The sequence below is a fragment of the Tenacibaculum sp. 1_MG-2023 genome, from assembly GCF_030547425.1.
In the GTDB taxonomy this organism is placed as follows: Bacteria; Bacteroidota; Bacteroidia; order Flavobacteriales; family Flavobacteriaceae; genus Polaribacter.
Genome location: NZ_JAUORH010000002.1, coordinates 1 through 230,686 on the forward strand (window position 1 = coordinate 1; position 230,686 = coordinate 230,686).

The following is a 230,686-nucleotide window of genomic DNA, read 5'->3' on the forward strand; positions in this document are numbered from 1 at the left end:
GTTTTTACCTTCAAATTGTTCCATTTATCAGTATTTTAAAGCAAAAAAATACAGATTTTAAATTAATAAGTCAATAAATATTAATATGGAAACAAGAAGAAAATTCAAAGGTTCTGATGCTTTTTTAGCTGAAAGCGCACGTACAATTTACAACCTATTTACGCAAGATTTGGAGCGTTTTACCGCTTTCAATACCCGATTTACGAGCGAGTATGCGACGGCTTTTTTACATCAGATTGATGCCGCAGATACGGTAGTTACCGATGTAAGTACCTTGGCGAAACAAGGAGTGGAAACGCAAAAGGTGTTGATAGCAATGCAAAATGCTAGTCGTGTGTATAATCGTATAAAGAGTCATGCTATGTGGGCTTTTCCTGATAATCCTGCGGTATTAAAGGAGTTTACTACTGGTTATAGAGATGCAAGCAAGAATCAGCCTAAAATGTTGGTGTTTTTAGAAACGTTAGAAAAGGTAGTTACCAACTATTTAGATGATTTGACCGATGTAACGAAAGGCGGAATGCCTGCATCTATTGTGGAAGAGTTGGCAACAATTAAAGACGAATTAAAGAGCGCGAACACTCAGCAAGAGGTGTATAAAAAACAGCGTTTGGTAATTACTCAAGATCGTATTTCGGCATTGAACGATTGTTATACAACGCTTGTTCAAATTATAAATACGGCTCAGTTAGTATTTGCCAATGAACCTGCAAAAAGAGCACAGTATAGCTATCGTCCAACTACAGGAAGCAGCTCTATTACTGATTTTGTGGGACAGGTAGCGCCTAATGAAACCAAGGTAATTACTCAGGTATCGTATGACAAAGAGGGATTTATTGGTTTTGAAAACAGAGGAGAAACCACGCTACAGTTCGACATTAGTACCGACGAGGTTACACTAAACGGCAATATGGTTGAGCTGGAAAGTGGCGCTATCAACAACCAGCCAATGGAATGGTTACTAGCGGATGTTATCAACGGTACCAAAGTGAATATTTTGGCTTATAATCCGTCTACTACCTCAACGGGAAGTTATTGGATTAGTACAGATGTGTAAGAATAATTTTCTATAAAAATAACAACGTCATTACGAAGGAGGTACGGCTGAAATAATCTGTTTATTTTGAACTAGAAATGTAAAGATTACTGCGCTATCACTCGTAATGACGTTTTTTTATGTGGTTTTAATTAAAATTATTGGTATCGTTTATCTCCTCCAAGATTATTAGCTATTACTAAAATTGTCCGCCAGCAATCAGGAAGTGATGTAGAAGCTCCTCTTACACATTTTACAAAACCAGAAGGTTGTGGAAGTCCAAATTCGGTTTCTTTATATTGTTGAACCTCAGAAGTAAGTATAATATCTTGTCCCTCAACCCAAGCCCTTACTCTAACATCATCAGAAAGAGCCCGTGTAGTATTAGTTACTAGGTAAGTACCATTGTTTTCAATAATAGTATACCCCATTTTTTTAAGCCCATTAGGTAAAGACCCAAATGTAAATGCAGCATTTAATACTTTAATTTTAGTTGAATTTGAATTCGGTTGATTTGTCCAAATAGATGTTTGGTCAGGATTTGTTTCAATAGTTGATACATCAGTTCTTTGACTTGAAGTATCTTTAGCTACATTTTTATAACATGAGCATGAAAAGCTTATTAATCCGAGAATTATTGTAATAATATAAAGAGTTCTCATAATATTAGGTAGTTTAATCTTGATTGTTTATTCCTTTTCAATAAAGTCTCCAATCTTTTTTATAAAATTTGAGTCTAATTTTAACTCCTTGTAAGTTGTATCTTTTGACATTTTAATCAAAGTAGTCAATTCTTCCAAGGCAATAGCTTTTGATTCATACATCTTATTTTTGCTATCAATAATCGTAATTTTTTCTGCGGACTCAATTAATTTCTCATATAATTTTATGATATCTTCATCAATTTCTCCATCGTGATTATTTTTTAAAGCTTCAATTCTAAAAGCTAAATCTCTAATCATATAGTTTCCCGCATTTTTTTCTCCTAATTCTGCTACAGCTTTTACCGCAGAGAATTTGGCTGCCGCATCAACTTCACTTCCTGCTTTAGCTTTGGCTAACACATCTATTGTACTACTTATAGTAGCATCAGGTGGATTTTCTGATATAACTCTAACATTTCCATCTGCCTTAACTAAATAAATTCCGCCTCTTTGAGTTGCGTCATAATGAGACCAAAATAACGTTGGTAGAATTTTTCCTGTTTTTTCGTCTTTAGCTGTGTACAATTGTTGTCTGGAAATTCCTGCACTTTTCCGAGATTGATTAATTGAACCACATCCAACAATTAAGAATATTCCGAAGATTGAGGTTATAATTGATTTTTTCATATCATTTGGTTTTTGGTTAGTTCTTTAAATATATAGTAACTCCTATTATCTAAACAATCAATTTATTTTACCCTGCAATTATTTAGGATAATAAAACAGCTTAATTGCTTTGACAATTCCATATAAATCTAAAAAAAAACCTTACAAATAATTTAAAAAAACCTCAAAACCAAGTATTTAAACCATAAAAGTTAGTTTTTTCATCATTAATGTAGTGTTAAACTGAGTATAGGGTAGATTTATACTTAATTGTATTGCTCAATAAACTACTGTCTTCATTTTCTTTGCTTGTCCAAAGAAAACGAACCAAAAGAAAGGACACTTTTACGAGGAATTTTTAAACCTTGTTTAAAAACGTCTGAAAAACGATGCGAGGAATCTGTCTAATTTAAACCAAAAACATTCTTGAAAACCCTTAACATCCGACTTTAAGATTTCTCACTTCCGTTCTACTACAGTTCGAAATGACAATTTCTGTCATTTCGAAGAAGGTACGACTAAAGTAATCTGTTTATTTCGAACTATAAACTTAAAGATTACTTTTTTTGTTTGGAATGATGTTTTATTTAAGTGGTTAATTTTCTAAGATGTGTAGTAGCTCAGTTTTTCTCTGGCAAAGTAGTTCTAAAATCTAAACTATATTTTTCTCCTATCTTATAGTTAAGAACTCCATCCTTTTGAAAGGGATCTAATCTCTTTAATTTTTGTTTTTCTAGAGGACAATCTTCTTTTCACATTTCGGACATTTCAACCGACTATTATCAAAATCTTTTCCAAATTTATTTCCCATTACAGCAAACAGACCAGCACCAACCAAAGCAGCAGGAATTGCAATTGGCGCCCCTAAAACAGCTCCAGCAATTCCTAAACCAGAAGCTAATGTATATCCTACTCCTCCTCCAATAGCAGTCCCAATAATCCTTCCTTTTTTATCCTTTTTAAACAAAATCTCTGTTTTACAATGTGGACAATATTTTTGTTTTTTCATCTATCTCTTCTTTATTACTTTATTATTTTCAGTTATTTAAATTTGAGTCGTCATTTAATTCCAAAAATGCTTCTTATCTCTATATAACTCTCTGTTTTGTCTAGTTACTTTAATATTTTTATAAACGTAAAAGAACATCTTCACATATTTATACGGAATCCCATAAACTCAGTTATTTTATTAAAGTTTTATAAAACAAAAAAGACGCTTCTAAAAAGAAACGCCTTTAAAAAAATATTAATACTTCTTTATTTGTTACAACGGAATATTCCCGTGTTTTCTATTCGGTCTTTCTACCTTTTTACCTTCTAACATCGCAAAAGCTTTGATTAGTTTTCTGCGGGTGTCTTGTGGTAAAATAACCTCATCTACAAATCCGCGTGCTGCTGCTCGGTACGGATTCGCAAATTTATCGGCATACTCCGCTTCCTTTTCAGCAAGTTTCGCTTCATGATCGTCTGCTTCGGCAATTTCCTTTTTAAAGATAATTTCACTTGCTCCTTTCGCTCCCATTACCGCAATTTCTGCACTAGGCCATGCAAAGTTCATATCAGCACCAATGTGTTTTGAGTTCATTACGTCATACGCTCCACCATAGGCTTTACGGGTAATTACACTTACTCTTGGCACGGTAGCTTCACTCAACGCATACAATAATTTTGCTCCGTTGGTAATAATAGCGTTCCATTCTTGATCGGTTCCTGGTAAGAATCCTGGTACATCTACCAACACCAATAACGGAATATTAAAGCAATCGCAAAAACGGGTAAAACGTGCTGCTTTTTTAGAACTGTTTACATCCAAACACCCTGCTAAACTCATCGGTTGATTGGCAACAACCCCCACACTTCTTCCTCCTAAACGCGCAAATCCAACGACGATATTATCGGCATACTCTTTATGGATTTCAAAAAACGAATCTGCATCAGCAATACCATCAATTACGGCACGCATATCGTACGGCTTGTTGGCATTATCTGGAACAATGTTGGCTAATTCTTCTCTAATTTCATCGCCTAATTCAAACGGTAATTTCGCTGTAGTTTCTTGATTGTTCTGTGGCATATAACTCAACAATGTTTTAATGTCTTCTAAACATTGTACATCGTTCGCTGCCGTTAAATGCGTTACTCCCGATTTGGTTGCATGCGTACTTGCGCCTCCTAACTCTTCCGAAGTTACTTCTTCATTGGTTACTGTTTTTACTACGTTAGGTCCCGTAACAAACATATAACTTGAATTTTCTACCATAACGGTAAAATCGGTCATGGCTGGAGAATACACTGCTCCCCCTGCACAAGGTCCCATAATTGCTGAGATTTGTGGGATGACTCCTGATGCTTGTACGTTTCTGTAAAAAATATCGGCATAACCACCTAACGAACGTACGCCTTCTTGAATACGTGCTCCACCAGAATCGTTCAATCCGATTAATGGTGCTCCTACTTTTACCGCTAAATCCATAATCTTACAGATTTTTTCGGCATGTGTTTCCGATAACGAACCTCCAAATACCGTAAAGTCTTGTGCAAACACGTACACTAAGCGTCCGTTTACAGTTCCGTATCCTGTTACCACTCCGTCACCATAAAATTGCTGATTTTCCATTCCGAAATCGGTCGTTCGGTGTGTTACCAAAATACCGACTTCTTCAAAAGAACCTTCATCTAAGAAATAATCGATACGCTCACGTGCGGTTAATTTTCCTTTTTGATGATGACGGTCGATGCGTTGTTGTCCGCCTCCTAACTTTGCTTCGGTAAGTTTATGTTGTAATTCTTCTATTTTAGATTTCATCTATATTCTTTTTTTGGGCGTTCCCCAAGGGTCGGGCTTTCCGCTATATCTTTTGTTGGTTCTCGATACTTGCTCCGCAAACTCGAACTGACAACAAAAGGATGCCGCTGCAAATGCTTTGCATTCAACGAAACACGTAAAATACAAATTATTGAGTTAATCCCTAACGCACATTATGTATTAACAAGTTTTTAAAATACGTTGCTCTTTTAAATACTGCTGTAAGGCAACTTGTGCAGCAATCTTCGCTTCTTTTTCGTATCCTGCTTCTAACAACTCAGGTGTGTAATACTTCTTTACAAAATGAGTATCGAAATTCCCTGAGGTGAAAGCTTCGTGTTCGCATACGAACTTTCCGAACGGCAACGTAGTTTCTATTCCTTTTACCTTATAATTGCTAATGGCTTGTTTCATTAACTCAATAGCTTCTTCGCGCGTATTCCCATAGGTAATCAATTTAGAAATCATCGGATCGTAATAAATAGGAATTTCCATTCCTTCTTCAAAACCATCATCTACACGAATATTTTCTCCTTTCGGATGTTGATAGGTTTCCAACACTCCAATACTCGGTGCAAAATTATCTAACGGATCTTCGGCGTATACACGTAATTCTAATGCGTGTCCGTTAATTTCTAAATCATCTTGCGTGAATGATAGCTCCTCTCCTCTTGCTATTTTTATTTGCTGCTCTACCAAGTCTACTCCCGTAATAAGTTCCGTAACTGGGTGCTCTACTTGTAAACGTGTATTCATTTCTAGGAAGTAGAAGTTTTTATTTTCATCTAATAAAAACTCAACCGTTCCTGCTCCTAAATAATCACATGCTTTCGCAACTCTTACAGCTGCAGCACCCATAGCTTCTCTAATTTCTGGAGTCAACACACTCGATGGTGCTTCTTCTACTACTTTTTGGTGGCGACGCTGTACCGAACATTCGCGTTCAAATAAGTGTACTACGTTTCCGTGAGCATCTGCCAACACTTGGATTTCGATATGACGTGGTGACCCTACATATTTTTCTATAAATACAGAACCATCTCCAAAAGCTGATTCTGCTTCTGAAATTGCACGCTGCATTTGTTCTTTTATATCGGCTTCTTTTTCAACAACACGCATTCCTTTTCCTCCACCTCCTGCTGAAGCTTTAATCAAAATCGGATACCCAATTTCATTTGCTACTTTCGATGCATATTCTACATCGGTTACTGCTTCATCAATACCTGGAACCATCGGAATATCATAGGCTTTCACTGCATCTTTTGCAGCCAATTTGCTTCCCATCACTTCAATAGCATGTGTTTTTGGTCCTATAAATACAATTCCTGATTTTGCTACGGCTTCTCCAAAGGCTGCATTTTCACTTAAAAATCCGTATCCCGGGTGAATTCCATCTACACCTAACTCCTTCGCTACTTCAATAATTTTATCTCCTAATAAATACGATTGGTTAGAAGGTGCAGGACCAATACATACCGCTTCGTCTGCAAAAGTTACATGTGGTGAATTTCTGTCTGCTTCTGAAAAAACAGCTACGGTTTTAATCCCCATCTTTTTTGCAGTACGCATTACACGCAACGCAATTTCTCCTCTATTTGCTACTAATATCTTTTTCATCTTATTCCATTTCTATTAAAACCGTATTCTTTTCTACTTTATCCCCTACTTGTATAGCAACCGATTTTACGACTCCGTCTCTTGGTGCTTGTAAGGTGTTCTCCATTTTCATGGCTTCTAACACCAAAATTCCGTCTCCTTCTTTTACTTCTTGACCAATTTCTACCTCTACAGAAACAATTAACCCAGGCATTGGTGCCTTAATATCGTTTTCTTTTTTCTCTGCTGCAACTTCTAACCCTAACTCATCAATCAACATATCTAATTCATTAGAAATACTTACCTCATAAGTATTTCCATTGATTTGAATGGTGTATGTTTTTTGATTGAAATTTGTTTGAAATATGGTTGCTTGATACGATTGATTCCCCTCAAGTACGTGGTAGTTGTTTTTTGACTTTTCTACTATATCTAGCGCCTCAATTTGCGCTTCAGTAAAGTCAAAATCATGCGTTTTATTAACGCTCGTTTTAAAAGATTTACTCATAAATATCTGATATTTTCACCACTAAAATATTAAAATTACAACGGAATGCATTGAGTTAAATCTATAAATTGGCTAGAATGTTTTTTTACTTCCTTGATTACTTCCTATCCATTTACTAACAACCTCAGAAAAACCCGCTATTTATCGCTCTTAATTCATATTTCATATTTACCTTTGCACCGTTCTCATAAAGGGGTGCCTTATTTGAATTAAGAATTGTGGAATTACGAGTTTTGATTATTAAAATAATTCGTAATTAATCATTTATAATTCATAATTAAATTCAGGCTGAGATCATACCCAACGAACCTGGAACAGGTAATGCTGTTTAGGGAGGCGATAATCGCCATTTGGAAAACAATTGTTACGAGAAATTTGTTTATAAACCAAGGAATACTTTGTTGTAAACTCCTCGTAATGACAAATTTTAATTATTCAATGTTTAACTAAAGAATAATTACCTCTTTTTATTCGATTTTGTTTTTATAAAATGAGACCGATGTCTTTTATCAAGAAAGTGAAAATAGTAGCTTTTTTAACCGTATTATTTACAACGTTAACTACCAGTGCACAACAAATGGTTACTTTATCAGGTAACGTGATTAATAGTAATCAAGAACCTTTAGTAGGTGCCACCGTAGCAGTTAGAACTCAAAACAAAGGGACTTCTACCGACTTTGAAGGTAAATTCAAGTTAAACCTACCAAAAGGAACGCATATTATTGAGGTTTCTTATGTTGGTTTTAAAAGCACTTCTCAAGAGGTTGAAATTACCAACAACCAACAGATTACGTTTCAATTAATTTCTAATGAAACTGTGTTAGATGAAGTCTTAGTGTCTGCTGTTCGTGTAAAAGCAGATGCGCCCGTAACACATTCTAACCTTGGTAAAAAAGAAATTGAAAAACGTAACTTAGGGCAGGATATTCCTGTATTATTAAACTATTTACCGTCAGTAACATCTTCGTCAGATGCTGGTGCTGGTGTTGGTTATACCTATATTCGTGTACGTGGTTCGGATGCTTCTCGTGTGAACGTTACGATTAACGGAATTCCGTATAACGATGCCGAGAGTCAGGGTACTTTTTGGGTAAATATGGGAGATTTTGCTTCGTCTACCCAAAGTTTACAGTTACAACGTGGTGTAGGAACGTCTACGAACGGTTCTGGAGCATTTGGAGCTAGTTTAAATATTTTAACCGATGCTATTTCGGAAGAAGCTAGTGGAGAAATTTCAAATGCTTTTGGTTCGTACGGAACAAGAAAACACACCGTAAAGTTTACCACTGGAAAATTAAATAATGGATTTGAGTTTGCGGGTCGTTTGTCTAACATTTATTCTGACGGATATGTTGACAGAGCCTTTACCGATTTAAAATCGTATTTCTTACAAGGTAGTTATACTGATGACAATACGTTAATTAAAGCCTTAGCTTTTGGAGGAAAGCAACAAACCTATCAAGCTTGGTATGGCTTAAGCGCTGGGGAATTACAAGAAAACCGTCGCCAGAATCCGTATACCTACGATAATGAAACCGATAATTATTGGCAAGATCATTACCAATTACATTGGAATGAGAAACTCTCTGATAACTGGTCTACCAATATTGGATTAAATTATACCAAAGGAGAAGGATATTTTGAACAGTTTAAAGAGGACAAAGATGCTGTTGATTATGGTAATGTAATTGTTGACGGAAGCGATGTTATCGTTCGCCGTTGGTTGGATAATGATTTTTACGTAGCTAATGCTAACGTTACTTATAAAACTGAAAAATTCGAGTTAATTTCTGGTGCTTCTTATAGTAATTATAAAGGAGATCATTTTGGTGAAGTTATTTGGGCTACACAATTTGCAGATGGTTCAAGCATTAGAGATCGTTACTATTTTAGTGATGCTAAGAAAAATGATATTAGCGTTTTTTCTAAAGCTACTTTTAATGTTTTTGATAACTTAAAAGCTTTTGTTGATGTACAAGGTAGGTTTATTGATTATACAACTGGAGGATTTACTTCTGATTTACATCCTTTAAATATTGATACTTCATACAGTTTTTTCAACCCTAAGTTAGGTTTTACTTATAGTATTAATAAAGAAAACAGTATTTATGCATCGTATGCTCGTGCGAACAGAGAACCTAATCGTGATGATTTTCAAAATGGCCCGAATGTACAACATGAAACCTTAGATGATTTTGAATTTGGATGGCGTTTACACAATAAAACGATTCAATTAAATACAAACATCTATTATATGTCGTACGACAATCAATTAATTCAAACTGGCGGATTGAATGATGTGGGAGAATATTTACGTAAAAATGTGAAAGATAGTTATCGTTTAGGGGTAGAAATTGATGCTAATATTAACGTTTCAGACAAGTTTAGCATTAACCAAAATCTTACGGTAAGTAGTAATAAAATTAACAATTTTATGTTAGACCGTGATGGTGTTCAACGCAATATTGGGACTACAAATATTGCTTTTTCTCCAAATATTATTGCTGGAAATGCATTGGTTTACAAACCTACAAAAGGGGTACAACTATCTTTACTTTCTAAATTTGTTGGCGAGCAATATTTGAGTAATACCGATACTGAAGCTTCTAAATTAGATAGCTATTACGTGAGTGATTTTAATGTTAGTTATGAGCTTAAAATGAATAAAATTTTTAAATCTATTGTGTTTACAGGATTGGTAAACAATCTTTTTAATAAAGAATATGTTGATAGAGGATATACCTATTTAAATACTTGGGATACTCCTGGAACTTCTTTTGAAGTACAAGGATACTTTCCGCAAGCTACTAGAAACTTTTTAATAGGTGCGACGTTAAAATTTTAAGTGGGAAAAAGCTAGAAAAACAAAAAACCGAGACAGAACTGTCTCGGTTTTTTTCTTAAAATCCATACTTTTCTATCTTGATTTTTTTGTTTTAAACAAACCTACAACCCTAGTAACGTTTCACTTAATGTAAAAAAAGAAATGAAAGTAACCTACGACAAATACTACCAGACAGAAAACTTATTTGGAGAACCTTATACCGAATTAATCGAATTTTTAGCTAACTACCCAAAAAAAGGAAAATTACTTGACTTAGGATGCGGACAAGGAAGAGATGCGCTTGCACTGGCTCAACTTGGTTATAATGTTACGGGAATTGACAACTCAAAAGTTGGAATTGCCCAAATGAACGAAATTGGAAAAACTAAAAACCTAGATTTGGTAGGTATAGTCGCTGACATTTATGATTTTGAACAATTTGACGAGTTTGAAATTATCCTTCTCGACAGTATGTTTCATTTCGCTAAAAAAGACAAGAAAAAAGAAGTCGGATTAATCCAAAAGATCATCTCAAAAGTTAAAAATGGGGGTTTAGTGGTTATTTGCATTCAAGATACGGGAAACAAGGTTCAAATTCTTAACCAAGCGATTGACTTTAAAAAGCAACTAAATAGACTTGCTGACAAGAAACTCAAGTATATTTTTGAGGACAAAGAAAGCGGACATAAATCTGAAACTGATTATAGAATGGTAATAATTGAAAAATAAAAATACTACGCAGAACAAATAAGGTATGTAAAATAAACGATACAATACTAAATATAAGACTTATAGCTTGTATCAAACTTTATAGGCTATTAAAAGTTTTATGCTTCGTAAGTATCCTTTTTTTATACCAACCAATACACAACATTAAAAAATCCCGAGTATATGACTCGGGATTTTTTTACTCTTTATTTTTATCTGTCCACTCTAGATATCCTCCTAAAACATTGTATACTTTAAAGCCTTTTTGAGCAAGTAACTCACTTGCTTTTAAACTTCTTCCTCCTGAACGACAATAAAGGTATACTGGTTTTGTTTTATCTAATTTCTCTATAGCTTTTCCTTCAAAATCGTTACCAGTAACGTCTATTTTAATTGGAGTTTCGATAACTCCTCCAGCCCACTCTTTTGGAGTTCTAACGTCTAATAACTGTACATTGTCTTCATTCTGTAAAACTACTTGTAAGTTATCTATAGTAATGTTATTTACCTCTGTGTTTTGTGGTTTACACGACAATACCACCGTTAAAAACAAACCTACTAAAAAAATACCTTTATTCATTTTACCTATTTTAAGGTTGATGGACATACCGTTGCTGTTCTTGGAATATCAGTTTCTTTAATCGCTTTATACCCTCCAGCAACATCAATGATGTTATGGAATCCTCTTGCTTTTAAAATAGATGCTGCAATTACTGAACGGTATCCTCCAGCACAGTGTACGTAAAAATCTTCTTTTGTAGGAAACTTTTCTACATGTTCGTTTAAGAAATCTAACGGTGTACTTGGTACGTCTACAATATGTTCATTTGCATATTCACCTGGTTTTCGAACATCAAAAACAGGTGCTTTTTTCGTAACCGCTTCTGCTAAAATAGCTGCAGAAACAGAACGCAATGTATCTACTTCTTTTCCTGCTTCTTTCCAAGTATTGAAGCTTCCTTCTAAATATCCTAATACATTATCAAAACCAACGCGTGATAAGCGTGTTATAGTTGTTTCTTCTTCCCCTTCTGGAGTCACTAATAAAATTGGCTGTGTAACGTCTTTAATTAATGCACCTACCCATGGAGCAAATGTTCCTCCTAAACCAATAAAAATTGATTGTGGTATAAATCCTTTAATAAACTCCGATTGATGACGTACATCTAAAATTAACGCATCTGTTTCGTTTGCTATTTTTTCAAAGTCTGCTACTGATAATGCTCTGGCTCCACTTTTGATAACTTCATCGATAGATTGATATCCCTCCTTATTCATTTTTACATTTAAAGGAAAATACTCAGGTGGAGGTAGTAACCCGTCTGTAACTTCCTTCACAAATTCTTCTTTCGTCATATCTGCACGAAGTGCATAATTGGTTTTCTTTTGATCGCCAATAGTACCAATTGTTTCTTTACTCAAGTTTTTACCACAAGCTGAACCTGCTCCGTGTGCTGGATACACAATTACATCATCTTCCAGCGTCATAATCTTTGTACGTAAACTATCGTATAACAGTCCTGCTAACTCTTCTTGTGTTAAGTTTGCAGCTTTCTGTGCTAAGTCTGGGCGTCCAACATCACCTAAAAATAAAGTATCTCCACTAAAAACAGCATGATTCTTACCGTTTGCGTCTTTCAATAAATATGAAGTACTCTCCATAGTATGTCCTGGAGTATGCAATACGGTAATAGTAATATCTCCTAACGTGAACACTTCACCATCTGTTGCTATATGAGCCTCATAGTTCGTTTTCGCTGTTGGTCCGTATACAATTGTTGCTCCTGTTTTTTCTGCAAGGGTAACATGACCACTTACAAAATCTGCATGAAAGTGAGTTTCAAAAATATATTTGATTTTAGCGCCATCTTTCTTAGCCCTATCTATATAAGGATCTACTTCTCGTAACGGATCTATTATTGCCACTTCTCCATTACTTTCTATATAATAGGCTCCTTGTGCTAAACAGCCTGTATAAATTTGCTCTATTCTCATGATATTATATATTATTTATACGCTTGATGTATATATTGTGCGTATTTCTTCTGATTTTGGTTATCTCCTGTTTTATAGAATTTTACGGCACCGTTGGCACGCATAAAAAAGTGATCTAGACTTACTACGTCTAATAAACCTCCCCTAAAAAAAGCATCTCTTACCGGCCCTTTCACTCCTGCGAAATAAAATTGAATATTGTGTTTATTGAAATAAATAATACGTTCTTTTAATATCTCTATTCCTGTACTATCTACTCTATTAATACTTTCTGCATCTAACACAATCAATTTTAATGCCTCCCCTTTTTCTTCTGCCATTTCGTCCAACTTATCTCGAAAATAGTTAGAGTTTGCATAAAATAACTGTGCATCAAAACGAAATACTAAGATTTCTTCGTCTAAAATAACTTCCTTAAACCTATTTTTATTACGATAAAAGTCTGAATTTGGTACTTTACCTAACTCAACTACATAGGGTCTAGAGGTTCTAAAAATTAAAACGATTAATGACAGCACTACTCCAATTAAAATTCCGTATTCAATTCCAAAGAAAATGGTAGCCAAAAAAGTAGCTAGGAGTAGCCAGAAATCTAAATTATTAGCTCTCCACAGCCTTCTAGCTTCCTTTAGATTTATTAAGTTAAAAACTGCGACTATAATTATTGCTGATAAAATAGTTTTTGGTAAATGATAAAAAACGGGAGTTAAAAAAAGTAAGGTAAACACTACTAAAATTGCTGAAACAATTGCTGAAATTCCTGTAGTACCTCCTGATTCCCCATTGATAGCAGAACGAGAAAAACTTGACGCTGACGGATACGATTGAAATAATGACCCTACCATATTACTTAACCCTAAGGCTACTAACTCTTGGTTTGGCCTTACTCTATACTCATCTTGTTTGGCTTCCAGCGTTTTTCCAATTGAAATCGTTTCTAAATACCCTACCATAACTAGTGTTGCGGCTATTGGCATTAATTCACGTATTAGAGCTACATCAATTACTGGCATTGAAAATTTTGGTAACCCTGAAGGAATATCTTTTACGATGGCTACATCGGAAAGTTGTGTTCCAAAAAAACGTATGGTTACTATTCCTAGTATAACAACAATTAAGGCATTTGGTATTTTTTTATTTACTTTCCTAAAAACTATAATAATAGCGCATGCTATTAAGCCAATAATTGTGGTGTTTGTTTTAAAATATTGAAGTCTGAAAAGAATATCTTCCAACAGTACATGAATTTGATCGCTCTGTACAAACTCTACTCCAAATAAGTTTCTAAATTGATTTAACCCAATAATTAAAGCTACTGCAGATGTAAATCCGGTTATTACAGGTCTTGATAAAAAATTAACAATGAATCCTAATCGGAAAATTCCCATTAAAAACTGAATGGTTCCTACAACTAATGCGAGGAGTATTGCTATAGCAATATAACTTTCAGAACCTGTTAACGCTAAGGTAGAAACTCCTGTTGCTACGATTAATGAATCCATAGCTACTGGTCCGATTGCTACCTGACGTGATGTTCCAAATATAGCATACATCAACTGAGGCATTAAAGCTGCATACAATCCATAAATAGGTGGTAATCCTGCAATCAATGCGTAGGCAATACCTTGTGGAATTAATACAATAGCGACGGTTACACCTGCAACTACATCACCTCTTAACTGCGATTTTTTATAGTTGGGTAACCATTCTAGTATCGGTATGAGTTTTTTTAGTAGTTCCATTCTATTTAAAAGAGCTCTCCTTGACTAGTTCCTTTAATTTTTCCCAAATGTTTATATGCCAAATCAGTTACTTCTCTTCCTCTTGGCGTACGCATAATAAACCCTTGTTGGATTAAAAAAGGTTCATATACTTCTTCAATTGTTTCTGCGTTTTCAGCTACTGCTGTCGCTAAGGTTGTTATTCCTACTGGACCTCCCTTAAACTTATCGATAATGGTAGATAAAATTTTATTGTCCATTTCATCTAAACCATGTGCGTCTACATTCAATGCTTTCAAGGCATATCTCGCTATTTCTATGGTAATGGTACCATCACCTTTAATTTGTGCAAAATCACGTACTCTACGTAATAATGCGTTAGCAATACGTGGAGTTCCTCTACTTCTACCAGCAATTTCTATTGCTGCTTCCATAGAAATAGGCATTTTTAAAATAAATGCACTTCGCTGTACGATGGTTGTTAATAATTCTGTTGAATAGTAATGTAAACGACTACTGATTCCAAAACGTGCTCGCATAGGAGCTGTAAGCAATCCTGAACGTGTAGTAGCTCCAATTAATGTAAACGGTTCTAAATTAATCTGAACTGTACGTGCATTGGGCCCTGATTCGATCATAATATCGATTTTATAATCTTCCATTGCTGAATACAAGTATTCTTCTACAATAGGACTTAATCGATGAATTTCATCTATAAACAGAACATCTCGTTCATCTAAATTGGTTAGTAGACCTGCTAAATCTCCAGGCTTGTCTAATACTGGTCCTGAGGTAACTTTAATCCCCACTCCTAATTCACTGGCTAAAATATGTGCTAAGGTGGTTTTTCCTAAACCAGGAGGTCCATGAAACAGGGTATGATCAAGTGCTTCATCTCGTTGATTGGCAGCCTCAACGAAAATTTTTAAATTATCAATTGCCTGCTCTTGACCAGTAAAATCTTCAAATGAAAGCGGACGTAGTTTCTTTTCTACATCTAACTCTTCACTTGAAAAATGAGTATTATCAGGGTTTAGGTTTTCATTCATATTATTGCAAATATACTTGAAATAAAATGTTTGTTTTGTAATATATGTTACTTAGCTCTTTTCTATGCTAAAATACATATTATAAAATCTTGTAATAACCATAGAAACTTAAAAAGCCTTCCAAATTGGAAGGCTTTTTAAGTTTGCATATTTTTATTTTAAGATGGTTCTTCGCCATCTAATAATGGTACATTTTGTGGTACGAAATCTTTTCCGTGTACATACTCACCATTTTCATCTGTTTTACTGTAATCGTAAGCCCATCTGTGAACTTCAGGAATTGCTCCTGGCCAGTTTCCGTGAATGTGTTCAACTGGAGTAGTCCACTCAAGTGTATTTGCATTCCATGGGTTTTGCGTTGCTTTTTGACCTCTGTACATAGAGATAAAGAAGTTTGCTATAAAGATTAACTGTGCAAAACCTCCAATAATAGCCATAATAGTCATAAACACGTTAATGTCAGCTAAATCATCAAACATTGGAAAGTTTGTATTTGTATAATAACGACGTGGTAAACCAGCTAACCCTATAAAGTGCATTGGGAAAAATACTCCGTAAGCACTTATTATTGTTAACCAAAAGTGCCAGTATCCTAATGTTTTATTCATCATTCTACCATACATTTTAGGGAACCAGTGATAAACACCAGCAAACATTCCTAATAATGCTGATACTCCCATTACTAAGTGGAAGTGTGCCACTACGAAATATGTATCGTGAACATTAATATCTAATGCCGAATCTCCTAATACTAATCCTGTTAAACCTCCTGTTACGAATGTAGAAACTAATCCGATAGAGAACATCATTGCAGGATTTAACTGTAGGTTACCTTTCCATAAGGTAGTTACATAGTTAAACGCTTTTACCGCTGATGGAATTGCAATTAATACTGTTGTAAAAGTAAATACTGAACCTAAGAATGGATTCATTCCAGATACGAACATGTGGTGACCCCATACAATTGTAGATAAGAATGCAATTGCCATGATAGAACCAACCATTGCGCGGTAACCAAAAATTGGTTTACGTGCGTTTGTTGAAATTACTTCTGAACTAATACCTAATGCTGGTAATAAAATAATATATACCTCTGGGTGACCTAAGAACCAAAATAAGTGTTCGAATAATACTGGCGACCCTCCTTGATAATGTAATACTTCACCAGAAATAAAGATATCTGATAAGTAGAAAGAAGTACCAAAACTTCTATCAAAGATTAATAATAATGCTGCTGATAATAATACCGGGAATGAAATTACACCAATAATTGCTGTAATAAAGAATGCCCACATTGTTAATGGCAATCTTGTCATTTTCAATCCTTTTGTACGTAAGTTTAAAACTGTTACGATATAGTTTAACGACCCGATTAATGATGATGCAATGAAAATTGCCATAGACACTAACCATAATGTCATACCTGTACCTGAACCTGGAATTGCTTGTGGTAATGCAGATAATGGAGGGTAAATTGTCCATCCTGCTGATGCTGGTCCTGCTTCTACGAATAATGAAATAATCATTATTACTGATGATAAGAAAAACAACCAATAAGATACCATGTTTAAGAATCCAGAAGCCATATCACGAGCTCCAATTTGTAACGGAATTAATAGGTTAGAGAATGTACCACTTAAACCTGCCGTTAATACAAAGAATACCATAATTGTACCGTGAATTGTAACTAACGCTAAGTACATATCTGGGTTCATAATTCCATCTGTTTGATGGTTTCCTAAGAATGCTTCAACAATTGAAAACGATGTATCTGGCCATGCAATTTGTAAACGAAATAACATAGACATGAAACCTCCTATGATACCCATAAATATACCTGTAACAAGGAACTGTTTCGAGATCATTTTATGATCTTGACTAAAAATGTATTTAGTTACAAATGTTTCTTTGTGATGATGATCTGACATAATCTATATCTTTATATACTTTTTAAAAATATCTTATTTAATTGCTTGAGCTAATGTTTTTTGTTCTGACAACCACTTGTTGTATTCTTCTTCTTCAACAACAGTAATTTTCATTTGCATATTGTAGTGAGATGCTCCACAAATTTTGTTACACAATAATAAGTAATCAAACTCGTATGGATCTTCTCCATTAGCTTTTCTAATTTTGTTAATTCCCTCTGTTTTTGCAATTACCTCAGAATTCTGGCGCATTTCAGCTGTAGTATACTTTGGCGTGAATGCGAATTGAGTAACCATACCTGGAACACAGTTCATTTGCGCTCTAAAGTGAGGCATATAAGCGGAGTGTAATACATCTTGCGAACGGAATTTAAATAACACTTTCTTACCTTTAGGTAAGTATAATTCTGTTACTTGTTTATCATCCTGTGCACTTGGATCAGACATATCAACACCCATTGTGTTAATACCTTTGATAAAGTTTACATTACCTAAACCTAATTGGTTGTCTTCACCTGCATAACGTGCATCCCAACGGAACTGTTGAGAGTATACTTCAATTACAATAGGGTTTTCATCGTCTCCAACATACATAATGTTGTTCCAAGCCCATAAACCATATCCAATTAATAATACAATTGTTACTGCTGGAATAGTTGTCCAAATTAATTCTAACTTGTGACTATCTGCATAAAATAATGCCTTGTTGTTTTTATTCCCTCTATACTTATATGTAAAGAAGAAAATTAAGAACTGCATTCCAAACTGAACGATTCCAATCAACCAAAAAGTAATATTGAAAAGGTTGTCATCATGCTCTCCTTCGATAGAAGCAGCTTCTGGTAACATGATTACGTTCATGGCAATTAAGCAGTAAATCATCATTGCATATAGGAAAGCCAGAAATCCTAGAGCATATTTACCTTGTTTTTCGTTGTCTTCATCTGTAGCAATTATACCACGGAAATTCATTATACGAGTAATTTGCCAAAAACTTACTCCAATTGCAACTGCTATGAAAATATAAAATAAAGCGAGCATATTATCTAAACTATTTGTTTATTAATTCTTTTTATTAATGATGATTACTATCTTCTCCTCTGTGTTCGATATTATAGTAATGATATGTTTCACTCTCGTGTAAATATGGGTTACCTTTTGGTACTGGGTTTGCCTTAGCAAATGCACTGAAAGTAGCGAAAATGAATAACCCTACAAAGAATAACAATCCACTAACTTCACCTATCCCGAATCCCCATTGACCTCCAACTGTTCCAGGCATAACCATTACAAATAAATCTATATAGTGACCTGCTAAAATTACAACACCTCCTAGTATAACAAACCAAGGCATGCTCTTAAAATCACTGTTAATTAATAATAGTATTGGAAAAACGAAGTTCATAACTACCATCGCTAAAAATGGTACTTTATATTCATTAAAACGTAATAAGAAGTATGTAGTTTCTTCTGGCATATCAGCATACCATATTAACATAAACTGAGCAAACCATAAGTAGGTCCAGAATACTGAGAAACCAAACATAAACTTAGCTAAATCATGGATATGACTATCATTTACTAATGGTAATACACCTTTTGAACGTAAGTAAATAGTTACCATAGCTATTACTGTTAAAGCAGATACTAAGAAAGTAGCTAATACATACCATCCAAATAATGTTGAGAACCAGTGTGGATCTATTGTCATAATCCAATCCCAAGAAGCCATACTTTCAGTAATCATAAAGAAGAATAAGAAAATTACAGAAATATTATAGTTCTTCTTATGTAATTTTAAATCTCCATTGTCTTGTTTAATAGAATTTCTTCTAATAATAAAAGTATAAGCATTCCATACTACTAGATAGAAAATACTTCTCATTAACCAACCTGGTGTATTTAAATACCATTTCTTACCATCTACAATAGCATCGTAATTTGGACTTGTAGGGTCTACAACTCCTTCTCCCATCCACGTAAATAAATGGTTCATGTGCATTGCCGTTACTATTAAGAATACTAACATTAGTATACTAACATAGTGTAAGTTTGAAGTGATAGCTTCCATAACTCTAAATAACACAACAGACCATCCAGACTGTGCTACTCTTTGAGAAGCATAAAATGCTAATACTAATAATGTGATTCCTAAAGAAAATAATAAAGCAACATACAAAGCAGACCAAGGTCTGTTTTGCATTTGGTGTAAAGCATGTTCTGCATGAGCATCTCCGTGATCTTCACCATGAGCTTCTGCTACTTCAGTATGTGCTTCAGTTGTTGTTTCATTTGCTTCATCAGCTGTAGCTTCTTCATGAGTATCTTCGGCTACGTGTACAGCTGAACTGTCTTGTGCTTGTGTATTTTCTGTAACTTCATCTGAGTGCTCTTGCTCACTATTGTGTGCTACTTCTTCAGTATGTGTCGCAATACTATCTGCAACATGTTCTTCTGTTGTTACCTCTTCTTCATGCTTTTCAACTTTAGCTTCTTCTGCGTGTTCCTCTTCAGCATGATCTGCTTTCGCATCATGACCTCCATGGTGTGCATCTTGTTTTGCTAAAATTTCTTTTGCTTCTTCTAATGTTTTAGGAGCTGATAAGAAACTATAACCTGTTCCTAAAAGTCCTACAGCCATTAAAACAATAGCAAGCATTTTTAATTTTCCTGAAAACTGGTACATATCTTAACTATCTATTATAGACTTATTTTAATTCGCTTCTTAATTTTTCTACGTATTGTACAACTTGCCAACGCTCATCGTATCTTAACTGTGACGCATGAGACCCCATTAAATTTTTACCATACATAATTACATGATAAATGTTACCTGGAGTTAATTCTCTATCTGCGTAATTTGGAATACCATTGAATTTATCTCTTTGAGATAATACTCCGTTTCCATCTCCTTTTGTACCATGACAAGACGCACAGTATATACCGTATAACTCTTTACCTTTTTCTAAGTTTGCTTCAGTTGTAGGTAACGGGTTTTTTAATTCAGCTTTTGCTTTTTCATATCCTTCATTAGTATCTGGAATATCATAAGCTACGACCCCGTTTCTACTTACAGTACCTGCTACTGGTAATTTATTTACCATTTCTTTATTTAACCCCTCAGCTCCATTTACATCATAAGGTACAGATACGTACATATCTGGCATAAATTGTACTTGTGGTTTTCGTTTATCGTTACAAGAACTTAAGCTTGTTGCTGCTACAGCTAAAGCGATAATTATTTTTAAATTCTTCATATCTCTTTATTAGTGCGTTTCTACTACGTTAATTTCTACAGCTCCTGTTGTTTCTAACAATGACACTAACTCTTCCTCACTCCCTTTAACAGGAATTTCCATTAAAAAGTGATCATCTGTAGTTCTTGGATCAGGATTTTCAGCTTCTTTGAATGGCCAAATCTTACTTCTCAAGTAAAAAGTAATTACCATTAAGTGTGCTGCAAAAAACACTGTTAATTCGAATAATATTGGTACGAAAGCTGGCATGTTCGCTGCCCAAGAAAAGTTTGGTTTTCCACCAATATCTTGAGGCCAATCAGCAATCATAGTATACCATGTTAACCAAACTGCTACTGATAAACCTGTAATACCGTATAAAAAAGCAGTAATCGCTAAACGTGTTGGTGCTAAGCCCATTGCTTTGTCTAATCCGTGTACTGGAAATGGACAAAATACTTCTTCAATGTGATGATTCTCTGCTTTAACTTTCTTAACGGCATCCATTAAGATATCATCATCATTATATAATGCGTGAATTACTTTATTAGTGCTCATTGTTCTCTTCTCTTGATTTTTTAAAATTCTCACCTGATGATTTCAAAATAGTCTTAATCTCCGCCGTAGGAATTACTGGGAATGTTCTTGCATATAATAAGAATAATACAAAGAAGAATCCTATAGTTCCTACAAAGATACCTACGTCTACAAACGTTGGCTCAAAACGCCACCATGTAGATGGTAACTGTCCTTTACTTAATACAATTGCGATGATATCAAAACGCTCAAACCACATACCTATATTAATTACAATAGAGATAATAAAAGACCAAATAAAGCTTCTTCTGATTTTTTTGAACCATAATAATTGTGGAGTGAAAATATTACAGATTAATAATGACCAAAATGCCCATCCATAAGCTCCTGCTTCTGCTCCAAATGATAAGTATGTATAATTTTCATAAGGAGACCCTGTATACCATGCAATAAAGAATTCTGTTGCATAAGCTACTGCTACAATACCTCCTGTTAAGATAATTACGATGTTCATATATTCAACGTGTAAACGTGTAATATATGCTTCCATATTCGTAACCTTACGCATAATACCTAATAAGGTTTGTACCATTGCGAATCCTGAGAAAATCGCTCCTGCTACGAAATAAGGAGGGAAGATTGTTGAGTGCCATCCTGGGTTGATAGAAGTAGCAAAGTCCATCGATACAATTGTGTGTACAGAAAGTACTAATGGTGTTGCTAAACCTGCTAATACTAATGATACTTCTTCAAAACGTTGCCAATCTTTTGCTCTACCTGACCATCCAAAAGATAATAAAGCATAAATTTTCTTTTGAAAAGGTTTTACAGCTCTATCACGAATCGTTGCAAAATCAGGCAATAAACCAGTCCACCAGAAAACTAATGATACCGATAAATACGTAGAAATTGCGAATACATCCCATAATAATGGAGAGTTAAAGTTTACCCATAATGATCCGAATTGGTTAGGAATTGGTAATACCCAGTATCCATTCCATGGACGTCCCATGTGGATGATTGGGAACAATCCTGCTTGAAATACCGCAAAAATTGTCATCGCTTCTGCAGAACGGTTAATTGCCATTCTCCATTTTTGACGGAATAATAAAAGTACTGCAGAAATAAGTGTTCCTGCGTGACCAATACCTACCCACCATACGAAGTTGGTAATATCCCATGCCCAACCGATGTTTTTATTTAATCCCCAAACACCGATTCCTGTTCCTACGGTGTAAAAGATACATCCAAATCCCCATAACATTGCTGCTAAAGAGATATAGAATGCTATATACCAATTTTTGTTTGCTTTCCCTTCAATAGGTCTAGCAATATCTTCAGTAATATCATGATAACTCTTGTTACCAAGTATTAAAGGTTCTCTATAAGATGATTCGTAATGAGACGACATAAATCTATATACTTATTAATTTTACTATTAGGCTTCGTTTGTATTTCTTACTTTCACTTGATACACTACGTTTGGTTTTGTACCAATATAATCTAACACGTGGAAAGCTCTTCTATCTTCTTTTAATGCTGCAACTGTATCTTCTGAGTTGTTTATATCTCCAAACACCATTGCTCCAGTAGAACAAGCAGATGAACATGCTGTTTCAAACTCATCTTTCTTAATAGCTCTACCTTCTTTCTTAGCCTTTAAGATAGTAGCTTGCGTCATTTGGATACACATAGAACATTTTTCCATAACTCCACGAGAACGAACTACTACGTCTGGGTTTAACACCATTTTTCCGTACTCGTTATTCATGTTAAAATCAAACTCGTTGTTCTCAGCATAGTTAAACCAATTAAAACGACGAACTCTATATGGACAGTTGTTTGCACAGTAACGAGTACCTACACAACGGTTATACGCCATTTGATTTTGACCTTGACGACCGTGTGATGTTGCTGCTACCGGACATACTGTTTCACATGGTGCGTGATTACAGTGCTGACACATCATAGGTTGGAAAGCAACCTGTGGGTTTTCAGCTGGATTTTCTAAAGCATCAAATAAATCTCCTTTACTTAACTCTAATACTTTTTCAGTATAACGTCTTTCAACTTCTTGATTCGCTATGTTTGGATTTTGAGCTTTGAACTCTTCCAATGTCATTTTAGCTTCGTGTTGCTTATCTACAACGGTAGAAGAATAATAACGATCAATACGTAACCAAGCCATATCTCTACCAACTCTCACTTCATCTTTACCAACAACAGGAACGTTGTTTTCAGCGTGACATGCAATAACACATGCTCCACAACCTGTACAAGATGTTAAATCGATAGATAAGTTAAAATGGTGTCCTAAAGTTCTATCATGTTCATCCCATAAGTCGATTTTACTTCCTTCAACTTCTTGATGATCATAAGAAACCATAAATGGTTTATTCCAAGTATGCTTAGGATCTAATTTTTTATTATTTACTTCTTTTAATGAAGCTTCTCTTAAGATATCGTGACGACCAGCTAAAGTACTTTGTACTTGCATACAAGCAAACTTGTGCCATCCTGAAGCTTTTTCAATAGAAACATTGTATTGAACATTGTTTCCGTTTTGGTAGAAAGGATATGCATTAATACCTACTTGCATTTCTGACTTTAACCCTTGAGTTCTACCGTAACCTAATGCTAAACCAACTGATCCTTTTGCTTGACCTGGTTGTATAATCACTGGAATCTTGTTAACTGTAACTCCATTAACCGTTACATTAGCATAGTTACCATCAATAGCACCGTTATCTTTCACTGGATTTTCAAAACCTAATTCTTTAGCATCAGCCATAGAAACAGTTAAGTAGTTATCCCAAGAAGCACGTGTAATTGGATCTGGTAACTCTTGTAACCATGGGTTGTTGGCTTGTTTACCGTCTCCTAACGCTGTTGATGAATATAGATTTAATTCGAATCCTGAAGCATTATTAGCGTCTCTTACTAATTGTACTGCTGCTGCATTTACATCTACTGTTGATTCAAAAGCTATTTCTTCTTCTGTAGCAATGTTTTCAGCTTTAAAGAATCCATCATGTAATGCTTGATTCCATGAAGCTCCTCCTAATACATTTGTGCTCCAAAATTCTTTTAAAGTATCGTAATAGTTTACTGAACTTCCTGACCATTTTAACAACACATCTTGTACTTGACGTGTATTAAATAATGGTTGAATGGTAGGTTGCATTAAACTATAAACACCTTGTTTTGCCATAACATCTCCCCAACTTTCTAAGTTATGAGGTGCTGGCAATGTATATTGTGTAGCATTAGCTGTAGCGTCATCTTGAGTAGATAATGCAACAGATAATTTTAAGTTCTTAATTCCTTCTGCTAAATCAGCTGCATTTGCTAATGCATATAAAGGGTTTACGTTGTAAGTAATTAAACCTTTTACTTTACCTCCTTTAACATCTGCTACTAATTGAGCTACTTGAGTATCGTTACCTTGACGTCTTAAGTTCAAAGTCTCTGTATCGATTACCTCACTATTTAATGCTTTATTAATTGCTAGTGCTATTAATTGTGCATTTTTATCATTTAAACCAGTAACCACAACTCCTTTTGAACCTGCTTTTTTAAGGTCTTTAGCTAATTGCTTAACCTCAGCATCAAAAGCTGTTGTTTTTGAAGGAAGGCTATTTCCTGTTACTTGGTTGTATAAGTTTATTAAAGCGTAAACTTGTTCAGATGGCTTAGCAACAATTCTTTTATCAGCATTTGCTCCTGCTAAAGACATGTTAGCTTCTATTTGAACATGATAAGACATTTTACCTGTCTTTACTCTACGACCTTCTACATAAGATTTCTCATATCCTCCTTGCCAATCTCCTAAGAAATCTGCTCCAATAGATGCAATAACCTCTGCTTTAGTAAAATCGTAATCTGGTAAAGCTCTTTTACCGTACATAGCTTCAAAAGCATCAGCAGCTGCACTTTCTGAAATTGCATCGTAAACTACATGCTTAACATTTGGATAAGCAGTGATAAAATCAGCAATTACTTTTTCAGTAGAAGGGCTTGCTAAAGTACCGGTTAAAAACACTACTGGTTCGTTAGCATCTTTTAACTCATTTAATTTAGCAATGATTTCTTTATCTGCATCTGCCCAAGAAATTTGAGTTTTCCCTTTTCTAGGTTCTTTTAAACGTAATTTCTCATCGTATAATGATAAAACTGACGCTTGGGTACGTGCGCTAGTTTCTCCCCATGCCTCTTTGTTTGGCATAATTTGAATTGGACGTCCTTCGCGTGTTTTTACTAATACGTTTGCAAAATCAAAACCATCTGCAATAGTAGTTGCGTACCAATCAGCAACACCTGCTACGATATCATTTGGTTGCACTACATAAGGAATTGATTTTCTTACTGGACCTTCACAAGCTGCCAAAGAAGCTGCTGCAGTGGTAAATCCAACATATTTCAAGAAATCTCTACGTGATGTTGATGATGTTTCTAAGGTTTCTTTGTCGCCTAAAAATTCATCTGTAGGAATATCTTGTACAAACTCATTATTACGTAGCGTTTCAACAACAGAACTACCTTTTAGTTCTTCAACACTTTGCCAGTATTTTTTGTTTGAAGCCATTTATATATGTGTTTTTCTACTTTCTAATTTGATTAATAGTGGCACTTACCACACTCTTTTCCTCCTAATTGCGCAATAGTTACTTGCTCAACACCGTACTTTTCTGCCAATTCTTTATGAATTTTAGCATAGTACTCATTACCTTTTAAGTCAACCTTAGTCGCCTTGTGACAATCAATACACCAACCCATTGTTAATGGAGAGTACTGATACACTTCTTCCATCTCCTCCACAGGCCCGTGACATTTTTGACAAGCTACACCTCCAACCGTTACGTGTTGTGAGTGGTTAAAATATGCAAAATCTGGCAAATTATGAACTCTAACCCATTTAACTGGCTTAGTATTACCTGTATACTCTAATTTATCTGCATCCCAACCTGCCGCTTCATAAATCTTAGCGATTTCTTTATCTAAATCCGCTTTTACTAATGTATGATCATCCATTACCACTTTAGTATCATCAGCAACTTCCGAAATATTCTTATGACAGTTCATACAAACACTTACTGAAGGAATTCCAGATGTTTTACTATGTTTAGCAGATGAGTGACAATATTGACAATCTATCTTATTGTCTCCTGCGTGAATTTTATGTGAAAATGCAATTGGCTGAATTGGCTGATAACCTTCATCAACACCTATTTTAAACAACGTACCAAATAAAAAGTAAGCTGCTATTAAAGCTCCGAAAATTACTGTTAATACTTTTAAAAATGTATTTTGCTTAATTCCTTCCCACAGCTCAGCAGTTTGCCCCATTAAACCTGGGGTTTTTGGAGCTCCTTTTAATTCACTAATAGTTTTTAATAAACTACCAATAATTAAAAAAGCTACAACAATTGCTGCTGCTAAAATATACAACAACCACTTTGGTGCCTGATCTCCCTGGGTTTCACCTGTAACCTCAGCTCCAGCAACTGCAGCTTTCTTTACCTCACCAACAGTTGTATAATAAAGAATATCATCAATGTTTTGATCTGTTAACTGCGGAAATGCAGTCATGTTAGAACCATTATACTCCTCAAAGATGGCTATTGCATCTTTATCTCCAGAAGCTCTAAGTTCAGCATTGTTTTTAATCCAAGCTTTCAACCATTCGTTAGTTCTTTTTTCTTCAATCCCAGCTAAAGCAGGACCTACAAGTTTTTTATCTAACTTGTGACACGAAGCACAAAGAGACTTAAATAATTTCTTCCCTTCTTTTTGACGCGCTTCGTCAATATCTTGTGAAAACGCCGAAAAACTTACTAAGAAAACTAAAAAGAAAGCTAAACTCCTTACTAGAGTTTTGGTTAATCTACTGTGATGATTCACACTTTTCATACTATAAAATATAAGTTTTGTATCTATTTTGGTACAATTTTTTCTGTTACATCATTTTAAAAATAAGTACACAGAAAGTTGCACAAAAGTACTACTTCTGTCTAAATTGTGAAATGTTAAGAGAATCCTAATCTGTAATTTATACTAATTCTAAATAAACCACGTTAACAATGTATTAACTGACAAGTCATTACTTTTGTAAAAAGATTCAAAAAAATGAAAAAACACAGCATATTAATTACTTTTTTACTTATTATTTCTGGTAGCATTCTTAATGTTAAAGCCCAAGGTAAACACACTGAAAATAAAGACATTATTTCCTTAATAGAAAAAAAACGAGCTTATAATAAGCAAAATGGAAGTGGGTATAGAATCCAATTATACAACGGATTAGAAAGACGCGCAAGAATCTTACGTAATAGATTTCGAATTGAATATCCTGATGTTTACACAAAGTTAACCTACAAAGCTCCTGAATGGAAAATACAAGTAGGAAATTATAAGACACGCTTGCATGCCGATAGAGCCCTGAATGAGATTCGTGAAAAGTTTTCTGGTGCCATTGTAGTACCTATGTAATTAAACATAATTTTTACAACATAAAAAAGAGTAATCGAACAAACGATTACTCTTTTTTATTTACTGGCTAATTAATTATTAATAAGCTCTTTTATCACTTCCTTCGTAAAAGTTTATGAATGCTTGATTCACCACTCTGTGACCTCCATCTGTAGGATAATCTCCTGTAAAATACCAATCTCCTAAATTATCTGGACATGCTTTATGCAAACCACTTACTGGTTGGAAAATCACTTCTACTTCAGCTTTAATTTCGGCTGTTTTTAGCATCTGAGCAATCTTTGCTGAAACTTGTTCATCTGTAAAAGGTGCATAAATTTCTTTTACATAGTTTACAACATCTTTGTCTTCGCTATTTTCTTGCTTTTTACATTTTTGATACACTTCATCAATAATATGATATTGATCTGTCTCTTTCAATAATTCTAAAGCTGCTTTAAACGCTATAAAGTCGTTTATCTTAGCCATATCAATACCATAACAATCTGGATAGCGTATTTGAGGTGCCGAAGAAACCACTACTATTTTCTTAGGGTTTAATCGGTCTAAAATCTTAATAATACTTTTCTTTAAGGTAGTACCTCTTACAATACTATCATCAATAATAACCAAATTATCTGTTGGCTTTACCACCCCGTAAGTAACATCGTAAACATGCGCTACTAAATCGTCACGACTACTATCATCAGTAATAAACGTACGTAACTTAGCATCTTTTATAGCTATTTTTTCGAAACGTGGTCTTTTTGAAAGAATTTCAATAACTCTTTCTTTTGAAAGCTTTCCTTCACCTGCTAAAATCGCATCTGTCTTTTGTTGATTTAACACATCTTCAGCAGCTTCCATCATTCCAAAAAATGATGTTTCCGCAGTATTAGGTATGTAAGAAAACACAGAATTTTCTATATCACTATCAATAGATTTTAAAACTTCAGGAAAAACATACTTTCCTAAATTTTTACGCTCCTCATAAATTGATGCATCGCTTCCTCTCGAAAAATAAATACGTTCAAAAGAACATGCTTTTTTAGGCTTCTCTTTTAAAACAGGAGCCATTGTTGTTTGACCATTTTTCTTAATAATCAACGCATGACCTCTATCTATTTCCTTAATTGTATCAATCGGAACATTAAATACTGTTTGAATTACAGGACGTTCCGAAGCCACCACCACTACTTCTTCATCTTCGTAAAAAAATGCTGGACGAATCGCCGAAGGATCTCGTAACACAAACGCATCACCATGACCCAATAATCCTGCCATCGCATAACCACCGTCCCAGTTTTTAGCAGATCGCTGTAAAATACGTTGAATATCTAAATGTTCTTCAATAAAAGGAGATGCATCTTTTTTACTAAAACCAGCATCTTTTGCTTTTAAGTATAAATCTGACACTTCAGATTCTAAAAAATGACCTATTTTTTCCATCACAGTTACCGTATCAGTAAACTCTTTTGGGTGTTGTCCTAAATCAATTAAATCATTTAATAATTGTTTAGAATTTGTCATATTAAAATTCCCTGCAACAATTAAACTTTGATGTTTCCAGTTGCTTTGACGTAAAAAAGGGTGAACACTCTCTATAGAGTTTTTACCGAATGTACCATAACGAACATGCCCTAAAAACAGGTTTCCTATATAAGGTACGTTTTCTTCTTGCCATTTTACATCATCAACCTTATCTGGGTTCTCTTCAAAAACTCCATTGATTCTATGGTTGATTTTTCCGAAAATATCTTGTATTGGTTGTGATTGGTTGGAACGTATTCTACTTATGTATCTTGTTCCAGGCTCTACATTAAATTTTATACTTGCTAATCCAGCACCATCTTGTCCTCTATTGTGCTGTTTCTCCATTAACAGGTACATTTTATTTACACCATAAAACGCGGTACCATATTTATCTTTATAGTACTGTAATGGTTTCTTTAAGCGAACCATTGCAATTCCGCATTCGTGTTTAATAGCGTCACTCATTTAATTTCAAGTATTTAGTTGTGTTGTAGTTTTTGTGTGTTGTATAAAAAAATCCGCAGCAAAAAGCGCGGATTTGTATTTTATGATAGTGCTATATCAAATTGTGTTAATTCTTTAAAAGCTTGTAAACGTGCTTGTACTTCTTCGCTCGTTAGTTCTTCCATTCGTTGTGTTCCGAATTTCTCAACACAGAACGATGCTAAGTTGGATCCGTAGATAATTGCACTCTTCATGTTTTCAAATGAAATATCTTCTGTTTTAGCCAAATACCCACAGAAACCTCCTGCAAAAGTATCTCCTGCCCCTGTTGGGTCAAACACCTCTGCTAATGGTAACGCTGGTGCAAAGAACATGTTCCCTTCATTAAATAATAAAGCTCCGTGTTCTCCTTTTTTAATCACTACATATTTCGGTCCCATCTCATGAATCTTCTTAGCAGCATTTACTAATGAATATTCTCCACTTAACTGACGTGCTTCTTCATCATTAATCGTAATAACATCTACACGCTTTAGCACTTCGTGTAAATCGTTTAATGCTATATCCATCCAAAAGTTCATAGTATCTAACACTACTAACTTAGGTCTTTCATTCATTTGATCTAATACCGATGCTTGTGTTAATGGATGCAAATTACCTAACATTACAATAGATGCATCTTTAAATGCTTCTGGAACTACTGGTTGAAAATGCTCTAATACATTTAATTCAGTTACTAAAGTATCACGAGAGTTCATATCGTTATGATATTTTCCACTCCAAAAGAATGTCTTTCCTTCTTTTACGATTTCAACTCCTTCAGTGTTAATTCCTTTTTCGTTCATCATATCTAAGTATGATTCTGGAAAATCTCCTCCGACTACAGAAACCACTCCTGTTTGCACTCCAAATTGTGAAGCTGCTAATCCAACAAACGTTCCTGACCCTCCTAAGATTTTATCAGTTTTTCCAAATGGTGTTTCTATAGCATCAAATGCTACAGTTCCTACTGCTAATAATTTACTCATAACTCTACTTAATATTCCTTTACCTAAGGAAATGTATTTGTTTCATTAAGTCCTCTGTAAATCCCTAAGACTTAAAAATTTACTAATTCTACTCATTAAGGCTTAAACTCTCATGTCAACTGCCTTTTTTATCGTAATTTTGCGTCTTTAATTAAAAACGGTCTTTTTGACTCTGCAAAAATAGTTTTAAAAAATGACTATCAAAGAAATACAAGAAGAAATTATTGACGAGTTTTCAATGTTTGAAGACTGGATGGAGCGTTATGAGTACATTATTGAGCTAGGTAAATCGCTGCCATTAATAGATGAAACTTACAAATTAGATGAAAACCTGATTAAAGGTTGTCAATCGAAAGTATGGTTACATTCTGAATTAAAAGGTGACATCATTGGGTTTACTGCCGACAGTGATGCTATATTAACCAAAGGAATTGTGGCGTTATTATTGAGGGTTTTTTCTGACCAAACACCTAAAGCAATTTTAGAAGCCGATACTAACTTTATTGATGAGATTGGTTTAAAAGAACACTTAAGCCCTACTCGTGCTAACGGATTAGTGTCTATGGTAAAGCAAATAAAAATGTATGCGATTGCGCAACAAAGTAAGTTAGCAAATTAAAGAAGCAAGAATTATGACTGAAGATAAATTAGAAGAATTAGGAGATAAAATCGTTCGTGTGTTAAAAACAATTTTCGACCCTGAAATACCTGTTGACATATATGAACTTGGATTAATTTATGATGTTTTTATATCAGAAGAGAATGATGCCAAAATATTAATGACATTAACTTCTCCAAATTGTCCTGTTGCTGAAACATTACCTGTTGAAGTAGAAGAAAAAGTAAAAACCTTAAAAGAAATTAACAATTGTGAGGTTGAAATTACTTTTGATCCTACTTGGACACAAGACATGATGAGCGAAGAAGCAAAATTAGAGTTAGGGATGCTGTAGAACTCTTAGTAAAACTACAAAAACATAAAACGCACAACTTTAAATCTTTTCAACAAAAACATGGCAGACGAAATTATAAATAGAGTTGCAAATAGTAAGCTTACAACGGTAGATCTTGAGGATTTTTACCCTGAAGGTAGGCGTATAGTGTTTGACATTAAGGATTGGTTATTTGAAGAATTGATTCTTCGTGAAAAGGACTTTAGAGAGTCTGTAAAAAATCACGATTGGTCTCAATATCAAAACAGTTATGTTTCTTTAACATGTTCTACTGATGCTATTATTCCTTCTTGGGCTTACCTTTTATTAACCTCTGAGCTTATCCCCTTCGCCAAAAAGGTTGTTGTCGGTGATTTAACAGTCTTAGAAACTGTAATTTTTCAAGAGGTAATTCAACAGTTAGACACTTCTGAATATAAAAACAAGCCTGTAATTATTAAAGGGTGTGCAAATAAACCTATACCACCTTCTGCATACACTCTTTTGATTGAAAAAATTAAACCCGTAGCTAAAACCATCATGTTTGGCGAAGCTTGTTCAACTGTACCACTTTACAAGAGAAAAAATAATTAGTCTTATAGGATTCCTCAACTTAATTACAAATGAAAAAACTGTTCTTAATCTTGTTTTCTTGTTTCTGTTTTTCTGTAGTTTCTCAAGAAACTAAAAAAGATAGTGTCTCTTCTGCTGGTTTAGAAAACTCACCTTTAGATACTAGTTTTGCTTTCTACATATTTAACAAAAGAGTATTTGCAGAACCTTTAGTAAAAAAAAACCCACCTAAAAAATGGACTGTTACTGGAAAATATACTTTTCTTTTCAATCAGTCATCTTTTTCTAATTGGGCAGCAGGTGGAAATAATACTGTTGCCGGAAATATGACACTTGGTTATGATTTCAACTATAAGAGAAAAAAATGGAACTGGGATAATAAAATTATTTCCGCTTATGGGTTGAGTTATATAGATGGTCAAGGAGTAAGAAAAACAGAAGATCAGTTTGAATACAACTCCTTATTAGGGTTGAAAACTTCAAAATTGTGGTTTTTATCTTTTTTTAGTAACTTTAAAACACAGTACACCAAAGGTTATGATTATAAACAAGAACCTAAAATAGCTGTTTCGGATTTCTTTTCTCCTGCATATTGGAGCTTCGGGCCTGGTATGTTGTGGAAACGAAATGATGACGCTAGAATAAACATAGCTCCAGCAACTGCTCGTTATACTTTTGTTTCTGATCAATTTTCTGGAAAATATGGTGTGGATGAAGGTAAGAATACTAACTTTAGTTTAGGTTTTAACCTTTCTGCTTACTTTAAGAGTGAAATAATGGAAGATGTGACCATGGAAAGTATAGTAGCTATATATTCAGATTATTTAAACAAACCTCAAAATATTGATATTGATTATCAGTTAAACATCATTGTTAAAATTAATAAAAACCTATCTACAAATCTCAGCTTGCACACCATTATTGACGATGATGCTTCAAGTAGAGTTCAATTTAAAGAGGTTTTTGGTCTTGGTTTGAATTATATTTTTCATAAAACGTGACTTTTGTCATAACAACATTGTCTAAATTTTGAGTTAAGCGTACTTTTACGCCCTCAAAAAATTAATTTAAAACTATTAAAATGAAAAAATTATTAGCTATTGCTGTTTTGTTTGGAACATTAACAGCTAACGCTCAAGAAGAGAAAAAAGAAGAGCCTAAAGAAGGATGGAAAAAAAGTGGTAATATCTCTTTTCTATTCAATCAATCCGCTTTCAATAATTGGTTAGCTGGGGGTACGAACAATATTTCTGGTACTCTTGGCTTAAACTATGATTTTAACTACACAAAAGGTGATTGGACATGGGACAATAAATTGATTGCTTCTTACGGTGTAACAAAATTAAAAGGGGAATCTTTACAAAAGACAGATGACCGTTTAGAATTAAACTCATTAGCAGGAAAAAAAGCGGGTGGATACTGGTATTACTCTGCTTTTTTTAACTTTAAGACTCAGATGTCCTCTACCTATGTTTCTGGCGAGCAAACATCTCATTTCTTTTCTCCTGCCTACTTCCAATTTGGACCAGGTATGTTATGGAAAAAGCATGATAATTTAAAAGTAAACATTGCTCCTGCAACTTCTAAATTAATTTATGTACATAAACATTTAACCGATTTTGGACCTGCTTTTGGAGTAGAGCAAAATGAAACCACTCGTTATGAAATAGGTGCTGCAGTTAATGCATATTACAAATTAGAAGTAATGAAAAACGTGTCTGTAGAGAACATCTTAAACCTTTACAGTAATTATTTGGAAGACTTTCAAAACGTTGATATCGATTACACTCTTAACGTAGTAATGAAAGTTAACAAATATTTATCTGCGAACCTTTCAATGCAGACAATTTATGACGACAATGCCTTTAAAGGGTTCCAAACTAGAGAGGTGTTTGGTTTAGGAGTGAATTACGGTTTCTAAAAAAACAAAACACAGTAGTAAAACCTCAAGAACATGTTCTTGAGGTTTTCTTTTTATGTATTTTAGCTTAAAAATTTAACGAATGACATTATTAATTGTTTACGCCACATTATCTATATTTTTCTCTTTTTTATGTTCTATACTAGAAGCTGTTCTGCTAAGTGTTACCCCAACTTTTGTTAACCTTAAAAAGAAAGAGGAGAAGGCTTACGCAAAAGATCTTGAAACATTAAAAAAAGATGTGGACAAGCCTCTTATTGCTATTTTAACTGTAAATACTGTAGCACACACCGTAGGAGCTATTTTAGTTGGTGCCCAAGCGAAGAAAATATTCAGTGATGAAGGAAATGGTGTTTTTATTGTTTCTGCTATAATGACAATTTTAATTTTAGTCGCTTCTGAAATTATTCCTAAAACTATTGGTGCTACTTACTGGAAATCTTTAGCTGGTTTTACAACCAAAGCTTTAAACATACTTATTTTCTTTTGTAAATACACCGGTATTATTTGGTTATTGCAGCTATTTACTAAGATGTTTGGGAAAGGAGCACATGGTGAAAGTGTTTTAAGTAGAGAAGACTTCTCTGCCATGACCGATATTGCCGAACAAGAAGGTGTTTTTCATGAAAGTGAAGGTAAAGTAATTAGAAATATGCTAAACTTTAAAGAAGTTCAGGCCAAACACATTATGACACCTCGTACGGTACTTACTACCGCTGATGAAAACCAAAGTATTGAATCTTTTTTTAATGAAAACAGACCTTTACGTTTCTCCAGAATACCTGTATATGCTGAAAACTCAGACAATATAACTGGTTATGTTTTAAAAGATCAACTATTACTTTCCTTGGTTGATAACAAAGGAAATGAGCCTTTAAAAACAATTAAGAGAGAAATTATTATAGCAAGTAGAGAATTATCTATTCCTAATCTATTTGAAAAACTAATTGAACAGAGAGAACATTTGGCTTTAGTTGTAGATGAATATGGAGCTGTTAGCGGTTTGGTGACTCAAGAAGACGTTATAGAAACTCTTTTAGGCTACGAAATAATGGATGAGAGTGATAATGTAGCTAACCTACAAAGCTTAGCTAGAAAAAGCTGGGAACAACGTGCTAAACGACTAGGAATTATTAATGATACTGAAAACGAATAGCAAATTTTAAAAAGTTTGTAAAACAAAAAAGAGGTATGAATAAATTCATACCTCTTTTTTTATTATATATCTTAACTATCTCTAGTCATTAATTGTCCAAGAAACATAGTACATAGAACCAATTAATCCAGATCCTGGCGCAACCATATACTCGTTGCCTGTTAAGTTAGTTCCTCCTAGTTTAAACCTTGATTTAATAGCAGGTACTCTATAGTTTATTTGCGCATCTAATACCGTTCTTGCATCTACTGTATCATCTAAGAAGCTTGACTGCCAATAGAACTCATCTTGCCATCTTAAATTCACATTAAACCCAAAGTTTTTAAACAAGTTTGGATTTCCAAACATTACTTTTACTTGATGCTCTGGAGTATTAAATCCTGCTTTAAAAGTAGGATCATCTCTTTGATCAAAAACTAATTTTGAATATGTATAGTTAGCTCCTAAGTTAAATGTCTTAAATACTTTTGTATTTACCCCAACACCTACACCATACGAATCTACATTAGCTGATGTATTTGTATTAAGAACAAACGAAGTATAATCTCCATTATCTATTGCTGCATCAGCTTGTGCATCTGGTGTTCCATCAGCCTCTAAACCTCCGTAATTAGCCACAATAACATCTTTAAATGCTACAAAATCATTATACTGGTTGTAATAACCATTAATATCTAATTCTAATATATTTCTACTATTTAAATCGATAATACTTCTATATCCAACTTCATATGAAGTAACCTTTTCTGGTTTAATTGGATTCACATCAAGTTTAACTCTATTATTTCTTCCAACTAATGCATTTCCAAAAGCCTGTCTGCCAGTAATTTCACTAGTAGTACCATCTTGATTAACTACAATAGTAGAAAAACGATCTAGGTTTTCTTCTGAAGTACCTAAAATATACTTACTTGGTCCTGAACGTAATCCAAAGTATTGCTCTAAAGTACTTGGATTTCTAAATCCTGTTTGATAAGAAGCTCTTAAAATATGGTTTTTTGATTCTCCTAAAGAATAATTTAATGCTACCCTTGGCGAGAAGTTTCCTTCAAAGTTTTTAGATTTATCATAACGAACAGATCCTGTAAACTTTAATCTATCATCTAAGAATTTCTTTTGAATTTGAGAATAAACCCCTATCATATCAAACTCTATACTACTATTTTCATCAGTAAATAAAGTTCCGTTTGAATTAATATCAAATTTACGGTAAGAACCTCCTATTTGAATCTCTCCCCAACGGATAATATCTTTAAAGTTATAATTAGCATCAAAATGGTAAAAAGAAGTCTCATCTTTTAATCCTGCTCCCCCCTTGTTTATTGGAGTATTAATTACCTCTTCTAAAGCTGTTTTGAATTCAGATGATCCTGGTACAAATCTATTTCTATTTGCAAATCTTCTTGCATCAGCATCGTTAAGAGGTGTATATCCTGGAACTGTTAATGCTCCACTATATATACCAGCGTATTCTTGATACCAATTTTGGGTTGGATTGTATTTTTCATTTAACGCAATAGCTGCGAATCGTAAATCGTGACTTTTTCCTGAGTCATTTCCTGTATAATATCCTCTTACAAAAAAGTTTCTTCCTTTAAGCTCTAACTTATACTGCTCGATAAAATATCCTTTTTGAGAGAATCTATTTGTTCCTTGATATGTATTATCTCCACGAGAAAAACGAGAGTTTACTATAATTTCTAATGCATCATTTGCCCACGGTCTGATATGAATAGATCCATCAAATTTTAAGTTATAACCATTATAATTAGTTAAATCTTTTTCTTCGTACCCTGTTCTACTAACATTCATAGAAGGTAACGCTGGATCCAAATCATTTAAATTAAAATTAAAATCATCACCATATACATTTACACCATCATAATCAGTGTTTGCATCTCTATCTCCATCAATAGCTGTTCCTCCAATTCCTGTGGTGTTTCTGGTATCAACTGCATGCCATTCTTCAGCAGAAAAATAAGTTAAATTAGCTTTTGCTGCAACATAATCATTGAACTTATATGCCATACGAATTCCTGCATCATAAAACGGATTGTTTCCTGCTGCTTCTTGCGACATATTACCAGTTTTGATATAAGTACTTATACCTGTATTATCAAAAGGATTTTTACTACTCATTAATAAAATACCGTTAAACGCATTTGCTCCATACAAAGCAGAAGAAGCTCCTGGAAGGATTTCAACATTTTTAACATCTAAATCTGAAAGCCCCATAATATTTCCTGCTGAGAAATTCAACGCTGGTATTGATGTTTCTACTCCATCAACTAACTGTACAAATCGAGTATTATCGAAAGTAGAAAAACCACGAGAGTTTACAGATTTAAATCCGTAATTTGCTTCACGTGATTCAATTCCTTTTAAGTTTGCTAATCCGTCATAAAATGAAATTGATGTATTTCTTTTAACATCAATGACTCCCATTCTTTCAATAGTTACTGGAGATTCAATAACTCGTTCAGGAGATCGAGATGCTGAAATTACAACTTCATCTAGTGCTACACTTTCTTTTAAAATTACATTTACTTCTTGATCTAATGAAGTAATCTCAATTATTTCCGTTTTATACCCAAAAGCAGAAACTTGCATAGTTATAGGGTAAGTTGACTTAACTTGTAAGCTGAAATTTCCTTCAAAATCAGAGGTTGCCCTAGCTTCTCCAGAAAGAATTACTGCATTTGGAAAAGGCTCCAAGTATTCGTCGTAAACTTTTCCATTTACTGTAGTTTGTGCATAAATAGACATACTACACACTACCAAAACTAAGGATAGTAGTTTTTTAAACATAATGTTTATTTTTAATTGATTTGTATTAAGTTACTTGTGATTTATTTACTCATCAAGAGCAAACATAATAGGAAATCCGTATTTTACTGAAGTTTGATCTCCTGACTTTTTAGCAGGTATAAACTGTGGTAGTTGAGATACTACTCGAACAGCTTCATTGTTTAGTAATCCACCATTTTTAGGCCCTAAGGTTTTAATATTCTTAACCTGACCATTCTTGTCAATAATAAAGCGTACCCAAACTTCTCCTTGAATAGATTCTTTTACCGCTTGACTAGGGTATTTGAAATGTTTTTGAATATGCTTTACCATTTCAACATTAAAACAATCTAACCTTTCATTTTTCTTTGCTTTTTTGCATGCAGAAAACAAAGGTATTCTATCAACTGTAGTAAATTTTTCAGCTTTTCTTACTTCTTCTGCTGATAGTTTACTTGTTATATCTTCAAGATTGTTCTTTAAAGTTAACGATTGGTTTAATTCTGTTTGGTTAGTTGTACCCTCTACTGCTGCTGTTCCAGCTCCTGACAATTCAGCAGCATTTGAAACCGCTTTCTTTTTTGAGATTTCTCTCTTTTTTAAATACCTTCTATTAGCCGATACTTTTACAGAAATTTGTCGTGTCCCTTTGTTCTTTTTACTTTTTGGGGCTATAGTACATTTTGTAATACTGTTTAAGTCTAAAGACTCTTCTGGAGTTTCACATACTTCACGTTGTGATACAACATTCGTAGCATAAAAACAAAATATTGTTATTACTAAAATAACTTTTCTCATACCTAAGGGGTTTAACATTTTTCCAATAAACTAATTCTAAGTTTTTATTTGTGAAAAATATGGCGTGCAAAGGTATTCTTTTTTTTATAGAAATTAAATTATTTTAACACTCTAATCTTCAGAGCTATTTAAGCTAAAATTCATGGGAAAACTATACGCTACTTTTGTGTTTTTACCTTGCTGTTTTCCTGGAGTAAAATTAGGTAGTAATAACACAATTCTTTTAGCTTCTTCTTTTAAGAGTTCATGTACATCTACTCCTTCCGTTTTAATATCTGTTACCTTACCAGCTTCGTCAATTACAAAGCTTACTAGTACCTCTCCCTCTATCCCCTTATCTAAGGCTTCATTTGGATATACCAATGTATTAATTATATGATTTTGCATTTCATAATTAAAACAATCTACCTTATCTATTAAAGGATTTGTACACGACAAAAACACAGGAATTTCATCAACCACATCAAAAGAAACAGCTTTTTTCTTTATTACTTTTGTAATTGGAGTAATATTGTACAAACGGCACATCGCTAAATCATTAGTTATTTTCATCAACTTAACTTGATTTGCTTTTATATCATTAGCTAAGCTAATAACTTTTTCAAAGTAAACACGTTTTCTTAAGTGTCTTCTACTAGAGATTGTAGTTACAACAGGAGTTCCCTCATCATTCTTATCTACCTTTTTTTCTATTAAACATTTATCAACTATGTTTACATCTACTGAATGAGGATTTTCAGATGTACACTTCTCTTGTGCTGTAGCAAATTGAAAACCACAACACATTAACAAGAGTATAATTATATTTTTCATCATGATCTATTCAGATTAACACATGGTAACTCAAAAAAAAGTGGTCATTTCATATAGCTTTAAATTTCTGCACTTAAAACTTTATGAATACTTGTTAAGTTGGCTGGTTAAATAAAATTGAATTACTAGAGTAAAAGTTATACTTTCTTATTAGCTGATTGATCTAAATAAAATCGTCTAGATTTTGTTTGTGAAGTTTTATTATTTTTCATTTTCAGGGGGATAAAATGGTTAAAAACATTAATTTACAATCCTTTATAAAACATAGAAAAAACTATGTTAGGGGTTATAAATATAACAAAAAAGAACTTAAAATTATAATTCTTTAAGCTATTTTTAAGTTATTGTTGTGTTTTTATACTGTAAAAAACTAATACTCTTGATATAAGAAATCATTATAAGGAAAACGTTGAATATGTATTTTCTTTACTTCTTCATACGCTTTCTCTTTAAAATTTTCTAAATTATCTTTATTCAAGGCTGAAATAAAAATGCTTTCAGTTTCTAAGTCATTCATCCACGTTCTTTTCCAATCTTCTAGTGTATAATGCTCTTTTGTTTTTTCTGTAATTAAATCATCTTCATCAATAGTTTCATGGGTATACGCATCTATTTTATTAAACACCATAACCGTAGGCTTGTCTTTACTATCAATTTCATCCAAAATCTTATTTACAGAAGCTATATGATCTTCAAAATTTGGGTGTGATATATCTACGACATGTAATAATAAATCGGCTTCACGTACTTCATCTAAGGTAGATTTAAATGACTCTACCAGCTGAGTTGGTAATTTTCTAATAAACCCAACAGTATCCGTCATTAAAAAAGGAATATTCTTTATAACTACTTTTCTAACTGTAGTATCAAGCGTTGCAAATAACTTGTTTTCTGCAAAGACCTCACTTTTACTAACTACATTCATCAAGGTAGATTTTCCAACATTGGTATACCCAACTAAAGCAACACGCACCATTTTTCCACGGTTTTTACGTTGTACTGACATTTGTTTGTCAATAGTTGTTAATTTCTTTTTTAACAAAGATATTTTATCACGAATAATACGACGGTCAGTTTCTATTTCTGTTTCCCCTGGACCACGCATACCTATCCCTCCTTTTTGCTTATCAAGGTGTGTCCACATTCGTGTTAATCGAGGTAATAAATATTGATATTGTGCTAACTCAACCTGTGCTTTTGCTGAACTTGTCTGCGCTCTACTAGCAAAAATATCAAGAATTAAGTTGGTTCTATCTAAAATCTTACAGTCTAGATAACGTTCAATATTTCTAAGTTGTGCTGGCGATAGTTCGTCATCAAAAATGGCTGTTCCTATTTCATTGGACTCTATATACGCTTTTACATCTTCTAGCTTCCCTGTTCCTATAAACGTTTTTGGATGTGGTTTATCTAGTTTTTGAACAAATCGTTTCACAGCTACTCCTCCAGCTGTAAGTGTCAAAAACTCTAGTTCATCCAAATATTCTTCTGATTGCTTTTCATCTTGATGTTGGGTTATAATACCTATTAAAACCGTTTTTTCTGATATGGCTTCTCGTGTTTCTATCATACCTTGCAAAAGTACAAATTTATCAACGTATGTTGTTTAACTTTCTTATCGTATTAAAATCGCTATAATAGCTTTTTTACTGTGCTTTTCAATACTGGTAAAACATCTTTTTCAAACCATCGGTTTTTGGTTAACCAAAATCGGTTTCTTGGTGATGGATGCGGTAATACAAAATAGTTAGGCAAGTATTCTTCAAAAGTGTTCACTGTTTCTGTGAGTGTTCTTTTTGTTTTTTCTTTTAAGTAATAGTTTTGTGCATACATTCCTATTAAAATAATCAATTTAACTTCTGATATTTCTTTTAATAGAGGCTGATGCCATTGTGGTGCACACTCTTTTCTTGGCGGTAAGTCTCCTGTTTTCCCTTTTCCTGGGTAACAAAAACCCATTGGAATTATTCCAAAGTTATTTGTATTATAGAACTCCTCATCAGTAACATTTAACCATTTTCTAAGCTGCTTACCGCTGGCATCATCCCAAGGGATTCCTGATTGATGCACTTTGGTTCCTGGTGCTTGACCTACAATAATAATTTTTGACTTTTTACTAGCAAAAGCTACAGGGTTGGGCTCTATGTGTTCCTCACAAATTTTACATTCCTTTATTTTTCGTAAAAGATTCTCCACACCGTAAAGTTACTATTTATGTATAAAAAAACACTCGATTACATTGTAAAACGAGTGTTTTTTTTAACTTTAATTATTGTAAATCTTAATTATTGATTGCATAGCTTGCGGCATTACCTAAATCTGATAAAAACATTAAAAAAGATTTCATTAATTTTTTTCCCTTTTTGATTAGTAGTTCTTTTTTCATTCTTCTAGTTATTTTATTAATTTCCGTGTGGTAAAATTAATACACAACTACTTGATAGTTAAAAGGTTTTTTACCCTTTTCAGTCTATTTAAACCACTCTTTTTCAATCAGTGAAAAGGGTAATTAAAATTTCAGTAATTATAGAAAAAACCACCTCTACTACTATAAAAGGTGTTTTAATTTGGAAGAAAATCAAAGTAGATCTATTCCTTTTTTAGGAATATAGAATAGCTCTTTTTAAAACTTTATAAAATCATCGAAAGCAATGTAGTAAGGTTTGTCTTTAAAAACAGGTAAATCAACACTTTCAGCATTTGCTATTCCTACACCTGCATACCAAACATTAGCGTTTTGTTTTTCGGCATGTTTTTTAAATGTTTCCATCCACAACACATCATATTCTTGTGGCGATTGTATATTATTTGTCGTTTTTACCAATACAAAAATGGTAGGCTCTCCTTTTTTATACAATACGAACTGTGGATGCTTTTTCAACTCACTATTAACAGCAATAAACTCATACCCCATTTCTTGTAGTTTTGTACCTACGATATTCATCCCTAAATTATGAAGTTCTTGTTCTGTAAGTGCTTGCATTATTTTTTCTTATTGCGTTTGTTATAGTTTTTATCACCTCTTGTTTTAGGCTTTTTATACTTCTTCGCAATTTCTCTTCGGTATGAACCTCCTTGATTTGTTTTTTTATTCTTTTCTTTTTTCTCGTGAAAAGCGGGCCCTGGAATATACTCTTGAGACGTTCTATTCTTATTAACTTCTCCACCTTCTTTTGGACGCTCTTCTTCTGTTAGCTCTTTTGAGATTTCAACCTGCTCTGGAATTTCTAACTTCGGAATCTCATAATCCATCAATTCCTCAATTCGTTGTTTAGCTTCCTGTTCTTTTTCTGTCGCAAATAAAATGGCTTTTCCTTCACGCTCAGCACGACCAGTACGACCTATTCTATGCATATAATTTTCAGGAAAATGTGGTGCATTAAAATTAACCACATGCGTAACCCCTTCTAAATCAAGTCCACGCGCTATAACATCAGTAGCAATTAAAATTCGTTTTTCTCCTTGATTAAACTGCTCAATAGAGCGTAAACGATAGTTCTGCGTTTTGTTTGAGTGAATAACACAAGCTTGAGACGGATATTCTTCTGCAACACAATCAAACAACCTATCTGCATTTCGTTTATTTGGCGCAAACACCAATACCTTACTAAACTCAGATTTATCAAATAATAAATAGTTTAACAGGTTAACTTTTGTATAAAAATTTGGAACATCATAACTTGTTTGCTGAATGTTATCTAATGGTGTTCCACTCACTGCTATCGCTATTTTATGCGGCGCAATAAAAAAATCATCAATTAATGCCTCTACATCTTCTGTCATCGTTGCTGAAAACATGATATTTTGACGTCGTTGTGGCAATAAATCGAAAATGTTTAATAATTGAAAACGGAATCCTAAATCGAGCATCACATCTACTTCATCAATTACCAACTTCTGAATAGATTTTAGCTTCAACACTTTACTTAATGCTAAGTCATATAAACGCCCAGGTGTAGCAACAATAATATCTGAACCTTGCATTACTGCTTCTTTATGACGGTTTAAGTTTACACCTCCGTAAACTCCAATAGCTCGTAGTGTTATATATTTTGATAGCTTTTCAATTTCTTCAACAACTTGTACTACCAACTCACGAGTAGGTACTAAAATTAACACTCTTGGATGTTGTTGTTTAGAAAACTTTAAATCGCGTAATATTGGCAATAAGTACCCAAAGGTTTTACCAGTACCAGTTTGCGCAATACCAACCACGTCTTTTCCTGATCGGATTACAGGAAATGCTTGTTCTTGAATAGGTGTTGGATGTACAAAACCTAATTCTTCAATTGAATTTCGTAGTGGATTTGATAAGTCTAAATCTTGAAAAGTTGTCATTAACAATAATTTGATGCAAAGGTACAACCAATATTTTGTATATTTAAAGGAGTTAATTCTTTTTGATTATGGAAATACCAAAACGACTAGAACAGGCGCTTATTAAGCTTTATAATGCTTTTCATAACGATGAATTGAATCCTGAATGTTGTTCGGCATGCGCAGTTGGTAATATTTTAGATAACCGAGATAGCTGGAAACATTTAACAAATGGTCATGGTTCATTGAGGTTAAGCTATGTGGGTAGGGTACACCAAAATTTGGGCAGAAAGTTTAATGGTTACACTCCGCTTGAATTACTACACATTGAGAAAGTATTTTTAGAAACATGTGGTTTTACTGTTCCATTATGTCACTACAATCCAAAACCTAAGAACCCTACCAATAAGGAAAGACTGTTTAATGGCTTATGTGCTGTTGTAGCACATTTATCTAAGCTTGAAGATATACCTGACGTTATGGACTATGCTAAAGTTTTTGAATATGAAAAAAATAGTCCTATTTATACGTTTGATGTAATTTATCAATAGAACTCTTAACTGGCTTAGCACATTATTCTTTTCTTTTCAAAATATAAAAACCGATACAAATTTGTATCGGTTTTTTATATAATGTATTAAACACGAAGTGTCTATCCTCCAAAGTCATCAAAACGAATGTTTTCGTCATCTAGACCAAAATCTTCACCCATTTTTTGTACTGCTTTGTTCATTAATGGTGGTCCACAGAAATATAATTCTAAATCCTCAGGACTTTCATGTTTAGATAAATATTGGTCTATTACAACTTGGTGAATAAATCCAACAAAACCATCTCCGTTTTCATCATTAATATCTTTTTTAACCTTCCAGTTATCTTCTTCTAATGGCTCAGATAATGCCAAGTAGAATTTAAAGTTTGGAAAGTCTTTTTCTAACGCTCTAAAATAGTGAATATAGAATAATTCTGCTTTAGAACGACCTCCATACCAGTATGTTACTTTTCTACCAGTCTTTAAAGTTCTAAATAAATGATAAATATGTGAACGCATTGGTGCCATACCTGCTCCACCACCTACATATAACATCTCTGCATCAGACTCGTTAATAAAGAATTCACCATAAGGTCCAGAAATAGTTACTTTATCTCCTGGCTTTTGATTAAAAATATACGAAGATGCTACCCCTGGATTTACATCCATCCATCCACCTTTAGCACGGTCGAAAGGAGGTGTTGCTACACGAACATTTAACATGATTTCTCTTCCTTCTGCTGGGTAAGAAGCCATAGAGTATGCTCTCTCTACAGTTTCTTCATTCTTCATTACTAATGGCCTTAGGTTAAATTTATCCCAATCAGCCTCAAATTTATCTGGTTCACCAGGATGATCTTGTGGATGTGCAGAAATATCCATATCAGCATATTTTACTTCACATGGTGGTATTTCAATTTGAATATACCCACCTGCTTTATAATCCATTTCTTCTGGAATCTCAACTACAAATTCCTTAATAAAGGTTGCTACGTTATAGTTACGTACTACAGTTGCTTCCCATTTCTTAATTCCAAAAATTTCTTCTGGAATAGAGATATCCATATCTTGCTTTACCTTTACTTGACATGCTAAACGAATCCCATGTTGTAATTCTTTACGTGTAAAGTGAGGCGTTTCTGTTGGTAAAGCTTCACCTCCACCAGAGTTTACGTGACACTCACACTGTACACAAGAACCACCTCCACCACATGCTGATGGTAAGAAGATTTTTTCATTACCTAAGGTAGATAATAAAGTTCCTCCTGATGATACTTCAATTGTTTTTTCACCATTGATTGTAATTTTTACAGGTCCAGATGGTGCTAACTTTTGTTTTACAAATAATAATAAGGCTACTAAAACTAAAAGTACCGCTAAAAACGCTAATACTGTAATAGCAACTGTTCCTCCTGTGCTTACTTCTAAAAATACCATTATTGTGTAATTTCTTTAGTGTTATTAGCTAATTCTTCTGCTTTCTCTTGAGTTGACTCAACAGCCTTTTCTTCTACTTCTTTCTTTTCAACCTTAACTTCAGCAGTTTCTTCTTTTTTACCTGCATCATCACCTCCTGTTAACATTCCACCGAAACTCATAAATCCGATAGCCATTAAACCTGTAATAATGAATGTAATTCCCAATCCTCTTAATGCTGGTGGCACAGATGAATATCTGATTTTTTCACGAATCGCTGCAATTGCTAAAATTGCCAAGAACCATCCGATACCCGAACCAACACCATACGTAAATGATAATCCTAATGTTGGAATTTCACGTGATTGCATAAATAAAGACCCTCCTAAAATTGCACAGTTTACTGCAATTAATGGTAAAAAAATACCTAAAGAGTTATATAATGCTGGTGCGAATTTTTCTACAATAATCTCTACCAATTGTACCATAGTTGCAATCGTTGCAATAAACATGATGAATGATAAGAAACTTAAATCATAGTCTGCATACTCAGTTCCTAACCATTTTAAAGCTCCAGGTTGTAATAAGTATTGATCTAACAACCAGTTTACTGGTACTGTTACTGCTAATACAAAGATTACTGCAGCTCCTAAACCTACGGCTGTTGATACTTTTTTAGATACTGCAAGGTATGAACACATTCCTAAGAAGGTAGCAAATACCATGTTATCTATAAATATCGATTTAAAAAATAATTCTATATGTTCCATATTTTTATAGTATTGAGTATTGAGTAGTTAGTATTGAGTTTATTTATTGATAGCATCTCAATTCTCATATCTAACGTCTCTTTACTATTTTAATCTTCTACTAGTGCTTTATTTCTTGTACGTTGTACCCAAATAATAATACCTACAACGATTAATGCCATTGGTGATAATAACATAAATCCGTTATTTTCATATCCTAAAGCATACAATCCTGTTTTTTCAATAGGATCTCCTAATACTTTAAATCCTAATAAAGTACCTGAACCTAATAATTCTCTAAAAAATCCTACAATAATTAAGATTACTGCGTATCCTAAAGCATTTCCTATTCCGTCTAAGAACGACCTCCATGGCCCGTTACCTAAAGCAAATGCTTCAAAACGTCCCATAATAATACAGTTAGTAATAATTAACCCAATAAATACTGATAAGGTTTTACTTAAATCGTATGCAAATGCTTTTAACACTTGGTCTACAATAATTACTAAGGTAGCTACTACGATTAACTGTACAATAATTCTAATTTTTGATGGAATAATATTTCTCATTAACGAGATTACTACATTTCCTACTCCTAATACAAATAACACCGATATAGACATTACAATAGAAGCTTTTAACTCTGCTGTAATTGCTAATGCAGAACAAATACCTAATACCTGAATTGTAATTGGATTATTATCTGCTAATGGATCAGTAATTAATGCTGCGTCTTTTTTTGATAAAAGTCCCATATTTATTTTAATGTTTTAAAGTAAGGTACGTATAAACCTAGTTCAGATTTAATCATTGCAGCTACTCCGTCACCTGTAATAGTTGCTCCTGCAATTGCATCTACCTCGTTATCATTTTTATCTTCATTCTTTGGATCATTGTTCGATTTAGAAACTGTAATTCCTTTAAAAGAACCGTTACTCATTAAATCTTCTCCAATAAAATCGTCCATAAAATAACGTTGCTTAATGTTAGCTCCTAAACCTGGGGTTTCTCCTTTATGATCAAAGAAAACTCCTTGAACTACCATATTTTTATCCATTGCAACATAACCCCAAATAGCATCCCAAAGACCTTTACCTCTAATTGGTGCGATATAGAAAGTTTTACCTTCTTTTTCTCCAACAAATAATGGTAATTTTCTTGTTTTACCTTCTTTAGCTGCTGTTTGTTGTTTCTTTACATCTATTAAATATGCTTTAGCATCTTCAGAAACATTAGCTCCTTCAATTACTAATTGCTTTTTGATGTACTTACCAAACTCTTCTGCTACTTTATCTTTTGAAACAAATTCAACACTTGTTTCATCATTTTCGTTTACCCCCATAGCATACAAAATGTTTTGTTGCTTCTCGATACGTTTATTAGCATCGATTGTTGGGCGGAGTGATGACGCTGTAAAAGCTAACAACGCACCTACTACTAACACCATTCCTATGGCGAAAAGTACCGTATATAAATTACTATCTGTCTTCTTACTCATAATTAGGCAGTTTTAGCTTTTAAACGTTTTAATCTTCTCTTAACATTCCCTTGAACTACGTAATGATCAATTGTTGGAGCAAATACATTCATTAATAAGATTGCTAACATTACTCCTTCTGGGTATGCTGGGTTAAATACACGAATCATAATTGAAATAAACCCTATTAAGAATCCGTAAATCCATTTTCCTTTGTTGGTTTGTGATGCTGTTACTGGATCAGTAGCCATGTATACTGCACCAAATGCAAAACCTCCAATTAATAAATGCTTCCAGAAATCTAAACTCATTAATCCGTAAAACTTACTTGTTTCACCAATCCATCCCATATCAACTACCTGGTTAAAGATGAATCCCATTACTAAGGCTCCAATAACTGCAGACAGCATAATTCTCCAGCTTCCAATCTTTGTAAAGATTAAGAATAAAGCTCCTAATAAAATTAATAATGTTGATGTTTCTCCTACTGAACCTGGAATAAATCCGAAGAACATATCAGAAACTGAATGATTTAACGGTTGTGATTGTGCTAAACTTCCTAAAATAGTTTCACCTGAAATAGCATCTGCAGTTCCTGCAGCTTCTACAGCTCCTTGAACCCATACTTTATCTCCAGACATCCAAGTTGGATATGCGAAGAATAAGAATGCACGAATTGTTAAGGCTGGGTTTAAGATATTCATCCCAGTTCCTCCAAATACTTCTTTACCAATTATAACTCCAAATGCTACTGCTACTGCTAACATCCATAAAGGTAAATCTACAGGTACAATTAACGGAACTAACATTCCTGTTACTAAGTACCCTTCTTCTATCTCATGTCCTTTGATTATACAAAAAACAAATTCTATTGCTAAACCAACGGCATATGAAACAATTACTAATGGTAATATTTTAACTAAACCTATTAGGAAGTTACTCATATTCCAAAATTCTCCTGAAAAGAAACCTGTTGCGTTTGAAACAGCTTCTATTTGAAGATTATGCTGATATCCTGCATTAAACATACCAAATATTAAACATGGCACTAATGCCATGATTACTGTATTCATTGTACGTTTAAGATCATCTGCCGACTTAATGTGAGTTCCTCCATGAGTAGTCTCATTCGGCATATATAAGAACGTATGAAAACCATTAAATAGCGGAGCCATTTTAGTCCCTTCATACTTCTTTTTTAAATTATGTAAGTTTTGTTTTAAGCCCATATCTTATCCTAATTCTTCTCTCATTAAATCTAATCCTTCACGAATTATTTTTTGGTGAGGTTGTTTCGATACACAAATAAATTCTGTTAACGCAAAATCTTCTGGTGCAATTTCATAAGCTCCTAATCCTTCCATTTCGTCAAGATCTTTATACATACAAGCTTTTAATAATTGCATCGGATAGATATCTAATGGAAAAATCTCTTCATACGAACCAGTTACTACAAATGCTCTATGCTCTCCGTTAGTATTGGTATTTAAATCGTATGATTTTTTTGGATTTAACCAAGAAAATGTTAATGCTCTAGAAGTAGATATTTTATTAAAAACTGGTTTATTCCATCCAAATAATTCATAATCATCTCCTTCAGGAATAGCAGTAATCAAGTTATCATAGTATCCTAAGAAACCATCTTCACCAACTTCTGAACCGCTTAACACATTTCCGCTAATTACACGAGCGTTTTTAACATCTAAATTTCCTTTAACAACATCAGCAATGTGAGCTCCTGCTTTTGCAGTTACATACTGTGGTTTGTTAAATTTAGATCCTGCTAAAGCAACCGTACGAGTAATATTAAACTTTCCTGTTAATAGCAATTCCCCCATAACAACTAAGTCTTGAGGTGTAACCACCCATACAACTTCTCCTTTGTTAATAGGGTCTATTTGTGCTATTTGAGTACTTACATTTCCTACTGGATGTGGCCCTGAAACCTTATGTAGCTCAACTCCTTTCACATCTTTAAATGGTGATAATGTTGAGTTTTTAGCTACAGAAACATGTACTTTACCTGCTGTTAATTTGGTTAATGCTGTTAAAGCAGTTTGTAATTCTGCTTCTTTGCCTTTTAACGCATAATCATAATCTGCTGCTAAAGGTGCACTTGCGTAGGCTGATACAAAGATTGCTTTTGGTGTTTGATTAGGGTTTGCAACCACGTCGTACGGACGTTGTCTTACAAACGGCCAACAACCTGAAGCAAACAAGTGGTTTTTAACCTCTTCTCCAGACATTGCGTCTACATCTTTTTTACCAAAATCTTTGTATGCCTGCTGTGCATCAGCAGTGATTTTAATTGCTAAAACTTTTCTTCGTGCTCCACGAACGATTTCTGTAACTTTACCACTAACAGGACTTGGGAATAAAATACGCTCATCACTTTTTGAATAAAAAAGTGCTTCACCTGCTTTTACTTCTGTACCTTCTCTTGCTAAAATTTTAGGAATAACGCCGTGAAAATCATCTGGCTTTACTGCAAACATACTACCTGATTGAAGTTCGGTAGTTATCTGTTCTGCCTCGCCAACTAGCTTGATATCCAAGCCCTTCTTAATACGGATGTCTTTTGACATAGGAACTGATTAATTTGATTTTCTTAAAAACACGCAAATTTAAAAATTTTGCACCCCTTTGCAGAACAAAACCTTTCTTATCTTTAAAAAACAACATTATTTATATTTATTCTAAATAAAAACCTTGTCTTTGGCTTATATTTTGATACTTTTGTTATATCATGATAAAAACAAAACTCTCTATAATTACCTTTTTACTAGTTGTTTCAACCTTTGCTCAAAATGTAAAAACAGTACAACTACGTCCTAAAAATAATCCCAATTTTTATGCTCCAATTGTTCGTTTAGGTGATGTTTTAAAATTATCTTTTGATGATTTAAATGCTGATAGCAAACAGTACCAATACAAAGTTGAACACATGACTCATGATTGGAAACCTAGTTCAATAACTAGCAACCAATACATTGAAGGTTTTGAACAAAATGAAATCATTAATTTTACCAATTCTTTTAACACACTACAACCCTACACTCATTATTCAGTAGAAATCCCAAATCAAAACACAATTATCACCAAAAGCGGTAATTATTTAATTTCTGTTATTGATGAAAACTACGAAGTTGTTTTTACAAGGCGTTGTGTATTTTACGAAGACATTACCACAGTAGGTGTTGCCGTTTTTAGAAGTAGAAATGCTACAACAACTAACCAACAACAAACAGTCCAATTCTCTGTAAACCACCCTGGTTTACAAATAAACACTCCTTCTCAAGAAATTAATGTTACGTTATTTCAGAATCACAATTGGAACACTGCTCTCACCAATCTTCAGCCTGTTTTTATCAAACCTCAGCAATTGTTATACAACCATACAGTTAAAACTAATTTTTGGGGAGGAAATGAATTTTTAAATTTTGACACTAAATTTATACGAAACTCAAGTTTAAATGTTGCCAGAGTAGAACGTAAAAACCTGTATCACAGCTACCTTTACACAGACGAACCTAGAGTTGATAAAACATATACTTACAACCCTGATATTAACGGACAATTTGTTGTAAGAACCACTGAACGTGATGTTATTGACAATAGAGACAATACTGAAGCTGATTATTCTTTAGTTCATTTTTCTTTAGATGCTTTTGAACCTTACGAGAACAAAGAAATTTTTGTTTATGGTGCTTTTAACGATTACGAATTGTCTGAAGAAAATAAAATGACTTATAACACCTCTAAAAAAATTTACACAGCCACACTTCCTTTTAAACAGGGGTTTTACAACTACAGTTATACTACCTTAGACAACAGCAAAAACATTGACTTACATGAGATTGATGGTTCTTTTTACCAAACTGAAAATGAATACACCGTGATTGTTTACTACAAACCTTTTGGTGAAATTTACGACAGAGTAATTGGTGTAGGTTATGGCTTTTTTAACCAAAATAAGTAAGGTATCTATAGAAACATTGACTAAAAACTGAAAAAGAACTATCTTTATCATATGTTTCAGCAAGTTACAAAAGGCATTAAAATCTCTGTAAAAACATCTTTTAAAGGCTCTGTTTACAGAGGACATCGGCAGTATTATGCTTATAGTTATTATGTTTCTATAGAAAATAGCTCGAAAGAAACTGTAAAATTACTTGAGCGTTTTTGGGTTATTTTTGATGCTCTTAACAGTACTGAATACGTAGAGGGAGAAGGTGTTGTTGGCGAAACCCCCATCTTAAAACCTAACGACATTTATAATTACAGATCTAATTGCTTTTTACTTTCTACTACGGGTGCTATGGGAGGCAATTACAAAATGATTAACACAGAAACACTTGAAGAATTCCTAGTAATTATTCCTACTTTTCAATTAACTACCACTTCTATTTTAAACTAATGATTAAAAAAAACAAAGTTCCAGTTGTTAGAGATACCAACTGTTTAAACTGTGGATGCCCTTTTACTAATAATGAAAATTTTTGCCCTGAATGTGGGCAAAAAAACAGAGGTAAAAAAATCACTTTAAGTATTTTTCTTCGAGAACTTTTTGCTGGTTTTTTCTCTTTAGACACTAAGTTTTGGCGAACTCTTATCCCTTTACTAATAAGCCCAGGAAAAGTCTCAAAAGATTATATTGAAGGAAAAAGAATTAAATACACGAATCCATTTCGATTCTATTTAGCTACTTCTATTATTTTTTTCTTAATTATTAGCTTAACCGATAGTTATAAAAAATTCGAAGAATTAAGAATTGGTAGATCGTCAAAAATCAAACTAAACAACAACGATACTGAGGCTATTCAAGTAGATTTGGACTCTATACAAAATGTTGTTTTTAAACAACTTGAAGAACAGGATCCTATTAAAGCTGAACAAACAAAAGCTAAAACTGACTCCACCAAGGTTTCATATAACACAGAACTAGAAACAGTTAAATCTGATCTCGGTAATTCTTTTGACATCGTAAAATTTATGAAATTTCAAAAAGGACATCCTAAAGTCTCTATTGATGCTGCTTTGGATAGCTTACAAGTAAAGAGAAATTTTAGTAATCGTTTTTGGTATTCCCGCGCAAAAGTTTTTAATTCAATTTTTTTAGATAGAGATGAAGCTAAGAAGTTTTTTCGTCAAGTGTTATCGTACTCTTCTATTGCACTTTTTATACTACTCCCTTTATTTACTTTATTTTTAAAATTTATTTACATGAGAAAGAAGTATACTTATGTAGAACACCTAGTCTTTGTATTTCATGTACAAACCGTACTCTTCCTTCTCTTTTCTATTTTTTATATCATAGACTTTTTTAAGCATTCTAACAGCTTTTTACCTGTTTTCTTACTTCTCTTTATGATTTATTTATTTATAGCCATGAAAAGATTTTACAATCAGGGGTATTTTAAGACGTTTATAAAGTACATACTAGCCAATACAATGTTTTTTATCTTAGCTATGCTTGGATCTGTTGCTATATCGTTTGCTGCATTTGCTTTGTATTAATTTAATACTTGTAAAAAAAAGTTTTTTGAAGTGTTTTTAAACTCTACAGCTGCTTCTAACTGGTTGTTATTAGTTACTGACAACTGTATTGTTTTTACTTTATCTAAGTATTTGTTTTTAAAAGAATAAATACCTCTGTCTTTTTGTTGATAGTCATCAACATTAAATAAGAAGTAAAACTTACTGTTTTTGTTAGCTTTTTTAACTAGTTTTTGGTTCTTTACTGATGTGAACCTTAAACCACTCTCTTCACAAAAGCTATAAGTAGTAAACAAAGGCATTAATGTTAATAGGTCTTCATTGTCTACTTTCTGAATCGCTTTTTTTTCTTCTAAATAGCTACATAAACCCTCTCCTTCAACTTCTAAAATTACTTTGGGTGTTATTGTTTTTTGAACTTCCTTCTTTTCAATCTTATTAAAATCATCATCATATTCATAAGTTACAATCGTATCTAATTTTTCTATAAAAGAGGTAAGATTCCCTTCTACTACTCCATCCCATTTACTAATGACAGAATCTAGCGATAGTGTTGTAAGTTTTTTAAATTTATCTTTAAAATCTTTATCTAATCTGTCTGCTACTATTTTAGTATTTAGCTTACCTGATATACTTAGCATTGAACTAACTATAGATGTTGCTTTAAATGACTTAAACAAGTTGTTCTCTTCACTTAACTCTCCTTGAACCTTTAAACCACCTCCATCTGCAGCAAATTCAAAAAAGTCTCCTTGCAAAGTACCTATAACTATTGGCTGTTTACTATCCTTTATCCGCCTTAAGATTAAGTCGTTTTGAGAAAAGTAGTTTTCATGATTTAGTTTAGATAATAGCTGAGGAAGTATTTGTGCTCCTTTATGTTTTTTCAATAGTACTTGCAAAGAATTACCTTTCACTACACAACTTATTACCCCTTTACTATAAACAGTTGTCTTACTTACATTTTTAACTGCAAATCCTTCTTCTTTTAAAGCTTCTTTAAAATTTTGTTTTACAACTATTGGGCTACTAATAAAAAAGTTTTTAAACTCTTGTTCATTAGTATAAAAAAACAAACTAGGAGGCACTTCTACCTCATCTAACCATATTGTTTTCTTTTTTTCTTTTTTGCTTGTAGATTTCTTGAAGTCTAACTGAGAAAGTGGATGTTTTAAGAAACTACAAAGTATATTATACTCTATTTCTCTAAGATTGAGATAAACTATAGTTTTAGCTGAAGTTGGCACTTTTTTTTCATAAATTACGGTTGGATTATATCTAAAAAACCCAACCGTAACTATAATGCAGCATACGATTACTAATATATATGCTATTCTTTTTGTCATTTAGCTTATTTCGCTACTGTATTGATAAATTCTAACAATAATTTTAACGTGTTTTCTTCTGTTCCTTGTGTAGATATTTTTAATTCAGAAGAAATTGTATTACCTCTCATTCTAGACACTCTAAACACACCTTCATTTAAATTCTCTGTTGAAAAACGCATTGCTTCTTTTTCAGACTTATTCATCCATTTATTAGGAATCTTATTTAAAACAGCGTTTGCGTCAACAAAAAATACTGTTGAATTATTTCTAACCAACTTGCTGTGTTTTTTAGTATTAAAATTATTATTTCCTCTAGCAATACTTAACGCATTAGTTCTTGATGTAGTTAAGTACAATACATCATTTTTAATTACTGAATATAGGTTAAATGGTATATCAGACTTTTTAGTTTTAAATTCTACTACATTATTTTCAATCTTTAACGCTTTGTGTTTTTCTCCTAATCTAAAAAATTTACTTAACAATTCCTCTTCCTCTGAACCTATCATTAACGTAAAATCAGGAACAATTTCTTCTTTTGTTTTTGTTACTTCTTTACGCTTGTAATCTTTGTCATATTCGTAAGTAGTGTATTCTACTTCTTGTTTAGAAAAATCGTTCAATACTAAAAGAGCATCTCCAGTAACTAATTTCCCTACTGCTTCTTCATCTATAACTAAAGAGAACAAATCACCTACAATTTCCATTTCTTCTTGAAATTTAGGTAAAATGCCTCCGTACATCTTATGTAATAGTTCCGGATATTCCTTTAACGTTTCTTCAGTGTCTATCGAAATACTCCAAAAAGCTAATGCTTTATCATGATCAAAGCTGTTTACTAAATTGCGACTCATTCTTTTATTATAAATCTTTTTGAAAGATTTCTTCATATCAGAGCTAACCGACATGTCTAATAAAATTCTTGCATCGTTTTTATCAAAAAACAAATTAGCTGTTACTTCTTCAACCCCGTAAATATTTTGATTTCCACCTTCAGCATACATAGGATACAGATACCCCCCAAAAGACTTGAACAAATCTGTCATTAACATACCATAGTTACGAACCCAAAGTGTTGCTGATGCATTTTTCTTTTTACTTTTTTGAAATTTTGTATTAGAAGCAATAGAGCTGATAACATTCTTATTAAATAGGTTTAACACATACTTTTTTGTCCAACCCTTACCTATTCTTTTTCTGAAATTATAGTTATACTCTCTTTCTTCTTTAAGTTTATCTAAACGTTCTTTATGAGTTGAGAAATACCCTCTTGACGCATCACCGTTTACCAATAAAAGATAATCATCGTTCCAAATTCTAATATCACTACGTCCTTCAATGATATTATAGCCTTCCATTCTTCTTATCTTCTTCTTATTTCGTTTACTTAACATTGACTCGAACAACTCTCTATCTTTCAATTCAACATAAAAGTTATGGTATGAAATACTATCAGTTTTACTGAAGAAATAATAAGCATTCGATTTAATATTAATACCAGCATTAGCAACTGAAGACACTTTATCTTCATCACGTCTTCTATTAATATCCTTTAAAATTTCTTTTCCAATAGCATTCTTGTCAATATCTGATACTTCTATTAACTTAAATAAATTTTCTGCATTTGCAGAAATTAACACGTCTACATTGTTAGGTATCTTAGACTCTAATCGTTGAGCTTGTATAACTGTAAGTGTGTTTAAAAACAGTAGTGTAGCAATAATTTTTTTCATCCTAAATTTAATTCTCTAATTGTATTTTATTTTTGATTGTTTGTTTGTTTGCTATGATGTCTTGTGCTTGTAAATGTAACATAATAGCTTTTTTACTTTGTGATATTCTTGCTTGGTTATTCTCTGTCGTTTTTATAGGCGTTTCAAACCTATACACACTGGTGTAAGTAGCAGTTTCAAACACCTTACGGTCTTGATTTTTTGTTTTTCTGAACTCTTTCCCTAAATCAAAATGATGGCTACGTGTAAATATTTTACTCTTTTCATTAAAAGTAAAATGTCTGTTTTTTTTGATAGCTTCTATATGTTTTTTAGAGCTAAAATTAGCTATTACTTCATTTAAAGCTTCCACATTATCAAAATCACATGAAACTGTTACGATGAACTCATTAAAGTTTAACGTATTTTTTACATTATGAACTCCTTTTGTCCCTTTAATCTTAGAAACTATTTCTTGTACTTTTTTTCTTATGGTTACTTTTGAAGGTACTTTATAACCATTTATACTATCAAGTAATAGTATAGAAGCTAGCTTCGTTTTACTTTTACTTAAGTTTATGGTAAGCACAGCACTTCCCGAACCATCTTTATTAAAACTTACTTCTTCAACAAACTCAAAGCAACTTGTAAATAAGAAAATAGAAATTGTAGAGAATAGCAATAATAATCTTTTATTCATAAAATATTTTTTGCAAAGATATTAAATAGGTTTTATTACAAACGAATGATTTCTCCTCCTATTTTGTTAATATTTGAATGTAGATCGTAATAACTCATAGTAAGCTTCTTTTCGTTTTTTATAACTGACGTTACACTCACTGTTTCTACATTTTGACGCTTCATTTTTAAAGAGACCTCTTTACTACCTTTGGTTTCATCTTGATGAAAATTGATAATATCTGACTGATTAAAGTTTCTATTATTTAATAACCAATCGGTAAACCACTCTTTTCTTAACTGTTTCATTTCATCAGTATACAGTGTAGATGACGACCAAATTTTAGGTTTATTATTTAACTCTTGAAAATACTTTTTAGCTCCATCCCAAACTAACTCATAAGCTTTTAAGTTGCTATTCCAATCAACCAAAACAATAGTAAAAGGCTCAATCCCTTCAAAATCAAAATGATTGATTATTTCAACAGGATTCTCAACTTTTAATAATTGTTTTACAATAACACCTCTGCTCATTCGATACGACTCTGCTCTTTGGTGTTTGGTAAATCCTCCATTTAGTAAACAAATCAATCTATTTTTTTCACTTAAACCAATCCATGTACCACCTGCAAATTCATCTTTAGGATAGGTTAACCTTACCCCGTCTTCTAGATACGTTTTTGGTGCAATAGTTTTTCGTTTTGGGTCTTCATCTCTATTCGAGGTTAATATAAAATCATTATCTCCTAAAGGTAAATAAGTTACCGTACACATGTTGTTTTACTTTTAAATAATTCCAGCCTTTTGTCCTTTTAAATATTCCTAAAATAACCGTAACTTTGTCATTTAAGAAAGTCTGGTATAGGCTTTTTCAATAACAAAGAAAGAAATTTAATTCAACAAACAACATACAAATGGGAAAAGGATTTTTTCACGTACCAACTGCCATTAACGAAACCGTAAAAAGTTACGCTCCAGGATCTCCAGAGCGCGAAGCAGTTTCTAAACAATACAAAGAATATTTTAACGGATCTATGGATGTACCAATGTACATTGGTAGTGAAGAAATTAGAACAGGAAACACCAAAAACATGACTCCTCCTCACGATCATAAACACGTGGTAGGACAATATCATGTTGGAGACAAATCGCATGCTGAAAAGGCAGTTGCCACAGCTTTAGAGGCTCGTACAGAGTGGGCACAAATGCCATGGGAACAAAGAGCGGCTATTTTTTTACGTGCTGCTGAGTTAATTGCAGGACCTTATCGTGCGAAGATTAATGCAGCAACGATGGTTGCACAGTCTAAAACAGTACATCAAGCAGAAATTGACGCTGCTTGTGAGTTAATCGACTTTTTACGTTTTAACGTAGAGTATATGACTGATATTTACAATGAGCAACCAAACTCTGACGACGGAATTTGGAACCGTGTTGAATACAGACCTTTAGAAGGGTTTATTTATGCTGTTACTCCATTTAACTTTACTGCAATTGCCGCAAACTTACCAGCATCTGCTGCAATGATGGGGAATGTTGTAGTTTGGAAACCATCTAATAGCCAAATTTTCTCTGCAAATGTAATTATGCAAATTTTTAAAGAAGCTGGCTTACCTGACGGTGTTATTAACATGGTATTAGGAAATCCTGCAGAGATTACTGAGGTAATGTTGTCGTCTCCTGATTTTGCAGGAATCCACTTTACGGGTTCTACAAATGTATTCCAAGATCTTTGGAAAAAAATTGGAGAAAATATCCACATTTATAAAACATATCCAAAAATTGTTGGTGAAACTGGTGGTAAAGATTTTATCGTTGCGCATCCTTCTGCAAATGCTAAACAAGTAGCAACAGGTATTTCTCGTGGTGCTTTTGAATTCCAAGGTCAAAAATGTTCCGCAGCTTCAAGAGTATACTTACCAAAATCGTTAGCTGAAGAAACCTTAAACTACGTAAAAGAAGATATTGCTTCTTTTAAAATGGGCTCTCCAGAAGACATGAGCAATTTTATTACTGCGGTAATTCACGAAGGTTCTTTTGATAAGTTGGCAAAATATATTGATCAAGCGAAAGCTGATGCTGACGCAGAAGTTTTTGCTGGTGGTAACTACGATAAATCAAAAGGATACTTTATTGAGCCAACCGTTATCTTAACTACCAATCCTAAATATACGACTATGGAAACCGAATTATTTGGTCCTGTAGTAACTATTTACGTATATGAAGATGCTGATTGGGCTGATACGTTAAAATTAGTTGACGAAACTTCTGAATACGCTTTAACAGGTGCTGTATTCTCTACAGACCGTTACGCTGTTGTTGAAGCTACTAAAGCTTTAGAAAACTGTGCTGGTAACTTCTATGTAAACGACAAGCCAACAGGTGCTGTTGTAGGACAACAACCATTTGGTGGAGCAAGAGCTTCAGGAACAAACGATAAAGCAGGATCTGCTCAAAACTTATTACGTTGGGTATCTCCTCGTTTAATCAAAGAAACTTTTGTTTCTCCAACTGATTATCGTTACCCTTTCTTAGGATAAGAAAAAAAATTCCGAACTAGGAATCTTACTATAAGTTAAAAGCAACCTCTATGAGGTTGCTTTTTATTTTTTTGAATCTTTTTCCACTTTTAAATATCTTTCGCCAATAAAATTGCTTTTAAAAATGAAATCACTTTCTTTTTTCATCCTTACTTTACTTTTTTTAAGTTGTAGCAAAAGAGTATACATCAATAAAGAATGGAATACAAAAATCGATTTATCAAACTCTAAAATTATCTTTGATTCAAAGATTAGAAATAACAAAACTCTAAACTCAGATTTTCTATTATTTAAATTACCTAAAACTCATTGTCGAGTTGAAGACATTGATTTTCAACCTGAATTTAAGATTTACAATAAATTTCTTAAAGAAAAAAAGCCTGATCACGAACAACTAGCTAACGTACTTCACACGTATTTAAATCAACACTTCGAAATACTCAATTACATGAGAACAGACAAGGATGATTATGGATATTTATTTGGGTTTGTTGTTGAAAATAAAAACAGATATCTATATCATTATCGATTAATTAATTTAAATGGTTACAACTATTTAATTGAAATGAAATATACTTTTAACACATCTCTTAAAACACAAAAGCACTTTAAGAAATTAGTCAAATCAATTAAAGCTATATAAAATCGGTTTAATCTTAAGCTCATTACTTTCTATGAGGTTTTTATTTGTTTTCAAACAGAATTCAACTAATTTCGTTTAGCGTCAATTTGTTTTATTTTAACAAGCAATGAACTATAAAGAAATACTTGAAAACATATATCAAAAAATCGCTCCTATTGAAAATATAGGAAAGTTAGCCACCTATATTCCTGAATTGGCCACCATTGATACTGATAAATTTGGCGTACATATTTCTACTGTTTCCAATACTAATTTTGGATTAGGAAACTTCCAAGAAAAGTTCTCCATTCAGAGTATTGCTAAAGTATTATCTCTTTGTTTGGCGTATAAGCATCTTGGTGAATCTATTTGGGACAGATTAGGTGTTGAGCCTTCTGGAAATAGTTTTAATTCATTGATACAACTGGAAACGGATAACGGTATTCCTAGAAATCCGTTTATCAACGCAGGTGCTATTGTTATTGCTGATATTTTAATTAGCAGTTTGGTAAATCCGAAAGAAGATTTATTGAATTTTATTAAAAGTCTTTCCAAGAATAAAGACATCAGCTACTCTGCAAAAATTGCGGCTTCTGAAAAATCGGTAGGCTACAGAAATGTTGCCTTATGTAATTTTATCAAGTCTTACGGAAACATATACAACGACCCTGAAGTGGTTCTTGATTTCTATTTCGATTTATGTTCGTTGGAACTCACTTGCGAACAACTTTCTGAATTGTTTTTCTTCTTAGCCAATAACGGACAAACCAAACAGTGCGAACAAATATTGACCAAAAGCCAATCAAAAAGAATTAATGCGTTGATGCAAACCTGTGGTTTTTATGACGAATCAGGAGAGTTTGCTTTTAAAGTTGGACTCGCTGGTAAAAGTGGTGTTGGTGGTGGTATTATTGCCATACACCCCAACCAGTATGCGATTGCAGTATGGAGCCCTAAATTGAACAAAAAAGGAAATTCCTACAGAGGAATGCGCTTTTTAGAAGAGTTTACCACCCTTTCTGAACAGTCTATTTTTTAAGTTTGATTCTTTACCTGATTTAACTTAACTTAATTGACGTTGAATATTCTTTAGAACATATATCCATATTCCAAAAAAATTGACACCAACTATGAGCATCTCATTAAAAACACACAAACTAATTTGGGGAAGATCTGGAAACATGTGTGCATTTCCTGATTGCAAAAAACAATTAGTAATTGACGAAACTTCTACTGATGATCCTTCTGTAATTGGTCAAGAAGCTCATATAGTAGCAAAAAAAGAAAATGGACCAAGAGGTCAACACCCCTTAGAGCTAGAAAAAAGGGATAAATATGATAATTTAATATTATTATGTAGTGTTCACCATAAACTGATTGATGACCAAGAGAATGAATATACAGTAGAAAAACTTCATGATTTTAAAAACAAACATGAAACTTGGGTAAAAGAAAACCTAACTTTAGACAAACAAAAAATTAGAGATGATGAATTATATGCTACTTATATTCAAAAATTTATAGAACTCACCAATTTAGAAAATTGGACTAATTGGATCTCCTATATGCTAGGAATGTGGGAAACTTTTCCAAAAGAAGAGTTTGACACTTTAAAAAAAGTGCCAAATTATATAGTTTCAAGAATTTGGCCCCAAAGATATTTACCGTTAGAATCTTCTCTAATAAATTTTAAAAATATATTAAATGATTTGGTTCGTTTGTACCATGAATTTCCTGATGAAAATCCTAATGGGTATTCCATAGAGAAGTTTTATAAAAACTATCAAAGAGAAAAATTTTATCACAATCAAGAAGCATACTGTCAAGAAGCTGAAATCATGGCTTTGGAACACTACGAGTATCATGTCGCACTTATAATTGACTTAGTTATAGAACTTACTAGAGCATTAAATTATGTTTGTGATCAAATAAGGTACTTTTTATTTGAAGGTTTTAGAATTGAAGAAGGAGTTATCCTTATTAGTAGAACGGACTTTTTTAGCTCTCAAAGTTTTAGAGTAGAATATCGAGGAGGAGAACGCATAGAAATGCCATACAAAGGATTAAAAGATTTTATGACTTCAAGAAGCGGGAGGGACTATTTTGTTGGTAGCGGCATCAATGAATACTATTTTAAAAAGAATGCATGGGAATAAAAAGGTATTTAAAAGTTGACAGGAAAATCACAAAACAGTATCTCAATACTGTTTTGTGATTGTTTAATTCAATTAACTCAACTCAATTTTCATATTTAAGTACAACCATTTTGTTGGGACACCTGACGATCGTCCGTTTACTAGCTTATCATAATCAATACCCCAAACCAATAAGTTTACCTAACCTTGCAATACCAATGAGCTAGCCATAGCATTATTAAATTCTCTAATTCCAATTGCAAAAAACTTTACTTCTCTTTCAACCCCTTTGATAGACATCATTCCGTTAATTTGATACCAATCTACCCCCATCACAAAAACATTTGTAGTTCTAAAGGTTATGTTGTCGTTCTTACCATTAATAAACACTCCTTTGGTTTTAATTCTTGCAGTTAAATCAGCTTCATCACCTCTGCATACTCTAAATGAGTTTGGATCAACCTCAAACGAAATACGCATGTTTTCTAACGGATTTCCAGCATCCATTCGTACAGGAATGTCTACTTTTAAATCATTTACAATACCTCCAAACGGCGTACTACAATGACCGTGCGTTACAAACATATTAATCGTTTTGTTTTCTACAACTTCGGCTACCTCTTTTTTTATTTCTTTTGGTGTAACTGTTGAAGTACTTTTAGCAAATCCGCTTACAAGCACTATGGCTAACAATGCCCCAACTAACAAAATTCTATTTTTAATGGTTTTCATACTATTCGTATTTAAAGTTTTCATCAAAACTATCGCAACCTTCCGTTAAAAGTGTAAATCAATTGTCAAAAAAGTGTAAAAAGTGCTTTTAACTACTGGTTCATGCCTGTTTAACCTCTTGAAATACCACAAAATAAATTTTTCCTTCTTTGTTTTAGACTACCTTTGCAAAAAAATATTTGAATGCAGTTTACAGACTTACACCTTAATAAATCTATCTTAAAAGCGCTTACGGAAGAAAGACACCACACACCTACTTTAGTACAACAAAAAGTAATTCCGTTAGTACTCAACAAAAAAGATGTGATTGTAGCTGCTCAAACGGGTACAGGCAAAACGGCTGCTTTTGCATTGCCTATTATCAATGAGCTTTCTAAAGAGACTGATGTTGAGAAAAGAGCTAAGAAAATAAAAGCATTGATTATAAGTCCTACTCGTGAATTGGCTATTCAAATTCAAGAAAACTGTAAAACATATAGTAAATACACCAATGTAAGAACTACCGTTGTTTACGGAGGTGTACCTACACAACCTCAAAAAGATGTTCTAGAAAAAGGTGTTGATATTTTAATTGCAACCCCTGGGCGTTTTATTGATTTACACAAACAAGGAAGTATTGATGTACGCCAGTTAACAACTTTTGTTTTAGACGAAGCTGATTTAATGCTTGATATGGGCTTTATTGATGATGTAAGAAAGATTGAAGAATTGTGTCCGCGTAAAAAGCAAACCTTATTGTTTTCGGCTACGATGCCTGATAAGGTGAATGATTTAGCAAAATCAATGTTATACAAGCCAGAGAAGGTAGACATTTCACCTACTGAAACTACTTCAAAAAACATTGGTCAATTACTGTATTATACGCCTAAAAAGAACAAAGTAGATTTGTGTTTACACCTATTACGTAACACTATAAAAGGACGTATTATTATATTTCGACGTACCAAATTTGGAGTAGACAAACTCGAAAAAACATTGCAGAAAAACGGTTATAAAGCTACCAGCGTACACGGTGACAAATCACAAAACCTACGTAACCAAGCTATTGAAGACTTTAAAAGCAACAAAGCCAATATTTTAATTGCAACTGATGTTGCCGCTCGTGGTATTGACATTAGTAAAGTAGATGCGGTAATTAATGTTGATTTACCAAACATTCCTGAAACCTACGTACATAGAATTGGTAGAACGGGGAGAGCTGGTAAATCTGGAATCGCCTTTTCGTTATGTAGTGCTGATGAAACTTCGTACGTCAAAGCCATTCAAGAATTCATGGATCGATCTATCAAAATTGTGGAAGATCATCCGTTTCCACTTGCTAAACCTAAGCATAAAAAACAACCAAACACCGTTAGTAAACACAAGAAAGGAAGAAAATCAGAAGCTTCTAAAAAGAAGAAAAAACGCTGGTATTAAACTTTTTATAAAAAATAACACTGAAAATAATTAGTGTTTTATTTATTAATCGTAATATTGCGATACAATAATTAAAGAATGGGGTTAACCAAGTCTGAAATATTTACTGAAGAACAAAATCAATTAGCTACCATTGCTAAAGTATTAGGGCATCCAGCCCGTATTGCTATTTTACAACACCTTTTTAATATCAATTCTTGTATTTGTGGTGATTTGGTAGCTATAATTGGCTTGGCGCAACCCACCATTTCACAACATTTAAAAGAATTAAAGAAGGTTGGTATTATTAAAGGCACTATTGAGGGAACCAGTGTTTGTTATTGTATAAACCCTTCAACATGGCAAGAAATAAAAACCTTACTTTCTTCATTTTTAAACCTAGATATAAATAACCAAAGCTGTTGCTAAAAAAATTTGAATCTATTAATCGTAATATTACAATAAATATACAAATCATGAAACTATCAGAAATTAAACAACATTTAGCTTCGTTAAAAACAATTGCTTTTCAATTACCTGACGGTAGTTTAGTACCAACTCATTTTCACGTAACCGAAGTAGGAAAAATTACTAAAAACTTTATTGACTGCGGAGGAACAGTTAGAAATGAAGAAGTGGTAAACTTTCAATTATGGAATGCCAATGACTATGATCACAAGTTGCATCCTGAGAAATTAGTTCATATCATAGAATTATCAGAAAAAGAATTAAATATTCCTGATTTAAAAATCGAGGTTGAATACCAAGGAAGTACCATAGGAAAATACGGATTAGATTTTGACGAAACCAACTTCTTACTTACTACGAAACAAACCGATTGTTTAGCAAAAGATAATTGTGGTATTCCAACAGAAAAACCTAGCGTAAAATTATCAGATTTGCAAAAACAAACTACTTGTGAACCAAATTCAGGATGTTGCTAATATGAAAACACTAAACTCATCTTTATTTTCTGGTATACAAGAAACCCTCTCTGAATTACCAACTGTTTTGGAAGAGCTCAAAGAAGTTTTACAACCTCTTTATTCAATTCATTCAGAAAAAACTAGACAACAAAGAGGTAATAAACCTAAATTTTATTTGCACGCATAACTCAAGACGAAGTCATTTATCGCAAATATGGGCACAAACCATGGCTTTTTATTACCAAACTCCAAATGTATATAGCTATTCAGGAGGAACTGAAACCACTGCTATGAATGCAACAGTGGTAGATACTTTGGTAAATAACGGATTTAGAGTTCAGCAATTGTCAAACGAAACCAATCCTGTTTATGCAATAAAATACGCTGATAATGTACCTTCTATAACAGGTTTTTCTAAAAAGTATGATAATGAGTTTAATCCTACTTCAGCGTTTTGTGCTATCATGACCTGCTCACAAGCCGACGAAGGCTGTCCTTTTATAGCTGGTGCTGAAAAAAGAGTTCCCGTTACTTATGAAGATCCTAAATTATATGACGGGACACCTTCTGAAAAACAAAAATATTTAGAAAGAAGTTTAGAAATTGCAGCTGAAATGCAGTATGTGTTTTCCTGTGTAAAAATTAGCCTTTAAATTTCACCGGTAAGTGTACCACTTTTTTAGTTTCGAAGAAATCTTCTTCAAAAAAGTCTGGTAAATTATAAATGGTGGCTTTAGGGAAGTTCGCAAGTTCTTCCGTAAGATCACCTCCTTTTAAATATAAAATTCCGTTTTTAAGTGCATGGTTTTGTTTTTTATGCACTTTATTTTTTACCCAACGTTGAAATGTTTCCATTTGTGCCACTGCTCTACTTACAATAAAATCGTACGTATCATTTACTTCTTCAACACGTCCGTGAGTAGTTTTTACATTTTTTAAACCTAATCCTTCAGTAACTTCATTTACCACTTTTATCTTTTTCCCAATAGAATCTACCAAATGAAATTGTGTTTGAGGAAACAAAATTGCTAACGGAATTCCTGGAAATCCACCACCTGTTCCTACATCCATTACTTTAGCGCCAGACTTAAACTCCATCACTTTTGCTATTCCTAACGAATGTAATACATGACGTAAGTACAATTCATCAATATCTTTACGAGAAACAACATTAATTTTTAAGTTCCAATCTTGATACAATTCTTGCAACTTAGAAAATTGTTCTAACTGCGTTTCCGATAAATTGCCAAAGTATTTTTTTATAAGTTCCATGAAGTCATTTTTTCCGTTGCAAAAATAAAAAACTAATTGGTATTGTTAATTTTTATATAAAAGATATTAATCTAGTTAAAAAGTTAGCCTTTAGCAATAACTGTGAACCAAAAACGTTTATTTTTGCGGTACAAATAAACAACAAATGAAGACAGTAAACTTCTCAAGAATAGATAACGCTAAGTTTTTTAGGACTCTAAATAAAAGAGTTAACACTTACTTTAAAGAAAATAACATTAAGCGTACAGGTAACTGGAAACTATATTCAAAAGCTATTATTATGCTAGCTATGTTTATTGTTCCGTTTATACTAATTTTAACTATTGATATGTCTCAATGGATAAAATTAGCTCTTACCGTTTTAATGGGTGTTGGAATGGCAGGAGTTGGAATGAATGTAATGCACGATGCCAACCACGAATCTTTTTCAAGTAAAAAATGGGTAAACAAACTTTTTGGAAGTAGTATATATATTTTAGCGGGGAATGTATACAATTGGAAAGTACAACACAACGTGTTACACCACACTTATACCAATATACAAGATCATGATGAAGATATTGATGCTGGTAGAATAATTCGTTTCTCTAAACATGCACAGTGGTTATGGATTCACAAATTTCAAAAATACTATTCTGTATTCTTATACGGGTTGCTAACTATAAACTGGGCAATTACTACCGATTTTAAACAAATGCGCAATTATTTAAAACGTAAACTATCATACGGTGAATTTCCTAACCCAGCTAAAGAATGGACTAAATTAGTAGTTTCTAAAGTAATCTATTATTCACTTTGGGTAATATTACCTATCGCAGTGATGGATGTAACTTGGTGGAAGGTATTAATTGGATTTTTTGTAATGCACTATACTGCAGGTATTATTTTAAGTGTTGTATTTCAATTAGCACATGTTGTTCCTAAAACAGAAATGCCTTTGCCTGATGAAGATGGTAACATGAAAAACACATGGGCTATACACCAATTATACACTACATCAAATTTTGCTCCTAAAAACTGGTTAGTTAATTTTTATACTGGTGGTTTAAACCATCAAGTTGAACATCATATTTTTCCACACATATCGCACATTCACTACGATAAACTAGCTAAAATAGTGAAAGAAACTGCCAAAGAATTCAATCTTCCATACAACGAATATAAAACTACTCGTAAAGCAATTATTGAGCATTTTAGACATTTAGCTGAGTTAGGAAGAAAACCTCAATTAGCATAAATCAACATACAACATAACAACACAATGTCAAACGCATTATCAAACAGAATTAACAGTTTACCAGTATCGCAAACTTTGGCTATGGCTGCTAAAGCAAGAGAATTAAAAGCTGAGGGTAAAGACATCATTAGTTTAAGTTTAGGAGAACCCGATTTTAACACTCCTGATTTTATTAAAGATGCTGCTATTGAAGCTATTAATCAAGATTACAACTCATACACTCCAGTTGACGGGTATGTGGAGTTAAAAGAAGCTATTTGCGAGAAGTTTAAACGTGATAATAACCTAACATATGTTCCAAACCAAGTAGTCGTTTCTACAGGAGCAAAACAATCTATTGCGAATGTAGCTCAGGTATTATTAAACCCTGGTGATGAAGTGTTATTACCAGCACCATATTGGGTAAGTTATTCTGCGATTGCAATTTTGTGTGAAGCTAAATTTACAGAAATTCCGTCTTCTATTGAGAATGATTTCAAAATCACTCCAGAACAATTAGAAGCTGCTATTTCACCAAAAACAAAAATGATTTTCTTTAACTCGCCAAACAACCCAAGTGGAACAATTTATAGCGAGGAAGAATATAGAGCTTTGGCTAAAGTATTAGAAAAGCATCCTCATATATACATATTATCAGACGAAATATATGAGCATATTAACTACGGAGCTAAGCCATTTAGTTTTGCAGCTATTCAAAGCATGTACGACCGTACCATTACCGTTAACGGGTTAGCGAAAGCTTTTGCTATGACAGGATGGAGAATTGGTTATATCGGAGCTCCTGAATGGATTGCTAAAGCATGTACTAAAATGCAAGGTCAAATTACTTCAGGAACTAACTGTATTGCACAACGTGCTGCTATTACTGCTGTAAAAGCATCTCCTGAAAAAGTACAATACATGGTAGATGAGTTTAAAAACCGTAGAGACTTAGTATTAGAATTATTAGGAGAAATTGAAGGATTTAAATTAAACGTACCTGAAGGCGCTTTTTATGTATTCCCAGACATTTCTGATTTCTTTGGAAAAACTATCCAAGGAAAAGAAATTAAAGATGCGAATGATTTTTCTATGTTATTATTAGAAAAAGCAAATGTAGCTACAGTAACTGGTGAAGCTTTTGGTGCACCAAACTGTGTTCGTTTATCATATGCTGCTTCTGAATTACAATTACGTGAGGCAATCAAGAGAATTAAAGAGGTTTTAAGTTAATTAACTTAAACTATTAAGTATAAAAAAATCCGTAAGACGCGTCTTACGGATTTTTTATTTGAATTTTTAATCAGATTCTTCGTTTTTGTTTTTTTTCAAGAAAGTGACAATATATAAAACAATAATTGATAAAGGTAAGAATGTTGTTTTTAAACTTTTATAAGTAAAAAGTTCACTATATTCTTTATTGTAGATAATATAAGAGAGTTCCCATATATAAATAATTAAGCCAAATATTACCCAAACTAAAACAAAATAGTTAAAAAACAATTTATTTCTTTTCATAGCTATCACAGTGTTTTATTATAAAAAATATCTTTAGAGTTTTCATTCTAGTATTGAATCTATTCGCATTATAAAAATTTATACATAGAGCCACAACATTAGAAAGGAACTTTTAATTTCCTTACTTTTTTCTTTTTAAGCTTCTTTAAATGCAGTGCCTTCTTATTATAATCAATAAAAGCTTTTCCTTGCTCTAAAATATCTGCTCCTATAATTCCATCTACCTCTTCAGCATCATGTTGTTTTAAAGCTGTATTTACATGTGTTAAGTCAAACAGAACCAAATCACACTCATTCGTCTTCCATTTCCCTATTTTAAGTGAATTGTTTTCTGATTTTTGTGTCTCCATATCGGTAGCACCTGCTCCTGCTGCTTTAATTTCACTTTCTTCAGAAATAAGTTTGAAACGTTCTATTAACTCCAATCCAACACACGAATTAGAAGCTCCAGTATCTAAAATAAATCTTCCTTTAACACCGTTTATCTCTGCGTTCAACTCTAAATGATTCGTCACCATTTTTTTAAGTTTTATCTTGATGTACTTCTTTTTTCGTAATACTTTTTTCAAACTTGCCATTTCTCGTACTTTTGTCCCGTAAAGATACAGCAATAAATGATTACAGATACACACACTCACTTATATTCAAGTCAGTTTGACGAAGACAGAAATGAAATGATACAACGTGCTAAAGAAGCTGGCGTTTCTCGTTTCTTTATTCCTGCGATTGATAGTTCGTATACAGAACGTATGTTTGATTTAGAAAAAAATTATCCGAGCGATGTGTTTTTAATGATGGGGTTGCATCCAACTTCAGTAAAAGAAAACTATCAAGAAGAATTAGCACATGTAAAAGAGTGGTTAGACAAACGTGATTTTTATGCGATTGGTGAAATTGGTATCGATTTGTATTGGGACAAAACTTTTTTATCGCAACAACAAGAAGCTTTTCGTACTCAAATTCAATGGGCAAAAGAGAAAAAGTTGCCGATTGTAATTCATTGTCGTGATGCCTTTGATGAAATTTTTGAAGTTTTAGAAACTGAAAAAGGAGACGATTTATACGGAATTTTCCACTGTTTTACAGGAACCTTAGAACAAGCTGAAAAAGCAATTTCTTATAATATGAAATTAGGAATTGGTGGTGTTGCAACCTTTAAAAATGGAAAAATTGATAAGTTTCTAAATCAAATAGATATCAAACATATTGTATTAGAAACTGATTCTCCTTACTTAGCTCCTACTCCATACCGAGGAAAACGTAATGAAAGTAGCTACATAACTAATGTTGTGGATAAGTTAGTTGATATTTATGGATTAACTTTCGAAGAAATTTCAGAAATTACAACGCAGAACTCTAAAAACGTTTTTGGTGTCTAACCTACAAACCACATATTATAAAACTCCTATAGGAATTGCCAAAATAGAAGGTGATGAAAATGGAATTCAATCAATTTCTGTAATAGATGATGACATTGAAACTCCAACAAAAGTTCCAACTTGTTTGCAAGAATGCGTTACCCAAGTAGATGAATATTTTGCTGGAACAAGAACAGCGTTTGATCTAAAATTGAATCCGAAAGGAACAGTTTTTCAACAATCCGTTTGGGATGAACTGTTAAATATTCCCTTCGGAAGAACTAGATCTTATTTAGAGCAAACCAAACGATTAGGAGATGTAAAAGCTATTCGTGCGGTAGCCTCTGCCAATGGTAAAAATCCTATTTGGATCGTTATTCCGTGCCACAGAGTTGTAGGTTCTGATGGCTCGTTAACAGGATATGCAGGTGGTGTTTGGCGTAAAAAATGGTTATTGGAACACGAAAGTGGAGCAAAACAACAAACATTATTTTAATGTTATTTAGTTAAACTTAATTTCAACTTCTCATAATGAGACTCCGAAACAAGTTCGGAATGACTATCGTCAATTTAAATTGCGTTTTTCACTAAAAAACTTCTTCAACAAAAAGCCACATTCTTCTTCTAAAACTCCTGATATTACTTTTGTTTTTGGATGCAATTTGGTTTCTAAAACAGAAAAACCAAGTTTAGGCTCACTAGCTCCGTACACTATTTTTCCTATTTGTGTCCAGTAACTTGCACCAGCGCACATTTGGCAAGGTTCTAACGTAACGTACAACGTACAACCTTTCAAATATTTCCCTCCTAAAAAATCAGCTGCTGCAGTAAATGCCTGCATTTCTGCATGGGCGGTAACATCATTTAGCAATTCCGTTAAGTTATGTGCTCTCGCTATAATCTGGTTATTAAAAACAATGACCGCGCCCACAGGAACTTCGCCTTTATCAAAGGCTAGTTCAGCTTCCTGTAAAGCTTTTTTCATAAAGTAGGTGTCGTCAAATGGATTCATCAATAAGGCTTTTTGCAAGTATATAAACAAATGTAGCCAAAATTTGTTTGTGTAAACTCTAGGTAAAATACTTATTTTTACCAAAATTTACGATTTGATTTCAATCAATATTTCTAATAATAAAAAAGTTTATTTTGCTTCCGATCAACATTTAGGAGCTCCAACTTCTGAAGCTAGTTTTCCTCGTGAACAAAAGTTTGTTGCATGGTTAAATAAAATAAAAAAAGACGCTGTGGCTATTTTTATTTTGGGTGATTTATTCGATTTTTGGTTCGAGTACAAAACAGTAGTTCCTAAAGGCTTCGTACGTGTTTTAGGTAAACTTGCTGAGCTAAAAGATAGCGGTATCCCGATTTACTTTTTTGTTGGGAATCACGACTTATGGATGCGTGATTATTTTGAAAAGGAATTAAACATTCCTGTATATCATTCTCCTCAAGAATTTAAAATTAACGATAAATTGTTTTTAATTGGTCATGGTGATGGATTAGGCCCTGGAGACAAAGGGTATAAACGCATGAAAAAAGTGTTTACCTTTCCGCTATTTCAATGGATGTTTCGCTGGTTACATCCAGATTTGGGAGTTCGATTAGGACAATATATGTCCGTAAAAAACAAATTGATTTCTGGTGATGAGGATGCTAAATTTTTAGGAGAAGACAATGAGTGGCTGGTTCAGTATTGCAAACGAAAATTAGAAACTAAACACTATGATTATTTTGTGTTTGGGCACAGACATCTTCCTTTAGAGATTCAACTTAAAGAGAATAGTGTTTATTTAAATACTGGTGACTGGATTCAGTATTTTACCTATGCTGTTTTTGAAGATAATGTTTTAAGATTAAAAGAATATTAAAACAAAAGGTTGAAAATATTACTATTCCAACCTTTTAGTCTATAATTAATTCAAATATTAACTTTAAATGTTTTCATTTGCTGGTATTGGCACTGCTGAAGGTACATTATCTGTACTTCTATCGTTAGGTAATTCATCTAATTTATTAAACCTCCTCATATCAACCCATCTATGCCCTTCACCAAAAAGAGAATATCTTCTCTGCATTAAAATTTCATTAGTTAATTCCATTTCTGAAGTTCCTCCTGTGTACGCTGCCAATCCTGCTGCATTTCTAATGACATTGATTGCCATTACAGCATCACTTGGCGAGCTAACCATATTTGCTTCTGCATATAACAATATTAATTCTTCATTTCTAATTACTGGTACGCTTTGAGTATTAGATTGATAAATCCATACATCATGAGTCCCTATTAAACCTGAAGCTTCTCTCGGACTATCTCTTAACACAACTTTATCAACTCTACTATCATTTGCCTCAGCATCAGTAACAAAACTTTGATGAGCAACCCTTACATTTGCTTCCTGATTTAATGCTATGAATAGTGGATTAGCTAAATCTGCTCCTGCTAATGAAAAAGTATGATATGCTCCAAGGTTTAAATCTCCATTCATATTAATAAAAGAATCAGCTAATAAGGTTAAGACATTTGCGTAATTTCCCCTATATGCCTCTACTCTGGCATTGAGAGCTTTATTAAACTTTAAAAAAGAAGAAGGTGTGTTAAAACCAGTGTATCCACTTCCTAATTCAAACGGAAAATCAGAACCACCATTTTCAAGATCCGTTGCAGCTTCTGATAATAGATTAAAAATTGCTGTCAAAGCACTTGTATAATCAACAATTGGTCCCAAATTATCAGGATCACTAACATCTAAACGTATTCCATTACCTGCTTGATTATTTGACAACATTAAAAATTCATGAGCCTTTAATGTATTTAATACCCCCCTAGTAGCTGCTATTTCTTCAGCTGAAAAGTCAGATGTAGTATTTTCCAATCCTTGTAAAGCTAGATTAATACCCTTTATAGCTGCATATCTTGCGCCCCAAGGAGCGGTAGTATAAAAAGTGTTATTGTCTAAATTTCCAGTAACAACATCACCTTCAAACCTTGGATCTGAATTTGTGAAATAATAATACTCCCTACCTAATATACTTTGCACATCAACCTGTGTAGCTAGACGAACTCTCATATCCGACAAAACCCCTGAAACAGCTTGAGGTAGTTCCCCTCTAGATAAATCAGAAGATATAGACCCTGTGCTTGCTCCATTTAAACTTTCTCCACCATCAAGTTCACAAGATGTAAGTCCTAGTAAGGTTATTGCTAAAGTTACTATACTTATTTTTTTTGCTATTTTCATTGTTATTCTTTTTAAAATTAAAACTGTGCTGATAGATGGAACATGTATCTTTTAGAAGATGGGAAAGGAGTCACCTCAACCCCAGTAGAGAGCCCGTTTCCTCCAAAATTAGACACTTCTGGATCATAACTATTATAATCAAAAATATTGATTAGATTATTCCCAGAGAAACCGAGTTTTAGACTAGAAACTGCTCCACTAAAAACATTTTCTAACACTTCTTTATCAAAACTATAATACAATCCTAATTCTCTAAGTCTTAAATAAGAAGCATCTTCTACAAAAGGTCTTGCATTACCAGCAAACAAACCATTATTAATCCTATAGGTTCCATTTGGAATAACTCCATTTGGATCTAAAGTAATCTCATCATAATCATTACTAGTTCCCCCAAAATCTGACAATAATTTAGATAAGTTTATATTATCTCCTCCTTTTTTCCAGTGCCATAAAAATGATAGGCTTATATTTTTATATTTTAAAGTATTATTAAATGACATTTGAAAATCTGGCTCAGCATCTCCTAATTTTATCACAGGTGTTCCTGGTCCAGTCGTCCCAACAATTTGAGTTACACTTTTTCCTTCTTCAATTTGAAACTGCCCTAAACTATTACCAAAACCTCCAAGGTTAAATGTTGGAACATTCAGTTTTGTCATTTTCGACCTATTCCTATACCAGCTAATTCCTGAATCCCATGTAAAATCTTCTGAGTCAAAAACCTTCGCATTCAACCCTACTTCAATACCTTTATTTTGGAGTTCTCCAGCATTTACCCACTCTGTAACATACCCCGTAGATGGCTCAATATTAGCAGTCAATAACAAATCTTCTACATCTTTCTTATAATATGTGAATTCTAAAGACAATCTATCATTTAAAAAACCTGCATCAAATCCTACTTCTAATTCTTTTTGTCTTTCTGGTTTTATATCAGCATTTCCTCTAGTTCCTGGTACAATAATACCTACGTTCCCGTCTATTGAAGTATTTCCATATGTAGTATATAAAGAACCAAATGCAGCAAAAGTTCCTGCTTCACCATAAGCCGCTCTCAATTTCAATCTATTAAATCCTTTTTTCTCTCCCCAAAACTTAAAATTATGCAGATTCGTAGCTAAAGATGCTTTTGGATAATAAAACAGCTCATTTGGATCTCCATTATTTGTTGATTTATCTCCTCTTACGCCTAAAGTTGCAATTATCTTGTTTTGATAATTAATAGCCTCTTGAACATAAAATCCAAAATCTTCTTGTTCTAATCTAAATTGATTAACATTTTGATTAGCACTTTGGTCTACATTTGTTTCTGAAGCAATCAAATCTGTTGCTGTTACCCTCACTATATTTTGAGAAAATTGTTCGTTTGTAAGACCTGCTTGTGTTGCGAATCTTAGATCATTTTTTGTACTAAAATTATGCACTAAAAAAGCTGAATAGTTTGAATTTGTATTTACCGTATTACTAATTGCAGTAAGACCATTTACCCCACCATTATCAGGCCTCATAAACTGTAATTCTTTAGGGAAAATTACAGTAGCTGTAAGAGTATAATGATCTGTACCAGCTTTAGCCACAAATTTTAAACTTGAATTATCATTTCTATACAGATCATATTCATAAGACCCTCCAACAATAAATCTTTTAATTTTTTCGTTGTTAGTCATCAAATCTCTTGTTTGAAGAGGATTTGAAGAATTATTAGGGTGATCTGGATAGTTACCATTTGTATCTGGCAATAAGTAATCCCAAGGTCTTGTCGCTGTTAAAGCTACCCCAATAGTCGCACCTGAGTTATCATTATTAAAAAAACCTCTATCAGCTGAAGAATTTATATAATTACTTGATAATGATATTTTCATTTTTTCATTTAACTGATGCCCTAAATTCAATCTTACTGAAGTCTTATCATATCCTGTATTTTTTACAATTCCATCTTCTTGACTTCTTGAAAAACCTGCAAAGTAAGTTGTCTTTTCAGACCCTCCCGATAAACTTAAATTAGTCTTTGTTATTATTCCTTTTTCTCCAAATAATTCTTTTTCATAATCTCTTAATCTACCAGCATTTTTTGCTGCTGTGTAAAGCACACCTTCTCCTGGAAATTGAGACTCAACTAATTCTTCTGTCCATTTTCTTTGTCCTTGTAAATTAATTATTTCATTAAACCCCACAGATTGTGAAAAATTCACTCTGGCTTTTCCTGTTTTACCTGATTTAGTTGTTATAATTACAACTCCAGCCGCACCTCTTGAACCGTAAATAGCTGAAGCTGAGGCCCCTTTTAATATCTCTATGTTTTCTATATCATTCGGATTAATATCTGCTATCCTGTTAGTAGCATTATCTTGAGAAGAAGCATTACCACCTGTTGAAGCTTGAGAAACTGCATTTAGCCCTCCAGAAGAAATACTGCTATTATCTACATAAACACCATCTATAATATACAAAGGTTGAGAATTACCATTAATTGATGTTACTCCCCTTAACTTCACAGACAATCCTCCTCCTGGTGCTCCTGAATTCGATGTTATCACAGCTCCTGTAAACTTCCCTGCTAAAGCCCCGTCTAATGTTTGTGGTGGTGCAACCCCTGCCAGCTTTTCAGCAGAAATAGTAGCTACAGAATTTGCTAAGTTTTTTCTTTTCACAGTAGATGCTAGCCCCGAGATCACTACTTCTTCTAAAACATCAGAATCTTCTCGTAATGTTACTTGTAAAAAAGCATTCGTATCGGCAATATTTCTTTCTACTGTAACAAACCCTAAGGAAGATATTGTTACTACTGCCGGAAGGTTTTTTATATTTAAACTAAATTCACCATTCTCATTAGAAGTGGTACCATTTGTTGTTCCTTTCTCTATAATATTTGCAAAAGGAATACTTTCTCCATTTACATCCACAATTTTTCCTTTTATTGTTTGCCCGTAAACAAAACCAGAAAACAGAAAAATAAGTGCGTTAATTAGCAACGTTTTGCTAAAAGACATTTTCTTCATAAAATTTAAGTTTAAAGTTAGTAGAAGCTAAATTTCTTTTTTTTTATCCATAAAAACAAATTATAAACAACTTATTTTCAGCTACATAAAACACACAACCAAAAACTTAACTTTAAAGAACAATACCTTTTAGCTTGTAAATACAAGGTTTAACCAACTTTTAACAACTAAAAAAACACTATTATTGTAGCTTTGTTTCATAAAAATTCTAATTTATTTCAATTACTATGGATATAGATGTAAGAGCCATCAATGAAAAAATAGAAAGAGAAAGTGCTTTTGTAGACTTATTAACTACAGAGATGAATAAAGTAATTGTAGGTCAAAAACACATGATTGAACGATTACTAATTGGACTTTTAGGAAATGGACATATCTTATTAGAAGGTGTACCTGGGCTAGCAAAAACATTGGCAATTAACACACTTTCTAAAGCTGTTGACGGAAGTTTTAGTCGTGTTCAGTTTACTCCAGATTTATTACCTGCCGATGTAGTAGGTACCATGATATACAATGTAAAAGAAAATGACTTCTCAATTAAAAAGGGACCTATTTTTGCCAATTTTGTATTAGCCGATGAAATTAACCGTGCGCCTGCTAAAGTTCAATCTGCTTTATTAGAAGCCATGCAAGAGCGTCAAATTACGATTGGTGATGAAACTTTTAAGTTAGATGAGCCTTTCTTAGTAATGGCTACTCAAAACCCAGTAGAGCAAGAAGGAACTTATCCGCTCCCTGAAGCACAGGTAGATCGTTTTATGTTAAAAACAGTAATTGATTACCCAAAATTACAAGACGAGCAGCTTATTATGCGTCAAAACTTAAACGGAAGTTTTCAAAAAATAAATCCTGTAATTTCAATAGAACAAATTATTAAAGCTCGTAACGTAGTTAATGAGGTTTATATGGATGAAAAAATTGAAAAATATATCTTAGATATTGTTTTTGCAACTCGTTATCCTGAAAAATATAATTTAGAAAAACTACAACCACTTATCAGTTTTGGTTCTTCTCCTCGTGGTAGTATTGCCTTAGCAAAAGCTGCAAAATGCTATGCTTTTATTAAACGAAGAGGGTATGTAATTCCTGAAGATGTTCGAGCAATCGTAAACGATGTTTTACGTCATAGAATTGGTATTACGTATGAAGCCGAAGCTGAGAATATAACATCTATAGATATTATCAATTCTATTATTAACGAAGTGCAAGTACCTTAATCAATTATCAATAAGCAATTATCAGCTTAAAATATTTTACTGATTAATTGATAACTGTTAACTGACAATTGAAAATATGGATACAAAAGAGTTACTAAAAAAAGTTCGAAAAATAGAAATAAAGACACGTAAGTTGTCTAATCATATTTTTGGAGGAGAGTATCATTCAACCTTTAAAGGTAGAGGTATGACTTTTTCTGAAGTTCGTCAATATCAATTCGGAGACGACATTAGGGCAATTGACTGGAATGTTACTGCTCGTTATAACGAACCTTATGTGAAAGTTTTTGAAGAAGAACGTGAACTTACCTTGATGTTGGTGGTCGATATTTCTGGTTCTGAATTTTTTGGTACTTCTGAACAATTTAAAAAAGATACCGTTACAGAAATTGCAGCTACACTAGCGTTTTCTGCTATTCAAAACAACGATAAAGTTGGTTTAATTTTATTTTCAGATCAAGTTGAACTGTACATTCCTCCTAAAAAAGGAAAAAGTCATGTGTTAAGAATTATTCGTGAACTTATTGAGTTTCAACCAAAAAGTAGACAAACCAATATTAGTGAAGCTCTCAAGTTTTTATCAAACATTATGAAAAAGAAAGCTATTGTTTTTATGCTTTCTGATTTTATGGATGATGATTACGAACGTACATTAAAAATTGTTGGTAATAAACATGACGTAACTGGCATACGTGTATACGATAAACGCGACGAAGAAATTCCAAACCTAGGGATGGTTTCTATGATGGATGCCGAAACTGGAAAAACACAACTAGTTAACACTAGTTCTAAATCAGTTAGAACTCATTATAAAGCAAATGCTTTACGTTTGTCTGATTATTTTGAAACCACTTTTACAAAAAGTGGTGCAGGAACAATTAGCACTAGAGTTGATGAGAGTTATGTACGAAAACTGTTAGGTTATTTTAAACGAAAAGGATAAGAACAAACAATGAAACACAAACTACTTTACATATGCTTGTTTTTAACTTCTTTTGCCTTTGCACAACAACCTCAGGTAAAAGTAGAAATTGATACAACAAACATCAGAATTGGTGAACAATTTCAATATAAAATATCTGTTGACGAAACCGAAAACGTTATCATTCCTAAGTTAGAAAACTTAAAAGGATTGGAGGTTATTGATACATTAAAAATTGACACCATTGAAAACAAGCTAATCCAAAAATATATTTTAACAGGTTTTGATAGCGGTGCTTTTTACATTCCTCAGCAACAAATATTTATTAGAAACCAAGCTTATCTAACCGATAGTTTATTAGTTAACGTAGCTACGGTTCCTATCGACACTACTAAAGTTAAAAAATTTCCAATTAAAGGAATTAAAGGAGAACCGTATCAACTTGATGATTTCAAACAATATATTTGGTGGATTATAATAGCTTTAATTGTTATTTTGACACTACTCTATTTCTTTGTTTTCAAAAAGAAAAAAGAACAAGAAGAAAAGGTTATTATTCCTTTATTACCTCCTTATGAAGAGGCCATCCAAAAGCTAGAGCAGTTAGACAAAAAATTATTATGGCAAAATAATCAGGTTAAAAAGTATTATAGTGAATTAACAGACATCATAAGAGGTTATATTGAACGAGAGTTACATGTTCCTGCCTTAGAAAGTACTACTGATGAATTAATTGATGTATTAAAAGATTTCAACGACACAAAGTCAATAGAAGCTCCTAAGGAAATTATTGATAAACTAAAAGGACTTTTACAAGAGTCTGATTTAGTTAAGTTTGCAAAATCGAAACCTTTGTCTCATGAAATAGAGGAAGATCGAAAAGATGCAAAGCTTATAATAGACAATCTAAAACCTAAAAAACAAGAAGAAGATGATGAAGTGGAATAATTTCGAGTTTCATAGTCCTGAGTTTTCATGGTTGCTAGTATTAATTCCTTTATTAGCTTTTTGGAGTTTTCATACCCGAAAAAAAGATAGTGCTCAGCTTAGAATGCCAAGTACTAAAGGTTTTAAAGCACAGGGTTCAATTTTGCCTAAACTAAAACCCATACTGCCGCTCTTAAGACTACTGGCATTAACCTGCTTAATAGTTGCTTTGGCACGCCCTAGAAATGTAGCTGTTAGTAAAAAAACTAAGACGAATCGAGGAATTGATATTGTAATGGCTGTTGATGTTTCGGCCAGTATGTTGGCAAAAGACCTTAAACCAAACCGTCTGGAAGCTTTAAAAAGAGTTGCAACTGACTTTATAAACCGACGTCCAAATGATCGTATTGGTATTGTAGTTTATGCAGGAGAAAGTTTTACACAAACTCCGATAACCAGTGATAAATCTATCGTAAAAAGAACCATTTCAGAAATTAAATGGGGGCAGCTAGAAGGTGGAACTGCTATTGGTATGGGCTTAGGTTCTGCTGTTAATAGATTAAAAGATAGCAAAGCCAAAAGTAAAGTTATTATCTTATTGACAGATGGTGTTAATAACGCTGGTTTTGTTGATCCTAAGACTGCTACTGATTTAGCAAAAGGAAACGGAATTAAGGTTTATACTATTGGAATTGGAACTAATGGAATGGCTCCTTTCCCTTGGGCTAAAGATCCAAGAACTGGTAAAATTTCTTTTAAAAACCAACCTGTTGAAATTGATGAGAGCTTACTAAAGCATATTGCCAGCGAAACTAGTGGGAAATATTTTAGAGCAACTAACAACACCAAATTAAAAGAAATTTACGACGAAATCGATAAGCTAGAAAAAACTAAAATCGAAGAATTTAAATATTATAATTACTCAGAAAAATATCGTTTTTTAGTATTTCTAGCAGGAATATTTTTGCTCCTAGAATTCACCCTAAAAAACACAGTATTTAAAAGTTTTATATAAAATTGTGTAATTGTTAAACTGTTTAAAAGTTAAAAAATGTATATTTTCTCTTTTGAAAAATTAGAAGTTTGGAAAGAAGCTGTTAAGCTTTCTAAAAAAACATATTCTGTTATAGAAAATTTTCCTGATTCAGAGGAGTTTGGTTTAACAAATCAATAAAGAAGACTATTTAAAATTAAGAAATACTATATACAAAATTTCTAACATGTTGAATTCTTTACGAAAATCACAGTTAAACGATTAAACGCATCAACAATTAAACTATCCGAAGGATGTACAAACTAGAAGAACCAATATATTTTTATCTTTTTGCAATTATTCCTGTAATAATTGTGGTTTTCCTATTCGTTTTATGGTGGAAAAAACGAACTCAAAAAAAGTTTGCTAATCCGTTGCTTTTATCTAAAATAGCACCAAATACATCAACCTTTAAATCGGTACTAAAACTTATTTTCTTTTTGGTAGGATTATCATTTTTAATTCTATCATTAGTTAACCCTAAAATGGGAACAAAACTAAAAACTGTAAAAAGAGAAGGTGTTGATGTGGTGTTTGCTTTAGACGTTTCTAAAAGTATGTTAGCAGAAGATATTGCCCCTAATAGATTAGAAAAAGCAAAACAAATAATATCTAAAACTATTGATAAGTTAGGCAGTGATAGAGTTGGTATTATTATCTATGCAGGTAATGCTTATCCTCTACTTCCTATTACCACAGATCATGCTGCTGCAAAAATGTTTTTGCAAAACGCAAATCCTGATATCGTTTCAAGCCAAGGTACTGCCATTAACGAAGCACTAAACTTAGCAAACACTTATTATGATAACGATGAGCAAACTAATCGTTTTTTAATAATTATTTCTGATGGTGAAGATCATCAAGAAGAAACTAAACAAGTTGCCCAAAATATCGCCAACGAAGGTGTTAAAGTATACACTGTAGGTGTAGGGACTGAAAAAGGAGGTCCAATTCCTATTAAATTAAATGGCGCGCTTATTGGTTACAAAAAAGACAGAATGGGAGAAACAGTAATTACCCAAAGAAAACCTGATGTTTTACAAGGAGTTGCTGATGCCTCTGACGGACAATATTTTGATGGTAATAAAACTGAAAATCCAGTAGAAGCCATTGAAAAAATTATAGGAAACGCACAAAAAAATGAATTTGAAACAAAACAGTTTTCTGATTATAAAGACCAATTTCAATGGTTTGTAGGTATTGGGCTCCTGCTTTTAATTTTAGATATGTTTTTATTTGACAAGAAAACCAAATGGTTGAAGAAAGTAGATTTGTTTAACGAAGAATCTTAATATGTAGTATGAAAAGTTTACAAAATTTAATATTCATTATAGTCCTTACTGTTTCTGCGGTGGCTAATGCACAACAAGATACACTTAAACTACAACGTGAAGCACGTACTTTATTACGAGAAGGAAACAAACTATACAATAAACAAAAGTTTAGCGATGCAGCTATTGCTTACCGAAAAGCTTTGGGTAAAAATAGTAAGTATGAAAAAGCAAGCTATAACTTTGGTAATACTTTATACCAAGAAAAGAAATACAAAGAAGCTGTTGAGCAGTTTAAAGTAACTACTGAGATTTCAAAAGACAAAATAGCTCAGGCTGAAGCTTATCATAACATTGGTAATGCTATGATGGAACAAAAGCAATATGAACAAGCTGTTGAAGCCTTTAAAAATTCCTTACGTAGAAATCCGAATGACGATGAAACACGTTATAATTTAGCCGTTGCCCAAAAAGAAGCTAAAAAACAACAACAAAATCAGAAGGATAAAAATAAAGACAAAAAAAACAAGGATCAGAAAGATCAGCAAAAACAAAACGACAAAGATAAAAAGAACGACAAGAATAAAGATCAAAAAGGCGACGATAAGGACAAAAAAGATGATAAGCAAGATCAGAAAAATGACGATCAAAAAAATCAACAAAAACCTAATCAAGACCCAAAAGACAAACAAAATCAAAAGCCTAAACCTCAACAGGGCAAAATGACTCCTGAACAAATGAAACAGTTGTTAGAGAGTTTAAATAATGAGGAAAACAAAACGCAGAAAAAAATGAATGCGAAAAAATCAAAAGGAAGAAAAGTAAAACAAGAAAAAGACTGGTAATTTTACAGTTTTTAAAATCTTAATTATTTTTATACATTTTTGAAAATTAATATGAAGTTGAAAGTATACATATCGTTATTAGTTAGTTTTATAACATTTGCCATTAATGCACAAGACGCCGCGTTAACGGCTAAAGTTAGTAAAAACAAATTGGGCGTAAATCAACGATTACGTATTGAGTTTTCAATCAATAAACAAGGAGCTGATAATTTTAAAGCTCCTAATTTCACTAATTTTAAAATAGTTGGTGGCCCTAGTCAATCAGTAAGTCAATCTTGGATTAACGGTAAAGTTTCCTTTAATCAATCATACACTTACATTTTACAACCTAAAAGAAAAGGAGAATTTAATATTCCCTCTGCGAGTATTGAAATTGATGGAAAAACAATAAAGTCAAACCCTATAAAAGTTATTGTTTTAAATGCTGTTGATATTCCTAAAAACCCAAACGACCCTAGTTATATTGCAGAACAAAATATTCACTTAGTTGCTGAAATTTCTAAATCTCAACCTTATGTTGGTGAAGGAATTTATGTAGAATATCGCTTATACTTTAGCGACAATGTTGGTATTTACGACAATGCAATTACAGAAGCACCACAATACAATGGATTTTGGAATCAGGAAATTAAGCGTAACGGAATGGGTGTTAAAACTGGCACCTATAACGGAGAGAATTATCGTTATGCAGTATTACACAAGGCGCTATTAATACCAACCACTTCCGGTAAGCTAACAATAGACCCTATGAAGATGGATATAGTCGTGGCAGTACCTACTGGAAGGGCTGATTTTTTTGGAAACGTAATTACGCGTCAAGTTCGTAAAGAGTTTTCTTCCGCTAAGAAAGTTGTTAACGCTCGGGCTTTACCTCTTCAAAATAAACCGAAGGACTTTACAGGTGCAGTGGGTCAATTTTCTTTTGATGTTTCTTTAAGTAAAAACACCTTAAAGGCAAATGAATCTTCACAAATTAAGGTTTCTGTAAATGGTAAAGGAAATTTAAAATTATTTGAACTTCCAAAAATTGAAACTCCTAAAGAACTGGAAGTTTATCAACCAGAAAGAAAAGAAAACGTCCGTATTACAGGAACTGGGTTATCAGGCTCAGTTACCGATAGCTATACAGTTGTTCCCGAATTCAAAGGAAAATATAGAATTCCAAAAACTAGCTTTTCTTACTTTAACCCGAAAGAAAAAGTGTATCAAACTATTACTACTGATGATTTATATGTTGATGTTTTAGAAGGAAAAGAAATTCCGACAAATTCAGATGCTAACACAGTAGCTAAACAAGATGTGAAAGTTACGGGTAACGACTTTAGGTACATCCAAACATCTACTGACTTACACCCCATAAAGACAGACGATTTCTTTAAATCTACCTTATTTTATGTTCTTTTATTACTTCCTATTTTAGCAATTCCTATTGGAATCTTTATTCAAAAAAAGAAAGAAGAGCGTGATAGTGATATATTAGGAAATAAGCTACGAAAGGCAGACAAACTCGCCAAGAAATACTTATCGGAAGCACAAAAGCAATTAGGTAATAAAGAAGCTTTTTATGAAGCTTTAGAAAGAGCCCTACATAATTATTTAAAAGCAAAACTAGGTGTAGAAACTTCTGATATAAGTCGTGAAAAGATTACTGATTTATTAGCTAATAAAAACGTTAATAAAGAAACTATTAATAGTTTTATTCAAGTATTTAACAACTGTGATTTTGCTAGATATACTCCAATTACCAATGTACAAATGAAAGAGGAGTATGAGAAGGCAAAACAAGTAATAACGCAATTAGACAGACAATTATAATGAGAAAGTTAGTTATATATTTATTCTTATTGGTGTCAATTAGTACGTTAGCACAAAATGCCAATGATTTATTTACAAACTCGAATTCTTTATATAAAGAAGGGAAGTACGAAGAAGCAATTAAACTATATGAGCAAATAGAAGATGAAAATTTAGTATCATCAGAAGTGTATTATAACTTGGCTAACTGTTACTATAAGCTTAATAAAATAGCGCCTACTATTTATAATTATGAAAAAGCATTACAATTAAACCCTTTAAATGAAGACGCTAAAAATAACTTAATTATAGCAAAGCGTTTAACTCTTGATAGAATTGAAGCATTACCCAAATCAGTTTTTCAAAGGTTTAATGAAAACTATTTACAAAAGTTTACTTATAACACTTGGGCAATAATTACCATTGTGCTTTCTTTTGTTGCTTCTATTTTATTTTTGCTGTTTTATTTTGCCTATACTCCAAACAAAAAAAGAACTTATTTTACAACTAGTATTATTTCTTTTTTGCTTTTAATAATCTCTTTAACTATTACATACACACAATACAATCAAGCTAACAACACTATTGAAGCTATTATTTTTACTCAAGAAGTTTCAATTAGCAATGAACCTACTGATAATTCAAATGAAGTTTTCACATTGCACGAAGGAACCAAAGTTAATGTCTTAGATTCTGTAGATAATTGGAAAAAAATAAAGCTCGCTGATGGAAAAGTTGGATGGATAAAAGCGAAAAATTTAAAAGAACTATAACATTTTAGATGTAAAAAATTAATTACTTTTGCCTCTAACTAAATAGAAAAGTTATTTTGAAATCTAAAATCGCTATCTTTTTTATCGTTTTGTTCGCAGGCATTATTGTTACGCCTTCGATAATTACGTTGGTAGATAAGAACCAAGATATCACTATTTTTTTAAGTTTAAGTGAAGAAGAAGAAAACACTAAACATGTTAAGGTCGCTGAGTTAAAAGCTCACCCTAATGAAGATTACACTTCTTTTTTATATAAAAAAATTCAAAAAAAGAAAAACGTACGTTTTCAATCTAAAAACTACGTGTCACAATATCCTAAAATTCTCACTCCACCTCCTGAATTTTTTACTGCTTAATTTTTTTTACTAACTGTTTCATGGAAAACAAAAACCCTTGCGATAGATATTTAGTAAACAAAAACAATATTTTTTGATCTGAGCTTTTCACAAAACTGCTCTAAATCAATCAATCTAATAAGTAAAATTATTTACATTTTAAAAACACACTCTAAATTTTTATTTGGAGTATAAAATATACGCATATATTATGTTTAAAACTATTAAAAGCGACTTACCCGCAAGTATTGTCGTATTCTTTGTTGCTTTACCTTTATGTTTAGGTATTGCTTTAGCAAGTGGAGCTCCTCTTTTTTCAGGTGTAATTGCCGGAATTATTGGAGGTACTGTTGTTGGAGCCTTGAGTGGTTCGAAAATAGGAGTTAGTGGTCCTGCAGCTGGTTTAGCTGCTATTGTTTTAACTGCTATAGGATCTTTAGGTGGTTATGAAAATTTTTTAGTAGCCGTTGTATTAGGAGGTATTATTCAAATACTTTTTGGTGTTCTTAAAGCTGGTGTTATCGGTTATTACTTCCCATCATCGGTTATTAAAGGAATGCTTACTGGTATTGGTATTATTATTATCTTAAAGCAAATTCCTCACTTCTTCGGATATGATGCTGAACCAGAAGGGGCTGATAGCTTTATAGAAGCTTCAGGAGAAAACACTTTTTCAGCTATATTAAGCATTACTGATAATATTACCATGGGATCAATGGTTATTGGTTTTATTGGATTGGCTATTTTAATTCTTTGGGATAAAGTTTTAAGTAAAAAAGGGAAAATATTTCATTTAATTCAAGGACCTTTAGTAGCTGTTGTAACAGGAATTATATTTTTTTCCTTAATGCAAGGAAATGAAACGTTAGCAATACAAGCTTCACATTTAGTAAGTGTACCTATTCCTGAGAGCTTTGATTCTTTCTTAACACAATTCACATTCCCTAACTTCAATGCTATTACAAACTACGAAGTTTGGGTAACTGCATTTACGATTGCATTAGTAGCAAGTTTAGAAACGCTACTTTGTGTTGAAGCCACAGATAAATTAGACCCAGAAAAAAATGTAACTCCAACCAACAGAGAATTATTAGCACAAGGAACAGGTAATATTTTATCTGGTTTAATTGGAGGTTTACCTATTACTCAAGTAATTGTAAGAAGTTCTGCCAACATTCAATCAGGAGGTAGATCTAAAATGTCTGCAATTATTCACGGATTATTTTTGTTACTATCTGTTATTTTAATTCCAACCTTATTAAATAAAATACCTTTATCTGTACTAGCGGCAATTTTATTAGTTGTTGGTTATAAACTAGCAAAACCTAGCTTATTTAAACAAATGTTTGCTTTAGGATGGAAACAATTTGTGCCTTTTATTGTAACCGTTTTAGGTATTGTTTTCACCGATTTACTTACAGGAATTTCATTAGGGTTAGCTGTTGGAGTTTTTGTTATTTTGATAAAAAGTTATCAAAACTCTCACTTCTTACATATTGAAGATAAAAGTAACGGAGTGCACAAAATAAAAATGACACTTGCTGAAGAAGTGACTTTCTTTAACAAAGGAGCAATTTTAAAAGAATTAGACAGCTTACCTGAAGGCACTCATTTAGAGTTAGACGTAAGAAAGACAAGATACTTGGATAATGACATTGTTGAAATTTTAGAAGATTTTGCATTTAAAGCCAAAGAAAGAAACATCAACATTAAACTTATTTCTGAGCGTGGTGTTGTAGAAAACCCTGAAAGCTTTATTAAGTTCTTTAAACTTAGGCCAAAAGCAGCCTAAACTTTTTAACTTCGTAAATTAAAAAAACGACATAAATAATTTTATAAAAATATATCAATGAAAGCACATACTAAAGAAACACAAGCTACAATGACTCCTGAAAAGTCGTTACAGTACTTAAAAGAAGGAAATCAAAGATTCCAAAACAACTTAAAAGCAAATCGTAATTTATTAGAACAAGTTAACGATACTAGAGAAGGGCAATTTCCTTTTGCCACTATTTTAAGTTGTATCGATTCTAGAGTTTCAGCTGAATTAGTATTCGACCAAGGTTTAGGAGACATCTTTAGCGCAAGAATTGCTGGTAACTTTGTAAACGAAGATATTTTAGGTAGTATGGAGTTTGCTTGTAAATTAGCTGGCACTAAGTTAATTGTTGTGTTAGGACACACAAGTTGTGGAGCTGTTAAAGGAGCTTGTGATAATGCTAAGTTAGGTAACCTAACCAATATGTTAGGTAAAATTAAACCTGCTGTAGAAGCTGTAACTGAACCTAAAGATGAGAGCTTAAGAAACTCTTCTAATTTAGAGTTTGTAAATAAAGTTGCAGAAAAAAATGTACAATTAACTATTGATAGAATTTTAAACGAAAGTGATGTACTAGCTGAAATGCACAAAAATGGTGAAATTATGATTGTTGGAGCTATGTATAATATTAAAGATGGTTCTGTTACTTTTTATGAATAAAAAACATCTCCTATAATTATTATTATAAAGAGAATCTAAACTTAGTTTCAGGTTCTCTTTTTTTATTAACTTCGATAATTATTTTGCTTAACTCAAAAGCAAGTATAAAAGATTCTTCCAACAAACAATTTTTATACTAATGAATCTATCTAAAATTTTTGAAAACAATAAAGAGTGGGTAAAAAACAAACTATCTACCAATAAAGATTACTTTAAAAAATTAAATGAAGGACAAAGTCCTGAATTATTGTATATAGGTTGTTCTGATAGTAGAGTTTCAGCAGAAGATTTGATGGGTTCTAGTCCTGGTGAAGTTTTTGTACATAGAAACATTGCTAATATGGTACCCGCAATTGACTTAAATTCTGCCTCAGTAATTGAATATGCTGTTGAACATTTAAAAGTAAATCATATTGTGGTTTGTGGTCACTACTCTTGCGGAGGTGTAAAAGCAGCTATGCAATCTGCCGATTTAGGATTGTTAAATCCTTGGTTACGTTATATAAGAGATGTATATCGCTTACACAAAGATGAATTGAATAAAATTAAAGATGAAAATGCTCGTTACGATCGTTTGGTTGATTTAAATGTGCAAGAACAATGTGTTAACCTAATTAAAACTGCTGCTGTACAAAAAGCTTATAGAGATAGAGGGTTAAAAGTACACGGTTGGGTTTTTGATATTAAAACAGGAAATCTTATCGATTTAAACATTGATTTTGAACACATCTTGGAAGACATCATGGAAATTTATCACTTAGATTAAATTAGTAAAAACGAATAACTTTTATCCGTTTTTTTATATTGTTATTTCTACCTCTTCACTACTATCCTCCTCCTGCTCTCCTTCATCTTTTATAATTGAAGGGAAAATTGTTGGAGCAATTTTTTTCACAGGCTTAAATAAGATAGATTCTTCTAAGCTCTCTTCTTTCACAAACGGAATAGTATCATTCATTTTCCCGAAAAAAATAAAAATTACGCTTAAAATTAATCCGATTTTTAAAGCTCCAAAAACACCTCCTAAAATTTTATTTAAAATCCCTAAAGCTGCAAAATCTGCTATTTTGGTTAAAATTTTCCCTAATAACGCTATTGCTACAATTATTACCACGAAAGTTCCAGCAAAAGCCGCTAAAGAAATATACTTTTCTTCCCAAGTAACACTGTTTTTCAACCAATCTCCAATAAAGTAAGAAAAATGTATTGCACCATAAACTCCAGCTACAAGCGCTACTAAAGAAGCTACTTCTACAAACAAACCTTTCATTAATCCACGCACAAAACCAAAAAGTAATAACGCAGCTATTATTATGTCGAATGTATTCATTATTGTTTTCTGAAATTCTAAATTAATGAGATTTAATAGAAAAACACAGCAAAATTAATTATATGTGTAGATACTATACAAATATACATAACTCATTCCTATCTTTGCTTTTTTCAAAAAGCACAAATGACAAAAGAAACTAACTTAAAAGAAAAATGGGATTTTCTAATAACTCAATTATCAGAACAATTCGCAGATGGTGACGATCTTAATATCGACGGAGTTATCTACTTAATTGGTGTTCAAGAATTAGGACAAGGACATCGTAAGTTTAAAAAAGATGAAAAAGTAAACCTTATGCATATTGCTATTTGTAAATTATTGGAACCTTACGGATACTATGAGTTTGATTTTTTTGATGATGAAGGATGGCCACATTATAAAACTCTAACTGAATTACCTAACCTAAAGCCAGGTGAACAGTCAGTTTTAATGAAAGAAGCTATCATTAATTATTTTGAGATAATTAACTTTTTTGACTAAGTAACGCTTAACTTCCGAATCATTTTTGACAACAATTTAGGAAAGAGGCGTTTGGTATATACACCGAATTTTTCCTTTACCCCAGCTATATAAACTTCTTCTTTTTTATTTTTTATCGCTTTTAGCATCAATTCGGCAAACCTATCTGGATCTATACCATTTGCTGTGGCTGAGTCCATTTTATTTTGAGGAGTTCCATTTCCTGTTAATGCATTTCTTGACACATTAGTAGTTACAAACCCTGGACAAACCAAAGTAACAGCAATATTATCATTATAATGTTCTGCTCGCAAACTGTCAAAGAAACCATGCAAAGCATGTTTAGTTGCTGCATAGGTAGAACGCAGTGGAGTTCCTATTTTTCCAACAATACTTGTAGTTACAACAAAATGTCCCGATTTATTTTCAATAAAATGAGGCAATAAAGCTTTTGTTAAAGCTACAGTTCCTAAATAATTAATATCCATCAAACGTTTATCAACTTTTATCGAAGTATCTTTTACCAACGATCGTTGGCTTAATCCCCCATTATTTACTAAAACATCAATACTACCAAAAAACGAAACCGCTTTGGTTACCTTATCCGTAAGGTTTTTATAATCTTCTAAATCCAAAGGTAAAACCATAACTTTTTCTGGATATTTACAACGTTTTTTCACTTCTCTTAAAAAGCTTTCATTTCTTGAAGATATAATTAACTTTGCTCCATAATTAGATAACGTAACTGCTAGAGATTTGCCAATTCCTGAAGAAGCACCGGTTACCCAAAATATTTGTTCTTTAAAGTTCATGTTTTGAAACAATTAAATAAATGTTTCAAAAATACATAAGAAAAAATAAAAACGGTACACTTCTTGGATAGAAGTTCGCAAATGACTAGTTTTAAAACCTTATTAATAACCCTTTAAAACATTATGATGAAAAAATTACTGGCTCTATTAATATTCACCACATCACTTGTAAATGCACAGTACACTGTTAAAGGTACTATGACCCCTCCCGACAAAGGAGATTGGGTCATTTTATATAAAATTGAAGGAGCAAAACAAAAGTTTCTTGCAAATACTACAATTAAGTTTGATACTGTTGCGATAAGTGGTGAACAACAAGTTTTAGGAAAGTTTAGTTTTGAACTACCTAACACAGCTACACCTGGTGCTTACAGAGCTACCTATAGAAATTCTGGTGCTGGCTTTGTTGATTTTTTCTTTAATAAAGAAAATGTTGAATTCGTTTTCAATCCAAGGTATCCTGATCAATCAGTTCTTTTCACTAGCTCTAGAGAAAACAAGCTATACAGTGAATACTTACAAGCATACAATGCCGTGCAAAAAAAGATAGATTCATTACAAGCTTCTTATATTGAAACTAAATCAAAAGACACGAAAAAAGCCTATAAAAAAGAGCTTAAGAAACTAGAAGACGTACAAGAAACTTATGAAAACAAGTCTGAAGGAATGTTGGTAAATAGCTTTATAAAAGCTTCTCGTCGTTACAACTCATCCAATCCTCACGATAATGTACAAGATTATTTATCTGCTACTAGTGAAAACTTTTTTGAACATATCGATTTTAAAAGTGATAAGTTATATAATTCTTCTTTTTTAATCGATAGAATTAACGACTACGTTTTCTATTTAAACTATTCTGAAGATAAAGATGTTCAACAAAAACTAATTAAAGAGTCTATTACTAAAGTTATGAAGAAAATTTCTTCTGACAAATTAGAAAAAGCGGTTATCGATTATTTAATTAGTGCACTTACTGATAAACGTAACGGACCAATTGTAGATTGGATGTTTGCTGAATATTACGATAAGCTTCCTGCCAAAGATCAAGATGCTGATTTTAAAAAGGAAAAATTAGATATATTACTTGCAACTGTAGGTAGAGTAGCTCCAGATTTTTCTTGGAAAGAAAATGATAAAGAATATAAATTATCAACGTTAAATGATGGTAATAAGTATTTATTAGTATTCTGGAGTACTGGTTGCCCACACTGTATAAAAGAAATTCCAGAACTTTATAAGTTTATGCAAACTCATAAAGAAGTATCGGTAGTTTCTTTTGGTATTGAAAATGAAGAAAATGAATGGGACGAGTTTGTTAAGAATTTACCAGGATGGCACAATGCTATAGGAACACATCCTGAATATAAATTTGACAACGAAACAGTAAAAAAGTATAACCTACTTGGCACACCTTCTTATTTTATATTAGACAAAGATAAGAACATTATTGCTATGCCTGATCACGAAGAGGATGTAGAAAAATACTTTAGTAGTGATAAGTAATTACTAGTGTAAATAACATAAGAAAAGCTCAACAAATTTGTTGAGCTTTTCTTTTTTAAAAGTATAAAAACGCATCTTCAATATGTTCAATTACAAATTCGTTTTGTTGTTTAATAACAGCGATAACATCAAACCGTATTTCTACATCTAAATCATTTTTTGTTACATAATTATCTATAGCTGTGACTAATAATTTTATTTTCTTCGGGTTCACAAAATCTTGCGGATTTCCAAAGTAAGCTGTTGACCTCGTTTTAACTTCAACAACAGCTAAAGTTCCCTCTTTTTTAGCAATAATATCAACTTCAGCTTTTTGAAATCGATAGTTTTTTTCAACAATAGTATATCCTTTTTTAACAAGATAATCTATTGCTAGTTGCTCTCCCTTCTTACCAAGTTCATTGTGTTCTGCCATTTAAAAACTTATATTTGAGTAACCTTAAATCTTTGTATCATGAAAAAAACATGGGAAACACTGATAAAGCTATTAGAACTTTAATTGCTCTAATAATAGCTACGTTATCTTACTTTCAATTTATTACAGGAATTTTTGGTAATATCTTACTTGTATTAGCAATTATACTTTTGGTTACCAGTTTAATAAACTTTTGCCCACTATATAAGTTATTAGGAATAAACACATGTAAAACAAAAAACAGTTAATTAAATTCTACCAAACACTGCTTATTTTTACTTATCGATAATTTAACTTCTCTACCCATTATCAATGCTCTATTGTCTGGTTCATGACCTGCAGGAAAATTAAATAATATAGGGATATCTTTAGGAACAACGTCCAAAATTAATTGTTCTATTGAACTTCCCCATGGAGTGGTATTTCTCTTAATCTTAGTCATATCACCAACAATAATCGCTTTAACTTTAGTAAAATACCCTGCCCGCTTTAAGCTTTGTAACATTCTATCTATCGAATACTTATATTCTCCTATTTCTTCAATAAACAAAACTTTTCCATCTGTAGAAATTTGACTATCTGACCCTAACATAGAAGCTAAAATAGCAATATTACCACCTACTAACTCACCTGAAACCCTTCCTACTCTATTCTTGTTTGAAGCAGCAACTTTATAACTTAATTTTTCTCCAAATAATGCTTTTTTAAAAGTTGCTATGGTTTGTACTATTTCTTCTGCTTTTTCTTCCATACTCGTACCCATCATTGCATGTAAAGTTTCAACACCCAAATTATGAATGTGATTATGAAACGCTGTAACATCAGAATACCCAACAATCCATTTTGGATGTTTTTTAAACTTGGTAAAATCCAATTTATCTAAAATTCTTACAGAACCATATCCGCCTCGTGCACTCCAAATAGCCTTAATATTCGGATTATCTAATGCATCTTGAAAATCTTGACATCGTTCTTCATCTGTACCCGAAAAATGATTATTCTGATTAAACATATTTTTACCATACACCACTTTTAACCCCCAACTTTCTGCTAATATTTTAGCTTTATCAATTGTATGCTTACGGTTCTTTAAAATTCCTGCAGGAGCAACAATTGCAATCGTATCTCCCTTTTGCAAATAGGGTGGTGTAGTTAACTTCATCGTTTCATTTTGCGCATAAACTGATGTAATTATCAGTATAAAAAATAAGGTAAAAATTCTTTTTTCCATAAACAAGTCTCTTTTCTTGATCTTAAAAGTCTAAAACCCATCAAATGTACCTAATTTATAACAGTATAAAAAATTGCTTTTTCGTACTTTTGCGCTTTAATTTTAGTAGAAAAACATGAGTACACCAAAAAGATATACAATTACAGCAGCATTACCTTATACAAATGGTCCAATCCATATTGGACATTTGGCAGGGGTGTATGTTCCTGGAGATATTTATGCGCGTTATCTGCGTCAAAAAGGAAAAGACGTAGCCTATATTTGTGGTTCTGATGAACATGGAGTTGCAATACCAATGCGTGCTAAAAAAGAAAGTGTTACTCCACAGGATATTATTGATAAATATAACGGAATCATTAAAAAATCATTTGAAGATTTTGGAATTTCTTTTGATAATTATTCACGTACTTCAGCTGAAATTCATCATAAAACAGCTTCTGATTTTTTCACAAAATTATATAACGATGGTGAATTTATTGAAGAAGTTACGCAACAACTATACGACGAAGAAGCGAATCAGTTTTTAGCTGATCGATTCGTTATTGGTACCTGCCCTAAATGTGGAAATGAAGAAAGTTACGGAGATCAATGTGAAAAGTGTGGAACCAGTCATAACGCTACCGATTTAATCAACCCTAAATCAGCAATTACAGGAAATGTTCCTACCTTAAAAGAAACTAAACATTGGTTTTTACCTTTAGATAAACACGAAGCTTTTTTACGCGAATGGATTTTAGAGGGACATAAAAATGATTGGAAACCTAATGTATTAGGGCAATGTAAATCTTGGATTGATGACGGATTACGCCCTCGTGCTGTAACCCGTGATTTAGATTGGGGAATTCCTGTTCCTGTTGAAGGTGCTGATGGAAAAGTACTGTACGTTTGGTTCGACGCTCCTATTGGTTATATCTCATCTACCAAAGAATGGGCAGAACGCGAAGGAAAAAATTGGGAGGACTATTGGAAAAAAGACGATACTAAATTAGTCCACTTTATTGGTAAAGATAATATTGTATTTCACTGTATTATTTTCCCTGCAATGCTAAAAGCACACGGAGACTTTATTTTACCAGAAAATGTACCAGCTAACGAGTTTTTAAACTTAGAAGGAAATAAATTATCTACTTCTAAGAATTGGGCAGTTTGGTTACACGAATATTTAGAAGAATTTCCAAACCAACAAGATGTGTTACGTTATACTTTAACAGCCAATGCTCCTGAAAATAAAGATAATGATTTTACTTGGAAAGATTTTCAAGCGAAGAACAACAACGAGTTAGTTGCTATTTTCGGAAACTTTATTAACCGTGTGGTAGTATTAACAAACAAATACTACAACGGGCAGGTACCATCTGTGGGAGAATTCTCAGAAATTGACAAAGACACTTTAGAGCAATTACAGCAATTTCCAGATATTATTGCAAAGTCTATAGAACGTTATCGCTTTAGAGAAGCTTCTCAAGAAATGATGAATTTAGCTCGTTTAGGTAACAAGTATTTAGCTGACGAAGAACCATGGAAAGTAATTAAAGTTGACGAAGAACGTACCAAAACTATTATGAACGTTGCCTTGCAAATCGCAGCTGGATTAGCAGTGTTGTCTGAACCATTTTTACCATTCACTTCAACAAAATTAAAGTCAATTTTAAATATTGATAACAATCTTTCTTGGAATGATGTTGCTGAAAAAGACATTCTGTTAGCCGAAAACCATCAAATTAACAAAGCGGAATTATTGTTTTCTAAAATTGAAGATGCTACAATTCAAACGCAGTTAGACAAATTAGAAGCTACTAAAAAAGCAAACGAAGCTGCTAACAAAGTAGTAGAACCTCAAAAGGACACTATTGAGTTTGACGATTTTACAAAAATGGATATTCGAGTAGGAACTATTGTTTCGGCTGAAAAAGTGGCTAAGACAAAAAAACTACTGAAACTTACCGTAGATGTAGGTATTGATACCCGTACCATTGTTTCTGGAATTGCTGAAAGCTTTAAACCAGAGGAAATTGTTGGTCAGCAAGTATCTGTACTGTGTAATTTAGCACCAAGAAAATTACGTGGCGTAGAGAGTCAAGGAATGATTTTAATGACCGATACTCCTGATGGTAAATTAGCCTTTGTGCAACCTTCTGAAAAGGTGAATAACGGAGAGTTTATAGCTTAAAATCCACGAAATACACATACATATATAAAATCTCACTAAGAAGTGAGGTTTTTCTTTTTTTATAAACATACTTCAAATCCTTACCACCTATTACAAAGCACTTTAAAACCACAACCTCATTAAATTTAAAATTCATCTTATAAACACATTTAACTTAAGGCATAATTTTTGAGATATTTCGAACTTATTACTAAAAAAGTTACATGAAAACTGAACTCTTATTCTACAAAAATCTAACCAAAACCCTTAAGCTATCTTTATTTATTAATTTTCTTTTTATTAAAACCTACTCTTTTACACAACAACAAAAAACAAACCCAGTAATTACTAATTTTCAAAACTATACTTCTGACTATAGAGAGCTAGCCTATTCTCAACTCAACAAATCTATCTATATAAAAGGAGAAACTCTGGGGTTTTGTAGTTATATAATTGATAAGGCTAAAAAAACTCCTTCACTCTTAACTAAAAACTTATATTGTGTTATTACAGATGAAAACAATCATATTATTAAGGGTAAACTAATTAAAGTTAATCGAGGAATTGCATTTAACTTTTTTAAGATTGATAGTCTTTTCTCTAGTGGAAAGTATACTTTTAAAGCATACACAAACTGGATGAAAAATTTTGATGAACCCAACACCTTCGTTGAATCTTTTAAAGTCATTGATCCAGAAAAAAATTCTTACTTAAAAAGAAAGGCTCTTTCTAGTCCGATAGATGCTCAATTTTTACCCGAAGGTGGTCACCTCGTAAACAATATAAAAACTAAAGTAGGAGTTACCATAAAAGACAGTAACGGATATGGTATTCCAAATGTAGCAGGTAAAATATACGATTCTAACAACACCCTTATTACTACTTTTAAAACTAACTTCTTAGGTATTGGTAATTTTTCTTTACTTCCAAAAGCGAAACAAAATTACATAGTTAAAATCACACATTTAGATAAAGAATATAAACACACCATAACAGGAATTAAAAGTAAAGGAGTTTCGATTAAACTAAACCGAGTGAACAACAAAGTTCTTATAGAGTTAGGAACAAACCAAAAAACATTAAAAAACATTAAAAATAAGCCTTTTAAATTAACTATTCATAATGGAGTTATTATAAAAGAAGCAGTTATTAAATTTAAAGAAACTAGTTTTATTAAAGTAATTGATTATAAAAAATTACTCCCTGGTATAAATATTTTTACACTTTTTGACGAAGACAATAACCCTATTTTAGAACGTCTCTTTTTCAATTATAAAGGTATTGAAACGTTAACTTTAAAAGAGCCTAAACTTTCAAAAAAAGGAGATTCTTTACAAATTGACATACCCTTTTTTCAACTTTCTAACAGACCTAAAAATAATATTCATCTTAGTGTATCTGTACTACCAAAAGAAACTAAAGCTTATCAAAAAAACCATAATATAATTTCTTACACACACCTACAACCATATGTTAAAGGCTATATAGAAAATGCTAGATATTATTTCATCAATATTAATAGAAAAAAGAAATATCATTTAGACAATTTACTTCTCACTCAAGGTTGGAGTAGTTATGATTGGAACTCTATTTTTGAAAACAATACTTCAAACCACTTTGCTTTTGAAAATGGCATTACCATTAAAGTTAATAAAAACAATATTAATAACTCTGAATTTTTTATTTCTCCATTAAAGCTTAGTAATCCAAGTATTATAAATGTCCAAGAAAATAAAAAGTATTTTGTAAAAGATGGTTTGTATCCATTGAATAAAGAATCTTTAAAATTAAGTGTATTAAATAAAAAAGGAAAACTAATCAAGCCTGATTTATATGTTCAATTTTCTCCTAATAAAATCCCTCTAATTAACAACTATTTAAAAACATCTTTACCTCCCAAAAATAGCTATTATTCATATGAATTTAAAACCAACCCTTTTTCATACTCTGAATTTGATGAATATCAAAACCTAGACGAAGCCATTATTAGTGTAAATTTAAGACAACAAAAAATCGATAAAATTCAATCTAAAAATTGGGGTGATATTTATTTAATAGATGACTCTCATAGAAGATTTAATTTAAGATTGGCAAACTATATAACTTCATATGTAATGGGTTTTACAGTTACTGGATATATGGGGCAATTTATTTTAAGTAATAGTTCAGGAAAATCATCTTTCAGCTCCGCTCCTCCAACCGTTTACTTAGACGATGTGATTCAGTCAAATCTTGACTTCTTACATCATTTCAGTATGGATGACATAGATTATATGGTTGCAAATCGTCATGGATTTGGTGAGGGCATGCGTGGATCTAACGGAGTTTTAAAGATTTATACCCGTAAAACTTCAAGCGTAAAAAGAAAAATTGACAATAATAGGAAGTTTAATTTCCCTTTAACATTCTCCAACAATAAAAAATTCTATGTTCCTAAATATAAAACTTACCATAATTCTTTTTATAAAGAGTATGGAGTTATAGATTGGATCCCTAATGCTAATCTAGATAGTAGTGGAAACTTAAACTTTAAAATACACAACCCAGCTAATACAAACATCACTCTTTTTATAGAAGGAATAACTCAAGATGGAAAATATATTGTAGCTAAAAAAGTATTAAATATTGATTCTAATAAATAAAACAGGGAGATTTATCACTAAATAAACCAGCATATTTTTTTTGCCCTTATCTCTATTTATTTTTTATATGTGCTTTATAGTAAATTAGCCTTTGTTCAACCTTCTCAAAAAGTGAATAACGGATAATTTATAGCTTACATATAAACATTTATTATATTTGAAACCTCGCTATTCATGCGAGGTTTTTTATTTAAAATAATTTTTCAATGCAACTTATCTCCTATATAACCTCTCGTACGCAAATCTCACAAAAATCAATTCAAAATACGATTGAATTATTAAATGAAGATTGTACCATTCCTTTTATTTCCCGTTACCGAAAAGAAAAAACAGGTAATTTAGATGAAGTTGAAATAGGACAAATTGTACAACTTAAAGAACAATTTGAAGCCTTAGAAAAACGAAAGACAGCAATTTTAAAAGCTTTAGAAGAGCAAGAAGTTTTAACCGATGAGTTAAAAGAAAAAATTGAAAAGACAGAAGATTTAACTACCCTAGAAGATATTTACCTTCCCTATAAAAAGAAACGTAAAACCAAAGCAGAAACAGCTCGTAAAAACGGTTTAGAACCATTGGCGAAGATGATTATGAGTCAGCGAGTAAACGATTTGGAATGCACGGCTTCAAAATATATAAACAACGAAGTAGAATCTGAAGAAAAAGCGTTAGAAGGCGCTCGCCATATTATTTCTGAATGGATTAACGAACGAACGGATATCCGTAATAACATTCGTTACCAGTTAGAGCGTTTTGCCACCATTGCTACCAAGGTTATCAAAACTAAAAAAGACGAGGATGCTGCCCAAAAATTTAAAGATTACTTTGATTGGGAGGAAAATCTAAGTAGAATTCCCTCGCATCGATTGCTAGCTATTTTACGTGCCGAAAAAGAAGGTTTTATTCGTATAAAAATTAGTATTGATGATGAACGAGCACTTCAAAAAATGGAAGACAGAATTATTCGTTCGCATAACGAATGTACTGAACAAATTGAATTAGCTATTGCTGATGCTTATAAGCGTTTAATTTTTCCTGCGTTATCAAATGAAGCTTTGTCTATAGCTAAAGAAAAGGCAGATGAAAGCGCCATTAAAGTATTTGCTAAAAACCTGAAACAATTATTATTAGGTTCTCCATTAGGTGGAAAACGAATTTTAGCTATCGACCCTGGATTTAGAACGGGTTGTAAAGTGGTTTGTTTAAGTGAACAAGGAAAGTTATTACATAACGAAACTATTTTTCCGCACGCACCTCAACACCAATCCAAAGAAGCAATGAACAAACTTAGCTCTTTAACAGATGCTTATAAAATAGAAGCTATTGCTATAGGTAACGGAACTGCTTCAAGAGAAACTGAACGCTTGGTGAAACGTATCCACTTTAAAAATGATATAGAAGTATTTGTTGTAAGTGAAGCTGGTGCTTCTATTTATTCTGCTTCTAAAATTGCACGAGATGAGTTTCCGAATTATGATGTAACGGTTCGTGGTGCAGTTTCAATAGGTCGTAGATTAGCTGACCCTTTAGCTGAGCTGGTAAAGATTGAAGCCAAATCGATTGGTGTAGGTCAATACCAACACGATGTAGATCAAACACAATTAAAAAAATCACTAGACACTGTAGTAGAACATTGTGTAAACAAAGTAGGTGTTAATATTAATACTGCTAGTGCTTCTTTATTAAGTTATGTTTCTGGAATTGGACCTAAATTGGCTGAAAACATAGTGAATTACAGAAATGAAAATGGAACTTTTACCGATAGAACTGCTATTAAAAAAGTTCCTCGTTTAGGAGGAAAAGCATTCGAGCAATCGGCTGGTTTTCTACGTGTTAAAAATGGTAATAATCCATTAGATGACTCTGCTGTACATCCTGAACGTTATTCCTTAGTAAAACAAATAGCCAAAGATATTGGTAAAAAAGTAGATGACTTGATTGGTAATTCTTCTGTTTTAAAACAAATTAAGCTTCAGCAATATGTAACCGATTCTTACGGGTTACCTACGCTACAAGATATAGTAAAAGAGTTAGAAAAACCTGGTTTAGACCCTCGTAAAAAAGCCAAAGCCTTTAGTTTTAACGAACATATTAAAACAATAGATGATATACAAACAGGCATGGTACTACCCGGAATTGTAAATAACATTACCAATTTTGGTTGCTTTGTTGATATAGGCATTAAAGAAAGTGGTTTAGTACACGTATCTAATTTATCTAATACGTTTGTTAAAGATGTAAATGAGCATGTAAGCTTGCATCAACACGTTCAAGTTAAGATATTGGAGGTGGACACTGTAAGAAAACGTATTCAGTTAAGTATGAATTTTTAACCAAAAAAACGAGCTAATTAAATTAGCTCGTTTTTTTGTGTGAATAATAACTTCTTTTTTAGTTATTAATAATCCAAGAAAGGTAATATAACCTACCTATGTTCCCTAACCCTGGAGCATGTTGGTATTCTTTACCGAATAAATTTGTACCTCCAATTTTAAACTTAGATTTTAAACTAGGAATACGATAATTTAATTGTGCATCTAAAACAGTTCTTGCATCAACATTACCTTTTACAAAAGTTGAAACCCATCTATATTTATCAGTCCATCTTGCATTGATATTAAATCCAAAATTTTTGAAAAGCTTTTCATTTCCAAACTGAATTTTAGCACTATGTTTTGGGGTATTAAAATTAGGCTCAAAAGATCCAAAATCTAAGTCTTCTTTCATTTCAAAATCTGTGAAATTATAATTTGCACCTATATTGAAATTTCTAAATAACTTTGTATTGAAACCAATACCAATACCGTAAGAATTAATCTTAGATTTAGCATTCGTAATTAAGTTAAACTCAGTTACACTTCCTGTTCTAATTGCTTCAGCAGCTAAAGGATCTAATTGACCTGTTGCTATTACGTTTCCTATATTTGGCACCACCACATCTTGGAAAAACACAAAATCGTTGTGTACACTATAAAATGCATTAAAGTCTATATCTAAATTAGTATTATTTATATTTAAAAGACTTCTATACCCTAACTCAAATGTTCTAACTTCTTCTGCTTGTATTTCTTTATATTCAGATTTAATATTTTGTCCTCTCTCATCAATAAAACCTAAATCATATACAGATCTTGTTAATAAAGCATTATTAATTATATCATCTCCTGTTGTAATAGAATTTTCTGTTACAGTACCACCTGTTGTAGGATCTTCATATCTGCTAACAGTAGGTATTCCTATTCTTCTTAGGTTATCAGCTGTAGAACCTACGGTAATTTTTCTAGCTGATGGAGCGAACATGTACTGCTCTTGAATTGTTGGATTTCTAAATCCTGTTTGATATGATGCTCTAATTATATGCAATTTTTCCTCTCCTAAAGCATAGTTAAGCGCTAACCTCGGTGAATAGTTTGCTGAAAAGTTTTCAGATTTATCGTAACGGATAGAACCTGTAAACTTTAATCTTTCATTTAAAAATTTCTTTTGAAGTTGTGTATAGAAACCGTATTCTTCAATATTTATTTCTTCGTTAGCATCATTAAATATTGTTCCTTTTGATTCTGGATTATAGTTTCTATATGAACCTCCTATTTGGATATCAGCCCAATCATTAACTAAACTTCTAAAGTTATAGTTTCCATCTACATGCGCATAAGCACTTTTGTCGTAAATTTTACTCCCTCCTTCAGTTATTAATGTTGATGTAATTGAGTTAAATCCGTTCGTAAATTCAGCAGTACCTGGATTTAATCTAAATTGATCTGCATATTCTCTAGACATTGCTATAACTCTTGGATCAACATCGTTAACGTTAAAAGCATTTCCAGAAGCTCCTATAAGAGATGGATCATTATTTATAAGAGCCATATATTGTTCTGCGTAGTAATCTCCCCAAGTTGGTATGTAATTTGTACCAGATAAAACAGGAATTTTAGCGTCTGCTAATGAGTTTAATCTTTGAGCTGTGCTTGTTAAATCGTAACTATCTCCTGCATCATTACGTGTATAATATCCTCTTACAAAGAAATTATCTCCTTTTACCTCTAACTTAGACTGCCCTATATAATAGTTGCGTTGTGCAAATCTTGATGCTGCCCCTTGAAACATATTATCACCCATTGCTATTCTTGTAGCTAACTGAATTTCTAACGATTCATCTTTAAAAGGTCTGTAATGCAATGAGGTAGAAAATTTTAAGTTTTTAGACTTGTAATCTCTAACTAATTCTCTTTCTGAATATCCTTTTCTACTAATATGTGTTCCTACTGGAAAATTTAATGTAGAATCTTCATCTAACGATGATGCTGGTAAATACCCTAAATATACAAGTATAGGAGTTGAGCTTGCTAAGTCTGCAAAATCTTCGTCTCCATACATGTTGACACCATCGTAATCTAAACTTTGAGAAGCATCAAAGCTTCCGTCAATAATCTCATTAGTGTCAATTCTTTTGTTTCTATTATCGGTAGCATGCCACTCTTCTGCTTCAAAATAAGAGAAGTTTACTTTTGCTGCAAAAGCATCACTAAACTTATATGCCATTCGAGTACTAACATCATAAAAAGGGTTGTTGCCTGCCGCTTCTTGACTAGTCATTCCTCCCTTTACTAAAACACTTACACCTGTATGGTTAAATGGGTTTTTAGTATCCATTATCATAATACCATTATAAGCATTGGCACCATATAAAGCCGAAGATGCTCCTGGTAATATCTCTACACTTAAAATATCTAGTTCAGAAACACCAGATAAATTACCAGCACTAGTATTTAAAGCTGGTGCTGCTGTATCCATACCATCTACTAGCTGAACAAATCTTGAATTATTAAAATCGGCAAAACCTCTGGTGTTTATAGATTTGTAACCATAACTAACTTCTCTGGCATCAACTCCTTTTAAATTAGCTAATCCATCATAAAAAGAATTTGAGCTATTTTTTTTAATATCAGTTAACCCTAGCCTTTCTATGGTAACAGGAGATTCAATAATTTTTTCTGGAGTTCTAGAAGCTGATATAACCACTTGATCTAACAGAAGGTTTTCTTTCAAAACTACGTTTATCTTTTTCTCAAAAGAAATAATTGAAACCTCTTCTGTTTTAAATCCAAAAGCAGAAATTGTTAATGTTTGAGGTAACGTATTACTTGATAAAACGATTGAAAAGTTTCCTTCTTCATCTGAAACTGTAAAAGTTTCACCGTTTGAAATTTTCGCATTGTAAAACGGCTCTAAATATTCATCATACACCGAACCTGATATTTTTACCTGAGCATAACTTGTTATAGCAGCTAAGGTAAAAACAATCATTACTAATTGTTTTTTTAACATTTTAAATTTAATTGATTTTTATTCTTCTAATGAAAAGTTTATTGGAAAACCATATTTTACAGGCACACGTTTTCCTTTATTTTTTCCTGGTTCGAAGCGAGGTAGCATAGATACCACTCGTTTTGCTTCTTCATTAAGGATTTCTCCTCCGTCAGGGCCTAAAGTTTTAATATTTGTTACATAACCATCTCTATCTATAACGAAACGAATCCAAACTTCTCCTTGAATTTGGTTTCTTACTGCTTCTCCTGGATAGCGGAAGTGTTTATTAATGTGATTAACCATCTCTAGATTAAAACAATCAAGTCTGTCTTTTTTCTTCGCGTTTTTACATTTATCAAAAGATGGTATTTTTTCTGTATAATAAAGTTTTTTTGCCTCAGATAATTCTTCTTTTGATAACATCTCTGTTATCCTTGTTAAATTGTTTTTATAACCTGATGTTTTCTTAGCAATCTCTTCATTTTCTATCTTCACATCTTCAGAAGCAGAAACATCATTAACATTTAAAGTACTAACTGAGCTTATAGCTTGTGCCTTTTTTTTAACAACTCTTTTTTTAAGATATCTTTTACTTGCAGATATTTTAACTTTAATTTGTCTATCTGCTTTTTTCTTTGAGTTTTTTATTGGTTCAATAGTACATTTTGTTATACTATTAACATCAATCAAAGATTCATCAGGAGATTCGCATACTTCTCGTTGAGCATAGAAATTAAAAGACGACAATAAAAAAACTACTAAAAAATACTTTCTCATATAAGTAATTATATAATTAATAATGGGTATAGAGTATTCTTACGAATTAGATATGGTCGGGGGAATGGCCGGCAAAAGTAAGTATTTTTTAAATACTACCTTATCTTTTTTTCAAAAAAAAAGAACCTATTTTCTTAGGCTCTTTTATTAGTCTCTTTTTCAACAACTTACCCACTTATTTATTTCCTAGCATTAACAATTCATTACAAACTACTTCTGTTATATAACGCTTATTATCTTCTTTATCTTCAAAAGAACGTGAAGTAAGCCTCCCTTCTATCATCACTTCTTTTCCTTTTTCTAAATATTTTTCTATAATCTCTGCTGTTTTATTCCATGCAACCACATTATGCCATTGTGTATCGGTTATCTTTTCTCCTTGTGCATTTTTATACGTTTCATTAGTTGCAATAGCAAACTTTGCTAGTTTCTTTCCACTTTCAAGAGTAATGATTTCTGGTGTGTTTCCTAAATTACCTATTAACTGTACTCTGTTTTTTAGTGCGTTCATAATATTTGTTTTAATGTTAAACAGTTAAGAATTTGTCATTCAAATGAATTGACACTGCAAAGATGATACAGCATGCAAATTAAAAACGGTTAGCAACCATTTGTTTTCGTTTGTAATTGAATGTAATCGTTTAATTATATTTTATACCTTTGAAACCAAATATTTAGCATGAAATTTTATTTAGAAACCGAACGTTTAATTTTAAGAGAGTTTAGAGAAAGTGAAACTGAAGGAATTTTTGAGTTAGACTCAAACGCTGAAGTGCATAAATATTTAGGAAAGAACCCTATTACAACTTACAAGCAAGCTGAAGACATTATAACCTTTTTTGAAGAGCAATATAAAGAAAGAGGTATTGGTAGGTTTGCTGCTTTTGAAAAAGCTTCGGGTGATTTTATTGGATGGTCTGGGTTAAAGCTTAATCAAGGAGAAAAAGAAAGCTTGAACGGTTTTACGAATTTTATTGATATTGGTTATCGTTTTATTCCGCGTTTTTGGGGTAAAGGTTTTGCCTCAGAAGCTGCTTTTGCTTGTTTAGACTTTGGCTTTAACGAAATGAATTATGATATTATTTATGGTGCAGCTGATGTAGAAAATATTGGTTCTAACAAAATTCTACAAAAAATAGGATTACAGTTTATAAACCAGTTTGGTTATAAGGGTGTAGATGTTAACTGGTACGAACTTAAAAAAACAGATTATGAGCAATAAGCAATGTTTGGAGTGTGGAGAAAAAGTAATTGGTAGGGTTGACAAGAAGTTTTGTTCTGATTACTGCCGAAACGCTTTTAATAATAAAGTTAATAAAGAAAGTAAGAACCTAATACGAAACACCAACAACCGCTTACGAAAGAACTATAAAATTCTTTCCGAATTAAATACTTCTGGTAAAACTAAAGTAACGCGACGTAAATTATTTGATAGAGGTTTTGACTTTAAATTTATTACATCTCTTTATACAACAAAAACAGGCAACACCTATTTTTATGTGTATGACCAAGGATATTTAGTATTAGAAAATGAACTATATTTATTAGTTAAGCAAGATTAACTACTTCCATGTATTTCCTTTTAATTTCATAGCTGCAATAAGCACGTCTTTTTGACTGATTTGTCCTGCTAGCTTACCATTTTCAACAATGGGAAAGCGTCTTCTACGTGATTGTAAAAATTTATTGGCAGCATCTAAAATATTCATGTTACCATCAATCGTTTCAACTTCTTTCACCATAGCTTTTCCAACGGTATTGTTCTTACCTGTTGGTGAGTTGTAATACCTGCTTTCTGATATTTGTTTTATACAGTCACCTTCTGAAATAATTCCTACCAATTCATTTTTTTTATTAACAACAGGCCCTCCTGATATTTTATGCTTTATAAGTACATCTATTACATCTTCAATAGATTGTTCTTCTTTAAACGTAATTAATTTTGTACTCATATAATCTGAAACCAACATTGGTACCTTCTCTTCTTGGGGTGTACTCGATCTCTTTCCTTGAAAACTTTTAATTGCCATAATCTTAAATTTTACTCTTAAATATACTGATTTTTAATTGATTATGTTTTTTCTTCTTAAAAAATAAATTACTTACTTTTATAAATACTAAAATCCAACTATGAAATCATCAAGAAATTACCTGGCAGTTCTCATCATTATTTTAACTGTTTATTGGAGCTTTAACGATATAATACCCAGTGTAACCTCTTCAAAAAAAGAAATTAGTGCTACTGAATTTTCAATTGATAATGCACTGTATCATTTAAAAAACATTTCTCAAAAGCCGCATCATACTGGATCTGAAGAACACAAAAATGTGCAAAATTATCTGGTACAAGAGTTGAAAAAACTGAATTTAGAGCCTGAAATTCAATATCAAACTGCTATTAATAAAAAATGGAGAGCAGCAACTACTACAGAAAATATCATTGCTAAAATTAAAGGAACTGAGAACGGCAAAGCTTTATTACTTTTAACTCATTATGACTCTAATCCACACTCTTCTTTAGGTGCAAGTGACGCTGGCTCTGGTGTGGTAACTATTTTAGAAGGTATAAGAGCTTACCTAGCCGCAAATAAGACACCTAAAAACGATATTATTATACTTTTTTCGGATGCTGAAGAATTAGGACTTTTAGGCGCACAAGCTTTTGTTGAAAATCATCCTTGGGCAAAAGATGTTGGATTAGTACTGAACTTTGAAGCACGTGGTAGTGGTGGCTCAAGTTATATGCTGATGGAAACAAATGGAAAAAACAAAACGTTATTAACTGAGTTTTTAAACGCAAACCCAAATTACCCTGCAGCTAACTCTTTAATGTATGGTGTATATAAAAAACTTCCTAACGATACCGATTTAACTGTTTTTAGAGAAAAAGGAAATATTAACGGATTTAATTTTGCTTTTATTGATGATCATTTTGATTATCATACTGAACAAGATTCATACGAAAGATTAAATAGAGAAACACTCTTACATCAAGCGGATTATTTTACCACTTCGTTAAACTATTTTGCAAATGCTGATTTAACCAACCTGAATAGCGATACAGATTATATTTATGTAAACTTTCCTTTTATAAAGCTTTTAACCTATCCATTTTCTTGGGTGCTGCCAATGCTAATCATTGCTTTTTTGTTATTTATAGCGCTGATTGCAGTTGGTATATATAAGAAGAAGATGACCGTAATAGGTGTATTAAAAGGTTTTATTCCTTACATACTATCTTTAGTACTATGCGTAGGTATATCATACGGGTTATGGCAATTATTATTAATTATCCATCCACAATATACCGATATACTTCATGGTTTTACTTATAATGGATATCAATACATTATTGCTTTTGTTCTTTTAAATCTTTGGGTTCTTTTTAAAGTATATAATAAGTTAAAAGAAGCCAAAGCCATCGATTTACTAATTGCTCCTATAACTTTTGGATTAATTATAAATGTTTTAATTTATATGAATTTACCAGAAGCGGGTTTCTTTATTATTCCTGTTTTTGCTTCTTTATTCATTTTAGCAATCTTGCTATTTATGAATATAAATAAAGCATCTAGAGCTACGTTGTTTGCAATTATATCTATCCCTACTATATACATGATTGCTCCTATGATTCAATTATTTCCTGTAGCCTTAGGTTTAAAAACATTATTTATTTCTGCCATACTTTTAGTGTTTATTTTCGGGTTGATACTTCCTGTTTTTTATCAGGAAAAAACTAAAAACGGATGGCAAACATTGACTGGTTTTCTTGCGCTACTATTCTTTGTACTTGCTACTTTTAATAGCGGTTTTTCAATAGAAAAGAAAAAGCCTAATAGTTTAGTTTTTATTCAAAATTCTGATACTAACACCTCTTATTGGGCAAGTCATAATAAAACCTTAGATGGGTATACCAAACAATATTTTAATGATGAATCTAAACAAGGTGGTATCGATTTAATGGCGGGAAAAAGTAAATACAATACTTCTTTTAATTATTATCAAAAAGCAGAAAATAAAAACATTCCTATTTCTAATATTAAAATTAATAAGGATACACTTATTAATAACCTCCGAAATGTTTCATTCACAATTGCGCCTACGCGAAACATTGATAAATACGAGTTGTACACAAACACTCAAATAGAGTTAACTAATTTTACTGTTAATGGAACTTTGTACGATAAAGGGGAAGCTTTTACAGCCGGTAAGGGAACGCTATTAATTTATCAAATGGCGAATACTGATAAAGATTTAACTATTTCTTTTACAATTAATAAAAATACCCAACCTGATATTGTAATTAATGAAATATCTAATGATTTATTATCGCACCCAAAGTTTACCATACGACCTAGAAGTGAAATAATGATGCCAATGCCTTTTGTGGTTAACGATGCTATTATTTGTACTCGAAAGCTTGAATTATAACCAGTAAAAGCTTTCTTAAACCATCTAAAAAAGCATTGTTTTTAGGGTAGTTATAAAAGACTTATATCTTTTTTAAAAAACACCTTGATGTTTTGATGAAAACATCAAGGTCTTTTTTGTAAGTTTTCTTAGTGTTTTGTTTTTATAGATTGTTAAGTGTTAGAAAAGTAGCTGTTATTTTGGTATGAATTTTGTTGTTTTAAAAATAATATTAACTTAAAAAATTAAAAATTATGGCTGTGAAATTCACTGTAGTAAAAAGAAGAAATCCAAGAGACCCTCAAGTACCTGAAAAATTTTATGCAAATATTGTTGGGAATGGTAAAACCTCGTTAAATGACTTAGCTAAATATGCTTCTGAAACCTCTACGGTTAGCAAGGGTGATATTCTTGCTGTGCTAGAAACAGTATTTACTAAAATAGCTAATGATGTAGCTGATGGTAAAATTGTATATGCTGGTGATTATTTTACCTTACAAGCTGGCGGTAGTAGTGAAGGTAGTGAAACTGCCGATAAGGTAACTGCTAGTAACATAAAAAGTGTACGCACTATTTTTAGACCTGGTAAACTTATTAAAGATGCTTTAAAGTTGGCTACTTTTGAAAAGAAGGCATAAGCCGTAAAAAATCCCTATCATTTATTTATGATAGGGATTTTTTGTGTTTTTAATACCTTTATTTAGTCAATATGAGAAACACGTAACGTGTTTACCATACCTTTTGCTTTTACAGGCATTGATGATAAGTTTATCATAAAATCTCCTGTCTTTACATAACCTTTTTCTTTAGCTATTTCGTTAATATCTTCAATAGTATCATCGGTACTTAGTTCTCTATCGTAAAAATAGGCTCTAACTCCCCACAGAAGGTTTAACTTTCCTAAGATTCTTTTCTCAGATGAAAACGCTAATACGTGTGATTTTGGTCTCCAAGCAGAAATTTGAAAAGCTGTATATCCACTATTGGTTAAAGTTGATATTGCTGCTGCATCAATATCATCAGCCATTAATGCTGCATGATGACATACTGATTTTGTTATAAATCTTTTAGTACGTATGTGTGGTGGCTCTTGTGGAACTTCAATTAAATCTGAAAATTCTACGCTTCCAATAATTTCAGTCATTTTTTGAATAACTCTTATTGGGTGTTTTCCTACTGAAGTTTCTCCTGAAAGCATTACAGCATCTGCCCCATCCATAATAGAGTTTGCTACATCATTTACCTCTGCTCTTGTTGGTACAGAGTTATCAATCATAGTCTCCATCATTTGAGTCGCTATAATTACCGGAATCCTCGCTTGCTTAGCTCTACGAACTAACATTTTTTGTATCAAAGGTACATCTTGCATTGGTACTTCAACCCCTAAATCACCACGAGCTACCATTAATCCGTCGCAATACGGAATTAAGGCATCTATGTTTTCAACAGCTTCTGGTTTTTCTATTTTTGCTATTACAGGAACTCTATAACGTGATTTCTGTTTAATTATATCACGTAAAATACGTAAGTCTTCTGGTGTTCTTACAAACGAAAGAGCTATCCAATCTACTTCTTGCTCTAATGCAAAAACTACATCTTTCTTATCTTTTTCTGTTAAAGCTGGTAATGAAATTTTAGTATTTGGAAGGTTAACTCCTTTTTTCGATTTTAAAGCTCCTCCAACTATTACTTTAGTAACAACTTCACTTTCTTTATCTGTTGCTGTTACTTCAAACATCAACTTACCATCATCAACTAAAATCTTCTCTCCTACCTTTACATCTTTTGGAAAACGCTGATAGGTCATAAAAGCTTTCTCTTGTGTTCCTTCACATTTTTCTGTAGTAAAACTAAAGGTGTCTCCCGCTTTTAATTCCACTCCATCTTGCATAACACCTACTCTTAGCTTTGGCCCCTGTAAATCTGCTAATATTGCTACGTTATAGCCTCTTTCATCATTTATCTCACGTATTTGACGTACACGTTCTTTTACTACTTCATAATCGGCATGTGAAAAATTAATTCTAAAAACATTTACACCAGCTGCTGCCATATTAGCCAAAATTTCTTTTGTGTTTGTTGCTGGACCTAATGTTGCTACAATTTTTGTTTTCTTGTTGTGTGGCATATAATTAAAAAATTAAAAAATCTTTCGATTTTAATGAGTTTACCTCTATTTGATAAGAGGTTATAATTTGAGGAATTTGTTTAATTACTTCTATAATTTTTAGAATTGAGTCATAATCAAAATCTCCTTCTAGTTTTAAAAAAAAATCAACCTTTTTCTTTTCTGGTATCAAACGTGTAATTGAATCACTTTGATTAAAAAGACTTATTGATTCTGATTCAAGAATTGACTTATATACATTTGCTATTAAAAACCAATCTTGACATAGTTTTGCATTGGTATATTCATATACTGTATAAGATGATTGACTACCTTTTTTAATAAAGTCTAAATCGTAACTCGCTCTATTAAACTTAACCTGCAAATGTTTATTTAATAGATATGCTAATTTATACTCTCCTAAAGTAGTATGAATTCCTATTAATGTATAATCATCATCGGAAAATTCATTTATATTCACCTCATAAATTGGCATAAAAACAATTATTTGTTTTTGCTAAATTAATGAATGTATAGAAAATACTATGTAAAATTTACGAAAACGTTTTTTGTTTACGTGTTAAGAATTTAACATTTGCTTTTGCATAGCAAAATATACTCTTTTTGCTGCAATTTCCTCTGCTTTTTTCTTAGACGTTGCTCTACCCTTAGCTATGATGTTACCATCTATACTAACCCGAACACTGAAGTGTTTCTTACTTTGATTTCCTGAATCTTCGTATGATTCAAACTTATACTTTTTCTTTTGCTTTTGACACCACTCTATAACAAAACCTTTATAACTAGATATTTTTCCTTCCAAGCGTTCAATATCTACGTAGGGCATTATTACTTGTTCATAAATAAACTGATGACAATAATTGTACCCTCTATCTAAATATATTGCACCTACTAGAGCTTCAAAAATATTTCCATGAATGTTATTACTAACATGTTCTTTAGAAATATTACTTTTTATAAACCTAATTAGCTCAAGGTCTTTACCTAAACTATTTAAGTGTTCTCTACTTACAATCTTAGAACGCATTTGCGTTAAATACCCTTCATCTCCTTCAGGTACTTTTTTAAACAGGTAAGAAGCTATAACTGTACCTAAAATAGCATCTCCTAAAAACTCTAAACGTTCGTAGTTAACAGGGTGTCCTTTACTATCTACTAATTTTAAAGATCTGTGCGTAAATGCTTTTTTATAATACGATAACTTAATTGGTTTAAAATTAAGCAGTTCTTTTAATTCGTAGTAGAAGTTTTCATCCTCTTTATTTTGGGGTTTAACAATTCTACGAAGGAAGTTCATAAAAGATTAATCTAGTTTTCTAAAGGCTACACAAGCATTATGACCACCAAAACCAAATGTATTGCTCATTGCAACTTTAATCTCTCTTTTCTGAGCTTTGTTTAACGTTAAGTTTAACTCTGAGTTGATGTTTTCATCAACATTAGTATGATTAATTGTTGGAGGAACAACACCGTGTTCCATTGCTAATAAAGAAGCAATTGCTTCAATAGCACCAGCAGCACCTAACAAATGCCCTGTCATAGACTTTGTCGAGTTGATATTAATATTTTTAGCATGATCTCCAAAAACTTCAGAGATTGCTTTTAATTCTGCAACATCTCCTAAAGGGGTTGAAGTACCGTGAGTGTTGATGTGGTCTACGTCTTCTGGTTTTATCCCAGCATTTTCAAGACAGTTTTTCATTACTGCAATTACACCAATTCCGTCAGGGTGAGGTGCTGTCATATGGTAAGCATCAGAAGACATTCCTCCACCTATAACTTCTGCGTAAATTTTAGCTCCACGAGCTTTAGCATGTTCATATTCTTCTAAGACTATTGCACCTGCTCCTTCTCCTAAAACAAACCCATCACGTTCAGCATCAAAAGGCCTTGAAGCTGTTTCTGGACTTTCATTTCTAGTAGATAAGGCATGCATAGCATTAAAACCACCCATCCCTGCAATTGTAACAGCAGCTTCACTACCACCAGTTACAACTACATCACAATGACCTAGTCGAATGTAATTTAAAGCATCAATCATAGCATTAGCCGATGATGCACAGGCAGATACCGTAGTATAATTTGGCCCCATAAATCCATTTTTAATAGAAATATTCCCAGGAGCAATATCTGCAATCATTTTTGGGATAAAGAATGGATTGAAACGAGGTGAACCATCTCCTTCAGCATAATTCAATACTTCATTTTGAAATGTTTCTAATCCTCCAATACCAGCTCCCCAAATAACGCCAACTCTTAATTTATCAACATCATCAAGGTTTAATTTAGCATCGGCAATTGCTTCATCAGAAGCAACCATCGCATACTGCGTAAATTTATCCATTTTACGCGCCTCTTTTCTGTTTATAAAATCGGTCGCGTTAAAATCTTTAAGCTCACATGCGAAACGAGTTTTGAACTTGGCAGCATCAAAATACGTTATAGGTGCTGCTCCGCTAACTCCGTTAACCAAGCTATTCCAATACTCTTCTTTATTGTTTCCTATTGGCGTTAATGCGCCAAGTCCAGTTACTACAACTCGTTTTAATTGCATATAATCTTATTTTTTTGCGTCTTCAATATAGCTAACCGCTTGACCTACAGTACCAATGTTTTCTGCTTGATCATCTGGAATTTGAATATCAAATTCTTTTTCGAATTCCATGATTAACTCAACCGTATCTAAAGAATCTGCTCCTAAATCGTTTGTGAAGCTTGCTTCGTTAGTTACTTCGTTATCGTCTACTCCTAATTTGTCTACGATAATTGCTTTTACTCTTGATGCAATGTCTGACATAATTTGTTTGTTTTAAAATTTAAAATCGTGGCAAAAATACAAATCTTAGTTATTAATTCTAACTTTTGCTCAAAAATGTGATGTCTAAAATAAAAAAAATACCTGAATATTTTGCTACAAACACCACCATTGTTAATAATTATTCTTTTTTTTGTAGTAACAAAACAACTAAATTTTAACATGAAACGCATCGTAATTTTTGCTTCTGGTTCGGGTTCTAATGCCGAAAACATCATAAAATACTTTAATTCAACTAAAACTGCGACTGTTACTCATGTGCTTTCTAACAACCAACGTGCCAAAGTTTTTGATCGTTGTAAACGATTAAATATTGACGCTTCTTTATTTGACAAAGAGAGCTTTAGCAAAGATGACACTGTTTTAAACTTTTTACTCGCTGAAGCTGATATTATAGTGTTAGCGGGGTTTTTATGGCGTATTCCTTCTAAAATTGTAGAAGCTTTTCCTAATAAAATAATCAATATACACCCAGCATTGCTGCCAAAACATGGAGGAAAAGGAATGTACGGCATGAATGTACACAAAGCTGTAAAAGAAAATAATGAAACTGAAACAGGCATTACCATTCATTATGTGAATGAAAATTATGATGAAGGAGCTATTGTCTACCAAGCCAAAACGGCTGTTTCTTCTGAAGATACTCCTGAAACCATTGCTCAAAAAGTTCATGAATTAGAGTATGAACATTTTCCTAAGATTATTGAAGAGGTAATACTACAGAATGGGTAAGAAAAAAAAGTATTATGTAGTCTGGAAAGGAAAAAAAACTGGTGTTTTTTCATCATGGAGTGCTTGTAAAAAACAAATTGACGGATTTACTGGTGCACAATACAAGGCCTTTACTGATAAAAAAGAAGCTGAATTAGCATTAAAGAAGAGTTATAACGAGTATAGAGGAAAAGACACTAAAAAAACAACGCTTTCTCTGGAGGAAAAAGCCAAATATGGTTCTCCTATTTTAGAAAGTATATCTGTTGATGCTGCTTGTGCAGGAAACCCTGGTTTGATGGAATACAGAGGTGTTTTAACTCATAATAAGAAAGAAATATTTAAAATGGGACCATTTAAGAACGGTACTAATAATATTGGTGAGTTCTTAGCTCTTGTGCATGGAATTGCTTTGTTAAAAAGTAAAAACATGGATTCTCTCCCAATTTATTCGGATTCTAAAATAGCTATGAGCTGGGTTAAAAAGAAGCAATGCAGAACCAATATTACATTTGATAGCTCTAATAAAGATATTTTAGACTTAATTAGACGTGCTGAAACCTGGTTACAACAAAACTCATTTAAAAACCCATTGTTAAAGTGGGAAACTAAAGCTTGGGGCGAAATTCCTGCTGATTTTGGTAGAAAATAAAAAACCGAGTATATAAAATACTCGGTCTAATTCTCTTATTCTGCAAAATATTAACTTATTTCACTGCCATTTTGGTCTCTTCCTTCCAAGTTTGCACGCTTGCTATGGCATTATCTTTAAAATCAATTTCTTTCAATCCATCTTCTTTCCACATAAACCATTTACCTACTTTTTTTCCTACTTCATAATGACCAATAGCTACTTTATTCCCCTTCTTATCAAAAGAAGTCCAAGTACCTGTTAACTTTTTATCTTTGAAAAAACCTTGCTCTTTAATAGTACCGTCCTTATAAAAATAAGTGGCTTTTACTAAATCACCCTCAACTTCATATTTTGGTTCTATGTCCTGAGCTTGTAAAAAAGATACGGACAATACACAAGCTGCTATTATTAATTTTTTCATAATCTAAATCTTTTAAAGTTAATACCTGTTAACACAAATATACAAAAAATTTACATATTTGAAACATTTACATAACATTAAATTAACATTGGATACTTTCAACAATTCTTTATTAGCTAAAAAACATTTTTAAAACCTTATATTTACATGTATTAACCTTTAAAAAAATTATTATGGCAGTAATGAAAGTAATTGAAATTTTAGCTAATTCTGAAAAAAATTGGGAAGACGCCACTAAAAAGGCCATTAAACAAGCTTCTAAATCAGTAAAAGGAATTAAATCTGCTTTTGTACAATCACAAAGTGTAGTTGTAAATAATGATGAAGTAACCGAATTTAGAGTAAACCTAAAAGTAACTTTTGAAGTAAAGTAACCTTAATACATACTAACTATTACATGCGGTTTTGATAACTATCTAAACCGCATATTTTACCTTTATTTTATATATGAACATCTTACAATATATCCTTTTATCAATAGTTGCTTTCATCCACTTATACATTCTAATATTAGAAATGCTATTATGGACTACCCCTAAAGGAATAAAAACTTTCGGTTTAAAATCTGAGAGTTTTGCTGAAGAAACAAAAGTATTAGCTGCCAACCAAGGTCTATATAATGGTTTCCTTGCTGCTGGCTTAATTTGGTCTATTTTATCCCAAAAAACTGATGTTGCTATATTTTTTCTAATTTGTGTTTTTATTGCTGGTGCTTATGGTTCTTTTTCTACAAAAAAACCTCGTATTTTTGTCATCCAATCTATACCTGCCTTATTAGGATTAGTTTGTCTTATACTATAAAAACCAACTACTACTAACTAAAATCATTTATTAACAACTAAAATTTACCATAAGAAATGGAAAAGTATTTAGAAAATTTTCAAGATTTAATAATCACCTACGCTCCAAAAGCGATTATGGCTATTATTATTTACATCGTAGGTTCTTATATTATTAGCCTACTACTTAGAGCTACCAAAAAAATAATGGTTAAAAGAGAAGTAGATGTTACACTACAAAAATTCCTAATTAATTTACTGCATTGGGCATTAAAAATCCTTTTAATAATCACAGTAATAGCAAAACTAGGGGTTGAAACCACGTCATTTGCCGCTATCTTAGCCTCAGCTGGTTTAGCTGTTGGTTTAGCTTTACAAGGTTCTTTGGGTAATTTTGCTGGAGGTGTTTTAATTATGCTTTTTAAACCTTTTAAAATTGGTGATTTGATAGAGGCTCAAGGAGAAATTGGTGTTGTAAAAGAAATAGAAATTTTCACTACTAAACTTACAGGCTTATCTAATAAAGAAATAATTATACCTAATGGTTCTTTATCTAACGGGAACATTGTTAATTACTCTACAGAAGGTACTCGTAGAGTAGATTTAACTTTTGGTGTTTCTTACGATGCAGATATTAAACAAACTAAAGAAATATTAATGGATGTTATTACCTCACACCCAAAAGTATTGAAAGATCCTGCTCCTACCGTAAATGTATCTGAATTGGCAGATAGTTCTGTGAATTTTGCTGTTAGACCTTGGTCTAAAACAGAAGATTACTGGTCTGTTTACTTCGATATAACTGAAAACACTAAAATTGCCTTAGATAACGCTGGAATTGAAATTCCTTACCCACACTCTGTTGAAATTCACAAAGAGGGTTAACGTTTTTTTTCAGGCGTAACTACAAAATCTTTTAGATAGAAAGGTTCAAAATAAGCGACATCTTCGATGTCGTTTTTTTTGTATTTATCAAAACTTAACTTTACCATTTCTTTTGCTGAAGGAAACTCTCCGTCAATAAAAACTGCATTTTCGTGCGTAATAACTTCTTTACATTTTTCTGCTCCATCACCTAAAAAATATACTTTTCCTATTGACAAATACTCTTGAAAAGAATTTTCATCTATAATTTCTGCTTTTATATCTCTTACCTGTTCGTATTTAGAATTATATACAGCTGCATATACTTCCATACGACGTGCGTCTAACATCGGGACAACAACTCCTTCCTCTACAGAAACTTTATGAGCTAATGATTGTAATGTTTCAATAGATATTAAAGGTTTATCAAATGCAAAACACAATCCTTTTGCTGCCGAAACCCCAATACGTAATCCTGTGTAAGAACCTGGACCTTTACTAACTGCTACAGCATCAATATTACTAAAAGAAAGTTTTGCTTCTTGCATTACCTGCTGAATAAACGGATGTAACTTTTCGGCATGTGAATAGTTACCATCATTTAGTTCTTGTATTGCTAAAAGTTCTCCTTTTTTTGCTACGCTAACCGAGCAGTTTTTAGTTGCCGTTTCTATATGTAAGATTGTTGCCAAATCTGAAATTTATTTTTTGACAAAGATACATTATAAAGAAAAACCTCATTAGTAAAATTCTAACAAGGCTCTTCCAACAATAAATATATCTTTCTTAGTTAGTCAACGATTGACTCTCCGTAGTAAAACTTCAATACTTTTGTTTTAAATACAAAATCGTATTTAGCTCTAATCATTGCTCCTTCTGCATTTACTAATCGATTACGTACTTGATCAAAATCGAATTGAGTCATTGATCCGTAATCATAACTTACCTGAGCATTTTTAAACGCTTCTTTTTGAGCTTCTAATGATACCTGCGCTGCTTCATAAGTTTTAGCTGCTGCTTTTGCATCTAAAAAAGCACTTTCTATTTCTTGTTGTAGTTGTAGTTTTTGATTTTCAAGAGCAAGTTGAGAAACTTCTTTATTTATAACAGATTTTTTTACTCTGTTTTTTGTTTGAAAACGATTAAAGATTGGGATATTAAGTGACAAGCCTAAATTATATCTAATTCTATCTTTTGTTTGTTTAAAAAAGTAGGCATTAGTTTGACTTGGGAATAGGTTATTAAACTGATGAAAGTAAGAACTACTTGCTCCTATTGAATAAGACAAGTTGGGTAAGTAAGCTCCTTTTTCTAACTTAATATTTAAGTCGGCATTACTTACATCTAACTTAGCTCTTTCTATATCTGGCCAAGCAGATAAAGCTTTTTCATATACTACGTTAGAATTTTCATATAGCAATGCTGCCGAAGGAGTTCCCACTTCAATATCTGCTACATCAAAGTCTTCTGATGAAATCTGTAATAATTGACTTAACCTTAGTAAAGCTATGCTCAAAGTATTTTCTTGTAACACTACACTTTGAAAATCATTCGCAGCTGTTGACTCAACATTTAATAAATCTCCTTTTGGAATTACTCCTCCTTCAAACTGAGCTCTTGCTCTTTCTATTTGTTTTTTACTAATCTCTGCTTGAACTGTTGCAACCGATAAGTTTTCTTTTGCAAACAACACATTTAAGTATTCATTTACTACATTTAAAGAAATATCATTTTCTATTTTAGCCAAGTCCAGCTCACTTCCTTTTACATTTAATTGTGCCTGCTTTTTTTGATTTAAGTTTCTAAATCCATTAAAAATAGTTCCTCTAGTTGATAGTCCAAATGAAGAATTGAAATTCTGAGTATTCTTTAAAACCCCAGTTTGGTCTGGTGATAAACCAGAACTAAAACCAGCGCTAGATGAAGCGTTTAAATCAGGCAAAAAGTTTCCTTTAGATATTTCAACATCTTTTTCAGCCAATTGAACGTTTAAGCGATTTTGCTTAACTGTTATATTATTTTTTAAGGCGTAATCTACACACTCTTTAAGTGTCCATTGTTTTTGTGAAAAAACAGCTATAGAAGTAAAAATAGCTGCAAATAATGCAATTTTAGTTTTCAAAAGATCAATATTTTTTATTTAAACTCAGTTAGTTTATATTTTTAAAAGTAGAAATATATTGCTTTTCTGTTAATTATAGAAAAACTAGCAAACAATTTTACACTCTAACGTATAAAAACGATAAATTATTTTTACTGCGTCTATATGACGATTAAAACTGAGAAATGTTACAAAAAATATTCCTGATTTAAGAATACTAGTTTTTTGCTTTCTTTTTATGACGATAAATAAAGTAAAATAATAGCCCTACTAATATATACGGAAACACCATTAAATACGTAATTCCATTATTTACTCCTTCAGCAATAGTTTCATTACCACCTTCAATCACTGCCTTACACATTGCACATTGTGCAGAAGCATCAATCGAAAATGCAACAAACATTAAAAATATAATCTTTTTAAACATAATAAGGTGATATCATTAAATAAACAACTACTCCAGTAACCGCTACATATAACCATAACGGAAATGTAATTTTAGCAATTTTTCTATGCTCAGGAAAATTACCTAAACGAGCTCTCATAAATGTAATTAGCACAAACGGTATAATTACTATTGATAACAATATATGAGTTATTAAAATGAAAAAATACACGTACTTAATCATTCCCTCTCCTCCAAACTTAGTAGAATCCGAAGTCATATGATATGCTACATACATTACTAAGAATAATGCTGAGCAAATTATAGCCGTCGTATTTAGCTGCTCATGCAGCTTTCTTTTTCCCTTTTTAATAGCTACTACCGACGCCACCAGCAATACTGCTGTAAAACCATTTATACTCGCATAAATAGGTGGTAAAAAAGACAACGGTTCTACATTAGGTATTTTTACACCAAATAAAGCGGCCACTGCAATAGGAATTACAATAGAAACTATGGTAATAAGTTTTTTATATTTTTTCTCTTCTGCTGTACTCATTTTACTCTTTAAGTAATAACTTAATATCCTCTTTTAATTCACTGATTTGATTTCCAAAATTATGCTCATCTAAAGCACGGTAGTACATAACTGGATTCCCGTGTTCATCATAACGTGAACGAATATATCCATCTTTATCTACTAATGCAAATAACCCAGAATGTTCAAATCCTCCATGGCTTGCTTCTCCTTTTCCAGCATACAGCTTGAAACCTTCATTTGATAAATCATATACAACGTCCTCTGGTTTGCCTGTTAACAAATGCCAGTTTTTATGATTTATTCCATTATTCTTAGCGTATTCTTTTAATTGGTGTGGGGTATCAATTTCTGGAGTGATTGAAAATGATGCTATACCGAAGTTAGGATTCCCCATAAATTCATTTTGAATTTCCACCATTTGCGCATTCATTAAAGGGCAGATTGTTGGACAAGTAGCAAAGAAAAACTCAACCACATATACTTTACCTTCATAATCCTTATTAGTGATTGGTTTACCTTCTTGATTGATAAACTCAAAATCTGGTACTTTATTAAACTTATGCAAATTAGCTGTTTGGAAGTGTGCTACAATTTTTGGAACTGCATAAATACCAAAAAGTAATACTATCAATGAAATACCTATGTATGAATAATTTTGTTTTTTCATGTGAGTCCTTCTTAAATTTCTCTATCTGCGTTATTCTTTTTTAATGCTAAACGATATTCTGCTAACACCACTTTAACGTCGTCTTTCATTTTATTATTAAGTTCTGCTACAGATTTCATATTGTAACCAAACAACTTACCTCCTGCACTATCCTCATCATCTGTTCTTCCTCTTAAACCTCCATCTTTATCAATTATAAAAGCTTTTGATGAATGTAATTCTCCATCTAGTGATTGATTTGTTTTAAAACTATCATACAATACCTCTATTTCTGCATCATTAGCAAAAATAAAGTTCCATTTTATCATATTTGTGAAAGCTCCTATTTCTTTTTGAAGTTTTTCTACATCTTCTTTAGATTTTTCTGAAACAATAACAATTAACTGAAAGTCTTTAAAACCATAAAATGGTTTGTATATTTTTTCATTAAGGTTAAATAATTCTCCTTTAGCTTCATCTATATTACTTCCTAAAAAGGTAACTATTGATATTCTTTTATCAAATTGATGCTTTTTACTAATTGAAGAAATATCAATTACATTTTCTGTAAGTACAGGTAACTTAGCAAAGTTATTAATTCCTAATGATAAAAATATATAAAACAATAACGGCACAATAAATAGTGCAAACAATACTATGCTTCTTTTTGTTTTATCCATCTTACTATAAATTTAAGTATAAAAAAAGGTGGTTAACACCACCTTTTATTTTGTTTTATATGATTACCATTTTACTAATGGTGCTAGTGTATCGTATAAGTAACCACCTTCTATTAATACTAACGTTACTAAATAACATATTAAGAAAACAGCTGTCCAAACAATTGCTCTTCTAAGCCATGGTTTTTCACCTTCTAAGTGCATAAAAGCCCAAGCAATATAATATGCTTTTACAATTGTTAAGATAATAAATATCCAATTTAACCAACTAGTACCCCATCCGTGTAAGTGTAATCCTGCTGGTTTTACAATACCTAAAGCTACCTCTACTGTTGTTACTATTGTTAAGATTGCTAAAACAATCCAAATTCTTTTTGTATTTGATTCGTGTGCGTGACCCATTTTACTATTGTTTTTTGATTATACTAAGTAGAAGAAGGTAAATACAAATACCCAAACTAAATCTACAAAGTGCCAATATAAACCTACTTTTTCAACCATCTCATAATGCCCTCTACGTTCATACGTACCCAACACTACATTAAAAAAGATAATGATGTTAAGAACTATACCTGAAAATACGTGAAAACCATGGAAACCTGTAATAAAGAAAAAGAAATTGGCAAAAATTGGGTTACCATACTCGTTTACTTGTAAGTTGGCTCCTTCTACTACCATTTGAGCTTTTCCTAGATGAGCTAAACTCTCTTCTCTAGATAAGATTATTTTTTGTTTGGTTTCAAGATTAACTTTTTCAATTCTAATTAATAAAGATGGATCTGCTTTAAAAGCTTCCTGCACCTGAGCTACTGAATACTGAGAAATTGTTGCTTCTTTTTCAAACCACAATCCATTTTCTCTTTGATGTTGAACTCTTTCGTCTTTTCTATCGTTATGAACAAAATCTGCTAAAGCAATTTGATGACCGTCTTTTACAAATTGTAAAATATGATTATCAGTAGTTTTAACTGCTCCGTATGAACCATTAATAAAATTTTTCCATTCCCAAGCTTGTGACCCAACGAAAATAATACCAAAAACGATAGTAGCAAACATATACCAAGCTACTTTTTTCTTTTGCATTTTATGACCTGCATCTACCGCTAACACCATAGTTACCGACGATACAATTAAAATAAACGTCATTAATGCTACGTAGTACATTGGTGCGTGTACACCATGTAATCCTGGAAAGTGTGTAAATACCTCATCAGCAATGGGCCAAGAGTCGATAAACTTAAAACGTGTTAAACCATACGCTGCTAAAAAGCCCGAAAAAGTTAATGCATCTGATACGATGAAAAACCACATCATCATTTTACCATAACTAGCACCAAATGGTTTCACACCACCTCCGCCCCAGGTCTCTTTGTTGTCAGAATTTACAGCAATATTTGCTCCCATAAATCTCTTATTGTTAATTTTTGTTAAATCAGTGCGCCAAAATTACGCATTTTTCATCATCTAATAAAATAGAAAAAGAAAAATAGATAAATCCATAGTACATCAACGAAATGCCAAAAGATTGCACCGAGTTCAAACCCAAGCATATCGGTTGAAGAATACTTCTTTTTAAAATGATTATAAATAACAACTAAAAGCACTATTACACCTGCTAACAGGTGTAAAATATGCATAAATGTTATTCCTATAATAAACGATGTAGACACCGTACTCTCAGGTCCTGTGAAATAAAGCCCTACAGCCTTTAATTCATTAAACCCTACATATTGATACCATACAAAACCTAAACCAAGTACTAACGTAACTAACAACAAAGTAAATGAAGCTTGTATGTTATCTTTTTTTAATAGTTTTTGAGAAAAAAACAACGTAATACTACTTAATACTATTAGTACAGTACTAATATAAAACGCTTGTGGTAAATCGAACGTTACCCAATCTTCACGATTCATACTAACAACATAAGCACTTGTTAATCCTGCAAAAAACATCACCATACTAATCATGGAAATCCACAACATTGGTTTTGCTGATTTACGCTTGGCTACTTTTAATTCTTCTTGTAACGTTTGTTCACTCATTAGTGTAAAAATTTATCTACCACATATATAATGGGTACTATTGTAATGTAAAAAACACTTGCTAGCATTAACTTTCTTGCATCGGTGTTTTTTTCTGTTTTATATAATTGAACTGCATAATAAAGCATTAGTAACCCTAATAACAAAATAACTACCGCTGTTAATGGGTATATATAGAAGTTACCTGTTACTTTTAATACAGGTGCAATCGACATTAAAATCATAATACATGTATAAAAGATAATCTGAACAACTGCCCCTTTATCTTTCTTATCCATAGGAAGCATATGCAACCCTGCCTTATTATATTCTTCAAATTGTAACCAACCAATTGCCCAAAAATGTGGAAACTGCCAAAAAAACTGAATCATAAATAAAAATCCAGCTTCAATACCAAACTTACCTGTTGCAGCTACCCACCCTAACATAAAAGGGATAGCTCCTGGAATCGCTCCTACAAAAACAGCCAAAGGTGTTATAGCTTTTAACGGCGTGTATGCACTCGTATATAAGAATATAGAAATAGCTCCAAACAAAGCACATTTTGGATTGATAGCATATAAAATAGCAATACCAGCAATTGTAAATAACGTTGCTATAATCAAAGCTGTCGTTGTTGACATTCTTCCTGAAGGTAACGGACGGTTTTTGGTACGTTGCATTACTGCATCGATATCCTTTTCTATTACTTGATTAAACGCATTTGATGCTCCAACCATTAAATACCCTCCTAAAGCTAATAAAATAATTGTAGTATAGTTAATCGATTCTGCTCCTAATAAATATCCTGTAATAGAAGTAAAAACCACACTAATTGACAACCCAACTTTCGTTAACTGTTTAAAGTCCTTAACTATTGATTTTATGGAAGTTTTAGTATGTACAGTTGAAACAGAATCCACTTTTAATTTTAAAAATTTCTGCAAAGATATTCCATTCTTATTGAACCACCATATATTTTTATTGGAATTAAAATTGAAAAAAAACAAAAACTATTTTGTAATTAAAAAAATGATATTATATTTGCACCCGCATTCGCAGTAATGCACGTTCATTAAAATAATTTTTGACTACGCGAAAGTAGCTCAGGGGTAGAGCATCACCTTGCCAAGGTGAGGGTCGCGGGTTCAAATCCCGTCTTTCGCTCAATCCTTTTTAAAAGAGAATATGCTGAAGTGGTGGAATTGGTAGACACGTTGGACTTAAAATCCAATGAGCCGTAATGCTCGTGCGGGTTCAAGTCCCGCCTTCAGTACCAAGAAACCTCACTTGTATGAGTGAGGTTTCATTTTAAAAGTAGTCATTAACAAAGCACATACGCTGAAGTGGTGGAATTGGTAGACACGTTGGACTTAAAATCCAATGGGCCGTAATGCCCGTGCGGGTTCAAGTCCCGCCTTCAGTACAAAAGCCTTAACATTTATTTGTTAAGGCTTTTTTTGTATCTAAACTTTTAGAAATATTCTTTGTAATGTTCCCTCAAAACCTACGTCTAAACTTCAAAATAGAAAATCATGCAAAAGATATTTTTACTATTAAGTTTAGCTTTTTTCTTAAATTCTACTGCTCAAACCAACACTTTTGATGAGTTACTAAAAAAACATGTAAACACAAAAGGAAGCGTTAACTATAAAGGGTTTAAACAAGACGAAGCTAAACTTCAAGCTTATTTAAATGAGTTAGCAAACTTAAAACCTCAAAAATCTTGGTCAGCTGCAAAAGCTAAAGCTTTTTGGGCTAATGCATATAATGCGTACACCATTCAACTGATTTTAAACAATTACCCTCTTAAAAGTATTATGAATATTAAAAAGAAAGGTAAAGACGCATGGAGTATTCCTTTTGCTAAAGTTGACGGTAAAACCTATACCTTAAATCAAATTGAACATGAAATTTTACGTAAAAAATATAGCGACCCAAAAATTCATGTCGCTGTAAACTGCGCATCAGGCTCTTGTCCTCAATTACCAAATTATGCGTTCACAGAAAAAAATTATGAATCAAAAACTACTCTTTTAATGAAAAAGTTTATCAATGATTCTTCAAGAAATAAAATTTCAGAAAACAAAGTTCAACTATCTAAAATATTCGAATGGTTTCAAGGAGATTTTACAAAAGAAGGACACTTAATCAATTTTCTGAATCAATATTCAGATGTAAAAATCAATCAAAAAGCTAAAATTAGTTATTTAAAATACGATTGGTCCTTAAATGGTAGATAATATCGCTACCCTTTTGTAAAATAGCAGTGAAAACAATTTGGTACTTTTACTTTTTATTAGAAACAAAATAACATGTCAAAAACATACTACGACCCTGCCGACTTACGTAAGTTTGGTAAAATAACAGAATGGAGTGAAGAACTTGGAAACAAGTTTTTTGATTATTACGGAAAAGTCTTTGAAGAAGGAGCTCTAACCGCACGTGAAAAAAGCTTAATCGCTTTAGCTGTTGCACATACAGAACAATGCCCTTATTGTATTGATGCTTATACTAAAGACGGATTACAACGAGGTATTACTAAAGAGGAAATGATGGAAGCCATTCATGTAGGAGCTGCCATTAAAAGTGGAGCAACTTTAGTACACGGGGTTCAAATGATGAATAAAGTCAATAAATTAGAAATGTAAGCAGAGAACATATTTTGATTGAAAGTACACTAGGAACTAGTCAAATGATATTAAATACTAAAAATGATGAGAAGCTGACCTTATTTCAGCTTAATAGAAAGGATAATGAAAAAATCTTTAAAATCTAGAAACAACGATTTAGCAAACACGCAACGACAGCTTGAAATTTTATCAAACGGAATTTTTGCTGATGGTAAACTTCCTACGTTTGCAAAAAAACTTAAAGAAATCAATCAATTTCCATTACGTCCTAAGAAATTAGAAATTCTTCAAATTAATTTAGGGTACATGTGTAATCAAGTTTGCGCACATTGCCATGTAGATGCGGGTCCTGACCGAAAAGAAATCATGACTACAGAAACCATGGAGCAATGTCTAGACGTGATTAGAAAAACTGGAGCACATACCTTAGATTTAACAGGTGGCGCACCTGAAATGAATCCGAACTTTCGATGGTTTGTAGAAGAAGCTTCAAAAGCAGGAATTAAAGATTTTATTGTGCGCTCTAACTTAACTATTATTAGAGCAAATAAGAAGTATTACGATTTACCCGAATTCTTTAAAAAGCACAATGTACATGTAGTTTCTTCTATGCCACATTGGACTCGTGGAAAAACCGACAAGCAACGTGGTGATGGAGTTTTCGATAAATCTATTGAAGCTTTAAAAATGCTAAATGCTGTGGGATATGGAATTAAAGAAACTGGTTTACAACTAGATTTAGTCTATAACCCATCAGGAGCTTTTTTACCAGGAGATCAGGTAGCCTTAGAAAATGACTTTAAAAAAGCCTTAGATGAAGATTTTGGAATCTCATTCAATAATTTATTTGCAATTACCAATTTACCTATCAGTAGATTTTTAGATTACCTAATTGCTTCTGAAAATTATGAAGACTATATGTATTCATTAGTAGAAGCCTACAACCCAATCGCAGTAGAAAATGTAATGTGCACCAATACCTTATCAATAAGCTGGAATGGATATTTATATGATTGCGATTTCAATCAAATGCTAAACCTGAAAGTAGCAAGTAAATCACAACACATTTCTGAATATAACGAAGCATTGTTACAAAACAGGAATATTATTATCAATCAACACTGTTATGGTTGTACTGCTGGCGCAGGAAGTAGCTGTCAAGGTACAGTAGCATAGTTCAATGAATTAATGTAGTAATGTCACATCGAGTGGTTTTTCTCGACATTTTGGAAGAAAAATTGTATCGAGATGTAATCACTTTAATTTTCTATAGACTTCATCAAACACCATTGAATATCTTTAAACATGAAAAATCTCATCTTTCTCATATTTTTAATGTCCCTAAATTCTTTTTCTCAAAAGAACTTACAACAGTTATTGAAAAAACACAACACCGAAAGTGTTCCGTATATTTCTATTAGTGAACTACAAAAAGAAATGCCTTTCGACTCCGCTCAAGGTAACGGCATAATTATACTAGACGCTAGAGAACCCAAAGAATTTGAGGTCAGTCATATCAAGAATGCTATGTGTGTTGGTTATGATTTTTTCAACTTAGAAAACACCTTAAAAAAACTCCCAAAAAACAAAAACACCAAAATTGTGGTGTATTGTTCTTTAGGAATTCGTTCAGAAGACATTGCCGAAAAGCTACAAAAAGAAAATTACACTAATGTTTTTAATCTTTATGGTGGTATTTTTGAATGGAAAAATAAAGGAAACACAATCGTCAATCCACAAAACAATCCTACAGAAAAAGTCCATGCTTTCAATAAAGAATGGAGTAAATGGTTACATAAAGGAGAAAAAAATATATGAATAATCAAAATGAAGTGTCATTTCGAGGGCAGTCGAGAAATCTTCTTCTAATATTTACTAGAAACCCAGAATTAGGTAAAGTAAAAACACGTTTAGCTAAAACAATTGGAGACGAAGCTGCGTTAGATATTTATAAATTCTTATTAGAACACACAAAACAAGTCACCCAAAATTTATCTTGTGACAAAGCTGTATACTACTCGGTAAAAGTTCGTGAAAATGATATTTGGGACGCTACCCTATATCAAAAGCACCTGCAAGATGGAAACGATTTAGGTATACGAATGCACAACGCTTTTCAACAAGCATTTTCTTCAGGATATGAAAAAGTCGTAATTATTGGTAGTGATTTACCTGATTTAACTTCCGAACACATCAATCAAGCTTTTGAAAAATTGAATTCTAATGATGTAGTTATGGGGCCTGCAGAAGATGGTGGTTATTACCTATTTGGCATGAAAAAACTCCATGCTAATATTTTTCAATATAAAGACTGGGGAACCTCAACTGTTAGAAAAGACACCTTAAACGATTTACAAAACGAATCAGTACATTTGTTAGAAACCTTAAATGATGTAGATGTTTTTGACGACATCAAAAACAACCCAGTATTCAATCAATTTTTAAACTAACCGTCATTACGAGGTGTTCATTGAGCGAAGTCGAAATGATTGACGATGTAATTTGTTTATTTTAAATCATAAAACAAAGACTATTCCATTAACACTTGGACTGACAAACACAATATAAAATGCTAAAAAAACAACAACTACAAGAAACACAAGAATTTCTTCAACACAAAGGAATTACCAACCCAGAAATAGGAATTGTTTTAGGAACAGGATTAGGAAAATTAGTAGATGAAATAACCATTGAACATGAAGTACCGTATACTGATATTCCACACTTTCCCAAAGCAACTGTAGAATTTCATTCCGGAAAACTTATTTACGGAACCTTATCGGGTAAAAAAGTTATAGTTATGTCGGGTCGTTTTCATATGTATGAAGGATATAATTTATGGGAAGTGACCTACGGTATTAGAACCATGCATTCATTAGGTATTAGAACTTTGTTAGTTTCTAATGCTGCAGGCGCTATCAACCTTTCTTATAAAAAAGGGGATTTGATGTTGCTTGAAGATCACTTGAATTTACAAGGAGGTTCCCCCCTAGCCTTTAAAGGAGCAAACGAGTTTGGGAATATTTTTGCCGATATGTTAGAACCATATTCAAAAAAATTGAACACTCAACTGAAAGCTATTGCTAAAGCTAACGACATAGACCTGAAAGAAGGTGTATATGCAAGTGTTGTAGGTCCGCAATTGGAAACTAGAGCTGAATACAGAATGTTACAAATTTTAGAAGTAGATGCAGTAGGAATGAGCACTGTTCCTGAAGTTATCGTAGCAAAACAACTCAACATTCCATGTGCAGCCGTTTCGGTATTAACTGATGAGTGTGACCCAAAAAACTTACAACCTGTAGATATTACTGAAATCATTGCAGTTGCTGGAAAAGCAGAACCAAAAATGATTACGCTTTTTAAAGAATTGATAAAAATAGTTTAGCAGTAAACAGTCCTCAGTATGCACTAAAATAGCATACTGTTAACTGAATACTGAATACTGAATACTGAATACTGAATACTGAATACTGAATACTGAAAATATGAGTTACTTAGAAACCACCAAAGATGTATATAAAGAAGCAGCCTTAACCCCTGATGTTGGTTTATGCTGTACAACAAACCCAATTTGGGAGTTACCAGGGTTAAAAATCCCGAAAATCATGCAAGAAATGAACTACGGATGTGGTTCTACCGTGCATGCTCGCGATTTAACCAACAATCCTAAAATATTATACGTAGGTGTGGGTGGCGGAATGGAATTGCTACAATTCTCTTATTTCTCTCGTCAGAAAAACGGAGTGATAGGAATTGATGTGGTAGATGAAATGCTGGAAGCTTCTCAAAAGAATTTTTTGGAAGCAGAAGCTCAAAACCCTTGGTTTAAAAGTGAGTTTGTCGATTTACGCAAAGGTGATGCGTTACATTTGCCTGTAGAAGATAATTCGATTGATGTGGCTGCTCAAAACTGTTTATTCAACATTTTTAAAGCTGAAGAACTAAAAAAAGCCATTGCTGAAATGTACCGTATATTGAAGCCTCACGGACGTTTGGTAATGAGCGATCCTACCTGTGAGCAACCGATGAATGAAACCTTACGCAACGATGAACGTTTGCGTGCCTTATGTTTAAGTGGTAGTTTACCGATTACAGAATACGTAAAAATGCTGACGGATGCTGGTTTTGGAACTATTGAAATTAGAGCGCGTAAACCATACAGAATTTTAGATCCTAAGAATTATCCTACGGATGAATTGATTTATATCGAATCGATTGAAGTAGCAGCGATTAAAGATCCAATGCCTGCTGATGGTCCATGTGTATTTACAGGTAAAGCTGCCATTTATTTTGGAGATGAAGACTATTTTGATGATGGCGCAGGACACACCTTATTAAAAAACCAACCGTTGGCTATTTGCGATAAAACAGCAGCCGCTTTAAAAGCGTTGGGAAGAGACGATATATTTTTCTCAGAATCTACCTATCATTACGATGGTGGTGGGTGTTGTTAATAACAAACGTTATTCCGAGGAAGAATAACAAAACAATCTTTAAAATCGTCATTCCGAACAAAGTGAAGGAATCTTTTTGAGTGTTTACTCAATGATTTTTAGATTACTTCAAAATTAAAATTTTTCGTGATGACGATTTTTTCTTCATACTCCCTAGTAAATTTAGTTTGATTTTTAACCTTTAAAACAATAACTTCGCTATCGGACGATATCAATCATTGTGTACAAGCAAAAAATGTCAAGAAATATAATTACGATATTAATACTGATTTTTACTATTCATTGTTCATCTCAAACTTTTAATTGGGATAAGGAAAGAAAACTGAAATGGGATGACTTTAAAGGACCAGTAAAAAATTGGGATGTAGCAGCCGTGAGTTATTGTGGTATTTCCGTTAAAACCTTAAAAACAAAATTTTGGAATGGTAAATCAAAATATTTGGCTTATGCAGAGTTTGATTGTGACTCATCTTTTTACAAACCTAAAAGAATTAATAAAAATGTCTTATCTCATGAGCAACTTCATTTTGACATTTCCGAGTTATATGCTCGAAAAATAAACCAAGTATTTGCTAAAAAGGGGTTTATTCAAGGAGAAGAAGCAAGTAAAATATATGATAGTATTAATTTGATATATTCAAAAAGACAATCTATGTATGAAAAAGAAACTGAATTTGGGACAATAATTGACAAACAAGAAATTTGGAATCAAAGAATTTTCCAAGAATTAAAAGAACTCGAAAATTTCACAAATTAACCTATACACAACAAGAGAGTATAGTTTATTGTGGTTTAAATACTTTTTTGGAAAAAGCAATTGCTTAACAAAAGTTTCTGTTTTATTTATAAACTAGAACCAAAATACAACAACAAACCATACCCCAACCGATAGCTAAACATTAGTTTTACTTCACAAAAGTTTAACGAACCTCATTTTTTAACCTTCACAATTTTACCAACTAGTTTTCGTTATTTTGTACAATGAAAACATTGAAAGAAATACAACTTCAACTTAGAGAAAATAAGAAATTAACTCTTTTGTTAAAATATGCTACAGGATTCATCCTGTTTGGAATTCTTTTAGTAGTACTATTATTCTCCTTAGTGTATTTTGAGGTGTTTGGTAAATTACCCAACAAAAAAGAGTTAACATCTGTTATTAATGAAGAAGCTTCTTTAATCTATTCATCAGACGAGGTAATTATAGGTAAAATATTTGCTGAGAACAGAACTAATGTTCAACTAGAGCAAATTCCTAATCATTTAAAAGAAGCTTTAATAGCTACAGAAGATAAACGATTCTATTCACACAACGGATACGATGGTCAAAGTTATGCCCGCGTTTTCTTTAGAAGTATTTTACTACAAGATGCCTCAGGTGGTGGCGGAAGTACTATTACACAACAGTTAATTAAAAACCTCTACGGAAGGCAATATCATGGTTTTTTAAGCATGCCTATCAATAAAATAAAGGAGCTTATCATCGCTAGTAGAATGGAAAACCTATATAGCAAAGATGAAATATTGTTGTTGTATTTAAATTCAGTTCCTTTTGGAGAAAATAATTTTGGCGTAGAATCAGCCTCCAACCGATTTTTTAATAAATCTGTTAACGAATTAAACATTGAAGAATCAGCTGTATTAGTGGGGATGTTAAAAGCCAATACCTATTACAATCCGAGGTTGAACCCAGAAAACGCAAAAAAACGCCGTAATACAGTTCTTCAATTAATGAATAACGAAACGTATTTAAGTAATGAAACTACCGATAGCTTACAAAAACTACCTATTACACTCAACTATCATAACCTTGATATAAATACAACAGCCGGTTATTTTACCTATCAGGTAAAGAAAAAAGCTGCTGAGCTCATAAAAAAGAGCAATGAAGCTTCTAGCAGCAACTATAACTTAGAAACCGACGGATTAAAAATTCATACAACACTGAATTACGATATTCAAAAGATTGCAGAAAAATCTGCTAAGGAGCAGCTCATCGTCAAACAACAACAATTAGATAAAGAACTAGCTTCAAACAGACTAAAAAATAGATGGTTAAAAAAGCAACAATTCACAGAAAAAGATAAACAAAAGAGAACTATTCAACTATTTGATTGGGACAGTACAAGAACCATTACTGGTAATAAAATTGATAGCCTTTGGTATTATAATAAAATGTTAAATGCTTCTGTTTTGGTTACAAACCCGAAAAACGGAGCAGTAATCAGTTGGGTTGGCGGCAATAACTTTAACACACTTCCTTTTGATATGGTGTTATCGCACCGTCAAATAGCCTCAGCTTTTAAACCATTTTTGTATGCTACAGCGTTGGAAAATGGAATTTCTCCGTGTGATTATTTTGAAAACGAAGAAAAAACCTATCCTGAATACGATAATTGGGAACCGAAAAATGCCGACCATAGCACTACTCCTGATAAAAAAGTTGCCATGTGGTATGCATTGATTAAATCCATGAATATTCCTACTGTCAACCTTTATTTTAAACTAGAAAAAGAATGGCTAATCGATACTTGTGAAAAATTATTGTTCCCAGAAATTACCGACGACGCTCCTTCTATTGCTTTAGGAACGTTAGATTTATCCCTATTTGAAGCTACAAGAGCTTACGGTTCATTTGCTAATAATGGTGAAATGAACGACTTGTATATGATTAGCAAGATTACCGATAAAGAAGGGAATATTATTTATGAAAGTAAAGAGCAAAAGGCAGAAAGAGTATTTAAAAAAGAAAGTACACAAACGTTAACGACTATTTTACAACAAGCTGTTGAACAAGGAACAGGAGCTAAAATAAGAAACACCTACAAAATCAAAAGTCCGTTAGCTAGTAAAACAGGTACCGCACAAAACTACACCAATGCTTGGTTTATGGCATACACACCAAATATTGTTCTCGGAACTTGGGTTGGAACCTCTAAAAACGACATACATTTTACTAGCGGAAATGGTTCTGGTTCTTCTTTAGCACTGCCTATTGTAGCCAACATTCTAAAAGAAATAGAAAATAATCCTGAATTAAGAAATAAATATTTAACCTCTTTTGATATTCCTGATGAAATTTCTTCTTTAATCGATTGTCCTCCCTACAGAGAAAAAGGAATTAAAGGTTTTTTCAATAGGCTATTTGGGAAGAAAGAAAAGGAGTAATTTAATGTAAGAAATGCTGTCAGTTCAAGTATCGACCAAAGGAAGATGTATCAAGAACAAACTAATGACGTCTCGATACAATTCCGATACAATATCGGAATCACTCGACATGACATTTTAACTATCTAACTCAAATTTAAATTATGCAAACAAGGTTGCAAAAGCCTCTTCAATCTTACTTACTAAAATCAGCTTTATAGAATGATTTTTACTGGTAATCTTATTGTATTTTGAAGTCACAAATGTTTTATACCCTAGTTTTTCCGCTTCGGTAATTCGTTGATCTATTTTAGAAACTGGACGAATTTCTCCTGCTAAACCAACTTCAGCTGCAAAACACACATCTGGATTGATGGCTAAATCTTGGTTTGATGATAAAATCGCTGCTACTACCGCTAAATCTATCGCAGGATCGTCTACATGAATTCCTCCCGTTACATTTAAAAACACATCTTTAGCTCCTAATTTGAACCCCGCACGTTTTTCTAACACTGCCAAAATCATGTGCAAGCGCTTCAGGTTGTAACCCGTTGTAGTTCGTTGTGGCGTTCCGTAAACAGCTGTAGAAACCAAGGCTTGAATTTCGATCATCAACGGTCGAATTCCTTCTAAAGTTGACGCAATAGCAGTTCCACTTAAATCGGCATCTTTTTTAGAGATTAAAATTTCTGAAGGATTGGATACTTCTCTCAATCCATCTGATAACATTTCGTAGATTCCTAATTCAGCCGTAGAACCAAAACGGTTTTTTTGCGAGCGTAAAATTCGATAAGTATGATTTCGGTCTCCTTCAAATTGCAACACCACATCTACCATGTGTTCTAAAATCTTTGGCCCCGCAATATGCCCTTCTTTATTAATATGCCCTATTAACAACACTGGAGTTGCTGTTTCTTTCGCAAATTTGATGAGTTCTGCGGATGTTTCTCGTATTTGTGATATACTTCCTGGTGAAGCTTCAATAGAATTGGTATGCAGAGTTTGGATAGAATCGATTACCAACACATCGGGCTGAACTTCTTCTATATCTTTAAATATCTGTTGGGTATTGGTTTCGGTAAGAATTAAACAGTTAGGATTTTTCCCTTCTACACGCTCAGCACGCATTTTAATCTGCGACTGACTTTCTTCCCCAGAAACATACAACACTTTTTGCGGAATTTGTAAAGCAATTTGCAACAACAAGGTTGATTTACCAATTCCTGGTTCTCCACCTAATAACACTACCGCTCCTTTCACCAATCCGCCACCCAAAACAGTGTCTAACTCTTGATTTTTAGTTCCAAAACGTTCTTCTGGATTGAGTTGAATATCTTCAACTCGCAAAGGTTTTGCTACTCTTTTTTGCTTATTTTCAGGCGATTTCCAACTTCTTTTTTCTTCTTTTTGAATTACTTCTTCAACAATAGTATTCCATTGTTTACACGAGCCACATTGTCCTACCCATTGTGCATGTTGCGCTCCACAGTTTTGACAGAAAAAAGTTGTTTTGGTTTTAGCCATTTTTTGAGTTTGAAAATTTCAAAGTTACAAGTTTCAAAGTTAAAAATACTTTGAATTTTTCTTTTTACTTAGTATGTACAGCGTTAGCAATTACAGTAATTGTTTGAGCTCTTTTTGTTCTTAAAACAAAAAAAGCGAGACCTAAAAGGAAACGCCCTATTACTTTTTATTTCTATTATAAATAGGTAACAGTAAAAATGCCAATCCACCAAACACAATAATCATAGCTGTTTGAGCAGTCCACATAATCCATCCAAAAGCGGTTGCAGGTTCTTCTGCAATTCCAAATAGTGCTAAAGCTCCAGCTACTGCAATTGGATACAAACCGACACCTCCATTAGTTGCTGCAATACTAAATCCTCCAGCTATAAACCCAATTAAAACACCTCCTAATGGAACGTGTAATCCATTAATTGCTGGAATCGTTGCCCAAAACATCAGTACATACATTACCCAAATAAATACCGTATGAAAAATGAACGCCCATTTATGTTGCATTTTCAAAATACTAGTAACACCTTCGATTAACCCGACTACAAAATTTTTGATTTTTAGTCCGATCCCTGATTGTGCTCTCTTTACAAAACGTGTGAAAATTACAAATATCAACACTAAACCTCCTAAAAGAATCCCAATTTTTATCGGATCAAAATTTTTAATCAGTAATTCATAAATAAAGTCAAATTGCACAAAAAGTGTGATTACTATAATGCTAAGCATCATAATTAAATCTGCCATTCGTTCGGCAACAATAGTACCAAAACCTTTTTCAAACGGAATGTTTTCATAGTTAGTCATCACTGCTGCTCGAGATACCTCCCCTGCTCTTGGTACTGCATAATTTACTAAATATGCTACTAAAACTGCCATAGTACTATTACCAAAATCTGGTTTATAGCCCATTGGCTCCAATAAAAACTTCCAACGATAAGCACGAGATAGATGACTTAAAATTCCAAAGAACAGCCCTAGAGCTATCCATCCGTAATTAGCATCTTTAAAATATTGGACTAAGGTTTCAATTGAAATTTTTGACAATGAATACCAAACTAAAAAACCTCCCAAGATGAGAGGTAATAGTATTTTTGTGATTTTTTTGACTGATAAACTCAAACTATTCTAGCAAGTTGTTTTCTTCGTTAGGAAATACTAATTGTGGTTTAAACTTTTTAGCCTCTTCTAATTCCATAAAAGCATACACAATTAAAATAAGTACATCTCCTTTTTGAACTCTACGCGCTGCAGCTCCATTTAATGTGATTTCCCCACTTTTTCTTGGACCTGGAATTGCATACGTTTCTAAACGTTCTCCGTTATTGTTATTCACAATTTGAACACGTTCTCCTTCAATAATCCCAGCAGCATCCATTAAATCTTCGTCAATGGTAATGCTTCCTATATAATTTAAATCCGCATTAGTTACCTTAACACGGTGTATTTTAGATTTTACTACTTGTACTAACATGCTGCAAAAATAGTTGTTTTTTAATGAATACTAAGTTGTTTTTAGATGATTTTAACATTACTACAAACCTTACACTTAACACTAAAAAGCAATTAATTATTCTTTAAACGAATATTATCTATTAAGCGAATGTCTCCAGCAAAAACAGCAATAAAAGCACGATGTTTTTTATTTCCTTTAACCTCTGTTACTGTTTGTAGTGTTTTTTCTTCTGCAATGGTAAAATACTCCAACTCCAATAATGGATGTTTTTTGAACTGTTTTTCAACCCATTTAGTTAACTCCTCTGGATTTTTTACACCAAATTTCTTTTTTGCTTTTTTTAACGTTTTATAAATAAAAGGAGCTGCTTCTCTATACTTTTTGCTTAAGCGAGTATTTCGAGAACTCATTGCCAATCCATCTTCCTCTCTAAAAATAGGTCTTCCTTTAATTTTTACTGGGAGTTTGTATTTCTCAACTAACTTCTTAATGATTTGCAATTGCTGAAAGTCCTTTTTTCCAAAATAAGCGGTATCTGGCTCAATAATTTCAAAAAAAGCTTTTACAATTGTTCCAACTCCATCAAAATGACCATCTCTGAACTTTCCTTCCATTTGGTGTTCTAACCCATCAAAATTGAAGTTTTCAGAAGCTACCTTTTCAGCATAAATTTCTTCTACTGTAGGAAAAAATAACACGTCACAATTAACAGACTCTAACAACGCTACATCACTCTCGTATGTCTTGGGATATTTATCTAAATCTTCTTTATTATCAAACTGTGTAGGGTTTACAAAAATGCTAACTACAGCAATATCATTCTTTTTTTTCGCCCTTTTAATAAGCGATAAATGCCCTTGGTGTAGAGCTCCCATAGTTGGGACAAATCCGATAGATTTTTTATCCATTTTTAGAGCGGATAAAAACTCTTTTATTTCGGATTTTCTTGTGAAAATTTTCATTGTTATTTTATTGAAATGCATGCAAAATTAGCAATTTAACACGATTTTTGCATTAAATTTCGTATTTTTGCACATTCAATAAAAGAGACCGATTTAATGAAGGATAAGAGAGTTTTATATGTTTCATCAGAGGTAACACCATATTTACCAGAAACAGAATTATCGTCTACCGCATTTAACGTTGCTAAAAATGCACATTCTAAAGGAATTCAAACCCGTATATTCATGCCTCGATTTGGGGTAATTAATGAGCGAAGGCATCAATTACATGAAGTTATTCGCCTATCAGGTATGAACTTAATTATTAATGACATGGATATGCCTTTAATAATTAAAGTTGCTTCTATACCTAAAGAAAGGATGCAAGTATATTTTATTGATAATGACGAATACTTTAAACGTAAAGCTGTGTATTCTGACGAAGATGACAAACTATTCGATGATAACGATGAGCGTATGATTTTCTTCGCCAAAGGTGTTATTGAAACTGTTAAAAAGTTAAACTGGGCTCCAGACATTATTCATGTTCACGGATGGATGGCTTCATTACTCCCATTATATTTAAGAGAATTTTATAAAGAAGAACCATTGTTTGCTGAAAGCAAGATTGTAACTTCGCTTTACAATAGCGATATTGAAGATTTGAATAAGGAGTTAGCTAACAAAGTTCGCTTTGATAAGATTGAAGACTCTAAAGTAACTACAATTGAAACACCAAGTCATATTAATATTTTAAAAAGCGCTATTGAAAATTCAGATGCTATTATAAAAGGTAGCGAGGTTTTGCCTGAAGAAATTGAAACTTTCATTGAGCAAAGCAATGTAAAAGTATTAGACTTTCAATCAGAGGAAACTTTAACTGAAGCATATTTAGAATTTTATAAAGGAAACGTTTTAGAATTAAGCGAATAATGATTAGAAAAATTGGTGTACTTAGTATTAGCTTGCTATGTTTAGCAGCTATTACATCGTGTGAAAAAGACTTTAGTGACGTTGGAACAAACGTTGTTAACAACGACAAGTTCGAAACAGGAGAAATCTTATTAGATGTTGAAATAACCCCAAAAAATATTGAGAGTGTACAAGCTGACAATATTAACGCTACTATTAGTGATTATTGGTTAGGAGTATATAACAATCCTAATGCAGAAAAAATTGAGGCTTCTATAATTTCTCAACTTGGATACATTTCAAACTTAAACAATAAAGATACAGATACCACTGTATTTAACCTTGATAAGGTTATCTTAAAAATTCCTTACCAAGCTACTTCTACGGGTACTACAGATGGAGTGACAAGCTTTAAATTAGATTCAATTTTAGGAAATCCTGATGTCGCTACCTCTATTCAAGTACTGGAAAATGAGACTTATTTAAACACATTAAACCCAAGTGATCCATCTAAAAGAAACACTTTCTTTTCTGATGATGAATACTTAGGAAGTAATGTATTAAGCGAAGGTGGCATTTATGAATTAAAACCTAAAGCTACAGATACTACATTTATCTTTGATAGAGTTGACAGGTCTTCTTCATTAACAGGCACAACTACATATAAAGATACTATTAGAGCTATAAACTCTCAGAAACTTAAAGTTCCATTTTTAGCAATTCCTTTGGATATGGCAAAAATGAAAGCTTTATTTTGGGATAAGTTCCATAGTGGAGAATTTGCATCTAAAGAAGCTTTTGACAATTATTTTAGAGGAATTAAAATAGTCGCTACAGGAAGTGATGGATCACTAGTTCCTTTAAATTTAGCTTCTTCACCTACTTCATCTGTAGATTTTCACTATACTATATCTGAAGTAGATGGTACTACAGTAAAAGATACTCTTCAAAAAAAGTACTCTTTTCCTCTAGCTGGTGTAAGGAATAGTCGTTATAAAATGACTCCGGCTACAAATTCAGCTCCCGCTAACAACTTTGTTATTCAAGGAACAGCTGGAAGCATTGCAGAGGTTAAAATTTTAGATGAGACAAAAGTTCAAGAGTTAAAAAGCAACAATTGGTTAATTAATGATGCTTCTCTTACTTTTTATATAAATCAGACGGTTAATAATGATGCTGATATCATTCCTCAACAGTTATTTTTATATCAAAATAAAGAAAATGAAACAGGAGGTATTTCACCAACTCAGTTAACTGATGCTTATGTTGACCCTACTTCATTTGGGGGAATTTTAAAGAAGACTGACGATGATAACCCTGAAAAATATACATTTAGAATTACTGATTACATTTCTAAGCTATCATCAGGAGAAGAAAATACAACTACTGATCCTTTAGTTTTAAAAGTCTATAATCCTACAGATTCTCCTGTAAACAATAATGTTTTAACAACTTCTGTTAAATCTTATAACTGGAACCCCAGAGCAGTAACATTACTTAACGGAAATGAAGCCGCTAATGGAACTAAAAGAGCTGTTTTAAAAATATCATATTCAAAAGAAAAGTAAGGTATTATGTGCGGAATTACTGGATATATTGGACATAGAGAAGCTTATCCAATTGTAATTAATGGATTGAAGCGTTTAGAATATAGAGGTTATGATAGTGCTGGAATCATGATGTATGATGGTGAAACAATGCACTTATCAAAAACCAAAGGAAAGGTTTCTGACTTAGAAACAATTACAAACAAAGAAGAAAAAAGAAAAAATGGTAAAATAGGTATTGGACATACTCGTTGGGCAACCCATGGCGTTCCTAATGACGTAAATTCCCATCCTCATTTTTCTCAATCTGGGAACCTTGTAATTGTTCATAATGGAATTATAGAAAATTATGACACCATTAAGAAGGAATTAACCTCTAGAGGTTATGAATTTAAAAGCGATACAGATACTGAGGTTTTAGTAAACCTTATTGAAGAAATAAAAAAAAGTGAAGGTTGTAAATTAGGAAAAGCTGTTCAATTAGCCTTAACTAATGTAATCGGCGCTTACGCAATTGCTGTTTTTGACAAAACAAAACCTAACGAAATAGTTGTTGCTAGATTAGGAAGTCCTATTGCTATTGGTGTTGGAAAAAACAACGAAGAGTTTTTTGTTGCTTCTGATGCCTCTCCTTTTATTGAATATACAAAAAATGCAATTTACCTTGAAGATGGTGAATTAGCTATTATAAAAAAGGACAAAGGAATTAAAGTTCGTAAAATAGATAACGACAAAGAAATTGATGCGAACATTCAGAAACTACAGTTAAGCCTTGAACAGATAGAGAAAGGTGGTTACGATCACTTTATGTTAAAGGAAATATACGAACAACCTAAAGCTATTATAGATACTTATAGAGGTAGAATGCTAGCCAACGAAGGGATTATAAAGATGGCAGGTGTTGATGATAATATGTCTAAATTCTTAAATGCAGACAGAATTATTGTTGTAGCTTGTGGCACTTCTTGGCATGCAGGTTTGGTTGGAGAATATCTTTTTGAAGATATGGCTCGTATTCCTGTTGAAGTTGAATACGCCTCTGAATTTAGATATCGCAACCCTATTATTACTCCAAAAGATGTAGTGATTGCCATTTCTCAGTCTGGAGAAACAGCTGATACTTTAGCAGCTATTAAACTTGCTAAATCTAAAGGAGCTTTTGTATTTGGTATATGTAACGTAGTAGGGTCTTCTATTGCAAGAGAAACTCATGCTGGTGCATATACGCATGCAGGTCCAGAAATTGGAGTAGCATCAACCAAAGCATTTACAACACAAATAACTGTACTTTCTCTAATTGCTTTGAAATTAGCACAAGCTAAAGGAACCTTATCTACATCGGCAGTGAATACTTATTTACAAACGATGCAGCAAATTCCTAATCAGGTTGAAAAGCTATTACAAATTGATGATCAGGTTAAGGAAATAGCAAGTGTTTACAAAGACGCTAAAAACTGTTTATATTTAGGTAGAGGGTTTAATTTTCCTGTCGCTTTAGAAGGAGCTTTAAAACTAAAAGAAATCTCTTACATTCATGCTGAAGGGTATCCTGCTGCAGAAATGAAGCATGGGCCTATTGCCTTGATTGATGAAAATATGCCTGTTTTTGTTATTGCAACAAGCAGAGGTCATTATGAGAAGGTAGTAAGTAACATTCAAGAGATTAAATCTCGTAGTGGAAAAATAGTAGCAATCGTAACAGAAGGTGATGAAACAGTAAAGGAAATAGCTGACCATGTTATTGAAATTCCAGATACAGAAGAAGCTTTTTCTCCTTTATTAACAACAATACCATTTCAATTACTATCATACCACATAGCAGTAATGTTAGATAAAAATGTTGATCAACCAAGAAACTTAGCAAAGTCAGTTACTGTAGAGTAACAATTGATTGTATTCAAAATACAAATCCTGAGAGTTTTCTCAGGATTTTTTTATGTCTCTTTTTCAAAAGTTACATATATAGGGAAATGATCTGAAAAACCACCTTTATAAAAAGGTCCTATAAAAGTTCTAAATGGACTTCCTTTATACTTTCCTTTGTATATTTTTAGCCAATCTTTATTATAAATTTTCGCATTTAAAAAACTATGTTTGCTCTCATTCACATTAAAAAAAGCTTTTGAAAACATAATTTGATCAAACAAGTGCCATTTTTTATAATGAGTTGTTGTTCCTATCCCTCTTTCATATAACGGCTTCATAGGATTGTACAAATCATCTGATATTAAATACTCTTTAATGCTTTTATTAGTTGGATCATCATTAAAATCTCCCATAACAATAAATTTAGGAGCACTTTCTTCCTCTTTAATCTTATCCATAACACTTCGAGTTAATTGAGCGGCTTTTATTCTATTCTTTTCACTTTCAGTCTCCCCTTCTCTACGTGAAGGCCAATGGTTAACTAAAACGTGTACTAATTCATCATTAAACATACCTTTAACCACTAATAAATCGCGAGTATAATCTACTTCTCCTCTATTATCTGTTAACAAAAGTGGATGTGTTTCGGAAGATATTACCTCAAAAAAGTCTTTATTATACATCAAAGCAACATCAATACCTCTTTCATCTGGTGAATCGTAATGAACGTAATCATAATTAAATTTTGACAGATTTTTATGCTTCACTAAATCGTTTACGACCATAGCATTTTCAACCTCAACCAATCCAATAATAACTGGTGGATATGCAGATTGATTATTACCTAATTGACTAATAACAGATGTTATTTTTCTCAATTTATGATGATACTTTTTCTTACCCCATTTTAATTTACCGTTTGGTGTAAAATCATTATCATAAGTATTGGGATTGTCAACAGTGTCAAATAAATTTTCAACATTATAAAAAGCAACTGTGAACCTATTTCTTCTCCTATTTGATGTCATTTAAAAATTGTTTGCGTACCGAAAATACAAAAATGAAAGAAGCTAATAACATAAAGCTAACCTTAATAATTAACGAATTACATAAAAACTAAAAACAAGTTTATTGATATTAATAAAAATTATTGAATTATTTAAAGCTCATCAAAAAAGAAAGGTGAAAAAGAGAAATATTATCAATATTAACAAGGTGTAAAAGAATATAAAACTAAAACTTAATTTACTTTAAAACAATGCTTTATTAATCAATAAAAACCATTTAAAAAACTCATTTACAATATTTTTACATCGTTAAATTTTAACAAAAAACTTAAAACAAACCCTAAATCTCTAAAAAATGAAAAAGTTATTTGTACTGGTATTCATTACTTTAATGAGTACTTCAGTGTTTTCAACAAACGAAAACCCTGCTAAGGAACAAATCAGAACAAAAATCGTTGAATTATTAGGTAACCCTAATTTTGTTCTTGATAAAGAAGTAAAAACTACCGTAGAGTTTTTAATAAACAAAAACGGAGAAATCGTTATTTTGAATGTTAACTGCAAAACTGAACAAGTATGTCACTATGTAAAAAGCAGATTAAATTATAAATTTATAAATAATGAATTAAAGTTAAAAAACCATATTTATAATATGCCTTTAACTATACAGAAAAGTAGTAGTAAGTAATTACTTACCGATTATCCCCTAATAAAAAAGCCTCATAGAAATATTTCTATGAGGCTTTAACTTTATTATCTATAAATTATACCGCTCCTTGATCCAACATTGCATCAGCAACCTTAACAAAACCAGCAATATTTGCTCCCTTTACATAATCAACATATCCATCTTCTTCTGTACCATATTTTACACAAGATTCATGAATGTTATTCATAATAGAATGTAATTTAGTATCTACTTCTTCACGAGTCCAAGACAAACGTAAAGAGTTTTGAGACATCTCTAAACCAGATGTTGCTACACCTCCTGCATTTGAAGCTTTACCTGGTGCAAATAAAATTTTTGCATTTTGGAATACTTCAATAGCTTCTGGAGTAGATGGCATGTTTGCTCCTTCCGCAACACAAATACATCCATTATCAACTAATGCTTTTGCTTCATCTCCATTTAACTCATTTTGAGTTGCACATGGTAAAGCTACTTCACACTTAGTTCCCCAAGGTCTTTCTCCTTTAAAGAATTTTGCTGATGGATACTTCTCAACATATTCGTGAATTCTTCCACGTTTTACGTTCTTTAGCTCTTGTATAAAAGCTAATTTTTCGGCATCTATACCAGCTTCGTCATAAATGTATCCTGAAGAATCAGATAATGTTACAACCTTACCTCCTAATTGAGTCGCTTTCTCAGTAGCATATTGCGCTACGTTACCAGAACCAGAAACAACTACGGTTTTTCCTTCAAAAGAATCTCCTTTAGTTTTTAACATATTCTCCGCAAAGTAAACATCACCATAACCAGTAGCTTCAGGACGAATTAATGAACCTCCCCAAGAAGCCCCTTTACCAGTTAACACTCCAGTAAATTCATTACGTAAACGCTTGTATTGACCAAACATGTAACCAATTTCACGACCTCCAACACCAATATCTCCAGCAGGAACATCAGTATCAGGACCAATATGACGTGCTAATTCTGTCATAAATGATTGACAAAAAGCCATTACTTCACGGTCAGATTTTCCTTTAGGGTTAAAGTCTGATCCTCCTTTACCACCACCCATTGGTAAGGTTGTTAATGAGTTTTTGAAAACTTGCTCAAATCCTAAAAATTTTAAGATTGATAAGTTTACTGAAGGATGAAAACGTAACCCTCCTTTATAAGGACCAATTGCTGAGTTAAACTCAACTCTATACCCTCTGTTTACTTGAGTTTCTCCGTTATCATCAACCCAAGGCACTCTAAACATAATAGTACGTTCAGGTTCAACCATACGCTCAAGTAATTTCTTACCTTGATATTTTGGATTATTTTCTATAAACGGAATTACTGTTTCTGCTACTTCATGTACAGCTTGCAAAAACTCTGGTTCATATGTATTACGCTCTTTTACGTAATCCATAAATTCTTCTATCTTAGATTCCATAAACTTAGTTGTTGTTCTGTTATTTTATAATATTAACAATTTTACTATGCAAATATAATTATTTTACTACTCGTTAATTTCTATTTTTCTGTTTATTTCCCTTATTTTATTGGTGTTTCTGCAAACACAATCAAAAGTCCTTTTTTTTACACAAAAAAACGTAAATTTGCACCTTAACTTTTGGAAAGATTATGTTAGACAAGGTAAAAGAATTGATTGGAGAGGTAAATGCTTTTAATACCACTTCAAAAGAAGAAATTGAAACATTTAGAATTAAATACTTAGGAAGCAAGGGGATTTTAAAAGATTTATTTGCTGAGTTTAAAAATGTACCTAACGACCAAAAGAAAGAGTTTGGACAAACCATAAATTTACTTAAAAACTCTGCTGAAGAAAAAGTAAGCACTTTAAAAGAAGCTATTGAAAATGCTGTTGAAGAAAAAGGTGTTTATGGAGACTTAACTCGTCCTTCTGAGCCTATTAATTTAGGTTCTCGTCACCCAATTTCTTTGGTTAAAAACCAAATCATCGAAGTTTTTAACCGTATTGGTTTTACTGTTTCTGAAGGACCAGAGATTGAAGATGATTGGCACAACTTTACTGCTTTAAATTTACCAGAATATCACCCAGCTCGTGATATGCAGGATACATTTTTTATTGAAAAAAATCCTGACACGTTATTAAGAACACATACCTCATCAGTACAGGTACGTTATATGGAAAACAACGAACCTCCAATTCGTACAATATCTCCAGGTCGTGTGTTTAGAAACGAAGATATTTCTGCTCGTGCACACTGTATTTTCCACCAAGTAGAGGGGTTATATATAGATACTGACGTTTCTTTTGCCGATTTAAAACAAACCTTATTATACTTTACCAAAGAAATGTTTGGTAAATCTAAAATACGTTTACGTCCGTCATACTTCCCGTTCACTGAGCCAAGTGCTGAAGTAGATATTTACTGGGGGTTAGAAACTGAAACCGATTACAGAATTACTAAGGGAACAGGTTGGTTAGAAATTATGGGATGTGGTATGGTAGACCCAAATGTATTAAAAAACTGTAATATCGATCCTACAAAATATAGCGGTTACGCATTTGGAATGGGTATTGAGCGTATTGCTATGTTATTATACCAAATTCCAGATATTCGTATGTTCTACGAAAATGATAAACGTTTCTTAGAACAATTTAAATCAGTGATATAATTTTAAGATAAGCTCAAACAAAATAAAAGACGAAAGCACTAAACTTTCGTCTTTCCTTTTAAAGAAGTATTTGATGAAAAAAGATATTGAAATCCCTAAAGTAACAGGTGTAGAAATTGCAGTAGTTTTAGAAACCAATGAAATTGACAATAAAGAAGATTGGAATGTATATATTCTAAACAAAAAAGATGTCGATTTAGAAATGGTCGTAATTGTTTCACAAGGCTTCTCAGACACTAAAACCACTTCAGTTTTCAGAAGAAAAATAGACAAACTTCCTGCAAACAGTTATCAAAAGTTTGAACTAATGCAACCTGAGTTATTTGATTTAGACAATCGTTTTCAGGTGACTTTTTTTGAAAATAACAGACTACACGATAAAACCTTTATTTTTCAGGCAGAAACAATCCAAGAAGACTTTTTAAGAGATATCGAATTCTTAGAAAAAAAAGGTATTGTTTGTAAATAAATATGACACATATAAAATTCACAAAAGAACGATAGTTGTGAATTAACAACTATCGTTCTTTCTTTTGTATTCACTTTTAGTACTTTCGATTAAAATATCACTTTATGTTTGCAAGCATTCAAGACTTAGTTGCTCAATTTTCTTCTTGGGTATGGGGAATTCCTTTATTAATATTACTTATTGGTGGCGGTTTATACCTCTTTATTTATTCAGGATTAATTCCATTTAGATATATCGGTCATGCTATTGCTATTTTAAGAGGAAAATATGACAAAGCTGATTCTCCAGGAGATTTATCTCACTATGAAGCTTTATCATCTGCTATTGCAGCTACCGTAGGTATGGGAAACATTAGTGGAGTTGCCATTGCTATTGCAACTGGAGGTCCTGGTGCTATTTTTTGGATGTGGGTGAGTGCTTTTGTAGGTATGGCTACCAAATTTTTTACCTGTAGCTTATCAGTAATGTACCGCGGAACAGATGAAAATGGAAATGTAAAAGGAGGTCCGATGTATGTAATTACAGAAGGATTAGGAAAAAAATGGAAACCTTTGGCACTATTCTTCTCTGCGGCAGGATTAATAGGAACGCTACCTGCTTTTCAAGCAAACCAACTCACGCAAACACTGGTAGATGTTTTTCAAATACAAGAAACCAATCATTTTACGGCTAAATTATTATTAGGTATCACCACAGCAATTATTGTATCGATGGTAATTTTTGGAGGAATTAAACGAATTGGTAGTGTCGCTGGAAAATTAGTTCCTGTCATGGTTGTGGTGTACCTTCTTACAGTCTTAACCATTTTGTTTTTAAGATTAGAACAAGTTCCTGCGATTTTTTCTTTAATTTTTGAAGATGCTTTTACAGGAAAATCTGTTTTGGGTGGTGCTTTAGGAGCATTGATAATTACGGGAGTAAAACGTGCTGCATTTTCTAATGAAGCTGGTTTGGGTACTGCACCTATGATGCACGGAACAGCTAAAACAAAAGAACCTATTCGTGAAGGATTGGTTGCCATGTTAGGTCCAGCTATTGACACCTTGTTAGTTTGTTCTTTGACCGCACTAGCTATTTTGGCCTCGGGAGTTTGGAAAGGATTTGAAGGTAATGGAATTTCAATGACATTAGCTGCATTTGATGCTGTACTTCCTCACAATATCGGAAGCGTTATTTTAACTATTTGTGTGTTAATTTTCGCTTTTTCAACATTGTTTACCTACTCTTTTTACGGATTGAGCTGTTTAAGCTTTTTAACCAATACTAAAATTGGAAAGAATTACAACTACATTTATATTTTTACAATTGCAGTTGCCTCTATCATCAAATTAGACTTTGTAATTAACTTAATTGATAGCGCCTATGCTTTGATGGCAATTCCAACAGTAATTTCAACACTAATCTTAGCTCCTAAAGTTAAAAAAGAAGCTAAAAAGTATTTTCAGAAGTTAAAAGCGAATGCTTTTTAACACGTTTAAGCTCTTCAATTATCTTAGAAGATAAAGAATCTATTTTTTTAGATGTCTCTTTTATATATTCTTGATGTTTTGTTGAATCCTTTACAATATCTAACGTTGTTTTAGTCGAATTGATATACCAATCTTTCCATGCTGAAATAATTGATAATTGAGTTGATAAAGAATCTCCTTTTTTTAATGCTATTTCACTTTGTCTTTGCTCTTCTTGAAGCCTTGATATAGCTGATTTCTCAATATTTAACAATATTGATTTAGCTGTAGTATTATTTGCATTTAATAAAGTATAAGCAGAAGCTAATGAAGCTACCCCAACGTTTTTAAGCGTTTTTTGGGACACTTTATCTATTCGATCATTGTCAGTGTGATAAAATTGGTCGGTAAAATGCCAGAATAGAACGCTAGGAATATTTCTCTTTAAAAAAGGCACATGGTCACTACCACCTTCAAACGGATTTGTATTAACTACCCAATTCGTTCTTTTCCCTTGCTCCTTGAATTTATCGATTAAAAAATCATTTAAATAATGAGGTTTCATTTCTTCTAACTTCATTTTTCTTCCACCCCATTCGGTATGTTTATCATTACCTCTTGTCCAAATTGCACTAGGATCAGGCATTTTTTCAATTAAAAAAGTACCTCCTGTTTTTTTAGTGTCTTCCCCTACCATGTCTAGAGAAATTCCCCACTTAATATCTTTTGCTCTTATTGTATCTTCTTTTACATACCTGTTTGTTGAAATAATTTCATCTCCCCATAAAAAGGTTAAGGTTCTATTGGGTACAAATCTGTTATTTTTGATAAGTTCAGCTGTAAGTGTGGCCATTTCTAAAGCAACTCCAACACCTGTAGCATTGTCATTTGCACCAGGTTCTTGTATATGAGCACTAAGAACCAAACGTTCTTTAGGTTCCTTATTCCCTTTTATATCTGCAATAATTGTTAATTCTTCTGATGGATAAATGTTGGTTTCAATAGTTACTTTTAAGGATACTTTTCCTTTTGAGAGTTCTGCTTTTAATTTTTCTTTAGCCTTGTAAGACATCGCAATTGCCCAAGATTTTACTTTTTCATTTAACGGGATAGTTCTAAATTGAATAGAAGTGGTGTTTTTTTGAGGTTGTAAATATTTTGGATTACTATAGGTAATTAGTCCCAAAGCACCTCCTTTTACAATAGCTTGGTTAAAGATTTTATGAGGACTTGTTTCAGCAAAAACAATCTTTCCTTTAACGTCTAACTCTTTTAGCTTTTTTAAGTCTTTAATGTAAACGACCTCTGCATTAACTCCTTCTTTTGGTGTACTGTAAGAGTTTAAAGCAATCACATTCCTATTTGTGCTATGTTGTAATAGAGGAATATCTTCTCCAACTATTTTTACAGAAGCATCCACAGATTCCCAAGTAGGTTTTTTTAAAGGTCTTTTTTCTATTCTGTAGGTTAGCACATCATTAATCGCAGCGCTATCTTCCTTAACAAATCCTGACTTTTCTAATTCTTTAGCAATTTTATACACACTTTTATTAAAACCAGTATTACCAACAACACGCCAATATTTCTCTACAAAAGAAGTTGTTTCATAAGCCAAATCGCCAGTAAATTCTTCGTTTAAAACATCAAAATAGTTAGAAGAGTTTAAAACAGGTGCTGTTGGTTCATTCTTACAACTTATAAGTAATAAAGTGATAGGTAATAGATAGAGTTTTTTTAGCATAACGGGATTTTGTGGCTTTAAAAGTACACTTTTTGTATATAGTTTTACTCTCTCTCTATCGGATAATCTTCATAAAAATCTTCAAAGGTATTAGCACTAATAAAAAAATAGTGACAAACAATACCAAAAACATAACCGTGCACCTCATAACTATCAAATTACCCTATAATTTACGAAAAAATCAATAAAGCCCTTACTACTTTATAAAAAGTAACCTAAGGTTTTTAATACTACTGTGGAGCATTTATTTGAGATAGAAGAAGTAGACTAATTCTCTAGAAAATCCTTAACGTTTTTTTAGCGCCTCTCCTTCAAAAAATAGGCCTTCAAAACCAGTTTTTATAAAATTTCTAATGTTTTGATGATCTGTTCCTTCAGGGTTTTTTAAAACATCTTCAAAATAATACTGTCCAAAACAAGCCAAGGTTTCTTCTTTACTAAACTTCTGCTGTATCGCGAAAGAAAACACTTTACATGAACCTTGATTTTTTTTAGCTTCATTGTATAAATCTCCATTTTTAAAGGCAGTAGGTGTAAAATTATATAAATTTTCAATCACCGAAATAGTGTCAGAAAACTCAACTTTTTTTGGTGTATTTCGTATGGTTTGTTTAAATACGTCTAATGTCATTTGAAAAAGGTTTTACACTGCAAAACAAATGATTTAAAGTCATAAAAACTAAGTCGTAGTAATTTTTTACAAACTAACATTTATAGTTAAATTTGCACAGCTAAAATTTCAAGAAATGTACAGAACGCATACTTGTGGTGAATTAAGAGCATCGCACATCAATACTGAAGTAACCCTTTCTGGTTGGGTACAAAAATCACGTGACAAAGGTTTTATGATTTGGGTAGATTTACGTGATCGTTACGGAATTACACAGTTAATTTTCGACGAAGAGCGTACTTCTAAAGAGTTAATGGAAAAAGCCAAAACTTTAGGACGTGAGTTTGTTGTACAAGTAACTGGAAAAGTTATTGAGCGTCAATCTAAAAATGCCAATATTCCAACAGGTGATGTAGAAGTTTTAGTATCGAACTTAGAAATTTTAAACGAAGCTAAGTTACCACCTTTTACGATTGAAGATGAAACGGATGGTGGTGAAGATTTACGTATGAAATATCGTTATTTAGATATTCGTCGTAATCCAGTAAAAAACAGCTTAGTTTTCCGTCATAAAGTATCAATGGAAGTTCGCAAATATTTATCTGATAAAGGATTTATAGATGTTGAAACTCCTTATTTAATTAAATCTACTCCAGAAGGAGCGCGTGATTTCTTAGTGCCATCACGTATGAATGCTGGTCAGTTTTATGCCTTACCACAATCGCCTCAAACCTTTAAACAATTGTTAATGGTAGGTGGAATGGATAAATACTTCCAGATTGTAAAGTGTTTTAGAGATGAAGATTTACGTGCCGACCGTCAACCAGAATTCACACAAATAGACTGTGAAATGGCGTTTGTTGAGCAAGAAGATATTTTAGAGATTTTTGAAGGAATGACACGTCATTTATTGAAAGAAATCAACGACGTTGACGTAGAGAGATTCCCAAGAATTACGTTTGATGAAGCAATGTGTAAATACGGAAATGACAAACCAGACATCCGTTTTGGAATGGAGTTTGGTGAGTTAAATGAGGTTGCACAACACAAAGACTTTAAAGTATTCAATTCAGCAGAATTAGTAGTAGGTATTGCTGTTCCAGGAGGAGCTTCATACACTCGTAAAGAAATAGATAAGTTAATCGATTGGGTAAAGCGTCCGCAAGTAGGAGCTTTAGGAATGGTATATGTAAAGTGTAACGAAGACGGAAGCTTTAAATCTTCAGTAGATAAATTCTACGACCAAGAAGATTTAGCAAAATGGGCTGAAGCTACTGGAGCGAAGGCTGGGGATTTAATTTGTGTGCTTTCAGGAAATACTAACAAAGTTCGCGCACAATTGAGTGCTTTACGTATGGAAATGGCAGAGCGTTTAGGTTTACGTAAACCTGATGAGTTTGCACCATTATGGGTTATCGATTTCCCATTACTAGAATTAGATGAAGAAACAGGGCATTACCACGCAATGCACCACCCATTTACTTCTCCAAAACTAGGTCAGTTAGCATTATTAGATACTGATCCAGGAGCTGTAAAAGCAAACGCTTATGATTTAGTGTTAAACGGAAACGAAATTGGTGGAGGATCTATTAGAATTCACGATAAAGAGACTCAGGCAATCATGTTTAAGCATTTAGGGTTTACCGAAGAAGAAGCAAAAGCGCAATTCGGGTTCTTAATGGATGCTTTTGAATACGGAGCGCCACCTCACGGAGGTTTAGCTTTTGGATTGGATAGATTGGTAGCTATTTTAGGAGGTCAAGAAACCATTCGAGATTTTATTGCCTTCCCTAAAAACAATTCAGGACGTGATGTAATGATTGATGCACCTGCAACTATAGATGATGAACAACTACGAGAACTAAGCATCAAACTAGATGTAAAAGAATAAAGATAGAAACCCTGCAAAATTTGCAGGTTTTTTTATTACCTTTAATGTACGTCATGAGAAAGGTTAAACTTCACGAAAACAAATCAATAAGATATCATGAAGCAATCTGTTTCTAAAAAGTTAAATGAATTAGAATCAACTGCTATTTGTGGTAACGACATTAGCTCTTCTGTTTTGTATGTATCGGCATTAGCTATTGCCTTTGCTGGTCAGTATGCATGGATAACTCTTTTAATAGTATCTGTAGTCCTATTTTTATTTAGGAAAATATATGGCGAAGTAGTTGGTGCAATTCCTTTAAATGGTGGCACTTACAACGCTTTACTTAATACTACAAGTAAGTTAATGGCTTCTTTTGCTGCAACCCTTACCATACTTTCTTATATGGCAACTGCAGTAATTTCTGCCAATGAAGCAATTCATTACTTACACCATCTAATTCCTTCAATGCCTATAATTATAACCACTATTGGGCTTTTATTATTTTTTGCTTTATTAACTATTGGTGGCATAACAGAATCAGCTAAAGTTGCTGTTGGGATTTTTTTATTTCATTTACTATCGTTACTTGTACTTGCTTTTTTTATTCTCTTTTATTTGTCTCAAAACGGAATTGATATACTTTTTAACAACTGGAATCATCAATCCGAAAACAGTATTTGGTATGCTGTTTTTTTTGGTTTTGCCGCTTCGATGTTAGGAGTTTCTGGTTTCGAAAGTTCTGCAAATTTTGTTGAAGAACAACAAAAAGGAGTGTTTCCAAAAACATTAAAAAACATGTGGGTAATTGTAAGTGTCATTAATCCTTTGATGGCTGTATTTGCTTTATCTCTTTTCGCTATCCCTGTTTTACAGAGCTCAGACTATCAAAACACCTTGTTAGTTCAGATGGGAGATTTTGTTGGTGGTGAATGGGTTGCTGCAATTATTGCTATAGATGCTTTTTTAGTATTAAGCGGAGCTGTTTTAACAAGCTTTGTAGGTGTTACTGGTTTGTTAGAACGTATGACTTTAGACCGAATTATGCCGCAATTCTTTTTAAAAAAGAATAAAAGAGGGAGTTCTTACCGAATTATTATTTTATTTTTTATTCTAGCTGTTTCTGTATTACTAATAACGAATGGAAATGTTGCCTTATTAGCTGGTGTGTATACTATTTCTTTTTTATCGGTAATGGCATTATTTGCTATAGGAAATATCTTATTAAAAATAAGGAGAAATCAATTGCCTAGGCCTGAAAAAGCAACTTGGGCTTCTGTTCTGTTAGCCATAGTTGCTGTATTATGCGCTTTAATAGGTAATATTTTAATGGAACCTAAAGATGGTTTACCTAGCAACACGTCTGTATTTTTAAATTATTTTATCCCTACTATAATTTTTATCATAATTATGCTAAACCGTACTGTTTTATTAAAATTAGTGCTACAAATAATTTATGCTATTTTTAATCCTCTAAGGCGACTGGTTTCAAGTACGGATAAAAAAATTACCCAAACCATTAATAAAATAAACGATCAAGAATTTGTCTTTTTTACAAAAGGAGATAATATTGCTACTCTCAATAAGGTTATGTTATACATTATTAAAAATGAGCATACAAAAAAGATAAGAATTGTATTAGCTCTTGACAAAGGGGATACAATTCCTGAAAACCTACCTAATGAGATCACTTTTCTAGATAGAGAATATCCCAAGATTAAAGTAAACTTTCAAGTTATTCAGGGGAAGTTTAGCCCCGAGCTAATTAAAGAGTTATCTAAAAAGTGGAGAATTCCTATTAATTTTATGTTTATAGGTGCTCCAAGCGATAAGTTTCCTTACAAGGTTGAAGAGTTAGGCGGAGTTCGATTAATTGTATAATTAAATTTTTATTTAATAAATCAAAAAGAGGATAGTATCTTTAAATATTCTTAACTAGCTTTTCAAAAATTAACTAAGGATCTAGAAAACAATGCCATCATCTAAGGAAGCTTATAAAAAAATATTAATCTGGAGATACAAACATATCTCTGAACGACAGTTTGTATATGTTTTAAGTGTTTTAGTAGGTTTTTTGGCAGGTATTGGTACCTTAATTCTTAAAAACCTTACTTTTTACTTTCATCGTATTTTAGAAGACGGACTTATTAAAGACTATCATCATTCTTTATACTTCATCTTCCCTATTTTAGGATTATTCTTAGTCTATTACATTAAAAAATACCTCATCAAAAAAGATATTGGTCATGGTGTTTCTACCACCCTACAATCTATTTCTAAAAAAAATGGAATTATAGAGCGTTATAAGATTTATGCTTCTTTAATTACAGCTCCCATAACTGTTGGTTTTGGAGGTTCAGTAGGGTTACAAGGTCCAGCTGTTAGTACAGGTGCCGCCTTAGGTTCTGGGGTTGCGCAATTATTTCATATGAATATGAGAACTCGTATGTTATTAATTGGTTGTGCTACCGCCGGCGCGATGTCGTCAATGTTCAAAGCCCCCATTGCCGCTATTATTTTTGCAGTGGAAATTTTTAGCTTAGACCTTGCTTTTGCATCCTTAGTTCCGTTATTATTAGCATCCGTTTCTGCGGTAATTACTTCGTATTTTTTTTTAGGAAAAGATGTATTATTTAGTGTACAACTACAAGATGCTTTTGAAATTAACGACCTTATTTTTTACATTGCTTTGGCTATTTTTACAGGGTTCTCTTCTGTATATTTTTCTAAAATATATTTTAGAATCATTAATTTCTTCAAAAAATATAATCCTTTTAAGCGACTAATTTTTGGTGGAATTGCCATTGGTATAATGCTCTTTCTAATTCCGCCGCTATTTGGTGAAGGATACGGAATTATCAATAACTTATTATCTGAGAATGCTAGTGCTGCTCTTAAAAGCATTCATTATAACATTGATTTTGATAATGTTTGGATGGTTATTATTTTTCTGTTAATCATTGGAGTTTTTAAAGTAATTGCCATGACTACTACTTTTGCTGCTGGTGGAGTTGGTGGTATTTTTATTCCTACACTCGTTATGGGAAGTTCCTTAGGAAATGTTACGGCTAAAATTATCAACCAATTCGGATTTGATGTCTCAGAAACTAATTTTACGTTGATTGGTATGACAGGCCTAATGGCTGGTGTTTTACACGCTCCGCTAACCGCAATTTTCTTAATTGCCGAAATTACTGGAGGATATGATCTGTTTGTTCCTCTGATGCTTGTTTCTGCGGTTTCTTATGCCATCACTAAATACTTTGTATCTAATTCCATTTACACTATAGAACTAGCTGAACGTGGGGAACTTATTACACACAACAAAGACAAAAATGTAATGATGATGATGAAGGTTAGTAAAATTATCGAAAAGAACTTTATTAAAATTCACCCTGATATGACTTTGGGGGAAATGCTAAAACAAGCTGTTTCTAAATCGAAACGAAATATTTTTCCTGTAGTTGATAGTGATAATAAATTTAGAGGAATTGTTCTGTTGGATGATATTCGTCCTATGATGTTCAATCAAGAATTATATGAAACGACTACCGTTAAAGACATTATGAAAATACCTCCTGCCATTATTTTTTATGATGATGGTACAGAAAAAGTAATGCAAAAATTTAAAGAAAGTGGCGCATGGAATTTACCTGTTGTAAAAAACGGAGTGTATGTTGGTTTTATTTCTAAATCTAAATTACTGTCAGTGTATAGAAACAAACTAATTGAGGTTACTGTTTAGCTTAAAACAATTCTATACTCTCAACTCACATTTTGATGTAAAGAAATAACTTCCTTCTTCAGATTTTTGGGGTACTCTATTATCTACACACATATAACGTAACTCACAATCTTTACATTCATTTATTGCATCTTTATTAACTCTCCAGTACTTTTGAAATTGTTCTGAATCTGTAATCTTTTCCAAGTCTTCAAAAGTTACACTTGTTATATTTCCGAATACCTCTTCTGTTTCTGGAGCGTTGAGCAAATTCCCCTCCTTATTTATAAAAATCTTTTTATTAAAGTAAGCATTGTACTTTTGAGACTCTGTAAACAAAGAAATATTTACCGTGAAAAAACATTCCTTTCTATTTACAAATTTGTTAGGTGACGTTATAATAATTTTTGAAAACGTTGTTTTTAACTGTGCTTCACTTAGCAGAAAAATAGTTTCTATCCGTTTGTTTTCAGCTACAAGTTGTTCATAATCAACAATTCTTTCATCTTTATTATATTTTGCTTCAAAAACAACAGAAAAAATAGAAGAAGTAGTTAATTTTCCCACAATATCTTTTATAACATTATAAGATTTAGGAATACATATTTTAATATACAAATATTCACAGCCTAATGCTGTAAGGCATTTTAATATTTCATCAAAAAAAGGATATGTTATTTCACTTATTTCAATAATTGCATTTGATATTTTAGCTGGGGACGCCCAATTCATATTCAATTTAGGAAATAACGCTAGTTCATCTTTATCTATTAAAAACGTAAGTTCTTTAGCTATCAAAAACTGAAAGTACTCTTCTACGACTTGCCTATTTTCTTTACCACACAATTCAAATATTTCCGAAATAGTATGTTTTTCAAACAACTGAATGAAGTTATACAAATCGTTTGGAATATTAAACATTTGTTTTCTTTGTAAATCATAAATAGCTGATTTATCTCTCCCTGAAACAGGAATACAATTAGAAAACATTCTTACGTATTTATCACTGTTATTCATTTATAGGATATTGTATCGTTATTGGCTTGTAAAAACTTCTTTTTAAAGCGTACCTATCATGGTACTTATCTATTGATATTCTATTATGAATCAACGACATTGAACTATTGCTGATAGGTTTTATTTCTGACAAATAGATTATTGCGGGTAATTTCTTTTTATACTCTTCTTTCGTTTTATCTAATAACTGCTGAGCTTCTTTTTGAGGTATCATAATTTTTAAGTTTGTGTGCTATTTTTTCTTCTAAATAATAATTACAAGGATAAGAAACCATACCAAATTGCCCAATGGGGTTTACCTCCAAGAAAACATACTGCTTACAGGGTGTATAAATTAAATCGAAAGAACAACTAGCTAAATTGAGCTTTTCTGCTAACGTTTTTAATTTTGTTTCTATGTCTAAAGGTAGGTTAAACGGAATTGTTCTATTTGGTTTTTGATTGTTATAACATCTAAAATCTGTTTTAGTTTGTTCATCTAACTGAGAAAAAATTGCCATTGAATAAAACTCACCGTCCAAAAAATAACTACGTATTTCTAGTGTTTTTTTAATATTTTCTTGAAACAAACTAATTCCAAAAGAGTCATCAAATAAACTTGCTTTTTCTGCAGTTATTGATGTTGTGTACGTGGGAAACCAATAAGTATCTCCATACAAACTAATAGGGTCATTAATAGGCTTTGTAATTAACAATTTATCTTCTTCTAAAACACTTTTTTGGTTTGTAATTGTGGTTTTAGGGATGCACAATCCTAATTGTTTTGCTATTGTTAATACAATAAGTTTATTAACTTTTTTAAAGTTATAATTATTTATAGAAGGCTTTTGACTCAGTAAAAAATGTAAATACTCAAATAAATCTTTTTTTTCTTCATTGTAAAACTCCGTTATTTTGTCTCCAATAAAATCTTTCATCTCAATGCAATCATACAGCGTAAAGTTTCCTCTTCGATACCAAACTGAGGTAACTTCATTAAAGTTTACAGTTACATCTTTAGTAGTAATAAAAACCTCAGAGGTGTTTATATTTACTGTTATACTATTTATAAACTCATTATTGTTAAGTAATATAAAATCTTCTTTTAAGTAGTAAAGCCATCTTATTATATCAATGGTACTTTCATCTTGTTCTATAGATAATATTAATATCATACTTCAACTATGTTAACCCATTCTGTCAAAATAGAATTAGCAGAATGGGTTATTTAAGGGCTAATTAATCTTTATAACCATCAGTTCCCATATTCATACCATCTACATAGGTTCCGATATTAAAACTTCCTACGTAGTCTGCCTCTCTTTCTTCTCTCCAATAAACCCCATGTCCATAATAAAGACCTCCTTTAGTTGTGTCCATCTCATTTTGAGACAATTCAAACTCTTTTAATGATTTCATTTTTGAATTCATAATTAACTATTTATTTGGTTACCTACTCTGTTTACTATAGGATTTTCGGCTTACTCCTTTCTATGTCAATTAGATGTGTTTTTTTGCTCCTTTTTTTAGTAAATTTAAAAGGGTGTTCAGATCAATTTTTTCAAACAGGATGAATACAAATATTAAGTTTTTAGTAAGGCAAAGTTGAAGTACAAGGGAACTATTTATAAAATAAGGAGGTATAATTTAAAAATTATACCTCCTTAAAGAGACTGATTCACAGTCACAAAATTATTTTTGTTAGTAATATTACTAAAGCCTAGTATTTTTTCAAACACTGGCTTATTAAGTCATTTGAATTTTCATTAGTAAGTTACATATAAGGTAATTATTTAGATAAGAAAGCAAGCATTTTATCTGGAAAATCGGTAAAACCACCATCAACATTTGCTTCAAAAAACAGTACTTGCATCATTTCTTCAAAAGAAGAGAATTCATCCAATTGATCTGCTCTAAAAGTATATGGATGCACTTGTAACCCTAGTTTGTGAGCATCTTTAACTAGTGTTGTAAACTGCCACTTCTCTCCTACTTTTTTATCTAAAATTTGCGTGTACCAAGGCCCCAACCCGTCTGCATACGATGCGAAATGTGCTAATTCTTTGGTTTCCTCAGGGAACTCAATTAATTGTACTAAAAACAAGTCAGATTTTAATCCTTTTCGAACTCTTTCCAATTCTTTCGCATCAAAACATTGAAACATACATTTATCGTTCTTTGTTTTGTAGCCATAGCTTGAAAGGATATCCAACGAAATTTTAGCAATATCTTTTCCATATTTATGATGAAATGCTGGGTTTTTAATTTCTGGATAAATTCCGATATTTTTTCCTGTGGAAGCATCTAATCCTTGAATTAGCTCTATTTCCTTTTGTAAAGAGTGTAATTTAAAATTGCCTCTTCCCTTCGGAAATCGATTCGGGTACACTTGTTCTCCTGTTTTCGGATTAAAACGTTCTGTTACATTTAGTTTTTGTAGTTCTTCAAACGTAAAATCAATTACATAAAAACGTTTGTCTTTCCGTTTTCTTTCTGGAAATTTTTCAGCCACATCAGTAACATCATCCAAATAAATATCATGAATCACTACAGGAACATCATCTTTACTTAATACTAGATCTTGTTCTATATAATCAGGATTCATTGCATACGCCATGGCTTTAGCTTCCATCGTGTGTTCTGGTAAGTATCCTGAGGCTCCTCTGTGAGCGATTACAATTTTCTTTTTCATATTGGTCAGTTTAGTTTGTGGCTTGCATCCGAAGAAAAGAATCAAGAAAAACAGCGCATAAATTTGTTTCATTCTTTACAGGTATACTTGAGCGGTTAAAACTAGCATTGTAAAAATTGTTAAGATAATTACTAACGGAATTACAAACTTTAACCATTTATCATATCCTACTTTCACAATGGCTAAAGATGCTAAAATTAAGCCTGTTGGATTGATAAAAGCAAACAACCCCATACCATATTGATACGTATTTACAATTACTTCTCTACCTACTCCAACAGTATCTGCCAACGGAGACATGATGGGCATTGTTAATACTGCCATTCCTGATGAACTTGGAATAAAAAATGATAGTCCTGAATAAATGAATAACATTACATTGGCAAAAATTCCTTTAGGCATTCCTGTAGTAAACTCGCTTGCGTGTTGCAAAATCGTGTCACTTATCAATCCTTGTTCCATTAATACGGAAACCCCTCGTGCAATACCGATAATAAAAGCAACTCCTAATAAATCTCCTGCTCCTTTAATAAACGTGTTTACAAAGTTTTCTTCTTTCATCTTAGCTAAAAAACCTATTAAAATAGCACCTATTAAAAACACCACAGTCATTTCTTCAAACCACCATCCTAAACGAGATACTCCATAAATCATAATTACAAAACACATGGTAAAAATGGTTAGTATAATTCGTAGTCTACCTGTTAAGCTATGTGTACTTGATGTTGAACTGCCAAAAAGACTTTCAATCATTTCTTTTTGATCGTAAATAATGGATTTTGTTGGGTCTTTTTGAACTTTGTTTGCATAACGTAAAATATAAATTACACAAATAATAATTCCTCCAATTAGCATTAACAACCTCCCTGTAAAACCAGTAGTCCAATTAATTCCTGCTGCGTCTGAAGCAATAATAACACTAAACGGATTCACCGTTGAACACATTGTACCTATAGATGACCCAATATACACACAAGCTAAAGCTACTATAGCATCGTATTTTGCTGCTAAAAATATGGGGATTAGTATTGGATAAAAGGCGATGGTTTCTTCTGCCAACCCAAAAGTTGTACCTCCCACAGCTATTAAGGTCGTTACCACAAATATAAGCCAGTACTCTTTTCCTTTCAATGTTTTTGCTAACCAAGCTATTCCAGCATCAAAAGCACCTGTGAAATTCATTATTCCTATAATTCCTCCTAAAATAAGGACAAATAAAATAATATCTGACGATTGAATGATTCCTTTTATTGGCGATTTAAAAAAGTCTAAAAAACCCTGTGGTTTTGGGTCTAGCTGAGTATACGTTCCTGGTACACTGATTGGTTTTGCAATATCACCATTGGTAAACTTTTCTAATGGAATTTTAATTCCTAAGCCTTCTAATGTTTCTTGACTTGCTTTTATTGTTTTCTCTTCCTCTAAGTGTGAATACGTAAATGAATTATTGTTTTTCTGATACTGTAGCGTATCAAACTTACCTGCTGGTACAAACCATGTTAGAATAGCCACCAACCCTGCAATTAATAATAAAATAGTATGCGGAGTTGGAAATTTAATGTTTTTCAAAATGTAAAATTATTTTTTGTTAAAAGTAACAAAAACTTGCTGTTTTAGTATTTAAAGAAGTTTAAAGTTCCTTCAAAAAAATTATCTTTACATCGTATTTAAAAAATTAATTATGGAAAACTCATTTGAACCAAAAGTGCTTGTTGCACAAGTCTCAGAAACTGACAGAATTGCTTTTTACAAGAAAACCTATGCACATGTTGCTGGTGGTGTATTATTGTTTGTTTTTTTTGAATATTTATTTTTACAAAGTGCTACGATTGTTGAATTTGCCTTATCAATGACCCAAGGTTATAAATGGTTATTGTTACTGGGTGGTTTTATGTTAATTACAAACTATGCAGAAAGTACTGCCTTAAAAACTTCTGACAAAAACTTACAATACTTAGCATATTCAGGGTATATCTTTGCTGAAGCATTTATTTTTATCCCTTTAATTTACATTGCTATTTCTTATACCAATAATTTTGATGTTATAAAACAAGCCGGAATTGTTACGTTATCATTGTTTGTTGGAATTTCATCAATCGTTTTTATTACTAAAAAGGATTTTTCTTTTATTAGAGCTGGACTATCTGTTGGATTCTTTATCGCTATCGGATTAATAGTAGCTGGTGCTTTATTCGGATTTAATTTAGGTTTATGGTTTTCTGTTGGAATGTGTGTGTTAGCAGCTGGTTCTATTTTATATCAAACATCTAACTTAGTTAACAAATTCTCTACAGATGATTACATTCCTGCAGCATTAGGTTTGTTTGCTTCTTTAATGTTATTATTCTGGTATGTATTACAAATATTTATGTCGAGAGATTAGTAAAAAAACTATTATAAACTAAAAAAGCCTCCAAATGGAGGCTTTTTTATATTCTTTTGCTAAATTCTTTTAACTTAACATCATTTGCGCTTTCTTAACTGCGTTTACCAATACATCTACTTCTTCTTTCGTATTATAAAAAGAAAAAGAAGCTCTCACTGTTCCTGGAATACAATAAAAATCCATAATAGGTTGTGCACAATGGTGACCTGTACGAACCGCTACTCCTAGTTTATCTAAAATTGCTCCAACATCATACGGATGGATTCCTTCTAAATTAAAAGATATTACTGATGTTTTATTTGACGTTCCGTAGATTTTCAACCCTTCTATTTTTTCTAACTCTTGCGTTGCATACGATAACAGTTCGTTTTCTTGTTTTTCTATATTAGAAAAACCAACTGAGTTCATATAATCTACAGCAACACCAAAAGCAATACCTCCACAAATATTTGGTGTTCCTGCTTCAAATTTATGGGGCAACCCAGCATAGGTTGTTTTTTCAAAAGTTACGGTTTCAATCATTTCTCCTCCTCCTTGATATGGCGGCAACAATTTCAGTAATTCTTCTTTACCATACAACATTCCAACACCTGTTGGTCCGCACATTTTATGAGCAGAAGCCACATAAAAATCAGCATCTAACGCCTGTACATCTGGTTTTATATGCGGTACTGCTTGTGCGCCATCAATCAACACATAAGCACCAAACTTATGTGCAGCATGAATAATTTCTTTTATAGGGTTAATTGTTCCCAATGCATTCGATACGTGGTTACAAAAAACTAATTTTGTTTTTGGATTCAATAATTCGTGGTATATATCCATGCGTAAAGAACCATCTTCATCCATCGGAATTACCTTTAAAATAGCTCCTGTTTTTTCGCATAACATTTGCCAAGGCACAATGTTAGAATGGTGTTCTAAGGCAGAAACAATTATTTCATCTCCTTCTTTTAAAATAGATGCAAAACCAGATGCCACAATATTAACTCCATGTGTTGTACCTGAAGTTAAAATGATTTCATACGGATGCTTTGCGTTGAAATGTTTTTGAATCTTAATTCTTGCTTCTTCATACTTATCAGTAGCTTCCTGACTTAATGTATGTACACCTCTATGAATATTTGCATTGTAATTAGAGTAATAATCTACAATAGTGTCAATTACTACCTGTGGTGTTTGTGAAGTTGCTCCGTTATCTAAATACACTAATTTTTTTCCATGTACTTCTCTCTTTAAAATAGGAAAATCAGCGCGAATTTTATCTATACTAAACATATAAAATATCAAATTTAGTACAAAGGTAGGGCTTGCGTTTTAAATACAAACATCAAACAATTAAATTCTTACATTTGCTAGAAACCCATTCCATGAAAAATTTAAAAAGAATTCTTTTACTCGTTTTAATTGCTTTAACAATTGCTGTTTTTTACAACTATCCGAAGTTAAATATTTTGGCAGGATACTCCGCTAAAAATACCGCTTCATCAGTATTTCTAGCAGAAAGAAGTTTAGCTTTTACCGATGCAAATGACAACAATTTTTCTCCTATAAATATTACTTCTGATGAAATTAATACAGAAGAAAAATCAGCTACAGGTTCAGTATATGGATTACTAAAAAGAAAAGCTGTGTACAGAGAAGGTATTGGTGCTGTGTTGGTTACTGATGATTTTGATGTTACCAAACCTCAGCTTACTCCAAAACGTTCAAAACCTGATAATAGCACGCCTTTCCCTTACGGAAACACAGATCATAAAGACACTATTTTCGCTAACATTGATTATACAAAACTAAACGAAACTATTGATACTATTTTTAATGATAGAAATCAAACACGCTCGGTAGTAGTGGTATATAAAGACAAAATTATTTTTGAAAAATATGACACTGGTTTTACCAAAGAATCGAAGCAGTTAGGTTGGTCTATGACCAAAAGCATTACAGGTACTTTGTTTGGAATTTTAAAATGTCAAGGAAAAATTGATGTTCAAGAAAACAACTTATTTCCTGAGTGGGAAAACGACAATCGTAAAAACATTATGATTCATAATTTACTACAAATGAATTCTGGTTTGGAATGGAATGAAGACTATAACACTATTTCAGACGTTACTAAAATGTTGTTTTTAGAAAAAGACATGACCAAGGTACAAGTAAACAAACCATTGGTAGGAAAACCAAACAAAACCTGGAATTACTCTTCTGGAACTACCAATTTATTATCGGGTATTTTACGAACAAAATTCAACACACACCAAGAGTATCTTGATTTTTGGTATAGTGGTTTGATTGATAAAATAGGCATGAACTCAATGATTGTTGAAACGGATATGAGCAACCACTTTGTAGGCTCTTCATACGCTTGGGCAACGGCAAGAGATTGGGCTAAACTTGGTTTGTTATACTTACATAACGGAGAGTGGAACGGAGAACATTTGTTTGATAAAGACTGGGTAAACTATGCTACAACGCCTACTCCTACTTCAAATGGTTGGTATGGGGCACAAATTTGGTTAAATGCTGGTGGTAGATATCCTGATGCTCCAAAAAATATGTTTTCTTTTAACGGATATAAAGGTCAAAATGTGTTTATTTTGCCTAGTCAAGATTTGGTAGTTGTTCGTACAGGACTTACCAAAAACGCAGACGTAAACACCTTGTTAAAAGGAATTATAAATTCTATTAAAAAATAAACCATGAATCCATTTTATTATGTGCTTTCTATAAACGGATTGCTTTTTTTATTCAGTATTGTTTTTCATTTTTTTCCACCTAAAAAAATCAATGCTATTTATGGGTATCGTACTAATAAAACTATGAAAAATGATACTATTTGGCAATTTGCTAATGCTTTTTTCACAAAAGAGTTTATGAAGTATTCAGCAATTTCTTTGGTTGCAGCGTTGGTTTTAGCCTTTATATCAAAAGAATTAACATGGCAACCTATGGCAATTATGTTATTATCGTTAGCCGTATCGGTTGTTAAAACCGAACAAGAAATAAACAAGAACTTTGATGGGGATGGAAATAGGAGGTAAAACTCATCAAGACGTTTTAACCAAAAGACCTTGATGTTTTTGTAAAAACATCAAGGTCTTTTTTTCAACTCATACGTGTCTTTTTTATTGACCGTCTTAATTGATTATTTTTTATACTCTTCTTTAAGGAGTGTAATATCATCAATAATTTTCTGCATATTTTCTTTTTTAGTTCCATCATACGAACCTCTTATGCGTCCTTCTTTATCAATTAACACAAAATTCTCTGTGTGAACCCAATCGCTTTCTCCGCCATCTCCTTCATCCAATACAGCAAAATAGTGCTTACGTGCTAAATTGTAAATATGTTTCTTTTCTCCTGTAGTTACATTCCATTTTCCATCAATCACCCCTTTTTCAGTTGCATACTTTCGTAATTGTGGTACGCTATCCATTACTGGAGTTACAGAATGTGACAAAAACATAATATCATCATCTTTTTTATAATGTTCTTGTAACTCACTCATATTATACGCCATGGCAATACATATAGTTTGACAACGGGTAAAAAAGAAATCGGCTATATAAATCTTTCCTTTATAGTCAGCATTCGTAATGGTATCTCCATTCTGGTTAATTAAGCTAAACTCACCTACTCTATGGTTTTTTGTTCTGTTTCTTACAGAACTATCCACCAATTTAGGGTTAATATCAGCAGGGTTATAAATAGGCAGTTTGTTATCAACTTTTACCAAATGATAAAAAACAGGAACTCCAATAGCACAAAAAACTAAAATAAAAATTAAGGTGCTTTTTGATTTTTTAAAGAATTTAATATCCACAGTACTAAAATTTTCTACAAAAATACGACTAAAAACAGCGTTTATAAACCACTATCCTAAAAACTTTGTTAAAACCAAAGGCTAACTTACGTGCAAACTTTTACAACTGTTGTTAAAAACGTACATTTGTCAGATTTTAAATTTAGACGAACACCATTTATGGAGATTTTAATAAAAGCATCACAGTTTATTTTAAGCTTATCGCTCTTAATCGTTTTGCACGAATTAGGACACTTTATTCCCGCCAAATTATTCAAAACCCGAGTAGAAAAATTCTACCTGTTTTTCGATTATAAATTCTCTTTATTTAAAAAGAAAGTTGGAGAAACAGTTTACGGTATTGGTTGGATTCCGTTAGGAGGTTATGTAAAGATTGCTGGAATGATTGATGAGAGTATGGATACTGAACAAATGCAAAAGCCTGCGCAACCATGGGAATTCCGTTCTAAACCTGCATGGCAACGTTTAATTATTATGCTCGGTGGAGTTATTGTAAACTTTATTTTGGGATGGTTTATTTACGTATGTATCACAGCTTACTGGGGAGATAATTACGTAAAACCTGAAGGAGTGAAAAATGGTTTTGCTGTATCTGATTATTTTAAAGAATATGGATTTAAAACAGGAGACAAAGTTTTAAAAATAAATGGAGAAACACCAAAAAATGTCCTAGATGTTAATAAGCATCTTTTTTTAAGAGATGTAAAAAGTATTGATGTTCTTCGTGAAAACGGCACAACTCAAACTATAAATTTGCCCGAAAACATTGGAGAGATTATGTGGGAAAAAGGAGACATGACTCCTTTTACCGAGAGAAGGATAAAACCTGTAATCGGATTAGTTGCGCCAAATATGTTGGCTGATAGTTTGGGAATTCAAAATAATGATAAAATTCTTGCTGTTAACGGAAAAAATGTTGAGTACTGGGAAGAGTTTACTAAACTAATTCAATCTTCTTCTAATAAACTTTCTTTGTTGATTGAGAGAAATGGTGAACAGAAAGAAATACTTGTTAGTTTTAGTGAAGGTCAAGAAAAGAAAATAGGAGTTGCCCCAGAAGTTGATGAAGAGCTGTATAAAAACTCACTGGAAATTAATCATAAAAACTATTCATTTACTGAGGCTCTTTCTGTTGGTAGCTCAAAAGCTTACTGGACTTTAAAGGATTATATTACTCAATTTAAATATGTTTTCACTAAAAAAGGAGCAACGAGTATTGGAGGCTTCATCTCAATAGGAAAAATTTTCCCTGCTACTTGGAGCTGGCAAGCATTTTGGAGTATCACAGCATTCTTATCTATCATGTTAGGATTTATGAATTTACTACCAATTCCTGCTTTAGACGGTGGTCATGTGGTGTTTACTTTATGGGAAATGATTACAGGTAAAAAACCTGGTGATAAGTTCTTAGAATACGCTCAAATTACAGGTTTTATCTTATTAATAGCATTACTACTATTCGCAAACGGAAACGATATATTTAGGTTATTCAAATAACCTTGTAAACTATAACTAAAAAAGCATCGTACTCTAGTACGATGCTTTTTTAGTTATGCTATATTTTAACTTGGCTTCTACTTATTTAAGTTCTCTGCTGCACGACGTTCTAACTCAGCTTGAAACTCTTCCATGACAGGTTTCACAGTACTTTCAGGTATATCAGCTACCTTTATATACATTAACCCATCAATTGCGTTGTTAAACTTAGGATCTACATTAAACGCAACCAAACGTGCGTTTTGCTTCACATACTTTTTAATTAATACCGGAATACGTAATTCTCCTGGCTCCAATTCGTCTATAATCTTATCAAACTTTTGCATATCAGCCTCAGTAGCATCAAATACAAAGTCTTTATCGGCATCTTTTAATTTCACCTTAAATTCTTTCTTCGGACGAATATATTGTGCCACATACGGATCGTAATAATGTGACTTCATAAACTCAATCATCAACGATTTTGAAAATTCAGAAAACTGATTACTAATACTTACCCCACCCATTAAGTATTTATATTCTGGGTGACGCAATGTAACATGTACAATCCCTTTCCATAATAAGAAAAGAGGCATTGGTTTTTGTTGATATTCTTTAATAATAAAAGCACGTCCCATTTCAATGGTTTGTTCCATCATTGGGTACAACTCTGGTTCTATTCTAAATAAAGTTTGAATATAAAAGCCATTGACTCCGTGTTTCTTATAAATATCTTTTCCTAATCCCATTCTATAGGCACCTACCAACCTGTTTTGTTGGTCATCCCATAAAAATAAATGGTGGTAATATTTATCAAATCTGTCTAAATCAATAGTTTTATTCGTTCCTTCTCCTACTTCTCTAAACGTAATTTCACGTAATCTCCCTATTTCATGTAAAATATTTGGTATTTCTTTTGCGCTAGCAAAAAACACCTCATAGTTCTTGCTTTGTAGTAATCTACTTCCTTTTTCTCGTAAAGCGTCAACTTCTTTTACAAATAAATCTGGCGACTTTTGAGAGATAATTTTTTTGGCTTTCTTAGGAATCTTTAAATTATGTGTTGACAATATCTTTGGAGATGCTTTCTCATACGGATTCGCCAACATGTATGTTTTTCTACGTAAAAACTGGTAGAAATCTGGTATTTCAGGAAACGTATCTTGGTCTTTTACTGAAATTGGCTTTCCAATTCTTACTTTAATAATTCTATTTTTTTGAGATAATAACTCAGACGGAAGTTTTGCTGTTCTCAGCGTATCACTAATTTTAGATAGTGTGTAAAACAGTTGACTGTTTTTTGCGTGAAAATAAATAGGAATTACAGGTACTTTTGCTTTTTTTATCAAACGTACAGCTCCTTGCTCCCATTCTTTATCCACCATTAACTTCCCATCACGATACGTAGATACTTCTCCGGCAGGAAAAAGTCCTAAAGGCCTTCCTTCTTGTAAATGTAATAAGGCATTTTTTATTCCTGCAACACTTGACTGTGCGTCTTTATGGTTTTCAAAAGGGTTTACTGGCATTACATAGGGCTTTAAAGGCTCTATTCTATGTAATAAAAAATTTGCTATAATCTTATAATCTGCTCTGTGCTCTAATAAGAGTTTTAATAATAAAATACCATCTATCCCTCCTAGCGGATGGTTAGAAATTGTTATAAACGGTCCTTCTTTAGGAATACGCTTTAAATCTTCTTCTGGAATTTCAAACTCAATCTGAAACTCCTCTAACAAGCCATTTAAAAAAGGTAAATCTTTTTTATGCTTATGCTTATTATAAACTTCATTGGCGGTAGAAATTCGCAAAACTTTCATCAGCAACCAACCCGAAAACGTTCCGAAAACTCCAAATTTGTCGGTTCCTATTGCTTTTGCAACTTCTTTAGGTGTTACTAATCCCATACATAGTTATCAATTGACATAACTGCAAATATAATCGATTTTTTGCAAGCTTTACATGTTTTCTTGAATCACTAACTGTGCTGTTTCAGTATTTATTTGACGAATGATTGATTTTCCTCGTTTTCTTATCGTTTTTATTGCTTCATCATTAAAGTGACGAATTGTATATAAAGTGGCTCCTTTGTATGCTCTTATTTTATAAGCTCCTTTTAAATCGTTGTAAAAATCTTCAAACTTATTGTACTTATCCTCTATACAAACAGAAAAGCTAATCGCTGAGTTTTGAATTAGATTTACTTTTAAGTTATAATCGTGTAACTTCTTAAAAACATCGCTAATGTTATTTTCAACCATAAAAGAAAAATCCTTTGCTGAAATAGCTACTAAAATTTGATTCTTCTTTACGATAAAACACGGAACTTCTGGAGTTATTTTTTTTCCTCTTCCAACACATGTTCCAGATTTTGTAACATCTTCAAACGAACGTACATACAACGGAATATTTTTTTGTTCTAATGGTTGAATTGTTTTGGGGTGAATTACCGAAGCTCCATAAAACGCCATTTCAATAGCTTCTGTATACGAGATTTCTTGTAACAAAGCTGTTTCTGAAAACACTCTAGGGTCAGCATTTAGTACTCCTTGTACATCTTTCCAAATAGTAACACTATCAGCATCCAAACAATACGCAAAAATACCTGCCGTATAATCGGAACCTTCTCTTCCTAAGGTGGTTGTTTCTGTTCCAAACCCTCCTAAAAAACCTTGCGTAATATTTAGCTTAGATACATCTACTTTTTCTTGAATTTGCTGTTGGGTTAACTCCCAATCAATTTTTGCATCACGATAATCACCATCGGTTTTAATGTATTCTCTTACATCTAACCAATGATTCGCTACTTCTATTTCAATTAAATAAGCACTTACAATAGTGGTAGATAATAACTCTCCAAAACCAACCATTTGATCGTACACGTAGTTATAATCTTTAGAAGTGTTTCGAGCCATGAAACCACTCAATTCACCAAATAAATGATTTACTTTATTATATACTTCATGGTTTGTTCTGAACAAATCGTTCAACATATTTTGATGAAAGTTTTCTACAAACTTCAAAGAATCTTTAAGGTTTTCTTTTTTATAGAAATAATCGTTTACCACTTGCTCAAAAGCATTGGTCATTTTTCCCATGGCAGAAATTACTACTAGCGTATTTTCTGTACCTTCATGTTGCAACACTTTTGCTACATTTTTTACTCCATTCGCATCTTTTACCGATGCTCCTCCAAACTTAAATATTCTCATTACAAAATTGTTGTAAGCTTTGTTCATTCATATGGCAAACTCTCCACTCATCGTATACAGTGGCTCCAGTACTTTTGTAAAAATCGACAGCTCCTGTATTCCAATCTAATACTTCCCAAGCTACTCTTTTACAATTATTTTTATGTGCGTGGTCCATAACAGCACTATACAAAGCTTTTCCTGCACCAATACCTCTTTTAGATTGAGTTACCATTAAATCTTCTAAATGAATTGCTTTCCCTTTCCATGTAGAGTAACGTTCATAAAACAACGCCATTCCTATAATCTTAGTATCTTCTTCAGCTACAAAGGTTTTAAATTTCGGCTTTTCAGAAAAACCATCTTTAACGATGTCTTCAACCGTAATTTTAACCGCATCGGGTTCTTTTTCAAAAACAGCCAATTCAACGATTAAATCTAATATAGCTTGAGCATCTTCTTGCTCTCCTGGTCTGATAATAAAACTCATTTCTTCATTTTTTTGGTAAAGATACCTCTCTTAAAACTTTCTGATAAAACAAATAAAAAATTAAAACACATCATATTTTTTTGTTGAATTTTTTATTCTAATTACCCTTAACTTTATTATATAAAAAAAGCAACCTGTCGAGGTTGCTTTTTTATAATTTATTTGTTTCAATTTATTTTGATACTTGGTCTCCTTCACAATTAGTAAGTTCTTCACAAAACTTCACTAAGCTTTCCTCTATATTCTTATAAGCTTTAGATTTTGCTTTTTGAGCTACCGAAGGACAACCTTTAGCTAATTTAGCTAAATTTTTATTGAACCCAAACACAAAGCCCATTCCTGAAGTAGACTTTCCTTTTTCACTTCCTGTAGGAAGAATTACTAATTCTTTGTTGTTAAACTTGTATAATCCTATTTTATCCGATTCAAAAAGTACTTTACATAATTTACCCGAAGCACCTCCTAACGCTGCCTGTCCTAAATCAAGTGACCCTGATTTTACTGAAGACTCCTTAAATTTGATGTTTTTATATCGAGTTCCATCAATAAATAAAACTTCTTTACAATTACTAGCATTTTTAGTTAATACCCCCACTAACTCTCCTTTACTATCTAGTTGAACTGTTTTAAGTGTATAACCTATTTTTGAGATATCTCCATTATTAATATTAACAAGTAGTGTATCATTTTTAGCAGAGATTAAATATGCCTTCTGTAACTCTAAGCTAATCTTACTGTCTTTTGGTTGCTCTTCTTCTACTACTTCTGCTATTTCTTCCTCATTTCTAAGATCTTCAGTAAGCACTTCCATATGACGTGAAGTCATTTGATTTCTCTTTAAAGTCTCAATAAGGTTCTCGGCAGATTTAATTAAATATTTCCCGTCAGACTTATCATAATCATTATCAATTATTTTCTGAGCATACTCTTTTGTCTTTTCAGGCATATCTAAATAATAGTACATTTTTGCTATGTTATAATAACTAGCATACCTTACTTTTCTTAACTTACGCTTTTTTCCTTGGTACCTCGGTATAACATCGTTAAAATATGCAATTACAGGTTCTAATTCTTTAGCTATTTTATCTGTTGGCTCATCATATTTCATTTTCGCAAAAGCTTCTTTTACTTTTTGGAACACCTCGTGATGCTTTGCATATTCTGGATGTCTCTTAGAGCCTAATATCCATAAATACTTATTTTCAGAATAAGGCACGTAACCATACTTATCATTTAAATGTGCCTTCACTCTATTTTTGATGGTAGCCTTATGCTTAGATGCATGGTTGTTTTTAATATCGTATTTGTTATTAGCATAATGTCTTTCTGCTTTATAGTAGCTAGAAAAAGCGTCACTTACATAATCTGAACTTTCTTGAAACGCTTTATTATAACTTTCTTTCGTTAAAGCATTAATAACTGTAATTCCTGCACTTGAAGTAAATCTAGCCTTAGCTTTGTATGTGTACGATGTAGAGATTACATTTCCATCTTTATCTTTCTTTTCGTGTTTAATTTTATCAATCTTTGCATTAGTTATCGTTGTACCGCTAAAATTGTAATTAACATCTAGTGTCCCTGGGTTATTCACTCTTGAAAACCCTTCTATTGCCACTCCTCTAAGGTTAATAGAGTATGTTCTTTTATCGTTTTCTAATATAGGAGTTTCAGGAAATTGCACATAGGAAACCTTGAAATATTCCCTATCTAAATCAGCACTTTGAGCAAAAGAATTAGCGTATGATATGAACGCTACTATAAGTAGTAATTTTTTCATGTAATTTTAAGTTTTTTTTAACAGCTGCGAATATAGATAAAATACGTTGGCTATTTAATTAAAAATTAATTAACTATTCACAGTTTATAAAATGTATGAAAATAAATTTTATAAATCGTTGTAGGTACCCTAAAAAGTTGGCATCTTTGTACGCACAACACAAAAATTTGACATGAGTAACAAGCATATGACGCTGGGTGAGTTTATCATCAGCAAACAAAAAGACTTTAAATATTCTTCTGGTGAATTATCTCGTTTAATAAATTCTATCCGTTTAGCTGCCAAAGTAGTAAACCACGAAATTAGAAAAGCTGGATTAGTTGATATTACTGGAGCTGCTGGTGATATTAATGTACAAGGTGAAGCGCAACAAAAATTAGATGTTTTAGCAAACGATTTATTCAAGCAAACATTAATTAATCGTGAGATTGTTTGTGGTATAGCTAGTGAAGAAGAAGATGATTTTGTAGTTGTTGAAGGTCAAAACAAAGCCAACGAAAACAAATATGTGTTGTTAATGGATCCTTTAGACGGATCGTCTAACATTGATGTAAACGTTTCTGTAGGAACTATTTTTTCTATTTACAGAAGAATTTCTCCTGTAGGAACTCCTGCTACCAAAGAAGATTTCTTACAAAAAGGTAGCGAGCAAGTAGCAGCAGGTTATGTTGCTTATGGTACTTCAACTATGTTAGTTTTTACTACTGGTAATGGTGTTAATGGATTTACGTTAAATCCAGCCATTGGTACTTTTTACTTATCGCATCCAAACATGCAATATCCTGAGATTGGTAGAATTTACTCAGTAAGTGAAGGATATTTTACGCATTTCCAAGAGGGAATGAAGCGTTTCTTAATTTACTGTAAAGAATTAAACGAAGCAGACAATCGCCCGTACACAGCTCGTTATATAGGGTCGTTAGTTTCAGATTTTCATAGAAATATGATAAAAGGTGGAGTTTATATTTATCCTGCTACTGCCATAACTCCTAAAGGAAAGTTACGTTTACTATATGAATGTAACCCTATGGCGTTTATTTGTGAGCAAGCAGGGGGTAAAGCTTCTGACGGATTTACTCGTATTTTAGATATTAAACCAACTGAATTACACCAACGTGTACCTTTTTACTGCGGAAGTAATCAGCTCGTGGAAAAAGCCGAAGAATTTATGACTGAGTTTTCTGCTGAGGAAAAACCAGTCTATTAAAGAATAGTTATTATTTATACTCAAATAAATTATCCATAAGGCAAACAGTTGTTTGCCTTATTTTTTTGAATTAAATTTACATTCGGAAAAACGAAAAAATTAATCTATTAAAAAACAAATAATTATGGCTTTTAACTTACCAGAATTAGGATACGCTTACGACGCTTTAGAACCAAATATAGACGCTAGAACTATGGAAATTCACCATGGCAAGCACCACAACGGATATACTACTAAATTAAATGCTGCAATTGAAGGTACTGATTTAGAAGGAAAATCTATCGAAGACATTTTAACGAATTTAGATATGAACAACGCTGATGTTCGTAATAACGGTGGTGGTTTTTACAACCACTCTTTATTTTGGACAGTAATGAACCCAGAAGATAGAGGTTATTTATCTGGAGAATTAAAAGATGCTATTGAAGCTGAGTTTGGTTCAAAAGAAGCTTTTATCGATGCTTTTTCTAAAGCTGCTGCTACTCAGTTTGGTTCAGGATGGGCTTGGTTGTGTGTACACAAAGGAGGAAAAGTAGAAGTTTGCTCTACTCCTAACCAAGACAACCCGTTAATGCCAGGTGTTACTTGTGGCGGAACTCCTATTTTAGGATTAGACGTTTGGGAACATGCTTATTACTTAAACTACCAAAACCGTCGTCCTGATTACATCGAAGCTTTCTTCAAAGTAATCAACTGGAACGAAGTAGAAAGAAGATATGCAGCAGCTAAATAATTTTAGCTTTTTGTAGAATAGAAAAAAACCGAAGTACAATGTATTTCGGTTTTTTTTATTTAGAAAGTGCTTGCTCTAAATCGGCTAATAAATCCTCTATATCTTCTACCCCAACACTTAAACGAATTAAGGAATCGGTAATTCCTATTTTTATACGTTCTTCTTCAGGAATGGATGCATGTGTCATTGTTACTGGATGGCTTACCAAGCTCTCTACTCCTCCTAGCGATTCCGCTAACGTAAATAGTTGAGTGCTTTCTAAAAAAGTTAAAGCAGCTTGTTTACTTTCATCTTTCAATCGGAAAGAAACCATGCCTCCAAAATCATCCATTTGTTTTTTAGCTATTACATGATTTGGATGATTTTCTAATCCTGGATACAATACTTCGCTTACTTTTGGATGTGCTGATAAATATTCAGCTACTGCTTTTCCATTTTCACAATGACGTTGCATACGTAAGTGTAACGTTTTTATTCCACGTAGCGCTAAAAACGAATCCATTGGTCCTGCGATAGCCCCCGCAGCAAACTGAATAAAGTGCAGTTGTTCTGCTAACTCAGCATTTTTAGTCATTAAAGCTCCCATGACCAAATCGGAATGCCCTCCTAAATACTTGGTTGCTGAATGCATTACGATATCAACGCCCAAATCTAACGGACGTTGTAAATATGGTGTTGCAAAAGTATTATCAACCGCTACTAGAATATCTTTATTCTTTGCTTTTACTGCTTTAGTAATTTCTTCAATATCTGCAATTTTCATTAGCGGATTGGTAGGTGTTTCAATCCAAATTAATTTTGTTTTTTCTGAAATTGTGTAGGCTACATTCGTAACATCATCCATATCAACATACTGAAATTTCAGTCCATATTTTTCAAACATGTTGGTAAACATCCGATACGTCCCTCCGTAAATATCATCCCCTGCAATGACCTCATCACCCGGATTTAATGTACGTAACACACAATCAATCGCTGATAAACCAGAAGAAAAAGCAAATCCGTGTGTTCCGTTTTCAAGAGCAGCAAACGCATTTTCTAAAGCAGTACGTGTGGGATTCGCTGAACGTGAATAAGCATAACCTTTATTCACACCCGGACTTGACTGTGCATAGGTTGACGTTTGAAAAATCGGAGGCATAACTGCTCCAGTAGCTTCTTCAGGTTGTTGACCTCCGTGAATTGTTTTTGTATTAAATTTCATCTGTTAACATTTATTGTCTTTTTCAGAATAAACATCAAATTTTTAGAGATTTAAACCAATTTACTCAAGTTCATGATAATTCCTAAGTGCATTCCTTCATGTAGATTATTAAAAGCTACAGCACTTTCAAAAGAATCTATCACAAAACCTGTACTGGTTTCGTATTCTTGATATTTTGTAAAAATCCCTGCTTCAAAATCTTCTTCTAAGGTTTCAGGTAAACCAATTAATAACTCTTTCACTTCTTCAAACTCTTCTTCAGTAAAATCTTTCGTTGGAAAAGTTCCTTTTCTGTATCCTTCAATTAACTCATCAGGAGCTAAACAATTTAACCCTGATAACTTGTAATGTAATAATTGTTGTGTAACTACTAAATGTGCTACATTCCATGCAATGTTATTGTTAAATCCTTCAGGGATTATGTGCAATTGTTCTAATGATAAGCCCTCTATTCTTTTTAAAACTAAGTCTCTTGATCTTTTTAAAACTTCAAACTGTTTGTTCATTTTTCTACTTATTTTAGCTACATCAAAGATACCTATTTAGCCATGAAAATATATTAATGGTATATTATATTTAATTTATGTGGTTAATACAAACATATAAAATTAAGGTATTGAATAACAAACATTATAAAACGTTACATAGATGAAAAAGGTTTATTTTTTACAAACTTGTGATACTTGCCGAAGAATTTTAAAAGAAGTAAATCTTGACGGATTTGAAAAACAAGAAATAAAAACCAATCCGATTACAGTTGCTCAGCTAGAATCAATGCGTGAGTTAACAGACAGCTACGAAAGCTTATTTAACAAGCGCGCAAAACTATACAGAGAAATGGATTTGAAAAATCAACATTTAACGGAAGCTGATTATAAACAATATATTTTAGATGAATACACGTTTTTAAAACGTCCTGTTTTTATTGTTGACAATCAAATTTTTATTGGAAATAGTAAAAAAGTAGTAGAAAGCTTAAAAGTATCACTAAATTAATTTAAAAACTCCGACTTTAAAAATCGGAGTTTTTTTATAATGCTAATCTATATACTTCCCTTTGACTACGCTCAGGGAACATAAAAGTCTTTTAATTTGAAGCTATGCTTTTGTTGTTTGTAGAGGCTTCTACCATAGCGGATAATTCATCCATGGTAAGATTGGTTTTAATTCCTAGTAATACCATTTCGTCACTTTTATCATGAACATTTACAATAATTTCTTTAATACGGTCTTTTGTTTCTCTAAAATACACCGTAACTCTTTCCTTTCCATCCTTTACTTTCACTAAAGTTTTCAAATTATTTCTTCTTACAAACTTTTTAAAATCTTGTTGTACTGAAGTCATGTTGTTATTGAATACCATAATTTTATAGTTTTTAGATTTCTTCAAGAAAACGCCAAACTCATCAGTATCTTCATCAGAGATAAACATGTTAGCAAAAAAACTTGGTATGTTTAAAGATACTTCAGCTTTGTCTTTATTAGATTGATAAAAGGCTTTAAAATTTTCTTTTTGTGCAAAAGAGCTTAACACAAAAAAGCAGAAAAAGATGGTTGCAATTCGTTTCATAATAATAGTGTTTTAAATGAAGACGATAGCTTTATGAATTTGTTACAAACAAAAAAGCCTTAACTTATTCAGTTAAGACTTTTTAGTTGGCCCACAAGGACTCGAACCTTGAATATTGGTACCAAAAACCAGTGTGTTACCATTACACCATGGGCCAGTGTTTACAATGCAAATATAAAAACAAAGTTTTATATTTAGAAATCATTAAACAACTTTTATAAAAAAATCCTTACGAACTTCGTAAGGATTTTGTTGGCCTACAAGGACTCGAACCTTGAATATCGGTACCAAAAACCGGTGTGTTACCATTACACCATAGGCCAATTGCTTATTGCGGGTGCAAATATAAAACAAAGTTTTATTTTAGCAAATTTTTTACACTTTTTTTCATTTACTCCTTTTTTAACCTTTTAAAATTTCATTTAACAGAACTTTAAATAGGTGGTTATGCCACAGAATTCATCAAAATTATATTTTTGTTTTCAGTAAAAAATCATAAGTAATTAATACATTCGTACTTTATATCTAGATAAAAAACTATGACTGAGTTTAACTATAAAAAGTGGAACATCATTTTAGGGTGGGTTTCGTTTACCGTAGCGTTAATTACCTATACCTTAACTCTTGAGCCTACAGTAAGTTCATGGGATTGTGGAGAGTACATTGCTACTGCTGTAAATTTAGAAGTTGGACACCCACCTGGGGCTCCTTTATTTCAAATGTTAGGTGCTTTTTTCGCTATGTTTACTAGTGACCCTAGTCAGTTGGCAAAAATGGTCAACTTTATGTCTGGGTTGGCAAGTGCTTTTACTATCCTTTTCATGTTTTGGACGATTACCAATTTAGCCAGAAAAATGGCATTTAAAAATGGTAAGATAGGTAATAATGAAGCTATTGCTGTTTTAGGAAGCGGATTAGTTGGTGCTTTAGCTTATACTTTTTCTGATAGTTTTTGGTTTAGTGCTGTTGAAGGGGAAGTGTATGCTATGTCTTCTTTCTTAATGGCGCTACTATTTTGGTTAGGATTACGATGGGAAAGTGAATTAAATACTCCTAGAGGAAATAAATGGTTGGTATTAATCAGTTTTGTAGTTGGGTTATCTTTTGGAGTTCACATACTATCTTTATTAGTAATTCCTTCTATCGTTTTGGTATATTTCTTTAAAACGTATAAAGACATCAACATAAAAACAACGGCAATTGCAACCCTAGTTGCCATACTTGTTTTAGCGTTTGTATTTAAGTTTTTATTCCCTTTTACTTTAAAATTCTTTAGTGTTGCTGAACTATTTTTTATCAACCAAGTAGGATTGCCTTATAACTCAGGAACCATCATTGCTGGAATTGTTTTAATCGGGTTGTTCGTTTACGGGTTAAAGTACACGCGTAAAAAGAACTTGGTTACTGCAAATACTTTAGTACTTTCAGTATTGTTTATTATGATTGGATTCTCATCTTGGTTAATGTTACCAATTCGTGCAAATGCTGATACCATTATTAATGAGAATAACCCATCAAGTGCGCGTGAACTACTAGCATATTATAACCGTGAACAATACGGTGATGCAAATGTTTTTTATGACAATTACTATTCTATTGCTTACGACAGAGAACAAGATGCTGATAAACCATATAAAGACGATAAACCTAAGTACGAAAAAATAGATGGTAAATACGTAATTGTAAATAAATACAAAAACGTACTTCCTAATTACTCAAGTAAACATAAAGGATTTATTCCTCGTATGGTAAATCCAGCTTCTGAGCAACAATACAAAAGTATTGCTGGAATTCCAGCTCGAAGTAAAAGACGTCCAACGTTTTTAGAAAACATAAAATTCATGGTTGATTTTCAATTTGGATATATGTACGGGCGTTATTTTATGTGGAACTTTGTAGGTCGTCAAAACGATATTCAAGGACATTTAGATATTGAAAATGGAAACTGGTTAAGCGGTATTGATTTTATTGATGAAGCCCGCTTAGGCTCTCAACAAAAGTTACCTGAGGATGTTAAAAACAACAAAGGTCGTAACACTTACTTCTTTTTACCTTTTATTTTAGGGCTTATTGGTTTGTTATATCAATTGAATAGAGATAAAAAGAGTTTTTATGTGTTAACACTGTTCTTTTTATTCACAGGATTAGCTATTATATTTTACACCAACCCAAAACCTTTTGAACCTCGTGAACGTGATTATGCGGTAGTTGGTTCGTTTTATGTTTTTGCTATTTGGATTGGCTTTGGAGTACTTGCCCTTTATGATTACTTTAAAAAATACGCTCCTAAAAAAGTAGTTGCTTTTGGCGTTTCAGTGGTTTCATTACTAGCTGTTCCTACTTTAATGGGCTTCCAAAACTGGGATGATCATGATAGATCTGACCGTTATTTGGCACAATTAAATGCACAAACGTATTTAGAAAGTTGTGATCCGAACGCTATTATATTTACTATTGGAGACAACGATACGTTCCCTCTTTGGTACATGCAGCAAGTAGAAGGTATACGTAGAGATATTAAAATAGTAAACACAAGTCTTTTTCAAACAGATTGGTACATCGATCAAATGAAAAAGAAAACCTATGATGCAGACCCAATTCCGTCGCAGTTAACACACGATCAATATAAGTACGGAACCTTGGATATGGCATACTACTATCCACTTCCACAGTTAAAGGATTCTTTACTTAACATAAAAGATTTTATGCGTTGGATAGCTAGTGATAATGATGCTACTTATTTAGACGCTGGTGATGGGGCTAAGGAAAAATTTTACCCAACTAACAAAATTCGCATTCCTGTTAACAAAGAAAATGCTTTAAAAACTGGATTAGTAGCACAAAAAGATGCTGATAAAATGGTAGATTATATTGACATTACTGTTGATGATAGAGGTTTATCAAAAGCAAGGCTTTTAATGTTAGACATCTTAAATAATTTTGATTGGAAGCGACCTATTTATTTCACTGGCGGTGCAAATGCAGATGAAGAATACATTTGGTTAAAAGATTACCTACAGTTAGATGGAATGGCTTATAAACTAGTACCTATTAAAACATCTAATAAAGGACGAACAATTTTTGACATGGGACGTATCGACCCTGGAAAAATGTACGCTAATGTTAAAAAATGGGATTGGAAAACCATTAATAATGGTGAAATATACTTGGATGAGCAAAGTAAGCGTAATGCAATTTCATTACGCAATAACTTAATTCGTTTATCAGAAGAATTCTTACAAAAAGGAGATTCTGTAAAAGCGAAAGATGTATTAGATTTATCGTTACACAAAATGCCTATCAAAGATTTTGATCACTACAATTTCTCTTTAGGATATCCAGAATTGTATTATCGTATAGGTGATATTGATAAAGCACGTGAAACGGCTGAAACTTTGGCTGCTATTTTTCAACAAAAACTCGTCTATTACGATACCTTTAAAACTGAGGATATTGGTTTAATTATTGATAATTTAGAAACAGCTTTATACATGTATCAAAACTTAGTTCAGCAAATTACTCGATACGACAAAGATGAAGACTTCGGTAAAAAGTTTTTTGAAGATTATCTAACTCATGCACGTTTATTTGAGCGTCTAATGCCTGAAGACGAACCTGGATTGCCTCTAGAACTCGATACTATAAAACCTTAATTTTAATGAGGTTCTATTTTACAAAAACACCACGTATACTTAAACAACTATTTGCTAAGTATACGTGGTCTTTTTTTACCGATAAAAAAGAAATTTATCTCACTTTTGATGATGGTCCTATTCCAGAGGTAACAGAATTTGTACTTGACCAACTTCACCAATTCAATGCAAAAGCTACTTTTTTTTGTATTGGTGATAATATCCGAAAACACCCCACTGTTTTTTCAAGAATTATTAATGAAGGACATTCGGTAGGAAACCACACTTTTAATCATTTAAACGGCTGGAAAAACAGCAATACAGCTTATATTGACAACATAAACAGATGCGAAAACTTATTATCGCATCAAAAAACAAAACTATTTCGCCCTCCTTACGGAAAAATAAAAAGAAAACAAGCCAAACAACTTCTTGCTAATGGTTATAAAATTATTATGTGGGATGTTTTGTCTGCAGATTTTGACTCGACTATTTCTAAAGAAAAATGCTTACAAAATGTAGTAAATAACATACAGAACGGGAGTATCATCGTTTTTCACGATAGTATAAAAGCTAGCGACAACTTGTATTATGCGCTTCCAAAAGTTTTAAAAGAATTTTCGCAAAGAAGTTATGACTTTAAAGCAATCTCTTAAACAAACTGCTGAACCAATCCTATTAAAGTATTAGCGTCTTGCTCTCCAGTTTGGCGCCATTTCATCTCTCCATTTTTATAAATCATAAAAGTTGGATTTCCTTTAACACGTAAGGCGTCTGCAAGAATTTCATTCTTGTTAATATCTATTTTAATCACCTTGGCTTTGTCTCCTAATGCAGCAGCTACATCACGAAGTGTATCTAAACTAGGTTCTGGTTCACTCCAATCTGCATAAAAATCGATTAACACAGGTTTGTTAATGCTTATAATTTCACCAAACTTTGTCATCTTTTGCATACGTTTAATCACTAAAGAGCCTAAAATTACTAATTTTTTGTTAGGTAATTATTATGAAAATCTTAAAAATACTGAAAATCAAGCTTTTTTTAACTCAATTACAGTTATTTCTGGCCAAATCCCTACTCTACCAGGAAAAGCATGGTAGCCAAATCCTCTATTTACATTAATGTATCTATCAAACTCTTTATATAATCCTGCCCATTGCTTATAGACATATTTTGAAGGACTCCATTTAATCCAGCCAGGAATTTCAATTCCAAACTGTAAACCATGTGTATGCCCACTTAAGGTAAGTTGATAATTAAAATCATCTTGCTTTACTTTATATTCCCAATGACTTGGGTCATGAGATAATAAAATTTTAAAATCCTCTTGTTGTACTCCTTTAGAAGCTAATTGTAAATCTCCTGCTTTATTAAACCCTTTACCCCAATTTTCTACACCTACTAAAGCAATTCTTTCTCCGTCTTTTTCTATATATCGATTTTCATTCAACAATAACTCAAATCCTATTTTTGGATGAATCTCTTTTACTGCTTGAAAATTTGCTATTTTATCTTCTGGTGTTTTCCAATCAGAATAATCACCATAATCATGGTTTCCTAATATCGAGTATTTCCCCATAGGTGCTTTTAATTCCGAAAACATTGACACCCAATCATTCATTTCATGAGCAAAATTATTAACGATGTCACCTGTAAATAAAATCATATCAGATTCCTGTTCATTAATTAAATCTACTCCATATTTAATCTTTTCTTTATTATCAAAACTCCCTGAATGAATATCGGTAATATGAGATATTGTAAAGCCATCAAAAGCCTCAGGCAAGTCTTTAAAACTTAACTGATACTTCAACACCTTGTAGTTATATTTCCCTTTAAAAATACCATATAATAAACTTGCAAACGGTAATGCTGCCAACCCAAGAGCAAGTTTTGACAGAAAAGTTCTTCTACCTACTAAATCTTTAGTTTCTTCTTTAGATAAAAATGAGATCCCTTTTTGAAACCATCTTACAACATCTTCTCCAAACATTAATATGAAAATTACCACTTTAGGAACTAAAACAAGCAAAAGCATACCCACCGCCCATTGAAATTCTCTTGTTTGACCATGACTTCTATCGTAAGTAAACATCACATAAAAAAAGTTCACATATGCCAACAACCCTATTAACAACCACCCATAACGAATAATTTTTATTTTAGTAAGTGTTTTTATTGCTTGAAAAGCATATGCTTCAAACACAATAATTATTGCTGATATTATAATAACTGTTACTAACCAACGAGACATCTATTTCATTTTTAAGGAGAAACAAAGATACTGCGATTCTTAAAATTGATTTTTAACATCTTGTTAAAGTTTTGTAGCTTTACCTCCAGAGTTGATAGGAACATTTGTTTTCTGCTTTTTTATGTAAACAAATCGGTATCAACATTTTATTTCAATAGGCTTAAGAGACAACATGGCAAATCAAAAACGACTTTTTTTACTCGACGCATACGCTTTAATTTTTAGAGGATATTACGCTTTTATTAAAAATCCACGTATCAATTCTAAAGGATTAGATACCTCAGCAATTATGGGTTTTACAAACTCTTTACTGGATGTAATAAAACGTGAAAAGCCAGATTATTTAGCGGTGTGTTTTGACAAAGGCGGAAGTGTTGATCGTGTTGAAGCTTTTGAAGATTATAAAGCCAACCGACAAGAAACTCCTGAAGCTATTCGTTTAGCAGTACCTTATATTGAAAAAATATTAGGAGCCATGAACATTCCTGCCATTGTAAAAGAAGGATACGAAGCCGATGATATTATTGGTACGCTGGCTAAAAAAGCCGAGAAAGAAGGATTACACACCTACATGGTAACGCCCGATAAAGATTTTGCCCAACTAGTTTCTGATCATATTTTTATGTATCGCCCACCTCGCATGGGAAATGGATATGAAAAATGGGGTGTTGAAGAAGTAAAAGCTAAGTTTGGTGTAGAAGATCCTTTACAGGTAATTGACTTTTTAGGGATGATGGGTGATGCTGTTGATAACATTCCTGGTTTGCCTGGTGTTGGTGAAAAAACAGCTAAAAAATTTCTTGCTGCATACGGAAGTATGGAAGGCTTGTTTAAAAACATTCATGAGCTAAAAGGAAAAATGAAAGAAAAGGTAGAAGCTAACCAAGAATTAGGGTTGCTTTCTAAAAAACTAGCAACTATTATGCTAGATGTTCCTGTTGAATTAGAGCTAGATAAATTAATTTTTGAACAACCTAACATTGATGCTACCAAAGAGATTTTTACCGAGTTAGAGTTCCGTCGTTTAACGGAGAACTTCTTAAAAACATTTGCTCCTTCGGAAGAAAGTACCCCTTCTGTTGAAAAACCAAAAGCTACGAAAGCAAGTACAGCTGGTCAGTTTGATTTATTTGCAGCTCCTGGTGGTGGAAATACTTCAGAAGAAAACAATATTAATGGATATAAAACCATTGAAAATACTAATCATTTCTATCAATTAATAGATACGCCTCTTTCAAGAAAACTGTTATTAGAAAAACTAATGCAACAAAATTCAGTATGTTTTGATACGGAAACTACTGGATTAAAAGCTTTAGAGGTTGAATTGATTGGAATTGCTTTTTCTTGGGAAGCAGGTAAAGGATATTATGTTTCATTTCCAGAAAATCAAGAGGAAACCGCAACTATTTTAGAAGAATTTCGTCCATTTTTTGAAGCCGAAACCATTGAAAAAATTGGGCATAATTTAAAATACGATATTAAAGTACTTTCAAACTATAATATGCCTGTAAAAGGAAAATTGTTTGACACCATGATTGCGCATTACCTTATCAATCCAGATATGCGTCACAACATGGATATACTTGCTGAGACCTATCTAAACTATCAACCTGTTTCTATTACAGAGCTCATAGGTAAAAAAGGCAAAAATCAACTTTCTATGCGACAAGTTGAGTTACCCAAACAAACCGAGTATGCCGTTGAGGATGCTGATATTACTTATCAGTTAAAAGAGCACTTTTCTAAAGAGCTTGAAAATGGTAACGTTACCAAACTATTCAACGAAGTCGAAACGCCACTAGTTTCTGTATTAACAGCCATGGAGATTGAAGGTATTAATTTAGATGTCGACTTCTTAAAAATTCTTTCAGGAGCATTGTCTAAAGACATTTCACAACTTGAGCAAAACATATACGAACAAGCTGGTGAAGAGTTTAACATCGCATCACCAAAACAATTAGGTCCTATTTTATTTGACAAGTTGAAACTGGTTGATAAACCTAAGAAGACTAAAACAGGTCAATATTCTACAGCAGAAGATGTACTTTCGTATTTAGCAAAAGACCATCAAATTGTGGCAGATATTTTAGAATATCGTCAGTATAAAAAACTACAAAGCACCTACGTTGATGCGCTTCCGAATGAAGTTAACCCAAAAACAGGAAGAGTGCATACCGTGTATGCACAAGCAGTTGCTGCTACAGGGCGTTTGAGTTCTAACAACCCTAACTTACAAAACATTCCTATTCGTACAAAACGTGGACAAGAAGTACGTAAAGCATTTATTCCAAGAAATGAAGACTATGTATTGTTAGCAGCGGATTACAGTCAGATTGAACTACGAATTATTGCTGCATTAAGCGAAGAAGAAACCATGATTAAAGCTTTCCAAAATGGTGAAGATATTCATGCTTCTACCGCTGCAAAAGTATTCAACGTTCCTATTAACGAAGTAACTCGTGAGCAGCGTAGCAATGCTAAAACAGTAAACTTTGGAATTATTTATGGAGTTTCTGCCTTCGGATTAAGCAACCAAACCGATTTGTCTCGTAAAGAGGCCAAAGAGTTGATTGACACCTATTATGCAACCTATCCGAAACTAAGGAATTATATGTCTAAACAGGTAGATTTTGCTCGTGAGCATGGATATGTAGAAACTGTTTTAAGTCGCCGCCGTTATTTAAAAGACATAAATTCTCGTAATGCTATTGTTCGTGGTGCTGCCGAAAGAAATGCCGTAAACGCACCTATTCAAGGTTCTGCTGCTGATATAATCAAGCTTGCCATGATTAACATTTACAAGCGATTTGAGCAAGAAAATTTTAAATCGAAAATGTTATTACAAGTACATGATGAATTGGTTTTTGACGCACATAAAGATGAAGTAGACATCATTAAGCCTATCATTAAACAAGAAATGGAAAACGCCTTTAAAATGACTGTTCCATTAGATGTTGAAATTGATACAGGAGCTAATTGGTTAGAAGCGCATTAAAGTTTAGTAATTGCTTTCTCTAAAATCGCTTTTACCTGAAGTTTTAAACTTTCAGGTTCAATAATTTTAGCGTAGTCAGAAAACACAATATACCATCTGGAAAAACCATGCTCAACATAAGAAGTCATAAATGTCATTTCTACTTGGTTACCTTTTATTTTTTCAGACACGAAACCATGGTGAATTTTACTATTATTTATATATCGTACCACACTTTTATCAACAGAAATAACAACTTTTGTTTTTGGTGTATTTTCATGTTGACTGCGGTATTCATCTAACGTAATATGTTCTCTAGTAAAACTATTTTGGGTTGATTTAATGGCTAACATTCTATCGGTTCTAAATTGTCTATAATCGCTTCTTAAATGACAAAAAGCCAATACATACCAAAATCCTGATTCGTGATAAATACCTACAGGTTCTACAAAACGCTCAGAGGGTGTTTCTCTATTTAACGCTTGATATTTTAAAAATACCTGTCTTTTTTCAGCAATGCTTTCAAATAATGTTTCAAGTGCATTTGGTAAACTATCATTGAATAATTTATTTGTAGGATCCACCAATATTTGTGATTCTAAGGCAGAAATCCAATCTTTTTCACGACCACGCAACACTGATTTTAACTTTATCATAGCAGACTCATAGTAATTCCCTAATGATTTATCTACAAACTTCTGCATTAGTTTTTCGGCAGCCACAAAACTTCCTACTTCTTCTCTCGTAAACATAACAGGAGGCAAACGGTACCCTTCCATAATAGAATAACCGACACCTGCTTCGCTTATAATAGGCACACCCGATGCTTCAAGCGTTCGTATATCACGATAAATGGTACGTAAGCTTACCTCAAATCTATCAGCCAATTCTTGTGCTTTCACAATACGCTTAGACTGTAACTGAATTAGGATGGCTACAATTCTATCAAAACGTTTTACCGTATCTAAACTCATAATGCTATAACATATTTCCCAAAGATAGGATTTCAGGCTGAAGTATTTTTTAAATTTTAGCTTCAACATAATAACTATACTTTATACAAATAAACATACAGTAAGTGACAACCGCTTGTCAATAGACACTTTTAAAATTTATTTTTTCCTGCTGACATAAAGCTGTCACCACCCCATAGTATTTTTGGTTTCAAATAATAAATTTTACAATTATGGAATCAACAACAAGCACATTATTAGAACAAGTAATTACACCATCTGAGTTATTAGCACATTGGCAAGGACACAGAGCTTTAACCCGAAGAACTATTGAAGTTTTTCCTGAAGATGCTTTTTTTAATTACTCTATAGGAGGTATGCGCACTTTTGCTGATATGGTTATGGAACTTTTAGGCATAGCTGGACCTGGCATTAAAGAAATTGCTACTGGAAAAATTCAAGAGTTAATTGAAGAAGTAGATTACGGTAACAAAAAAGAAAAAATTCTTGAACTTTGGGATAAAGCTACTGGTGAAATAAACACCTATTGGGTACAAATTAAACCAGAACAATTTCAGCAGAACATTAAAATATTTGGTCAATATGAGGGCACAGTTTGGTCTTCAATATTCTATTTTATTGATAATGAAATCCACCATCGAGGACAAGGGTATGTTTATTTACGCGCTTTAGGTATTGAACCTCCATTTTTTTATGAGCGTTAATCAAAATTCATTTAAAATGAAAACAGTTTTAGTATTTAAAACATCAATCACAAAAAGCAAGGAGATTAAAATTGTTCAACCCACATTAAACCGTTTGATTGCTAAAAACGATCGCTGGAATTTTGACCTAGAGGATTGCGATAATATTCTTCGAATCGAAACTCAAATCGTTAAAGCAAATGCTGTCTTAAAAGCATTACAACATCATGGTTTTTATTGTGAAGAACTTTTATAAATAATCGCTAGTGCCTTTTCAAAAAAGCTAGGTCTGTATAATGATAAAAACCTAATAAAGAACAATTGGTTTCTTTATTAGGTTTATTACCTTTTTTAAAATAATATTATTTATTCAATCACAAACGTTTCGTTTTGTATCCAGTTAGCTCTTAGCTTAAACTCTTTATCTAAATAAATGATTTGCTCTGGCTGTTTTCTTAATAAGAAATTTCCAGTATCCCACATACGGTTATTATTTTCATCAACTATTGCTCTAATGCTATATTCTTTAGGCTCTAATAGGGTAAATTCTATTTTTTTAGAAGAAGTGATGTATCGTTTTTCTACAACTTTATCTTGACTTAATAGTTCAATAATAACTGGAGATTCTGTTTCGTTTTTAATCTCTAATACAATACTTCCATAATCTTCTACTGTTCGTGTTGTAAATTTATAATCTAACGTATCGTTTGTAGTTTCAAAAACATCAGTTATTCCTTTAGGTAAGCCTTTAAAAATATACCCGTATTTAGGCTTCTTTTCAAACAACACTGCTAATTTGTTAATCGATTGTTTTTTTAACTCAAAAGGTACATCAACAGTATCTTTATCAATCAATGAAAACTTTGATTTATCAAAAGAAACAATTGGGTTGTTGGTTTGAATAAACATGGTATCTTTTAAATTCAAAACTCCACTCACACTTGATGACACGGATAAAGAATCTATTTTCTTTTTTCGTAAACGTACCGTTATAGTGTCTTTAAAATTCTGATTGTTTACTATAAAATTCAACGAATCTCTTTCTATAGGTGTATGCCAATAATTAAGTGTGTCTTTACCTTTTTCAAACTGAGTAAATGATTTGAAGTCTTCCGGAACTTCAGATAACAGTTCAATATTCATATCTTCCTGCCTCCCTTCAAATCCAAATTGGATTCTTCCTTTTGTTACCTCTTTTCCCCTCTTAAATTCATACGGTTGAACCTCTTTAAAAAAGCGAATAGGTTTGTTAATTATAGTATCTTGAGGCAACGTAATTGTATCTACTACAAAACCTATTTTATCTGTTCTACTGTTAAAAATATAATCGTTAGAAGGTTCTTTTAAAGCTAGCATTAAATATTTTCCTTCACGTAAATTACTAAACTCAAAATTTGTGGAATCTAACGTACTTGTTACATAATTTGGTTTTTGTTTAAAAATAATAGTGTCGTTGTATGTACTATCAAGTTTATATAGTAAAACACTTACTTCTTTCACCTCTTTTTTATCAAAAGCATCAGCTACAGCTCCTTTAATTTTTAAAGAATCGATATAATCTCCTGTTGAATACACATATTTAAAACTCTCTAATTTGTTGTTTTCATTATTGTCTTGTACTGCATTTCCAAAGTTAAAAGTATAGGTGGTATTTTGTTGTAGTGTATCTAATATTTTAATATTTATATACTTGCTTGGTGTTCCTTGAGGTGTAATTAATGGTGGATTTTTCATTGGAGGGGAAACTACCAACTGTTTTTGTAAGTCTTTTAAAACAATATATTCATCAAAATAAATACGAATGTTATCATCATCAAAATGAATAGTTTCATAAGGGGGATTTGCAGTAACCATTATTGGTGCAGTTTCATCTTTTGGACCTCCTTCTGGTCGTCCCTTACGTGCACAGCTACTTATTAAAAAAGCGAAAAGAGTTACTAAAATAAAGTGTTTATTTTTCACAAAATAATGGTTTAAAATCCATTTTCAAAAGTAGTAAATTAAGATGGAATGGTATCAGTCTTTTTGTGTATACGCCATTGTCGCTACACTTATAGTTATGTTTTGCGTTTTTAAAAGTTCGTCTGCACAAGCTTCTATGGTTGCTCCTGTAGTAATAACATCATCAATAAGCAAGACGTGTTTATTTTCAAAAAAAGTCGTATCAACAAGTTTAAACTTTGTTTTATTATTAGAAAATCGTTCAAATCGTTGTTTTAGAGTTTGTGTTTTAGTTTTAGAAGTTCTAATTAGAATATCTGATTTATACTCAATATTCAAAATATCGCTCAATCGTTCACCAAACATAGTTACTTGATTATACCCCCTCTTTGTAAACTTTTTTGAATGTAGTGGCACAGGAATAATGTAATCTACATCCACAAAAACATTTGATTTCTTTAATTTTTCCCCAAACCAGTCTGCCATAAATAGCCCTATTTCTGGTTGGTTTTTATATTTTAACTGATGAATAAGTTTTTGCGTTACTCCTTTCTTTCTATAAAAAAGAAAAGAACGTACAGCTTGTACTGGCACTTTTCCATAAAAATTTGACATTAATGTAACATTTGTGTGCTTATTATCGTCTATAATTGGTAAGTCGTTTTTACAAATAGTGCACAAGAATTTCTCATTTTGTAACAACATTATTTCACAATTTACACATAAATTGGGATAAAATAAATAGAATATCTCTTTTAAAAATCGCATCTTTACAGGCCTTTTTTTAACAGAAAGATACAAAAAACAACAGAAGTCATATTTTGAGTAAAAAGTTTAATTTTTTCAAAGAAGCCGTAAAAAACTATAAAACATCAGGTACAGTTGTGCCAAGTTCTAGATACTTGGCAAATAAGATGCTAAAAGAAATTGATTTTAAAACAGCAGAAGTTATTGTTGAGCTAGGCCCTGGAAATGGAGCTATAACACAATATATTTTAAAAAAACTTCAGCCCAATACCGTGTTAATCTGTTTTGAAATAAATGAGGCTTTTTATAATGAATTGAAAAAAATAAAGCATCAACAATTAATTGTTCTAAAAGCTTCTGCCGAAGATATTAAATTTGAAATAGAAAAGTTAGGATATTCAAAAGCAGACTATATAGTTTCTAGCTTACCTTTAACTATTATCCCAAAAGAAATATCACATTCTATCTTAACAAAAAGCCATAGTTTTTTAACTACCGCTGGACTGTTTATTCAATATCAATACAGCTTAACTTACTACAAAAAACTAAAAGAAGTTTTTGGTAATGCTATCTATTTGAGCTTCGAACCATTAAACTTCCCTCCTGCTTTTATTTATAAATGTGTTAAGAAATAAATAGTATATTAGCGCAGAGCGCACCCCTTCATTACAACCTTTAAAATGATGCTAGTCTCAAAAATAAAGAACAACAGTTTCATCGCATTTTTAATTTTACTAATACTTGTTATTGGTTTTTTATCTTATGAAAATGCCAAAGACTACTCTGAACTTAAAGCTGTTTTTGAGCTAGAAAAAAAAGAGCTAGAAAGTGAGCTAACAAACATAATTGAAGATTATGAAGAAGCTAGTTATAAGAAAAGTAAGTATTCTTTAAGGTTAAAAGATGAGCTGCATAAAGTAATTAAACTTAGAGAATCTGTTAAAAACTTAAAAAAAATAGACTATAAGTTTATCAGATATTATAGAAAAAGAACAGGAATACTTATTGAAGAAAACGAAAAACTTTTCACTCAAATAAATCGTCTTAATACAATTAACAATGAATTAATTTCAAAAAATGATAGTGTTAAAGAAGCTTTATTAGTAAAGGAAAAACAAAATGCAAAACTTGCTAACTTAAATCGTTTCTTAAGCAAGGAAAAACATGACCTAAAGAAAAAAATAGCTACTGCTGAAATAATTGAAATCTCTACTATAAAGGCAGAAGCCATGAAAAAGAAAAGAAATGGAAAATTCACCTCAACAAATAGGTCTAACAAAGTAAATGCCTTTAAAATAGAATTTGATTTACTAGAAAACAAAGTAGTATCCTCTGGCCCTAAAGAAGTTTATATTCAAGTAATAGACACTAACAAAAAGGTTATTGCTCCTTATAAAAAAGTAAGTTTGCAAAACAATAAAAAAATATGGTGTAGTGATGTTTTAATTGCTGAGTATAACAATGAACAACTATCTATGATTTCTTTTGTGAATATAAATAGTAAAATTAACGCAGGAATATACCATATAAATACATTTGTTAACGGTATTCAAGCTGGTAATAAATCCCTAGCATTAAAGTAACCCCTTAAAATTAATTAATAACTTAATACAATCAATCCCCCTTAACCATGAATCAACAAAAAACCAAAAATGTTTTAATTTTAGTACTAATTATCTTATCTCTTTTCCTGTTTTATTACTCATTTCAAAAATCAAATGAAAATAAAAATCTTCAAAATATTTTCTTAGAAGAAAAAGCCGAATTACAGCAAGATCTCGATGAAATGATTAAAGACTATACTGATGTTGTTGTTGGTAAAAAACGTTTAGCTGATAGATTAGAAGTAGAGTTAATAAAAATGAAAAGTTTAAGAGACTCAATAAAAGACTTAAAATCTGACAACTTTGGACTTATAAGAAAATACCGAAGTAGAATTGCAAGTTTAGAGCGTGAAAACAAAAAGCTTTTCATACAAATAGATTCTTTAAATAGTGCTAATGACGCTTTAACACAAGAAAATGTTATAGCTAACGAAATTTTGCAGCAAAAAGATAGTGTAAATGAGACTTTGACAGAAAAAAACAAAGAGTTAGAAGCTAAAGTTGCTATTGGCGGAGTTATTAAAACAAGTCCTGTAAAAGCAGTTGCGATGAAAGAACGTAGTAGTGGAAAGCTAACATCTACAAGTAGATCTAGCAGAACTGATGCGTTTAGAATTAATTTCGACTTGTTAGAAAACCCAATAACTACAGCTGGCGAAAAACGTGTATACATTCAAATTATTGATGAAAATAAAAATGTAGTTGCTCCTAAAGGAAAAACTGACTTAAAAAATGGGCAAAAAGTTCAATATACAGACTCTCTAGAGGTTAACTATAGTAACAACCGTTTAAGTCTTGTGTCTTTAGTCTTGGTAAATAGAGATAATATTAAAAAAGGAAAATATGTAATTAGTGCTTTTGTTGACGGTGTTTACTCTGGAAATGCTACTATAAAACTGAGATAAACAACACTAATACATATTAAATGTGAATAAAAAGTGAAGAGTTTAATTAATTCTTCACTTTTTTCTTTTTCCATAGCCATAGTTTAAATCCTTATTTTATTTTTGCAACATGGCAAAACAAGAAGATCAATTTAAAAAAGTATTATCGCACGCAAAAGAATACGGTTATGTGTTCCAATCGTCTGAAATTTATGATGGTTTAAGCGCTGTGTATGATTATGCTCAAAACGGAGTAGAATTAAAGAAAAACATTCGTGATTATTGGTGGAAAGCAATGGTGCAAATGCACGAAAACATTGTGGGCATTGATGCTTCAATACTCATGCACCCAACTACTTGGAAAGCCTCAGGCCATGTTGATGCTTTCAACGATCCTTTAATTGATAACAAAGACTCTAAAAAACGTTATAGAGCTGATGTTTTAGTTGAAGATTTTAGAGAAAAAATCAATGAAAAAATTCAAAAAGATATAACCAAAGCAAAAAAGCGTTTTGGTGAAGCTTTTAATGAAGATGAATTTAGAAGTACAAATCCAAATGTTTTAAGACGTCAAAAACAAATTGACGAGATAACAGTTGAACTAACTAGAGTTCAAGAAGAAAACGATTTAGAAGGGTTTAGAAATTTAATTATAGACTTAGGTATTACATGTCCTGTTTCTGGTTCTAAAAACTGGACAGAGGTTAAGCAATTTAACTTAATGTTTGGAACCCAATTGGGAGCTTCAGCAGATAGTTCAACACAAGTATATTTACGTCCTGAAACAGCACAAGGTATTTTTGTAAACTTTTTAAACGTACAAAAAACTGGGCGTATGAAAATTCCTTTTGGAATTGCACAAACTGGTAAAGCTTTTCGTAATGAGATAGTTGCGCGCCAATTTATATTTAGACAACGAGAGTTTGAGCAAATGGAAATGCAATTTTTTGTAAAACCAGGTACTCAAAAGGAATGGTATGAAAAGTGGAAAGAAACCCGTTTAAAATGGCATATGTCTTTAGGACTAGGAGAAGAAAACTACCGTTTCCACGATCATGATAAATTAGCTCACTATGCTGATGCAGCTGCTGATATTGAATTTAAGTTTCCTTTTGGGTTTAAAGAATTAGAAGGGATTCATTCTCGTACTGATTTCGATTTAAGTCAGCATGAAAAGTTTTCTGGTAAAAAACTACAATACTTCGATCACGAAGATAACACCAGCTATGTACCTTATGTAGTTGAAACATCAATTGGTTTAGACAGAATGTTCTTAGCCGTTTTTTCTAACTCTTTACAAGAAGAAGAGCTAGAAAATGGTTCAACAAGAACCGTTTTAAAATTACCTGCAGTTTTAGCACCTACCAAAGCGGCTATTTTACCGTTGGTTAAAAAAGATGGTTTACCAGAGGTTGCTCGTAAAATTGTTGACGATTTAAAATGGGACTTTAATGTTGTTTATGATGAAAAAGATGCTGTTGGAAGAAGATATCGTCGTCAAGATGCTGTTGGTACACCTTTCTGTATTACGGTAGATCATGATACTTTAGAAGACAACACTGTTACCATTCGCCATAGAGATACTATGGAGCAAAAACGAGTTAAAATAGAAGATTTAAGCAACATTATTAAACAAGAGGTAGATGTACGTTCTTGGTTACAAAAAATGGAAGCATAAATCTTAAAACGACAAAATAAAGCAAGAATCCTAAACGTAACTGTTTAGGGTTTTTATTTTTGCAATAGTAAATAACTTTACATACAAATCTTAATATCAAGTAAGAGTTTTAACTAACCGATAAAATAGAAAACAGATGAAAACTGTACTTAAAATATTATTCATCATCTTTTTACTTTGGATGATAGCCGGTGCTTATCTTTTAAACACAGAGCACCCTAAATCACAAGTAGTAATGGGCCTAGGTGTTTTATACATGTCATTTATATTAATGCCTTTATTTATTTACTATAGGTATAAAGATGGTAAGTACAAAAAGTATGTTATCAACTCTGATAAGGACAAAAAAAAAGCTAAAGATTAATCTTCAGCTTTTTTACTTTATTTTGCTCACTACTGTAAAGTAGGTGAGTAATTTGTTGGATAGTCATCTGGCTTTGCTAAACCGTCTTTACCTTCTGTAAAGTTAGATCCATATGCTGCATCAATAGCAGCTAACATTTTATTAGCCATTAACGCATATCCTCTAGCTGTTAAATGAATTCCATCTAAACCAATTAAACCACCAGTAATTAAGCTTGTATTCATATTGTACCTTCCAAACTCTAAACCACTAGTAGAAGCTTCTTGTAAAATCGCGTTAAAATCTACAAAAGCGTATCCTTTCGCCTCAGCAACTGTTTTAATAGTCTCATTATACGCGTCAGTCGCTGTTTTAATTTCTACTTGTTCTTCCGGAGTTAATACCCACTTATCTTCTAAAGGTAATGTTACTCCTTCAGCTGAAAACTGACCTGCTAAAGTAGCTGGTAACAACCCGCCACTTTGAGCTATTAAATCTGCTGCCGCTGCATTGTTAACTTTTCCTATGACAGCACTACTTGGCAATACTAATAAGTCATTTTCTGTTGCCGATCTAGCTTTCCCATATTGTTTTCCTAATAATTGAGCTACCAATGGAGCTGCTGCTGCTGGTAACCCTAGAGATTCAACAAAAGGAACAAAAGTTGGACTCGTACTTAAATTGGTTGTTATTGCATTTGTTAAATCAGTTGCTTTTTCGTCTTCTACCACTACTGGACTAGCTCCTGTTTCAGAAAAAACAATCGCTCTCTCCGGTTCACCAGCACCTACATAAATTTGGTTAATTGCTCCATACACTGTATTTAACAAAGGTATTTGAGCCCCAAACTCTGCATTAGATGGATCTAATGGTGCATATGGTACGGTAGTAAAATGTGGTAAGCTTGTAATGTAAGGTAAGTTTGCTACTACTCCTTTAGCTCCTGTAGCTTCTAAAGCACTAATTATACCGTTAAAAACATTATTAAAAACTAATGGATTTGTTATATCATTTGCTCCATAAGTACTTGGATCTAAATTTCCTGTAGGATTAGTGTCTGTGGGAGATTGATTAACACCTGTACCTCCTGATACAGCATAACCTAACACATCATTCCCTCCAATTTCAGACAACGTAAAAAACGTAGGTGCTTTTGCAACTGCATCTCCTATAACAGTTGCTGCTGCTGGATTTGTTGTCATTCTTCCAAAATACGGATTTAGCATCCCGTATCCTGCAAATGTTAAGTGAAAGCTTTTAGCTCCTGGTAATCCTATATTATTAAAACCAGTTGCAGTTGCAATAGATGTAGCTGCATTTGTTGTTGGTGTTTCATCTAAACGTGCTGGTCCTGAGCCATTAAAATAAAATCTTGGCTCTTGTATTATATTTCCTCCTAATACTAGTCCTCCTATGTTATCATTCATTAATGGTTGTACAAATTCTCCTCCTCCAACTAAAGCAAATTTACTTGCTAAAGTATTCGGAAAAGAATACTGTTGCCCTGCTTTAAACAAAGCCCCGTCAGTAAAACCGGCAGTAAAAGATGCTCCTATTGAAACATAATTAGAAAAGTCTGCACTTCCAGCCTGAAGTGCTACACTATTTTCTGCTTCGCCTTTAATTTCTGTTAGTGTATTGTCTACATCACAGGCAGTAAAGCCTAAAAATAATGCAGACAAAAAAGTATATTTAATTGTATTTTTCATTGTTTCTTTTTTAGTTGTTGATAGTCCAAGAAATATAGTACTGAGAACCTACAGCTCCCACTCCAGGTGCACTTAAATATTCTTTTCCTGTTAAATTAGACCCTCCTACTTTAAACACTGATTTAATTGAAGGTACTGAATAATTAACTTGAGCATCAAGAACAGTTCTTTCTTCTACAGTTCCTTCTAAGAAGGTAGACTGCCAGTAAAACTCATCTTGCCAACGAGCACTAATATTGAACCCAAAGTTTTCAAACAAGTTAGGGTGTCCAAACTGCATTTTAACTTTGTGCTCAGGTGTATTAAACCCAGCTTCAAAATCAGGATCAGCAGCTTGATCAAAATCAAACTTAGACCATGTATAATTTAATCCAACATCAAATCCATTAAATATCTTTGTGTTTAACCCTAAACCTAGCCCATAAGAATCTACATCAACTGTTGAATTCGTTTTTACACTAAATGTTCTTACTAAGTCTCTATTAGTTAAGTTATTCACAGTTACTGGTGTATTTGGATCTACCAATACAACCACATCTTTGTTAGAAATAAAATCAGAGTACATGTTATAGTATGTACTAAAATCAATAGATAGTTTATTTTCTCCTAATGGAACAGCTGCACGATACCCAACTTCAAAAGACTTTACTTTTTCTGGCTCTACAAGGTCTGTTGTTGCTAATGTAGGGTTCCCGTTTGCTATAGAATTAGCAGAATACCCTCTATCAAACACATCTTGACCTGTTAAAACAAAGCTTCCTGTTGTTGTCTCTGCATTAGCTGAAAAACGTCCAATATTATCTGGAGCTGTTCCTAAGATAAATCCTGCCCCTGTTGCTAAACCAATGTATTGATCTTGCGTAGTTGGATTACGGAAACCTGTTTGAAAAGAAGCTCTAAAATTATGATTCTTGTTCTCTCCTGCTGCATAGGCTAGTGAAATTCTTGGTGTAACGTTTCCGTCAAAATTATCTGATTTGTCATAACGTAAAGATCCTGTAAACTTTAAACGATCATCCATCATTTTCTTTTGAATCTGAGTGTACATTCCATACTCTCCATATTTAATAGGCCCATCACTATCGGTATAAATAGTTCCAAAAGAATTAAGCTTGTACTGTCTGTAAGAACCTCCTACTTGAACTTCTGCCCAATCAATATAATCACGTAAATTCAAGTTTGCATCTGCATGGTAGTAACTAGTATTGTCTCTAAACTTAGATCCTGTCATTAAATCTGGGTCAGCAGTTACTTCATTAAACAATCTTGTAAACTCTGCTGAACCAGGCTCTGGTCTTCCAGTATCAGCTACTTGTCTAGCGATTGCATGAGAACCATGCATTAGGTAAGCTCCTGCATATTCCTGAAACCAAACACTGTTAGGTTTCCATTTACCATTCATATTTATTGCAGCAAAACGAGTATCGTAAGAGTCTCCTGCGTCTTCGCCTGCATAATATCCTCTAACAAAGAAATTTTTACCTCTAACCTCTAATTTATGTTGTTCCATAAAAAAGTTAGCTAAATTATAACGGTTTTGTCCTTGATAAATCGTGTTACCAGTACCGTATTTAGAGTTCCAAATAATTTCAACACGATCATTTCCTAATGGGCGATAATGTATAGCTCCATTAAATTTTACACTTTTAGCTTCGTTAGACATTAAGTCTACTTCTCTATACCCTGTTCTACTAACCTTTCCTACAGCTCCACCTAAATCAACCGATACTTCATCTCCATATACATTAGCTCCATCATAATTTGGGTCATCAGCATGACTCATACCTGGAATATAGCTCCCACCAATACCTGTTGTATTTCTATAATCAGTTGCATGCCACTCTTCACCCTTTAAATATGAAAAACTAGCTTTAACAGCAAAATAATCATCAAAAGCATGTGCCATTTTAATCGTAGTATCATAATAACCATTATCTCCTGCTGCTTCTTGGCTTGTTAAGCCCGCTTTTAAACCAACACTAATACCCTGCTCATTAAAAGGATTCTCACTACGCATTAACATAATACCATTAAATGCATTGGCTCCATATAAAGCAGAAGCTGCTCCTGGTAAAATCTCAACACTTTTCACATCTACTTCAGAAATACCTAAAAGGTTTCCAATTGCGAAGTTTAATGCAGGTGAAGCATTATCCATCCCATCCACTAACTGAACAAAACGCTCATTCCCAAAAGTCGCAAAACCACGTGTATTAACTGTTTTAAAAGTTAAACCCCCTGAGTTCACATCAACTCCTTTTAAGTTTTCTAACCCATCATAATATGAAGCTGAAGCTGTATTTTTAATCGCTCTAGAGTCAAAACGTTCAATTGTTACAGGTGATTCCATAACACGTTCTGGGGTTCTTGAAGCTGATACAACTACTTCATCTAAAGATGTTGCATTTTCCGTTAAGCTAACCTCAACGACTTGGTTGTTTTTTGTTATTTCAACTTTCTTTGTTTGATACCCTAAAGAAGAAATTTCAATGGTAAACGGTGGGATATCTGTTACCGTCATTGTAAACTTACCATCAAAATCAGTGGATGTTCCTACTGCTTTTCTCGAAACTTTAATGTTTGCTCCTGGTAATGGCCCTCCAAGGGAAGCATCATTAACCGTACCTGTAAAGGTAGTTTGAGCAACCATCATTGCTGTACCAAATAGCACAAATGCAACAAGTAATAGCTTTTTCATCATAATATAAAATAATTTGTTAACTGTAGTGCAAAATACAATTTTTTTTCATTTGCGAAATATTTACCCTCTTTTTTTATAATTATAGTAATTATAAAGACAAAAACTTACCAAAAACTAATTTTAGATTTTATTTATTAATTTATTATTTATCATCTTATACAAATTGTATTTTTGCCTAAACTTATTAGTAGTCTTGGAAATTATACATTCTATTTTTGACTTTACTCCTTCTCAAAAAACAATGGTGACCATTGGTACTTTTGATGGAGTTCATATTGGGCATCAAAAAATTATTGAGAAACTAGTTAGTGATACAAAGGCTAACAATAAAAAGTCGGTGTTACTAACATTTTTTCCTCATCCAAGAATGGTACTACAAAAAGATGTTTCTATCAAATTAATTAATACCATTGATGAAAGGGCACAACACCTTGAAAAGTTAGGATTAGATTATTTAATTATCCATCCTTTTAGTAGAGAATTCTCAAGACTTACTGCTTTAGATTTTGTCCGTGACATTTTAGTAAATCAACTAAACATTTCTAAACTTATTATTGGCTACGATCATCATTTTGGAAAAAATAGAGAAGGTAATATTGAGCAATTAACAGAGTATTCTCACTTATATGATTTTACAGTTGAAGAAATTCCTGCTCAAGATATTGATGAAGTATCCGTTAGCTCTACAAAAATTAGAAAAGCACTTGCTAATGGACATTTAAAAACTGCTAATAATTATTTAGGATATAACTTTTCTCTTACTGGAAAAGTTGTAAACGGAAAACAGTTAGGCGGAAAAATAGGGTTTCCTACAGCAAACATTGACATACGTGAAGATTACAAATTAATTCCTAAAACAGGTGTTTATATAGTAAAATCTATTATTGATAATACTGCTACTTATGGAATGATGAATATTGGTAATCGACCAACGGTTGATGGTAAACACCAAACAATTGAAGTACATTATTTCAACTTTAACCAAAACCTGTATGGTAAAGAGTTAACTATTGAACTAATTTACTACTTAAGAGATGAACAAAAATTCGATTCTGTTTCTGGCTTAATTTCTCAATTAAAAAAAGACCAGCAAAATTCAATGCTCTTTTTAAAAAGTTACGCCAAACCCTAACCTTAAAATTATACTTAAAGCCCCCGGTTTCAAATATCTTTAGAATTAGTATTATTGACGTAACTGCACACAAAGTTATTTTTTTTAAAACCTATATAATGACAAGTATGTCATTATATAATTCATATGTTTTTAAGACTTTGTATCAAAAAAAGAATGATGCTGTCAAAAAAGGAGGTAACCTTAAAAAAGGTAGCCCTGTGTGTAAAAACTTTAAGAGAAGAGTATCATATTACTTCAAGTGAGTTTTATATTGATACTGGAATACATTTAGCAAGAATAGAACAAGGAAAAACAAATGTCACTATTACTACTCTTCAGAAAATATGTGATTATTTCAACATTACGTTATCAGACTTCTTTATGATGCTTGAAGAAATTTAGTATACAAAACACATTGCTTAAGTCTATAGCTTCTTTTATCTTTGCTTTTCTTAAAAAATTAAAAAGATGTTACAGGTTCAGTTTATTAGAGAAAACAAACAAACTGTTTTAGACGGATTGGCAAAACGTAATTTTGCTAATGCAGAAACAATTATTGAAGAAGTATTAACTGCTGATGAAACGCGTAGAACTACACAAGTTTCTTTAGATACTGTTTTAGCTGAATCGAACAAAATATCCAAAGAAATTGGAGGTCTTTTTAAGTCTGGAAAAGCTGAAGAAGCAAACCAACTTAAAGCAAAAACAGGTGAGTTAAAAGAACAATCTAAACAATTAACAGAAGAATTAAATTCTGCTTCAGACAAATTGAACGAGTTATTGTATCAAATACCTAATGTTCCTCATCCTTCAGTTAAAGCAGGAAAAAACGAAGAGGATAACGAAGAGGTTTTCAATGAAGGTATTATTCCTGATTTAGGAGAAAAAGCATTACCTCATTGGGAATTAGCGAAGAAGTATGATATTATTGATTTTGATTTAGGGGCAAAAATTTCGGGTGCTGGTTTTCCTGTATACAAAGGTAAAGGAGCTCGTTTACAACGTGCTTTAATCAACTATTTTTTAGATAAAAACACCGCTGCTGGATATAACGAAGTACAGGTTCCTCATTTAGTAAATGAAGCTTCTGGTTTTGGTACTGGACAATTACCTGACAAAGAAGGACAAATGTACCATGTAACTGGTGATGATTTATATTTAATTCCAACAGCTGAAGTCCCTATAACCAATATGTTTAGAGGTAATTTGGTAAAAGAAGCTGATTTACCAATTACTGTAACGGGGTATACACCTTGCTTTCGTCGTGAAGCGGGTAGTTACGGAGCACATGTTCGTGGATTAAATCGTTTACACCAATTTGATAAGGTTGAAATTGTTCGTGTTGAACATCCTGATAATTCATACAATGCTTTAAACGGAATGGTAGATCACATTAAAGAAATTTTACGTGAATTAAAATTACCGTATCGTATTTTACGTTTGTGTGGTGGAGACACTGGTTTTACTTCTGCCTTAACATTCGATTTTGAATTGTATTCTACAGCGCAAGAACGTTGGCTAGAAATTAGTTCTGCTTCAAATTTTGAAACGTTTCAAGCAAATCGTTTAAAGTTACGTTTTAAGAATAAAGAAGGTAAAAGTCAATTAGTACATACACTAAATGGAAGTTCATTAGCCTTACCTCGTGTATTAGCTGGTATTTTAGAAAACTACCAAACTGAGAATGGAATTAAAATTCCTGAAGTATTAGTTCCTTACTGTGGTTTTGATATGATTGATTAATCAACCTTCAATATAAAAAATGAAAAAACCCCAAGCCTCAATTACGACGCTTGGGATTTTTAATTAATCAATCCCCATTGAAAAAAATATGTTTAGTTGGCAACTACTGCTACCATTAATCTCTTGTATTTATTCATTTCTAACAAAGCTTCAAAATATTGAGGTATTTGACCTTTTCTCATAAACTCATTTGCATTCTGCTTTGCTATTTCATATTGTGTCGTAAAATTTCTCATAGTTTACACTGTTTAGTTGTTTTTGTAATAAGACAAAGTTCGTGCCAAAATGTTACACTACTATTTAAAAAAGCATCTCTTTTAATAGTATTTTAACAATTTTGTTCTGTATTTTTGGTAGATGAAACCGCTATTAGCGGAATTAAGCATAAAGTACAACACTTAAACCTATCCAAAAATGAAGAAAATCATTATTCTATTTAATTTACTGGTTTTAAGCTTGTTTTGTCACGCACAACAAAATGAGTTTATTATTGCTGAAAATTATTTTAGAAGTAATGAGTATGAAAAAGCAATTCAATTATACAAAAGGTTATACGATCAAAGCCCGTATAACACAACCTATTTAAAAAAACTAATTACCTGCTATCAAGAAACAGAACAATTTACTGCTGCTGAAAATTTACTCACTCAAAAACTAAAAGAAAAACCTAACTTATCTTATCTATATGTAATTCTTGGTCATAATTTTGAACGCCAAGAAAAAATTGAAGAAGCTAATAACTGCTACCAAAAAGCAATTGAATCCATCAACAAGAAAGCAAATTACGGTTCTTTAATAGCTGGATTGTTTAAAAACTATAGCAAATTGGATTTGGCCATTGAAGCTTTTAATAAAATAATGGAAGTTAATCCAAAAGCTAACTATGGATTTCAATTAGCACAGATTTATGGTGAAAAAGGAAATTTTGAACAAATGTTCAAATCGTATATTGATTTGGTTGATAAAAACGAAGGCTACCTCAACAATGTTAAACGCTATGCAGGTAAATATTTAACAGATGATAGTGAAGATCAAAGCAATATTTTATTTAAAAAAGCACTATTACGAAAGTCTATCAGTAATCCCAAAGATATTTGGAACGACTTACTTTCTTGGTTATTTATCAGGCAAAAACAATATAACAAAGCACTCATTCAAAACAAAGCGTTGCTTGCTAGGGATCCTGATAATTTAGGTAAAATTAATGATTTAGGTAAAATAGCTCTTGAAAACAAAGATTATGAAACTGCTAAAGAATGTTTTGATCTTATTATTGAAAAAACTAATTACCCTAGAGACAAGTTTAAAGCAATAAACAACAACTTAAAAATAGCGATTGATACAAAACAACCTGATGTAGATGAACGTTTTAATTCTATCTTCAAAGAGTATGGAATTAATTCTAAAACTCTTTTTACACAGGTGGAATACGCCAATTACTTAACTTTTACAAAGAACAATCCAAAAGAAGCATCTGCTATTTTAAAAAATGCATTAAACTTTACCAATTCAAAGTTTATAAAAGCTACTATAAAACTTAAACTTGGTGATGTTTTTGTTTATATGGGTAAGTTTAACAAGGGGTTAATTTACTTTTCTCAAGTTCAAACACTCTTCAAAAATCATTATATAGGTCAAGAAGCACGTTTTAAAGTAGCACAAGCATCTTATTTTAAAAATGACTTTACTTGGGCAAAAGCTCAGTTAAAAATTTTAAAAGGATCTGCGACACAACTCATTGCTAACGATGCTGCTGATTTGTTTTTAACAATTTCGGATAACGAGCCTAAAGATAGTATTGGTACAGGTTTAAAAGAATATGCTAAGGCTGATTTATTCGCTTATCAAAATAAAAACGATGAAGCAATTGCTATTTTAAGTACTATAATTGTTAATTATGGAGGACAGTCTATTGAAGATGAAGCGTTATTTAAACAAGCTCAATTATTTGTTGAAAAAAAACAATATGACGAAGCTATTGTAAACTATAGTAAAATAATAGCCTTAGATAAGAAAGGAATTTATATTGACGATGTATATTATAATATGGCTGAATTATACAACAGTGAATTAAATAACCTAGAAAAGGCTAAAGAATACTATCAAAAGATTATTTTTGACCACCCATCGAGTATCTATTTAGTAGACGCTCGAAAAAAGTTTAGAAAATTAAGAGGAGACGATATTTAATAAGTCAATTTGAAAGTTTGAAGATGCTTTTATTACTTCATTTTTAAAATTAAAAACTATGTACATATACAACGTAACAATAAATATAGACGAAAGTATACATGCCGAATGGTTAGCTTGGATTGAGAATCATATCCCAGAAGTATTAGCAACAGGGCACTTTTTAAGCGCTAAAATGACACAAGTGTTGGTTGAGGAAGAAATGGGAGGCATTACCTACTCTATTCAATATACCGCGAAAACACGTGAAAATTTAGATAACTATTATAAATATAGCGCAGACAAACTACGTAATGACGGATTAAAAAAGTTTGCTGATAAAATGCTTGCTTTTCGAACTGAATTAAAAATAGTAAATGAATTTTATCCTACAGTGAATAGTAACTAAAGATGCAAGAAAAAATCTATCAAAAGAAAAAACTACTTATAATAGTAGGCATACTCATAGCAACTTTAGGTGGAGTCATGGGGTATTGCACTTATGAAAATAATCCTTGGGAAACCATTAGTGGAGTAATTAGTGGGATAGGTTTTGGACTAACATTTATAGCGTTAACAATAAAATCGCCAACCAAATAGATACAATAAAATGACCGTAAGAGCTAAAAAACATTTAGGACAGCATTTTTTAAACGATGAAAACATTGCAAAAAAAATAGCTGATACTTTAACTGAAAACGGATACAATAATGTATTAGAAATTGGTCCTGGAATGGGGGTTTTAACAAAGTATTTATTAGAAAAAAAAACTAAGGTTACCGTAATGGAACTAGATTCTGAGTCGGTTACCTATTTACAAGAAACCTTTCCTGTTGAGCACATAAAACTTAATACTTCAAAAGAAAAGTTTACCATTATTGAAGGTGATTTTTTAAAAAAGAACTTTGCTGAAATATTTAACAAACAACAAGTAGCTATCATAGGGAATTTCCCTTACAATATATCTTCTCAAATTGTTTTTAAGGCAATTGAAAATCGTGAATTTGTTCCTGAATTTTCAGGAATGTTTCAAAAGGAAGTTGCCCAACGAATTGCCGAAAAAGAAGGCAGCAAAACCTACGGAATACTCTCAGTATTAACACAAGCTTTTTACGATGCTGAATACTTGTTTACTGTCCCTCCTTCAGTCTTTAATCCGCCTCCAAAAGTAGATTCTGGGGTTATTAGACTTACCAGAAAAGAGAACTACACACTTCCTGTTGATGAAAAGTTATTCTTTAGGGTAGTAAAAACTGCTTTCAATCAACGAAGAAAAATGTTGCGCTCAAGTTTAAAATCTTTTAATCTTTCGGATACCTTAAAAGAAGACCCTATATTTGCGATGCGTCCCGAACAATTATCGGTGCAAAAATTCATTGAGTTGACACAAAAAATAGCTCAAATCATATAGTTAAGAGCTTATTTTAAATAAAACAAGTCTTCTTTTTGAATTAGATTTCGGAATATTCAAATCTCGATTATCGAGCAAAATTGCAAGCAATGGCATTAGAAATCACTAAAGACTTATTAATAAACGTACAAGAACTGATTCAACATCAAAAAGACACTGCTCTTTCTGATATTTTTTCAGATATTCACCATGCTGATATTGCTGAAGTTTTAGATGAACTATCTTTTGAAGAAGCTGTTTACATTATACGTTTATTAGATAGTGAAACAACTTCGGATGTATTAATGGAAGTTGATGAAGAAGTTCGTGAAAAAGTTTTTGAACAACTATCTGCCAAAGAAATTGCTGAAGAGGTTAATGAGCTTGATACCGATGATGCTGCCGATGTTATTGCAGAACTTCCTGAAGAGCGAAAACAAGACGTAATTCAGAGAATTGAAGACCGTGAACATGCCAAGGAAATTGTAGAATTACTTCGTTATGATGAAGATTCTGCAGGTGGATTAATGGCAAAAGAGCTTGTAAAAGTAAATGAAAATTGGAATGTACTTACCTGTGTAAAAAAAATGCGTCAGCAGGCAGAAGAGGTTACTAGAGTTCACTCTATTTATGTAGTTGATGATGAAGGTAAATTAAAAGGACGTTTGTCTTTGAAAGACTTGTTAATGGCGTCTACTCGTTCTAAAATTTCAGATGTTTACATTCCAAAAGTAGATTTTGTTCATGTACACGACGATGCGGAAGATGTAGCTAACATTATGCGTAAATATGACTTAGAAGCTATTCCTGTTGTAGATGAATTAGGTGTTTTGGTAGGTAGAATTACTATTGATGATATTGTTGATGTAATTAAAGAAGAAGCTGAAAAAGATTATCAATTAGCAGCAGGTATTACCCAAGATGTTGACTCTGAAGATAGCATTTTACAATTAACCCGAGCTCGATTACCGTGGTTATTCTTAGGTTTAATTGGAGGTATTGGAGCTGCAAGAATTATGGGCTTTTTTGAAGGAGCTTTAGAAGAAAACGCTATTCTTTTTATGTTTACACCTCTTATTGCCGCTATGGCTGGTAATGTTGGGGTACAATCATCAGCAATTATAGTACAAGGGTTAGCGAATGATGATGTAAAGGGAAGTGTTACCAATAGGTTATTAAAAGAAATGTCTCTAGCTGCTGTAAACGGGCTTGTTTTAGCTATTATCTTATTTTTCTTTATTTGGGCTTGGAAGTCAGATATGATTATAGCTTCTGCTATCTCAATCTCATTATTTGCTGTTATTATAGTAGCTGGTTTGGTAGGTACTTTTATTCCTTTGTTTTTAGACAAGAGAGGTATCGATCCTGCAATTGCAACAGGACCTTTTATTACGACTAGTAATGATATTTTTGGAATTTTAATCTACTTTTGGATAGCAAAAATGATTATTGGCTTCTAATCGATAGATTCTACTTTCTCAATCAGATTATCAATCTTACTTTCAGGGATAAACCCTTTTAACATTAACACAGCTCCAAAAACGATTAATAACACACCCATTCCTCGTTTTATTCGATAAATTACCAATGGAGTTAATCTACTTTTAAGCTGTTTGGCAAGTAGTATTTTTCCTAAATCAGCAATAGCATAACCAACTATTACAGTTCCAAAATACCAAACTAAATACTTTGGATTCATATCATACGTAGGCCCTATAACGACAATTAAACCTAACCAAAAGGCTAGTACTCCTATATTTATAAAGTTCAAGAAAAAACCTTTAAATAATAGTTTTAAGTAATTATTGCTTTCTGGCAACATTACATCAGGAGCTTTTGCTTCTTTTTTATTGTTTTTATCTAAATACGTAATTAAACCGTAAACTATAAGCACCAATCCACCAATAAGAAACAAACGCGGATCATCTTTTATTTTTTCTAATAGACTTCTACTTCCAAAATAGGCTATTAACATAAAAGAAATATCCCCTAAAATCACTCCTATATCAAAGGCAATAGCTGCTCGAGCACCTTTTAAAATACTAGTTTTAATTAGCATAAAAAATACTGGCCCTATCATAAATGCCATGAATACACCTACAAAAAATGCGTTTTTAAAATCGTGGAAGTCCATTTTATAAAGTTACGGTTTTAACTAAACATCATCAAAATCTACCACAACTTTCTGTGTTGTAGGATGTGCTTGACAAGTAAGTACCAAACCTTCTTCTAACTCATCATCAGTTAAAATAGAATTTTTAGTCATGACAGCTTTACCCTCGGTAACTTTTGCAATACAGCTACTACAAACTCCTCCTTGACAAGAATATGGAGCATCTAATTTATTTCGCAAACTCGCAGCCAAAATAGTATCGGTCTTTTCCATCATAAAAGCATGCTCTTCATCATCTAACAATACCTTAACTTCTGATTTTCCATCTGGGATGTTTAGCTGAGCTTCTTCTTCTGAGATACTTGCAGTAAATAGTTCAAAATAAATATTTTCTTTGTCAAACCCGTTTTCTTGAAGTGTTTCTGAAACTGTTTGAATCATTTCTTCAGGTCCACACAGGTATGCTGAATTAAAAGAAATATCTTTATGAATATTCTTTACAAAATAATTTATATGTCCTTTATCAATTCTACCAAACTTACTGTTGATTTTCACCTCTTGACTGAACACATAGTGCAAGTTAAGTTGAGTAGGATACTTTTCTGCTAGCTCATTTAATTCTTCATAAAAAATCGTGCTTTCTGATTTTTTATTCCCAAAAACTAATGTAATTGTTGAAGTCAATTCGTTTTCTAGCACCGTTTTCACCATTGATAAAACCGGTGTAATACCACTTCCTGCAGCAAAAGCAATATAATTTTTGCCTGCTTGCGGCTCTAAAATGAACTTTCCTTCTGGTTCAGAAACCTCTAAAAAAGTATCTTCTTTTAGCTTCGTAGTTGCATAGGTTGAAAATGTTCCGTGGTCAACGGCTTTTACTGCAACCTTAATTTGATTGCTATTAGGTGAAGCACATATAGAATACGCTCTTCTTATTTCTCTATCATCTAGAGTAGCTTTTATGGTAATATATTGCCCAGCAATAAAAGTATAAGCTTCTTTCAATTCTGCTGGAATAGCAAATAAAATAGAAACAGCATCAGCAGTTTCTTTTATTATTTTTTCAATACGTAGTTTATGAAATGTAGACATGTATTCTTTTTAAAGAGCTACAAAAATAAGAAACTCAGCACGAACAAAAGTTAGGGTTATTATAAAATATATACCTAAAAATCTTATGTATAAGAAAATTAAGTATATTTGCATACCTAAGATTTTTAGGTATACAGCAGAAACTTGTTTTTATGGGCAATCAAAAATTATACAAAGGTTCTTTACAAACCATCATTTTAAAACTACTAGTACAAAATGATAAAATGTACGGGTATGAAATCACTCAAAAAGTAAAAGAACTTACGAAAGGGGAATTAAAAATCACAGAAGGTGCTTTGTATCCAGCTCTACATAAACTAGAAGCTGAAGGTTTATTAGATGTTGAAGTTGCCAAAGTTGGAAATCGTTTACGTAAATATTACAAGCTTACCGAAAATGGTACTAAAGAAACTGTAAACCGACTCTCAGAAATGCAAGAGTTTTTAAACACCATGCAACAATTGGTAAACCCTAAATTTAGTTTGGAGTAAAAGTAATTAGCTATGGAATTAACAAAAGAACAAATTAAAAAAATAGACCTTTTTTTAGAAGGAATAGGAATTGAGTATATAGATATTCGTTTTGAAATGGTAGATCATATTGCTTCTGAAATTGAAAATAATATTCAAGATACTAATGCTTTTTTTAAAGGGAGAGGTTTTCAAGTCCCTTTTATAAAATATATGTTGAGTAGAAAAAAAGCTTTTAAAAACCGGTATAAGAAACAAACTAAAAGATTGCATTGGTACTACACTAAAACAATTTTAAAAGACATTCTTAAAAAAGCTATGCTACCTAAAAACATGCTAGCAATAATTTTGCTTTCATTTTTTTGCTTCTTTTTTGGCTCAAAATATGTTAAAGGAACTTCAATTTTAATTTTTAGTTCCTTAATCCTAAATCTCTTATACACTTCATTTATAACGTATAAATTCACAAAAAAACATAAAACTCTTAAATTTGTAAAAACCTATTCTTTTATTAGCTCATTGCTTATTATAGTCCCTCTTAATCTTCCGAATTTTTTAAATATTTTTTATAACGGAAACTATCATGAAGAAGCTATATATATTTATTTAGTAGCTTTTATTTTTAACTACTTGCTTTCTCAAAGTTTTTTAGAGAAAAAAGATTTTATTGAAAATAAATACAAGTATTTAATTCAGTAACTATGAAACTAACCGACCAACATATAGAGCAACTCTACAAGTTTACACGTCAACATTATGTAGAACATTACGACGTGCAAACCGAATTAGTAGATCATCTAGCCAACGATATAGAGCAAATTTGGAAAAAAAAGCCAACACTTACTTTTAAACAAGCACGTGACAAATCTTTTAAAAAATTTGGTGTGTTCGGGTTTATGGATGTTGTTGAGGAAAAGCAAAAACAACTTGGAAAAAAATATAGAAAAGTACTCTGGAAGTATGTAAAAGAATGGTTTAAACTTCCTAAAACAATATTCACAACAAGTATTTTTCTACTCTTTTATTATTTCATGCAAGTTTCGGTTGGAATTTATGTAGTCGGGTTTTCTCTATTTACTTTAGCTGTCCTTGACCTTTATTTTGTAACCAAATTGAAAAAAGAGTTCAATAAAAGAACTAGAAAAAACAATAAAAAATGGATGCTTGAAGATTATATTTTTAATGTGGCATCTTTTGGAGGTGCAATGGTAGCTTCTAACCTACCTCAATTATTTAATCATATCGAAAAAAACCCTTCTCATGTTGGAGCTTTACTTATATCCTTAGTATTAACTTTAACTATTATATATTCCTACATTACACTTGTAGTTATCCCTAAAAAAGCAGAAAAACTATTAGAAGAACATTACCCAGAATACAGGTTAGTGAACCCTACAGCAATCTAATTTACTTTTTCCCATCAACTACAACTACTATCTCGCCTTTAGGTGGCTTTTCAGTATAATATGCTAGCACTTCTTTTACACTTCCTCGTTTGGTTTCTTCAAACAGTTTTGTCAATTCTCTAGAGACCGATAGTTGTCTGTCCTCTCCAAAATACTCCACAAAACTTGTAAGTGTTTTCAATAACTTGTGTGGACTCTCATAAAAAATCATCGTACGTGTTTCTTCTGCTAAGAATTTTAACCGTGTTTGACGTCCTTTTTTTACAGGTAAAAAACCTTCAAAAACAAATTTATCATTCGGTAACCCCGAATTCACCAAAGCTGGAACAAACGCAGTAGCTCCTGGTAAACACTCTACATCAACACCATGTTGTACACATGCTCTGGTTAATAAAAAACCAGGATCGGAAATAGCAGGGGTTCCAGCGTCAGAAATCAGTGCAAACGTTTCACCACTTTGCATACGTTTTACAATGGTATCCACTGTTTTGTGTTCGTTGTGCATATGATGTGACTGCATAGGTGTAGCAATATCAAAATGCTTTAGCAGTTTTCCACTGGTACGCGTATCTTCCGCTAAAATATAATCTACTTCTTTTAAAATATTCAGTGCTCTTAGCGTAATATCTTCTAAATTCCCAATCGGTGTAGGTACCAAATACAATTTACTCATACAACAAAGCTACAACAAAGTTTTCTTACATTTGTCCTATGCCAAAAAAGCTGTTAAAAAATATTGATTTTCCTTCGGATATTAGACAACTTAATCCTGAAAATTTTCCGCAATTAGCGAAAGAATTGCGTGAATTTATTATTGATGTGGTTTCCACAAAAGAAGGACATTTAGGTGCAAGTTTAGGAGTGGTTGAACTTACCATTGCACTTCATTATTTGTTTGATACTCCTAACGATTTATTGGTTTGGGACGTTGGGCATCAAGCTTACGGACATAAAATTTTAACAGGAAGAAAAGACGTTTTTCACACCAATCGTCAGCTTGATGGGATTTCTGGTTTTCCAAAACGTTCTGAAAGTGAATACGACACTTTTGGCGTGGGGCACTCCTCTACTGCTATTTCAGCAGCTTTAGGAATGGCAATCGCCTCAAAATTACAAGATATTGAAAAACACCATATCGCAGTAATTGGTGATGCCTCTATCGCAAGTGGAATGGCTTTTGAAGCCTTAAATCACGCAGGAGACACCAATGCTAATTTGTTGGTTATTCTGAATGATAATGCGATTGGTATTGACCCATCGGTAGGTGCATTAAAAGATTATTTAACTAAGATTAAATCACCTAGATTAGAAATTGAGCAACATAATATTTTTGAAGCTCTTAACTTTGATTACTCGGGACCAATTAATGGACATAATTTTGAAGAATTATTACGTGAATTAGATCGATTAAAAAACGTTCAGGGCCCTAAGTTTTTACACGTAATAACTACCAAAGGGAAAGGATTACGACAAGCAGAACAAGATCAAGTAAGGTATCACGCTCCTGGGAAATTTGATAAAGTTTCTGGAGATGTTCTACCTAAAGAAGCAAGTAAATACACTAAATTTCAAGATGTTTTTGGAAAAACAATTGTTGAACTAGCGAAGCAAAATGAAAAAATTGTAGGAATTACGCCCGCTATGTTAACTGGGAGTTCCTTAAAATTTATGATGCAAGAGTTTCCTGATAGAACATTTGATGTAGGTATTGCTGAACAACATGCTGTAACCTTAGCTGCTGGTATGGCAACTCAAGGACTAGTTCCTTTTTGTAACATATATTCTACCTTTTTACAACGAGCTTACGACCAAATAATTCACGATGTTGCTTTACAGAGCTTACCTGTAATTTTCTGCTTAGATAGAGCAGGATTGGTAGGTGAAGACGGAGCAACACATCACGGAGTTTTTGATTTAGCATATTTACGTTGCATACCCAACCTAATTGTATTTGCCCCTCGTAACGAAATAGAGCTACGTAACATAATGTTTATCGCTCAACAAGGATTAGAGCACCCAATTGCGATTCGTTATCCAAGAGGGAAAGGAAAATTAGAACAATGGCAACTTCCTTTTGAAATCATGGAAATAGGGAAAGGAGTTTGTTTAAAAGAAGGAAGTCAAATAGCAGTGTTATCTATCGGAACAATAGCTGAAAATGTCTCAGAAGCAATAAATCAGCTTGAAAACAACGAATCGGTTGCACATTACGACCTACGCTTTGTAAAACCTTTAGACAAACAACTTTTAGACACTATTTTCAAAAAATTTAATACTATTATCACTGTTGAAGACGGCGCTATCAAAGGTGGATTTGGAAGTGAGGTATTAGAGTATGCTTCCAAAGCAAATTATCAAGGAAAAATCAAACTATTAGGAATTCCTGATGAGTTTATACATCACGGTACGATTCAACAATTACAAGAAGTATGTGGAATTGGTGTTAATTCAATTAAAAAAACAATTCAGAGTCTTCTATAAAAGAAAAGCGAACCAAATTGGTTCGCTTTTCTTTTATAGAAGACTCTCAGAATATTCTGAGGAATAATTCTCTTTTCTTAGTTATTTAAAGCTTCTGCTCCTCCAACGATCTCTAAAATTTCGTTTGTAATAGCAGCTTGACGTGCTTTGTTATACGTTAATAATAAATCATCACGTAATTCCGTTGCATTATCAGTTGCTTTGTGCATTGCAGTCATACGAGCACCGTGTTCGGCAGCAAATGAATCACGAATTGCCTTGTATAATTGCGTTTTTAATGACTTAGGAATTAACTCTAAAATAATTTCCTCTTTAGACGGTTCAAAAATGTAATCTAAATTAGCATTTGATTCTCCTTCTACTGGTTGAATTGGCAAGAATTGCTCTACTTGTGGTATTTGAGTTGCTGCATTTTTAAATCTGTTGTATATGACTTCTATTTTATCATAAGAACCATCAACAAATAAATTCATTAACTGTTCAGCAACTTCAGCAGCATTATCAAAAGTTAAGTCATCAAAAATATTACTTCTATTTTCAATAACTGTATATTCTTTTGATAAAATATCATTTCCTTTTTTACCAATCGTTAATAAATCAACAGTAGCATCGTTATATTTCTCATTAATAGTTTTAACTGTTTCTTTAATAATAGATGAGTTAAAACCTCCACATAAACCTCTGTTAGAGGTTATAGTAACTAACAATACTTTGTTTACTTCTCTTTCTGTTGAATACACTCCACCTGCATCACTATCTAACGTAGCACTTAAGCTTTGTAATAATTCGGTAAGCTTAGATGAATATGGGCGCATTGCTGTGATTGCATCTTGAGCTTTTTTCAACTTTGCAGCCGACACCATTTTCATGGCAGAGGTAATCTGCATTGTTGATTTGATCGAAGTAATTCTGTTACGTATTTCTTTTAAGTTTGCCATACTTTGTAGTATTTAGTATTGAGCACTGAGTATTGAGAAGTTTCATCTCAATACTCAATACTAAAGTCTTTTATTAAGCTGAAAATTTAGCTGAAACTTCTTTAGCAGCGTCTCTTAAAGTATCAATTACTTCATCAGTTAACTTTCCTGCTTTTAAAGTATCTAAAGTATCTCTGTGCTTAGCATTTAAATACTCTAAATAATCTTTTTCAAATTCTTTTACCTTGTTTACAGGTACATCTTTTAACAAGTTTTTAGAACCTGCATAGATGATAGCCACCTGATCTTCTACAGTATAAGGATCGTTTTGAGCTTGCTTTAAGATCTCAACATTACGCTTACCTTTTTCAATTACATTTAAGGTAGCAGCATCTAAATCAGAACCAAACTTAGCGAAAGCTTCTAATTCACGATATTGGGCTTGATCTAATTTTAAAGTACCTGATACTTTCTTCATTGATTTAATCTGAGCATTTCCTCCTACACGTGATACCGAAATACCTACATTAATCGCTGGACGAACACCCGAGTTGAATAAATCAGACTCTAAGAAGATCTGTCCATCAGTAATCGAAATTACGTTTGTAGGAATATATGCTGAAACGTCTCCTGCTTGAGTTTCAATAATTGGCAATGCTGTTAAAGATCCTCCACCTTTTACTTTACCTTTTAATGAAGCTGGTAAATCGTTCATTTCAGCAGCAATTGCATCATCATTAATAACTTTTGCAGCACGCTCTAATAATCTTGAGTGTAAGTAGAATACATCCCCTGGGTAAGCCTCACGTCCTGGTGGTCTTCTTAATAATAATGATACCTCACGGTACGCTACTGCTTGTTTTGATAAATCATCATAAACAATTAAAGCTGGTCTACCAGTATCACGGAAATATTCTCCAATTGCAGCTCCTGCAAATGGTGCATATACCTGCATTGGCGCAGGGTCAGATGCATTTGCAGCAACAATAGTTGTATAAGCTAACGCTCCTTTTTCTTCTAACATGTTAGCAATTGCTGCTACTGTTGAAGCTTTTTGACCGATAGCTACGTAGATACAGTACACTGGTTGTCCTGCATCATAAAATTCTTTTTGATTTAAGATAGTATCAATAGCAACAGTTGATTTACCTGTTTGACGGTCTCCAATGATTAACTCACGTTGACCACGTCCTACTGGAATCATTGCATCGATAGATTTGATACCTGTTTGCATTGGCTCTGTTACAGGCTCACGGAAAATAACTCCTGGTGCTTTACGCTCTAATGGCATTTCAAAAGTTTCACCTTGAATTGGTCCTTTACCATCAATTGGTTGCCCTAATGTATTTACAACACGTCCTACAATTCCTTCTCCAGCTTTTAAAGAAGCAATTCTTTCTGTACGCTTTACAGTAGATCCTTCTCTTACTGAAGTAGAAGCTCCTAATAATACAACACCTGCATTATCTTCTTCTAAGTTTAATACGATACCTTCTAACCCATTATCGAACTCTACTAATTCTCCGTATTGTACGTTAGATAACCCATAAACACGTGCAATACCATCACCTACTTGTAATACAGTCCCTACTTCGTTTAATGAAGCCTTAGACTCAAAATTTGTTAATTGTTCCTTTAAAATTGCTGATACTTCAGCTGGTTTAATTGCTGCCATCTTATTTCTTTTGATGTATAATTAAATTTTTGGAATGTAATGACTGTTGTCAAACTCTCTCCTTAACTCATTAAATTGGTTAGAAATACTTGCATCGTACTGCACATCTCCAACACGTAAGATAAATCCTCCTAAAATATCAGGATTTACTATATTTTCAATACTCGCATTGTTTCCTGTAAGGGCTACAATTTTAGCTTGTATTTTATCTTCTAATGCTTTTGTTAAAGCTACTGCTGTAGTAACTCTAGCAACGTTAATGTTTTTGTGGTAATCGTATATAACAGCGTACTGCTTAGCAATAGGCTCTAACATTACCATACGCTTGTTTTCCTCTAATAAGTTAAATAATCCTTTTACTATATTATCTACTTTATCACCAAAAAGTGCATTTAAAACTTTACGTTTATCTGCAGCTTTAATTACAGGACTTTTAAGCATAAGATCTAAATCAGCGCTTTCAGCAATTGTATCAACGATTAACTTCATGTTATCGTTTACTAAAGTTTCATTTCCTGAATCTTTAGCTAAGTTTAAAACTGCCTTTGCGTAACGTAATGCTGCTCTTGCTTCTTTCATCTGCTGATTAGTTTAAAATAACCTCTTCTAACATTCCTTCTACAAGCTTTAATTGATCATCTTGTGAAGCTAATTCTTTTCTTACAACCTTTTGAGCTATCTCGATAGATAAATCACCTACTTTTTTCTTTAACTCAGCAATTGCTGCTTGTTGCTCTTGCTTAATGGTAGCCTTAGCATTCTCTACCATAGTAGAAGTTTGCTCCTCAGCTTCTTGCTTTGCATCAGCAATAATTTTATCTTTAATCTCACGAGCCTCTTTCATCATTGTATCTCTCTCAGCTCTTGCTTCTTTTAATAAGCGCTCATTATCTGCTTGTAAGTTTTGCATTTCTTTACGAGCATTTTCAGCTTGATCTAATGCTTTTTGGATTCCTTCTTCACGCTCATTTAATGCGCTTAATATAGGCTTCCAAGCAAATTTTGCTAATAAAAATATTAACACTGCTAAAATGACTAGCTGCATAAAAAACAACCCTACTGAAAAATCATTAAATATACCCATTGTTTCTATTGTATTCTTTTTGTTTTTGTTTAATTTTTTTAAAAATAATTCTTTAGCCAACCGCTAAAGAATTATTTTTTTTGATTTTCTTGTACTATCCTAAAAGTAAAGCACCGAATGCTAAACCTTCTAATAATGCTCCAATAATAATCATTGCAGTTTGGATTTTACCAGCTGCTTCTGGTTGACGTGCGATAGCTTCCATTGCACTTCCTCCGATTTTACCTAATCCTAATCCTGCTCCGATTACGATTAAACCTGCTCCAACTAAATTAAGTGTCATAATAAATTGATTTATATATAATTAAACAAAATTTTAATTCTAATTTATTTAGTGATGATCATGTTCTTCAACTGCCATCCCTATAAATAACGATGATAACATCGTGAAAATATATGCTTGTAAAAATGCTACTAGAACTTCTATCAACGTTAAAAACAAGGTTAATAAAAATGAAATACTCGTTGCTCCTGCAGTTCCAAACTTTGCTTTCAACAATATCATTAACGCCGCAATACCCATTACTACAGAGTGACCTGCAGTAATATTTGCAAATAAACGCACAAATAATGAGAATGGCTTTGTTAACATCCCTAATACTTCAATAGGTGCTAATACTATTTTCATTAAAACAGGAACTCCTGGCATCCAAAAAATATGTTTCCAATAATCTTTGTTTCCTGAAAACTGAACGATAAAGAATGTAAACATTGCTAAACAAACAGTAACTGCTATTTGCCCTGTTACGTTAAACCCTAATGGGGTTAACCCTAATAAATTTAAAGCCCAGATAAAGAAAAACACTGTTAACAAAAACCCCATAAACTTTCGGTAATGTTTCTCTCCAATGTTTGGACGTGCAATCTCGTCTCTAACGTATAACACTAATGGTTCAAGAACACGTGCAAAACCTGTTGGCACAGGCCCCTTTTTATATCCGCTTGCCAAACCTCTAAATCCAAAAAACATTAACAAACCTACTAACAACATTCCAAACACACTTTTAGTAATAGAAAAATCTAACACTTTATGTGCATTGGTAGCGTGATGAGTTTCATCGAAAGCAACCGCAGTTTCCTCTCGATTTAACTCATATATTTTACTATGAATTTTAGCAAGCTTCACTCCACCTTTTTCTACAACAACATGACCGTCATCGTTGTGGTGAAATTCAGAAGACATAAAAGTTTTTAACCCTTGACTTGTCCAAACAATTACTGGCAATGAAAACCCAATATGTTTACGCTCACCTGCATCGTTTGTATACGAAAACAGTGTAAAGTCATGCGAATCTGCTAAGTGATGTTTAATGTATCCATCAATTTCACTTTTAGTATTAACTCTTCCTCCATCTTTTGATTTTGAAGTTGTATCCCCTCCTCCAGCGAACGCTGTAAATGAACTAAATACTATTGCTAGTACCGTTAAAAAATAGACAGGTTTTTTTGCTATCATCATACCTTGCTAAATATAGAATTATGGTCTCTAAATTTCCGTGCAAAGGTACACAATAAATTAAAACTACAAACGGTTTTTTTATTTAGTTTTCTTGAGTCTTTTAACGGCTTACAAAAACAGTGAACTACCTATTATTCAACAACTTTGAAACACCAGCCGCTTCAACGAATAAAAAAGTAAGAATCGGAACTAGTATCGATATTTTTTCTGGCTTAGTTAAACCTGTTTCAGAAAATATCGAGTCCTGATATAGTAATATAAATACTCCAAACTTTACCAACATTAAACCAAGATATAAATAACCTGTTTCATTAGGCAAGTAATTTACCACGACTTCAACTGATATATAAATCACCAATGAAGCTATTGCATTGAATATGTATATTGACAACAATGAAAACGTAAGACTAATATCATTTTTTTCTACAAAAAAATCATTTAAAAAAAAACCTAAAGCACTCAAAGTTAGCACAACCAAGGTGAAAATTATAATTCGTTTAATCATCTTTGTTCGTTAGTTTTGTTACCTCTCTAATTACAGAATACATTGATATGAAAACTGCCACAAGTGTACAAATTTTTACGTAAAGTTGGTTATCGTTCGGGTATTTTTGGTCTAACCATTCACCTAGTAAACTTCCTAAGTAAATAGTTAGCCCCATTTGAAGTGCGATTCCTGTGAATCGTATGTATTTATTAAGCGGTTTTTTCTTTGAGTCCTTGCTCATTTTTATTTAATTCTTTTACCGCTCCTTTCATTGCACAAGTAGCATTGAACTCGGCTCCTGGCTCCACAGATAGTTTCCCTATAATAACATCTCCGGTAATGTTTGCTGAAGATTTCACTGTAAGTGTGTTTGATACAAATAACTCTCCTGAAAAATCTCCTTCTACATCTGCATTAGTACACTCAACTTTTCCTTTAATCAGACCAGTACTACCAATTATTACTCTGCCATTAGTTTCTATAGTTCCTTCTAAAGTACCATCGATTCTAAAGTCTCCTTCAGAGATAATTTCACCGGTTATTTTGGTGTTTTTTCCAATAATGTTTCTTTCTGCAACTTTGTTTTCGGTTGTTTTTTTACTCTCTTTACCAAACATATTCGGGGAATTTAAGGGGTGGGTTTATGCTTTATTTAATTGTTCTATTATTTCTTTTGCTTTTTTACCTTCTTGAGTAGTTGCATAACTAACCGCAACAAACTCTAACGCTTTTTTATAGGTCTCTTTGTCTTGATATTTCCCTATAGCCAAGGCTTTTAGGAGTGCGAATTTAGGGATTAAATTTGATTTTTTTATTGTAGTTAAAAAATTATCTATCTCTTTAACAGTTTCATCAAACTTATTCTCTTTATATAAATAGTATATTTCTTTGTATTTATTTAAAACCTCATCTTCTTTTTTTTCTTCTACAAGTTTTTTATCAGGGTTTAAAATTATTTGAGCAAAACTTGTTTTTGGGTATTTCTGTAAGATAACATTCTTATACTCATTTTCTTTAGCTACATCACCTCCCTTTTTATATATTTGATACAAATGGTAACTTATTGGTAACTCCAACTTATCATCTGTACTAACTTCTCTTAAGCGTTCTAAGTTTTTAATTGCTAGTCTAGCATTTGTAAACTGCTCTTTATAAATTAGCCCTAATTGGTATAATGCATCATTTCGCTCTTGTACAAGGCCCCTAATTACTTTTTCATCTGTAGGTACTGCATCAAGGTATGTTGAAAGTTCATATCTCTTGTTTATTTTTGTTTCATTATCATCTTCTGACACATTATCTGCAACGCTAATGGATTTGTCTGATAATCGCCAGTTATCTTCTAAAGGACGTGTTCCCCATATTTTTTGAAATTCTGCCCTTCCAAACCCTAATGCTTGCGTGTTGTAAAAATACCATTTTCCTTTATTTGCATTATTGTTTATAGAAGCTCCACCTCCAAAGCCGCTTCCGAAGTTTTGAGCATTTAGTAATTGTTGTCTTTTTTCTTCATCTTCTTTTTTTATTTTTTCAATATATGCTTCAAAAAAAGAAGTTCTTTCATCTGGTGTCATTGCTACCAAACCAAGAATACTATCGTTATTTTTTACTGTTTCTTCGTATTTTCTTAAGGTTGTCAGTCCTTTATTTTTTCTACGAATTCTACGGATTCTTTTTTCTTGATCAAACTCTTTAGAAACTACTTGCATTACACTATCATAATACAAACCCGCTAGCAGGTAATTCTCTTTTTCAAAAGCCATATTTGCTAAACGTTCATACGCATAGGTTTTTTGATAATTGTTATTATGTTTTGCTTCTAAAGATTTTTTGTAATATTCTGCTGCTGCTTCTGGGTTATTTCTTCCTTCTTGAACAACTCCTGCCTGGTAGTATAATTCGTTTAAGAACTTTCGGTTATCTGAATTTTTAATTAATTTTCTTAACCTAGCTAACATCAATATTGATGTTGAGTCATTCGGAGTATTCTTAGCAAGTTCAATATCTGCTCTAATGCGAAACCTATATGGTGCTCTTTTATTGTCTGCTAGTTTTCGAAACACCATTCTTGCCGAATCTTTTCTATCTAATTCGCTATAAATTTGTCCTAAAACAAACATGTTTCGAGCTGATTGTTCTTTGTTGTAATGTGTTTTAGTTGCTGAGTTTAGATAATCAACCATTTTTTGAATGGTATCTGTTTGTTCATAGGCCATTGCCATGGCTGTATAAGCTTGCTCTTTTACAGATTTATTTATTTTTTCTTTCTCATCTAAAACGTCTAATAATAACGATAATGTTTCTATAGCTCTTTTTTCGTTACCTAAACGAATATTTGTTTTAGCTCTCCAAATTTTTGTTTCGTAGTTTAAATCTGCTTTAGGGTAATTAACTATCACATAATTAAAGGCTTCTAATGCAGGAATGAAGCGTTGTGTATAGTATCTAGACTTTCCTAACAGTAAATAAGCGTCATCTATTTGGCTATTCTTTTCGTACCCATTAATATTCATCGAATGGGTTTGAACAGCTTTTATAGCTTTTTCTTCTGCTTTTTCAAAAGGTGTTAGGTTTTTGTTTTCTTCCTCTTCTTCAGTATTAAATCCTGTACCGGGAGTAAGTACTTTTGTTGTTAGCTTACTTTCATCAAAAGTTATAGGCTCTAATTGTAAACGCTTCCAGAAATTATCTTCATGTTTTTCTTGAATTTCTTCAAGTCCTTTTAAATACGCTTGCTCTCCATTAAAAAGCACATTGTATTTAGTGGTAACAGCGTGATAACTTCTATTTAAAAAAGCATCCTTTTTAACACTACACGAATACGCGACAGCCGCTAAAACACTGAATACTATTATCTTTACCCCTTTTTCCATATACTATTGCTTTTACAGTACAACAACGTAATAATTGTGTTTTTTGTACGTAAAGAGGTAAAAATAATAATTATAAGATGATTTTCACCTTGTTTTATGCAGAAAAATAGCTTTCTAATTCTTGCAGGGTTTCTTGCGATGTATTTATATCTTTTACAACGTTCCCTTTATCTAAAACTACAATACGTTCGCAAACCTCAGTTACATGGCTTAAATCATGGCTTGAAACTAACACAGTTACATCATTATTCTCTGTTAGTTTTTTAATTATTTTTTTTAGTCTGATTTGCGTTGTAGGGTCTAAGTTTGCAAAAGGTTCGTCTAAGATTATTACTTGTGGATTTCCCATCATTGCTGCTACAATACCAACTTTCTTTTGATTTCCTTTACTTAAACTTCGTAAATACTTTTTCTTTCCTAAAATTTCATCATTAAAAAACTCATCAAATTGAGCTAAGAACCCTTTTACATCTGCCTTATTCATTCCACGTAAATCTCCAACAAAATCAAAATATTCTTCAGGCGTTAGGTATCCTATTAAAAAAGTTTCATCTATAAACGACCCTGTAAATGTTTTCCAGTTCTCACTTTTGTTTACAGTAACTTCATTATTTATAATTTCTCCTGTTGTTGGTCTAATTAAATCTAATAACAGGTTAAACAAAGTTGTTTTTCCTGCTCCATTATTCCCTACTAACCCAAAAGATTGTCCGCTAGGAATCTTCAACTCTTCTAGGTTTAAAACTTGTGTGGTTCCGTATGTTTTTGAAATATTATGTATAGATATCATTTTGTTTAGTTTTTTGGTTGGTTATGATTTTTGGCTAAATGCATGTATTACTGCGTACTTACTTTTAATGTATCTTTTTTCTATAAAACCCATAAAGTAATTTTTAAATGCCAGAGCTAATGTTCCAGCAATTGCAATTGCTAAAACACCTGCATTAAAGCTAACAAACTTGTTGAAAACCCAAAAGAGGAGCATAGGAATTCCCATTATTGGAATTATAATTAAAAATTGTGTTGCACTAGTACCTTGATAGTTTGAAAATCCACTTTTATTTAAGTCTATACGCTTCCTATTAAAAGAGCCCGCAAAGAGTAAAAAGAGAGAATTAAACCCTATATTAAAAATTGCCCCAGCAGTTATTATTAAAAAAATATCTAATCCGTAGAAATAAACATAAGGAATACTTAGCAGGTATAATGCTCCTGAGACTACAACCATTAAATACCATTTACTTTCTAAAAACTTTCGATAACGGATATTTTGACTCATAAGCATTTTGTAATACTCACTATCCCATGCAGGGATAAACTGCCCATAGTTTAGCGTAAACCCTCCTGTAACAAAAACTGCAGCAAAGACTAAAAAAGCAGGCATTTGTTCTCGATACATTTCCTGTCCAAAGAAAATAGCTCCGTAGAAAAGAAATAAAAACGACATAAAAAACACTGTTTTAGTTCGTTTATTCCTCCAAATTTGACGAATATCATTTTTAATAAATGGCGCCACATCTCCCAATCTATCAACAAAAGATAAGTCTGATTCTTTTGCTACTTCTTCTTTACTTTTTATAGCATCATCTAAATATACTTTTTCTCTTAATAATTTAAAATTTACATAGTATAGTCCTACTAGCAAGACCATTCCTATTACTGACAAAGCAGGAAAGTTATATACTGATTGAAAAATAGGCGCAAATACATCATTTACGTTAAATAACTGGTATTTATTTGTAAGAAATAACATTCCGAGTACAGCAATCATCCCTCCTAATGCATAATTATTTTTATTGATTAGAAAGTTTACATAGTTAGCACTTAATACTAGCATAACCATTAAAAACAACCATCCTAAAACTCCCATGACATTGTATCCTTGACCTATTAATACTATTGAAAAAGGCACGTAAAAAAACAGCGGCATTATGTTGAAGAATGACAAAGCTGATTTTCCTAATACAAAATGAACAAGTTTTTCTTTTTTTACAGGTAAGTTTAGAAACGGCTTGATGTTTAATACTGGTAATTTTTGCATTAAATAGCGAAAAATTAAATCTCCAATTAATAAAAAAACAAGAAATCCATTAACAAAAAAAAGTGGATCTGTATTTGGGTATTCTTTTTTAATGAAAAAATACCCTCCTATTCCTATCATTAAAAATGAAACTAGCATCCATAATGCAAAAAAGCTCATGATTATTTTTAATGCAATGCTTTTTCCGAAATAAGAAGAGCGAAAAAACTGCTTCCATTCTAACTTTAAAAAATGTATAATCATTTGGTTTTGTATTTGGTTGATTACCTTATTTGTCTTTTTCTACAACTTTTTGTTACATAAAAAAAGCATCAATTTAAAAATTGATGCTTTTCTACCGTTATTATGATTTATCTTTTATTTTATTTTTAAAGACTTTGCTATCGCTTCTAATTCAAAGATGAAATCTCGTTTGTTTACTGATGGAGCATAAGTAAATCCTTCAAAAACAATGACACGTTTGTTTTCTTTATCAATTATTGTATAGTTAATAAATGGCCCTGCCATGAAATCATTTTTTACTTCCCATTTACCTCTAGTTTCATAGGCTTTTTTACCATCAATTTCTGCATCAAAAGTAAATGGAGTGTATGCTTGTTCGGTAATCATGTGCATCCCTTCTTTAGTTCCAGGAATATATTTTTTACCAATTGTATCTCTCATTCTTGTAATGTTGTCTGCCACTTTACTTTCATCTTCCAAAGGATAGCTATACACTAAAATATTGTTGGTTCCATCTCCTCTTGCTATTCCGCTTTTTAAGTGTTGACGTAACCATAAAAAGTCTCCTGTATCTTCAACAAGTTTAAACCTTTCAGGAATGGTTAATGTAACTCCTAAGTTTTTAATTGTTTTAAATTGAGTTTCGTCAAGTTTTTCTTTGTTAAAGATTCTTTGAGTAAACTTTACATCTTCATCTTTAAATAATTTAATAATCTCTTTTCCTCTGTTGCGAATCAAGTCAACCAAAGCTCCTTTACTTTTAGCTGTTGCATAAACTAAAATTTGAGGTTCAGCATATTTGTTTTTTTCTACTGCTATTTTTTCTTTTTCTCCTTCTCTAAGAATTAAAACAGCTCTTGCATTCCTTATAAAACCTTTAAATCCTATAGGATCTATTTGTCCTACTGAAAGTAATGTTTCAGGCTGTGGTAATCCTACCTGATGCTCTCCAAAAACAGAGCGAATTTCATCACCAATTTTACCCTCCCAATCATTTCCTTTAATTACTACTAATATTTTATTAGTATTTCCATTTGATGTTGGTAAAACATAGTCACTTTTCTCTCCTTTATTTTTACACGAAACTGTTATAAAAATTAGGGCAAATAATGCTATTAGTTTATTCATAGTTTGTGGTGTTTAGTAGTTGTATTTTTAGCTTTTAAAAATTTTAAGTTTCATTCCTGGTTTTAAACTTTTAACACTCCAAATATTGTTCCATTTTTTAATTTCATCAACAGAAACTGATGGATATTTTTTTGAAATAGTCCATAATGAATCTCCTTCTTTAACAACATACACCTCATGCTTACCTGTTGGTGCTTTATATTTTTTCTTTGAAACCTTTTTTGGAACAGCCATTCTTTTAGGGTAAACACTTAATCTTTGTCCTATTTTTAAATGATGTGTTCGTAAGCCATTCCAACGTTTAATATCTCTTACTCGTACCCCAAATTTATTAGCTATTTTACCTAAATAGTCTCCACTTCGAACCCTATAGCGAATACGTTTATCCATTTCAAAGTATTTTGGTAAAGGCTTTTCTCTTTTAGCATCATCTTCGTTTGCTAAAGCATATATTTCTTTTTCCTTGTCTAAAAAGTCCATTAAGTTTCTTCGAGGTAACCGAACTGCATAATTTTTTTCTTTTACATACGGAATAACATCTAGTTTATACGATGGATTCAAAAAAGCTAATAAATCAGAGTCTATTCCAGTTTTTTCTGAAATCTGATCAAAACTAATAGTTCTTTTTACACGAACTGTATCTGTCTCAAAATTGAAGATTTTTGGTGCTTCAGGGTAAATATGGTGTTTTTCTGCATATTCAAAAATATACATCGTTGCGTAAAATGCTGGTACATACCCTGCCGTTTCACGAGGTAAAAACGGACGAATATTCCAATAATTTTTATAGCCTCCAGAACGTCTTATCGCTTTTGATACGTTTCCTGGACCTGAGTTGTATGCTGCTAAGGCTAAATCCCAATCACCAAAAATTTTATACAACTGACTTAAGTATTGACATGCTGCTTTTGTTGATTTTACTGGATCTTGACGTTCATCTACATACGAGTTCACCTTTAAATCAAACTGAATTCCTGTTCCATACATAAATTGCCATAAACCCGTTGCTCCTACCCAAGAACGAGCATCTGGTCTCAACGCTGACTCAACAATAGCCAAATATTTCATCTCTAAAGGGATGTCGTATTGATCTAGGTATTGCTCAAACATTGGAAAATAATATTGAGCACGAGCCATTAATGCAGGATAGTATTTTTTGCGATATTTTAAATAACTATTAATCACTTTTTCTAACGCAGGATTGTACTCTAAATGAAAAGGTGTTCTTACGTTTAAGTCTTGTAACCGTTTCTTTAATAAATCGGTTGTAAGAATTGTGGTTGTGTTACCTAAGATATCTTTATCATTAATTACATATTGAATGCTATCAAACAATGATGAATTAAATTTTTCTTCAACTAGTAAGCTATCAATCATCTTTAAATCTTCCGTAGAAAATAGCTCTTGGTTTTGCGCTGAGTTTATAGAATCATTTACCACAACATCAACACTGTCTTTAGCTACAGAAAGGCTATCAATAGGTTGTTGTGCAAAAATTGAAGTTGTAAAAAGGAGTAGTGTTAGTAATTTTTTCATGTTGGTTTTATAAATCTAATTCAACTGCAATTGGGCAATGATCTGAATGTTTTGCTTCTGGTAAAATATACGCTCTTGAAATTTTGTCTTTTAAAGTTTCAGTTACCATGTTGTAATCAATACGCCAACCTTTATTGTTTGTTCTTGCGTTTGCTCGGTAGCTCCACCAAGAGTATTCTTGTTTTTCTGGATGCAAATGACGGAAACTATCTATGAATCCACTATTAATAAACTTTCCTAACCACTCACGTTCTTCTGGTAAAAAACCAGATACTCCTTTCATTTTAGGGTTGTGGATATCTATTTCTTCATGACAAATATTATAATCTCCACAAATAACTAAATTCGGAATGGTTTTTCTCAGTTCTGTAGCATATTCAAGAATTTCATCCATGTAATTGAATTTATAGTCTAATCGAGCACTATTAGTTCCTGAAGGTAAATACATGCTCATTACAGAAACCTCATCAAAATCTACACGAAGATTTCTTCCTTCAAAATCCATCGATTCTATTCCTGTTCCATAGGTTACATGTTTTGGCTCTTCTTTACAGAAAATTGCTACGGATGAATATCCTTTTTTTTCTGCTGAAAACCAATAATGATATGGGTATCCTGCATTTTCAAACTCAGTTACATCTAACTGCTCTTTGTGTGCTTTGGTTTCTTGAATACATATTACATCTGGGTCTGCAGCTTGTAACCAATCGATAAATCCTTTTTTTAATGCCGCCCTAATTCCGTTTACGTTGTATGAGATTATTTTCATCTATATATTTAAAATACAAAAACGTAAAGCATAGTGCCTTACGTCTTTATTTAATCCTATAATTTTGTTAAATATCCATTTCTGGGATATCTCCTTCGACAATCAGAGTTCCTTCTGTAGCTGCTTTAATTTCTTCCACTGATACTCCAGGAGCTCTTTCTAATAAGTAAAACTTATTGTCTTTAATTTCTAATACGGCCAAGTTTGTTACAATTTTTGTTACACAACCTACTCCTGTTAATGGTAATGAACATTTTTTAAGTAGCTTAGATTCTCCTCTTTTATTAGTGTGCATCATTGCTACAATAATGTTGTCGGCAGAGGCTACTAAATCCATCGCTCCTCCCATACCTTTTACCATTTTTCCTGGTATCTTCCAGTTGGCAATATCTCCATTTTCGGCAACCTCCATAGCTCCTAAAATAGTTAGGTGAACGTGTTTACCTCGAATCATTGAAAAACTGGTAGCAGAATCGAAAAAACTAGCTCCTGGCATAGTTGTTATAGTTTGTTTTCCTGCATTGATAATATCAGCGTCTTCTTCTCCTTCAAAAGGAAAAGGTCCCATACCTAGTACTCCGTTTTCTGATTGAAATTCTACCTCAATATCATCACGAACAAAATTGGCTACTAATGTTGGAATTCCGATACCAAGGTTTACATAATATCCGTTTTTTACTTCTTTTGCGATTCTTTTCGCTATTCCGTTTTTATCTAACATTTTCTTTAATGTATCAATTTAATAATGTAACAATATAGCAATGAACTACTTATTACTTTTAATACTTGTACTTAATATTTTGTATAAAATCAACCCTAGTTCCTTAATTTTTTCAGTTAAAACTTTATTTGTAGGGTAATTTTTAGACTTTTAACAAAGAGTTAACCAATACTTGGTTTCATCTAATTCTTTGGTCGCAATCTTTATTTTATGAATAAAATCTGCTTTACTTTCGGCGTTCTAAGCTTCATGTATATTGGCTCCAATACTTGTTCCTGATTTTAACAATTGACGACCAATTACATATTTTCGTTCGTTTTCTAACTGTTCACAATATTCAATAACAAACAATCCAACTTCTACTGATTTATCTACTACAGGATTCTTCATTGTTACATTTTCAAATTGATACATTGTTACATTATAAGGTATTAGTCTCGTTTTCGAACAGTTCGTTGCTCAATTCTCTTCTCATACTTTTCTCCTTGGAAAATGCGTTGTACAAAAATTCCTGGAATATGGATTTGATTTGGATCTAATTCTCCTACTGGAACTAACTCCTCAACCTCAGCAACTGTAATAGTAGCTGCCCCACACATATTTGGATTAAAGTTTCTTGAAGTCCCTTTGAATATTAAATTTCCTGCTGCATCACCTTTCCATGCTTTTACAAAGGCAAAATCTGCTTTAAACGCTGGTTCTAAAACATACATTTTTCCGTCAAACTCACGA

223 protein-coding genes, 5 tRNA genes and 1 pseudogene (1 of these 229 cut by a window edge) are annotated in these 230,686 nt (G+C 32.4%); 107 read left to right on the forward strand and 122 right to left on the reverse strand.

The features are described 5' to 3' along the window. Positions 1 to 85 precede the first annotated feature (85 nt). Positions 86 to 1,057, forward strand: a complete 972-nt coding sequence (locus Q4517_RS01690) for a hypothetical protein (RefSeq protein ID WP_303505532.1) — start codon at positions 86 to 88, stop codon at positions 1,055 to 1,057. 137 nt (positions 1,058 to 1,194) lie between these two features. Here the strand turns inward: Q4517_RS01690 and Q4517_RS01695 are convergent, their stop codons facing one another. The 6 genes from Q4517_RS01695 to Q4517_RS01720 all read right to left on the reverse strand — a co-directional run bounded on the left by Q4517_RS01695 (position 1,195) and on the right by Q4517_RS01720 (position 7,256). After that, positions 1,195 to 1,698 (reverse strand): hypothetical protein, encoded by a 504-nt coding sequence (locus Q4517_RS01695; protein WP_303505535.1) that lies wholly within the window; start codon positions 1,696 to 1,698, stop codon positions 1,195 to 1,197. Between the two features lie 27 nt (positions 1,699 to 1,725). Next, positions 1,726 to 2,367 carry a hypothetical protein gene (locus Q4517_RS01700; RefSeq protein ID WP_303505538.1) on the reverse strand — a complete coding sequence of 214 codons (642 nt, stop codon included), beginning with the start codon at positions 2,365 to 2,367 and terminating at the stop codon, positions 1,726 to 1,728. 712 nt (positions 2,368 to 3,079) lie between these two features. After that, a complete protein-coding gene (locus tag Q4517_RS01705; protein ID WP_115899334.1) occupies positions 3,080 to 3,355 on the reverse strand; it encodes a hypothetical protein in 276 nt (91 codons plus the stop codon). Between the two features lie 255 nt (positions 3,356 to 3,610). Then, positions 3,611 to 5,152, reverse strand: a complete 1,542-nt coding sequence (locus Q4517_RS01710; RefSeq protein WP_303505545.1) for an acyl-CoA carboxylase subunit beta — start codon at positions 5,150 to 5,152, stop codon at positions 3,611 to 3,613. 180 nt (positions 5,153 to 5,332) lie between these two features. After that, positions 5,333 to 6,769, reverse strand: coding sequence for an acetyl-CoA carboxylase biotin carboxylase subunit (gene accC / locus Q4517_RS01715; RefSeq protein WP_303505547.1), 1,437 nt, complete (start codon positions 6,767 to 6,769; stop codon positions 5,333 to 5,335). Between the two features lies 1 nt (position 6,770). Continuing rightward, entirely contained in the window at positions 6,771 to 7,256 is a 486-nt protein-coding gene (locus Q4517_RS01720; RefSeq protein ID WP_115899337.1) for an acetyl-CoA carboxylase biotin carboxyl carrier protein subunit, read from the reverse strand. A 499-nt stretch (positions 7,257 to 7,755) separates the two neighbouring features. Between Q4517_RS01720 and Q4517_RS01725 the strand changes: the two genes are divergently transcribed. After that, a complete protein-coding gene (locus tag Q4517_RS01725) occupies positions 7,756 to 10,101 on the forward strand; it encodes a TonB-dependent receptor (RefSeq protein ID WP_303505551.1) in 2,346 nt (781 codons plus the stop codon). Positions 10,102 to 10,242: 141 nt separating this feature from the next. Next, positions 10,243 to 10,809: a class I SAM-dependent methyltransferase gene (locus Q4517_RS01730; RefSeq protein ID WP_303505553.1), complete on the forward strand. Its 567-nt coding sequence runs from the start codon at positions 10,243 to 10,245 to the stop codon at positions 10,807 to 10,809. 178 nt (positions 10,810 to 10,987) lie between these two features. On the opposite strand, the gene Q4517_RS01735 is transcribed toward Q4517_RS01730, so the two are convergent. From Q4517_RS01735 to Q4517_RS01790, 12 genes are all read right to left on the reverse strand, one after another. Further along, positions 10,988 to 11,368, reverse strand: a complete 381-nt coding sequence (locus Q4517_RS01735) for a rhodanese-like domain-containing protein (protein ID WP_303505555.1) — start codon at positions 11,366 to 11,368, stop codon at positions 10,988 to 10,990. Positions 11,369 to 11,373: 5 nt separating this feature from the next. Next, on the reverse strand, positions 11,374 to 12,783 hold the full coding sequence (locus tag Q4517_RS01740) for a rhodanese-like domain-containing protein (RefSeq protein WP_303505557.1): 1,410 nt from the start codon (positions 12,781 to 12,783) through the stop codon (positions 11,374 to 11,376). 11 nt (positions 12,784 to 12,794) lie between these two features. Beyond that, positions 12,795 to 14,525 (reverse strand): SulP family inorganic anion transporter, encoded by a 1,731-nt coding sequence (locus tag Q4517_RS01745; protein WP_303505559.1) that lies wholly within the window; start codon positions 14,523 to 14,525, stop codon positions 12,795 to 12,797. 5 nt (positions 14,526 to 14,530) lie between these two features. Further along, positions 14,531 to 15,553, reverse strand: coding sequence for a Holliday junction branch migration DNA helicase RuvB (gene ruvB, locus Q4517_RS01750; protein ID WP_303505561.1), 1,023 nt, complete (start codon positions 15,551 to 15,553; stop codon positions 14,531 to 14,533). Positions 15,554 to 15,711: 158 nt separating this feature from the next. Then, positions 15,712 to 17,481, reverse strand: a complete 1,770-nt coding sequence (locus Q4517_RS01755) for a cbb3-type cytochrome c oxidase subunit I (protein WP_303505564.1) — start codon at positions 17,479 to 17,481, stop codon at positions 15,712 to 15,714. A 33-nt stretch (positions 17,482 to 17,514) separates the two neighbouring features. Further along, a complete protein-coding gene (locus tag Q4517_RS01760; RefSeq protein ID WP_303505566.1) occupies positions 17,515 to 18,522 on the reverse strand; it encodes a cytochrome c oxidase subunit II in 1,008 nt (335 codons plus the stop codon). Positions 18,523 to 18,556: 34 nt separating this feature from the next. Then, positions 18,557 to 20,167 carry a quinol:cytochrome C oxidoreductase gene (locus Q4517_RS01765; RefSeq protein WP_303505568.1) on the reverse strand — a complete coding sequence of 537 codons (1,611 nt, stop codon included), beginning with the start codon at positions 20,165 to 20,167 and terminating at the stop codon, positions 18,557 to 18,559. Positions 20,168 to 20,189: 22 nt separating this feature from the next. Continuing rightward, positions 20,190 to 20,738, reverse strand: a complete 549-nt coding sequence (locus Q4517_RS01770) for a cytochrome c (protein ID WP_303505578.1) — start codon at positions 20,736 to 20,738, stop codon at positions 20,190 to 20,192. A 9-nt stretch (positions 20,739 to 20,747) separates the two neighbouring features. Then, entirely contained in the window at positions 20,748 to 21,275 is a 528-nt protein-coding gene (locus Q4517_RS01775; RefSeq protein ID WP_115899347.1) for a DUF3341 domain-containing protein, read from the reverse strand. Beyond that, positions 21,265 to 22,665: an NrfD/PsrC family molybdoenzyme membrane anchor subunit gene (nrfD, locus tag Q4517_RS01780; protein ID WP_303505579.1), complete on the reverse strand. Its 1,401-nt coding sequence runs from the start codon at positions 22,663 to 22,665 to the stop codon at positions 21,265 to 21,267. Before nrfD ends, Q4517_RS01775 begins: the two co-directional genes overlap by 11 nt. Before the next feature lie 27 nt (positions 22,666 to 22,692). Then, positions 22,693 to 25,839, reverse strand: a complete 3,147-nt coding sequence (locus Q4517_RS01785) for a TAT-variant-translocated molybdopterin oxidoreductase (protein ID WP_303505580.1) — start codon at positions 25,837 to 25,839, stop codon at positions 22,693 to 22,695. A 32-nt stretch (positions 25,840 to 25,871) separates the two neighbouring features. Then, positions 25,872 to 27,164, reverse strand: a complete 1,293-nt coding sequence (locus Q4517_RS01790) for a c-type cytochrome (RefSeq protein ID WP_303505581.1) — start codon at positions 27,162 to 27,164, stop codon at positions 25,872 to 25,874. A 216-nt stretch (positions 27,165 to 27,380) separates the two neighbouring features. Between Q4517_RS01790 and Q4517_RS01795 the strand changes: the two genes are divergently transcribed. After that, complete coding sequence (locus Q4517_RS01795; protein ID WP_303505582.1) at positions 27,381 to 27,743, forward strand: SPOR domain-containing protein; 363 nt, start codon at positions 27,381 to 27,383, stop codon at positions 27,741 to 27,743. A gap of 78 nt (positions 27,744 to 27,821) precedes the next feature. Here the strand turns inward: Q4517_RS01795 and Q4517_RS01800 are convergent, their stop codons facing one another. After that, a complete protein-coding gene (locus Q4517_RS01800; RefSeq protein ID WP_303505583.1) occupies positions 27,822 to 29,720 on the reverse strand; it encodes an amidophosphoribosyltransferase in 1,899 nt (632 codons plus the stop codon). 80 nt (positions 29,721 to 29,800) lie between these two features. Then, positions 29,801 to 30,727: a PfkB family carbohydrate kinase gene (locus Q4517_RS01805; protein WP_303505584.1), complete on the reverse strand. Its 927-nt coding sequence runs from the start codon at positions 30,725 to 30,727 to the stop codon at positions 29,801 to 29,803. Positions 30,728 to 30,920: 193 nt separating this feature from the next. Between Q4517_RS01805 and Q4517_RS01810 the strand changes: the two genes are divergently transcribed. The 6 genes from Q4517_RS01810 to Q4517_RS01835 all read left to right on the forward strand — a co-directional run bounded on the left by Q4517_RS01810 (position 30,921) and on the right by Q4517_RS01835 (position 35,309). Beyond that, positions 30,921 to 31,346: a SufE family protein gene (locus Q4517_RS01810; RefSeq protein ID WP_303505585.1), complete on the forward strand. Its 426-nt coding sequence runs from the start codon at positions 30,921 to 30,923 to the stop codon at positions 31,344 to 31,346. A 13-nt stretch (positions 31,347 to 31,359) separates the two neighbouring features. Further along, positions 31,360 to 31,680, forward strand: coding sequence for a DUF59 domain-containing protein (locus Q4517_RS01815; RefSeq protein WP_115899355.1), 321 nt, complete (start codon positions 31,360 to 31,362; stop codon positions 31,678 to 31,680). 60 nt (positions 31,681 to 31,740) lie between these two features. Further along, positions 31,741 to 32,253: a DUF2480 family protein gene (locus Q4517_RS01820; RefSeq protein WP_303505590.1), complete on the forward strand. Its 513-nt coding sequence runs from the start codon at positions 31,741 to 31,743 to the stop codon at positions 32,251 to 32,253. Between the two features lie 29 nt (positions 32,254 to 32,282). Continuing rightward, on the forward strand, positions 32,283 to 33,233 hold the full coding sequence (locus tag Q4517_RS01825; RefSeq protein ID WP_303505592.1) for a DUF3078 domain-containing protein: 951 nt from the start codon (positions 32,283 to 32,285) through the stop codon (positions 33,231 to 33,233). 80 nt (positions 33,234 to 33,313) lie between these two features. After that, on the forward strand, positions 33,314 to 34,153 hold the full coding sequence (locus tag Q4517_RS01830; protein WP_303505595.1) for a DUF3078 domain-containing protein: 840 nt from the start codon (positions 33,314 to 33,316) through the stop codon (positions 34,151 to 34,153). Between the two features lie 82 nt (positions 34,154 to 34,235). Beyond that, positions 34,236 to 35,309, forward strand: a complete 1,074-nt coding sequence (locus Q4517_RS01835; RefSeq protein WP_303505597.1) for a CNNM domain-containing protein — start codon at positions 34,236 to 34,238, stop codon at positions 35,307 to 35,309. Between the two features lie 81 nt (positions 35,310 to 35,390). Here Q4517_RS01835 and Q4517_RS01840 read toward each other — a convergent pair whose 3' ends face one another. The 7 genes from Q4517_RS01840 to Q4517_RS01870 form a co-directional block, all read right to left on the reverse strand. Further along, a complete protein-coding gene (locus Q4517_RS01840) occupies positions 35,391 to 38,117 on the reverse strand; it encodes a TonB-dependent receptor domain-containing protein (RefSeq protein WP_303505600.1) in 2,727 nt (908 codons plus the stop codon). A 45-nt stretch (positions 38,118 to 38,162) separates the two neighbouring features. Next, on the reverse strand, positions 38,163 to 38,894 hold the full coding sequence (locus Q4517_RS01845; RefSeq protein WP_303505602.1) for an energy transducer TonB: 732 nt from the start codon (positions 38,892 to 38,894) through the stop codon (positions 38,163 to 38,165). Between the two features lie 111 nt (positions 38,895 to 39,005). Then, positions 39,006 to 39,710 carry an energy transducer TonB gene (locus Q4517_RS01850; protein WP_303505604.1) on the reverse strand — a complete coding sequence of 235 codons (705 nt, stop codon included), beginning with the start codon at positions 39,708 to 39,710 and terminating at the stop codon, positions 39,006 to 39,008. A gap of 367 nt (positions 39,711 to 40,077) precedes the next feature. Continuing rightward, positions 40,078 to 41,277, reverse strand: coding sequence for a GTPase HflX (gene hflX / locus Q4517_RS01855; protein WP_303505606.1), 1,200 nt, complete (start codon positions 41,275 to 41,277; stop codon positions 40,078 to 40,080). Between the two features lie 62 nt (positions 41,278 to 41,339). Next, complete coding sequence (locus Q4517_RS01860) at positions 41,340 to 41,903, reverse strand: uracil-DNA glycosylase family protein (RefSeq protein WP_303505608.1); 564 nt, start codon at positions 41,901 to 41,903, stop codon at positions 41,340 to 41,342. Positions 41,904 to 42,330: 427 nt separating this feature from the next. Then, a complete protein-coding gene (locus Q4517_RS01865; RefSeq protein ID WP_303505610.1) occupies positions 42,331 to 42,690 on the reverse strand; it encodes a Na(+)-translocating NADH-quinone reductase subunit F in 360 nt (119 codons plus the stop codon). Beyond that, the gene (locus Q4517_RS01870; protein WP_303505613.1) at positions 42,690 to 44,045 is read right to left on the reverse strand and encodes a DEAD/DEAH box helicase; all 1,356 of its coding nucleotides are present in this window, start codon (positions 44,043 to 44,045) and stop codon (positions 42,690 to 42,692) included. Before Q4517_RS01870 ends, Q4517_RS01865 begins: the two co-directional genes overlap by 1 nt. A gap of 68 nt (positions 44,046 to 44,113) precedes the next feature. Here Q4517_RS01870 and Q4517_RS01875 point away from each other — a divergent pair, with 68 nt between their 5' ends. Then, positions 44,114 to 44,575 (forward strand): Na(+)-translocating NADH-quinone reductase subunit F, encoded by a 462-nt coding sequence (locus Q4517_RS01875; RefSeq protein WP_303505615.1) that lies wholly within the window; start codon positions 44,114 to 44,116, stop codon positions 44,573 to 44,575. A 101-nt stretch (positions 44,576 to 44,676) separates the two neighbouring features. Here the strand turns inward: Q4517_RS01875 and nqrF are convergent, their stop codons facing one another. The 6 genes from nqrF to Q4517_RS01905 all read right to left on the reverse strand — a co-directional run bounded on the left by nqrF (position 44,677) and on the right by Q4517_RS01905 (position 50,783). Next, positions 44,677 to 45,993, reverse strand: coding sequence for an NADH:ubiquinone reductase (Na(+)-transporting) subunit F (gene nqrF / locus Q4517_RS01880; protein ID WP_303505617.1), 1,317 nt, complete (start codon positions 45,991 to 45,993; stop codon positions 44,677 to 44,679). Then, positions 45,993 to 46,742, reverse strand: coding sequence for an NADH:ubiquinone reductase (Na(+)-transporting) subunit E (gene nqrE / locus Q4517_RS01885; protein WP_303505621.1), 750 nt, complete (start codon positions 46,740 to 46,742; stop codon positions 45,993 to 45,995). Before nqrE ends, nqrF begins: the two co-directional genes overlap by 1 nt. Positions 46,743 to 46,831: 89 nt before the next feature. Continuing rightward, positions 46,832 to 47,476: an NADH:ubiquinone reductase (Na(+)-transporting) subunit D gene (locus Q4517_RS01890; RefSeq protein ID WP_047788329.1), complete on the reverse strand. Its 645-nt coding sequence runs from the start codon at positions 47,474 to 47,476 to the stop codon at positions 46,832 to 46,834. A gap of 2 nt (positions 47,477 to 47,478) precedes the next feature. Then, positions 47,479 to 48,219, reverse strand: a complete 741-nt coding sequence (locus Q4517_RS01895) for a Na(+)-translocating NADH-quinone reductase subunit C (RefSeq protein WP_303505630.1) — start codon at positions 48,217 to 48,219, stop codon at positions 47,479 to 47,481. Positions 48,220 to 48,221: 2 nt separating this feature from the next. Next, the gene (locus Q4517_RS01900; protein ID WP_303505632.1) at positions 48,222 to 49,427 is read right to left on the reverse strand and encodes an NADH:ubiquinone reductase (Na(+)-transporting) subunit B; all 1,206 of its coding nucleotides are present in this window, start codon (positions 49,425 to 49,427) and stop codon (positions 48,222 to 48,224) included. A 3-nt stretch (positions 49,428 to 49,430) separates the two neighbouring features. Then, positions 49,431 to 50,783, reverse strand: coding sequence for a Na(+)-translocating NADH-quinone reductase subunit A (locus Q4517_RS01905; protein WP_303505634.1), 1,353 nt, complete (start codon positions 50,781 to 50,783; stop codon positions 49,431 to 49,433). 161 nt (positions 50,784 to 50,944) lie between these two features. Between Q4517_RS01905 and Q4517_RS01910 the strand changes: the two genes are divergently transcribed. Genes Q4517_RS01910 through Q4517_RS01920 form a run of 3 tightly spaced genes read left to right on the forward strand, consistent with a single transcriptional unit; the run spans position 50,945 to position 53,715 of the window. Then, positions 50,945 to 52,177 (forward strand): DUF5103 domain-containing protein, encoded by a 1,233-nt coding sequence (locus Q4517_RS01910; RefSeq protein WP_303505636.1) that lies wholly within the window; start codon positions 50,945 to 50,947, stop codon positions 52,175 to 52,177. A 51-nt stretch (positions 52,178 to 52,228) separates the two neighbouring features. After that, positions 52,229 to 52,615, forward strand: coding sequence for a Co2+/Mg2+ efflux protein ApaG (gene apaG / locus Q4517_RS01915; RefSeq protein ID WP_303505638.1), 387 nt, complete (start codon positions 52,229 to 52,231; stop codon positions 52,613 to 52,615). Next, positions 52,615 to 53,715: a DUF3667 domain-containing protein gene (locus Q4517_RS01920; protein WP_303505640.1), complete on the forward strand. Its 1,101-nt coding sequence runs from the start codon at positions 52,615 to 52,617 to the stop codon at positions 53,713 to 53,715. The genes apaG and Q4517_RS01920 overlap by 1 nt, the downstream gene beginning before the upstream one ends. Here Q4517_RS01920 and Q4517_RS01925 read toward each other — a convergent pair. Genes Q4517_RS01925 through Q4517_RS01940 form a run of 4 tightly spaced genes read right to left on the reverse strand, consistent with a single transcriptional unit; the run spans position 53,712 to position 58,186 of the window. Continuing rightward, positions 53,712 to 55,040 (reverse strand): hypothetical protein, encoded by a 1,329-nt coding sequence (locus tag Q4517_RS01925; RefSeq protein ID WP_303505643.1) that lies wholly within the window; start codon positions 55,038 to 55,040, stop codon positions 53,712 to 53,714. The two genes, Q4517_RS01920 and Q4517_RS01925, sit on opposite strands and share 4 nt — an antisense overlap. A gap of 5 nt (positions 55,041 to 55,045) precedes the next feature. Continuing rightward, entirely contained in the window at positions 55,046 to 56,755 is a 1,710-nt protein-coding gene (locus tag Q4517_RS01930) for a hypothetical protein (protein WP_303505645.1), read from the reverse strand. A 7-nt stretch (positions 56,756 to 56,762) separates the two neighbouring features. Beyond that, a complete protein-coding gene (locus Q4517_RS01935; RefSeq protein WP_303505647.1) occupies positions 56,763 to 57,434 on the reverse strand; it encodes a hypothetical protein in 672 nt (223 codons plus the stop codon). A 35-nt stretch (positions 57,435 to 57,469) separates the two neighbouring features. Beyond that, the gene (locus tag Q4517_RS01940) at positions 57,470 to 58,186 is read right to left on the reverse strand and encodes an NRDE family protein (RefSeq protein ID WP_303505649.1); all 717 of its coding nucleotides are present in this window, start codon (positions 58,184 to 58,186) and stop codon (positions 57,470 to 57,472) included. A gap of 140 nt (positions 58,187 to 58,326) precedes the next feature. On the opposite strand from Q4517_RS01940, the gene pruA reads away from it, so the two are divergent. From pruA to Q4517_RS01960, 4 genes are all read left to right on the forward strand, one after another. Further along, complete coding sequence (gene pruA, locus Q4517_RS01945) at positions 58,327 to 59,952, forward strand: L-glutamate gamma-semialdehyde dehydrogenase (protein ID WP_303505651.1); 1,626 nt, start codon at positions 58,327 to 58,329, stop codon at positions 59,950 to 59,952. Between the two features lie 124 nt (positions 59,953 to 60,076). After that, on the forward strand, positions 60,077 to 60,595 hold the full coding sequence (locus Q4517_RS01950) for a hypothetical protein (protein WP_303505653.1): 519 nt from the start codon (positions 60,077 to 60,079) through the stop codon (positions 60,593 to 60,595). Positions 60,596 to 60,701: 106 nt separating this feature from the next. Further along, positions 60,702 to 61,613, forward strand: a complete 912-nt coding sequence (locus Q4517_RS01955; RefSeq protein WP_303505655.1) for a glutaminase — start codon at positions 60,702 to 60,704, stop codon at positions 61,611 to 61,613. A gap of 91 nt (positions 61,614 to 61,704) precedes the next feature. Beyond that, entirely contained in the window at positions 61,705 to 62,730 is a 1,026-nt protein-coding gene (locus Q4517_RS01960) for an HNH endonuclease (RefSeq protein WP_303505657.1), read from the forward strand. A 180-nt stretch (positions 62,731 to 62,910) separates the two neighbouring features. Here the strand turns inward: Q4517_RS01960 and Q4517_RS01965 are convergent, their stop codons facing one another. After that, positions 62,911 to 63,441, reverse strand: a complete 531-nt coding sequence (locus Q4517_RS01965; RefSeq protein ID WP_303505659.1) for a YceI family protein — start codon at positions 63,439 to 63,441, stop codon at positions 62,911 to 62,913. A 183-nt stretch (positions 63,442 to 63,624) separates the two neighbouring features. Here Q4517_RS01965 and Q4517_RS01970 point away from each other — a divergent pair, with 183 nt between their 5' ends. From Q4517_RS01970 to Q4517_RS01985, 5 genes are all read left to right on the forward strand, one after another. Next, positions 63,625 to 64,857: a DEAD/DEAH box helicase gene (locus tag Q4517_RS01970; protein WP_303505661.1), complete on the forward strand. Its 1,233-nt coding sequence runs from the start codon at positions 63,625 to 63,627 to the stop codon at positions 64,855 to 64,857. A gap of 78 nt (positions 64,858 to 64,935) precedes the next feature. Next, on the forward strand, positions 64,936 to 65,265 hold the full coding sequence (locus Q4517_RS01975) for a helix-turn-helix transcriptional regulator (protein ID WP_303505663.1): 330 nt from the start codon (positions 64,936 to 64,938) through the stop codon (positions 65,263 to 65,265). Positions 65,266 to 65,312: 47 nt separating this feature from the next. Next, on the forward strand, positions 65,313 to 65,780 hold the full coding sequence (locus Q4517_RS01980) for a DUF6428 family protein (protein WP_303505665.1): 468 nt from the start codon (positions 65,313 to 65,315) through the stop codon (positions 65,778 to 65,780). After that, complete coding sequence (locus Q4517_RS15430) at positions 65,755 to 65,949, forward strand: hypothetical protein (protein ID WP_368506455.1); 195 nt, start codon at positions 65,755 to 65,757, stop codon at positions 65,947 to 65,949. The genes Q4517_RS01980 and Q4517_RS15430 overlap by 26 nt, the downstream gene beginning before the upstream one ends. A gap of 40 nt (positions 65,950 to 65,989) precedes the next feature. Next, on the forward strand, positions 65,990 to 66,415 hold the full coding sequence (locus tag Q4517_RS01985; protein ID WP_368506456.1) for a hypothetical protein: 426 nt from the start codon (positions 65,990 to 65,992) through the stop codon (positions 66,413 to 66,415). Here the strand turns inward: Q4517_RS01985 and rsmG are convergent. After that, positions 66,405 to 67,034 carry a 16S rRNA (guanine(527)-N(7))-methyltransferase RsmG gene (gene rsmG / locus Q4517_RS01990; RefSeq protein ID WP_303505668.1) on the reverse strand — a complete coding sequence of 210 codons (630 nt, stop codon included), beginning with the start codon at positions 67,032 to 67,034 and terminating at the stop codon, positions 66,405 to 66,407. The genes Q4517_RS01985 and rsmG overlap by 11 nt on opposite strands. 145 nt (positions 67,035 to 67,179) lie before the next feature. On the opposite strand from rsmG, the gene Q4517_RS01995 reads away from it, so the two are divergent. Together Q4517_RS01995 and Q4517_RS02000 are read left to right on the forward strand one after the other, a co-directional pair. Further along, complete coding sequence (locus Q4517_RS01995; protein ID WP_303505670.1) at positions 67,180 to 68,271, forward strand: acyl-CoA desaturase; 1,092 nt, start codon at positions 67,180 to 67,182, stop codon at positions 68,269 to 68,271. 24 nt (positions 68,272 to 68,295) lie between these two features. Further along, entirely contained in the window at positions 68,296 to 69,483 is a 1,188-nt protein-coding gene (locus Q4517_RS02000; RefSeq protein ID WP_303505672.1) for a pyridoxal phosphate-dependent aminotransferase, read from the forward strand. A 383-nt stretch (positions 69,484 to 69,866) separates the two neighbouring features. On the opposite strand, the gene Q4517_RS02005 is transcribed toward Q4517_RS02000, so the two are convergent. After that, complete coding sequence (locus Q4517_RS02005) at positions 69,867 to 70,346, reverse strand: retropepsin-like aspartic protease (protein WP_303505674.1); 480 nt, start codon at positions 70,344 to 70,346, stop codon at positions 69,867 to 69,869. A gap of 36 nt (positions 70,347 to 70,382) precedes the next feature. Here Q4517_RS02005 and Q4517_RS02010 point away from each other — a divergent pair, with 36 nt between their 5' ends. Further along, positions 70,383 to 71,147, forward strand: a complete 765-nt coding sequence (locus Q4517_RS02010) for a TatD family hydrolase (RefSeq protein ID WP_303505677.1) — start codon at positions 70,383 to 70,385, stop codon at positions 71,145 to 71,147. Continuing rightward, entirely contained in the window at positions 71,140 to 71,622 is a 483-nt protein-coding gene (locus tag Q4517_RS02015) for a methylated-DNA--[protein]-cysteine S-methyltransferase (protein ID WP_303505679.1), read from the forward strand. The genes Q4517_RS02010 and Q4517_RS02015 overlap by 8 nt, the downstream gene beginning before the upstream one ends. Before the next feature lie 69 nt (positions 71,623 to 71,691). On the opposite strand, the gene Q4517_RS02020 is transcribed toward Q4517_RS02015, so the two are convergent. Next, positions 71,692 to 72,141 carry a nucleoside deaminase gene (locus Q4517_RS02020; protein ID WP_303505681.1) on the reverse strand — a complete coding sequence of 150 codons (450 nt, stop codon included), beginning with the start codon at positions 72,139 to 72,141 and terminating at the stop codon, positions 71,692 to 71,694. A 100-nt stretch (positions 72,142 to 72,241) separates the two neighbouring features. Here Q4517_RS02020 and Q4517_RS02025 point away from each other — a divergent pair, with 100 nt between their 5' ends. Continuing rightward, entirely contained in the window at positions 72,242 to 72,994 is a 753-nt protein-coding gene (locus Q4517_RS02025; protein WP_303506040.1) for a UDP-2,3-diacylglucosamine diphosphatase, read from the forward strand. Positions 72,995 to 73,057: 63 nt separating this feature from the next. Here Q4517_RS02025 and Q4517_RS02030 read toward each other — a convergent pair whose 3' ends face one another. Together Q4517_RS02030 and Q4517_RS02035 are read right to left on the reverse strand one after the other, a co-directional pair. After that, on the reverse strand, positions 73,058 to 74,365 hold the full coding sequence (locus Q4517_RS02030) for a RagB/SusD family nutrient uptake outer membrane protein (RefSeq protein ID WP_303505683.1): 1,308 nt from the start codon (positions 74,363 to 74,365) through the stop codon (positions 73,058 to 73,060). Positions 74,366 to 74,382: 17 nt separating this feature from the next. Then, positions 74,383 to 77,364 (reverse strand): SusC/RagA family TonB-linked outer membrane protein, encoded by a 2,982-nt coding sequence (locus Q4517_RS02035; protein ID WP_303505685.1) that lies wholly within the window; start codon positions 77,362 to 77,364, stop codon positions 74,383 to 74,385. A gap of 227 nt (positions 77,365 to 77,591) precedes the next feature. On the opposite strand from Q4517_RS02035, the gene Q4517_RS02040 reads away from it, so the two are divergent. The 13 genes from Q4517_RS02040 to Q4517_RS02100 all read left to right on the forward strand — a co-directional run bounded on the left by Q4517_RS02040 (position 77,592) and on the right by Q4517_RS02100 (position 89,726). Next, positions 77,592 to 78,581: a MoxR family ATPase gene (locus tag Q4517_RS02040; protein ID WP_115899400.1), complete on the forward strand. Its 990-nt coding sequence runs from the start codon at positions 77,592 to 77,594 to the stop codon at positions 78,579 to 78,581. A 76-nt stretch (positions 78,582 to 78,657) separates the two neighbouring features. Continuing rightward, entirely contained in the window at positions 78,658 to 79,524 is an 867-nt protein-coding gene (locus Q4517_RS02045) for a DUF58 domain-containing protein (RefSeq protein WP_303505688.1), read from the forward strand. A 9-nt stretch (positions 79,525 to 79,533) separates the two neighbouring features. After that, positions 79,534 to 80,451 carry a hypothetical protein gene (locus Q4517_RS02050; protein ID WP_303505693.1) on the forward strand — a complete coding sequence of 306 codons (918 nt, stop codon included), beginning with the start codon at positions 79,534 to 79,536 and terminating at the stop codon, positions 80,449 to 80,451. Further along, positions 80,438 to 81,445: a VWA domain-containing protein gene (locus Q4517_RS02055; RefSeq protein WP_303506042.1), complete on the forward strand. Its 1,008-nt coding sequence runs from the start codon at positions 80,438 to 80,440 to the stop codon at positions 81,443 to 81,445. Before Q4517_RS02050 ends, Q4517_RS02055 begins: the two co-directional genes overlap by 14 nt. A gap of 36 nt (positions 81,446 to 81,481) precedes the next feature. Next, the gene (locus Q4517_RS02060; protein WP_303505696.1) at positions 81,482 to 81,604 is read left to right on the forward strand and encodes a four helix bundle protein; all 123 of its coding nucleotides are present in this window, start codon (positions 81,482 to 81,484) and stop codon (positions 81,602 to 81,604) included. Between the two features lie 113 nt (positions 81,605 to 81,717). Beyond that, the gene (locus tag Q4517_RS02065; protein ID WP_303505698.1) at positions 81,718 to 82,755 is read left to right on the forward strand and encodes a VWA domain-containing protein; all 1,038 of its coding nucleotides are present in this window, start codon (positions 81,718 to 81,720) and stop codon (positions 82,753 to 82,755) included. A gap of 8 nt (positions 82,756 to 82,763) precedes the next feature. Further along, positions 82,764 to 83,579, forward strand: a complete 816-nt coding sequence (locus tag Q4517_RS02070; RefSeq protein ID WP_303505701.1) for a tetratricopeptide repeat protein — start codon at positions 82,764 to 82,766, stop codon at positions 83,577 to 83,579. A 51-nt stretch (positions 83,580 to 83,630) separates the two neighbouring features. Next, entirely contained in the window at positions 83,631 to 85,394 is a 1,764-nt protein-coding gene (locus Q4517_RS02075; RefSeq protein ID WP_303505703.1) for a BatD family protein, read from the forward strand. After that, on the forward strand, positions 85,394 to 86,146 hold the full coding sequence (locus tag Q4517_RS02080; protein ID WP_303505706.1) for an SH3 domain-containing protein: 753 nt from the start codon (positions 85,394 to 85,396) through the stop codon (positions 86,144 to 86,146). The genes Q4517_RS02075 and Q4517_RS02080 overlap by 1 nt, the downstream gene beginning before the upstream one ends. Before the next feature lie 56 nt (positions 86,147 to 86,202). Further along, positions 86,203 to 86,502, forward strand: a complete 300-nt coding sequence (locus tag Q4517_RS02085; RefSeq protein WP_303505708.1) for a hypothetical protein — start codon at positions 86,203 to 86,205, stop codon at positions 86,500 to 86,502. Positions 86,503 to 86,692: 190 nt separating this feature from the next. After that, complete coding sequence (locus Q4517_RS02090; protein ID WP_303505710.1) at positions 86,693 to 88,273, forward strand: SulP family inorganic anion transporter; 1,581 nt, start codon at positions 86,693 to 86,695, stop codon at positions 88,271 to 88,273. Positions 88,274 to 88,330: 57 nt separating this feature from the next. Further along, complete coding sequence (locus Q4517_RS02095) at positions 88,331 to 88,960, forward strand: carbonic anhydrase family protein (protein WP_303505712.1); 630 nt, start codon at positions 88,331 to 88,333, stop codon at positions 88,958 to 88,960. A gap of 139 nt (positions 88,961 to 89,099) precedes the next feature. Continuing rightward, entirely contained in the window at positions 89,100 to 89,726 is a 627-nt protein-coding gene (locus Q4517_RS02100; protein WP_303505714.1) for a carbonic anhydrase, read from the forward strand. Positions 89,727 to 89,759: 33 nt separating this feature from the next. Here the strand turns inward: Q4517_RS02100 and Q4517_RS02105 are convergent, their stop codons facing one another. Further along, a complete protein-coding gene (locus Q4517_RS02105) occupies positions 89,760 to 90,290 on the reverse strand; it encodes a CvpA family protein (RefSeq protein WP_303505716.1) in 531 nt (176 codons plus the stop codon). A gap of 126 nt (positions 90,291 to 90,416) precedes the next feature. Here Q4517_RS02105 and Q4517_RS02110 point away from each other — a divergent pair, with 126 nt between their 5' ends. Continuing rightward, positions 90,417 to 90,773, forward strand: coding sequence for a hypothetical protein (locus Q4517_RS02110; protein ID WP_115900100.1), 357 nt, complete (start codon positions 90,417 to 90,419; stop codon positions 90,771 to 90,773). Here the strand turns inward: Q4517_RS02110 and Q4517_RS02115 are convergent. Continuing rightward, positions 90,770 to 91,564, reverse strand: a complete 795-nt coding sequence (locus tag Q4517_RS02115; RefSeq protein ID WP_303505720.1) for an SDR family oxidoreductase — start codon at positions 91,562 to 91,564, stop codon at positions 90,770 to 90,772. The two genes, Q4517_RS02110 and Q4517_RS02115, sit on opposite strands and share 4 nt — an antisense overlap. 123 nt (positions 91,565 to 91,687) lie before the next feature. On the opposite strand from Q4517_RS02115, the gene Q4517_RS02120 reads away from it, so the two are divergent. Beyond that, entirely contained in the window at positions 91,688 to 93,067 is a 1,380-nt protein-coding gene (locus Q4517_RS02120; protein ID WP_303505723.1) for a TlpA disulfide reductase family protein, read from the forward strand. Positions 93,068 to 93,122: 55 nt separating this feature from the next. Here the strand turns inward: Q4517_RS02120 and Q4517_RS02125 are convergent, their stop codons facing one another. After that, positions 93,123 to 93,482: a YraN family protein gene (locus Q4517_RS02125; protein WP_303505726.1), complete on the reverse strand. Its 360-nt coding sequence runs from the start codon at positions 93,480 to 93,482 to the stop codon at positions 93,123 to 93,125. Between the two features lie 50 nt (positions 93,483 to 93,532). Here Q4517_RS02125 and Q4517_RS02130 point away from each other — a divergent pair, with 50 nt between their 5' ends. Continuing rightward, on the forward strand, positions 93,533 to 93,730 hold the full coding sequence (locus tag Q4517_RS02130) for a DUF2892 domain-containing protein (protein ID WP_303506044.1): 198 nt from the start codon (positions 93,533 to 93,535) through the stop codon (positions 93,728 to 93,730). On the opposite strand, the gene Q4517_RS02135 is transcribed toward Q4517_RS02130, so the two are convergent. After that, positions 93,727 to 94,713 (reverse strand): LD-carboxypeptidase, encoded by a 987-nt coding sequence (locus Q4517_RS02135; protein ID WP_303505728.1) that lies wholly within the window; start codon positions 94,711 to 94,713, stop codon positions 93,727 to 93,729. The genes Q4517_RS02130 and Q4517_RS02135 overlap by 4 nt on opposite strands. A gap of 115 nt (positions 94,714 to 94,828) precedes the next feature. Here Q4517_RS02135 and metG point away from each other — a divergent pair, with 115 nt between their 5' ends. From metG to Q4517_RS02150, 3 genes are all read left to right on the forward strand, one after another. Continuing rightward, complete coding sequence (gene metG / locus Q4517_RS02140) at positions 94,829 to 96,883, forward strand: methionine--tRNA ligase (protein WP_303505730.1); 2,055 nt, start codon at positions 94,829 to 94,831, stop codon at positions 96,881 to 96,883. Positions 96,884 to 97,086: 203 nt separating this feature from the next. Continuing rightward, the gene (locus tag Q4517_RS02145; protein ID WP_303505732.1) at positions 97,087 to 99,504 is read left to right on the forward strand and encodes a hypothetical protein; all 2,418 of its coding nucleotides are present in this window, start codon (positions 97,087 to 97,089) and stop codon (positions 99,502 to 99,504) included. 206 nt (positions 99,505 to 99,710) lie between these two features. Continuing rightward, positions 99,711 to 101,834, forward strand: a complete 2,124-nt coding sequence (locus tag Q4517_RS02150) for a Tex family protein (protein ID WP_303505734.1) — start codon at positions 99,711 to 99,713, stop codon at positions 101,832 to 101,834. Between the two features lie 58 nt (positions 101,835 to 101,892). On the opposite strand, the gene Q4517_RS02155 is transcribed toward Q4517_RS02150, so the two are convergent. The 3 genes from Q4517_RS02155 to Q4517_RS02165 all read right to left on the reverse strand — a co-directional run bounded on the left by Q4517_RS02155 (position 101,893) and on the right by Q4517_RS02165 (position 106,099). Then, entirely contained in the window at positions 101,893 to 104,829 is a 2,937-nt protein-coding gene (locus Q4517_RS02155) for a TonB-dependent receptor plug domain-containing protein (protein WP_303505736.1), read from the reverse strand. A gap of 18 nt (positions 104,830 to 104,847) precedes the next feature. Beyond that, the gene (locus tag Q4517_RS02160) at positions 104,848 to 105,588 is read right to left on the reverse strand and encodes an energy transducer TonB (RefSeq protein ID WP_303505738.1); all 741 of its coding nucleotides are present in this window, start codon (positions 105,586 to 105,588) and stop codon (positions 104,848 to 104,850) included. 175 nt (positions 105,589 to 105,763) lie between these two features. Continuing rightward, the gene (locus Q4517_RS02165; RefSeq protein ID WP_303505741.1) at positions 105,764 to 106,099 is read right to left on the reverse strand and encodes a single-stranded DNA-binding protein; all 336 of its coding nucleotides are present in this window, start codon (positions 106,097 to 106,099) and stop codon (positions 105,764 to 105,766) included. Between the two features lie 168 nt (positions 106,100 to 106,267). On the opposite strand from Q4517_RS02165, the gene Q4517_RS02170 reads away from it, so the two are divergent. Both Q4517_RS02170 and Q4517_RS02175 read left to right on the forward strand, forming a co-directional pair. Then, positions 106,268 to 106,810, forward strand: coding sequence for a GNAT family N-acetyltransferase (locus Q4517_RS02170; protein WP_303505743.1), 543 nt, complete (start codon positions 106,268 to 106,270; stop codon positions 106,808 to 106,810). Continuing rightward, positions 106,800 to 107,150, forward strand: a complete 351-nt coding sequence (locus Q4517_RS02175; RefSeq protein ID WP_303505745.1) for a hypothetical protein — start codon at positions 106,800 to 106,802, stop codon at positions 107,148 to 107,150. The genes Q4517_RS02170 and Q4517_RS02175 overlap by 11 nt, the downstream gene beginning before the upstream one ends. Here the strand turns inward: Q4517_RS02175 and Q4517_RS02180 are convergent, their stop codons facing one another. Further along, positions 107,151 to 107,618 (reverse strand): CBS domain-containing protein, encoded by a 468-nt coding sequence (locus Q4517_RS02180; RefSeq protein ID WP_303505746.1) that lies wholly within the window; start codon positions 107,616 to 107,618, stop codon positions 107,151 to 107,153. A 100-nt stretch (positions 107,619 to 107,718) separates the two neighbouring features. Between Q4517_RS02180 and Q4517_RS02185 the strand changes: the two genes are divergently transcribed. Then, on the forward strand, positions 107,719 to 110,019 hold the full coding sequence (locus Q4517_RS02185; protein ID WP_303505747.1) for a M20/M25/M40 family metallo-hydrolase: 2,301 nt from the start codon (positions 107,719 to 107,721) through the stop codon (positions 110,017 to 110,019). A 233-nt stretch (positions 110,020 to 110,252) separates the two neighbouring features. Beyond that, the gene (locus Q4517_RS02190; protein ID WP_303505748.1) at positions 110,253 to 110,636 is read left to right on the forward strand and encodes a DNA-binding protein; all 384 of its coding nucleotides are present in this window, start codon (positions 110,253 to 110,255) and stop codon (positions 110,634 to 110,636) included. Between the two features lie 62 nt (positions 110,637 to 110,698). On the opposite strand, the gene pyk is transcribed toward Q4517_RS02190, so the two are convergent. The 5 genes from pyk to Q4517_RS02215 all read right to left on the reverse strand — a co-directional run bounded on the left by pyk (position 110,699) and on the right by Q4517_RS02215 (position 114,923). Continuing rightward, a complete protein-coding gene (pyk, locus tag Q4517_RS02195; RefSeq protein ID WP_303505750.1) occupies positions 110,699 to 112,126 on the reverse strand; it encodes a pyruvate kinase in 1,428 nt (475 codons plus the stop codon). Positions 112,127 to 112,130: 4 nt separating this feature from the next. Continuing rightward, on the reverse strand, positions 112,131 to 112,601 hold the full coding sequence (locus tag Q4517_RS02200; protein WP_303505751.1) for an IPExxxVDY family protein: 471 nt from the start codon (positions 112,599 to 112,601) through the stop codon (positions 112,131 to 112,133). A gap of 84 nt (positions 112,602 to 112,685) precedes the next feature. Further along, positions 112,686 to 113,423, reverse strand: coding sequence for a ribonuclease III (gene rnc / locus Q4517_RS02205; protein ID WP_115899425.1), 738 nt, complete (start codon positions 113,421 to 113,423; stop codon positions 112,686 to 112,688). Between the two features lie 6 nt (positions 113,424 to 113,429). Continuing rightward, positions 113,430 to 114,680, reverse strand: a complete 1,251-nt coding sequence (gene fabF / locus Q4517_RS02210; protein ID WP_303505754.1) for a beta-ketoacyl-ACP synthase II — start codon at positions 114,678 to 114,680, stop codon at positions 113,430 to 113,432. Between the two features lie 6 nt (positions 114,681 to 114,686). Beyond that, the gene (locus Q4517_RS02215) at positions 114,687 to 114,923 is read right to left on the reverse strand and encodes an acyl carrier protein (protein WP_093871978.1); all 237 of its coding nucleotides are present in this window, start codon (positions 114,921 to 114,923) and stop codon (positions 114,687 to 114,689) included. 180 nt (positions 114,924 to 115,103) lie between these two features. Here Q4517_RS02215 and Q4517_RS02220 point away from each other — a divergent pair, with 180 nt between their 5' ends. Together Q4517_RS02220 and Q4517_RS02225 are read left to right on the forward strand one after the other, a co-directional pair. Then, positions 115,104 to 115,673 carry a phosphoribosylglycinamide formyltransferase gene (locus Q4517_RS02220; RefSeq protein WP_303505759.1) on the forward strand — a complete coding sequence of 190 codons (570 nt, stop codon included), beginning with the start codon at positions 115,104 to 115,106 and terminating at the stop codon, positions 115,671 to 115,673. After that, the gene (locus Q4517_RS02225; RefSeq protein WP_303505760.1) at positions 115,666 to 116,304 is read left to right on the forward strand and encodes a ribonuclease H family protein; all 639 of its coding nucleotides are present in this window, start codon (positions 115,666 to 115,668) and stop codon (positions 116,302 to 116,304) included. The genes Q4517_RS02220 and Q4517_RS02225 overlap by 8 nt, the downstream gene beginning before the upstream one ends. A 55-nt stretch (positions 116,305 to 116,359) precedes the next feature. Here the strand turns inward: Q4517_RS02225 and Q4517_RS02230 are convergent, their stop codons facing one another. Next, positions 116,360 to 116,707 carry a toxin-antitoxin system YwqK family antitoxin gene (locus Q4517_RS02230; protein ID WP_303505761.1) on the reverse strand — a complete coding sequence of 116 codons (348 nt, stop codon included), beginning with the start codon at positions 116,705 to 116,707 and terminating at the stop codon, positions 116,360 to 116,362. A 173-nt stretch (positions 116,708 to 116,880) separates the two neighbouring features. Between Q4517_RS02230 and Q4517_RS02235 the strand changes: the two genes are divergently transcribed. The 3 genes from Q4517_RS02235 to Q4517_RS02245 all read left to right on the forward strand — a co-directional run bounded on the left by Q4517_RS02235 (position 116,881) and on the right by Q4517_RS02245 (position 118,371). Beyond that, positions 116,881 to 117,081 carry a dodecin family protein gene (locus tag Q4517_RS02235; protein WP_303505762.1) on the forward strand — a complete coding sequence of 67 codons (201 nt, stop codon included), beginning with the start codon at positions 116,881 to 116,883 and terminating at the stop codon, positions 117,079 to 117,081. 73 nt (positions 117,082 to 117,154) lie between these two features. Beyond that, positions 117,155 to 117,508 carry a DUF1304 domain-containing protein gene (locus Q4517_RS02240; RefSeq protein ID WP_303505763.1) on the forward strand — a complete coding sequence of 118 codons (354 nt, stop codon included), beginning with the start codon at positions 117,155 to 117,157 and terminating at the stop codon, positions 117,506 to 117,508. 56 nt (positions 117,509 to 117,564) lie between these two features. Then, positions 117,565 to 118,371: a mechanosensitive ion channel family protein gene (locus tag Q4517_RS02245; RefSeq protein WP_303505764.1), complete on the forward strand. Its 807-nt coding sequence runs from the start codon at positions 117,565 to 117,567 to the stop codon at positions 118,369 to 118,371. Here the strand turns inward: Q4517_RS02245 and tsaB are convergent. From tsaB to cyoE, 10 genes are all read right to left on the reverse strand, one after another. Beyond that, positions 118,368 to 119,042: a tRNA (adenosine(37)-N6)-threonylcarbamoyltransferase complex dimerization subunit type 1 TsaB gene (gene tsaB, locus Q4517_RS02250; protein WP_303505765.1), complete on the reverse strand. Its 675-nt coding sequence runs from the start codon at positions 119,040 to 119,042 to the stop codon at positions 118,368 to 118,370. The genes Q4517_RS02245 and tsaB overlap by 4 nt on opposite strands. A gap of 98 nt (positions 119,043 to 119,140) precedes the next feature. Continuing rightward, on the reverse strand, positions 119,141 to 120,472 hold the full coding sequence (locus tag Q4517_RS02255) for a TolC family protein (protein WP_303505766.1): 1,332 nt from the start codon (positions 120,470 to 120,472) through the stop codon (positions 119,141 to 119,143). Positions 120,473 to 120,668: 196 nt separating this feature from the next. Beyond that, positions 120,669 to 120,857 carry a hypothetical protein gene (locus Q4517_RS02260; protein ID WP_303505767.1) on the reverse strand — a complete coding sequence of 63 codons (189 nt, stop codon included), beginning with the start codon at positions 120,855 to 120,857 and terminating at the stop codon, positions 120,669 to 120,671. Between the two features lie 16 nt (positions 120,858 to 120,873). Further along, positions 120,874 to 121,398: a DUF420 domain-containing protein gene (locus tag Q4517_RS02265; protein WP_303505768.1), complete on the reverse strand. Its 525-nt coding sequence runs from the start codon at positions 121,396 to 121,398 to the stop codon at positions 120,874 to 120,876. Position 121,399: 1 nt separating this feature from the next. Continuing rightward, positions 121,400 to 122,047, reverse strand: coding sequence for an SCO family protein (locus tag Q4517_RS02270; RefSeq protein ID WP_303505769.1), 648 nt, complete (start codon positions 122,045 to 122,047; stop codon positions 121,400 to 121,402). 11 nt (positions 122,048 to 122,058) lie between these two features. Then, entirely contained in the window at positions 122,059 to 122,706 is a 648-nt protein-coding gene (locus Q4517_RS02275) for a hypothetical protein (protein WP_303505770.1), read from the reverse strand. A gap of 63 nt (positions 122,707 to 122,769) precedes the next feature. After that, the gene (locus Q4517_RS02280) at positions 122,770 to 123,108 is read right to left on the reverse strand and encodes a cytochrome C oxidase subunit IV family protein (RefSeq protein ID WP_115899439.1); all 339 of its coding nucleotides are present in this window, start codon (positions 123,106 to 123,108) and stop codon (positions 122,770 to 122,772) included. A gap of 18 nt (positions 123,109 to 123,126) precedes the next feature. Then, positions 123,127 to 124,110 carry a cytochrome c oxidase subunit 3 gene (locus Q4517_RS02285; protein ID WP_303505773.1) on the reverse strand — a complete coding sequence of 328 codons (984 nt, stop codon included), beginning with the start codon at positions 124,108 to 124,110 and terminating at the stop codon, positions 123,127 to 123,129. 56 nt (positions 124,111 to 124,166) lie between these two features. Continuing rightward, a complete protein-coding gene (locus Q4517_RS02290; RefSeq protein ID WP_115899441.1) occupies positions 124,167 to 124,751 on the reverse strand; it encodes a cytochrome c oxidase subunit 3 in 585 nt (194 codons plus the stop codon). Then, positions 124,751 to 125,653: a heme o synthase gene (gene cyoE, locus Q4517_RS02295; RefSeq protein WP_303506046.1), complete on the reverse strand. Its 903-nt coding sequence runs from the start codon at positions 125,651 to 125,653 to the stop codon at positions 124,751 to 124,753. The genes Q4517_RS02290 and cyoE overlap by 1 nt, the downstream gene beginning before the upstream one ends. A gap of 172 nt (positions 125,654 to 125,825) precedes the next feature. On the opposite strand from cyoE, the gene Q4517_RS02300 reads away from it, so the two are divergent. The 10 genes from Q4517_RS02300 to arsM all read left to right on the forward strand — a co-directional run bounded on the left by Q4517_RS02300 (position 125,826) and on the right by arsM (position 131,820). Next, positions 125,826 to 125,897, forward strand: a tRNA-Gly gene (locus tag Q4517_RS02300). A gap of 23 nt (positions 125,898 to 125,920) precedes the next feature. After that, a tRNA-Leu gene (locus Q4517_RS02305) sits at positions 125,921 to 126,009 on the forward strand. 61 nt (positions 126,010 to 126,070) lie between these two features. After that, positions 126,071 to 126,156, forward strand: a tRNA-Leu gene (locus Q4517_RS02310). A gap of 109 nt (positions 126,157 to 126,265) precedes the next feature. Further along, positions 126,266 to 126,973 carry a DUF547 domain-containing protein gene (locus tag Q4517_RS02315; RefSeq protein ID WP_303505776.1) on the forward strand — a complete coding sequence of 236 codons (708 nt, stop codon included), beginning with the start codon at positions 126,266 to 126,268 and terminating at the stop codon, positions 126,971 to 126,973. A 72-nt stretch (positions 126,974 to 127,045) separates the two neighbouring features. Continuing rightward, positions 127,046 to 127,381 carry an arsenosugar biosynthesis-associated peroxidase-like protein gene (locus tag Q4517_RS02320; protein WP_086029663.1) on the forward strand — a complete coding sequence of 112 codons (336 nt, stop codon included), beginning with the start codon at positions 127,046 to 127,048 and terminating at the stop codon, positions 127,379 to 127,381. A gap of 102 nt (positions 127,382 to 127,483) precedes the next feature. Further along, entirely contained in the window at positions 127,484 to 128,539 is a 1,056-nt protein-coding gene (gene arsS, locus Q4517_RS02325; RefSeq protein WP_303506048.1) for an arsenosugar biosynthesis radical SAM (seleno)protein ArsS, read from the forward strand. A gap of 201 nt (positions 128,540 to 128,740) precedes the next feature. Beyond that, complete coding sequence (locus Q4517_RS02330; protein ID WP_408034045.1) at positions 128,741 to 129,181, forward strand: rhodanese-like domain-containing protein; 441 nt, start codon at positions 128,741 to 128,743, stop codon at positions 129,179 to 129,181. Continuing rightward, positions 129,178 to 129,813: a TIGR04282 family arsenosugar biosynthesis glycosyltransferase gene (locus Q4517_RS02335; protein ID WP_303505784.1), complete on the forward strand. Its 636-nt coding sequence runs from the start codon at positions 129,178 to 129,180 to the stop codon at positions 129,811 to 129,813. The genes Q4517_RS02330 and Q4517_RS02335 overlap by 4 nt, the downstream gene beginning before the upstream one ends. A gap of 119 nt (positions 129,814 to 129,932) precedes the next feature. Continuing rightward, on the forward strand, positions 129,933 to 130,751 hold the full coding sequence (locus tag Q4517_RS02340; RefSeq protein WP_303505786.1) for a purine-nucleoside phosphorylase: 819 nt from the start codon (positions 129,933 to 129,935) through the stop codon (positions 130,749 to 130,751). A 100-nt stretch (positions 130,752 to 130,851) separates the two neighbouring features. After that, a complete protein-coding gene (gene arsM / locus Q4517_RS02345; RefSeq protein WP_303505788.1) occupies positions 130,852 to 131,820 on the forward strand; it encodes an arsenosugar biosynthesis arsenite methyltransferase ArsM in 969 nt (322 codons plus the stop codon). Here the strand turns inward: arsM and Q4517_RS15475 are convergent. After that, the gene (locus tag Q4517_RS15475; RefSeq protein ID WP_408034046.1) at positions 131,786 to 131,872 is read right to left on the reverse strand and encodes an SVM family protein; all 87 of its coding nucleotides are present in this window, start codon (positions 131,870 to 131,872) and stop codon (positions 131,786 to 131,788) included. The two genes, arsM and Q4517_RS15475, sit on opposite strands and share 35 nt — an antisense overlap. A 183-nt stretch (positions 131,873 to 132,055) precedes the next feature. Here Q4517_RS15475 and Q4517_RS02350 point away from each other — a divergent pair, with 183 nt between their 5' ends. Both Q4517_RS02350 and Q4517_RS02355 read left to right on the forward strand, forming a co-directional pair. Then, the gene (locus Q4517_RS02350) at positions 132,056 to 132,577 is read left to right on the forward strand and encodes a hypothetical protein (RefSeq protein WP_303505791.1); all 522 of its coding nucleotides are present in this window, start codon (positions 132,056 to 132,058) and stop codon (positions 132,575 to 132,577) included. Between the two features lie 224 nt (positions 132,578 to 132,801). Beyond that, complete coding sequence (locus Q4517_RS02355; protein WP_303505793.1) at positions 132,802 to 134,988, forward strand: transglycosylase domain-containing protein; 2,187 nt, start codon at positions 132,802 to 132,804, stop codon at positions 134,986 to 134,988. A gap of 141 nt (positions 134,989 to 135,129) precedes the next feature. On the opposite strand, the gene radA is transcribed toward Q4517_RS02355, so the two are convergent. The 4 genes from radA to panC all read right to left on the reverse strand — a co-directional run bounded on the left by radA (position 135,130) and on the right by panC (position 138,900). Continuing rightward, the gene (gene radA, locus Q4517_RS02360; RefSeq protein ID WP_303505795.1) at positions 135,130 to 136,491 is read right to left on the reverse strand and encodes a DNA repair protein RadA; all 1,362 of its coding nucleotides are present in this window, start codon (positions 136,489 to 136,491) and stop codon (positions 135,130 to 135,132) included. 159 nt (positions 136,492 to 136,650) lie between these two features. Beyond that, positions 136,651 to 137,604: a lysylphosphatidylglycerol synthase transmembrane domain-containing protein gene (locus tag Q4517_RS02365; RefSeq protein WP_303505797.1), complete on the reverse strand. Its 954-nt coding sequence runs from the start codon at positions 137,602 to 137,604 to the stop codon at positions 136,651 to 136,653. A gap of 1 nt (position 137,605) precedes the next feature. Beyond that, positions 137,606 to 137,956, reverse strand: coding sequence for an aspartate 1-decarboxylase (gene panD, locus Q4517_RS02370; protein WP_028891458.1), 351 nt, complete (start codon positions 137,954 to 137,956; stop codon positions 137,606 to 137,608). A 92-nt stretch (positions 137,957 to 138,048) separates the two neighbouring features. Continuing rightward, positions 138,049 to 138,900 carry a pantoate--beta-alanine ligase gene (gene panC, locus Q4517_RS02375; RefSeq protein ID WP_303505809.1) on the reverse strand — a complete coding sequence of 284 codons (852 nt, stop codon included), beginning with the start codon at positions 138,898 to 138,900 and terminating at the stop codon, positions 138,049 to 138,051. Between the two features lie 96 nt (positions 138,901 to 138,996). Here panC and Q4517_RS02380 point away from each other — a divergent pair, with 96 nt between their 5' ends. From Q4517_RS02380 to glmS, 3 genes are read left to right on the forward strand one after another with little or no spacing between them, the layout of a single operon-like run. Further along, positions 138,997 to 139,812 (forward strand): glycogen/starch synthase, encoded by an 816-nt coding sequence (locus Q4517_RS02380; RefSeq protein ID WP_115899455.1) that lies wholly within the window; start codon positions 138,997 to 138,999, stop codon positions 139,810 to 139,812. Beyond that, positions 139,812 to 141,359, forward strand: a complete 1,548-nt coding sequence (locus tag Q4517_RS02385) for a DUF4270 family protein (protein ID WP_303505812.1) — start codon at positions 139,812 to 139,814, stop codon at positions 141,357 to 141,359. The genes Q4517_RS02380 and Q4517_RS02385 overlap by 1 nt, the downstream gene beginning before the upstream one ends. A gap of 6 nt (positions 141,360 to 141,365) precedes the next feature. Next, positions 141,366 to 143,222: a glutamine--fructose-6-phosphate transaminase (isomerizing) gene (glmS, locus tag Q4517_RS02390; protein WP_303505814.1), complete on the forward strand. Its 1,857-nt coding sequence runs from the start codon at positions 141,366 to 141,368 to the stop codon at positions 143,220 to 143,222. 50 nt (positions 143,223 to 143,272) lie between these two features. On the opposite strand, the gene Q4517_RS02395 is transcribed toward glmS, so the two are convergent. Beyond that, positions 143,273 to 144,232, reverse strand: a complete 960-nt coding sequence (locus Q4517_RS02395) for an endonuclease/exonuclease/phosphatase family protein (protein WP_303505816.1) — start codon at positions 144,230 to 144,232, stop codon at positions 143,273 to 143,275. A gap of 334 nt (positions 144,233 to 144,566) precedes the next feature. Between Q4517_RS02395 and Q4517_RS02400 the strand changes: the two genes are divergently transcribed. Next, a complete protein-coding gene (locus Q4517_RS02400) occupies positions 144,567 to 144,899 on the forward strand; it encodes a hypothetical protein (RefSeq protein ID WP_303505818.1) in 333 nt (110 codons plus the stop codon). Positions 144,900 to 144,975: 76 nt separating this feature from the next. Here the strand turns inward: Q4517_RS02400 and gdhA are convergent, their stop codons facing one another. Further along, positions 144,976 to 146,319 carry an NADP-specific glutamate dehydrogenase gene (gene gdhA, locus Q4517_RS02405; protein ID WP_303505820.1) on the reverse strand — a complete coding sequence of 448 codons (1,344 nt, stop codon included), beginning with the start codon at positions 146,317 to 146,319 and terminating at the stop codon, positions 144,976 to 144,978. Positions 146,320 to 146,510: 191 nt separating this feature from the next. Between gdhA and pheS the strand changes: the two genes are divergently transcribed. The 3 genes from pheS (at position 146,511) to Q4517_RS02420 (ending at position 149,468) form a co-directional block, all read left to right on the forward strand. Next, positions 146,511 to 147,530, forward strand: a complete 1,020-nt coding sequence (gene pheS / locus Q4517_RS02410) for a phenylalanine--tRNA ligase subunit alpha (RefSeq protein WP_303505822.1) — start codon at positions 146,511 to 146,513, stop codon at positions 147,528 to 147,530. Positions 147,531 to 147,603: 73 nt separating this feature from the next. Continuing rightward, complete coding sequence (locus Q4517_RS02415) at positions 147,604 to 147,999, forward strand: hypothetical protein (RefSeq protein WP_303505824.1); 396 nt, start codon at positions 147,604 to 147,606, stop codon at positions 147,997 to 147,999. Positions 148,000 to 148,103: 104 nt separating this feature from the next. Continuing rightward, the gene (locus Q4517_RS02420; protein WP_303505826.1) at positions 148,104 to 149,468 is read left to right on the forward strand and encodes a sodium:alanine symporter family protein; all 1,365 of its coding nucleotides are present in this window, start codon (positions 148,104 to 148,106) and stop codon (positions 149,466 to 149,468) included. Here the strand turns inward: Q4517_RS02420 and Q4517_RS02425 are convergent. Both Q4517_RS02425 and Q4517_RS02430 read right to left on the reverse strand, forming a co-directional pair. After that, positions 149,428 to 151,188, reverse strand: a complete 1,761-nt coding sequence (locus tag Q4517_RS02425; protein WP_303505829.1) for a M28 family peptidase — start codon at positions 151,186 to 151,188, stop codon at positions 149,428 to 149,430. The two genes, Q4517_RS02420 and Q4517_RS02425, sit on opposite strands and share 41 nt — an antisense overlap. 286 nt (positions 151,189 to 151,474) lie before the next feature. Further along, positions 151,475 to 151,819, reverse strand: a complete 345-nt coding sequence (locus Q4517_RS02430; RefSeq protein ID WP_303505831.1) for a HopJ type III effector protein — start codon at positions 151,817 to 151,819, stop codon at positions 151,475 to 151,477. A gap of 115 nt (positions 151,820 to 151,934) precedes the next feature. Between Q4517_RS02430 and aspS the strand changes: the two genes are divergently transcribed. From aspS to Q4517_RS02445, 3 genes are all read left to right on the forward strand, one after another. Beyond that, on the forward strand, positions 151,935 to 153,689 hold the full coding sequence (aspS, locus tag Q4517_RS02435; protein ID WP_303505833.1) for an aspartate--tRNA ligase: 1,755 nt from the start codon (positions 151,935 to 151,937) through the stop codon (positions 153,687 to 153,689). Positions 153,690 to 153,785: 96 nt separating this feature from the next. Then, positions 153,786 to 155,549, forward strand: a complete 1,764-nt coding sequence (locus Q4517_RS02440; RefSeq protein ID WP_303505835.1) for an APC family permease — start codon at positions 153,786 to 153,788, stop codon at positions 155,547 to 155,549. A 91-nt stretch (positions 155,550 to 155,640) separates the two neighbouring features. Beyond that, entirely contained in the window at positions 155,641 to 157,413 is a 1,773-nt protein-coding gene (locus tag Q4517_RS02445) for a chloride channel protein (RefSeq protein ID WP_303505837.1), read from the forward strand. A 12-nt stretch (positions 157,414 to 157,425) separates the two neighbouring features. On the opposite strand, the gene gwsS is transcribed toward Q4517_RS02445, so the two are convergent. The 6 genes from gwsS to Q4517_RS02475 all read right to left on the reverse strand — a co-directional run bounded on the left by gwsS (position 157,426) and on the right by Q4517_RS02475 (position 162,649). After that, entirely contained in the window at positions 157,426 to 158,409 is a 984-nt protein-coding gene (gene gwsS, locus Q4517_RS02450) for a grasp-with-spasm system SPASM domain peptide maturase (RefSeq protein WP_303505839.1), read from the reverse strand. After that, on the reverse strand, positions 158,402 to 158,623 hold the full coding sequence (locus Q4517_RS02455) for a hypothetical protein (RefSeq protein ID WP_303505841.1): 222 nt from the start codon (positions 158,621 to 158,623) through the stop codon (positions 158,402 to 158,404). The genes gwsS and Q4517_RS02455 overlap by 8 nt, the downstream gene beginning before the upstream one ends. Then, entirely contained in the window at positions 158,586 to 159,563 is a 978-nt protein-coding gene (gwsG, locus tag Q4517_RS02460; RefSeq protein ID WP_303505843.1) for a grasp-with-spasm system ATP-grasp peptide maturase, read from the reverse strand. The genes Q4517_RS02455 and gwsG overlap by 38 nt, the downstream gene beginning before the upstream one ends. Before the next feature lie 64 nt (positions 159,564 to 159,627). Beyond that, entirely contained in the window at positions 159,628 to 159,807 is a 180-nt protein-coding gene (locus Q4517_RS02465) for a hypothetical protein (RefSeq protein ID WP_303505846.1), read from the reverse strand. A 370-nt stretch (positions 159,808 to 160,177) separates the two neighbouring features. Next, positions 160,178 to 161,152: a glycerophosphodiester phosphodiesterase gene (gene glpQ, locus Q4517_RS02470; protein ID WP_303505848.1), complete on the reverse strand. Its 975-nt coding sequence runs from the start codon at positions 161,150 to 161,152 to the stop codon at positions 160,178 to 160,180. Between the two features lie 3 nt (positions 161,153 to 161,155). Further along, the gene (locus Q4517_RS02475; protein ID WP_303505850.1) at positions 161,156 to 162,649 is read right to left on the reverse strand and encodes a YfcC family protein; all 1,494 of its coding nucleotides are present in this window, start codon (positions 162,647 to 162,649) and stop codon (positions 161,156 to 161,158) included. Between the two features lie 112 nt (positions 162,650 to 162,761). Here Q4517_RS02475 and Q4517_RS02480 point away from each other — a divergent pair, with 112 nt between their 5' ends. Continuing rightward, the gene (locus tag Q4517_RS02480) at positions 162,762 to 163,463 is read left to right on the forward strand and encodes a Bax inhibitor-1 family protein (RefSeq protein ID WP_303505853.1); all 702 of its coding nucleotides are present in this window, start codon (positions 162,762 to 162,764) and stop codon (positions 163,461 to 163,463) included. A 69-nt stretch (positions 163,464 to 163,532) separates the two neighbouring features. Here the strand turns inward: Q4517_RS02480 and Q4517_RS02485 are convergent, their stop codons facing one another. Beyond that, the gene (locus tag Q4517_RS02485) at positions 163,533 to 164,744 is read right to left on the reverse strand and encodes an aminotransferase class V-fold PLP-dependent enzyme (RefSeq protein WP_303505855.1); all 1,212 of its coding nucleotides are present in this window, start codon (positions 164,742 to 164,744) and stop codon (positions 163,533 to 163,535) included. Between the two features lie 92 nt (positions 164,745 to 164,836). Between Q4517_RS02485 and Q4517_RS02490 the strand changes: the two genes are divergently transcribed. Continuing rightward, the gene (locus Q4517_RS02490; RefSeq protein WP_303505857.1) at positions 164,837 to 166,162 is read left to right on the forward strand and encodes a serine hydrolase; all 1,326 of its coding nucleotides are present in this window, start codon (positions 164,837 to 164,839) and stop codon (positions 166,160 to 166,162) included. Between the two features lie 3 nt (positions 166,163 to 166,165). After that, positions 166,166 to 166,507: an SdpI family protein gene (locus Q4517_RS02495; RefSeq protein WP_303505859.1), complete on the forward strand. Its 342-nt coding sequence runs from the start codon at positions 166,166 to 166,168 to the stop codon at positions 166,505 to 166,507. A gap of 104 nt (positions 166,508 to 166,611) precedes the next feature. On the opposite strand, the gene Q4517_RS02500 is transcribed toward Q4517_RS02495, so the two are convergent. Beyond that, a complete protein-coding gene (locus tag Q4517_RS02500; protein WP_303505861.1) occupies positions 166,612 to 167,289 on the reverse strand; it encodes an SCO family protein in 678 nt (225 codons plus the stop codon). A gap of 159 nt (positions 167,290 to 167,448) precedes the next feature. Between Q4517_RS02500 and rseP the strand changes: the two genes are divergently transcribed. Continuing rightward, positions 167,449 to 168,786, forward strand: coding sequence for an RIP metalloprotease RseP (rseP, locus tag Q4517_RS02505; protein ID WP_303505863.1), 1,338 nt, complete (start codon positions 167,449 to 167,451; stop codon positions 168,784 to 168,786). Positions 168,787 to 168,863: 77 nt separating this feature from the next. Here rseP and Q4517_RS02510 read toward each other — a convergent pair whose 3' ends face one another. The 4 genes from Q4517_RS02510 to Q4517_RS02525 all read right to left on the reverse strand — a co-directional run bounded on the left by Q4517_RS02510 (position 168,864) and on the right by Q4517_RS02525 (position 174,223). Further along, the gene (locus Q4517_RS02510; RefSeq protein WP_303505866.1) at positions 168,864 to 170,672 is read right to left on the reverse strand and encodes a lysophospholipid acyltransferase family protein; all 1,809 of its coding nucleotides are present in this window, start codon (positions 170,670 to 170,672) and stop codon (positions 168,864 to 168,866) included. A 51-nt stretch (positions 170,673 to 170,723) separates the two neighbouring features. After that, complete coding sequence (locus tag Q4517_RS02515; RefSeq protein ID WP_303505868.1) at positions 170,724 to 171,977, reverse strand: aspartate kinase; 1,254 nt, start codon at positions 171,975 to 171,977, stop codon at positions 170,724 to 170,726. Further along, on the reverse strand, positions 171,964 to 172,446 hold the full coding sequence (locus tag Q4517_RS02520) for a GNAT family N-acetyltransferase (RefSeq protein ID WP_115899488.1): 483 nt from the start codon (positions 172,444 to 172,446) through the stop codon (positions 171,964 to 171,966). The genes Q4517_RS02515 and Q4517_RS02520 overlap by 14 nt, the downstream gene beginning before the upstream one ends. 172 nt (positions 172,447 to 172,618) lie before the next feature. Beyond that, entirely contained in the window at positions 172,619 to 174,223 is a 1,605-nt protein-coding gene (locus tag Q4517_RS02525) for a hypothetical protein (protein WP_303505872.1), read from the reverse strand. Positions 174,224 to 174,395: 172 nt separating this feature from the next. Between Q4517_RS02525 and fbp the strand changes: the two genes are divergently transcribed. Further along, on the forward strand, positions 174,396 to 175,430 hold the full coding sequence (gene fbp, locus Q4517_RS02530) for a class 1 fructose-bisphosphatase (protein ID WP_303505874.1): 1,035 nt from the start codon (positions 174,396 to 174,398) through the stop codon (positions 175,428 to 175,430). Positions 175,431 to 175,554: 124 nt separating this feature from the next. Next, on the forward strand, positions 175,555 to 176,163 hold the full coding sequence (locus tag Q4517_RS02535) for a superoxide dismutase (RefSeq protein WP_303505876.1): 609 nt from the start codon (positions 175,555 to 175,557) through the stop codon (positions 176,161 to 176,163). A 55-nt stretch (positions 176,164 to 176,218) separates the two neighbouring features. Here the strand turns inward: Q4517_RS02535 and Q4517_RS02540 are convergent, their stop codons facing one another. Both Q4517_RS02540 and Q4517_RS02545 read right to left on the reverse strand, forming a co-directional pair. After that, positions 176,219 to 177,367 carry a cystathionine gamma-synthase gene (locus tag Q4517_RS02540; RefSeq protein ID WP_303505878.1) on the reverse strand — a complete coding sequence of 383 codons (1,149 nt, stop codon included), beginning with the start codon at positions 177,365 to 177,367 and terminating at the stop codon, positions 176,219 to 176,221. A 50-nt stretch (positions 177,368 to 177,417) separates the two neighbouring features. Beyond that, positions 177,418 to 177,873, reverse strand: a complete 456-nt coding sequence (locus Q4517_RS02545) for a DinB family protein (RefSeq protein ID WP_303505880.1) — start codon at positions 177,871 to 177,873, stop codon at positions 177,418 to 177,420. Between the two features lie 142 nt (positions 177,874 to 178,015). Here Q4517_RS02545 and Q4517_RS02550 point away from each other — a divergent pair, with 142 nt between their 5' ends. Continuing rightward, on the forward strand, positions 178,016 to 178,363 hold the full coding sequence (locus Q4517_RS02550) for an arsenate reductase family protein (protein WP_303505882.1): 348 nt from the start codon (positions 178,016 to 178,018) through the stop codon (positions 178,361 to 178,363). A 91-nt stretch (positions 178,364 to 178,454) separates the two neighbouring features. Here Q4517_RS02550 and Q4517_RS02555 read toward each other — a convergent pair whose 3' ends face one another. From Q4517_RS02555 to Q4517_RS02565, 3 genes are all read right to left on the reverse strand, one after another. Continuing rightward, positions 178,455 to 178,937: a DUF4252 domain-containing protein gene (locus tag Q4517_RS02555; protein ID WP_303505884.1), complete on the reverse strand. Its 483-nt coding sequence runs from the start codon at positions 178,935 to 178,937 to the stop codon at positions 178,455 to 178,457. A gap of 86 nt (positions 178,938 to 179,023) precedes the next feature. Further along, a tRNA-Gln gene (locus Q4517_RS02560) sits at positions 179,024 to 179,094 on the reverse strand. A 95-nt stretch (positions 179,095 to 179,189) separates the two neighbouring features. After that, a tRNA-Gln gene (locus Q4517_RS02565) sits at positions 179,190 to 179,260 on the reverse strand. Positions 179,261 to 179,476: 216 nt separating this feature from the next. Here Q4517_RS02565 and Q4517_RS02570 point away from each other — a divergent pair. Together Q4517_RS02570 and Q4517_RS02575 are read left to right on the forward strand one after the other, a co-directional pair. Then, positions 179,477 to 182,590, forward strand: a complete 3,114-nt coding sequence (locus Q4517_RS02570) for a DUF2723 domain-containing protein (RefSeq protein ID WP_303505886.1) — start codon at positions 179,477 to 179,479, stop codon at positions 182,588 to 182,590. Positions 182,591 to 182,595: 5 nt separating this feature from the next. Next, positions 182,596 to 183,225 carry a polysaccharide deacetylase family protein gene (locus Q4517_RS02575; protein ID WP_303505888.1) on the forward strand — a complete coding sequence of 210 codons (630 nt, stop codon included), beginning with the start codon at positions 182,596 to 182,598 and terminating at the stop codon, positions 183,223 to 183,225. Here Q4517_RS02575 and Q4517_RS02580 read toward each other — a convergent pair. Together Q4517_RS02580 and Q4517_RS02585 are read right to left on the reverse strand one after the other, a co-directional pair. Further along, entirely contained in the window at positions 183,222 to 183,515 is a 294-nt protein-coding gene (locus Q4517_RS02580; RefSeq protein ID WP_303505890.1) for a co-chaperone YbbN, read from the reverse strand. The two genes, Q4517_RS02575 and Q4517_RS02580, sit on opposite strands and share 4 nt — an antisense overlap. An 87-nt stretch (positions 183,516 to 183,602) precedes the next feature. Next, positions 183,603 to 184,826: a metallophosphoesterase gene (locus tag Q4517_RS02585; RefSeq protein ID WP_115899506.1), complete on the reverse strand. Its 1,224-nt coding sequence runs from the start codon at positions 184,824 to 184,826 to the stop codon at positions 183,603 to 183,605. Between the two features lie 172 nt (positions 184,827 to 184,998). Between Q4517_RS02585 and polA the strand changes: the two genes are divergently transcribed. Beyond that, positions 184,999 to 187,821: a DNA polymerase I gene (polA, locus tag Q4517_RS02590; RefSeq protein ID WP_303505895.1), complete on the forward strand. Its 2,823-nt coding sequence runs from the start codon at positions 184,999 to 185,001 to the stop codon at positions 187,819 to 187,821. On the opposite strand, the gene Q4517_RS02595 is transcribed toward polA, so the two are convergent. Further along, positions 187,818 to 188,774: a YafY family protein gene (locus tag Q4517_RS02595; protein WP_303505897.1), complete on the reverse strand. Its 957-nt coding sequence runs from the start codon at positions 188,772 to 188,774 to the stop codon at positions 187,818 to 187,820. The two genes, polA and Q4517_RS02595, sit on opposite strands and share 4 nt — an antisense overlap. Before the next feature lie 212 nt (positions 188,775 to 188,986). On the opposite strand from Q4517_RS02595, the gene Q4517_RS02600 reads away from it, so the two are divergent. Together Q4517_RS02600 and Q4517_RS02605 are read left to right on the forward strand one after the other, a co-directional pair. Further along, a complete protein-coding gene (locus Q4517_RS02600; RefSeq protein ID WP_303505899.1) occupies positions 188,987 to 189,478 on the forward strand; it encodes a DinB family protein in 492 nt (163 codons plus the stop codon). A gap of 16 nt (positions 189,479 to 189,494) precedes the next feature. Then, positions 189,495 to 189,713, forward strand: a complete 219-nt coding sequence (locus Q4517_RS02605) for a hypothetical protein (protein ID WP_303505901.1) — start codon at positions 189,495 to 189,497, stop codon at positions 189,711 to 189,713. A gap of 110 nt (positions 189,714 to 189,823) precedes the next feature. On the opposite strand, the gene Q4517_RS02610 is transcribed toward Q4517_RS02605, so the two are convergent. Beyond that, positions 189,824 to 191,419: an Ig-like domain-containing protein gene (locus Q4517_RS02610; protein WP_303505903.1), complete on the reverse strand. Its 1,596-nt coding sequence runs from the start codon at positions 191,417 to 191,419 to the stop codon at positions 189,824 to 189,826. Between the two features lie 54 nt (positions 191,420 to 191,473). Further along, positions 191,474 to 192,013 (reverse strand): ComF family protein, encoded by a 540-nt coding sequence (locus Q4517_RS02615; protein WP_303505906.1) that lies wholly within the window; start codon positions 192,011 to 192,013, stop codon positions 191,474 to 191,476. Between the two features lie 206 nt (positions 192,014 to 192,219). Here Q4517_RS02615 and Q4517_RS02620 point away from each other — a divergent pair, with 206 nt between their 5' ends. The 5 genes from Q4517_RS02620 (at position 192,220) to Q4517_RS02640 (ending at position 196,675) form a co-directional block, all read left to right on the forward strand. Continuing rightward, entirely contained in the window at positions 192,220 to 192,780 is a 561-nt protein-coding gene (locus tag Q4517_RS02620) for a class I SAM-dependent methyltransferase (protein ID WP_115899512.1), read from the forward strand. A gap of 45 nt (positions 192,781 to 192,825) precedes the next feature. Continuing rightward, positions 192,826 to 193,728 carry a hypothetical protein gene (locus tag Q4517_RS02625; RefSeq protein WP_303505912.1) on the forward strand — a complete coding sequence of 301 codons (903 nt, stop codon included), beginning with the start codon at positions 192,826 to 192,828 and terminating at the stop codon, positions 193,726 to 193,728. A 47-nt stretch (positions 193,729 to 193,775) separates the two neighbouring features. Then, positions 193,776 to 194,654 carry a hypothetical protein gene (locus Q4517_RS02630; protein WP_303505914.1) on the forward strand — a complete coding sequence of 293 codons (879 nt, stop codon included), beginning with the start codon at positions 193,776 to 193,778 and terminating at the stop codon, positions 194,652 to 194,654. A 109-nt stretch (positions 194,655 to 194,763) separates the two neighbouring features. After that, on the forward strand, positions 194,764 to 196,311 hold the full coding sequence (locus Q4517_RS02635) for a glycine--tRNA ligase (RefSeq protein WP_303505916.1): 1,548 nt from the start codon (positions 194,764 to 194,766) through the stop codon (positions 196,309 to 196,311). 136 nt (positions 196,312 to 196,447) lie between these two features. After that, the gene (locus Q4517_RS02640; protein WP_303505918.1) at positions 196,448 to 196,675 is read left to right on the forward strand and encodes a hypothetical protein; all 228 of its coding nucleotides are present in this window, start codon (positions 196,448 to 196,450) and stop codon (positions 196,673 to 196,675) included. Between the two features lie 29 nt (positions 196,676 to 196,704). Here Q4517_RS02640 and Q4517_RS02645 read toward each other — a convergent pair whose 3' ends face one another. After that, positions 196,705 to 198,363 (reverse strand): G-D-S-L family lipolytic protein, encoded by a 1,659-nt coding sequence (locus Q4517_RS02645; protein ID WP_303505920.1) that lies wholly within the window; start codon positions 198,361 to 198,363, stop codon positions 196,705 to 196,707. A gap of 10 nt (positions 198,364 to 198,373) precedes the next feature. Further along, the gene (locus tag Q4517_RS02650) at positions 198,374 to 201,064 is read right to left on the reverse strand and encodes a TonB-dependent receptor (RefSeq protein ID WP_303505922.1); all 2,691 of its coding nucleotides are present in this window, start codon (positions 201,062 to 201,064) and stop codon (positions 198,374 to 198,376) included. A 193-nt stretch (positions 201,065 to 201,257) separates the two neighbouring features. On the opposite strand from Q4517_RS02650, the gene Q4517_RS02655 reads away from it, so the two are divergent. The 3 genes from Q4517_RS02655 (at position 201,258) to serS (ending at position 203,921) form a co-directional block, all read left to right on the forward strand. Then, positions 201,258 to 202,196: a bifunctional riboflavin kinase/FAD synthetase gene (locus Q4517_RS02655; RefSeq protein ID WP_303505924.1), complete on the forward strand. Its 939-nt coding sequence runs from the start codon at positions 201,258 to 201,260 to the stop codon at positions 202,194 to 202,196. A 156-nt stretch (positions 202,197 to 202,352) separates the two neighbouring features. Then, complete coding sequence (locus tag Q4517_RS02660; RefSeq protein ID WP_303505926.1) at positions 202,353 to 202,580, forward strand: helix-turn-helix domain-containing protein; 228 nt, start codon at positions 202,353 to 202,355, stop codon at positions 202,578 to 202,580. A gap of 66 nt (positions 202,581 to 202,646) precedes the next feature. After that, positions 202,647 to 203,921: a serine--tRNA ligase gene (serS, locus tag Q4517_RS02665; RefSeq protein ID WP_303505928.1), complete on the forward strand. Its 1,275-nt coding sequence runs from the start codon at positions 202,647 to 202,649 to the stop codon at positions 203,919 to 203,921. A 92-nt stretch (positions 203,922 to 204,013) separates the two neighbouring features. On the opposite strand, the gene Q4517_RS02670 is transcribed toward serS, so the two are convergent. Further along, positions 204,014 to 204,157, reverse strand: a complete 144-nt coding sequence (locus Q4517_RS02670; RefSeq protein WP_164506679.1) for a hypothetical protein — start codon at positions 204,155 to 204,157, stop codon at positions 204,014 to 204,016. Positions 204,158 to 204,335: 178 nt separating this feature from the next. Between Q4517_RS02670 and Q4517_RS02675 the strand changes: the two genes are divergently transcribed. From Q4517_RS02675 to mgtE, 5 genes are all read left to right on the forward strand, one after another. Next, positions 204,336 to 206,111: a tetratricopeptide repeat protein gene (locus Q4517_RS02675; RefSeq protein ID WP_303505931.1), complete on the forward strand. Its 1,776-nt coding sequence runs from the start codon at positions 204,336 to 204,338 to the stop codon at positions 206,109 to 206,111. A gap of 58 nt (positions 206,112 to 206,169) precedes the next feature. Continuing rightward, a complete protein-coding gene (locus Q4517_RS02680) occupies positions 206,170 to 206,499 on the forward strand; it encodes a DUF4286 family protein (RefSeq protein ID WP_303505932.1) in 330 nt (109 codons plus the stop codon). A 2-nt stretch (positions 206,500 to 206,501) separates the two neighbouring features. After that, positions 206,502 to 206,690, forward strand: a complete 189-nt coding sequence (locus tag Q4517_RS02685) for a hypothetical protein (protein ID WP_303505934.1) — start codon at positions 206,502 to 206,504, stop codon at positions 206,688 to 206,690. A 10-nt stretch (positions 206,691 to 206,700) separates the two neighbouring features. Next, on the forward strand, positions 206,701 to 207,501 hold the full coding sequence (gene rsmA, locus Q4517_RS02690; protein ID WP_303505936.1) for a 16S rRNA (adenine(1518)-N(6)/adenine(1519)-N(6))-dimethyltransferase RsmA: 801 nt from the start codon (positions 206,701 to 206,703) through the stop codon (positions 207,499 to 207,501). Between the two features lie 89 nt (positions 207,502 to 207,590). After that, positions 207,591 to 208,940, forward strand: coding sequence for a magnesium transporter (gene mgtE, locus Q4517_RS02695; protein ID WP_303505938.1), 1,350 nt, complete (start codon positions 207,591 to 207,593; stop codon positions 208,938 to 208,940). On the opposite strand, the gene Q4517_RS02700 is transcribed toward mgtE, so the two are convergent. Both Q4517_RS02700 and Q4517_RS02705 read right to left on the reverse strand, forming a co-directional pair. Continuing rightward, complete coding sequence (locus tag Q4517_RS02700) at positions 208,937 to 209,614, reverse strand: LysE family translocator (protein WP_303505940.1); 678 nt, start codon at positions 209,612 to 209,614, stop codon at positions 208,937 to 208,939. The genes mgtE and Q4517_RS02700 overlap by 4 nt on opposite strands. A gap of 21 nt (positions 209,615 to 209,635) precedes the next feature. Beyond that, the gene (locus Q4517_RS02705; RefSeq protein ID WP_303505942.1) at positions 209,636 to 210,685 is read right to left on the reverse strand and encodes a ferredoxin--NADP reductase; all 1,050 of its coding nucleotides are present in this window, start codon (positions 210,683 to 210,685) and stop codon (positions 209,636 to 209,638) included. A 152-nt stretch (positions 210,686 to 210,837) separates the two neighbouring features. Between Q4517_RS02705 and Q4517_RS02710 the strand changes: the two genes are divergently transcribed. From Q4517_RS02710 to Q4517_RS02720, 3 genes are read left to right on the forward strand one after another with little or no spacing between them, the layout of a single operon-like run. Next, positions 210,838 to 211,176 carry a PadR family transcriptional regulator gene (locus tag Q4517_RS02710; RefSeq protein ID WP_303505945.1) on the forward strand — a complete coding sequence of 113 codons (339 nt, stop codon included), beginning with the start codon at positions 210,838 to 210,840 and terminating at the stop codon, positions 211,174 to 211,176. A gap of 12 nt (positions 211,177 to 211,188) precedes the next feature. Further along, on the forward strand, positions 211,189 to 211,854 hold the full coding sequence (locus Q4517_RS02715) for a hypothetical protein (protein WP_303505947.1): 666 nt from the start codon (positions 211,189 to 211,191) through the stop codon (positions 211,852 to 211,854). Positions 211,855 to 211,856: 2 nt separating this feature from the next. Further along, positions 211,857 to 212,561, forward strand: coding sequence for a hypothetical protein (locus tag Q4517_RS02720; protein ID WP_303505949.1), 705 nt, complete (start codon positions 211,857 to 211,859; stop codon positions 212,559 to 212,561). A gap of 1 nt (position 212,562) precedes the next feature. On the opposite strand, the gene rsmI is transcribed toward Q4517_RS02720, so the two are convergent. After that, entirely contained in the window at positions 212,563 to 213,234 is a 672-nt protein-coding gene (rsmI, locus tag Q4517_RS02725) for a 16S rRNA (cytidine(1402)-2'-O)-methyltransferase (protein WP_303505951.1), read from the reverse strand. A 38-nt stretch (positions 213,235 to 213,272) separates the two neighbouring features. On the opposite strand from rsmI, the gene dxs reads away from it, so the two are divergent. Beyond that, positions 213,273 to 215,042 (forward strand): 1-deoxy-D-xylulose-5-phosphate synthase, encoded by a 1,770-nt coding sequence (dxs, locus tag Q4517_RS02730; RefSeq protein WP_303505953.1) that lies wholly within the window; start codon positions 213,273 to 213,275, stop codon positions 215,040 to 215,042. A 77-nt stretch (positions 215,043 to 215,119) separates the two neighbouring features. Here the strand turns inward: dxs and atpG are convergent, their stop codons facing one another. From atpG to Q4517_RS02820, 18 genes and pseudogenes are all read right to left on the reverse strand, one after another. Then, the gene (gene atpG, locus Q4517_RS02735) at positions 215,120 to 215,980 is read right to left on the reverse strand and encodes an ATP synthase F1 subunit gamma (RefSeq protein WP_303505956.1); all 861 of its coding nucleotides are present in this window, start codon (positions 215,978 to 215,980) and stop codon (positions 215,120 to 215,122) included. A gap of 73 nt (positions 215,981 to 216,053) precedes the next feature. Next, on the reverse strand, positions 216,054 to 217,634 hold the full coding sequence (gene atpA / locus Q4517_RS02740; RefSeq protein WP_303505957.1) for a F0F1 ATP synthase subunit alpha: 1,581 nt from the start codon (positions 217,632 to 217,634) through the stop codon (positions 216,054 to 216,056). A 21-nt stretch (positions 217,635 to 217,655) separates the two neighbouring features. Further along, a complete protein-coding gene (atpH, locus tag Q4517_RS02745; protein WP_303505960.1) occupies positions 217,656 to 218,213 on the reverse strand; it encodes an ATP synthase F1 subunit delta in 558 nt (185 codons plus the stop codon). 7 nt (positions 218,214 to 218,220) lie between these two features. Continuing rightward, positions 218,221 to 218,718 (reverse strand): F0F1 ATP synthase subunit B, encoded by a 498-nt coding sequence (locus Q4517_RS02750; RefSeq protein WP_303505962.1) that lies wholly within the window; start codon positions 218,716 to 218,718, stop codon positions 218,221 to 218,223. A 94-nt stretch (positions 218,719 to 218,812) separates the two neighbouring features. After that, complete coding sequence (atpE, locus tag Q4517_RS02755; RefSeq protein ID WP_303505964.1) at positions 218,813 to 219,001, reverse strand: ATP synthase F0 subunit C; 189 nt, start codon at positions 218,999 to 219,001, stop codon at positions 218,813 to 218,815. A gap of 48 nt (positions 219,002 to 219,049) precedes the next feature. Beyond that, entirely contained in the window at positions 219,050 to 220,177 is a 1,128-nt protein-coding gene (gene atpB / locus Q4517_RS02760; RefSeq protein WP_303505966.1) for a F0F1 ATP synthase subunit A, read from the reverse strand. Positions 220,178 to 220,301: 124 nt separating this feature from the next. Continuing rightward, positions 220,302 to 220,682 (reverse strand): DUF6168 family protein, encoded by a 381-nt coding sequence (locus Q4517_RS02765; RefSeq protein ID WP_303505968.1) that lies wholly within the window; start codon positions 220,680 to 220,682, stop codon positions 220,302 to 220,304. Continuing rightward, the gene (locus tag Q4517_RS02770) at positions 220,675 to 220,905 is read right to left on the reverse strand and encodes an AtpZ/AtpI family protein (protein ID WP_303505970.1); all 231 of its coding nucleotides are present in this window, start codon (positions 220,903 to 220,905) and stop codon (positions 220,675 to 220,677) included. The genes Q4517_RS02765 and Q4517_RS02770 overlap by 8 nt, the downstream gene beginning before the upstream one ends. Beyond that, the gene (locus Q4517_RS02775; protein WP_303505972.1) at positions 220,874 to 221,281 is read right to left on the reverse strand and encodes a polymer-forming cytoskeletal protein; all 408 of its coding nucleotides are present in this window, start codon (positions 221,279 to 221,281) and stop codon (positions 220,874 to 220,876) included. The genes Q4517_RS02770 and Q4517_RS02775 overlap by 32 nt, the downstream gene beginning before the upstream one ends. 24 nt (positions 221,282 to 221,305) lie before the next feature. Beyond that, positions 221,306 to 223,537, reverse strand: coding sequence for a tetratricopeptide repeat protein (locus Q4517_RS02780; RefSeq protein ID WP_303505974.1), 2,232 nt, complete (start codon positions 223,535 to 223,537; stop codon positions 221,306 to 221,308). A gap of 94 nt (positions 223,538 to 223,631) precedes the next feature. Then, positions 223,632 to 224,327, reverse strand: coding sequence for an ABC transporter ATP-binding protein (locus Q4517_RS02785; protein ID WP_303505976.1), 696 nt, complete (start codon positions 224,325 to 224,327; stop codon positions 223,632 to 223,634). 21 nt (positions 224,328 to 224,348) lie between these two features. Beyond that, a complete protein-coding gene (locus tag Q4517_RS02790) occupies positions 224,349 to 225,821 on the reverse strand; it encodes a DUF5687 family protein (protein WP_303505978.1) in 1,473 nt (490 codons plus the stop codon). A gap of 114 nt (positions 225,822 to 225,935) precedes the next feature. Continuing rightward, complete coding sequence (locus Q4517_RS02795) at positions 225,936 to 226,928, reverse strand: DUF4837 family protein (protein ID WP_303505981.1); 993 nt, start codon at positions 226,926 to 226,928, stop codon at positions 225,936 to 225,938. Between the two features lie 27 nt (positions 226,929 to 226,955). Continuing rightward, a complete protein-coding gene (locus tag Q4517_RS02800) occupies positions 226,956 to 228,464 on the reverse strand; it encodes a lytic transglycosylase domain-containing protein (RefSeq protein ID WP_303505983.1) in 1,509 nt (502 codons plus the stop codon). Between the two features lie 7 nt (positions 228,465 to 228,471). Next, positions 228,472 to 229,233: an exodeoxyribonuclease III gene (locus Q4517_RS02805; protein ID WP_303505985.1), complete on the reverse strand. Its 762-nt coding sequence runs from the start codon at positions 229,231 to 229,233 to the stop codon at positions 228,472 to 228,474. A gap of 67 nt (positions 229,234 to 229,300) precedes the next feature. Continuing rightward, the gene (locus tag Q4517_RS02810) at positions 229,301 to 229,954 is read right to left on the reverse strand and encodes a 3-oxoacid CoA-transferase subunit B (protein ID WP_303505987.1); all 654 of its coding nucleotides are present in this window, start codon (positions 229,952 to 229,954) and stop codon (positions 229,301 to 229,303) included. 150 nt (positions 229,955 to 230,104) lie between these two features. Continuing rightward, a pseudogene (locus Q4517_RS02815) lies at positions 230,105 to 230,368 on the reverse strand (four helix bundle protein). A 17-nt stretch (positions 230,369 to 230,385) separates the two neighbouring features. After that, a protein-coding gene (locus tag Q4517_RS02820) for a CoA transferase subunit A (RefSeq protein WP_303505989.1) crosses the window boundary here: on the reverse strand, positions 230,386 to 230,686 show its 3' portion. 401 nt of this gene lie beyond the right edge of the window; only the last 301 of its 702 coding nucleotides appear in the window; its start codon lies off the right edge, out of view — the gene reads right to left on this strand; the stop codon is at positions 230,386 to 230,388.

Coding starts and splice junctions, on each gene's coding strand:
- Q4517_RS01690 (WP_303505532.1), top strand. CDS start 86: ATGGAAACAAGAAGAAAATTCAAAGGTTCTGATGCTTTTTTAGCTGAA.
- Q4517_RS01695 (WP_303505535.1), bottom strand. CDS start 1,698: ATGAGAACTCTTTATATTATTACAATAATTCTCGGATTAATAAGCTTT.
- Q4517_RS01700 (WP_303505538.1), bottom strand. CDS start 2,367: ATGAAAAAATCAATTATAACCTCAATCTTCGGAATATTCTTAATTGTT.
- Q4517_RS01705 (WP_115899334.1), bottom strand. CDS start 3,355: ATGAAAAAACAAAAATATTGTCCACATTGTAAAACAGAGATTTTGTTT.
- Q4517_RS01710 (WP_303505545.1), bottom strand. CDS start 5,152: ATGAAATCTAAAATAGAAGAATTACAACATAAACTTACCGAAGCAAAG.
- accC (WP_303505547.1), bottom strand. CDS start 6,769: ATGAAAAAGATATTAGTAGCAAATAGAGGAGAAATTGCGTTGCGTGTA.
- Q4517_RS01720 (WP_115899337.1), bottom strand. CDS start 7,256: ATGAGTAAATCTTTTAAAACGAGCGTTAATAAAACGCATGATTTTGAC.
- Q4517_RS01725 (WP_303505551.1), top strand. CDS start 7,756: ATGTCTTTTATCAAGAAAGTGAAAATAGTAGCTTTTTTAACCGTATTA.
- Q4517_RS01730 (WP_303505553.1), top strand. CDS start 10,243: ATGAAAGTAACCTACGACAAATACTACCAGACAGAAAACTTATTTGGA.
- Q4517_RS01735 (WP_303505555.1), bottom strand. CDS start 11,368: ATGAATAAAGGTATTTTTTTAGTAGGTTTGTTTTTAACGGTGGTATTG.
- Q4517_RS01740 (WP_303505557.1), bottom strand. CDS start 12,783: ATGAGAATAGAGCAAATTTATACAGGCTGTTTAGCACAAGGAGCCTAT.
- Q4517_RS01745 (WP_303505559.1), bottom strand. CDS start 14,525: ATGGAACTACTAAAAAAACTCATACCGATACTAGAATGGTTACCCAAC.
- ruvB (WP_303505561.1), bottom strand. CDS start 15,553: ATGAATGAAAACCTAAACCCTGATAATACTCATTTTTCAAGTGAAGAG.
- Q4517_RS01755 (WP_303505564.1), bottom strand. CDS start 17,481: ATGTCAGATCATCATCACAAAGAAACATTTGTAACTAAATACATTTTT.
- Q4517_RS01760 (WP_303505566.1), bottom strand. CDS start 18,522: ATGCTCGCTTTATTTTATATTTTCATAGCAGTTGCAATTGGAGTAAGT.
- Q4517_RS01765 (WP_303505568.1), bottom strand. CDS start 20,167: ATGTACCAGTTTTCAGGAAAATTAAAAATGCTTGCTATTGTTTTAATG.
- Q4517_RS01770 (WP_303505578.1), bottom strand. CDS start 20,738: ATGAAGAATTTAAAAATAATTATCGCTTTAGCTGTAGCAGCAACAAGC.
- Q4517_RS01775 (WP_115899347.1), bottom strand. CDS start 21,275: ATGAGCACTAATAAAGTAATTCACGCATTATATAATGATGATGATATC.
- nrfD (WP_303505579.1), bottom strand. CDS start 22,665: ATGTCGTCTCATTACGAATCATCTTATAGAGAACCTTTAATACTTGGT.
- Q4517_RS01785 (WP_303505580.1), bottom strand. CDS start 25,839: ATGGCTTCAAACAAAAAATACTGGCAAAGTGTTGAAGAACTAAAAGGT.
- Q4517_RS01790 (WP_303505581.1), bottom strand. CDS start 27,164: ATGAAAAGTGTGAATCATCACAGTAGATTAACCAAAACTCTAGTAAGG.
- Q4517_RS01795 (WP_303505582.1), top strand. CDS start 27,381: ATGAAAAAACACAGCATATTAATTACTTTTTTACTTATTATTTCTGGT.
- Q4517_RS01800 (WP_303505583.1), bottom strand. CDS start 29,720: ATGAGTGACGCTATTAAACACGAATGCGGAATTGCAATGGTTCGCTTA.
- Q4517_RS01805 (WP_303505584.1), bottom strand. CDS start 30,727: ATGAGTAAATTATTAGCAGTAGGAACTGTAGCATTTGATGCTATAGAA.
- Q4517_RS01810 (WP_303505585.1), top strand. CDS start 30,921: ATGACTATCAAAGAAATACAAGAAGAAATTATTGACGAGTTTTCAATG.
- Q4517_RS01815 (WP_115899355.1), top strand. CDS start 31,360: ATGACTGAAGATAAATTAGAAGAATTAGGAGATAAAATCGTTCGTGTG.
- Q4517_RS01820 (WP_303505590.1), top strand. CDS start 31,741: ATGGCAGACGAAATTATAAATAGAGTTGCAAATAGTAAGCTTACAACG.
- Q4517_RS01825 (WP_303505592.1), top strand. CDS start 32,283: ATGAAAAAACTGTTCTTAATCTTGTTTTCTTGTTTCTGTTTTTCTGTA.
- Q4517_RS01830 (WP_303505595.1), top strand. CDS start 33,314: ATGAAAAAATTATTAGCTATTGCTGTTTTGTTTGGAACATTAACAGCT.
- Q4517_RS01835 (WP_303505597.1), top strand. CDS start 34,236: ATGACATTATTAATTGTTTACGCCACATTATCTATATTTTTCTCTTTT.
- Q4517_RS01840 (WP_303505600.1), bottom strand. CDS start 38,117: ATGTTTAAAAAACTACTATCCTTAGTTTTGGTAGTGTGTAGTATGTCT.
- Q4517_RS01845 (WP_303505602.1), bottom strand. CDS start 38,894: ATGAGAAAAGTTATTTTAGTAATAACAATATTTTGTTTTTATGCTACG.
- Q4517_RS01850 (WP_303505604.1), bottom strand. CDS start 39,710: ATGATGAAAAATATAATTATACTCTTGTTAATGTGTTGTGGTTTTCAA.
- hflX (WP_303505606.1), bottom strand. CDS start 41,277: ATGATAGAAACACGAGAAGCCATATCAGAAAAAACGGTTTTAATAGGT.
- Q4517_RS01865 (WP_303505610.1), bottom strand. CDS start 42,690: ATGCAAGCACTTACAGAACAAGAACTTCATAATTTAGGGATGAATATC.
- Q4517_RS01870 (WP_303505613.1), bottom strand. CDS start 44,045: ATGACAACTTTTCAAGATTTAGACTTATCAAATCCACTACGAAATTCA.
- Q4517_RS01875 (WP_303505615.1), top strand. CDS start 44,114: ATGGAAATACCAAAACGACTAGAACAGGCGCTTATTAAGCTTTATAAT.
- nqrF (WP_303505617.1), bottom strand. CDS start 45,993: ATGGTATTTTTAGAAGTAAGCACAGGAGGAACAGTTGCTATTACAGTA.
- nqrE (WP_303505621.1), bottom strand. CDS start 46,742: ATGGAACATATAGAATTATTTTTTAAATCGATATTTATAGATAACATG.
- Q4517_RS01890 (WP_047788329.1), bottom strand. CDS start 47,476: ATGGGACTTTTATCAAAAAAAGACGCAGCATTAATTACTGATCCATTA.
- Q4517_RS01895 (WP_303505630.1), bottom strand. CDS start 48,219: ATGAGTAAGAAGACAGATAGTAATTTATATACGGTACTTTTCGCCATA.
- Q4517_RS01900 (WP_303505632.1), bottom strand. CDS start 49,427: ATGGGCTTAAAACAAAACTTACATAATTTAAAAAAGAAGTATGAAGGG.
- Q4517_RS01905 (WP_303505634.1), bottom strand. CDS start 50,783: ATGTCAAAAGACATCCGTATTAAGAAGGGCTTGGATATCAAGCTAGTT.
- Q4517_RS01910 (WP_303505636.1), top strand. CDS start 50,945: ATGATAAAAACAAAACTCTCTATAATTACCTTTTTACTAGTTGTTTCA.
- apaG (WP_303505638.1), top strand. CDS start 52,229: ATGTTTCAGCAAGTTACAAAAGGCATTAAAATCTCTGTAAAAACATCT.
- Q4517_RS01920 (WP_303505640.1), top strand. CDS start 52,615: ATGATTAAAAAAAACAAAGTTCCAGTTGTTAGAGATACCAACTGTTTA.
- Q4517_RS01925 (WP_303505643.1), bottom strand. CDS start 55,040: ATGACAAAAAGAATAGCATATATATTAGTAATCGTATGCTGCATTATA.
- Q4517_RS01930 (WP_303505645.1), bottom strand. CDS start 56,755: ATGAAAAAAATTATTGCTACACTACTGTTTTTAAACACACTTACAGTT.
- Q4517_RS01935 (WP_303505647.1), bottom strand. CDS start 57,434: ATGAATAAAAGATTATTATTGCTATTCTCTACAATTTCTATTTTCTTA.
- Q4517_RS01940 (WP_303505649.1), bottom strand. CDS start 58,186: ATGTGTACGGTAACTTATTTACCTTTAGGAGATAATGATTTTATATTA.
- pruA (WP_303505651.1), top strand. CDS start 58,327: ATGGGAAAAGGATTTTTTCACGTACCAACTGCCATTAACGAAACCGTA.
- Q4517_RS01950 (WP_303505653.1), top strand. CDS start 60,077: ATGAAATCACTTTCTTTTTTCATCCTTACTTTACTTTTTTTAAGTTGT.
- Q4517_RS01955 (WP_303505655.1), top strand. CDS start 60,702: ATGAACTATAAAGAAATACTTGAAAACATATATCAAAAAATCGCTCCT.
- Q4517_RS01960 (WP_303505657.1), top strand. CDS start 61,705: ATGAGCATCTCATTAAAAACACACAAACTAATTTGGGGAAGATCTGGA.
- Q4517_RS01965 (WP_303505659.1), bottom strand. CDS start 63,441: ATGAAAACCATTAAAAATAGAATTTTGTTAGTTGGGGCATTGTTAGCC.
- Q4517_RS01970 (WP_303505661.1), top strand. CDS start 63,625: ATGCAGTTTACAGACTTACACCTTAATAAATCTATCTTAAAAGCGCTT.
- Q4517_RS01975 (WP_303505663.1), top strand. CDS start 64,936: ATGGGGTTAACCAAGTCTGAAATATTTACTGAAGAACAAAATCAATTA.
- Q4517_RS01980 (WP_303505665.1), top strand. CDS start 65,313: ATGAAACTATCAGAAATTAAACAACATTTAGCTTCGTTAAAAACAATT.
- Q4517_RS01985 (WP_368506456.1), top strand. CDS start 65,990: ATGGCTTTTTATTACCAAACTCCAAATGTATATAGCTATTCAGGAGGA.
- rsmG (WP_303505668.1), bottom strand. CDS start 67,034: ATGGAACTTATAAAAAAATACTTTGGCAATTTATCGGAAACGCAGTTA.
- Q4517_RS01995 (WP_303505670.1), top strand. CDS start 67,180: ATGAAGACAGTAAACTTCTCAAGAATAGATAACGCTAAGTTTTTTAGG.
- Q4517_RS02000 (WP_303505672.1), top strand. CDS start 68,296: ATGTCAAACGCATTATCAAACAGAATTAACAGTTTACCAGTATCGCAA.
- Q4517_RS02005 (WP_303505674.1), bottom strand. CDS start 70,346: ATGGCAAGTTTGAAAAAAGTATTACGAAAAAAGAAGTACATCAAGATA.
- Q4517_RS02010 (WP_303505677.1), top strand. CDS start 70,383: ATGATTACAGATACACACACTCACTTATATTCAAGTCAGTTTGACGAA.
- Q4517_RS02030 (WP_303505683.1), bottom strand. CDS start 74,365: ATGAAAATAGCAAAAAAAATAAGTATAGTAACTTTAGCAATAACCTTA.
- Q4517_RS02035 (WP_303505685.1), bottom strand. CDS start 77,364: ATGAAGAAAATGTCTTTTAGCAAAACGTTGCTAATTAACGCACTTATT.
- Q4517_RS02040 (WP_115899400.1), top strand. CDS start 77,592: ATGGATATAGATGTAAGAGCCATCAATGAAAAAATAGAAAGAGAAAGT.
- Q4517_RS02045 (WP_303505688.1), top strand. CDS start 78,658: ATGGATACAAAAGAGTTACTAAAAAAAGTTCGAAAAATAGAAATAAAG.
- Q4517_RS02050 (WP_303505693.1), top strand. CDS start 79,534: ATGAAACACAAACTACTTTACATATGCTTGTTTTTAACTTCTTTTGCC.
- Q4517_RS02055 (WP_303506042.1), top strand. CDS start 80,438: ATGAAGTGGAATAATTTCGAGTTTCATAGTCCTGAGTTTTCATGGTTG.
- Q4517_RS02060 (WP_303505696.1), top strand. CDS start 81,482: ATGTATATTTTCTCTTTTGAAAAATTAGAAGTTTGGAAAGAAGCTGTT.
- Q4517_RS02065 (WP_303505698.1), top strand. CDS start 81,718: ATGTACAAACTAGAAGAACCAATATATTTTTATCTTTTTGCAATTATT.
- Q4517_RS02070 (WP_303505701.1), top strand. CDS start 82,764: ATGAAAAGTTTACAAAATTTAATATTCATTATAGTCCTTACTGTTTCT.
- Q4517_RS02075 (WP_303505703.1), top strand. CDS start 83,631: ATGAAGTTGAAAGTATACATATCGTTATTAGTTAGTTTTATAACATTT.
- Q4517_RS02080 (WP_303505706.1), top strand. CDS start 85,394: ATGAGAAAGTTAGTTATATATTTATTCTTATTGGTGTCAATTAGTACG.
- Q4517_RS02090 (WP_303505710.1), top strand. CDS start 86,693: ATGTTTAAAACTATTAAAAGCGACTTACCCGCAAGTATTGTCGTATTC.
- Q4517_RS02095 (WP_303505712.1), top strand. CDS start 88,331: ATGAAAGCACATACTAAAGAAACACAAGCTACAATGACTCCTGAAAAG.
- Q4517_RS02100 (WP_303505714.1), top strand. CDS start 89,100: ATGAATCTATCTAAAATTTTTGAAAACAATAAAGAGTGGGTAAAAAAC.
- Q4517_RS02105 (WP_303505716.1), bottom strand. CDS start 90,290: ATGAATACATTCGACATAATAATAGCTGCGTTATTACTTTTTGGTTTT.
- Q4517_RS02110 (WP_115900100.1), top strand. CDS start 90,417: ATGACAAAAGAAACTAACTTAAAAGAAAAATGGGATTTTCTAATAACT.
- Q4517_RS02115 (WP_303505720.1), bottom strand. CDS start 91,564: ATGAACTTTAAAGAACAAATATTTTGGGTAACCGGTGCTTCTTCAGGA.
- Q4517_RS02120 (WP_303505723.1), top strand. CDS start 91,688: ATGATGAAAAAATTACTGGCTCTATTAATATTCACCACATCACTTGTA.
- Q4517_RS02125 (WP_303505726.1), bottom strand. CDS start 93,482: ATGGCAGAACACAATGAACTTGGTAAGAAGGGAGAGCAACTAGCAATA.
- Q4517_RS02130 (WP_303506044.1), top strand. CDS start 93,533: ATGGGAAACACTGATAAAGCTATTAGAACTTTAATTGCTCTAATAATA.
- Q4517_RS02135 (WP_303505728.1), bottom strand. CDS start 94,713: ATGGAAAAAAGAATTTTTACCTTATTTTTTATACTGATAATTACATCA.
- metG (WP_303505730.1), top strand. CDS start 94,829: ATGAGTACACCAAAAAGATATACAATTACAGCAGCATTACCTTATACA.
- Q4517_RS02145 (WP_303505732.1), top strand. CDS start 97,087: ATGAAAACTGAACTCTTATTCTACAAAAATCTAACCAAAACCCTTAAG.
- Q4517_RS02150 (WP_303505734.1), top strand. CDS start 99,711: ATGCAACTTATCTCCTATATAACCTCTCGTACGCAAATCTCACAAAAA.
- Q4517_RS02155 (WP_303505736.1), bottom strand. CDS start 104,829: ATGTTAAAAAAACAATTAGTAATGATTGTTTTTACCTTAGCTGCTATA.
- Q4517_RS02160 (WP_303505738.1), bottom strand. CDS start 105,588: ATGAGAAAGTATTTTTTAGTAGTTTTTTTATTGTCGTCTTTTAATTTC.
- Q4517_RS02165 (WP_303505741.1), bottom strand. CDS start 106,099: ATGAACGCACTAAAAAACAGAGTACAGTTAATAGGTAATTTAGGAAAC.
- Q4517_RS02170 (WP_303505743.1), top strand. CDS start 106,268: ATGAAATTTTATTTAGAAACCGAACGTTTAATTTTAAGAGAGTTTAGA.
- Q4517_RS02175 (WP_303505745.1), top strand. CDS start 106,800: ATGAGCAATAAGCAATGTTTGGAGTGTGGAGAAAAAGTAATTGGTAGG.
- Q4517_RS02180 (WP_303505746.1), bottom strand. CDS start 107,618: ATGGCAATTAAAAGTTTTCAAGGAAAGAGATCGAGTACACCCCAAGAA.
- Q4517_RS02185 (WP_303505747.1), top strand. CDS start 107,719: ATGAAATCATCAAGAAATTACCTGGCAGTTCTCATCATTATTTTAACT.
- Q4517_RS02190 (WP_303505748.1), top strand. CDS start 110,253: ATGGCTGTGAAATTCACTGTAGTAAAAAGAAGAAATCCAAGAGACCCT.
- pyk (WP_303505750.1), bottom strand. CDS start 112,126: ATGCCACACAACAAGAAAACAAAAATTGTAGCAACATTAGGTCCAGCA.
- Q4517_RS02200 (WP_303505751.1), bottom strand. CDS start 112,601: ATGCCAATTTATGAGGTGAATATAAATGAATTTTCCGATGATGATTAT.
- rnc (WP_115899425.1), bottom strand. CDS start 113,423: ATGAACTTCCTTCGTAGAATTGTTAAACCCCAAAATAAAGAGGATGAA.
- fabF (WP_303505754.1), bottom strand. CDS start 114,680: ATGCAATTAAAACGAGTTGTAGTAACTGGACTTGGCGCATTAACGCCA.
- Q4517_RS02215 (WP_093871978.1), bottom strand. CDS start 114,923: ATGTCAGACATTGCATCAAGAGTAAAAGCAATTATCGTAGACAAATTA.
- Q4517_RS02220 (WP_303505759.1), top strand. CDS start 115,104: ATGAAACGCATCGTAATTTTTGCTTCTGGTTCGGGTTCTAATGCCGAA.
- Q4517_RS02225 (WP_303505760.1), top strand. CDS start 115,666: ATGGGTAAGAAAAAAAAGTATTATGTAGTCTGGAAAGGAAAAAAAACT.
- Q4517_RS02230 (WP_303505761.1), bottom strand. CDS start 116,707: ATGAAAAAATTAATAATAGCAGCTTGTGTATTGTCCGTATCTTTTTTA.
- Q4517_RS02235 (WP_303505762.1), top strand. CDS start 116,881: ATGGCAGTAATGAAAGTAATTGAAATTTTAGCTAATTCTGAAAAAAAT.
- Q4517_RS02240 (WP_303505763.1), top strand. CDS start 117,155: ATGAACATCTTACAATATATCCTTTTATCAATAGTTGCTTTCATCCAC.
- Q4517_RS02245 (WP_303505764.1), top strand. CDS start 117,565: ATGGAAAAGTATTTAGAAAATTTTCAAGATTTAATAATCACCTACGCT.
- Q4517_RS02260 (WP_303505767.1), bottom strand. CDS start 120,857: ATGTTTGTTGCATTTTCGATTGATGCTTCTGCACAATGTGCAATGTGT.
- Q4517_RS02265 (WP_303505768.1), bottom strand. CDS start 121,398: ATGAGTACAGCAGAAGAGAAAAAATATAAAAAACTTATTACCATAGTT.
- Q4517_RS02270 (WP_303505769.1), bottom strand. CDS start 122,047: ATGAAAAAACAAAATTATTCATACATAGGTATTTCATTGATAGTATTA.
- Q4517_RS02275 (WP_303505770.1), bottom strand. CDS start 122,706: ATGGATAAAACAAAAAGAAGCATAGTATTGTTTGCACTATTTATTGTG.
- Q4517_RS02280 (WP_115899439.1), bottom strand. CDS start 123,108: ATGGGTCACGCACACGAATCAAATACAAAAAGAATTTGGATTGTTTTA.
- Q4517_RS02285 (WP_303505773.1), bottom strand. CDS start 124,110: ATGGGAGCAAATATTGCTGTAAATTCTGACAACAAAGAGACCTGGGGC.
- Q4517_RS02290 (WP_115899441.1), bottom strand. CDS start 124,751: ATGAGTGAACAAACGTTACAAGAAGAATTAAAAGTAGCCAAGCGTAAA.
- Q4517_RS02315 (WP_303505776.1), top strand. CDS start 126,266: ATGCAAAAGATATTTTTACTATTAAGTTTAGCTTTTTTCTTAAATTCT.
- Q4517_RS02320 (WP_086029663.1), top strand. CDS start 127,046: ATGTCAAAAACATACTACGACCCTGCCGACTTACGTAAGTTTGGTAAA.
- Q4517_RS02335 (WP_303505784.1), top strand. CDS start 129,178: ATGAATAATCAAAATGAAGTGTCATTTCGAGGGCAGTCGAGAAATCTT.
- Q4517_RS02340 (WP_303505786.1), top strand. CDS start 129,933: ATGCTAAAAAAACAACAACTACAAGAAACACAAGAATTTCTTCAACAC.
- arsM (WP_303505788.1), top strand. CDS start 130,852: ATGAGTTACTTAGAAACCACCAAAGATGTATATAAAGAAGCAGCCTTA.
- Q4517_RS15475 (WP_408034046.1), bottom strand. CDS start 131,872: ATGACGATTTTAAAGATTGTTTTGTTATTCTTCCTCGGAATAACGTTT.
- Q4517_RS02350 (WP_303505791.1), top strand. CDS start 132,056: ATGTCAAGAAATATAATTACGATATTAATACTGATTTTTACTATTCAT.
- Q4517_RS02355 (WP_303505793.1), top strand. CDS start 132,802: ATGAAAACATTGAAAGAAATACAACTTCAACTTAGAGAAAATAAGAAA.
- radA (WP_303505795.1), bottom strand. CDS start 136,491: ATGGCTAAAACCAAAACAACTTTTTTCTGTCAAAACTGTGGAGCGCAA.
- panD (WP_028891458.1), bottom strand. CDS start 137,956: ATGTTAGTACAAGTAGTAAAATCTAAAATACACCGTGTTAAGGTAACT.
- panC (WP_303505809.1), bottom strand. CDS start 138,900: ATGAAAATTTTCACAAGAAAATCCGAAATAAAAGAGTTTTTATCCGCT.
- Q4517_RS02380 (WP_115899455.1), top strand. CDS start 138,997: ATGAAGGATAAGAGAGTTTTATATGTTTCATCAGAGGTAACACCATAT.
- Q4517_RS02385 (WP_303505812.1), top strand. CDS start 139,812: ATGATTAGAAAAATTGGTGTACTTAGTATTAGCTTGCTATGTTTAGCA.
- glmS (WP_303505814.1), top strand. CDS start 141,366: ATGTGCGGAATTACTGGATATATTGGACATAGAGAAGCTTATCCAATT.
- Q4517_RS02395 (WP_303505816.1), bottom strand. CDS start 144,232: ATGACATCAAATAGGAGAAGAAATAGGTTCACAGTTGCTTTTTATAAT.
- Q4517_RS02400 (WP_303505818.1), top strand. CDS start 144,567: ATGAAAAAGTTATTTGTACTGGTATTCATTACTTTAATGAGTACTTCA.
- gdhA (WP_303505820.1), bottom strand. CDS start 146,319: ATGGAATCTAAGATAGAAGAATTTATGGATTACGTAAAAGAGCGTAAT.
- pheS (WP_303505822.1), top strand. CDS start 146,511: ATGTTAGACAAGGTAAAAGAATTGATTGGAGAGGTAAATGCTTTTAAT.
- Q4517_RS02415 (WP_303505824.1), top strand. CDS start 147,604: ATGAAAAAAGATATTGAAATCCCTAAAGTAACAGGTGTAGAAATTGCA.
- Q4517_RS02420 (WP_303505826.1), top strand. CDS start 148,104: ATGTTTGCAAGCATTCAAGACTTAGTTGCTCAATTTTCTTCTTGGGTA.
- Q4517_RS02425 (WP_303505829.1), bottom strand. CDS start 151,188: ATGCTAAAAAAACTCTATCTATTACCTATCACTTTATTACTTATAAGT.
- Q4517_RS02430 (WP_303505831.1), bottom strand. CDS start 151,819: ATGACATTAGACGTATTTAAACAAACCATACGAAATACACCAAAAAAA.
- aspS (WP_303505833.1), top strand. CDS start 151,935: ATGTACAGAACGCATACTTGTGGTGAATTAAGAGCATCGCACATCAAT.
- Q4517_RS02440 (WP_303505835.1), top strand. CDS start 153,786: ATGAAGCAATCTGTTTCTAAAAAGTTAAATGAATTAGAATCAACTGCT.
- Q4517_RS02445 (WP_303505837.1), top strand. CDS start 155,641: ATGCCATCATCTAAGGAAGCTTATAAAAAAATATTAATCTGGAGATAC.
- gwsS (WP_303505839.1), bottom strand. CDS start 158,409: ATGAATAACAGTGATAAATACGTAAGAATGTTTTCTAATTGTATTCCT.
- Q4517_RS02455 (WP_303505841.1), bottom strand. CDS start 158,623: ATGATACCTCAAAAAGAAGCTCAGCAGTTATTAGATAAAACGAAAGAA.
- gwsG (WP_303505843.1), bottom strand. CDS start 159,563: ATGATATTAATATTATCTATAGAACAAGATGAAAGTACCATTGATATA.
- Q4517_RS02465 (WP_303505846.1), bottom strand. CDS start 159,807: ATGAAATCATTAAAAGAGTTTGAATTGTCTCAAAATGAGATGGACACA.
- glpQ (WP_303505848.1), bottom strand. CDS start 161,152: ATGAAACAAATTTATGCGCTGTTTTTCTTGATTCTTTTCTTCGGATGC.
- Q4517_RS02480 (WP_303505853.1), top strand. CDS start 162,762: ATGGAAAACTCATTTGAACCAAAAGTGCTTGTTGCACAAGTCTCAGAA.
- Q4517_RS02485 (WP_303505855.1), bottom strand. CDS start 164,744: ATGTTTAGTATAGATAAAATTCGCGCTGATTTTCCTATTTTAAAGAGA.
- Q4517_RS02490 (WP_303505857.1), top strand. CDS start 164,837: ATGAAAAATTTAAAAAGAATTCTTTTACTCGTTTTAATTGCTTTAACA.
- Q4517_RS02495 (WP_303505859.1), top strand. CDS start 166,166: ATGAATCCATTTTATTATGTGCTTTCTATAAACGGATTGCTTTTTTTA.
- rseP (WP_303505863.1), top strand. CDS start 167,449: ATGGAGATTTTAATAAAAGCATCACAGTTTATTTTAAGCTTATCGCTC.
- Q4517_RS02510 (WP_303505866.1), bottom strand. CDS start 170,672: ATGGGATTAGTAACACCTAAAGAAGTTGCAAAAGCAATAGGAACCGAC.
- Q4517_RS02515 (WP_303505868.1), bottom strand. CDS start 171,977: ATGAGAATATTTAAGTTTGGAGGAGCATCGGTAAAAGATGCGAATGGA.
- Q4517_RS02520 (WP_115899488.1), bottom strand. CDS start 172,446: ATGAGTTTTATTATCAGACCAGGAGAGCAAGAAGATGCTCAAGCTATA.
- Q4517_RS02525 (WP_303505872.1), bottom strand. CDS start 174,223: ATGAAAAAATTACTACTTATAGTAGCGTTCATATCATACGCTAATTCT.
- fbp (WP_303505874.1), top strand. CDS start 174,396: ATGAGTAACAAGCATATGACGCTGGGTGAGTTTATCATCAGCAAACAA.
- Q4517_RS02535 (WP_303505876.1), top strand. CDS start 175,555: ATGGCTTTTAACTTACCAGAATTAGGATACGCTTACGACGCTTTAGAA.
- Q4517_RS02540 (WP_303505878.1), bottom strand. CDS start 177,367: ATGAAATTTAATACAAAAACAATTCACGGAGGTCAACAACCTGAAGAA.
- Q4517_RS02545 (WP_303505880.1), bottom strand. CDS start 177,873: ATGAACAAACAGTTTGAAGTTTTAAAAAGATCAAGAGACTTAGTTTTA.
- Q4517_RS02550 (WP_303505882.1), top strand. CDS start 178,016: ATGAAAAAGGTTTATTTTTTACAAACTTGTGATACTTGCCGAAGAATT.
- Q4517_RS02555 (WP_303505884.1), bottom strand. CDS start 178,937: ATGAAACGAATTGCAACCATCTTTTTCTGCTTTTTTGTGTTAAGCTCT.
- Q4517_RS02570 (WP_303505886.1), top strand. CDS start 179,477: ATGACTGAGTTTAACTATAAAAAGTGGAACATCATTTTAGGGTGGGTT.
- Q4517_RS02575 (WP_303505888.1), top strand. CDS start 182,596: ATGAGGTTCTATTTTACAAAAACACCACGTATACTTAAACAACTATTT.
- Q4517_RS02580 (WP_303505890.1), bottom strand. CDS start 183,515: ATGACAAAGTTTGGTGAAATTATAAGCATTAACAAACCTGTGTTAATC.
- Q4517_RS02585 (WP_115899506.1), bottom strand. CDS start 184,826: ATGTCTCGTTGGTTAGTAACAGTTATTATAATATCAGCAATAATTATT.
- polA (WP_303505895.1), top strand. CDS start 184,999: ATGGCAAATCAAAAACGACTTTTTTTACTCGACGCATACGCTTTAATT.
- Q4517_RS02595 (WP_303505897.1), bottom strand. CDS start 188,774: ATGAGTTTAGATACGGTAAAACGTTTTGATAGAATTGTAGCCATCCTA.
- Q4517_RS02600 (WP_303505899.1), top strand. CDS start 188,987: ATGGAATCAACAACAAGCACATTATTAGAACAAGTAATTACACCATCT.
- Q4517_RS02605 (WP_303505901.1), top strand. CDS start 189,495: ATGAAAACAGTTTTAGTATTTAAAACATCAATCACAAAAAGCAAGGAG.
- Q4517_RS02615 (WP_303505906.1), bottom strand. CDS start 192,013: ATGTCAAATTTTTATGGAAAAGTGCCAGTACAAGCTGTACGTTCTTTT.
- Q4517_RS02625 (WP_303505912.1), top strand. CDS start 192,826: ATGATGCTAGTCTCAAAAATAAAGAACAACAGTTTCATCGCATTTTTA.
- Q4517_RS02630 (WP_303505914.1), top strand. CDS start 193,776: ATGAATCAACAAAAAACCAAAAATGTTTTAATTTTAGTACTAATTATC.
- Q4517_RS02635 (WP_303505916.1), top strand. CDS start 194,764: ATGGCAAAACAAGAAGATCAATTTAAAAAAGTATTATCGCACGCAAAA.
- Q4517_RS02640 (WP_303505918.1), top strand. CDS start 196,448: ATGAAAACTGTACTTAAAATATTATTCATCATCTTTTTACTTTGGATG.
- Q4517_RS02645 (WP_303505920.1), bottom strand. CDS start 198,363: ATGAAAAATACAATTAAATATACTTTTTTGTCTGCATTATTTTTAGGC.
- Q4517_RS02650 (WP_303505922.1), bottom strand. CDS start 201,064: ATGATGAAAAAGCTATTACTTGTTGCATTTGTGCTATTTGGTACAGCA.
- Q4517_RS02660 (WP_303505926.1), top strand. CDS start 202,353: ATGATGCTGTCAAAAAAGGAGGTAACCTTAAAAAAGGTAGCCCTGTGT.
- serS (WP_303505928.1), top strand. CDS start 202,647: ATGTTACAGGTTCAGTTTATTAGAGAAAACAAACAAACTGTTTTAGAC.
- Q4517_RS02670 (WP_164506679.1), bottom strand. CDS start 204,157: ATGAGAAATTTTACGACACAATATGAAATAGCAAAGCAGAATGCAAAT.
- Q4517_RS02675 (WP_303505931.1), top strand. CDS start 204,336: ATGAAGAAAATCATTATTCTATTTAATTTACTGGTTTTAAGCTTGTTT.
- Q4517_RS02680 (WP_303505932.1), top strand. CDS start 206,170: ATGTACATATACAACGTAACAATAAATATAGACGAAAGTATACATGCC.
- Q4517_RS02685 (WP_303505934.1), top strand. CDS start 206,502: ATGCAAGAAAAAATCTATCAAAAGAAAAAACTACTTATAATAGTAGGC.
- rsmA (WP_303505936.1), top strand. CDS start 206,701: ATGACCGTAAGAGCTAAAAAACATTTAGGACAGCATTTTTTAAACGAT.
- mgtE (WP_303505938.1), top strand. CDS start 207,591: ATGGCATTAGAAATCACTAAAGACTTATTAATAAACGTACAAGAACTG.
- Q4517_RS02700 (WP_303505940.1), bottom strand. CDS start 209,614: ATGGACTTCCACGATTTTAAAAACGCATTTTTTGTAGGTGTATTCATG.
- Q4517_RS02705 (WP_303505942.1), bottom strand. CDS start 210,685: ATGTCTACATTTCATAAACTACGTATTGAAAAAATAATAAAAGAAACT.
- Q4517_RS02710 (WP_303505945.1), top strand. CDS start 210,838: ATGGGCAATCAAAAATTATACAAAGGTTCTTTACAAACCATCATTTTA.
- Q4517_RS02715 (WP_303505947.1), top strand. CDS start 211,189: ATGGAATTAACAAAAGAACAAATTAAAAAAATAGACCTTTTTTTAGAA.
- Q4517_RS02720 (WP_303505949.1), top strand. CDS start 211,857: ATGAAACTAACCGACCAACATATAGAGCAACTCTACAAGTTTACACGT.
- rsmI (WP_303505951.1), bottom strand. CDS start 213,234: ATGAGTAAATTGTATTTGGTACCTACACCGATTGGGAATTTAGAAGAT.
- dxs (WP_303505953.1), top strand. CDS start 213,273: ATGCCAAAAAAGCTGTTAAAAAATATTGATTTTCCTTCGGATATTAGA.
- atpG (WP_303505956.1), bottom strand. CDS start 215,980: ATGGCAAACTTAAAAGAAATACGTAACAGAATTACTTCGATCAAATCA.
- atpA (WP_303505957.1), bottom strand. CDS start 217,634: ATGGCAGCAATTAAACCAGCTGAAGTATCAGCAATTTTAAAGGAACAA.
- atpH (WP_303505960.1), bottom strand. CDS start 218,213: ATGAAAGAAGCAAGAGCAGCATTACGTTACGCAAAGGCAGTTTTAAAC.
- Q4517_RS02750 (WP_303505962.1), bottom strand. CDS start 218,718: ATGGGTATATTTAATGATTTTTCAGTAGGGTTGTTTTTTATGCAGCTA.
- atpE (WP_303505964.1), bottom strand. CDS start 219,001: ATGACACTTAATTTAGTTGGAGCAGGTTTAATCGTAATCGGAGCAGGA.
- atpB (WP_303505966.1), bottom strand. CDS start 220,177: ATGATGATAGCAAAAAAACCTGTCTATTTTTTAACGGTACTAGCAATA.
- Q4517_RS02765 (WP_303505968.1), bottom strand. CDS start 220,682: ATGATTAAACGAATTATAATTTTCACCTTGGTTGTGCTAACTTTGAGT.
- Q4517_RS02770 (WP_303505970.1), bottom strand. CDS start 220,905: ATGAGCAAGGACTCAAAGAAAAAACCGCTTAATAAATACATACGATTC.
- Q4517_RS02775 (WP_303505972.1), bottom strand. CDS start 221,281: ATGTTTGGTAAAGAGAGTAAAAAAACAACCGAAAACAAAGTTGCAGAA.
- Q4517_RS02780 (WP_303505974.1), bottom strand. CDS start 223,537: ATGGAAAAAGGGGTAAAGATAATAGTATTCAGTGTTTTAGCGGCTGTC.
- Q4517_RS02785 (WP_303505976.1), bottom strand. CDS start 224,327: ATGATATCTATACATAATATTTCAAAAACATACGGAACCACACAAGTT.
- Q4517_RS02790 (WP_303505978.1), bottom strand. CDS start 225,821: ATGATTATACATTTTTTAAAGTTAGAATGGAAGCAGTTTTTTCGCTCT.
- Q4517_RS02795 (WP_303505981.1), bottom strand. CDS start 226,928: ATGAATAAACTAATAGCATTATTTGCCCTAATTTTTATAACAGTTTCG.
- Q4517_RS02800 (WP_303505983.1), bottom strand. CDS start 228,464: ATGAAAAAATTACTAACACTACTCCTTTTTACAACTTCAATTTTTGCA.
- Q4517_RS02805 (WP_303505985.1), bottom strand. CDS start 229,233: ATGAAAATAATCTCATACAACGTAAACGGAATTAGGGCGGCATTAAAA.
- Q4517_RS02810 (WP_303505987.1), bottom strand. CDS start 229,954: ATGTTAGATAAAAACGGAATAGCGAAAAGAATCGCAAAAGAAGTAAAA.